Here is a 230,686-nt window from a genome sequence, read left to right as displayed (position 1 = left end):
ATCGCCAGCCTCATCGGAAACTACAGTTTCGATGTTATGGAGAGACCTGCCAACCTCAATTTGAGTCTTCAATATAACGGTAAGCAGAGTGATATTGTCTATGACAGCTATTTCCCCGTGGCGACGCGAACAGTTGATCTGGATAGCTATACTCTTGTCAATCTGGCGGCATCCTATGAGTTTGCAGAAGGAGCGGAGGTTTATATGCGCGGGGAAAATCTTCTGAACGAAGACTATCAGGAAGTCTATGGTTATGGATCTCCGGGAATTTCGTTTTTCGCCGGTCTCCATATTAAATTCGGGCCCTTCTGATAATGGCGGGAAATAGTCTATTTATTTGCTTGCAGCGGGCCTTTCTCGGTCTCTCCCTGGCGGTATTTCTGCCAGGGAGCGGCATGGCGAAGCCAGAGCGGATTGTGTCTATGAATGTTTGTGCGGATCAGCTTCTCCTCCTTTTGGCGGATCGGCAACAGATCGTATCGCTGAGCAATCTCGCCACGGATCAGGAGACATCCATGATGGCGGAGCAGGCAGCGGGTTTGCCTAAAAATCACGGATTGTCTGAGGAGATATTGCAACTTGAGCCGGACCTCATTCTCGCCGGGGAATATACAACTCGCCCGACCGTGTTTCTTTTGCGTAAACTGGGCTATCGGGTGATAGTGCTTCCCATTGCGACCAGTTTGAACGATATCAGAGCGAACATTAAAACTGTTGCGGAGGCAGTTGGCGCATCAGAGCGCGGCAGAGCCTTGGTCGCAGAATTCGATAATAAACTGCCATCCGCTGACATGCCGGGGAACGAGGCAGACGCGCCGATGGCGGCACTCTATTGGGCAAACGGTTTTACATCGGGGGAAGGGACGCTGGCAAGCTCGGTAGTGAAGGCGGCAGGGTTTCGAAATCTTGGCAGTGAGCTCGGCATCCGAGGGACCGGGCAAGTGTCTCTTGAAACATTGATAACGTCGATGCCGGATTTGCTGATATTGGACGCACAGCGGGATAAACCGGCGATGGCGACAGAAAATTTACATCACCCGGCCCTGCGAAAGATGTTCGCTGATCATTCACGGATCCGTATTCCGTCGAATTTGTGGGTATGCGGAACACCTGTTATTGCCGATGCCATTGCCGAATTACATGCCATCAAGTCGAAGATTATGTCCTACCGAAAAGTAGATCAGAAGTGAGCCGTCGGTGATGCGAAAAGAGCAATATTTAATCAGAATACCAATTTTGTTTTTCGTATTGGCGATAGCGGTCATTGTTGCCTTCTTGGCATCACTGCTGGTGGGGCCAGCATCGATAAATCCATTTGAACTTCTACGCGCAATCTTCTCAGGTGAGGCCGGGACGGCGTCGCTGATATTCTTCGAGATAAGACTTCCTCGCGCCATATTGGGCCTGATGGTTGGGGCGACGCTGGGCTTGACGGGAGCCGCGCTTCAGGGATACTTGCGCAACCCGCTGGCGGAGCCGGGCATTATCGGTGTGTCGGCTTCTGCGTCCCTCGGGGCGGTGATTGCCTTTTATTTCGGTCTTGCCGGGTTATTTGCGCTCGCCCTGCCGCTGGGGGGTGCTGGGCGCAGGGTTAGGCGTTTTGGTTGCACACCTCCTTGCGGGTCGATCAAATAGCCCGCTAACGTTTATACTGGCGGGTGTTGCGGTGACTAGCTTTGCCGCAGCCCTTACGTCCCTTGCTTTGAATATGGCGGAGAACCCCTTCGCCGCGCTGGAGATCATGTTCTGGCTGATGGGGTCGCTCGCCGATCGGAGTTTTGAGCATGTCTGGCTGTCGGCACCATTTATCTCTCTAGGCTGCCTTGTCTTGATGACGATCGCGCGACCGCTTGATGCTTTAACACTGGGGGAGGACGCGGCGCAGACGATGGGTTTTAATCTAGGTAAAGTTCGGCGACGGCTTATTTTTGGCACGGCACTATCTGTTGGCGCGGCAACATCAGTGGCCGGTGCCATCGGATTTGTCGGGCTGGTTGTTCCGCATTTACTTCGCCGTTTGACGGGAAACCGTCCCAGCCGTCTTTTGCCTGCAAGCACCTTTGGCGGAGCTGCCTTGACCCTGACTGCGGATGTGGCCGTACGGCTGCTATCCCCCGGTCGTGAGCTCAAAATTGGTGTTCTGACAGCCCTGATCGGCGCGCCGTTCTTCCTATATCTTGTTCTGCGTCAGAGGAAGGAGCTTTCATGACGCCAGTATCGATAAGGTCGCTCTCCAAATCCTTCGGCCAGCGTAAAGTTCTTGATGAGATTACACTAAACATCAGTAACGGAGAAATTGTGGGACTGATTGGTCCGAACGGTTCGGGAAAGACAACGCTTCTTCGCTGTATTGCCGGACTGCTGGATCCGGACAAGGGGGACATTTATATTGATGGCCGCCCACGCCATCAGGTCGACCCTGAAATACTTGCCCGGTCACTGTCCTATCTTCCGCAATCAGGGGAAATTCACTGGGATGTAACGGTGCAAGCGCTGGTCGCACTCGGACGCCTCCCGCATCAAGGGCGATGGCGTGCCCTGACTGATGTTGATCGGCAGGCGGTCACGCGGGCAATGGAGGCTTGTGATATCCTTGAATTCCGTCACCGTCCGGTCGAGCAATTATCCGGAGGGGAGCGGTCCCGCGTACTTCTCGCGCGGGCGATGGCAGGTGAGCCCGATGTTCTGCTGGCAGATGAGCCGATCAGCGGGCTAGACCCTGGCCATGCTATCGATGTGATGGACCGACTCTCACATCTCGCACATTCGGGTAAGAGTGTCGTTGTTGTGATGCATGACCTGACCCTCGCCGCGCGTAATTGCGACAGGCTTGTGTTGTTGCACAATACTGTCATTGCGGCGGAGGGCGCCGCCAAAGACGTCTTGACGGCAGACAATCTTGCCCGATGCTATGGCATTCGGGCGTTTCATGGCTTGGCCGAAAAGGGCCCAGTTATCGTTCCCATCGCAAGAACTAATCAAGGGGATGTGCCAGTGAATGGCAAACCCGACGGCCTATAGCGCATCCCCTTATTGCAATCCGGCCTCTCAGCCCTGAAGCGCGACGTCAACCGGCGTAAAGTCCAGACCGAGGTCATGCGCGACGGGTTCGCAAGTGATCTTGCCGTTCCATACATTGAGGCCATTCGCGAGATGTGGATCGCTTTTCAGTGCTTGTTTCCAGCCTTTGTCCGCAATTTTAAGAGCATGGGGCAGGGTGACATTGTTGAGTGCGTAGGTTGAGGTGCGGGCAACGCCGCCTGGCATATTGGCGACGCAATAATGAACAACACCGTCGATCACATAGGTCGGATCCGCGTGGGTGGTTGCTTTGGAGGTTTCAAAACAGCCGCCCTGATCGATCGCGACATCGACAATGACCGATCCGTCCTCCATGGTCTTCAGCATCTCCTTGGTCACCAGTTTTGGTGCCGCCGCGCCCGGAATAAGTACCGCGCCGATGACAAGATCAGCCTCCATCACCAGTCGTTCAAGCAGGGCGTTGGTGGAGTAGATAACCTTGGCGGAGGATTCAAAGTGGTTTTCCAGTCGCTCTAGGGTCAACGGATTGCGATCGAGGATGGTGACATCCGCATGAAGGCCAATGGCCATCTGCGCCGCGTTAAAGCCGACAACGCCGCCACCGATGATGACAACTTTACCCGGTGCAACGCCCGGCACACCGCCGAGCAAAACACCGCGCCCACCATGGGCTTTTTCAAGTGCTGTGGCGCCCGCCTGCACGGACATGCGGCCTGCAACCTGGCTCATGGGTTTCAGGAGAGGGAGGCCGCCATTGTTGTCTGTTACTGTTTCATAAGCGATGCAGACGGCACCGGATTTAACCAGGTCATGGGTTTGTTCCGGATCGGGAGCGAGGTGGAGGTAGGTATAAAGGATCTGGCCTTCGCGCAGCATGGCGCGTTCAGCCGGTTGTGGTTCTTTTACTTTAACGACCATATCCGCACGGGCGAATATTTCTTCTGCTGTGTCGACGATCTTCGCGCCAACTGTTTCATAGGCGTCATTGAGGGCACCAATGCCTTTGCCGGCGTCGGTCTCAACTAGCACTTCATGTCCATGCGCGACGAGCTCTCCGGCACTTTCCGGCGTCAGCCCGACGCGATACTCATGGTTTTTAATTTCTTTTGGCGTTCCAACGATCATGCCTTTCGCTCCCTAATTAGAAGAATAAATTGATACGGAAAGTATAGCTTTTTCTCGCTGATATTTTTTCCGAAATTTATTTCCTTAATGCCTTTTTCTGGTGTAAAATCCGGGTTTCAACGCGAATTTCAGGAAATTATTCAATAGATCACTTTGATCGTAAAATATTATCTGAACTGCAGATCGACTCTGACAAGCCGATTTCCGAGATAGCCGGACAGGTCAATCTTTCGCTTTCCGCCTGTCATCGCCGCATCAAGATGCTGGAAGCTGCGGGGGTTATCGATGGATATGCTGCGCGGCTCGATAAACACGCGCTCGGGCTTGAAGTTGACGTTTTTGTTGAAATCTCCCTGACGTCCCAAAGCCAGGAAACGCTTAATCTCTTCGAAAAGGCTGTCATGACCTATGACGAAATTCTCGAATGTCATCTGACAACGGGAGGGGCAGATTACATAATCCGGGTGGCCGCTCGGAACGTGCCGGATTATGACCGCATTCATCGCAACTGTCTGGCAAAGCTGCCTCATGTGGCGAGTATGCGGTCAACTTTTGCGCTTAGGGCGATCAAGTCCTGGAAAGGTTATCCGGTCACTTAAGGCTTGTTGAAGTCACCATGTCGGCCTTCACCCGCGGCAAAGCGTGCGGCACCGACTTGCGCTTCTTTCTGTTTTGCTTCCTCCGCAGCGACCATTTCGAAATGAATGGCCTCCGCATCTGTTTTTCCTTCCTGCATATAAACGCTTTCGCGGTCTGAGAGCATGGCGATTTGCGGGAATTCCGCGATCTGGAGCGCCAGTTTTTCCGCCGCTGCGCGCCCGGTGCCCGTTGGAACCACCCGTGTTGCCAGCCCCATCGAAAGAGCCTCATTTGCGGGGACAGGTCGGCCGGTCAGCATCATGTCGAGTGCTGGCCCCATTCCGATAACGCGCGGGAGCCGAACCGTGGTCCCATCGCTCATCGGGACACCCCAACGGCGGCAGAAAATTCCGAAAATAGCGGTTTCTTCTGCAATGCGGATATCGCAGTAAAGGGCGAGACCCATACCACCAGCGCAGGCGTGGCCCGCCACAGCAGCAATCAGAGGCTTGGATAGCGGGGCGTGAAAGGGACCTTCCGGATGACCAGCCCAGGCCTTGTAATCCACCCGTGTTGCCTTTTCCTTCAAATCCGCACCGGCACAAAAGGCGCCGCCTGCGCCCGTCACTACTCCAACCCGTTGGGAGTCATCTGCGTCGAAGTCGCGAAAGGCCTGCGCCAACAGGTCAGACGTTTCCTGATCCAGGGCGTTTCTCACCTCAGGCCGGTTGATAATGATGGTGGTTACGGGGCCGTTTATCTCGGTAATTATTTTTTGTTCTTTTGTCATTTTTATCCGTTGCCATAGTTCAATCGCGGCAGGGTGCGCGCGACATCAGTATGGTACGGTAAACAAGCCGTCCAGTTGAAGTTTTTTTGAACAGACGCGCCTGTCAGTTCAAACGTCTGGTCACAAACCCCTTATCATGCGGATATTTCTTTGTGATGCAGTTTTCCGCTTCCCGAGGATTTTCGGCCTCGATGGCGAAACGACAGGGCGTGGCCCAGCGCATCGAAATATGTGGATGTTCCTGATTGTTTTTCAGCGCATCCCGCGCTTCAGCATGATAAACGGAAAAAACGTAAGTACTCATCGTTCTCTCTATATTTTACTCAAATGCTCAAACCCGCCGCCTCAGGAGGGTTATTATGTGATAATGGCGATCCCGATCGACAACCCGGTTTCGTCATTATTCTGTAATATTATACGTTTGCTAATCTAAATAATAGCGTAAATACGCCTTTTTTTGCCAAATTTTCCACCATGAGACCAATACTTAGGAAATTGAGGGCAGAGGGTATAAATATCGATTCTTATCGCGACTTATTATTCAATTCCGGTCTTTTTTTTGTATTCCTCGGTAACTTCAAGCGCGTGTTGGATGAATTTTTCCGTTACCGGGTTATAGGGTTCCATAGGATAGGAGGCGGTGAATTTCAGGTTTGGTGGACGCCAGTCACAGTCAATTTCAATTAAAGTGCCCTTTTCGAGCTCTTTTTCAATCAACCTGCGGGGGAGAGACGCCACCCCAAGACCATCCAGTGCCATTTTCAGGATGGCAGCAAGGGAGCTGCAGGGGAATATACGCGCAGGTAAGTCCGTGTTTTTCCTAAGTTGCCGGGCAAGATCCGCAAAAGGGCGTGTATTTCGGGAATAGGTAATGAGAGGATTGTTGGCCAGTTCGTCAAGGGGGAGCGGAATATTTTGGTCAATTTTGAGGGAAGGTGCGGCAGCCCATATAACCTCGAACTCGATAAGATCATGGTTTTCTATTTTAAAGTCGGAGATCGGGCCCATTAGAAAAGCAAAGTCGAGTGATCTGTCGATGAGTTCCTGTCGAAGGTTGGGTGTTGTATCAACCATTATTTCCACCTCTATCGCCGGAAATTTCTGATGCAGGCTGGCAATAAAATCAGGAAGCCATGTATGTACAATCGTCTCTGAAACTCCCAGGCGTAAAATGCCGGTAAGATTTTCTTCCTGACCAATGCGATCAACGAGTTGCGCAGATGTCATGAGAAGCTTTTCCGCATAGGGGAAAAGCTCGAGGCCTTTGGCTGTCATACGGATAACGCCAGTTTCACGTTCGAATAACCGAACACCTAACGTCTCTTCAAGTCGCGCAATTCGGGCGGAAATCGCTGGTTGCGTGGTGTTCATTTTTTCCGCGGTTTTCCGGAAACTGTGTAGAGAGGCGACCCAGAGAAATGTCTGAAGCTGGGTCAGATTTAAATTTCCCGGCACCATAAACTTATCCTATTGATAATAATTGGATTTAGTAAAAAAGAGTTATATATTACAATGCAGTAAAAGTCAGGAGCGTTTCAGCAAAAAATTTACAAGTAAAAATTTATATGTCACGCAAACTAACTCTTTCACGATGGCAGGGCATTGTTTATGCTCGTGCCAAAATTAAATCATGTCTGACATCAATAAGATAAAAGAGGAAATAGCATGTCCGCAGCACCAGCTCCTACACGTGAAGATTGGCAGAAACTCGAAAGCCAGATTTCAATTCGCAACAAGGCCTTTATCAATGGCGAATATGTTGATGCCGCCTCCGGTAAAACGTTTGATTGCGTCAGCCCCGTTGACGGCCGTGTCCTTACGCAGGTTGCTGCCTGTGATGTTGAAGATGTCAATCGCGCCGTAAGTGCGGCCCGGGCGGCCTTTAACTCCGGCGCATGGTCCCGCGCGGCACCGGCCAAACGAAAAGCCGTTTTACAGAAATTTGCCGGTCTGATCATGAAGAACAAGGACGAACTGGCGCTGTTGGAGTGCCTTGATATGGGCAAACCCGTAAAATGGGCGGGTGCCGTTGATATGCCAGGTTCGGCAGGCAGTATTTCCTGGTACGCAGAGGCAATCGACAAGGTTTATGACGAAATCGCCCCGACAGATCGCCGCCGCTCCCTTGCGTTGATTACACGCGAGCCTATTGGTGTTGTTGCCTGCGTTGTTCCCTGGAATTTCCCGCTTTTGATGGGTGCGTGGAAATTTGCACCGGCGCTTGCGGCGGGTAATAGCGTTGTCATGAAACCAGCTGAGCAGTCACCGCTTACTGCGCTTCGCGTCGCGGAACTTGCGATTGAGGCAGGTATTCCAGCAGGGGTCTTCAACGTCCTTCCCGGCTTTGGTGAAACCGCGGGTCAGGCGCTCGGCCGTCATATGGATGTGGATGCTCTGGCGTTCACTGGCTCGACCGAGGTCGGTAAGCTATTCATGCGCTATTCGGGAGAAAGCAACCTTAAAGCAGTTGGTCTTGAATGCGGCGGCAAAAGCCCAAGCATCGTGATGGCGGACGCTGACCTTGATCTCGCGGCGAAGAAAATTGCCATGGGTGTCTTCTTCAATCAGGGTGAAGTTTGCACCGCCGCTTCCCGTATTGTCGTTCAGGACAGCGTCAAGGACGAATTGGTTGAAAAGATCGCAAATGTCGCGAAAACATTGCAGCCCGGTGATCCTTTGGATGCAAAGACAGTTATCGGCGCTATGGTGGACAAATCCCAGACAGATCGCGTGATGGGGTATATCAACAAAGGTCAGGAAGAAGGCGCGAAACTGCATTACGGTGGTAAGCAGGTCCGTCAGGAAACCGGCGGTTTCTATATCGAGCCAACGATTTTCGATGGTGTTTCCAATGATATGACCATCGCGCAGGAAGAAATCTTCGGTCCGGTTGTCAGTGCCATTACCTTTAAAGATATGGAAGAGGGAATTAACATCGCCAACGATACGATCTATGGCCTGGCCGCGTCCGTCTGGACACGGGATATTTCCAAGGCGCATCAACTTGCACAGTCCCTGCGTGCCGGTACTGTCTGGGTCAACACATATGATGATGTCGATATGTCCACGCCGTTTGGTGGTTATAAGCAGTCCGGTAATGGGCGCGACCGTTCCCTCCATGCTCTTGAAAAATATACACAGCTGAAAACAACCTGGATCAATATTGCCTGATCGCTGAAAAACAAGAAATCTGGGAGGAAAAAATGAAAAGCTATCAATTTGAGGAATATGGAGCCCCGTTGGTGGAAAATACCAGCGAGGCGCCAAGTGTAAGCGGCGATGAAGTATTGATGGATGTCACGGCCTGTGGAGTTTGTCATAGTGACATTCACATCTGGGAAGGCCATTTCGATCTCGGCCACGGCAAGCAGCTCAATATCAAGGGCGGACGGGAACTTCCGTTCACGCTCGGTCATGAAATCGTCGGAACGGTGACCGCAGTTGGTGAAAATGTGACCGATGTTAAGGTCGGTGACAAGCGCGTTGTCTATCCCTGGATTGGGTGTGGCGAATGTGCTATCTGCGCCTCAGGGGAGGAGCAGCTTTGCAATCGTCCACGTCAACTTGGCATAGATGTCGCTGGTGGATATTCTGATACCCTGATTGTACCTCATTCTCGCTATCTTCTTGATTATGGCTCGCTCCCGAAGGAGTTAGCCTGCACTTACACGTGTTCCGGACTGACTGGATATAGTGCGCTTAACAAGGTGAAATCCCGCACGGATGGGGGCAAGCTGCTCATCATCGGGGCGGGGGGCGTTGGCCTTGCGGCGATGGCGATTGCCAAATCCGTGACCGATGCGGATATTTACGTCGCGGATATTGATCCGGCAAAGCGGGAGGCCGGCCTGAAAGCCGGTGCCGTTGAAGCGATTGATCCGTCTGATCCCGCGGCCTTTAAAAGTTTTATGGGGATGACTGGCGGCGGTGTGAATGCAACCATCGATTTTGTCGGTGCAGAAAGCAGCGCGGCCTTCGGCGCAAAAGTGCTCGCCAAGGGCGGGAAGCTTGTTATCGTTGGCCTCTTTGGTGGCGGGTTTAGCATGCCAATTCCAATGTTCCCAATCAAGGCCATCTCGGTGGAAGGCAGCTATGTCGGCAACTTGCGGGAAATGCGGGAATTGATGGAACTCGCGAAGGCGGGCAAGCTTAGCGAGCTTATGATTACACCACGTCCAATGAAAGAAGCATATAACACACTTGAGGATCTGCGTGCCGGTAAGGTCGTCGGCCGAGTGGTGCTGCAAAGCTGAGTGTCTGATATAGTCAGAACAAAAAAGGCGGCATTTTAAGTGCCGCCTTTTTTAACGTCTTGTCGTGTTTGATTAATGTATCGGACCGGCAACTTCCATGTCGATAAGCTCATTTACGACACGCATCAACTCGATGCAGGCATAGAGGTCTTCCTCGGCCTGATCATTCCGGCGCAGGGCATCTGCCTCCGCGGTTAGCATGTCAACGGCGTTCTCTCCCTGATGGGCAATCAGGTCGTGCGCCGTACTATAAAGATCGATTGTCGTATCGGGGTGCAATTCAATGATATTCATCATGGCCGTCATCCTTAATCGGTGCCGTTTGTTCAACTTGCCGTTAATTTTAGAAAAATTGTCTTAAAAGAAAGTTAACGATAGCCGCACGGAAATCGTTTTTAGAAAGGAAGTTCAACTGCGTTGGTCAAGAATCGCATGAAGGGCGTTGCCTTTTGAAATGCATCCTCAACTTCATCGACAAAATCCGGCTTTGTGATGGCCTGAATATTCGCAAGGGGTTTCATCACAAATAGGGTCTTACGCCGTAAATCCTCAATCTGTAGATGATCGATAGGATAGCCTTTGGGCGCGCGTTTCAGACCGTCGCCCCGAATTCCTTCAATGAAAGTTGCCTTGAAGTCGGGGTCGGACTTGATGGCGGTCCACTCTATATCCTTCTTATCGATGGCATGGCGTATTTTGTTGAGAATAGGGGAAGGGGGCAGATATATGCCGCCTCCAAAGCGTACTCCGTCGAGGGCGAGATGGACATAGTAGCCCGGCGCATGTGCGTCCCTTCCGGCTTGATGCCTGAACTGGCAGGCCGCATGCTCCTTATAAGGCTTTGGGTCGCGAGAAAATCGCACGTCGCGATAAATCCGGAACATGGAGCCGCCATTGGGTCTCGGGTCGGCTATATATTTCGGCGCGATGGCTTCCAGACGTGGCGCCATTGCCTCGATGAAATCACACATCGGATAGACAACGACATCCTTATAGCGCTGTTTGTTTTTCCCGAACCAGTCGCGATTGTTATTCTCGATGAGCTCTGCGTAAAAGCGCAGAAAATCCTTCGGGAAACCCTGAAAACCACTGGTCATTTGCCGCCTTTATGTCTTTCGATGGTCGATGACCCGTTTCGCCTTGCCGAGGGAACGTTCGACCGAGCCGGGTTCACATATATCAATAACGGAACTGACCCCCAGAACGCCCTTGATCCGGTCACGAAGCTTTCCTGCTGTATCAGCGTTTGCAGTCCCCGAAAGAGCGTGTTCAACGCGAATAGTAAGGCTATCGAGAACCCCTTCGCGATGTACCTCCAGAACGTAGTGAGCGGAGAGTCCCTCGGTCTGAACCACCAGTTCTTCGATTTGGGAGGGGAAGAGATTAACCCCCGGATGATCAGCATATCATCCGTGCGCCCGGTTATTTTTTCCATGCGCCGCATTGATCGGGCCGTGCCAGGCATTAGACGCGTGAGATCCCCGGTGCGATATCGGACAACGGGAAAGGCCTCCTTCGTTAGGGTTGTGAAGACAAGCTCCCCTTTTTCGCCGTCAGGAAGAACTTCTCCTGTCTCTGGATCAATGATCTCGGGATAGAAATGATCTTCCCAGATAACCGGGCCGTCCTTGGTCTCGATGCATTCGCTGGCAACACCAGGGCCCATCACCTCTGACAACCCATAGATATCGAGCGCGTCGATATCGAAGCGGTCTTCTATTTCGCGGCGCATGGCCTCACTCCAGGGTTCGGCGCCAAATATGCCGGCCTTTAGCGGTGATTTGCGCGGGTCGAGGCCCTGCCGTTCAAACTCCTCGGCAATGGCCATCATATAGGAGGGCGTAACCATGATGATATCCGCGCCGAAATCATTGATGATCTGGACTTGTCGTTCTGTCTGTCCGCCCGACATGGGAACAACGGTGCAGCCCAGTCGCTCGGCCCCATAATGTGCACCGAGGCCACCGGTAAAAAGTCCATAGCCATATGTCACATGAACCAAATGTTCTTTCCGTCCGCCGCTGGCACGGATAGAACGGGCGACAAGGGTCGACCAGTTATCAATATCGCCTTGTGTATAGCCGACGACCGTCGCCCGGCCTGTTGTGCCGGAGGAGGCATGCAGCCGGACAATATTGGATTTAGGCACGGCAAACATGCCGAAAGGATAGTTGTCCCGCAGATCTTGCTTTTTGCAGAAAGGAAATTTCGCGAGATCGTCCAGAGACTTTAGGTTATCGGGATGTACGCCCGCCGCGTCGAACCGCTCCCGAAAGAGCGGAACATTCTGGTAGGCATGCGCCAAACTCCATTTGAGGCGATTCAGCTGCAGGGCCGAGATCTCATCCCGGCTCGCAACCTCGATCGGATCGAGCTCGTCTCTGGACGGTGGCTTAAGGCGCATGTCTCCCCCTTATGCGTTATACTCTTTCGATAACTGTCGCGATCCCCTGACCAACACCGATACACATCGTGCAGAGGGCATAGCGTCCGCCTGTGCGGTGTAACTGATACATTGCAGTCGTTAGCAGACGGGCGCCGGACATGCCGAGTGGATGGCCAAGTGCGATGGCGCCGCCGAGTGGATTGACACGCGGGTCATCGTCTTTCAGGCCAAGTTCCCGCATGACGGCAAGGCCCTGTGCAGCGAAAGCCTCGTTCAGTTCTATCACATCCATATCTTCAATGGTGAGCCCAAGGCGAGACAGCAATTTCTGGCTAGCCGGGGCAGGGCCGATCCCCATGATCCGCGGTGGAACGCCCGCAGTGGCGGCACCCAGAATGCGGGCCTTGGCAGTTAGACCATATTCCTCAATGGCTTCATCGGAAGCGAGCAGGATGGCGCAGGCACCGTCATTCACGCCGGAGGCATTGCCCGCAGTAACAGAACCGCCCGCCCGGAACGGGGCCTTTAGCGCGGAGAGCTTGTCAATGCTGGTCGCACGGGGATGTTCGTCTTTATCGACAATAATCGGGTCACCCTTGCGCTGTGGGATGGTGACGGGGATAATTTCGTCGTTGTATGATCCGTTTGCCTGCGCGGCGGCTGCCTTTTCCTGACTGCGAAGGGCAAAGAGGTCCTGATCTTCGCGCCGGATCTGATAATCCTCGGCTACATTTTCCGCCGTTTCCGGCATGGAATCGATACCATACTGATCCTTCATCTTCTTGTTGACGAAACGCCAGCCAATGGTGGTGTCGAAAATTTCTGCATTGCGGGAGAAAGGCGTTGTTGCCTTGCCCATCACGAAGGGCGCGCGGCTCATGCTTTCAACACCGCCGGAAATACCAAGATTTGCCTCTCCCGTCATGATCTGGCGCGCAATCGATGCTGTGGCGTCCATGCCAGAACCGCAAAGACGGTTGATTGTGGCGCCACCGACGCTTTCAGGTAGTCCGGCGAGCAGGGCGCTCATCCGGGCGACATTGCGGTTGTCTTCTCCGGCCTGGTTGGCGTTGCCATACATCACGTCATCAACCTTTTCCCAATTGACGGAGGGATTGCGTTCCATCAGAGCCTTGATTGGAATGGCACCCAAGTCGTCGGTGCGAACAGCAGACAAGCTACCGCCATAACGGCCAATCGGGGTTCTGACAGCATCACAAATATAGGCATTTTTCATTCTTTTTCTCTTTCATTGAGGCCCGGGATCATCTGTCCCTTTATGGTGTGGGAGTTGCCACGAAAAAAGGCAACGGTTTCTCTGTTTTCATCGTGAACAGTAATATCATATAGCCCGGTTCGACCGGTCCGTGCAATTTCGGTCGCCGTCGCCGTTAAAAGCGTATTCAGAGGTGTCGGCTGGATGAAATTGATTTGGGCAGCCTGCGCGACGGTATTCTGGTTATAGCTGTTGCAGGCATAAGCGAAGGCGGTATCGGCCAGCGTAAAAATATATCCGCCGTGACAGATATGGTGGCCGTTCAGCATATAATCCGATACCCGCATTGTCATCACGGCCCGACCGGGTGCGATTTCTTTCAGCGTAATTCCAATATGCTGCGCGGCTGTATCTTTGCGATACATGGTTTCGCCAACTGTTCTGGCTATATCCTCGGCGCTTAGCCCGTCGTTTCCGGACATTTTATTTGCCTTTGAAGTTGGCTTTCCGTTTGCCGAGGAAAGCGGAAACACCTTCGTAAAAGTCTTCCGTGCCACTTGCTTTCTGTTGAAGGTCACGCTCGACTTTCAACTGTGCTTCCAGATTATTGACAAGACTGGCGTTCATTGCCTGCTTGATATAGGCGTAGCCCATCGTTGGACCAGCGGCTAGCTTAGCTGCTAACGTCTTTGCCGCGGGCATTAATTCATCATCCTCATAGGTTTTCCAGATCAAGCCCATTTTCTCTGCCTCATCGGCGGGAAGTTTGTCGCCCAGCATGGCCATGCCCATGGCCTTACCCGATCCGACAAGACGGGGCAGGAAATAAGTGCTGCCAGCGTCAGGCACTAGCCCGATATGGCAGAAGGCCTGAAGGAAATAAGCGGATTTTGCGGCGAGGACAATATCGCAGGAAAGCGCGAGGCTCATGCTCGCCCCGGCGGCAATACCGTTGACGGCTGCCACAACCGGCTTGTTCAGGTTCCGGACAAACAGGATCAGGGGGTTATAATTTTTCTCGAGTGTTTCCCCGGCATCAAGACCACCACCTGAGGCGCTGCTTGAAGAGAGATCTGCTCCGGCGCCAAAGGCTCTGCCTTCACCGGTAATCAAGACTGCGCGAACGTCATCACTCTCCAGCTGTGGCATGATAGAGCGGAGTTCCTCATGCATTTCGTCACTGAATGAATTTAGTTTATCGGGACGGTTCAGCGTTATTGCGGCAACACCGTCTTTAATGTCGAATTTGATTGTCGCGTATGTCATAGGTCCCCGCGCATTGTTATTTTTTATGAGTGTGTTTATCGGACAAGATTAGTCGAAGAGCACTCGGGAGAACAGGTTTTTCTATGAGAACAACATATCAGGTTGATCGAAAGATTTATGATACCGCATGATCATCTGCGGATTGTTGGATTTTAGGGCAAATCTTTCAGACGCCGCGGGGTTGGAGATGCTTCACGCAGTTCCGCCCTGCCTTTTTTGCGGAATAAAGCGCCTGATCCGCGCGATTGATAAAGGCTGTGGAACCTTCCGGATGAGCGTAAGTCGTAACACCGAAGGACATGGTGATCTTGCCGACGTCTTTTTTTGTGGTTCTTTCTATCAACCTTTTCGCCGCAATCGCCGCGCGTAAATCATTGGCGAGATTAACTGCATCTGCAAGATCGGTAGTTGGGAGAATGACGCTGAATTCTTCTCCGCCGTACCTGGCGGCAACAGCATTTTTCTCAATCCCCCTTGCCAGAGTAGCGGCGACAAGTTTGATAACCTGATCTCCGAATGTGTGGCCATGGAGGTCGTTGAATTGTTTGAAATGGTCGATGTCGGCCATCACAAGGCACAAGCCGGATTGATTTTCTCTTGCCGTTGCTATTTCTTTTGAGAGAACCGTATCGAAACTCTTGCGGTTCGGGATGCCTGTGAGGGAATCGGTATAAGCTTCTTTCTGTACATGTTGGAGCCGACGTTTTAAATCAGCAATTTCGCGTGAGGCAGTATCGAGGCCATTCTGGAGTTGCGAACTGTTATCGGACATGGAGTTTGTCTGGTCGACAATGTCACCAATCATACTCTGCAAATCCGGTCCGCTCATTTTCTCTGCTTTGATGGCAAAATTACTTAACTGTTCGCCATATGAGGAAAAATCCGCCGTCGTTCTTTTCAAATCGCCCATAACATTGTCCATTGATTTTTGGACGAGTTCGGTTTGTTTCCTGGATTATCCGGCCTTCGCGATCACGCGTAAAGAACCGGTTGAAAAGCTCAACACCCATTTTCTCCGAGTATTTGCCGTTCTTCGCCATTAGTTCATTAACGGCTCGGGTCAAATCCGGGTTTGATTCCTGCAAATACTCAAACCAGATTGCGTAGTTGTGGGGGGTTGGCCGGATGCCACGGTCTTCTATCAGAGCCAATGTCTTTTTAGCTATGACACGAGTGTTTTGATAATTTTCTGTCATAGCCAAAGCATCAAGCCTCCGATTTATTTGCGGTGTTTTTTATCAATGGCAAACTATTAGTACTCTAAGTCTATAGTGACGTATAATTAAAAAAATGTTTGTAATTGTAAATACAATTAATTAACCGAATGGATATTTTTTTCGAAGAGTATTCGTTGTAGGGTATTACTATTTTTGAGTGCCTTTATATGCCTAGATACTGATGTTTGACTGCATCATCCTTGAGTAGCATGCGAGACGTTCCCTCCCAAACAACAGATCCTTTCTCAATAATATAGTGCCGATCCGCGATATCAGTGAGTGCCTGCATATTTTTATCGATCACCAGTATGGATTGGCCTTCCTCTTTCAGGTTGCGCAGGCAATGCCAGATTTCCTGCCGGATGAGGGGGCGAGTCCTTCGGTTGCCTCATCCAACAAGAGAAGCTCCGGATTTGTCATCAGCGCACGGGCAATGGCGAGCATTTGCTGTTCCCCGCCGGAAATTTGGTTTCCCATGCTGTTTTTTCGTTCGCGTAGCTTGGGAAACATGTTCCAGACAGCAGCAATATCCCAGCGGCCCGTGCCCGCGGGTCCAGAATTTGCCGTTGCAATCAGGTTTTCTTCTACACTCAGATTTGGGGAGATCAGCCGCCCTTCCGGCACCAGACCAATACCGAGGCGGGCAATCCGGTAAGGCGATTGGGCGGTGATTTCTTTATTCTTGAACCGAATGGTGCCGCGCCGAGCCGGGGTAAGGCCCATGATAGAGCGTATGGTGGTTGTTTTGCCCATGCCATTTCTGCCCATGAGAGTAACAACCTCACCGTCGTTCACAGTCAGGGACATGTCGAACAGAACCTGACTCTGGCCGTAAAAGCTGTTGATCGCGTCAACTTCCAGCATGGTCAAGCTTCCTCCCCGAGATAGGCCTGACGAACCTCCTCATTATTGCGGATTTCATCGGGCGTTCCAGTGGCGACAGCGCGACCATAGACAAGCACGCTGATCCGGTCAGCCAGACTGAAGACGGCATCCATATCATGTTCGATCAAAAGGATTGTATAGTGCTGCTTCAACTCATTGAGTTGCTCGACTAGTTTTTCGCTATCCTCCCGGGACATGCCAGCCATGGGTTCATCTAGGAGGAGGAGTCTGGGCTTTGTGGCAAGCGCAACGGCAATTTCAAGTTGCCGTTGCTCCCCGTGACTGAGCGCGGCAGTGGCAGTATCCGCACGCTCTTCAAGACCCATCTGCCGCAGGATCGCGCGGGCTGGGTCGGTCAGCGTTGTGTCATCGTTAATTTTCTTCCAGAATCGAAACGAATGTCCGTTGTGGGCCTGTACGGCAAGACATACATTTTCCAGAACAGTAAAGTCCTGAAAAAGCGATGTAATCTGGAACGATCGGGCGATGCCAATGTGGGAGCGAGCGGGCTCTGACAGGCGCTTGATATTTTTCCCCGCAAAGGATACTAGGCCGCCATCCGATGGAATTTCTCCCGTGAGCTGCTTGATCAAAGTTGTTTTTCCGGCGCCGTTCGGGCCGATAATGGCGTGTAATTCCCCCTTCCGTACGGTCAAGGATAGATCGTCGGTGGCGAGAAGGCCATCATAGTGCTTTATCAGGTTATCGATAACTAAAAGATCCTGTGTGGTCATGGGCTTTTCCTCGCACCGGGGAGGAAACTATCCACCCCGTTTCGCGCATACAGCACGACCAGGATAAGAAGGGGACCGAACAACAGCTGCCAGTATTCACCAACGCGGAGCCCGCCAATTGTAAGCGGGATGGAAGAGAGTAGTTCTTCCAGCATCAGGAAGGCGAGGGCGCCATAGAGAGGGCCAAACAGGCTCGCCATGCCGCCAAGGAGGATCATGATGATCAGATCGCCAGAGCGCGTCCAATGCATCACGTCCGGGCTGACGAAATCATTGAGGTTCGCCATAAGGAAGCCGGCGTATCCGGCAATCGCACCCGCAATGACGAAAGCCGTCAGGCGGTATTTATAGGGTGAAAATCCGATGGCGCGCATGCGGGCCTCGTTCGATTTACTCCCGCGGATAACATTGCCAAACGCAGAGCCGACCAGCCGGTGCATCAAATATAGCACCACCAGCAGGGAGAAAAAAATCAGGTAATAGAGGCTTTTTTCGTCGTTCAGATCGATCAGGCCCAGCATGTCACTGCGCGAATAGATGGACAGTCCGTCATCTGCTCCATAGGTTTCTACGCCAACAGCTGTAAAATAGAGCATCTGCGAAAAGGCCATCGTTATCATAATGAAATAGACACCTCGAGTACGGAGACTGATAGCGCCGATAATGAGCGCAATGAATGCTGTGCCAAAAATCGCTAAGATTAATTGTATATATCCGTTTAGCATCCAGTCGATGCCATCCTCGAATGCGTGAAAGGCGCCAATGCCGACCACATAGGCGCCAACACCGATAAAGGCGGCGTGACCAAAGCTCACCATACCACCATAGCCGATCAACAGGTTGAGGCTGAGAGCCGCAATTGCGAGGATGAGGATACGGGCAACCAATCCTGTGTAAAAACTGTCACCGGCCCAATCGGTCAGAAAGGGCAGGAGGGCGAGGATAACAAGCAAGGCGGCATTTATCATCTGGCGGGGAGTTAAACTCATCTACCAACTCCTTTTGGCGGGAACAGCCCCTGCGGTTTGATCGCGAGGACTAGCGCCATCAATAGATAAATCATCATTGAGGAGATTGCAGGAGCCGCAGTCGTTGCCGTCTGGGAGGGGAGTACCAAATCCAGTAATTCGGGCAGGAAAGACCGGCCGACCGTATCGATCAACCCAATCAGGATGGCCGCGATAAAGGCGCCCTTGATGGAGCCGATGCCCCCAATCACGATGACAACGAGTGTCAGGATCAGGATGCTTTCTCCCATGCCGATCTCAACCGAGAGAATAGGTCCGGCCATTAGTCCTGCGAGGCCCGCAAGTGCGGCACCGAGGCCGAAGACAAGGGTGAAGAGAAGTCGGATATTAATTCCCAGGGCGCCGATCATGTCCCGATTGCTCGCGCCTGCGCGGATCAGCATACCGAGTTTTGTTCGTGAGACGATGAGATATAACAGTCCGGCAACAAGAAATCCGACGAGAATAATCGCAAGGCGGAAGGCGGGGTAGGGGGCGCCGGGTATAATTTCCACCGTCTGATTCAGAAATTCCGGTAGGGGAATAACCAGTCCGATCGGACCCCAGATTAAGCGCGTCGCCTCATTGAAGAACAAGATCAAGCCGAAGGTCGCCATCACCTGATCCAGATGATCCCGGGCATATAGCGTTCGAAGAGCGACCATTTCGACGACCACGCCAAGAAGAAAGACAGCAGGCAGGGTGAGCAGGGCGCCGATCAGGAAGGACCCGGTCCAACCTGTGAAGGTTGCACAAAAATACGCCCCCATCATATAAAGCGAGCCATGGGCAAGGTTCACCATATCCATGATACCGAAGACGAGTGTCAGCCCCGCCGCCAGCAAAAAGAGAAGCAGGCCAAGCTGGAATCCGTTTAGTATCTGTTCCAGCAGTAATAACCAGTTCATCGATACGCCTTACCGTGAAATCTCATGTTGGATGTGAAAAAAGTGCGTAGCCTTGTCCGACTTACGCACCTTTTCCAGTCTTGTGAAATGCAAGAAGAATTACTTCATTTTGCATTCTTTGGCATATGTATCCTGATGATCTTCATAGACGGTGGAGACAATCTTTGTGGTGTACTGTCCTTTGTCATCCTTGACGACCTGCCGCAGGTAGAAATTCTGGATCGGGTGGTTATTGTTTCCGAACTTCAGCTTGCCACGAACACTTTCAAAATCAGCGGCTTTCATAGCGGCTCGAACGGCATCACGGTCGCTCAAATCGCCCTTGACCTTTTCAACCGCGCTATTGATCAGCATGATCGAGTCATAGGATTGCGCGGCGTAGTGGCTCGGGTAGTGGCCGTATTTGGCCGTAAAGTCGCCGACAAACCGTTTGTTACCTGGCGTGTCTAGGTCTGGTGACCAGAACATCGTCATCAAGCTGCCTTCGGCTTGTTCACCCACTCGGGGCAAACTGATGGAGTCGATGGTGAAGGTGGTATAGAGCGGGACGGAGGATGCAAGGTCAGCCTGCGCATACTGTGCCATGAACTGGGCGCCATGCTTGCCCGGATAGAAAACAAAAAGCGCATCTGGTTTGGCGGCGCGGACCTTGGCGAGTTCTGCAGAGAAGTCGAGCTGCGCCGGGAATTTCGTCATATCCTTGCCGACGATCTCCCCCTTGAAGGTGCGTTCAACGCCGGTCACCATATTTTTGCCCGCAGCGTAGTTCGGCGCCATAATATAGAGTTTCTTGATGCCGCGCTGGTTCAGGACTTCGCCCATAGCCATGGGAGTCTGGTCATTTTGCCAGGACGTTGAGAAGAAGTTTTCGTGGCAGAGCTTGCCAGCGAGTGCGCTTGGTCCTGCGTTGGAACTGATCAGGAAGGTCCCACTGTTGACGGCACTCTTGTAGGACGCCATTAGAACATGGCTCCAGATGTAGCCAGCTATAAAGTCGACCTTGTCTTTCTTGACAAGTTTATCGGTCTTTTGCTTTCCGATTTCCGGCTTGAAGCCATCATCCTCATAAATGATCTCAATGTCTCGACCGGCCATTTTGCCGCCAAGATGAATGACGGCGAGATCCACAGCCTCGCGCATATCCTTACCGATAGCGCCGGCACCGGTGGTCAAGGTGGTCACAAAGCCGATTTTTACGGCGTCTGCGGCGTTGGCCATGGCTGGCGCTGCCAGCATGGCAGCGGCAGAAACCAAGCTGATAAATTTCTTGTTCACAATGAAGTCTCCCTGTTTTGTCTCAGAAACGGGTATCCCGTTCCACTCCCTAAAGCGATCCTTAGATTAAGTAATTTTATAGCGGGCGCAAAGGAAATGTTTTCTGGCACCGTACCTTAGGTGTTATGCGGTGGTTAGCTGAACGCCTTGAATGTGATCATGGTGAAAGTATCTTTTATGCCAGGAAGGGTCTGAATCTGCTCATTGACGAAATGCCCGATGTCCTGATCATCATCAAGATAGCATTTCATCATCAAGTCATATTGGCCCGAAATGGAGTAGACTTCCGAGACATGCTCCACATTTTCGATGGCTTTTGCGGCGACATCATATGCTTTTCCGAGGTCGCATTTCACCATGATAAATATTGTTTTCAAGAAACGTCACCTTTCCCGCAGCGTCGCAACTGCACATGTTCTGGCATGTAGTATTTTTAGAATACTACAAACTCCACGGATAGATGGAAACAAAAAAGGCTTCCATATTCAGGAAGCCTGTTGTGAGGGGTAAGTTATTTCTGCGCGGTCTTCCGCAGCGGAATTTTAAAGAATGCCGGAATATTATCCCCGAGCCCGACGACAGGCGGATCCTAGTCGTCATTCGCCTGCCGTGACCGGCGGGGCGGCTTCTTGTCTTTAGTTTTCTCTTCCGTAGCGTCGGCGTTGCGTGCCTCTGATTTTTTAGAGGGTGCCTTGTCGTCATTACGAGGGGCGCTTTTGCGGGAAGACTTGGCCGGAGGAGCATCGTCATTTGCGCGCCGACGGCCTTTTTTTGCATCACGGCCCGATCCTTTTTCACGTTCCGCGATTACGGCGCCTTCTTCCGCGATTTGATCCATACCATCAATTGACAGAATTGGAATATCCCGGCCAACCAGTTTTTGGATTCCATCCAGATATTTTGTTTCGCTTTTCGTGACGATTGTGTAGGCGTGGCCTTCTTGTCCGGCACGACCCGTCCGGCCAATCCGGTGAATATAGTCTTCTGCATGAGTCGGCACATCAAAGTTAAACACATGACTGACCGAGCTGACGTCGATACCGCGGGCGGCAACGTCGGAACATACGAGCAATTTAATCTCGCCGGCCTTGAATTTATCAAGAGTTTCCATGCGATGACTCTGGCTCATATCGCCATGTAAAGCGCCGGCATTAAAGCCATGCTTCATGAGTGAACCCAGAAGGATATCAACATCTTTCTTGCGATTGCAGAAGATAAAAGCTGTCTTCACTTCTTCTTTCTCAAGCAGTTTGCGAAGTGCAGGGCGTTTTTCAGCCCGTTTGACTATAACCAGCCCTTGCGTCACCGTTGCTGCGGTTGACGTTGGTAGAGATACAGCTACTTCTTTCGGGTTCAGAAGGAATTTGTCGGCGAGTTTTCGCATGTCCTTCGACATGGTCGCCGAGAAAAAGAGAGTCTGACGAAGTGGTGGTAGGAGAGAGACAATCCGTTCGACGTCCGGAATAAAGCCCATATCCATCATCCGGTCGGCTTCGTCGATCACCAGTGTTTTTACGCCGTTCAGAAGAACTTTCCCGCGTTCCACATGATCGAGGAGGCGACCCGGCGTTGCAATCAAGACATCAACGCCTTTGTCGAGTTTGGCGTCTTGATCCGCGAACGACATGCCGCCGATCAGAAGTGCCATGGAGAGCTTGCTGTATTTGCCGTAAGTTTCAAAGTTATCCGCAACCTGTGCGGCCAGTTCGCGCGTGGGTTCCAGGATCAGGGAACGCGGCATTCGCGCTTTCGCCTGACCGGAAGCGAGGATATCAATCATCGGTAGGGTGAAACTCGCGGTCTTGCCAGTACCCGTTTGTGCCGTGCCCAGAACATCACGCCCCATCAATACATAGGGAATGGCTTTTTCCTGAATAGGCGTCGGGCTTTCATAACCGGTTTCCTCAACCGCTTTTAACACTTCGGGGCTAAGGCCGAGATCTGCAAATTTCATATAAAGAGAACTACCGTTCGTAAAAAAAATAAAATCATCTTAAAACTGTGCGCAATCTAGTGAATTAGCACATTCTGTCAAATGTTTCCTGCAATTTGCCCAGTAAAACCGGGGTTACGGCAAGAGTATTACACTAATTTTGCTGTAATTTAAAGTTAACGGTTCTCAAGCCGAAATCCAATCTGTAAAAGAAAGACTAAGCCAAGAACCAAAATCTTCAAACAAAATATAACAAAGCACATAAAAATGACAGAAAAACATTCACTTGTTCTTGTTCCGGGTTTGTTGTGCACTGCCGATTTGTGGCGTGATCAAATAGTTGACCTCTCTGATATCGCAGATATTACCGTTGGAGATCATACGCAAGACGATAATATGCCGGCGATTGCCGAGCGTATATTGGCAAATGCTCCCGAAAGATTTGCGCTCGCTGGGCTGTCGATGGGTGGATATATCGTATTGGAAATTATGCGTCAGGCGCCGGAGCGGGTGACGCATCTGGCCATTATGGATTCGCGCGCTGTTGCCGATACACCCGAGGATCGTCAGAAGAGGATTGATTTCATGAAGCTGGTAGAGCAGGGATCAGCGTTTAAAGGCGTGACCCGCAGCTTGCTACCCATTTTGATACATGAATCGCGCCTAAAGGATGAAGACCTTATCAATCGTATTTTCAAGATGGCAGAAGATGTGGGAAAGGAGGCCTTCCTTCGGCAGGAACGCGCTCTGCTTGACCGTGCTGTGCTGACCGATATGCTGAAAACTATTACCTGCCCGACTTTGGTGTTGGCCGGTGCGGATGACAAGTTAATCCCGGCGAAAATCCAGCGGGAAATGGCCGTTGAAATCCCGAATGCGCAATATGTAGAAATTCCGAATTGTGGTCATTTGCCGACGATGGAGGAGCCGGAGATTACCAGCAAATATATGCGACATTGGCTCGCGCGAACGTAATCCGTCATCTAGACGTCCAGATCCTCGACATAACGGGCGTTTTCCTGAATGAATGAGAATCGGAGTTCCGGCCGCTTGCCCATCAGGCTTTCGACCCGATCCGCAGTTTCGCCAAATTCCTCCATCGGGACGTCGACTTTGAGAAGGACCCGATTTGCCGGGTTCATGGTTGTCTCCTTTAACTGCGCGGGGGGCATCTCGCCAAGGCCCTTAAATCGGCTAATGTCAACTTTGCCGCGGCCATTGAATTCCGTTTCCATCAGTTTGTCTTTATGGGTGTCATCCATTGCGTAAAAGGTTTTTCCGCCCTGTGAGAGACGGTAGAGCGGCGGTTGCGCCAGGTAGAGATGCCCATCAGTAATGAGTTGGCGCATTTCGCGATAGAAGAATGTCATAAGGAGGGAGGCGATATGGGCCCCGTCAACATCGGCATCGGTCATGATAATGACTTTGTCATAGCGCAGGTCTTCGCTTCTGTATTTGTCGCGGAGGCCGCAGCCGAGCGCCTGCTCCAGGTCCCGTAATTCCAGATTGGCTTTGATCTTGTCATTGGTGGCAGAGGCAACATTTAGGATTTTGCCGCGGAGCGGCAGAATAGCCTGTGTCTTACGGTCACGTCCCTGCTTGGCGGAACCACCAGCGCTATCGCCCTCAACGATGAAAATTTCCGTGCCGTCGCGGCCACTCTTGCTGCAATCAGCGAGCTTGCCGGGCAGGCGCAGGCGGCTGGTCGCGGTCTTTCGGCTTGTTTCCTTTTCCTGCCGCCGACGGAGTCGTTCTTCGGATTTCTCGATCACCCAGGCGAGCAGATTGTTCGCCTGGTCCGGCGCGGCCGCCAGCCAGTTATCGAAGTGATCCTTGATGGCGAGGTCAACGAGGCGGCTTGCCTCCGTGGTGGTCAGTTTTTCCTTCGTCTGTCCCTGAAACTGCGGGTCTGGAATAAAGACGGAGAGCACAGCCGCCGCACCGGAGAGAATATCTTCCGCCGTGACCTGCGCCGCTTTCTTGTTGTTGATCAGCTCCCCATAGGCCTTGAGTCCCCGCAGAAGTGCTCCGCGAAAACCGAGTTCATGAGTGCCGCCTTCCGGTGTCGGCACAGTATTACAATAGGAATTCAAAAAGGTCATGTTCGTTAGTGGCCATGGCAATCGCCCATTCAACGCGGCCCCGATCATTGTCCAACTCCACGCGTCCAGCGAAAGGTTCCGGCGTTACGGATTTGATACCGTCGAGGGAGGCATTCAGAAAATCGCGCAAACCTCCCGGAAAGTGCAGGGTTGCCTCGGCCGGTGTCTCATCCTTGATCAGTTCCTCGGCGCATTTCCAGCGAATTTCAACGCCGCGAAACAGATAGGCCTTCGAGCGAACCAGCTTATAAAGCTTCGCCGGGCGAAGGGCCGTGCCGGCTTCGAATATCTCCGGGTCGGGGTGAAACTGGACGGAGGTGCCCCTCCGGTTTGGAGCGGCGCCAACTTTCTCAAGAGCAGAAACTGGAAGGCCTTTTGAGAATTCCTGCCGCCAGAGTTCCTTATCGCGGGCAACTTCCACCGTCATGCGGTCAGAGAGAGCGTTCACAACGGAAATACCAACACCATGCAAGCCACCGGCGGTGTGATAGACTTTATTGGAGAATTTACCGCCTGAATGGAGGGTCGTCAGAATGACTTCCAGCGCGGACTTATCCTTGAATTTTGGATGCCGATCAATCGGTATGCCCCGGCCATTATCGCGAATGCCAAGCGAACCGTCAGCAAAGAGCTCGACCTCGATACGGGTTGCATGACCCGCGACGGCCTCATCCATTGAATTATCCAGAACCTCGGCCGCGAGATGATGGCGTGCGCGCTCGTCCGTGCCGCCGATATACATGCCCGGACGTAGCCGAACAGGTTCAAGGCCTTCAAGGACCTCGATATCTTTAGCGGAATAATCTGCACTTTCGGATTTAGGTTGCTGAAAAAGATCGGACATTAAGGCAATTCACTGACTGTTTTTGACTGGTTGCGGTGATTAAAATATGTTCGCCCCGCGGGCTGAATCTGTATAGGTTATACTCTCAATTTACAGTGATAAGGAAGCCTAAAGATCATGACTACCGAATTCCGTGACCCCGTTATCCGTACAGCACCAATGCCCAGCGATTGCAACAACAATGGCGATATTTTTGGTGGGTGGGTATTGTCGCAAATGGATATGGCGGGTGGCATTCTCGCCGCGCGGCGGGCAAATGGGCGCACAGTTACTGTTGCTGTCGAGGCGATGACGTTCCATCAGCCTATCAAGGTCGGTGATGTTGTCAGCATCTATGGCGAGATTGAGCGGGTAGGACGGACGTCCGTTGCGGTGAAGCTGACAACTATTGTCACACGTAAACTGGACCCTAAAGAGATTAAGGTGACCGAGGGCACCTATATATTCGTAGCTATCGATGACAACGGAAAACCAAGGCTGGTTGACGGGTAGTCATTCTCGATTGACATAGTTACCGTGCCAATAAAAAAGGCTGCCAGTTTCCCGGCAGCCTTTTTCTTAGATCGATTTGGCGCTTAGACGCTGTAGTACATTTCGAATTCGACCGGGTGCGGTGCATGTTCGAACCTGAACACATCTTCCCATTTCATTGCGATATAACCGTCGAGCATATCGTCGGTGAAAACACCACCTTTTTTCAGGAATTCACGGTCCGCATCAAGAGCTTCAAGGGCTTCGCGGAGGGAACCTGATACCGTTGGAATATCTTTAAGTTCTTCAGGTGGCAGATCATAAAGATCCTTGTCCATGGCATCGCCCGGGTGGATCTTGTTCTGAATGCCGTCAAGGCCAGCCATCATCATTGCGGCAAAGGCAAGATACGGGTTCGCCGTGCAATCTGGGAAGCGAACTTCAACACGCTTGCCGTTCGGGCTCGGAGAGTAAGGAATACGGCAAGACGCAGAGCGGTTGCGCGCAGAGTATGCAAGCAGGACCGGAGCCTCAAAGCCCGGAATCAGGCGCTTGTAGGAGTTGGTGCTTGCATTTGTGAAGGCATTGATTGCCTTTGCATGCTTGATCACGCCGCCAATGTAGAAAAGCGCAGTCTCGGAGAGGTCCGCATAGCCGGAACCCGCGAAGGTAGGCTTGCCGTCTTTCCAGATCGACATATGCGTATGCATGCCCGAACCATTGTCGCCGGATACCGGCTTAGGCATAAAGGTGACTGTCTTGCCATAGGCATGGGCGACGTTGTGAACGACATATTTCTGCTTCTGCATTTCATCAGCCGCAGCGACAAGCGTTGTGAATTTCATGCCAAGTTCATGCTGGCTCGGGGCCACTTCATGATGGTGTTTTTCAACGGAAAGGCCCATTTCCTTGCAGACTTCAACCATTTCACTGCGGATATCGGCGCCACTATCGACAGGCTGTACAGGAAAATAGCCGCCTTTAACACCCGGACGATGACCACTGTTGCCACCTTCGATTTCTTCACCAGACATGAACGGTGCTTCAACATCGCTCAGCTTGTAGAATGTGTGATGGCTGGTGTTTGCGAAGCGAACATCATCAAACATGAAGAATTCTGCTTCAGGACCAAAATAGGCAGTATCGCCAATCCCGGTGCTGCCAAGATAGGCTTCGGCACGTTTTGCAACGGAACGTGGGTCACGCTCGTAGCCCTCGCCGGAAAGCGGATCGTGAATATCACAAAATACGACCAGAGTGGGGCGTGCAGCAAAGGGATCCATAACTGCAGATGTCGGGTCGGGCATCAGTGTCATGTCGGATTCGTTAATGGCTTTCCAGCCGGTGATGGATGAGCCGTCAAACATCACACCATCTTCGAACATGTCTTCGTCGACGACATCTACATGCATGGCAAGATGCTGCCATTTACCTTTCGGGTCTGTAAAACGAAGGTCTACATATTCGACTTCATTTTCCTTGATCATTTTAAGAATTTCAGCAGCCATCATAACGTCTCTCTGTTTAGCTTAAGGGGATAGATTATTGGCACTGCCCGTTCATCGGGGAGCGCTTAAATTTAGATCGCTTCGGGGCCTGTTTCGCCCGTCCGGATACGAATTACTTCTTCCACAGTGGAGACAAATATCTTTCCGTCTCCGATCCGTCCGGTTCTTGCGGCCTGTTGAATGGCTTCCAGAGCTCGCTCAACCAGCGAATCTTCCAGCACAATCTCGATTTTCACCTTCGGCAGAAAATCCACTACATACTCGGCGCCACGATAAAGCTCAGTATGGCCTTTCTGTCGGCCAAAGCCTTTGGCTTCGGTAACGGTAATGCCCTGAAGCCCGACTTCGTGAAGAGCCTCCTTCACTTCGTCAAGTTTGAACGGTTTAATTATCGCTTCAATTTTTTTCATATGGCAGGTCTCATACTAAATAGGACGTCATATCGTCCGAGGAGTGTCTCTACTCATTCTATAGCATGAGGCGTGCCAGAATTGGGAAGATAAATTGCCGCACCGGAGAGTCCCAATAAACTGCGATTTTTTTTAAAACTGCGTCACTTGACGAAAGAGTGATCAAAAATTAGGCGATTAAAAATTAGGCAAATGACTATTTATTAATCACCGGAAACCTTGCGTAGTTTATACAGGCCCTTGAAGTCGTTTGGGTCGGCAATTTTGCCTTTACGGATAATATGCAGGCGACCGTCGCGCGCGAGATGAATGGCCTGCTGTCGGACGGCAGTCATATATTTTCTCCAGGCGTCCTTCGGTGAGGACGACTTCAGGCGATCACCGGCAATGGCCTGGGCAATTTCCTGGGGCGCGATGTCACCGCCGGATGCAACCGCGTCAAGGATATAGTCCACCACTGGATCATCCTCTATTTCAGGTTTGTCGGCATTGTCAGCTTTGTTTGTGTCGTCGGTCATTTCGGCTCCCAGGTTTCCGGAAAAGGCGGTTCTATATATGCAGCGGTATAAATGCAAGGATTCTGCGGATCGTTGCCCCTTTAGTAATGCGGCGGTTTTTCATTCGCCGGGGCGTCGGGCGCGGCGTCTTCAAGGGTGACGATCTCGATCATGCGCATGTATCAATTTGCGCTTGAGCTGTTCAATCTCCTGCCACTGGCGATTGACGATATCGCTCAGCTCACTGATCGCCTGTTCCTGCTCCATGAATTTGATCTCTAGGTCGGTGAGGCGGTTGTCTTCCATCACTTAATCACAGCCCTTTCAGAAATTCATCGAAACGATCCATGGCGCGCTCGATATTCTCGATCGAGTTGGCATAGGAAAACCGCACATATCCCTCACCATAGGCACCGAAGCTGGTGCCGGCGATGACGGCCACGCCTTTCTCAGCGAGAAGCCTGTCCTGCATGTCCTTGGCGGAGAGGCTCGTCCCGGAAATATTCGGGAAGGCATAGAACGCCCCCTTTGGCATTACGCAGCTGACTCCCGGTGCGGCATTCAGGCGTTCGTGAATGAGTTTGCGGCGGGCATCGAACGCCTCCATCATCATATCGACGGGCCCTTGATCGCCTTTCAATGCCTCTATCCCGGCAAATTGCGCTGCAGCATTGACGCAAGAATGAAAATTCACGCAGAGGCGTTGCGCGTGGGGGACAAGTTTTTCCGGCCAAAGGCCCCATCCCATGCGCCAGCCTGTCATGGCGTAGGTTTTCGACCAGCCATCCAGAATGATCAGTCTGTCCCGCAACTCCGGGAAGTTCAACATGCTGCAATGACCTTCGCCGTCATAGGTCATCCGGCTGTATATTTCATCTGACAGAATGTAGACATCGGGAAATTTTTCGAGTCCCGCCGCGAGTTTTTCAAGCTCCGCCGCGGGGACAATACCGCCAGTCGGGTTGGCAGGCGTATTCAGGATAATCAATCGCGTCCGGTTTGTTATCTGCGCAAGGACTTTATCTGCATCGAAGGAAAAGCCGTTTTCTTCGATCAGGGGGATGGGAACGGGCGTCGCGCCGGTATAACGGATCATGCTTTCATAGATTGGAAAGCCGGGATTGGGATACATGATCTCCGCGCCGTTTTCGCCAAACATCTCAATTGCGAAGGCCATGGTTACCTTGCCGCCCGGCACGACGATAATATGATCTGGATTAACCTCTACATCGCGATATTTTTTGATGTCTTCCGCAACGGCGTCGCGAAGTTCCGGGATGCCGTTGGCCGCTGTATATCCGTGCGCACCGCTTCGAAGGGCGGAAATCGCCGCTTCAACAATATTGTCCGGCGTTGGGAAATCCGGCTGGCCAATGCCGAGATTGATTACATCCATACCGTCTGCCGCCAATGCATTGGCCCGGGCCAGCACATCAAAGGCGGTTTCCGTTCCAAGGCGGGACATCTTTGCTGAAATACTCATTTACTTGCCCTTTGGTTCCTCTCATTTTGCCCAAAGATATGCCGCGCTTTCGGGACCGGGGCAAGGAAAGAATCCGTCCGCATAGTCGTGACAGTGTAATGTTGGAATGGTTTCGCTTGATATTCGCAGGTGTCCGGGCGTAATTTGTGCCCGCATTAAAAATCTGACAGGGATCGCACGTGAAAAATACCAGCAATGTTCTCGCCGGCTTCGGAACCACCATCTTTGAAGTCATGTCCAAGCTTGCTATCGAGCATGAAGCGATCAATCTCGGGCAGGGGTTCCCGGATGAGGATGGTCCCGCCGACATACGCGCCGTCGCTGCCCGAGAGGGGGAAGAAGGGCCAAACCAGTATCCGCCGATGATGGGCGTGCCCGAACTTCGTCAGGCTGTCGCAGCACATGACAGCCGCTTCTACGGCCTGAGCGTTAACTGGCAGACAGATGTTCTGGTCACTTCCGGCGCAACGGAATCCCTCGCGGCGAGCATGCTGGGCCTGATCAATCCGGGAGATGAGGTGGTCCTGTTTGAGCCGCTTTATGATTGCTATCTACCCATGATCAAACTGGCGGGCGGCATCCCGAAGTTTGTCCGCCTCGACCCGCCGAACTGGGAGATTGATGAGAGCAAGCTCCGGGCCGCGTTCAGTGACAAAACCAAGCTGATCCTGATGAACAGCCCGATGAACCCGACAGGCAAGGTCTTTTCGCGCGAGGAGTTGGAACTGATCGCGGAATTGGCCATCAAGCATGACACCTACGCCATCTGCGATGAGGTCTATGAGCATATTGTCTTCGGGGACAAGAAGCATCTCTCGCTCCTGACCTTGCCGGGAATGGGGGAGCGGACGGCGCGCATTGCCTCGGCGGGCAAGACATTCTCGCTGACCGGTTGGAAGGTGGGCTATCTTACGGCCACAGCAGAGCTGACGGCGCGCATCGCCAAGGCGCATCAGTTTCTCACCTTCACGACGGCGCCGAACCTGCAAAAGGCGGTGGCCTATGGGCTTGCGAAAGAGGATGTCTTCTATGACGAGTTGAAAAGTTCCATGCAGGCGAAGCGTGACCGGTTCCGCGATGGGTTGCAGCGCATCGGCTTCAAGACAGCGGACTGTGATGGGACTTATTTCATTAATGCGGATATCAGCTCCATCGGCTTTGAGGGCACGGATGAGGAATTCTGCCGCCTGATCACGACCGAGGCCGGGGTGGCCGCCGTTCCGTTCAGCGCCTTTTACCAGTCCGAGGGCGCGCGCGACAATTTTGCTCGCTTCTGCTTTTGCAAAAGGGACGAAGTGCTTGATGCGGCAATTGAAAAATTGCAGGATTTTTTTGGGAAAAGAGACTAAAGTTTTCTTGACCGGCGCTGACAGGATCGCTAAACAGGGCCGCTCTTATGGCGAACGTAGCTCAGTTGGTTAGAGCGCCTGACTGTGACTCAGGAGGTCGGGGGTTCAAGACCCCTCGTTCGCCCCAAATTCAAAAGCCCCGAAGTCTCACGATTTCGGGGCTTTTTTTGTTTGTTACACAATTTGGATTCCTGACAATCCTATAGCTGATCTGATTGCTCATTGAATTTTTATTGTATATAATGCGCATATAAACATCTTTTGAGTGAATTTCGAAGACAATGAAACATTTTATTTCAGCGATTGTTGTATTCTTACTAGTTTTTCCAAGCACATCCTTCGCTGAAGAATTGGATGCAAAAGAGCTAATAAAAAAAGGTAACGAACAGCATGATTTGGGAAATTCAGAAGAAGCCATAGCGTTATTTAGCAAGGCCATTGAGTTAGATCCGAAAAATGAAACGGTTTACTATCTTAGGGGCTACGAATTTCTATTAATGAAGAGGTATGACGAAGCGATATTTGATTTTGATCAGGTTATCTGGTTGAGGCCTGATATTGATTGGATTTATATGGTTCGTGGTCAGGCATTTATGGGTAAGGGAGATACTGCGCGGGCGAGGGCTGATTTTAATAGAAAAAGCGGGGAAAGGCTCGCTAGTAGACCGCAGGTGACAGCAGAGCAGTTGGAGATTGCATGTGCGATAGATGATAATGCTCAGCGCCGAATAAATGTATGCGGTCAGCTAATAAATCATTCGAACTCGACTGAAACGCAAATTGCATTGGGCTACTGGAATCGAGGCATAGCACGCGAGAAGCTAGGAAACTATAAAAGAGCAACCGTTGATCTAATGATGGCCTATGGATACATGCCTTCAGACAAGCTTAAAAACCAAATAAATCGATTAAATCAATTATTGATAAATCAATAAACTATTGAATATTTGCAAACAGATTTACCACACGTGTTTTTTCGGTCGGTCATAATCAAACGTCATTTTTTGCCTTTTTGTCATTCTCATTACCATCATGTTTTCTTTGCTGATTTTCTCACTTCATCGACCGGATGTTGGGAGCGGAAGCCGACGGCGAGGCGGTTCCAGACGTTGATCACGCTGATTGCGACGGTCAGGTCCATGATTTCCTTTTCCGTGAAATGGTCTTTAAGCGGTTCATAGGTCTCGCTTGGCGCACCGCTGTCGGACACATTAGTTAGTGCCTCGGTCCATTCAAGTACTGCGCGTTCCCGTTCATCAAAGACGGGGATTCCCGCCAGACACTGACGAGGTTGATCCACTGCTCGCTGAGGCCGCTGTGCCTTGCTTCCTTTGAATGCATATCCACACAGTAGGCGCAGCCGTTAATCTGTGATGCCCGTAGTTTAAGGAGATGAATAAGATGCCGGTCGAGGCCAGATTCATTAACTACAAAATTTTCAAGCCCAAGCACTGCCTGCAGGGCGGCGGGGGAAGCTTTGGTAAAATCTAATCTCGCTTGCATGACATTCTCCTTCTTTTGGTTTAGCTGTTGGTCGTCGAATTGCGCTCATGAAGGGCAAGAAACTGGCAGCCCCGTTTCATGGTCGACCCGTCATCCGTTGCGGTCAGGTCAGTAATAAGGTTGGCAATGGTGACTTTGCGAAGTTCCGCGCGATAGGCCTGTTCCGCGCGCAGCATCGCCGCATTGATCCCGCAGGGTTTAGTGTATTTGCTTTTCGGCAGAGGATTGGGGCCGCGCTGACGTATTTCCTGACAGCGAAAGGCCGGCTCGGAGCCCTCAACGGCAAGGACTATATCGAGAAGAGAAATTTCATCCGGTGTGCGGGCAAGTCGATAGCCACCCTTCGGCCCCGGCACTGTTTTCAGGATACCCCGGCCGGAGAGCGCCTGAAGATGCTTTAACAGATAGCTTGTGGAGACACCGTGAAATTCCGCCAGCGCGGCGGCAGACAGGACGCCATCCCCGGAAAGTCCGCACAGCATGGTAACGCTGTGAATCGCCTGTTCTATGCCTGCACTCAGTTTCATTACGGCTCCTTGTATATCGTAGATAAAATATATCCATGATTAAATTGATGTCAATATGAGAAATTGAACGTTCTTAAACTGGGCGTTATTCAGTCGCCGTTTTTGGAATTGTTTCTTTTCGAGGAAGAACGGGTTCTCTGCCGCTTTCCCATCCAAACCTGCAGCTTTCGGCGCCATCGACGGGCGAAGGCATAATCGACAGAGAGAACGAGAAGGCCGAGCGGGATCATCCAAAACCCGAGAACAGGTAGAAATCCCAGAATGCCACCAATAACAAGTGACCAACCGACGAAGAACCGTCCGATTTTGGTTTTGGGATTTTGGAAAATCTGTTTGGGCATTCCAGATCATATGGCGGCAAAATTACGCGGCGTCAAGGAATGGTGGTTGCCTGATTTCTCGTGAACGCCTAATCTTTTTTAAAGTGTGGTAATAAATATAACGAGGGCGGTATGAGCAACGATTTGGCCTATGCAACGGCGACAGAACTACTTGATGGTTATCGGGATGGATCGATCTCCCCGGTTGAGGCGACGCAGGCGGCGCTCAATCAGATAGAGAAGTATAACGGCGCGCTGAATGCCTTCGTTCTGGTAGATGAGGATTATGCGCTGGCCCGGGCACGCGAGTCGGAAGTGCGCTGGCGGGCAGGGACGCCAATGGGGCTTATCGATGGCGTGCCGACAACGATCAAGGATATCTTGCTGACCGAAGGCTGGCCGACTTTACGTGGATCTTTAAGTGTAGACGCCGCTGGCCCCTGGGATGACGATGCGCCTTGTACTGCACGCCTGAAAGAGAATGGTGCGGTAATTCTGGGCAAGACAACAACGCCGGAGTTTGGCTGGAAAGGGGTGACGGACAGCCCCCGAACCGGCATCACGCGCAACCCCTGGAACAAGGAAATGACCCCCGGCGGATCCAGTGGCGGGGCATCGGCGGCCTGCGCGGCGGGAATGGGCGTTTTCCATGTGGGAACGGATGGTGGCGGTTCAATTCGTATTCCGGCATCTTTCACCGGTATATTTGGGATCAAGGCAAGCTATGGCAGGGTGCCAGCCTGGCCACTCTCTCCCTTTGGGACAGTTGCACATGTTGGCCCAATGACTCGTAACGTCCGGGACGGGGCAATGATGCTTCAGGTTTTGACCCAGCCGGATGTGCGCGACTGGACGGCTCTGCCGCCGGTCGATACGGATTATCTTGCCGGTTTGTCGGCATCGATCAAGGGTAAGAAGATTGCCTATAGCCCGACACTCGGCTATGCGAAAGTGCATCCGGAAGTAGCTGCTGCGGTCAAGAGTGCTGCGACTCTTTTTGAAGAGCTTGGTGCGATTGTGGAAGAAGTCGATCCGGGATTTGAAAACCCGTTACCGATATTCAATACGCTCTGGTGGTCCGGCGCGGCCTTTGCGCTCCGTAATCTGGATGACAAGCAACTGAATGAGCTTGATCCGGGTCTACGCACCGTGGTGGAGGCGGGTGCGAAAATTACCCTCACCGATTATCTGGAAGCGAACCAGGCGCGTGGCGACCTTGGTATAAAGATGCGGAAATTCCACGAAACCTATGATTTTCTGATTACCCCGTCGCTGTCCATTCCGGCGTTTGAGGCAGGCAAGCTCGCGCCGAAAGAACTCGCTGCCGTTGGAGCCTGGGTAGATTGGACGCCGTTCTCCTATCCGTTCAACCTGACGCAGCAGCCAGCTTGTTCAGTCAATTGTGGATTCTCCAGCGATGGCCTGCCGATCGGATTACAAATTGTCGGACGCATGCAGGATGATCTTTCGGTCCTTAATGCCGCTTTTGCCTTCGAGCAGGTCTCTCCTGTCGTTGGCGCGCGCCCTGATCTTGAGAAACTACTCTAGGTCATGTCATTACCGTCGGAACTTCTTAATGTCTCGGAAATGTATCAGGCGGATCGTCTTGCCATGGAAGGCGGTGTGGCCGGTACGACTTTGATGGAGGCGGCCGGGCAAGGCATTGCAGACCTGATCCTTGGTAACTGGCCGATGGGTCGGTGCCTTGTTATCTGCGGGCCCGGCAATAATGGCGGCGATGGATATGTTGTTGCCCGGCATTTGCAGAATGCGGGCTGGGAGGTCGCCCTCGCGTCCCTAGTCGATCCTCAAATCCTGACTGGCGATGCGGCTGTGATGCGCGACAAATGGAATGGCGATGTTTTGGCCTGGCATGAGGTGACACTTGATAATTTAAATCTTGTCGTCGACGCGGTGTTTGGTGCCGGGTTTTCAAGGTTTCTGGATAGTGATATCTCGGCGCTGTTATCCCGCGTAAAAAAAGCAGGAATTCCAGTTGTGGCCGTTGATATGCCGAGTGGCGTCAACGGGGATACAGGCGCTGTTGACGCGAATGCTATTCCGGCCGTGATGACGGTGACTTTCTTTCGCGCGAAGCCCGGTCATTTTCTTTATCCTGGTCGAACATACTGTGGCGATCTGAGGGTAATCGATATCGGGATCGCTGCCGATTACCTTGAAGAAATAGATCCGGAGACGCATTTGAACGGTCCTGATCTCTGGCGGGATGACTTACCCTTTCTCACTCCGGAAATGCAGAAGTACAGCCGGGGGCACGCCGCAATAATCGGCGGAGGCGTATCTTCAACCGGGGCGGCCCGGCTCGCGGCGCGTGCGGCTTTGCGCGCAGGTGCCGGTGCAACCACAGTTGTTAGCCCACCCTCTGCGTTGATGGTCTACGCCGCTGCGCTGGAGGCTGTGATGATCACATCTATCCGGGAGGAGGACGAGTTCGCTGACTGGCTTCGGTCGCGCCGCATCGGAACAGTGCTGATCGGGCCGGGTAACGGTGTCACCGACCGGACGCGTGAATTTACGCGCCTCGCTCTGGAAAGCACTGCGAATGTCGTGATTGATGCCGATGCCTTGACGGTCTTCCGGGATGATCCTGATACTCTCTTTTCTTTGACAAAAGACAAGGAGGAGGGGGAAGTTGTGTTGACGCCCCATGAAGCGGAGTTCGAGCGGATATTCTCTTTCGCAGGCTCCAAGCTGGAACGCGCGCGTGCGGCGGCGGCACTCTCCGGGGCGATTGTTCTCTTAAAGGGGGCGGATACAGTGATTTCAACGGCGGATGGAAAAGCCGTTATCAACTATAATGCGCCTCCTTTTCTTGCAACAGCGGGATCTGGTGATGTGCTCGGCGGTCTGATTGTGGGGCTATTCTCTGGCGGAATGACGGCTTTTTCGGCGGCGGCCACAGCAGCTTGGATACATGGCACCGCGGGAGATAGGCTAGGCCCTGGCCTGATTTCCGAGGATATTGAAAGTGTCATTCCGGAAATTCTGGCTGGTCTTATAAGTGGATCCTGAATAATCCGTAAAAATCGACGTATTTTTCAACAGTTTTTTTACGATTTGCCCTTATTAAGGGAAGAGTACTAGAAAAATTAGACAAAATTGTTGGGTGACAAATATGTTTTTTAAGAAGCAAAGTTTACGGGACCGGATCGCCTCGGGTGACATTTTTTACCGCCGCATGATGTTGAGCCTGCGAGAACAGGCGAGAGTCCTCCGTGTTGAGGATGACGATCAGGGCATTCCACATGTACATTATGAGAAGACGGTTCTTCGCACCGGCTATCAGGAACATTCCGGTACAAATGTCCTTGCGTTGGCGATTTTCGAGCGGGACTTTCAGGAAGCTCAATAATTCGATTTTTAAGCATGCTTATTACGGCTCGTGTTAAATAACGACCTGTTGTATCTGCACATATTCTGGTTGCCTCTTCGCCGACATCCTTGCCAGATATACCCAACAAATCCCGATGAGGCCGGTTCTTTTTACTTTTCTCGCGCTTTATCGGTAATTCCCCTAGTCAATCCCAGAAATCATATGCTATAGACAGCCGCTCCCGTTTGGAGCGTCTGCATTTCTATGTGGATGCCGCGGGTGAAAAAATGATGCGGGTGTGGCGGAATTGGTAGACGCGCTGGTTTTAGGTACCAGTTTCTTATGAAGTGGGGGTTCGATTCCCTTCACCCGCACCAATATACTGAATGAAGCTTTCGAGCTGGCGCTTTTCGTCACGAAATGGGACGGGATGCGTTTATTGCTAAATAAATGATGACGGACGATCGTTCATGCAAATTACACAGACTAACTCTGACGGACTAAAGCGGGATTTCACAGTTGTTGTTGAGGCAGCGGAAATCGATACGAGAGTGACGGAAAGGCTGACGACTGTTGGCGCAGAAGTCAAACTTCCGGGGTTCCGCCCGGGTAAAGTGCCGATGTCGATCTTGCGTCAGCGCTTTGGCAAATCCGTCATGGGCGAAGTGCTCGAACAGACCGTCAATGAAATGAGCCAGAAGGCGCTTGATGATAATGAGCTGCGCCCGGCCCAGCAGCCGAAAATTGAAATCACGAAATTCGATGAAGGTACGGACCTTGAGTTCACTCTCGAAGTAGAGATCATGCCCGATTTCAAGCCGATGGATTTTTCCAAGCTAAAGCTTGAGAAGCCGGTTGCCGATGTCGAGGACGAGAAAGTTGATGAGGCGCTGAAGGAAATTGCCGGACAACAAAAGAACTTTGTTGCCGTTTCCAAAAACCGCAAATCGAAAGAGGGCGACGCGCTCTTGATTGATTTCCTTGGTAAGGTCGACGGAGAAGCTTTTGAAGGTGGCGCTGCCGAACGGCATCAGCTGGAGCTTGGCTCTAACAGCTTTATTCCAGGCTTTGAAGAACAGCTTATCGGCGCCAAGGGCGGCGATGACCTTGATGTAAAAGTCACTTTCCCGGAAAACTACGGCGCAGAACACCTTGCCGGTAAAGATGCCGTGTTTGAAGTGAAAGTTCACGAGGTGCAGGAAGCAGCCGACGTCGAGATTAATGACGAGTTTGCCAAAAAGCTTGGCCTTGATGATCTGAATGCCCTGAAAGAGGCCGTACGCGGACAGATTTCGCAGCAGTATTCTCAGATGTCTCGTCAGTTGCTGAAGCGCAGCATGCTGGACGCGATGGCAGAAGCTCATGATTTCGACGTACCACCCGGCATGATGCAGGGGGAGTTCGACAGCATCTGGCAGCAGTTTGAGCAGGAGCTGGAGCAGTCCGGTCAGAAACTTGAAGATCAGGACAAGTCTGAAGAGGAATTGCGCGCTGAGTATAATGACATTGCGGAACGTCGTGTCCGTCTTGGCCTGTTGCTTGCGGAAGTTGGTCGGATTAACAACATTGAGGTTTCTCAGGAAGAGGTCAACCATGCCATGGTTGCGCAGGCGCGTAACTATCCCGGTCAGGAACAGATGATTTTCGAAATGTTCCAGAAGCGCCCTGAAATGCAGGCACAGCTCCGCGCCCCGATCTTTGAGGATAAAGTCATCGACTTCATTTCCGAACTTGCGACGATTACGGAAAAGAAAGTCTCGGTTGACGACCTGATGAAGGATCCGGACGAGGAAGAGGCAGCCAAGTCTAAGAAGAAGCCAGCCGCCAAGAAGGCTGCGCCGAAAAAGGCAGCTCCAAAAAAGGCAACTCCGAAGAAAACCGCCGCGAAAAAGCCGGCAGCCAAGAAAGCGGCTGAATAAAATAGTCCGGAAAATTTGAAATGCGGATTTACAGTTGCGCTTGTCATACATATATGATGACGTGGCGCAGCTGCTAAACTTAAGGAATCTCGAGAATGGTTGATGTCATCGACACCTATATGAATAATCTGGTCCCGATGGTTGTGGAGCAAACAGCACGGGGAGAGCGGTCGTACGACATCTTTTCCCGCCTGTTGAAAGAGCGGATTATTTTTGTCACTGGACAGATTCAGGACGGCATGGCTGGGTTGATTACGGCGCAGCTTCTTTTTCTGGAAGCTGAGAATCCGAAGAAACCTATTTACATGTATATCAACTCACCGGGTGGGGTCGTGACCTCCGGTCTCGCGATTTATGACACGATGCAATATATCAAGCCTGAAATTGCAACGGTCTGTATAGGTCAGGCGGCGTCCATGGGTTCCTTCCTGTTGACGGCCGGGGCGAAGGGAAAAAGATATTGTCTTCCGAATGCCCGGATCATGATCCATCAGCCTTCCGGTGGTGCACAAGGGCAGGCGACGGATATCGAAATCCAGGCCCGCGAAATCTTGAAAGTCCGGGCGCGGCTCAATAGTCTTTATGTTGAGCATACTGGGCAACCGCTTGATGTGATTGAAGCTTCCATGGAACGGGACAATTTCATGACCGCTGAAGAAGCGAAGGAATTTGGTCTTGTTGATGAAGTCGTGCTTAAGCGTCCAACGGATGCGGATGAAGAAGACAAAAAATCCAAGTAACTCCGCGGCAAAATCAGATTGTTATTTTTCGTAAAACGGGCGCGAATTGCGTCATGTTAACGAAAAGTTGAGTCAATTTTACATATTATATATCTTCGAGGTGATCAAAATGGTTTGCCGCCATTGATTTCGACGAGATGAACATTCTTGTTGTCGCCCGCAGAGACGACGGCTAATATGAAAAGTCGAACGGACTATTGGAGTATTTATGACCAAATTAAGTGGTGGAGATTCGAAAAATACCCTGTACTGCTCCTTCTGCGGCAAGAGCCAGCATGAAGTGAGAAAGCTGATCGCGGGACCGACTGTGTTCATTTGCGATGAATGCGTTGAGCTGTGCATGGATATTATTCGCGAAGAACACAAAAGCACCCTGGTGAAGACGAATGATGGCGTGCCAACGCCGATGGAAATTTGTAACGTTCTCGATGATTACGTGATCGGCCAGTTCCATGCGAAAAGAGTTTTGTCCGTTGCCGTCCATAATCATTACAAACGGCTTCACCACAGCGCCAAATCGGACGATGTGGAATTGGCAAAATCCAACATTCTACTGATTGGCCCGACAGGTTGTGGTAAGACACTGCTTGCTCAGACATTGGCCCGCATTCTTGATGTTCCCTTCACCATGGCGGACGCTACGACCCTGACCGAAGCAGGTTATGTCGGTGAGGATGTGGAGAACATCATTCTCAAGCTGTTGCAGTCTGCTGACTACAATGTAGAGCGGGCGCAGCGCGGTATTGTCTATATTGATGAGGTCGACAAGATCAGCCGTAAATCTGACAATCCTTCGATCACCCGCGATGTTTCCGGTGAAGGGGTACAGCAGGCGCTTCTGAAAATTATGGAAGGCACCGTTGCCTCCGTTCCGCCGCAGGGCGGGCGTAAGCATCCTCAGCAGGAATTCCTGCAGGTGGATACAACGAATATCCTGTTTATCTGTGGTGGCGCTTTTGCCGGCCTTGACAAGATCATTGGCTCGCGTGGGAAAGACACCTCCATTGGGTTCGGCGCTTCCGTCGAGGCGGAAGAGGATCGTAATGTTGGCGAAACATTGAAGGATGTCGAGCCAGAAGATCTTCTGAAGTTTGGTTTGATTCCTGAATTTGTCGGACGTTTGCCGGTGGTTGCAACGCTCGAAAATCTCGATGAGGAAGCTCTGATCGAAATCCTGACATCTCCGAAGAACGCTCTGGTCAAGCAGTATCAGCGCCTGTTCGATATGGAAGATGTAAACCTGACCTTCACCGAGGACGCGCTGTCGGCGATTGCGAAGAAAGCAATCATTCGTAAGACTGGCGCCCGCGGCCTTCGGTCGATTATGGAGAATATCCTGCTGGATTCGATGTATGACCTCCCCGCACTCGAAGGGGTAGAGGAAATCGTTATTAATGCGGAGGTGGTTGACGGTGGTACCCAGCCTCTCCATATATATGCTGACCGGCAAGACGCAACGAGTAGCGCTTAGCTAGGTAATGTGGGAAGGGTGACCTTCCCACTGTTTTTAATTTGTAGGACCAGCATATTTTTTCCCGGCTGCTGTGGCATGTCTGAATGCCCGTCCCAAAAGGCAACATGATGATTGATACACCTCGTACGCAAATATTCCCGGTTCTCCCGCTTCGCGATATTGTCGTATTCCCGCATATGATTGTCCCGCTGTTCGTCGGACGTGATAAGTCTGTTCGGGCACTTGAAGATGTGATGAAGGATGACAAGCAGATCCTGCTGGTCGCGCAAAAAAATGCAAGTCAGGATGATCATGGCGAGGAAGATATCCACCGTGTTGGTACTATCGCGTCGGTATTGCAGCTTTTGAAGCTGCCCGATGGTACCGTGAAGGTGCTGGTTGAAGGCGGTGAGCGGGCACGAATTGACGAATTCGTTGGCAATCCCGATTTTTTCCAGGCTCATGCGGAAATTTTGGAAGATAAAGACGCGGAGACACCGGAGCTAGAGGCACTGGCACGTTCCGTTATTTCCCAGTTCGAACAGTATGTGAAGCTCAACCGTAAGATCCCGCCCGAAGTGCTTGTCTCTCTCAATCAAATCGATGAGCCGTCTAAGCTTGCTGATACAATGGCGTCGCATATGGCGCTCAAAATCTCCGAGAAGCAGGAACTGCTTGAAATCGAGAGTGCGAGCGAGCGGTTGGAGCGTGTCTATGCGCTGATGGAAGACGAAATCGGCGTCCTTCAGGTTGAGAAGAAAATCCGTAGCCGGGTCAAACGCCAGATGGAGAAGACCCAGCGCGAATATTATCTCAATGAACAGATGAAGGCGATCCAGAAGGAACTTGGCGAAGGCGAGGATGGTCGGGATGAACTGACCGAGCTTGAAGAGAAAATCGCCAAGACAAAGCTGACCAAGGAAGCGCTCGAAAAATGTAATCAGGAGATGAAAAAACTCCGGAACATGAGCCCCATGTCAGCCGAGGCGACGGTTGTTCGCAACTATCTCGACTGGATCACCAGCCTGCCGTGGAACAAGCGGACCCGTATCAAGAAGGATCTTGTCCGGGCCGAAAAAATTCTCAATGACGATCATTACGGCTTGGAGAAAGTTAAGGAACGTATCCTTGAATATCTCGCCGTGCAGCAGCGGATGAAGAAAATACGCGGCTCTATTCTCTGTCTTGTCGGCCCTCCGGGTGTTGGTAAAACTTCGCTTGGTAAGTCCGTTGCGAAGGCTACGGGGCGGAATTTCGTGCGCGTTGCCTTGGGCGGCGTGCGGGATGAAGCAGAAATTCGCGGTCATCGGCGGACCTATATCGGCTCCATGCCGGGCAAAGTTATTCAGTCGATGAAAAAGGCGAAATCAAGCAATCCGCTGTTTCTCTTCGATGAGATTGATAAACTTGGGAATGACTTCCGCGGTGATCCGTCATCCGCTCTTCTTGAAGTGCTCGATCCGGAGCAGAACGCGACTTTTGCCGATCATTATCTTGAGGTCGAGTTTGACCTTTCTGAAGTGATGTTCATTTGCACGGCGAACTCCCTTAACATGCCCGGTCCGCTCCGTGATCGTATGGAAATCATCCATCTTTCCGGTTACACGGAAGATGAAAAAGTTGAGATTGCCAAGCGTCATCTTGTGAAGAAACAGATGAAGGCCCATGGTCTGAAATCAGACGAATGGTCGATTACTGATGAGGCAATCCAAGATCTTATCCGTTATTACGCCCGCGAAGCCGGGGTTCGTAATCTAGAGCGGGAACTCGCCAAGCTATGCCGCAAATCGATTAAGGAAATCATTACTGATGGCGTAACGTCGGTTGCGATTACGTCGGATAACCTGAAAGATTATTCCGGTGTTCGCAAATATCGCTTTGGTGAGATCGAGGACACGGATCAGGTTGGTCTGACAACGGGTCTTGCCTGGACTGAAGTTGGCGGTGAGTTGCTGACCATCGAAGCGGTCAAGCTTTATGGCAAGGGCCGGATGCAAATCACCGGTAAACTTGGCGATGTTATGCAGGAATCTGTGCAGGCTGCGAAAAGTTTTGTGCAATCACGGTGCATGGAAATGGGCGTTAAGCCGACTGATTTTGACAAGCATGATATCCACGTCCATGTGCCCGAAGGTGCAACGCCGAAGGACGGGCCGTCTGCCGGTGTCGCCATGGTCACGTCGATTATTTCAGTGTTGACTGATATTCCGGTGAGCAAGGATGTTGCCATGACGGGCGAGGTTACCTTGCGTGGTCGGGTTCTGCCAATTGGTGGTTTGAAGGAAAAGCTTCTGGCGGCTCTTCGTGGCGGAATCAAGAAGGTGTTGATTCCAAAGGATAATGAAAAGGATCTTGCAGAAATTCCCGACAATGTGAAAGAGGGGCTTGAAATTATCCCTGTTTCAGAAGTCTCGGAAGTTCTGAAACATGCCTTGACGAAACCTCTCGTTCCACTGAATTGGACCGAGGAGGAGCTGGCGAAAGAACTAGCTGGTGCGGCCGCTCAGCGAAAAGTTGAGGATGGTGTAACAACCCACTGACATTAATCGAAAACCGGGTCAAAACCGCAGAAAAGTTGGGGATATCTTGATTTTTCCCTTTGACCCGGAGCGGTCGACAAACTAGTATTCGACCGTCTTAAACGAATTTCTTGATATGATATGTTCAAGTCTAAATTGAAGGGGGCTTATAGTGAATAAGAATGATCTCATTGCCGCAGTAGCTGATATTTCAGGTCTGGGGAAAGCAGAAGCAGGAAAAAGTGTTGATGCAGTTCTCGAAGCGGTTTCCGGCGCCTTAAGTGGCGGCGATGAAGTTCGCCTCGTCGGCTTTGGCACGTTCAGCGTTGCTGATCGCAAAGCCTCTGAAGGGCGTAACCCGCGCACTGGCGAAACGATCAAAATTCCGGCTTCCAAGCAGCCGAAATTCAAAGCTGGTAAAGCCTTGAAGGACTCGGTCAATAAGTAACACACGTGGTTACAGACCAAAACGAAGCCAGATTCAATTTTTGAATCTGGCTTCGTTTTTTTACTTCCAATTGCCGGTGTAGGTTGATATACACGGGCTCGCTTGGAATTAGGGTGATTAGCTCAGCTGGTTAGAGCATCTCGTTTACACCGAGAGGGTCGGGAGTTCGAATCTCTCATCACCCACCATTTCTCATTAAACGCATCATTTGTTGCAGCAGGCCCGACACCCGGGCCAGTGTGCAATTCTTTAGCTAATCCGGTGGGATTGTAGCTTTGGCTCATGCGCGCCATGAAGACTACTTTTTTATATTGAAGCAACAAAGCTTGCTCTTAGATTAGATAGGTGCTGAGAGAAAACGGTCATAGCGCTGCGTTTATTTTGCCTTCCTAGAACTGATGTCGAATCAAACCGGGGTGCCCGCCATCAGGATTTTGGGGAACATCGAACTGGTTGCAAGAAAGTTCATATAACGTCAAAGACGCTGAAAATTGCGATGCCGTTGCGGGGGGCAAAATTTTCTTTTCAAAAACTGCTTATCCGGCTTGACATGGCGGGTGAGGTCCAATAGAAAACAGCGTCCCTGCGGGGGTGTAGCTCAGTTGGTTAGAGCGCCGGCCTGTCACGCCGGAGGTCGCGGGTTCGAGCCCCGTCACTCCCGCCACTTTTTCCCAAAATTGCGAACGATTCTCAGCTATCCCGTCATTCAACCGGGGCGGCACACATTTGGGTTCCTGCATTGTAAAATATGGCCGAATTTTGTTGCTAATTCGGTTTTCTTCCTTATAACCCGACACTATAATACCGAACGTAATTGGTAAGAGGGGTTGCCGCCAAACGGGTTGATCTTTACCCGTTTATCGTGGCAGTTTTGATAGTATGGAAGCCTTGCTTGTAGAATATTTGCCCATTCTGATCTTTCTGGGATTGGCGGTCGGGTTGTCCGCAGTCATTGTGATTGCGTCCATGGTTGTCGCAGCGCAGCATCCGGACTCTGAAAAGCTCTCGCCATATGAATGTGGTTTTGAACCTTTCGATGACGCCCGCAATCAGTTTGACGTCCGGTTCTATCTGGTCGCTATCTTGTTCATCATTTTCGATCTTGAGGTCGCCTTTCTCTTCCCTTGGTCCATTTCTCTAGGTGGGGTCGGGCTGTTTGGGTTCTGGTCGATGATGGTGTTTCTCGGGATCCTCACGATCGGGTTTATTTATGAATGGAAAAAGGGAGCTCTGGAATGGGAGTAGGTTCTGAACTGGTCGGTGCAGACACCCAACCCGGCGCACAAGATCAGGACGCGTTTTTCCGTCAGGTTGGTCAGGAGCTGGATGACAAGGGTTTTGTCGTCACTCAGGTAGACAAACTCGTCAATTGGGCCCGTACGGGCTCCCTTTGGCCAATGACCTTCGGTTTAGCCTGTTGCGCTGTTGAAATGATGCATGCCTGGCAGCCTCGATACGATATGGAGCGGCTCGGTGTTGTTCCTCGTGGTTCGCCTCGTCAGTCTGATGTCATGATTGTGGCGGGGACGCTTACTAACAAGATGGCACCAGCACTTCGCAAGGTTTATGACCAGATGGCGGAGCCGCGGTATGTCATTTCGATGGGCTCCTGCGCTAATGGCGGCGGATATTATCATTATTCTTATTCTGTAGTGCGCGGCTGCGACCGGATTGTCCCGGTTGACATCTATGTTCCCGGTTGTCCACCAACGGCAGAAGCGCTGATTTACGGTGTCTTTCAGCTGCAGAAGAAAATTCATCGCACCGGAACATTTTTGCGCTAACGGAAAGGGTCGTCAGTTACATGAATGAAGCGCTTGTAGAGCTGGGCGAGTTAATCGCGGCCGAACGTTCCGACGAAGTGGTGTCAACTAACGTCGCCTTCGGTGAGCTGACTGTTATTGTGCGCGCAGAATCGCTGGATAAGTTTCTCGAATTCCTGCGCAATGATCCGAATTGCAAATTCGAGATTCTCTGCGATGTCTGCGGGGTGGATTATCCGACGCGCGCGAAGCGGTTCGATGTCGTCTATAATCTTCTCAGCCTCCGTCATAATCAGCGGATTATTGTCAAAGCGGAAACTGACGCGAGGACGCCGGTCCCTTCTGTTGTCGGATTGTTCCCGACAGCGAACTGGTTTGAGCGCGAGGCCTGGGATATGTATGGCATTATGTTCTCCGGCCATCCGGACTTGCGCAGGATGCTGACTGATTATGGCTTCGAGGGGCACCCTTTACGCAAGGATTTCCCGCTTACGGGCTATGTGGAGCTGCGCTATAGCGAAGATGAAAAACGGGTTGTCTATGAACCGGTCAATCTGACGCAGGAATTTCGCAAGTTTGATTTTGAAAGCCCCTGGGAGGGAACTGAGTATGTTCTGCCCGGCGACGAAAAAGCAGAAGGACAGGGCTGATGGCGGAAGTCCAGATCAAGAATTATACGCTTAACTTCGGTCCTCAGCATCCTGCGGCCCATGGTGTGCTGCGCATGGTGATGGAACTTGACGGTGAAGTCGTTGAGCGGATCGATCCGCATATCGGTCTGCTTCATCGTGGCACTGAAAAGCTGATCGAGCATAAAACCTATATGCAGGCGATGCCGTATTTCGACCGTCTCGATTATGTGGCGGCGATGAGCCAAGAGCATGCCTTTGTGCTGGCGGCAGAAAAACTGCTGGGCTGTGAAGTGCCGGAACGCGGGCAGTATATCCGTGTCCTGTTTTCTGAAATTTCCCGTATTCTCAATCATATCATGAATGTCTGCGCGCAGGCCATGGATGTTGGCGCGACAACGCCGATGCTCTGGGCCTTTGTTGAGCGCGAAACATTGATGGAGTTTTATGAGCGGGCAAGTGGCGCGCGGATGCATGCCGCATATTTCCGTGTTGGCGGCGTTCATCAGGATATTTCTGAAAAGCTCGAGGATGATATTCGCACTTTTATCGAGCATTTCCCGGCTGTTCTTGACGATGTCGAGGCGCTGCTCACTGAAAACCGTATTTTCAAGCAGCGGAATGTCGATATCGGTATTGTCTCGGAAGAAGAGGCAATGGGCTGGGGGTTCTCTGGTGTAATGCTTCGGTCTACCGGGCTTGCCTGGGACCTCAGAAAAGCGCAGCCATATGATGTGTATGCAAAGATGGATTTTGATATTCCCGTTGGCCTTAATGGGGATTGTTTCGATCGCTATCTGATGCGGATGGAAGAAATGCGCCAATCCATGCGGATTATGACGCAGTGCCTTGATCAGATGAAGCCGGGACCGGTTCTTTCAACTGATCCTAAGGTTGCACCGCCACGTCGGAGCGAAATGAAAACCTCTATGGAAGCCTTGATCAATCATTTCAAGCATTACACTGAGGGTGTTAAAGTTCCTGCTGGAGAGACTTATACAGCGGTAGAGGCGCCAAAGGGCGAGTTTGGCGTATATCTGGTCTCCGATGGGTCAAATAAACCCTATCGTTGCAAGATCAGGGCGCCGGGTTTTGCGCATTTGCAAGGCATGGACTTTTTAACCAAGGGGCACATGTTGGCCGATGCGTCGGCAATTCTCGGCAGTTTGGATATCGTTTTTGGTGAGGTGGACCGGTGAGTCAGGTTATCGAAACAGGAAAAGCCTTTGAATTTACGGCTGAAAATGTCGAAAAGGCCCAGAAATTCATCGCGAGATACCCTGAAGGCCGTCAGCAAAGCGCGGTGATGCCGCTTCTTGATCTTGCGCAGCGCCAGAATGAGAACTGGCTCTCCAAGGAAGTGCTTGAGTATGTCGGGAACTACTTGAATGTCCCATATATGCGCGTGCTGGAGGTGGCAACCTTCTACACCATGTATAACCTCAAGCCTGTCGGAAAATATTTCCTGCAGCTTTGCCGGACGACGCCCTGCTGGCTGCGTGGAAGCGACGATCTGGAAGCGGTCTGCAAGAACAAGCTGGGGATCACCAATGGCGAGACCACAGAGGATGGGATGTTCAGCCTTCTCGAAGTGGAATGCCTTGGTGCCTGTGTGAATGCACCGGTCGTGCAAATCAATGATGATTTCTATGAAGATCTGAACGCTGAAAACTTCGAGGTCGTTCTGGATAAGCTAGCCAAAGGTGAGGTTCCGCCCAAGGGTCCACAGATTGATCGGACCAATTCGGCACCGGAAGGTGGCCCGACGACATTGCTTGAAAAGACGGAGGGCGCGTAATGCTGAAAGATCAGGATCGGATTTTCACAAATCTGTACGGCATTCACGACTGGAAGCTTGCGGGCGCTAAAAGCCGCGGTATCTGGGATAATACCAAGACACTCATTGAGATGGGGCAGGATGGTATTATCGATGCGATGAAGGAAAGCGGCCTTCGCGGTCGCGGCGGTGCGGGCTTTCCGACGGGTTTGAAATGGTCTTTTATGCCCAAGGAATCCGATGGCCGTCCAGGCTATCTTGTGGTCAATGCCGACGAATCAGAGCCGGGTACTTGTAAAGACCGGGAAATCATGCGCTTCGATCCGCACCGTCTGCTGGAAGGCTGTCTCGTCGCCGGTTTCGCCATGCGTGCCGTTGCGGCCTATATCTATATTCGCGGGGAGTTTGTACAGGAGGCGATCAATCTGGAGATTGCCATCCAGGAAGCCTATGACGATGGGCTGATCGGTAAGAACGCCTCTGGTTCCGGCTATGATTTCGATATTTATCTGCATCGCGGCGCCGGCGCTTACATTTGCGGCGAGGAAACGGCTCTGATCGAGAGCCTTGAAGGCAACAAGGGTCAACCACGACTGAAACCGCCATTTCCTGCCAATGTCGGTGTCTGGGGCTGTCCGTCGACCGTAAACAATGTTGAGAGTATCGCCGTTGCGCCTGAAATTCTTCGGCGCGGGGAAGGATGGTTCTCCGGTCTTGGCCGCCCAAACAATACCGGCACCAAACTCTTCTGTATTTCTGGCCATGTGAACAAGCCCTGCAATGTCGAAGAGGAAATGGGCATTCCGCTCAAAGAGCTGATCGAAAAGCATGCGGGCGGTGTTCGGGGTGGTTGGGATAACTTGCTGGCCATTATTCCCGGTGGGTCTTCCGTTCCTATGTTGCCGAAAGATATCTGCGATACGATGCTGATGGATTTCGATAGTTTGCGCGATGCCCAGAGCGGGCTCGGTACGGCTGCCGTCATTGTCATGGATAAATCGACAGATGTGATCCGGGCGATTGAGAGGCTCTCCCATTTCTATAAGCATGAAAGCTGTGGCCAATGCACGCCGTGTCGTGAAGGCACTGGCTGGATGTGGCGGGTGATGCAGCGCCTTGTCTCCGGCGATGCGGAGGTTGAGGAAATTGACATGCTGATCAATGTATCAAAACGGATTGAAGGTCATACCATTTGCGCCCTTGGTGACGCGGCGGCCTGGCCAATTCAGGGACTGGTGCGGCACTTCCGCCCGGTTATTGAGGAACGTATTAAATCACGGAAGGCTGCACGGGCGGCCTGAGGGCTGGACCGCGTGGGGAGTGAAGAATGCCGACACTTACAGTAGATGGTGTAGAAGTTACAGTCGATCCGGGAACCACGGTCCTTCAGGCCTGTGAGGAAGCGGGCGCGGAAATCCCGCGCTTTTGCTATCATGAGCGGTTGTCGATCGCCGGTAATTGCCGCATGTGCCTGGTGGAGATGGAAAAGGCTCCGAAGCTGATCGCCTCCTGCGCAATGCCCGCTGGCGATGGTATGGTCATTCACACCAATACCCAAAAGGTGAAAGAAGGCCGTGAGGGGGCCATGGAATTCCTGCTGATCAATCATCCGCTTGATTGCCCGATTTGCGATCAGGGCGGTGAGTGTGATTTGCAGGATCAATCGATGGCGTATGGCTCCGGCAACAGCCGCTATCATGAAATGAAGCGCGCCGTTACAGAAAAGAATATGGGGCCACTCATCAAGACGACGATGACTCGCTGTATTCACTGTACACGTTGCGTGCGATTCGCGACGGAGGTTGCGGGAGTTGAGGAACTTGGCGCTATTAACCGTGGTGAAAATATGGAGATCGCGACCTATCTTGAGCAAGCGCTCGATAGCGAACTCTCCGGTAATATCATTGACTTATGCCCGGTTGGGGCGCTGACATCGAAGCCCTATGCATTTACGGCACGCCCGTGGGAGCTTTCCAAAACCGAGAGTATCGACGTGCTCGACGCCGTCGGGGCGAATATCCGGGTTGATAGCCGCGGCAAGGAAGTCATGCGCTTTTTACCGCGCCTCAATGAGGACGTGAACGAAGAGTGGCTGTCGGATCGATCCCGCTTTTCTTACGATGGCCTGAAAGCTCAGCGACTGGATACCCCCTACGTTCGCAAAGACGGAACACTTCAGCCCGCAAGCTGGGGCGAGGCGTTCGATGCTATCGCCGCCAAGCTGGAGGGAGTCGAAGGGGCGAAGATTGGAGCGATTGCCGGGGATCTGGCCTGCGCCGAGAGCATGATCGCGCTGAAAGACCTGATGAATCTACTGGAATCGCCGAATATCGATTGCCGACAGGATGGCGCTGCGCTGTCGACGGAAAGCCGGAGCGGGTATCTCTTTAACACGACCATCGCCGGGATTGATGAGGCGGATGCGCTTCTGATCGTGGGTAGTAATCCACGTCATGAGGCGGCCTTGATCAATGCCCGCATTCGTAAGCGTTGGAAAGCGGGTAACTTCCCGGTTGCGCTGATCGGTGAGCAAGTCGATTTGACCTACAGCTATGATTATCTCGGTGCCGGCCCTGCGACCTTGAAGGAAGTGGCAGAAGGTAAGCATTCTTTCGCCGAAACCCTTAAAAAGGCCGAGCGTCCGATGATTATTGTCGGGCAGGGCGCGCTTAGCCGGAATGATGGCGCGGCGGTTCTGGCGTTGGCGAAGAAAATTGCCGATGATTACGGTTTTGCCTCTGATGATTGGAACGGCTTTAACGTTCTTCATACGGCGGCCGCACGGGTTGCTGGTCTTGATCTCGGCTTCGTGCCGGGTGAAGGCGGCAAGAGTGCGAAGGAAATGCTGGATGGGTCGCTTGATGTGCTGTTCCTGCTGGGGGCCGATGAAATCAATACATCAAAGCTTACAAATAGCTTCGTAATCTATCAGGGCAGCCACGGGGATGCCGGGGCAAGCGCCGCCGATGTCATCCTGCCGGGTGCGGCCTACACGGAAAAAGATGCCACTTGGGTCAATACGGAAGGCCGGGTTCAGCTAGGTCGGCGAGCCATCTTCCCGCCGGGTGACGCAAGGGAGGATTGGACGATCCTCCGGGCGCTTTCTGAAAAACTCGGGAAAACGCTTCCTTACAACACGATACGGGAACTTCGAGAGAAGATGATTGAGGTGACGCCTCACTTTGCCGATATAGATCAAGTGACTTCCGCTGACTGGGGGGCATTCGGCACGGACGGGGCAATAGACGATGCGCCTTTCGTCAACCCGATCACGGATTACTATCTGACGAACCCGATTTCCCGTTCGAGCCGGATTATGGCGGAATGCAGTGCGACTTTCTCTAAGGTAAAGGGTGAGGGGACCGGTACAAATGGCTGAGTTTTGGGATATTTATCTTCTCCCGGCCCTGATTATTGTCGGCCAGATCCTGCTGATTGTTGTGCCGCTCTTGGTTGCGGTGGCTTATCTGACGCTGTATGAGCGTAAAGTCATGGCGGTGATGCAGCTCCGTAAGGGGCCGAATGTGGTGGGTCCGTTTGGATTGCTGCAACCACTCGCGGATGGTGCGAAGCTTTTCTTCAAGGAAACAGTCGTTCCGACAGGCGCGAACAAAGTACTGTTCCTGCTTGCTCCTATGGTGACCTTTATTCTTAGTTTGATTGCATGGGCGGTCATTCCCTTTGACGAAGGATGGGTGCTTGCGGACATCAATGTGGGCGGACTTTACCTGTTTGCGATCTCCTCTCTCGGTGTTTACGGCATTATTGTTGCGGGCTGGGCGTCTAACTCCCGATATCCTTTCCTTGGTGCCCTCCGCTCCGCAGCGCAGATGGTGTCATATGAAGTGTCCATCGGGTTTGTGATTGTGACGGTGCTGCTCTGTGCGGGAACCCTTAACCTTTCAGGTATTGTAGAATCGCAAAAAGGCGACCTCGGCCTTTTGAACTGGTGGTTTATACCGCTTTTCCCGATGTTCATTATTTTCTTCATCTCGATCCTGGCGGAAACGAACCGGCATCCATTTGACCTTCCCGAAGCAGAGGCGGAGCTGGTTGCGGGGTATCAGACAGAATATTCGTCGATGGCGTTTGCGCTCTTCTTCCTTGGTGAATACGCCAACATGATCCTGATGAGCGGGATTTGTACGGTGCTGTTTCTGGGTGGCTGGTTGCCGCCGGCGGATTGGGCGATCTTCACCTGGATCCCGGGGATCATTTGGTTTGGCATCAAAATTGCGATTTTGCTGTTCGTCTTTATCTGGGTTCGGGCGACGCTACCTCGGTATCGTTATGATCAATTGATGCGACTTGGCTGGAAGGTGTTTTTGCCCTTCTCCTTGTTATGGGTAGTTTTGACGGCTGGTTTCCTTGTCTATTTCGACATGGTTCCGGCATAAGGCAAGTTTTAGTAACCGTCGGCGCCGGAATTCGGGCGACGGCAAGAAATGAGATAGTGAAAAGGCTGTTTTAAAATGAGCTTTATCGACAAACAGGCGCGTAGTCTGCTTCTGGCGGAGATTGTCACCGGTCTGGCGACAACGTTCCGCTATATGTTCAAGACGAAGGCGACCATCAACTATCCATATGAAAAAGGACCCTTGAGCCCGCGGTTTCGAGGTGAGCACGTCTTGCGGCGTTATCCCAACGGGGAAGAGCGGTGCATTGCGTGTAAATTGTGTGAGGCGGCATGTCCCGCACTTGCTATCACAATCGAGGCAGAGCCGCGTGACGATGGTAGCCGACGCACTACTCGCTACGATATTGACATGACGAAATGCATCTATTGCGGTTTCTGTCAGGAAGCCTGCCCGGTTGATGCCATTGTAGAAGGGCCGAATTTCGAATTTGCGACGGAAACCCGCGAAGAGCTTTTCTATGATAAGGAGAAGCTGCTTGCGAACGGCGACCGCTGGGAGCAGGAAATTGCCCAAAACCTTGTTGCGGAAGCGCCTTATAGATAATCGAAAGTAAGATTGTGACAGCCATGCGAAAGACGGATCTAAATATCACGGGAAGAGGGGCGCGATGATTATCTCGACAATTGCCTTCTATCTTTTTGCGGCGATGACTATTGCCTCGGCATTTATGGTGATCTCGGCGAAGAACCCGGTTCATTCCGTGCTTTATCTTATCCTCGCCTTCTTCAATTCGGCGGCTCTGTTCGTGCTTCTAGGAGCTGAATTTATCGCGATGATCCTTGTCGTGGTGTATGTGGGCGCTGTGGCGGTCCTTTTCCTATTCGTTGTCATGATGCTCGATATCAATTTCGCTGAATTGCGTCAGGGCTTTTTGCAGTATCTGCCAATCGGAGGCCTGATCGGCGTGATCCTGTTGATTGAATTGATACTGGTGGTTAGTGGCTGGGCGCTCTCACCGGAGGCAATACAGGTTGGATCGCAGGTGGCACCTGTTGTGTCGGACCTTACCAATACGGAGCAGCTGGGGCACGTTATTTACACGGACTATGCCTATTTGTTCCAGATTGCGGGCATGATCCTGCTGGTGGCGATGATCGGGGCGATCGTGTTGACCAACCGGTCCCGGCCGGGCGTTCGCAAACAAAATATTGCCCGGCAGGTATATCGCCGTCCTGAAGAGTCGATGGCGGTTCGTAAAGTCGAGCCTGGACAAGGCGTGTAGGGGGAAACATGGAAATCGGTCTTGCTCATTACCTGACGGTGTCCGCGATTTTGCTGACCCTGGGTATTTTCGGCATCTTCCTGAACCGGAAGAATGTCATCGTGATCCTGATGTCGATCGAGTTGATGTTGCTTGCTGTTAATATCAACCTTGTTGCTTTCTCTGCTTATCTGGGCAATCTGGTTGGGCAGGTGTTCGCGCTGTTTATTCTGACCGTTGCGGCCGGTGAAGCAGCGATCGGGCTTGCTATTCTCGTCGTTTACTTCCGAAATCGCGGCACTATCGCGGTTGAGGACATCCATCACATGAAGGGTTAAGACAAAATCATGATGTACGTCCTCATCGTTTTCCTGCCGTTGCTTGCGGCGCTGATTGCCGGGCTGTTCGGCCGCGCTATCGGGGATCGCGGTAGCCAGTTGATCACATCCACTGCCGTTATTATCAGCGCCATCCTGTCATGGGTTGCGCTTTACCAGATCGCGTTTCAGCAGACGACAGAAGTGATCGAGTTGATGACCTGGATCGATTCAGGTGATTTCGATGTCGACTGGATGCTCCGGATTGACAGTCTGACTGCCGTTATGTTGGTAGTGGTGAACACGGTTTCTGCTGTCGTGCATGTTTATTCCATCGGCTATATGTCGCATGATCCGCATAAGCCGCGTTTTATGGCCTATTTGTCGCTCTTTACCTTTGCGATGCTGATGCTGGTCACCTCCGATAACTTCGTACAGCTTTATTTCGGCTGGGAAGGGGTTGGCCTCGCAAGTTATCTGCTGATTGGCTTCTGGTACAAGAAACCTTCTGCTAATGCCGCTGCGATCAAGGCGTTTGTTGTCAACCGTGTTGGTGATTTCGGCTTTGCTCTTGGTATCATGGGCATTTATCTAGTCTTTGATTCCGTCAGCTTCGATGATGTCTTCTCCGCCGCACCGAGCCAGGTCGGACAGCATTTCGAGTTCCTTGGCTATCAGGTTGATATCCTGACAACGCTCTGCCTGCTGCTCTTCGTTGGCGCGATGGGTAAATCGGCCCAGCTCGGCCTGCATACCTGGCTGCCGGACGCCATGGAAGGCCCGACACCAGTATCTGCCCTTATCCATGCGGCGACGATGGTGACGGCCGGTGTCTTTATGGTGGCACGCTGCTCGCCACTATTCGAATATTCGCCTGACGCCTTGATGGTGGTGACAATCGTCGGCGCTTCGACCTGTTTCTTCGCGGCGACCATCGGATTGGTACAAAATGATATCAAGCGCGTGATCGCCTATTCAACCTGTTCTCAGCTCGGCTATATGTTCTTCGCGCTCGGGATTGGCGCCTATCCGGCGGCGATTTTCCATCTCTTCACACATGCCTTCTTCAAGGCGCTATTGTTCTTAAGCGCAGGCTCCGTTATTCATGCGGTTTCTGATGAGCAGGACATGCGCAATATGGGCGGCCTGTGGAAGCATATTAAAGTCACCTATGCAATGATGTGGATCGGGTCTCTTGCGCTTGCCGGTATTCCGCCTCTTGCGGGTTACTACTCAAAGGACCTGATTATCGAAAGCGCCTTTGCGGCCCATACCGGGGTTGGTGAGTATGCCTTCTGGGCTGGTGTTGCCGCCGCTCTCTTGACGGCCTTCTATTCAGGTCGCCTCATCTTCATGACGTTCCATGGCAAGCCGCGCGCCAGCAAGGAAGTGATGGCCCATGTTCATGAAAGCCCCAAGGTGATGCTTATTCCGCTGGGTGTCCTGGCGCTCGGCGCGATTTTCGCTGGCATGCTATTCGCCCCCTACATGACCGGGGAAGAACATTACAAGGAATTCTGGGGAGCCTCCATCCTGATGCTGGAGAACAGCACGGCAATGATTGATGCGCATCATGTGCCGCTCTGGGTCAAGTTGCTGCCGCTGGTTCTGGGTGTCTTCGGGATTGCCCTGACGTACCAGATGTATATACGCCGGACGGATATTCCTGTGCAGCTCGCCAAGACCCATTCAGCGCTTTATCAGTTCCTGCTCAACAAATGGTATTTTGATGAGCTTTACGATTTCGTCTTCGTCCGGCCTTCGAAAGCTATCGGCCGGTTCCTCTGGACCTTTGGCGATGGCAAGGTGATTGATGGGCTGGGTCCGAACGGAGTTGCCGGTCGGGTACTGGTGTTGGCGCGGCGCGCCTCCCAACTCCAGAGCGGCTATGTGTATCATTATGCATTTGCCATGCTTCTCGGCGTCGTTGCTTTTGTTTCTTACTTTTTCTTTGCGGGTGGACATTAAGTCATGCTTGATTGGCCAATCTTATCAACGGTGACATTTCTGCCCCTGATCGGGGTAGTGCTTATCCTGCTGACCAGCGGCAAGGAAGAGTCGGCGGCGCGTAATGCCCGTTGGGTTGCGCTTTGGACAACCCTGTTCACCTTCGTCATTTCGCTCTTTATCTGGATTAATTTCGATAATAATACTGCGGCGTTCCAGTTCGTGGAAAAGAGCAGCTGGCTGGGTAATAACATAAACTATCATATGGGTGTGGACGGTATTTCGATGCTGTTCATTATCCTGACAACCTTCCTGATGCCGCTTTGTATTTTGGCGAGTTGGGAGGCGATTACCGTTCGCGTGCGGGAATATATGATCGCGTTCCTGGTGATGGAATGCCTGATGATCGGTGTTTTCTGCGCACTTGATATGGTTCTGTTCTACCTCTTTTTTGAGGCCGGATTGATCCCGATGTTCCTGATTATCGGAATATGGGGCGGTGGACAGCGCGTTTATGCCAGCTTCAAGTTCTTCCTCTATACCCTGATCGGCTCTGTGTTGATGCTGGTGGCGATGATTACAATGTATTTCATTGCCGGCACGACGGATATCCCGACCTTGATCAACTTCAGTTTTGATCCGCATTTGCAGCTATGGCTGTGGCTCGCGTTCTTTGCCTCTTTCGCGGTGAAGGTGCCAATGTGGCCGGTGCATACTTGGTTGCCTGATGCTCATGTGCAGGCACCGACGGCGGGCTCGGTCATTCTGGCGGGCGTGCTTCTGAAGATGGGGGGGTATGGTTTCCTGCGGTTCTCCATCCCGATGTTCCCGGAAGGGTCGGAATATTTTGCGCCGCTTGTCTTCGCGCTCAGCGTTATCGCGATTATCTACACATCGCTTGTGGCTCTCGTGCAGAAGGATATGAAGAAGCTGATCGCTTATTCCTCCGTTGCACATATGGGCTTCATCACCATCGGTGTCTTCACCTTCACTCAGCAGGGGCTGGAGGGCGGCATTCTGCAGATGATCAGCCATGGTATCGTCTCTGGCGCGCTGTTCCTCTGTGTGGGCGTGGTATATGATCGGCTGCATACGCGTGAGATTTCTCGCTATGGCGGCCTTGTTAATCGGATGCCGCGCTATGCGTTGATTTTCCTGATCTTTACAATGGCGACAATCGGTCTGCCCGGTACCAGCGGGTTTGTGGGTGAATTCTTGATCCTGGTTGGTGCCTATCAGGTCAGCACAACGGTGGCCTTCTTTGCGACTATCGGCGTTATTCTTGGCGCGGCCTATAGCCTCTGGCTCTATCGCAGGGTGGTCTTCGGTGAATTGGTGAAGGATGACCTTAAAAATATTATGGATGTTGGTCGGCGGGAGATCCTGATTTTCGCCCCGCTTATTCTGGTGGCTTTCTGGATTGGTATTTATCCAGAGCCATTCTTGGACGTTATGCATGCTTCTGTCATCAATCTGATGGATCAGCATGAGACGGCCATGCAGGCCAGCAAAACAATACTCAACGCGGCTAAGTAGGTAGGTTTAAAGAAATGGTTTTGCCTGATTTTTCAATCGCACTTCCGGAAATATTCCTCGCCTGTGCCGCCATGGCGCTCTTGATGATCGGCGCGTTTCGGGGAAACAAGTCGACAAGCCTGATTTCTTGGCTGTCGGTACTGTCTTTCATTGTGGCCGGGCTGTTAGTCCAGTTTGACGGATACAGCACCATTACCACATTCGGCGGACTTTATCGCGATGATGCCTATGGGGTCTTTATGAAGACGCTGTGCCTTGGCGCCTCTGCCTTGGCCATCATCATGTCGATTGATTTTAATAAACGGGAGAAGCTGGTTCGCTTTGAGTTCCCGATTCTGATCGTGATTGCCACGCTTGGTATGATGGTCATGGTTTCGGCAAATGACCTGATGACCATGTATATGGGTATCGAATTGATGAGCCTGTCACTCTATGTGACCGCGGCCTTCAAGCGCGACAGCGTCCGCTCGACCGAGGCGGGCCTTAAGTATTTCGTTCTTGGTGCCCTTTCCTCGGGCATGCTGCTCTATGGTGTTTCCCTGATCTACGGCTTTACGGGCACGACAAACTTCGATGTTCTCGCCAACCTCTTCACCAGCGGAGAAGAAGAGGCGGGCATCGGCCTTCTGATTGGTATGGTCTTCATGATTGCGGGCCTTGCCTTTAAGGTGTCCGCTGTGCCGTTCCATATGTGGGCGCCTGATGTTTATGAAGGGGTGCCGACGCCGGTGACGGCCTTTTTCGCGGCCGCGCCGAAAGTGGCGGCAATCGCCCTGTTCCTGCGCGTATTCGTTACTCCCTTTGGCGAACTGGTCGAACAATGGCAACAGATTATTGTATTCGTTTCCATCGCATCGATGATTCTGGGAGCCTTTGCTGCGATCAACCAGAAGAATATCAAACGGCTGATGGCCTATTCCTCCATCGGGCACATTGGCTATGCACTTGTTGGCCTTGCCGCAGGAACTGAAGAAGGGGTGCGGGGCGTCCTGATCTATATGTCGATCTATGTGGTGATGAATATCGGGACTTTTGCCTGTATCCTTTCAATGCGTCATCGAGATGGTATGGTTGAGGATATCTCGGAGCTTGCTGGCCTCAGCAAGACGCAGCCCTGGATGGCGTTCTTCTTCCTCATTTTTATGTTCAGCTTGGCAGGAATTCCGCCGCTTGCAGGTTTCTTCGGGAAATTCTACATTTTCATCGCGGCGGTCAATGCCGGGCTTATTCCGCTTGCCGTGATCGGCTTGGTTACCTCTGTTGTCGGTGCTTATTATTATCTTCGGATTGTGAAGATCATGTACTTCGACGATCCGACGGAAGGATTTGAGCCGGCTAGCCGTACACAGTCGATCATCATGGCGGCGTCGGGGCTGTTTATTGCCTTCTTCGTCATCTTTCCGGGACCGCTGCTTGATGGCGCCCAGGCTGCGGCGGCTGTGCTATTCCCGTGACCCAGACTTCCGATGGCAGGATTGATCTCCCGCCGTTTTATACGCTTACGGTCCTTGAAACGACGGGTAGCACGAATATCGAGGCTCTCAAGCTTGCAGATGCTGGAGATGCCGAAGGAGCTATCGTCTGGGCGAAAAGGCAGGAGCGGGGCGTTGGTCGACGTGGTCGGCAATGGTCAAGCCCCGAAGGCAATCTGTATTGTTCGTTGGTAATACGCCCTGAATGTGATCCGTCTTCTGCCGCGCGCCTTTCCTTTTTGACGGCACTTGCCATCCGCCGGGCCGTCTCTGAATTTGTGAATCCCGATGTTGATGTCCGGCTTAAATGGCCAAACGATGTCCTTATTAACGGGCATAAGTCGGCGGGCATTCTTCTTGAGAGTAAAACGAAACCCGATGGGCAGATGAGCTATGTCATTGTCGGGACGGGGGTTAATATCGCAACCTATCCGGAACATACGGATGGGCTACCTGCGATCTCCCTTAAAAAGGTTGGGGCGGATGTGTCTGTTCCTGAGGTCCTATCGGCATATGCGAAGGCCTTCTACGATCTTTATATGATCTGGAAACGCGAAGGATTTGCTCCAATCCGGAAGGAATGGCTGGCTAATGCAACAGGGCTCGGTGGCCGAATAACTGTAAAACTTTCCAAGGAGACGCTGGAAGGTGTGTTCACGGATTTGGATGAAAACGGCGCGCTGATCCTTTCGATGGATAATGGTGAAAGAAAACTGATCACAGCGGGAGAAGTGTTTATAGTTCCCTCAGCCCGTACTTAATAGGAGGCCTTGATGTTACTGGCGATTGATGTCGGAAATACGAACATAACCTGCGCGGCCTATAAAGAGCGGGAATTGGTCAATGAATGGCGGATATCAACATCTGCCTCTCGCACTGCCGAGGAATATGGCGTCTGGCTCAGTCAGGCAATGGCCATTGACGGACTACATCTGAAAGATGTGAAACATGCAATCGTTGCGACGGTTGTCCCGGAAACATTATTCAATATCAAGGGCTTTTGCAGGCGCTATTTTGGGGTGACCCCGCTCGTAATTGGGGAGCCGAATGTCGATCTTGGCATGACGCCGTTGATCGATCGTCCGTCGGAGGCCGGGGCGGATCGTCTCGTCAATGCTGTGGGTGCCCACTCCCTCTATGGCGGCCCGCTTGTTGTGATCGACTTTGGCACAGCAACAAACTTCGATGTTGTCGATGAGACAGGAAATTATATCGGCGGTGTTATTGCGCCCGGTGTTAATCTCAGCCTTGATGCGCTTTACCGGGCGGCAGCTAAACTCCCCCGTATCGCTGTGGAAGCGCCTGGTCGCGTGATTGGCAAGAATACGATTGAATGTATGCAGGCAGGCATTTACTGCGGATATATCGCGATGGTGGAGGGGCTCGTCAGCCGTATCCGCGCAGAATATGGTTCGGACATGAAAACGGTGGCAACCGGTGGTCTCGCGCCGCTCTTCTCGAAGGGTACGGATAAGATTGAGATCGTTAATGGCGATCTCACGCTTGCCGGATTGGTTGAAATTTTTTATCGAAATAGCTGAAAGTCTTTATGACCAAACTTGATACGACGCTTAAGGAAGGCCTTTATTTTCTCCCGCTCGGCGGTAGCGGAGAGATCGGCATGAACCTCAATCTTTATTGCTGTAACGGTAAATGGTTGATGATTGATTGCGGGATTTCCTTCGCCGATGATCGCGCGCCGGGCGTTGATGTCATTGTGCCCGATCCAGGCTGGATCGCAGATCGCCGTGATGATCTTTTGGCGATTATTGTCACCCATGCGCATGAGGACCATGTCGGCGCCGTTGCACGTCTCTGGCCGCAGTTTCGCTGCCCTGTGTATACCAGCCCCTTTACGGCCGAGATACTTGCACTCAAACTAGCGGAGGAGGGACTCGGGGACGAGGTGGAAGTGAATGTAATTGCGCCGGGCAGTTCCATGGCCATTGGCGACTATCATATCGATTTTGTCGACCTGACCCATTCTATCCCGGAGATGCAGGCCCTGATGATTACGACGCCCTATGGCCGGGTGTTGCATAGTGGCGACTGGAAACTCGATCCCGATCCCGTCGTTGGCCCCGCGAGTAATCTTGCCAAGATGCAGAAAGTCTCCGAAGCGGGCGTCCTCGCCATGATTTGTGATTCCACAAATGTTTTTAAAGAAGGCGTCTCCGGCTCCGAACTTGCAGTTCAGGAAAGTCTTGACGCGCTGCTGCGAGATATTCCAACGGGCCGCATTGCCGTCACAACCTTTGCCTCCAATATCGCCCGCCTCAAGACCATCGCTTATGTAGCGGAGCGTCACGACCGACATGTCGTCCTTGTTGGCAGATCATTACACCGTATGACGGGGGCCGCCAAAAAGGCGGGTTACCTTAACGACTTGCCGCCGTTTCTTGATGAGAAAAATGCAGGACATATTCCGCGCGATAAAATCCTGCTGCTCTGTACGGGAAGTCAGGGGGAGCCCCGCGGTGCCATGGCCCGCATTGCACGTGGGGAGCATGCCCATATCGAACTTTCCGAAGGTGATACTGTCATTTTTTCCTCTAAGGTTATACCGGGAAATGAAAAATCGCTTTACGGACTACATAACCAATTAACGGAATCCGGTGTTAATGTGATCACCGAAGCCGATGAATTTGTTCATGTTTCCGGTCATCCCGCGCGGGAAGAGCTGACCGATATGTACAGGATTGTGAAGCCAAAAATTGCGATTCCGGTGCATGGGGAGGCGCGTCATATCCGCGCGCATTGCGAGTTGGCGTTGTCCCTTGGTGTTGAACAGGCTATTGAAATTACAAATGGCAATGTCCTGAAGTTAGCCCCGGGTAATGCCGAGATTATAGATAATGTCCCTTCAGGTCGGCTTGCAGTCGATGCGGGCGGTTTGACGCCGCTTGACGGGGAATTCCTGACAACCCGTCGGCGCCTTGTTTATAATGGCAGTGTAAGCGGGGTTGTCATCGTCAATGAAAAGGGCCAGATAACGGAAGATCCGATCATTCGCCTGCGAGGTGTGTTGGATGAAAATTTGTTTCCCGATTTGCAGAAAGAGTTACGTGAACAGATAAAAATCAACCATAGTAAGCTGAAAAATCAGGATAAAATGGATGATGATCGGGTCGAGGAAACAGCGCATAACGCGGTGCGGCGGGTTTTTCGCCGGTTGGCCGGTCGGCGGCCGATAACTGATATTTACGTAATCAGATTTGAAGAAGAGTAAGGATTTAAGAAAGATGATTGGACGTTTAAACCATGTTGCCATTGCCGTGCCGGACCTTGACGCGGCGGCAACGATTTACCGTGACACACTTGGTGCGAAGGTAAGCCCGCCTCAGGACGAGCCGGAAAATGGCGTGACCGTGGTTTTTGTCGAACTCGAAAACACGAAAATTGAATTGCTGCATCCACTAGGGGAAAACTCTCCGATTGAGGGGTTTTTGAAGAAGAACGCTTCCGGTGGCATTCATCATGTATGCTATGAAGTTGAGGATATTATCGAGGCGCGGGACCGTCTGAGAGCCAAGGGCGCACGTGTCCTGGGCGATGGGGAACCCAAGATCGGAGCCCATAAAAAGCCGGTGCTTTTCCTGCACCCGAAGGATTTCAGCGGAACGCTGGTCGAGTTGGAACAGGTATAGGGCGCGCAAATGTCTTTTGTTGGCGGCATTGTTATTTTCTGCATTACCTGGATGGTGGTTTTGTTCACCGTGCTGCCCTTCGGTGTAAGGCCGCAAGGGGAGGAAGACGAAGAGATTGAGCCGGGAACAGTTGAAAGCGCACCGATCAACCCCAGAATCTGGACGAAGTTCGCCATGACCACTGTCATAACGACCCTGATATTCATCATTATCTGGACGATATTTGAATTGGAACTGTTTGATCTACGTGCATTTTTTCAGAATATATAAAGGAATGAACTCATGATCCGATCTTTCCTTGTCCTGTTATTTCTGATCGGATTTGTAGGCTCTGCTATGGCGGAAGATGTCCGGATGGAAGTGTCCCGCAAGGATTGCGAGCGGATCGTGAAATATACGCCTGATCCTGATGTCGCCTATAAACCGGGTGTCGATGTCCATGGAAAACCAGTTGCGCCCGCCGATTTGAACGGCAGCCAGATACAGATCCCGGATCGCATTTTTATTGATTTGTCCTTGCCGTTTAAAGACTTACTTAGAAACTATAATCCAAAGCTTGCAAATGCCGATGTATATGTAGGAACGGTGGAATATGATATCGCATCGGGCCGGCTTCTCTACAATGGTCAGGAACTTACAGATCCAGCGCAGAATGCCATCGCCAAAGAATGCCGCAAGCGGTATCAATAGGGCGAAGTCCTTGCAATCTTTGTGAATCCCGTTAAAAGTCAGAAATCTAATCAACTCCGTGTAATTGAGCCGAGGCCCCCATGCGTTTGTCCCGTTTTTTTCTCCCGACCCTGAAGGAAGACCCGAAGGAGGCGCAGATTGTCTCTCACCGGCTCATGCTGCGGGCAGGAATGATCCAGCAATCCTCAGCCGGGATATATAGCTGGTTGCCGATGGGCTTTCGGGTGCTGAAAAATATCGAACGGATTGTGCGCGAAGAGCAGGACCGGGCCGGCGCACTCGAAATTCTGATGCCGACCATTCAGCCAGCTGACCTCTGGCGGGAGTCCGGTCGCTATGATGACTATGGCAAGGAAATGCTGCGGATCACCGATCGGCATGAGCGCGATATGCTCTATGGTCCGACGAATGAGGAGCAGGTGACGGATATTTTCCGCAACCATGTAAAAAGCTACAAGAACTTGCCACTTAATCTTTATCATATCCAGTGGAAGTTCCGTGACGAGGTGCGGCCGCGTTTCGGGATTATGCGCGGGCGTGAATTCCTGATGAAGGATGCCTACTCCTTTGATTTGGATTATGAAGGCGCTAAAACGGCTTATAACAATATGTTCGTGGCTTACCTTAAAACATTTGCGCGGCTTGGGCTGAATGCTATTCCGTTGCGTGCAGAAACCGGACCCATCGGCGGCGACCTGTCCCATGAATTTATTGTCCTCGCGGATACCGGCGAGAGTGAGGTGTTCTACCATAAAGACCTTCTCGCGCAGAAAACGCCAGACCGCGATAATTACACGGCGGAGGAGTTGCAGGAAATTGTTGATCAGTGGACCAGTTTTTACGCCGCGGCCGACGATATGCATGATCCGGAGAAATGCGATGTAAGCAGTGATGATCTTGTCACCCGTCGCGGGATTGAGGTTGGGCATATCTTCCATTTCGGTGATAAATATTCGAACGCCATGGGCGCAACGGTTGCCGGGGCGGAAGGCAAGGATGTCACGGTCTCCATGGGGTCATATGGTATCGGGGTTTCCCGTCTCGTCGGTGGCATCATCGAGGCGAGCCATGATGATGACGGCATCATCTGGCCGGAGAGTGTTGCGCCGTTCAAGGTTGGCTTGATCAACCTCAAGGGTGGTGATGCCGCCTGCGATGCGGCGTGTGATGATTTCTATGGTAAACTGCAAAATGCTGGCGTTGATGTCCTTTATGATGATACGGCAGGCAGGGCTGGTGAGAAATTCGCCAAGATGGATCTGATCGGGCTTCCCTGGCAGGCAACGATCGGCCCGCGCGGGGTCAAGGCCGGAGTTGTTGAGGTGAAAAACCGCCGTACGGGGGAAAAGCAGGAACTTTCCGTTGAAGACGCGCTAAAATTGTTGGCAGGCAAGAACTAGTGTTTTCCCGGTTTGAATGGACGATGGCGCTTCGATATTTGCGCGCCCGGCGGCAGGAGGGGTTTATCTCCGTCATCGCCACCTTCTCTTTTCTAGGAATAGGTCTTGGTGTTGCGACCCTGATTATCGTCATGTCTGTGATGAATGGTTTTCGCGCAGAACTGCTCGATCGCATTCTTGGGCTTAATGGTCATTATGAAGTGCGTGCGCCTGCGCCGGATACGCTTGTCGATTACGACGGTGTTGTTGCCCGTCTCGCGGATATCCCTGATGTCGTGCGCGTAACCCCGATAGTCGAAGGGCAGGTTATGGCGTCCGGCAAAGAGGCAAGTGGTGCCCTTGTACGCGGCATTTCGCCAAATCAGCTGGCATCCCTTGATGTGCTCTCCTCCAATATTATCGATGGCTCGCTTGAGAGCTTTGGCGAGAATAATTCTGTTATTCTTGGGTATCGGCTCGCGCGCACTTTGGGTGTTGCAGCGGGTGATAAGGTAAAGCTCATTTCCGCTAATGGTACCCCGACGGCCTTTGGGACAATGCCTCGTGTCAAGACCTATGATGTCGCCGCGCTCTTCGATACGGGCATGTATGAGTATGACAGCGGCTATATCTATATGTCGCTGAAAGCCGCACAGAGCTATTTCAGATTGGGCGAGGGGGTGACGGCGCTTGAAGTGTTCGCAGTTGACCCCGATAAGGCGCTTGAAATCCGCCGCGAAATTATTCAGGCCGTAAATATCCGCGCCTTTATCTATGACTGGCAGCAGTCCCGGGCGAGCTTTTTCAATGCGCTTGAAGTTGAACGGAACGTCATGTTTATGATCCTGACCCTGATTATCCTTGTCGCCGCGTTCAACATTATTTCCAGCCTGATTATGCTGGTGAAGGACAAGGGGCGGGATGTAGCGATCCTTCGCACTATGGGGGCGACACGCGGCATGATCATGCGCGTCTTTTTTATTGCGGGGGCCAGCATTGGCGTTGTGGGAACGCTGTTTGGCTTTTTGCTTGGCCTCGGGTTTTGCATGAATATCGATAAGATCAAGGAATTGATTGAGGGGATCACCGGCGCCGAGCTTTTCTCCGCCGAGATATATTTCCTTTCCCATTTACCGGCGAAAGTCGACCCGATGGAAGTGACAACTGTTGTGATTATGGCTCTCGTCATTTCATTGCTTGCGACGATTTACCCTTCCTGGCGCGCGGCTCGGCTCGATCCTGTAGAGGCGTTGCGCTATGAGTGAGCCTGTCCTCAAACTCGAGAATATTGGTCGAACTTTTGCGCAAGGGCAGGAGAAGCTGCTCGTTCTCGAAAAAGTAGCGCTTGAATTGCACCCCGGCGAAATTGTCGCGCTGCTCGGCCCGTCGGGCTCGGGTAAATCGACCCTTCTGCAGATTGCCGGATTGTTGGAGCCTCCGACAAGTGGATCGGTCATTATCGATGGCGTCGATTGCAGCAAGGCAAGGGATAATAAACGCACAGAAGTCCGCCGCGACAAGATTGGGTTTGTCTACCAATTCCATCATTTGCTACCCGAGTTCTCGGCGCTTGAAAATGTGATGATGCCGAACCTGATTTCCGGTGTCCCCAAGAAACAAGCAAAAGAACATGCAACGGAACTCCTGACCCGGATGGGGCTGGCGGAGCGGCTCGGCCATCGTCCGGCGAAGCTTTCCGGTGGGGAACAGCAGCGCGTTGCCATTGCCCGGGCGCTCGCAAATGATCCGCTCATTCTGCTGGCCGACGAGCCAACGGGAAACCTTGATGAGCAGACGGCGGAGATGGTGTTTCAATATTTCCTCGATGTGACCCGTGATCGCGGCGTTGCAGCTCTGGTCGCGACTCATAATACTGATCTCGCACGCCGTATGGACCGCATTGTCCGTGTCCATGATCACAGCTTGGTTATTGAATAACCTTCATTTTTTGCGACTTGTGCCTGTTCTCAAGGTAGGGGGCAATTTTCTTCGTTGAAAGGCTTTAGTTAACATAATTTAAAGCAGTTTTCGTCAATATCTCATTAACTCTAAATGACATTGGGTATGGGATAGTATGTCGAACCAATTTTCGATCGAAAACGTCACCGGATTTTTACGGCAACTAACTCTTGCCGTGGGGGCAGTGCTTTGTGCCCTGTTTATAGGGATGGTGCCGCCCGCCACAGCGCAGCAAACGGAAGTTAGTGAGACGATCAACCCCTCTATCGTGCCGGATGTTCATCCGGATCCGTCCCGGTCCCAGAAAAAATATCTGCTGGAAAACCCGATATCGCCGCCTGATACTTCTAGTCCGCGTGCAACGATTGAGAGCTTTCTCTTCCTCTTGGGCGAGGCGCGCAATATCTGGCTTGATGTTCGTGACGATTACGCGAAAGGTGATACTGTATTTTTAAGCCCGGCCGATGATCGGCGCCTTGGTATGGTTCAGGCGATCCTTGAAAAAGCGTCGCAGACGTTTGACTTAAGCGCAGTGCCGGCCAGTGCGCGTGAACATGTGAGCATTGAAACCGTTCTCCAGCTCCTTGAAATATTTGACAGGATTGACCTTCCTGAACTGGTCGATATTCCAGGCTATGAAGTAGGTATCTTTCCTGCTGCCGCCGATCTTAAAACGCTGCCTTCAAGCTGGTCGGTTCCTGGAACAAATATTGTCATTGCGCGGGTGCAGCCGGGGGCAGAGCAGGGAGCCTTTCTCTTTTCCAAGGAAACTGTTGAACGTATTCCGGAAGATTATGAAACAATAAAAACTTTCCCGCTGAAACATGATCGGACGGAAGATCTTTATAACTACTACATCTATACGCCGGGCGGATTCTGTCGCCCCGAAATGGTATGACTTCCTGATTGCAGGGCCAGACTGGTTGCAGAAGGAATTTTATAATCAGACGGTTTGGCAGTGGGCGATGCTGGCTATTTTGACGCTCCTGTTTGCGGGTCTGCCCGCAGTCCTTCTCCGAAGGTCCAGACGGAGTGAGGAGGAAGAGGTAACCGCGCACCACCAAATCCGGCAGATGATTTCCTTTAGCGCCATTATATTCCTCGCCTTGTTGTATCGTTACCTTTGTAATGGGCAGATCAATATTACCGGCGGATTGATGCAGGGAATCAGCACGGTAACGACGGCCATTGTCTGGTCCTGCGTTGCGTTGCTGACGTATCAGCTGTTGAATTTTCTCTATTCTTCAGCCATCAGAAACCCGGCGGTGCCAACGGGCAGTATCGACGCGAGCCTGTTGCGGACTGGTTTCCGTGTATTTTCCTGTACGGTGGCACTCATCATCATGGGCTATGGCGCTACGCAGATCGGTATTCCTGTCTATGGCGTTATTGCCGGACTTGGTGTGGGTGGTTTGGCGATCGCGCTTGCCGCCCAGCCAACCATTGAAAACTTGATTGGTGGCATTATTCTTTATGCGGACCGGATGGTGCGGGTTGGTGAGTTTTGTCAGTTTGACAACCTGTCTGGCACGGTTGAATCCATTGGTATTCGCTCCACCCGGATACGAGCGCTTGATCGGACGGTCATTACCATATCGAATGCGGATCTCGCCAAGCGCAAGATTACAAATTTCAGTCGCCGGGATCAGTTTCATCTCCGCCATCGCATCGGATTGAGGTATGAAACGACGCAAGCGCAACTGACCATAATCATTGATGATATCCATAAATATCTTGAAGATCACATCCAGGTAAAAGCCGATCCCCTCCGGGTCCGGTTTGTCGAGCTGGGCGATTATTCACTTAACATTGAAATTTACGCCTATGTGGATGTCGGCAGTATGCCGGAATTCCTCCGTGTTCAGGAAGAAGTCCTGATGAAAATCGTCGGGATAGTTCGGGCGCGCGGTGCCGATTTCGCCTTCCCGTCGACAACAACCTATCTTGCCTCCGACAGTACGCCGGAGGCGGGAAGTTCGCTGATTGCGTGGCCGCAGAAGGATGATGCGAAAGCTTTGTCTAAGTAAGTGTGTTTTCCTTCTTTCTGTTTATTTCCCCATTTATTTTTTAATTAAATCAACTAACTAGGGAGATTAAATCTTTTGATGAAAAGCAGGTTGACATAAGAACAAATCGAGAACATTATGACCGTCAACAGATAGAAGGAGTAGCAATCATGGATATCGACCGGATCATAAAGAGTGGATTTGAATGTGCGGCTTTTGCGGGGGCATTAGGCATGATGGTGTTTTGGGCGGATATCGTGACCGGCTTGACTGGTTGAGAATTAATATCGCGGCCTAATGGCAGCAAGAGGGGAGTTATCCACAAGAAATTTATCGGTTGAGTCTGTCAGGACCTGACCTTTAGAGAAGGACATGTAATAGTGGGACGGCTGAAATCACAGATTGGAAATCTGCCGTTGTCCACCGCCCAGAATGATCCCCGCTTCGTGCATTTACGTGTCCATTCCGCCTATTCTCTTTCGGAAGGGGCGGTACAGATCAAGCAGCTTCAGAAGCTTTGCGCGGACAACCGGATGCCGGCAGTGGCGCTCACGGATACCAGCAACCTGTTCGGTGCTTTGGAGTTTTCCTTGGCGATGATGGGCGGCGGCGTGCAGCCGATTATTGGTTGCCAGATTGCGGTTTTGCGAGAAGATGGTGTCGATCGGAGTGGTCGACGACCTGAACCAGACCCCATAGTGTTGTTGGCGCAGGATGAGGAGGGATATCACAATCTCCTGAAATTGACGTCACATGCATTCCTCAAAACAGAATCAGGGGAGACAGCGCAGGTTCCTTTTGAGATTCTCGCGGCGAACTCTGCGGGTATCATCTGTCTGACCGGAGGAGCGGAAGGACCTATTGGCCGATTGATCGCGTCGGATCAACTGGAGACAGCGGAGGGATATGCTCAAAGGCTTGTCGAAATATTCGATGGCCGGCTTTACATGGAAATTCAACGCCACGGGCTTCCGCTGGAACAGATGACTGAGCCAGGTCTCCTTAAAATCGCATATGATTTTGATATTCCCTTGGTGGCGACCAACGAGGTCTTTTTTTCTGACCGAAAAATGTATGAGGCGCATGATGCGCTTCTTTGTATAGCAACGGGAAAGTATGTCGGAGACCAGAACCGGATCAAACGCACGCCTGAGCATTATTTCAAGTCGCAAGCGGAGATGGTCGATCTATTCTCTGACCTGCCGGAGGCAATTGACAATACGTTGGTGATTGCACAGCGTTGCGCCATTGCCTCACCCACACGCGATCCGATCTTGCCAGCCTTTTCCTCAGCGGATGGGCGAGACGAGGCGGGCGAACTTGCCGCGATGGCAACTGAGGGACTTAAAGTCCGGCTTGAGAATGAAGTCTTCACAGAGAACATGACGGAGGAGGAGCGAGAGGCCAAGTCGGCTGAGTATTTTGATCGCCTTGAGTTTGAAATCGGTGTGATCAATGAAATGGGCTTTCCGGGCTACTTCCTGATCGTCTCCGATTTTATCCAATGGTCGAAAGAACATGACGTACCGGTGGGGCCGGGCCGTGGGTCGGGTGCGGGCTCCGTGGTGGCCTGGGCGCTGACCATCACCGATCTCGATCCGCTTCGGTTCGGGCTGCTTTTCGAACGTTTCCTCAATCCTGAGCGCGTGTCCATGCCCGACTTCGATATTGATTTCTGCCAGGACAAGCGCGAACAGGTAATCCGCTATGTGCAGGATAAATACGGTCATGATCAGGTCGCGCAGATCATCACCTTTGGTAAACTGCAGGCCAAGGCGGCAGTGCGTGATGTGGGGCGTGTTTTGCAGATGCCTTACGGTCAGGTCGACCGGATCAGTAAAATGATCCCCGCTAACCCGGCCAACCCGGTCAGCCTGCAACAGGCATTGGATACCGAGCCGCGCCTCCGTGAAGAGCGTGCGAATGATGCGGACGTTGCCCGGCTTTTGGAAATCGCTTTGCAACTTGAAGGGCTGTATCGTCATGCCTCGACCCACGCCGCCGGTGTGGTGATCGGCGACCGGCCACTCGATGAACTTGTCCCGCTCTATCGTGATCCGCGCTCCGATATGCCCGTGACACAGTTTTCGATGAAGTACGCGGAAACTGCTGGGCTTGTGAAATTTGACTTTCTCGGGCTCAAGACCCTGACGGTGCTCGACCGTGCCAAGGCGTTGCTCGCGCGCCGGGGGATCGAGGTCGATTACGCAAAAGTACCGCTTGATGATCCCGCTGTGTTCGAACTTCTCTCAACCGGGAATACCATCGGTATTTTCCAGCTTGAAAGTTCCGGTATGCGGGACATGCTCCGGAAAATGCGCCCCGATGCTTTTGAGGATATCATCGCTATCGTCGCGCTCTATCGCCCCGGACCGATGGAGAACATCCCGACCTATATTCGCCGTAAACATGGAGAGGAAGAGCCGGACTATCTTCACCCGAAGCTGCAGCCTGTGCTGGAGGAAACTTACGGCGTCATCATCTATCAGGAACAAGTGATGGAGATTGCCAGAACACTTGCCGGATATAGTCTTGGCGATGCTGATATTCTGCGCCGCGCGATGGGTAAGAAAATTCAGTCGGAAATGGATCTACAGCGCGCCATTTTTGCGAAAGGCGCCAAGGAAAAAGGGGTTTCTTCGAAGGATGCCACCCATATTTTCGATCTGGTGGCGAAATTTGCGAACTATGGTTTCAATAAATCGCATGCTGCTGCCTACGCACTTGTCTCCTATCATACTGCTTGGCTCAAGGCGAACTATCCGGTGGAGTTCATGGCCGCCTCCATGAGCCTCGATATGAACAATACGGATAAGCTCAATATCTTCCGTCAGGATCTGGATCGGATGAAAATCCCCGTGTATCCGCCGTGCCTAAATAATTCAGAGGTGGAATTCTCTGTGGAGTTTGATGGCGATCAAGGGGCTGTGCGTTATGCTCTTGCGGCGGTCAAGAATGTCGGGCGGGAGGCGATGGCCGGAATCGTGCGGGAGCGTGAGGAAAATGGCACCTTCAAAGACGTGTTTGACTTCGCTGAACGACTTAACCCGAAGCATATGAACAAACGACAGGCGGAAAACCTTGTTCGGGCCGGCGCCTTCGACGACCTTCTGGATCATCGGGCACAGGTATTTACCTCAATCGAGGTCCTGCTGCGACAGGCGCAACAATCGGCGGAGGAACGTGGATCGGGTCAGGTGAACCTCTTCGGTGGCGCGGCGGAATCCCTGGTGGTGCGGCCTGACCTGCCCGAGGTGTCCTCGTGGACATCAATGGAGAAACTGAAGCAGGAATTTGATGCCATTGGCTTTTATCTCTCCGGCCATCCGCTCGATGCCTGGGAAAAAACCCTTGATAAAGCCGGTGTGCGCACGTCCGTGAGTTATCTGGCGGGACTTGGATCGGCCGAAAGTGCCGGGATGCTTGCGGGTACTGTCATGGGCAAGCGAGAGCTTCGAACGCGAAAAGGAAAACCGCTTGCATTTGTCCAGCTTTCTGATGCGACTGGCGCATATGAGGTCACGATGTTTTCCGAGACTCTTGAAAAATATCGCGATCTTCTGGTTGTGGGGCAGTCGCTTGTTTTACGGGTGACCGGAAACCTTGATAATGATCAACCTCGGCTGACAGTCCAGAGCTTGCAACGGTTAGAATCCATGGCGGCTACGATTGCCGATGGCGTGCGTATTTTTGCGAATGATGACAAGCCTCTTGCCGAAGTCGCAACGATCCTGAAACAAGGCGGACGAGGGCGGGGACGTGTTGCGTTTGTCCTCAATCTTGAGGCGGAGGCGAAGGAAGTTGAATTTGACCTCTCTGATCAGGCAAACATTACGCCAGAGGTGCGCCAGGCCCTAAAATCCGCCCTTGGCGTGATCGACGTTCACGATATTTAGGCACTTGTGTTGGAATTGTCGATAAATCGGCATTTTTCCCTTGCATAAGGTGGCGGAGGGGCCTATTTAGCGACCTGTTAAATTCACACGTGAGCTTTGGGTAAGGCTGTGTTGGTCTTTCCCTTCCGGTGTTCTAAGGATAATCCTTTGGACCGCTGCTCACGGAGGTTCAACCGGAAAAGGAGATTGCAGAATGGCTCTGCCAACTTTTACCATGCGTCAGCTTTTGGAAGCTGGTGTTCACTTTGGTCACCAATCACGTCGCTGGAACCCGAAAATGGGTCCTTATATCTTCGGCGCTCGTAACAAAATTCATATTCTCGATCTGCAACAGACAGTGCCGATGCTTTATCAGGCGCTGAAAGTTGTGCGCGATACAGTCGCAGGCGGCGGACGTGTTCTGTTCGTCGGCACGAAGCGCCAGGCATCTGACGTCGTTGCAGAAAGCGCCACACAATGCGCCCAGTTCTATGTCAACCATCGCTGGCTCGGCGGTATGCTGACCAACTGGAAGACAGTTTCAGGGTCGATCAAGCAGCTGCGCCAGCTCGAAGAGCAGCTCGCGGGGGAACATACAGGTTTGACCAAGAAGGAAATCCTGAAAAAGACCCGTCAGCGCGACAAACTTGAACGCGCGCTCGGTGGTATTAAGGAAATGGGCGGTCTGCCGAATGTGATCGTTGTGATCGATACCAACAAGGAAGAACTGGCTGTACAGGAAGCTAACAAGCTTGGTATTCCGGTTGTTGCGATCCTTGATAGTAACTCTGATCCGGATGGCATCACCTATCCGATCCCGGGTAATGACGACGCTCTCCGTGCCATCAGCCTTTACTGCGATTTGTTCAAGCAGGCCGTTATTGACGGCATCTCCGTGGAAATGGCAAGTCAGGGAACTGACTTGGGTGCTGCAGAAACTCCGGCAATGGTAGAAGAGCTGCCAGCTGAAGAAGCCCTTGCCGAAAAGGCTGAGGAATCAGCTCCTGCTGAGGAAACCGCTGCGGAACCTGAAGCAAAAAAAGCAGACGGTGACGAGGCAAACGCGCCAGCGTCTTAAATTTGAGAGGGGCGTTCCTATTTATGTAGGGAATAGGGCGCTTTCCCACTTTAAGAAATCAAACGCGAGGAAGAATGATGACTGCTATTACAGCGGGACTGGTTAAAGAACTCCGCACTCGGTCCGGTGCGGGCATGATGGATTGTAAAAAAGCGCTGAAAGAAACAGACGGCGATATGGACGCGGCGATCGATTGGCTGCGGACCAAGGGTCTTGCCACTGCGGCTAAGAAGTCTGGCCGCGTCGCGGCGGAAGGTCTTGTCGGCGTTGCTGCCAGCGGCACCTCCGGTGCGGTGGTTGAAGTGAACGCTGAGACTGACTTTGTTGGTCGTAATGAAGATTTCCAGAAACTGGTGAGCGGTATTGCCGCGATTGCCGCCGAAAAGGGTGGTGATATTGATCAGATCAAGGCGGAAACCTTCCCGGGCGGTTCCGACACCGTAGAGGCAAAGCTGACCGATGCCATCGCCACCATCGGCGAAAACATGGCGCTTCGCCGTGCGGCGCAGCTCAGTGTTAAAAACGGCGTTGTTGCCACTTACGTGCATAATTCCGTTGCCGATGGCCTTGGCAAAATTGGTATTCTGGTTGCCCTCGAAAGTGAAGGCGACACGGCGGCACTTGCGACACTGGGTAAGCAGATTGCCATGCATGTCGCGGCAACAAGCCCGCAGTCGATCAGTGTTGCGGATCTCGATCCGGCAGCGGTTGAGCGTGAGCGTGCGGTTCTCTCGCAGCAGGCCCGTGAATCCGGCAAGCCTGAAGAGATTATCGCCAAGATGGTTGAAGGACGCCTCAGCAAGTTTTACAAGGATGTTGTCCTGCTGGAGCAGACTTTCGTGATTGATGGCGAAAATTCTGTTAAAGCCGCGATCGAAAATGTTGCCAAGGAAATTGGTAGCCCGATCGAAGTTACCGGCATGGTTCGCTATGCCGTTGGCGAAGGGATCGAGAAGGAAGAAAGCGACTTCGCCGCCGAAGTCGCCGCCGCAGTTCAATAAACGCGGTAAGATGAAGAATTTATGGCGGTCTCCTCCAGAGACCGCCATATTTTTATGTGCGGCTTCGCGGCTTTTCAAATCATACTTTTTCTGTATGCTGTCTTGCCGATGCCGTTAACCATATGTACGAGTTGTGGGGAAGAATATGTCGAATAAGCCTCAGTACCGCAGGGTTCTCCTGAAATGTTCTGGTGAAGCACTTCTTGGAAATCAGCAATATGGTATTGACGTTGAGACAGTTTCCCGAATAGCCAAGGATATCGGCGTCGCCCATGATATGGGGATTGAGGTTTGCGTCGTGGTTGGCGGCGGAAATATTTTCCGCGGCGTTTCCGGCACAGCCAAGGGAATGGACCGCTCCAGTGCAGATTATATGGGAATGCTGGCGACTGTGATGAATGCTCTTGGGCTTCAAAACGCGATAGAGGCCTTGGGCATGGATAGCCGGGTCCTCTCTGCCATCCCAATGTCTGCGGTGTGTGAGCCCTATATTCGCCGCCGTGCGGAACGTCACCTTGAAAAAGGCCGCATCGTCATATTTGCAGCCGGTACAGGCAACCCCTATTTTACAACTGATACCGCTGCCGCGCTTCGGGCGGCTGAAATGAAATGCGATGCCCTTTTGAAGGGAACGAATGTTGACGGGGTTTATAATAAGGACCCGCGTCAGCATCCCGATGCGGAGCGGTATGAAACACTTTCTCATCTGGAGGTCCTTTCCAAGGATCTTAAGGTGATGGATGCGGCTGCAATCTCGCTTGCGCGGGAGAACAATATTCCCATTCTTGTGTTTTCCATTCAGGAAGAAGGGGCCTTCGCCCGCGTCCTTAAAAAAGAAGGATGTTTCACAGAAGTTGTTTAGCGATATAATGTCGACTGGCTTATAGTTGAGAAGAGGTCGGGATAACCGTCCCGATGATGGAGGAGAGATAGAGATGGCGGCGCCAAATATGAAAGACCTGGAAAAACGCATGCAGGGTGCACTTGATGCATTAAAGCATGAGTTTGCGGGACTGCGGACGGGTCGGGCGCATACAAGCTTGCTCGATACGGTCATGGTGGAAAGCTATGGCGCCTCGATGCCGATCAATCAGATTGGTACGGTCAGCACACCGGAACCGCGAATGCTCAGCGTTCAGGTCTGGGATACAACGAATGTCAAAGCCGTCGAAAAAGGGATCCGCAACTCTGGCTTGGGTCTCAATCCAGTCGTAGACGGCGGTATTGTCCGGGTTCCGATCCCTGAATTGACAGAAGAACGCCGCGCGGAACTGGCAAAAGTGGCCGCAGGCTATGGCGAAAATGCAAAGATCGCGATCCGCAATGTCCGTCGACATGGCATGGATGACGCGAAGGGCGCCGAAAAAGATGGCGACTTTTCAGAAGATGACCGCAAGAAGGCGGAAGACACTATCCAGAAGCTGACAGATAATTATGTCGATCAAGTCGATGAAATGCTGTCAGAGAAGCAGCAGGAAATCATGCAGGTCTGACGCATGACAGTTGTACCTTCTGCCGAAACCGGCACAACTATCATTCCGGAACATGTTGCGATTATCATGGACGGGAACGGACGCTGGGCGGCGAAACGTTCTCTAAAGCGCCTGCGTGGGCATGAGCAGGGAGCCGAGGCCGTGCGAGAGGCGCTTAAGGGATGTAATGAACTCGGCATCCGCTACCTGACTCTGTTTGCATTTTCGTCTGAAAACTGGAGCCGGCCCGTCGAAGAGATAAACCATTTGATGGGCCTCTTTCGCTACTTCTTCCAGAAGGAAATCAAGGCCCTTTGTGATGCCGGGATTCGGGTAAAGTTTATCGGTAATACCAATAAATTACCCCAAGATATTCAAGATCTGATTGAAGAGTTGAAGGTTCGGACCAAGGACAATAGTAAACTCACCCTGACCCTCGCCCTTAGCTATGGCAGTCATGCAGAAATTGTCGGAGCGATGAAGGCCCTGGGTGAGAAAATCAAGGACGGTGAAATATCCCCAGAAGATATCGATGAAAACATGGTTGCACGCCATCTTGAAACGGCGGATCTCCCGGAGCCAGATCTTTTGATCCGGACCAGCGGGGAACAACGGTTGAGCAATTTCCTGCTTTGGCAATGTGCCTATACTGAATTTGTTTTTCTGGATGTCCTCTGGCCTGATTTTCGACGGCAGGAATTGCTTGCGGCGGTTGAAGAGTATGGAAGCCGGAACCGCAGGTACGGGGCGCTTTAAGTGCTGTTATCATCTTTGACTTCTCTGCAGCAAAGGGTGATTTCTGCCCTTGTTCTTGCGCCCATCGCAGTTGCGGCGCTTTATTATGGCGGGCTTTGTTTTCTTCTCTTTCTCGTCGGCGCGGCTTTGATCATGGCCTATGAATGGTGTCATGCATCGCTCGAAAAATCACCGGGCATTTTGACCTTTTTGACGGCTGCAAGTATTGTCGGTGCAATAATTTTTGCGTATAAATATGAATTATTTCAAAGTATTGCAGTAATTATCTTAGGTTCTGTCTTAGTTGTCTTTGCGGCCATTACCCTTAAGAAAAAGGATCGTCTGATTTGGGCATGGATCGGTCCCTTCTGTATCGGCTTGCCGGTTTTGGCGCTTTTGATGCTGCGCGGTATTCCGGACATGGGTTTTGCTGTTACTCTTGGATTGTTTTTGGTTATTTGGGCCACGGATATCGGCGCGTATTTCAGCGGTAAAACGATTGGCGGACCAAAAATTGCTCCTGCGATAAGCCCGAATAAAACATGGGCCGGCCTGATCGGCGGTATTATTTCTGCCATGATTGTTGCTTATCTTGTTAATCGCTATCTCGTGGACGGGCAGGTTGCGACAATCTGGATACTGGGACTTGGCGCAATCTGTGCTATTCTGGCTCAAATGGGCGATTTCGCTGAATCCGCTTGGAAGCGCCACTTCGGGATTAAAGATGCGAGTAATCTGATCCCCGGTCATGGTGGCGTGATGGATCGATTGGACGGTGTATTCCTTACGGCACCAGTATTAATGGTAATTATCATGTTTATGAATGGAGTATCGTGATGAGTATGAGCGCCGCAGCGGCGGATACTTCTCCGAATACTAAACCTGGAGTCAGGCGCGTCAGTATATTTGGCTCGACCGGGTCTGTCGGTGTGAGCACGCTGGATTTAGTCGCGGGCGCTCCGGGTAAATTTTCTGTCGATGTGTTGACGGCCAATGAAAATGTTACTCTTCTCGCGGAACAGGCACGGCAGTTTGGCGCAGGCCTCGCAGTTATCGCCGATGAAAGTAAATATGCAGAACTCAAATCATCTCTCGAGGGAAGTGGCGTCGAGGTTGCCGCAGGAAGGGACGCCCTGATTGCGGCGGCGAGTCGGAAAGTTGATTGGGTAATGCTTGCCATTGTTGGGGCGGCGGGGTTAGCGCCAGCGCTTGCCGCAATCCGAACTGGCTCGATCATCGCCCTCGCGAATAAGGAGGCATTGGTCTGCAGCGGTGATCTTGTACTAGGGGATGTAAAAAAGTACGGCGCAACGCTTCTACCGGTGGACAGCGAGCATAACGCTATTTTTCAGGTGTTGGATTTTGATCAGATCGATAGTGTGGAGCGGTTGGTCCTGACGGCTTCCGGTGGGCCGTTTATTGATCTTACCTTCGATCAAATGAAGTCTGTCACGCGCGCTCAGGCGCTTGCTCACCCCAATTGGGATATGGGGGCCAAAATATCGATCGACAGCGCGACCATGATGAACAAGGGGCTGGAATATATCGAGGCAGTTCGGTTGTTTCCTGTCGCACCAGAAAAAATTGATATCCTCATTCATCCGCAATCCGTAATCCATAGCATGGTGGAGTATCGCGATGGCTCTGTTCTGGCGCAGATGGGCGCACCGGATATGCGGACGCCAATTTCCTACACACTTGGCTGGCCGGAGCGGCACTGCTTCCCTGCCGAGCGACTGGATCTTGCAAAGACTGGATCGTTGACGTTTTGTGAACCGGATACTGCTAGATTTCCCGCGATAAGGCTGGCGCGGGAAGCGCTTAACACTGGAAAATCGGCGCCAACGACCTTAAATGCTTCTAATGAAGTGGCGGTTCAAAGCTTTCTGACCGGCGAAATCGGGTTTTTGGATATCGCGTCAGTAGTCGAAGAATGCTTGAGTCGTGCGCAGGTCGTCGAATTGGCCCAGATTGAAGATATATTTGAATGCGATAGGCAAAGTCGGGAAATCGCGCGGGCCATTATTGCATCAATCTAAGCGGAAATCGAGAGCATAGAGTTACATGAATTTTCTGATAGATAACTGGATTTACATCCCGGCATTTGTTGTCGTTATCACGGTTCTTGTGTTTGTCCATGAGTATGGCCATTACAAGGTGGCGCGTCTTTGCGGTGTGAAGGTTGATGCCTTTGCGATCGGCTTCGGCCCTGAGCTGTGGGGGCGCTATGATAAAAATGGGTGTCGATGGAAAGTCTGCGCCGTTCCGTTTGGTGGATATGTAAAGTTTCATGGAGACGCCGGTGTTGCGAGCGATGCCTCGGACGAGGTTGATAACATGTCCGATGAAGAGAAGAAAGTCAGCTTCCATCATAAATCGTTACTTCAACGCACAGCGATTGTTTTTGCCGGACCCGCCGCCAATTTCATCTTTGCAATTGTTGCTATGGCGATCCTTTTTATGGCGCTTGGCCAGGCACAGACCCCGCCGGTCGCTGGAGAGGTTCAGGCTGAGAGCGCCGCTGCAGAAGCAGGTATCGAGGTCGGCGATCGCATTTTATCTGTAAATGGCTCTAATATTAGCAGTTTTGAGGAGCTTCGCCGAACGGTTCTCGTTGGGCTCGATGAGCCTCTCAAAATGAAGGTCGATCGGGACGGGCGTATTATCGATTTGTCCGTCACGCCACATATTGTTGAGCAAATTGACGCCGATGGCAATGTCCAGCGCATTGGTCGCCTCGGGATTGTGTCAACGGGGCGAGAGTTTGTAAAGCACGGCCCTGTCGGTGCCCTTGTGAGTGCCGTCGATCAGACATGGTTTATCACGACAGCAACACTGAAAGGTGTTGGGCAGATGTTCGCAGGAACGCGGGACACGAAGGAACTGAGCGGCCCCCTCGGCATTCTAAAAATGTCTGGTGACGCGGCGAAACGGGGAGAGGGATTGCTCGATAATGCCCTTTCGCTTTTTAACTTTATGATCTTTGTTTCTATCAGTCTGGGCCTGATAAACCTGTTTCCGGTGCCGATGCTCGACGGCGGTCATCTTGCCTTTTATGCCTATGAGGCTGTGCGCGGTAAGCCCCCGTCTGCAAAAGCCATGGATTTTAGTTTCAGAATTGGACTATCACTCGTACTGATGCTAATGGTATTTGCCACATGGAATGATATAAACAAACCGTGGGTGAAAGATTTTTTCACAGGCTTGTTTTCCTGACAGGTCAGGTCTGATAAAAATGAACTACGTTAATTGAGGCTGTCCGCTCAGGGGGTGGGATTTTGCGCGTTTTTGTATTTTTTGTAGTGTTCGCCTTTGCGACGCTCTCGGCGACGCTGTCTATCAGCCCGCCTGTCCACGCGCAATCATCAGTTATTATTTCCGAAGTTCGGGTTGAGGGAAACCAGCGGATCGAGGATGACACGGTAAAATCCTATCTGTTGGTTACGGCCGGAACGCCTTATGATCGTTCTCGTGTTGATCGCTCTCTCAAGGCGCTCTTTAATACGGGTCTGTTTGCGGATGTTTCCATTCGTCAGGATGGCACGGTTTTGATTGTGGATGTTGTTGAAAACCCCATTATCAACCGACTGGCATTTGAGGGAAACCGCCGTATTGAAGATGAGACGCTGAGTGCGGAAATTCAACTTCGACCGCGAATTGTCTATACCCGTGCAAGGGTGCAGAATGATGTGCAGCGCATTATTACGGTGTATCGGCGCAGTGGCCGTTTCGCGGCAACTGTTGAACCGAAAGTTATTCTTCTTCCTGAGAACCGGGTTGACCTTGTCTTTGAGATCAATGAGGGCGAAGAGACGGGAATCAAGAAAATCCGTTTTTACGGAAATAAAAATTTCAGTGACAGTCAACTGCTGAGCGAGATTTCAACGGAAGAAAGTCGCTGGTATAATTTTCTCTCAGATTCGGATACCTATGATCCGGACCGCCTGACCTTTGACCGAGAATTATTGCGTAAATACTATCTTTCCAAAGGATATGCCGATTTCCGTGTGGTCTCGGCAATTGCGGAATTGACGCCGGACAGGGATGGGTTTTTCATTACTTTTGCCGTTGAAGAGGGGCTGAAGTATCAATTTGGCGCAATCGACGTCAAGAGTGAGATCAAGGAAATCTCATCTGAAGCGTTGATGGCGCAGGTGACGACCGTCGAAGGCGATACCTATAATGCTGACAAGATAGAAGATACCATCCAGAAGATAACCTTTGAACTTGGTAAACTTGGTTACGCATTCGTAAATGTTCGCCCTCGTATTGACCGTGATCGTGAAAATCTGAAAATTTCTGTTACCTATGAAATAAACAAGGGCCCACGGGTCTATGTAGAGCGAATTAATATAACGGGCAACGTCCGGACCCTTGATTATGTTATCCGGCGTGAGATGAAACTTGCCGAAGGGGATGCCTTTAACACGGCTCTGTTGCGGCTCTCTCAATCCCGTGTTCGAGGTTTGGATTTCTTCGAGAAAGTTGAAGTAACCCAGGATGAGGGAACGGATGCCGATAAAACAATCATTAATGTCGATGTGCAGGAAAAATCAACCGGTGAGCTTAGCGTCGGAGCAGGTTTCTCCACAACAGATTCCGTATCGGCAGACCTGCAAATTCGCGAACGGAACCTTCTAGGCCGTGGGCAGGATTTGCGGTTTGGTATCTCAATTGGTTCTGACAGCCAGACAATCGATATTGGATTTACGGAGCCCTATTTCCTTAATCGTGATTTGAGTGCCGGTTTTGATATATTCAGGACAGTTCGCGATTATCAGGATGAGAGTGGATATGATCTGGAACGTACAGGCTTTACTCTCAGGTCCGGTTTTCCGATTAAAGAAAATATCCGGGGCGATGTTTTTTATAGTTTGGTAAATGAAAAAATTGACAACGTGCAGTCTACCGCGCCCGTTAGTATCCAGAAGGCATCCGGGGAATATTTGATTTCTTCAGTTGGATATACAATTACGATCAGTGATCTGGATGATACATTATTACCGACAACAGGTAGTAAATACACTTTCGGACAGATAATTTCCGGTCTGGGCGGGGACGTCCGTTCTCTTGCTACAAATGCAAGCTATATCCGGTTTTTCCCTGTCTATGAAAATGACGTTGTGTTAAGTGCTGGTGTAACGGGTGGGTATATCTTCGGGCTTGGCGAAGATGTTATCTTGGCGCAGCGATATAATGTCGGGGGACGTAACTTCCGCGGGTTTGAAAGCCGGGGAATTGGGCCGCGAGATATCGCATCAGGAGATGCTCTTGGTGGTAACGCCTATTTTGTAGCTTCTTCAGAGCTTCGTTTTCCGGTCGGACTTCCCGATGAATACGGTGTTCTTGGCCGAACCTTTATTGATGTAGGTACTTTGACGGGAATCGACGACAGTGACCCTGGAATTGTCGATAGTCCCAGCATAAGAGCCGCAGTTGGCGTTGGTCTTAACTGGGTGTCACCCTTCGGACCAATTCAAATAAATGTCGCAGTTCCCATACTGAAGGAAGATTATGATAAGGATGAGGTTTTCCAGTTTGATTTTGGAACACGATTCTAGGAAAGGGACTATGATCCGCAGATTAGCTCAAATATCCATTGCACTTTGCTGTCTCTTATTTGGGTTTCCCCATATAAGTGTTGCGCAGTCAACTTCATCGGTGATTATTGGCGTTATTGACATGCAAAAGGTCATGCGTGAACTGGACGTTGTTAAAGACATAAACGCTCAAGTAAAGACGTATGAGGAGAAAGTGAGTGCGGATCTGGCAGCAGCAGAGAAAAAACTTAAAGACGAGCGGACACAGATAGAACGGCAGAAAACTCTTGTAACGCCTGAGGCTTATTCAAAGAAACAAACTGATTTTAACCGTAAGGCTGCTAAATTTCGGGTCGAAGTACAGGAAAAGAACAGACAGCTACAGCTCAGTCGGGTGAAGGCACTTGATGATGTTAGGCAGCAGATGTTGCCAATTATTCGTGAAGTGATGGATGAGAATGGCGCGGCTCTGGTTCTTGATGTCAGTGAAGTCTTGTTTGTGGAAAAGCCTCTTGAAGTAACACAAAAGGTAATGGAACGGCTGAACAAGGGTCTTAAGAAGATCAAGGTTGAAATTGTACCGTTGAAGAAAAGCTGATGCCTGATCCACATTTTTATCGGGTCTCGGGACCATTTTCACTTGCGGAACTTGCTAAAATTCCGGACATTGAACTGGCACCCGGCGTTGATCCAAATATTATGATTTCTGATGTTCGTCCTCTCGATCAGGCAGGAGAGGGTGACCTTACATTTCTCAGCAATCCAAAATATCTAGAGAAATTTCTTAATACCAATGCGACTGCCTGTATCGCGAGCAGCAAGGCCCTTAAAAAGTTTCCGAAAGGTCTCGCCATTCTAGTTGCGGAAAATCCCTATAAGGCCTATGCGCGGATTGCCAATAAATTCTATGCTCCTAGGCTGGGCGACGGCGGTGTCCATCCGACGGCGATAATCTCTCCCACCGCAGAAATTGGAGAGAACGCGTCCATTGGGCCATATGCCGTTATCGAGGATGACGTTGTCGTCGGTGCTAACGCTATCATCGGTCCACATGCAGTATTGAACAAGAGTATTCGCATTGGAGATAATTGCCGGATCGGTGCTGGCTCAGTCCTGAGCTACTGCCATATTGGCGATAACGTCGTCATGTATAACGGCGTGAAAGTAGGGCAGGATGGATTTGGGTTTGCGCCGGATGCAACGGGAAACATTAAGATACCTCAGCTCGGACGGGTAATAATCGGATCAAACTGTGAGTTTGGTGCCAATACGGCGATTGATAGAGGCTCCGGGCCGGATACAGTTATCGGTGATAACACTTGGCTCGATAATCTTGTGCAGGTGGGGCATAATGTCACCATTGGCAATGGCGTGATTATTGCCGCGCAAACGGGAATTTCCGGCAGTACAGTCATTGAAGACCAGGTTGTCATCGGAGGGCAGGTCGGTTTGGCTGGCCATATCAGGATCGGGCGTGGTGCCCAAATCTCGGCAAAGTCTGGCGTTATATCAGATATCCCGGCGGGTGAGATTTATGCTGGCTTTCCGGCGCGACCCCGGAAACAGTTTTTCCGCCAGATGGCGATTTTGAGTAAATTATCGAAAAACAAAGGCTCTGTAACATGACTGAAAATTCTTCCTCAGATACGGCCGACACCCTCGATATTCTAAAAGTTATGGAAATGATACCGCATCGCTATCCACTCTTGCTGGTAGATCGGCTGGTGGATATCGTTCCAGGAGTCTCGGCGACGGGTATCAAGAATGTAACAATGAATGAGCCGCAATTTCAGGGGCATTTTCCGGGACGACCAATTATGCCCGGCGTGATGATTGTGGAATCAATGGCGCAGACAGCGGGTGTTCTCGTCATCAAAACTCTTGGTGGGGATTCTCGGGGAAAGCAAGTCCTCTTTATGTCAATCGACAACGCTCGTTTTCGCAAACCCGTAACGCCCGGCGACACAATGCATGTGCAGGTAAAAGTTAAGCAGAGCAGGGGGGCCGTCTGGCGCTTTTCAGGCGAAGTTCTCGTAGACGGCAAAAAGGTAGCGGAAGCTGATTTTTCCGCGATGATCGTCGACTAAAATAACAGGTAACTGGTTGTAACACAGCTTGATTTGTGATCCGGTCTGTTCTGCGTTAGCTATAGCGCAATAGTTTAATCTGATTTGTGAAGGTAACTGGATACTGAATGGGCAATATTCACCAGACAGCAATTATTGAAGACGGTGCGTCGGTTCATTCGGATGCGATTGTCGGCCCCTTTTGTGTTGTCGGCAAGGATGTCACGCTTGAAGCGAATGTGAATCTGAAATCGCATGTCGCAGTGGATGGCCATACCCTTATCGGGCAAGGCACAACCATATTTCCGTTTGCTTCCGTCGGGCATGCGCCGCAGGATCTGAAATACTCCGGCGAACCATCAAAACTCACGATTGGTGAAAACTGTATAATTCGCGAGCATGTCACGATAAACCCCGGAACTGAGGGGGGCGGCATGCGAACCGAGATTGGTAATCAATGCCTGCTTATGATCGGTTCCCATGTTGCGCATGACTGTATTCTTGGGGATCAGGTTATCCTTGTGAATAATGCGACCTTGGGTGGGCATGTTGAACTTGGCGATTTCGTTATTATCGGCGGTCTTTCTGCGGTACATCAGTTTGTCCGTATCGGGGAACATGCAATGATCGGCGGGGCGTCCGGCGTTGAGACGGATGTAATTCCTTTTGGATCGGCAACCGGAAATCGGGCAACCCTTGGCGGCCTCAATCTTACCGGAATGAAACGACGAGGGTTTTTGCGGGATGATATTCATGCCCTGCGCAGCGCGTATAAATACATGTTTACCGGGGAAGGCACCTTTGCGGATCGTTGCAAGTCTGTGCCAGAAGAATTTGCTGGTTTCCCTTCCGTGCAAACGGTTTTAAAATTCATCAATGAAGAAACAAAGCGTGGATTCTGTCAGCCAGAATAACGCAACGAGCATGCGTGTCGGGATTATTGCTGGAAGCGGCAGCCTGCCTCTTGCTCTGGCCTCTACATTACGTGCGCGTGGGGAGGCACCATATCTTCTTCTCGTTGAGGGGGAGGCAGATCCTGCGCAATATGCTGATTTCCCTCACGAAGTAATCCGGATTACGAAGGTGGGTCGTTTCCTGAAAGCTTTGTCCCGCGAAAATTGCACCCATATTACGCTCGCCGGACCGGTGAAGCGTCCAGACCTTAAAAATCTAGTGCCGGATATGGAGGGGGTAAAGCTCCTCGGTCGGATTACCGGCGCGGCGCGTAAAGGGGATGACGGTCTGATGAGGGCCATCACCACTTATGTGAAGGACAAGGGGTTTACCGTTGTTGGCGTCCATGAACTGGCGACAGACTTGCTGGTGGCGACTGGGTGTCTTGGTAAAGTCACTCCATCAGCTGGGGATGAGGCGGACATCGCCGCCGGTATTCGTATAGTAAAGGCCGTTGGCGCGCTTGATATCGGTCAGGCTGCAATTATCCGGGACGGCTATGTATTGGCAGTTGAAGCTGCCGAGGGGACGGATAAGCTTTTAATGCGGACTTCGGAGTTTGCCTGGGATGAACCTGCCGGCGTCCTCGTCAAGCTATCCAAGCCGGGCCAGGAATTGGCAGCGGATATGCCGACCATTGGCCCGGAAACGGTCTCCCTCGCAGCGAAGGCTCATTTGCGTGGTATTGCGGTAGAGGCGGGATTGACGCTCGTCCTTGATTTGAAGGAAACCCTACGCCGGGCAAATGAGGCCGGATTATTCGTGGTCGGGCTTGATCCGAAAAACATAATAAAATGAGTAAGGGGACCCATCGCCGGGTTTTTATGCTGGCCGGGGAACCCTCTGGCGATGCGCTTGCCGCGCGGCTTATGAATGGGCTGAAGGAGCAGGCGCCAGACTTGGAATTTTTCGGAGTTGGTGGCCCACTCATGGCGGCGGAGGGGCTTGAAAGCCTCTTTCCGATGGAAGAACTGAGCGTGATGGGCCTGTTTGAGGTTCTGCCCAGATTGCCGAAACTCCTGAAACGAATTGATCAGACTGCGGCAGAGGTCAAACGCGTTGCCCCAGATATTTTTATAACAGTCGATGCGCCGGATTTCAGCTTTCGCGTGACACGAAAGTTGGCTGGAACTTCCTTTCCGAAGGTGCATTATGTTGCGCCGTCGGTCTGGGCTTGGCGCCCGGGCCGGGCAAAGAAGGTCGCAGCGCTCTATGATCATATCCTGACGTTGCTTCCGTTCGAACCACCTTATTTTGAAGCAGTAGGGCTCCCCGCCAGCTTTGTCGGCCATTCAGTGATTGAGACGGGTGCGGATAAGGGCGACGGTCCGGCATTTCGCGTGCGTCACGGCATCGCGCCGGAGGAAAGACTTTTGATGATGTTGCCGGGAAGCCGGCGCGGGGAAGTTAGTCGGCATCTTCCCATTTTCAAGGATACAGTGGCGCAACTGCTGGCCGAGATTGGATATTTCCGTTTGGTTGTACCGGTTATCGGGCGTGCGGGTGAAATCATCCGAGCGGAAACTGCTGATTGGGATGCTGACGTTCTTATTGTCGAAGGGGAGGCAGAAAAATTTGATGCGATGGCCGCATCAGATTTGGCTCTGGCCGCTTCCGGCACTGTCGCCTTGGAGCTTGCACTCGCGCGTTTGCCAACCGTGATAGCTTACCGAATGAACGTGATTACGAATATGATTGCCCGTCGCGTCGTAAAGCTGGACCATGTTAATCTGGTGAATATCTTGCTGAAACGGGAGGCCGTGCCCGAATATATACTGGAGAACTGTACAGCAGATAATCTGGCGCGAGGTCTTGCTGAGCTTTTCCGTTCAGACGAAAAACGAGCCCAGCAGATTGTATCCTATGAGGAGGCCATGTTACAGTTGGGCGAGGGCGGCGCAGCCCCCGGGGCGCGGGCAGCGGAGATTATCCTTAAACTCATCGCAAGGAAAAAATAATATGAGTGGCACTGACAACAGCAATTTTCGATTGCTACACACGATGATCCGGGTCAAGGATCTAGACAAATCCATCGATTTTTACGTCAATAACCTGGAAATGAAATTGCTGCGCCGGACGGATTTTCCCGGTGGGAAATTTACTCTTGCCTTTGTTGGCTATGGAAAGGAAAAGGATACGGCAGTCATTGAACTGACCCACAACTGGGATCAGGAAGAGCCCTATGATTTAGGAAACGGCTTTGGCCATCTCGCGCTCGGTGTTCAGGATATCTATGGGATATGCGATAAGCTGGCGGCGCAAGGAGTAAATATTCCGCGTCCGCCCGGACCAATGAAACACGGCAGTTCCGTCATTGCCTTTATTGAGGATCCGGACGGCTATAAAATCGAGTTGATAGAGCGGAAATAGGGGATTAGTTGCTGCCGAAATACCATGCGGCGGCAAAGAATAACAGCATAGCCGCAGGCAGAAGAATCATGGATAGCTTTCTGATGCGGTAAAAAAGCGGCGCCCGGTTATCGTTCGCCGCCTTAAAATAAAGTCGTCTCGCAGAATGGGCGCCTTTGGGTCCAACCAAAGGCGCCATTTTCTTGCTTCTGAGCGAGACATCATTCATGTGATTACCGTTTGTCCAGATCAACATACGGGCGTTCGGAATAGCCCGTGTAAAGCTGACGCGGACGCCCGATTTTCTGTGATGGATCTTCCATCATCTCGTTCCATTGCGCAACCCAGCCGACGGTGCGGGCAACAGCGAACAGTACGGTAAACATGCTGGTTGGGAAACCAAGAGCCTGCAGAATGATGCCGGAATAGAAATCGACATTCGGGAAGAGCTTTTTCTCAACAAAATAGGGATCCTCGAGAGCAATCTTCTCAAGTTCCATTGCCAACTTGAGCATTGGCTCGTCCTTGATGCCAAGTTCATCCAGAACTTCATAGCAAGTCTGCTGCATTACTTTGGCGCGCGGATCATAGTTTTTATAAACCCTGTGACCAAAGCCCATCAGGCGGAACGGATCGTTTTTGTCTTTTGCCTTTGCGATATATTCCTGAACCCGGTCAACACTGCCAATTTCATTCAGCATGGTGAGCACGGCCTCGTTCGCGCCACCATGCGCGGGACCCCAGAGACAGGCAATACCGGCCGCAATACAGGCAAACGGGTTCGCGCCGGAGGAACCGGCGAGCCGTACTGTAGAGGTAGAGGCATTTTGCTCATGATCCGCATGAAGGATGAATATCCGGTCCATAGCGCGGGCAATAGTCGGTGACAGCTTATAGCGTTCCGCCGGGACACTGAATGTCATATGCAGGAAATTTTCCGCATAGGACATTTCATTGCTCGGGTAGATAAAGGGCTGACCAACTGAATATTTATAAGCCATTGCCGCGATTGTCGGCATTTTTGCGATCAGACGGTAGCTGGCAATCATCCGCTGAGTCGGATCGGTAATATCCGTACTGTCATGATAGAATGCGGACAGGGCGCCAACCACGCCAACCATCACGGCCATTGGATGTGCGTCGCGACGAAAACCCCGATAAAACTGGGTCAGTTGCTCATGGAGCATGGTGTGATAGGTGATGTCATGTGTGAATTTGTCTTTCTGAGCGACATCAGGAAGTTCCCCTTTGAGCAACAGATAGCAGACTTCCATAAAGTCACTTTTTTCCGCAAGCTCTTCGATCTTGTAGCCACGATGCATCAGGATGCCCTGATCACCATCAATATAGGTGATCGCAGAATCGCAAGAGGCGGTCGAGGTGAACCCTGGATCATAGGTGAAATGGCCTGTATCGGCATATAATTTGCGCACATCTATGACCGACGGCCCAACGCTGCCCGCGATTAATGGCAGGCTAAGCGTTTTATCGTCCGATCCTTCGGACAGGGTGACATTGCCGGTAACGGTAGAGCTACTCATTCATCCACTTCCTTTTCGTTTTTCAGGCATTTGTCGCGCCCGTATTTACAAAAAAATTCCGGGTGGAATTTCTCATCTTTATATGACGATTTTATCGTCGGTACATTTGCGCCCCGTTGCAGTTGACCTTATTCCGAAACCACATCCCGAATTCGTCCGATAGACTGTTCCCGGCCCAGAACGACCAGAACATCGAATATGCCGGGTGAAACCGTGGTTCCAGTGAGCGCCGCACGCAAAGGCTGTGCGATTTTCCCTAACTTGAGGTCTTCGGCCTCCGTTGCCGCGCGAACGGCCGCCTCAACCGTATCCCCGTTCCATTGATCAAGCGTCTCTAATCTGTCCGCCAGACGCATAAGAACAGCGCGCGCCTCTTCGGTAATCAGGCTTTCGGCTTTTTTATCCAGCTCAAGCGGTCGCTCGGCAATCAGAAACAAGGAACTCTCTGCGAGGGAGTTTACAGATTTTGCGCGTTCTTTCAAGCCGTTCATGGCTTTTTCTATTAGTTTCAGATGATTAGAAGATATCTCATGGCCGGTATTTTTGGCTAAAATTGGGGCAACAAGGCTCGTCAGATAGCCATCATCCGCTTGCCGAATATAGTTGCCATTCAGATTTTCAAGCTTGGCAAAATCAAAGCGCGCCGCAGATTTTCCAATATTTTCAAGGTTAAACCATTCAATTGCCTGCTCGGTCGAGATTACCTCATCATCTCCATGGGACCAACCAAGCCGCAAAAGATAGTTTCGGAGCGCTTCGGGCAGGTAACCCATATCACGATAGGCTTCCACGCCAAGCGCACCGTGGCGTTTTGACAATTTCGCGCCATCCGGGCCATGAATCAGAGGGATATGGGAGTGGTTCGGCACCGGCCAGCCGATCGCCTCAATTAACTGTTTTTGTCGCGCGGCGTTGGTGAGATGATCGTCGCCGCGGATAATGTCAGTCACACCCATATCATGGTCATCTACAACAACAGAGAGCATATAAGTAGGGGTTCCATCAGCGCGCAGCAGGATCATGTCATCAAGCTGTTCATTGGCAAAAGTAACGTCGCCCTGAACCTGATCATGGACAATGGTGACGCCTTCATTCGGTGATTTGAAGCGAACTACCGGATCGACACCGCTTGGGGCTTCCGACGGATCGCGATCACGCCAGCGACCGTCATAGACGGGCGGACGGCTTTCAGCCCGTGCGATCTCACGCATTTCCGCAAGTTCCTCCTTGGAGGCATAGCAGTAGTAAGCCTTGCCTTCGTCCAGTAGTTGTCGCGCAATCTCGGCATGGCGTTCGCGTCGGGAGAACTGAAAAACTGGTTCTTCATCCCAATCGAGACCCAGCCACTTCATTCCCTCCAGAATGGCGTCAATCGCTGCATCCGTAGATCTTTCCCGGTCCGTATCCTCGATGCGAAGCAGGAACTTTCCCTTGTTGTGGCGCGCATAGAGCCAGTTGAACAATGCTGTACGGGCACCGCCAATATGCAGAAAACCGGTTGGGGAAGGGGCGAAACGTGTTACGACAGTCATAGGAATTTACTTTGCAATTCGTCAGTTATAAAATTGATCCGGGTGATCAGTAAAAAGCAGGCATTTGTACCCTGTGTCTCGGCAGAGGGCAAGTATGCCGTTGGAAGGCGCGAGCTATGAGCCTTTTGGGCCTATTTGACCATGATAATCTGATGGCTCAATTCCTCCGGGACCGCACCCGTTGGTTCCTCTGGTTTCCGGCGTTGATCGGTTCCGGCATTGCTATTTACTTCTCTCTGTTGTTTGAGCCTGATCTGTCTTGGGTTGCACTTGCCGGTCCCTCTCTTGCTCCTGATTTACGCTCTGAAGGATAGGGCAGTTCCTTCGGCTCGTTTGTTCATTGGGGCGTTGTGTCTTGTTTCCATTGGTTTTTCGGCGGCAATTCTGCGCACAGAGATTGTTACTGCGCCAATATTGCAGAAGAAATTGGTAACGGAACTGACCGGCCGTGTCCTTGAAAAATCAACCAGCTATAAATCCGCAAAATTTCTAATCGGCGATCTGCGGCTCGAAACAGATAATGATATTCCGTCGCTTGCCTATGTCCGGCTGTCTTCGCGAACAAATTTCCGGGAAATCAGCCCCGGCCAGATAGTTAAAGTGAAGGCGGTTCTGCTGCCGCCGCCTGAACCGGCCTATCCATGAGGCTATGATTTCCAGCGACATTCTTTTTTTAAGTCCATCGGCGCTGTCGGTTATAGCATCAGCGCGGTTGACGTTGTCGGGCAGGAACATAGCCTGCTTTCACGAATGCGGAGCCTATCATCCGAAATAAGAGCAAGTATTGCGGAATTCGTAATTGCCAACGCGCCACCGGAGGATGCAGGCTTTGCCATCGCGATCATGACCGGCGACAAGGCGGCAATCCCGGAGGATCAACTCGATGCCATGCGATTTTCCGGCCTCGCTCATTTGTTGGCAATTTCGGGTATGCATATGGGGATGATCGGGGGGCTGATTTTCTTCGCTGTGCGTTTCCTGATGGTTCTTTCCCCTTACATTGCCCTTTACTATCCGGTGAAGAAAGTTGCGGCAATTGTTGCGCTGATTGGCCTCGCGGGATATCTGTTTGTTAGCGGGATGAGTGTTTCAGCCATCCGCGCCTTTATCATGATTGCGGCTCTTTTTCTTGCCATTTGTTTCGATAGAACCGCGCTTTCGCTTCGGATGGTTGCGATTGCTGCGGTGATTATTCTAATTCTGTTTCCGGAAAGCCTGGTGAGTGCCAGTTTCCAAATGTCCTTTGCGGCTGTGTTCGCGCTTATATCCCTTTACGAGCAAGCCGGACCGGCTCTCTCCCGCTTTGCGCGAAGCGGCGGAATGATCAGAAGGGGCGTGGCCTATATCGTTGGTGTAGCCCTGACCTCCCTTGTCGCGGGACTCGCGACAGCACCCTTTGCACTTTATCATTTTGGTCAGGTCGCGACCTATAGCCTGATTGCCAATCTGTTCGCCGTACCAATAATGGGGCTCTGGGTTATGCCGGGAGTTATTCTGGCCTTTATTGGCCTCCCGTTCGACTTTACCTTCCCGCTTAGCATTGTCGGTAGCGGGATTGATCTTATTCTCTGGGTAGCGCATGAAACGGCAACTTTACCCGACGCGGTGCTCTATCTCGGAACTTTTTCAGCGCTCCAACTGATCGGGGGCACATTTATTGGGCTATGGTTTATTATCTGGCGACAGCCCGTCCGTTGGATCGCCCTTCCAATGCTTGTAGCCCTTATGCTGACAATCTTTAGTAATCGATCGCCGGATATATTGATCTCTGATAGCGGGAACCTTTATGCCTTGAAAACCGGGGAGGGGGAGACATACTACTCCTCCCAAAGGGCGGACCGGTTCGAAGCCGACCGTTGGCGGCTCGTTATGGGAATGGATGTGGTGGATGAACAACCCTCAAATCTCGTTTGTGATCCTTCAGGATGTGTATTGCGCCAGAACTCGGAATTGATTGCGTTTCCGGAGACTATGTCCGGGGTGGAGATGGATTGCCGACGTGCCAATATCATCGTGAGCCGCATTCCTGCACCGAAAAATTGCAAAAATGCGCAACTCGTCATAGATAAGTTCGATCTCTGGCGCCGCGGTTCACATAGCCTCTATTTTATGTCGGATGGGAAACTGCAGGTTGACACAGCCAATGATCTGCGCGGTGACCGTCCATGGGTGCCGGAAAGATACCGAAACCGCCCTGAGAAGGCTGAGTGACCTAATTTAATTTAATATTGGCGGAACAGTCCCACTAGATGCCCCTGCACCTTGACTTGATCGGGACCAAAAATACGGGTTTCATAATCAGGATTAGCCGCTTCAAGCGCGATGGAGCCGCCTTTGCGCCGGAGCCTCTTGAGAGTTACCTCGTTATCATCAATCAGCGCGACTACAATCCTGCCGTTCTCAGCCGTCTCGCTTTCGTGGATGATAACAGTATCGCCATCATGAATACCGGCATCGATCATCGAATCGCCGGCAACTTCCAAGCAATAATGACGGCCCAGACCAACCATTCCTGCAGGCACGCTCACAAAATTGCTGGGGTCGCTTAAAGCCTCAATCGCTGTACCGGCAGCGATCCGTCCATAAAGCGGGAGAGAAATAGAACCATCTTCATCCAAATTGACGGAACTGCTTGCGTCTTCTTTCGCACGCCCGAAATTAACCTCGACCAATTTGGGAGAGCCCGATGTTTTGGTGATATTCGCGTCCGCCGCAATCCTGTTTCTGAGATCATCGGGGAGCTTCAACACTTCGAGTGCCCGCGCACGATGCGGCAGACGGCGGATAAAGCCTCGTTCTGTCAGGCCTGTAATCAATCGGTGAATGCCGGATTTAGATTTTAAATCAAGCGCTTCCTTCATTTCGTCGAAAGAAGGAGAAACTCCTCGCTTTTCCAGACATTCATGGATGTATAGAAGGAGTTGGTGCTGTTTTTTAGTCAGCATATGATAATCCACCGTATAGAACAAATCAAAAACATTTCATGAATGTTCTATAAAAGTTCTCTTTCTCCGTCAAGGAAAAAGAGCAAGCGCTACGGCCGTTACATCAGACGGCAGGATATGGTTGAGTAAGCGGGATCATGTCAACCTCTGCCCCTTTTTGTAGCGCGTCGGCGAAGGGAGCGCGGACAATCAGGCAATCGGCTGAGGAAAGCGGGGAGAGCATGGAACTGTCTTGCTTTGCGAACAGCTCAACAACGGGCCGACCGTCTTTCTCGCCGGTAATAGTGGCGCGCATATAGTCTTCACGCTGGTCATTTGCTTTCATTGCATGACCGAGTAAGGCCTTCTGCCGCGTTGGACGTCGCGGGATAATGCCGCGCAAGGCATCAAGTGCCGGGATAAGGAAGAGGTAGCTGCAAATCATGCTGGAGACTGGGTTGCCCGGCATACCGAGCATGGGTATGCCGGAGAAGCTGCCAAACATAAGCGGTTTACCATGGCGCATGGCAATCCTCCAGAAATCTACGGAAAGCCCTTCCTTGCCGAGAACCGGCTGGATCAGGTCATGATCACCAACCGACGCGCCGCCCAAAGTAATAAGCATATCTGCCGATTTGGCGTCCTTTACCTTTTCACGCAAAGACTCGGCATTGTCCATCGCGATGCCGAGATCAATGGCCTCTCCGCCCGCTGCCTCGATAAGTGCCGCGACAAGCAAGCTGTTCGAGGAAATAATCTGGTTTGGGCCGATTGGCTCACCAGGGCGGACAAGTTCATCGCCGGTGGAAAGCAAGGCGATCTTCGGCTTACGCCGGACAGTCACCCACGGAATATTCATGGCGGCCAGCAGGCCGATATCCCGCGGGCTTAAAATTCGCGGAGCAGTGAGGCCGACATCGCCTTGACGAAAATCAAGTCCGGCCGGTCTGACATAGGTGCCCTTTGCGGCGCGTTCCTTAATGGTTACCGTGTTGTCATTGAAGTCGGTATCTTCCTGAATGACGATGGTGTCTGTGCCTTGGGGCAGAGGGGCGCCGGTGAAAATACGCACGGCCTCGCCCGCCTTCACCTCTTTATCATAGGCGCCACCTGCGGGGACTTCCCCGATGATCTTGAGATCCACCGGGATCGATTTAAGATCGCCTGTCTTGACCGCGAAGCCATCCATCGCAGACATATCGGCAGGAGGCTGGGTCCGGCGGGAGAGGGCATCTTCCGCCATCACGCGGCCTGCCGCCGCGCTGAGCGCAACAACTTCCGTTCCAACGGGAAGAATGTCTTTCAGGATTTTTGTGCGGGCTTCATCTACGGAAATCATGATGCTTCATAAGTTCCTGATTTGCCGCCGCTTTTCTTTAATAACCGCGTATTGAGAATAGTCATGCCGCGATCGACTGCCTTACACATATCATAAATGGTGAGCGCGGCTATCGATGCGGCGGTAAGCGCCTCCATCTCCACGCCGGTGCGGCCCTTCAGCTTGCAGGTGGCACGAACCTCAATCATGTTCTCTGCTTCCTGAATGGTAAAATCGACCGTGACATTGCTGAGCGCGAGAGGGTGGCAAAGTGGGATAAGGTCCGATGTTTTCTTGGCCGCCATTATACCGGCAAGGCGGGCGACGCCCAGAACGTCGCCCTTTTTGGCATCGCCATCCTGTATGAGTTTCAGGGTCTCGGGCGCCATCTTGATGCAGGCGGCGGCAGTGGCCTCTCGTTCTGTTACATCCTTATCGCCCACATCGACCATATGGGCCGCACCCTTTTTATCGAAATGGGTCAGCTTTCTCAAAATGCTCTCCTTAACCCCGGTGGAGTAGGGTGCGAACGGCGGCAGCTACATCATCCTGCCGCATCAGGGATTCGCCAACCATGAAGCAGCCGCAGCCCGCCTTTTCCATGCGGGTGAGATCCTCTGGCGTATAAAGGCCGCTTTCGCTGACGGCGATGCAATCATCTGGCAGGGCGCCGGCGAGCTCTTCTGTCGTCGCGATATTCACTTCCAGTGTTTTCAGGTTTCGATTGTTAATACCGATCAGCGGGCTTTTAAGCTTTACAGCCCGGTTCAACTCTACCCGATCATGTACCTCGATCAGCACATCCATACCCCAATCCTGTGCGCAAGATTCAAGTTCTTCCGCCTCGGTATCATCAAGCGCTGCCATGATGAGCAGGATGCAGTCGGCCCCAAGCGCGCGGGCTTCAGCCACCTGATAGGGATCGATCATAAAATCTTTTCGCAAAACAGGCAGGGACACCGCATTCCGCGCAGCTAAGAGATAATCGTCGGAGCCCTGAAAATAAGGAATATCCGTAAGTACGGAAAGACAAGTTGCGCCGCCGTCTTCATAGGCCTTGGCGAGGGACGGTGGATCAAAATCTGCGCGGATCAATCCTTTCGAGGGGAGGCCTTCTTGATCTCGGCGATCAGGCCATATTCCCCTGCCTCCCGGCGGGCTTTGAGAGCACGGATAAAGCCACGCGGTGCAGTGGCGGCTTTGGCCGCGGCCTCAATATCTGAGAGGGAGGTGCGGATTTTAGCTTCACGAACATGCTCGCGCTTATCATCGCAAATTTTTGCAAGAATGCTCATTCGCTGTGTCCTGTTTCATTGGAGATGCGCTTTAACGTCTCAAAGGCGGTGAGCGCCTTGCCGCTATCGATGGACTGCTTGGCAAGTTTGATGCCGTCCGCTACCGTGTCACATTTTCCGCCGATCATAATTGCCGCGCCCGCATTCAACAGGGTTACGTCACGGTAGGGACCTTTCTCCCCGTTTAGTAACCCCATAAGGGCTTTCGCATTTTCTTCCGGTGTGCCGCCCTTCAAATCCTCAAGCGAGACTTTCTTGAGGCCAAATTCCTCGGGTGTAATGTCAAATTCTGAAAAATCACCGTTCTTCATCTCGACAACTTTAGAGGGCCCCGTTGTCGTTAGTTCGTCAAGACCATCAGAGCCATGCATGACCCATATATGGGTAGAACCAAGTTCCTTCAGGGTTTCGGCCATCGGCCGCATCCAGCGCGGATCATACACACCGATTAACTGGCGCTTCACAGCGGCTGGGTTAGACATAACACCGAGGAGGTTGAAAATGGTGCGAATGCCAAGTTCTACCCGTGTTGGACCGACATGCCGCATGGCCCCATGATGACGATAGGCGACCATAAAGCCAATGCCAGCCTCATGAACCGCGCGCTGTGTCAGGTCAAAATCACATTCCGTATTGATGCCGAGAACAGCCTGAACATCCGCCGTGCCGGAGCGGGAGGAGGCGGCTTTGTTGCCATGCTTGGCAACGGGAACGCCTGCGCCAGCGGTCACAAAAGCAGCGGCCGTTGAGATATTGAGCGTGCCGTGGCCATCCCCGCCAGTACCAACCACATCTACCGCATTTTCTGGAGCCGTGATGTAGGTCGCCTTTTCCCGCAAGACTGAGACACCGCCAATCAGTTCATCGACTGTTTCGCCACGCAAATGAAGTCCCATCAGAAAGGCACCCATCTGCGAAGGCGTCGCGTCGCCGGAGAGGATGATGTTAAAGGCGATTTTCGCCTCAGCTTGGCTTAACGTCTGGCCAGCAGCGATCTTTGTGACCAGCGCCTTGAAATTAGGTTGAACATCACTCATGCCGCGGCCTTGGAATCCGGGCGAGTAAGGTTAAGGAAATTTTGCAGAAGATCATGTCCATGTTCGGACGCAATGCTTTCGGGATGGAACTGAACGCCGTGCAGCGGCAGGCTCTTGTGACTGAGGCCCATAATAACCCCGTCTTCCGTTGTCGCGGTCACTTCCAGAGTGTTGGGAACGGTTGCCGGATCGATGGTCAGGGAATGATAGCGCGTCGCAGTAAAGCGGTTAGGCAGCCCCTTAAAGAGGCCCGTGCCGTTATGGATAATCTCCGATGTTTTGCCATGCATAAGCTGATCGGCACGGACGACTTTGCCACCGAATGCCTGCCCGATTGTTTGATGGCCGAGGCAAACGCCTAAAACGGGCATTCCGGTCACACTGGCACGTTTAACTGTTTCAAGGCAGATGCCTGCCCGATCCGGATCGCATGGGCCGGGAGACAGAACTATGCCGGAGGGATTTTCTTCGAACAGTTCATCCACGGTCACCACATTGTTGCGATAGACCTTCACATCCGCGCCTAATTCCCCAAGGAAATGCACGAGATTATAGGTAAAGCTGTCGTAATTATCAATTAACGTAATCATATCAGTACTATATCACGCTTTCTTAAATGTGCGTCAGAATTTTGTCGACAAGGAGGGGAGACTTCAAGGCCCCAATTAGCAGTTTCTCTTTTTTTAAACAAAATCAAGAGTACAAATACCCTCGCCCACGCGGTGGGCCGACATCTTTATGCCTTGTTTACCATATTGAAATAGAATTATCATAGGTAAGTTGCTGTTGAGTAACCCGTAGTGTTTGACGAGGGGATTATTTTAAATGCCATCCCGACAAAAGGGGAAAAAGAAACCGGAGGGGCAATCTCGGGTGGATCGATTGACGGCATCACCGATCCGCGTGGTTGTTCTTTGCGCGGCTGTCCTCATGATCAGCGCGAGCGGGGGCATTTTAATTGGCAAGATATTTGAACCCTTCGAAAGTGCGCCGGAAATTCGGTCGGTAAGTGCTCTTGCTATACCGACAGCAGCGGTTGAACCTGCTGCACGTCCTGATCCGCTCGTGCCGCAAAGCCCATTTACCTATAACGATTACCCAGTCACGATACCGGAAACGGCATCGGTTGAGTCTGTGATAGAGGTTGTATCTGAGCCAGTTTCTTTAGCGACACAGGCGGACGGTCTTCGTGACGAAATGCCGGCGTGGAAGCGCTATGCAGCCTTGACGCCGCCCCTTCAGGGAAGGCCGTTGATCGCTATTGTCATCGATGATGTCGGACTTAGTCACCGGCGGGTTGTGGCACTCAATGATCTGCCTGCGCTTTTGACGATGGCGTTTTTGCCTTACGCGCCTGGCCTTCAGGGTAAGGTGGAATTGGCGCGCCAGAATGGCAATGAAATTATGCTGCATTTGCCGATGGAGCCAACAGATCATCATGTTGACCCTGGCCCGGATGCCTTAGTGACGGGCTTATCAAGGGAAGAACTCAAGGCACGGACCATACGCAATCTTGATAGTTTTAAAGGTTATGTCGGCGTTAATAACCATATGGGCAGCCGCTTTACCGCGGACGGAGAGGCGATGGCCATCGTGATGGATATTATGGCGGCAAGGGGACTCCTGTTCCTTGATTCCAAGACAACATCCGCCTCAACCGGATATCGCCTTGCCGTTGAGCGTGGCATGCCATCGGCCAAGCGGGACATCTTTATAGATCACGTCATTGATGAAAAAGCGATCCTGAAACAGCTCGCCGAGGTGGAGGCAACTGCCGAACGGGCAGGCGTGGCTATTGCCATCGGCCATCCGCATCCGGCGACCATTCGGGTCCTTCAAAAATGGCTGCCTGAAGCCAAGAAAAAAGGTTTCCTGTTTGTGCCGATCAGCGCGGTGACAGCCCTGACCTTCAAAGGTTAGCTTGACTAGCGGTTGCGGCCTGTATCGGAGGCATAGCGAACGGCTTCCTGTGCCGCCCGGACGAGGGCCTTGGCCTTGTTGACCGTCTCTTGATATTCTGCGTCGGGGTCGCTGTCTGCAACAACACCGCCGCCCGCCTGAATATAGACTTTGTTGTCTTTTACAAGTGCGGTCCGAAGCGCAATGCAGGTATCCATGGAGCCATTCGCAGAAATATAGCCCACAGCGCCACCATAGATGCCGCGGCGGCTCTTTTCTAGCTCATCAATGATTTCCATCGCACGCACTTTCGGTGCCCCCGAAACAGTGCCTGCCGGAAACCCGGCCTTCAATGCGTCGATGGCTGTTAGTCCGTCTGCTATATCGCCTTCCACGTTGGAGACGATATGCATCACATGAGAGTAATTCTCGATTTCCATTTTCTCGGTGACGGTGACAGAGCCAATCTTGGCGACCCGGCCAACATCGTTCCGCCCAAGATCGAGCAGCATCAAATGCTCCGCCAGTTCTTTCGGATCGGAAAGAAGATCTTCTGCAAGCGCGGCATCCTCGGCAGCCGTTGCGCCGCGTGGGCGGGTGCCGGCGATTGGGCGTATTGTGACCTTATTATCGCGCAGCCGAACCAGAATTTCCGGGCTGGAACCCACGATCGAGAACTCCCCGAAGTTCAGGTAGAACATAAAGGGGGACGGGTTGGTACGTCTGAGCGCCCGGTATAGAGCTAGCGAAGGCAACTCGAACGGCAGTTCAAAGCGTTGCGATGGCACGACCTGAAAGATATCACCAGCGCGGACATATTCCTTCGCCTTTTCGACCATCGAATAATACTCGGTAACCGAAGTATTTGATGTCGGTTCCGGCAGGTCAATCTGTCCCGCATCAAGGGAGGCTGAATGAGGCAAGCTTCGCTCAAAGTCATGGACTGCATCCGCAATGCGTTCTGCAGCATGATTATAGGCATCCTGCGCCGATCGGTTACCATCTGTCCAGACGGGAGTCACGATGGTCACCAGATCTAGGATGCTGTCGAAAATGGCCATAACCGTCGGCCGGATGAACATCCCTTCGGGAATATGCAGCTCATCTGGATTGCCGTCCGGAATTTTCTCCATAAGGCGAACAGTGTCATAGGACATATAGCCCACCAGACCAGCCGCCATTGGCGGGAGATTTTCGGGAAGGTCAATATGGCTTTCATCGATCAGGGATTGCAAGCTATCCAGCACATTGCCGTCACAGGCAACAAACGCATCCGGATCGAAGCGAGCCATGCGATTGATACGCGCCTCATTCCCGTCACAGCGCCAGATGAGGTCCGGCTTCAGGCCAATAATAGAATAACGGCCGCGAACAGCACCTCCCTCGACGGATTCCAGAAGGAAGGAGTTCGCCTGTCCTTCCGCGAGTTTCATCATCGCGGAGACGGGGGTTTCCAGATCGGCGACCAGTGTCGTCCACAAGATCTGTGACTGGCCGGTTTCATGTTTCTTTTTGAAATCGGCAAAGCTTGGCTGAATGGACATAGTGTTAGAAATATTCCTTGATCAGCTCTTCCTTGACGGAAATGCCGATATCTTTTTGAAGGTAATTTTCATATTCCGCAAGGATACCGGCCCGAATACTAGCCGTAATCTGCTCCGACATCTGTGCGAAAGCATCCTGATCTTTGGCCGGGTCAGCCGGAATAATATCTGCAACGCCATAAAGAAGGGTGCCATTTCCCGTTTGATTGACATTCACGCCATAGGCGCCGGGCTGCAGGTCGAACAGACCATCCCGTGCAACGGGGGATAGGTCTCCGGCTGCTCCGCTTCTAAGAACGGCAGATGATGTTTGCACAGTAAGGCCAAGATCCGTGGCAATTTTCTCAAGATCCTCACCGGCATTTGCCTTAACCAGAAGTGCCTCGGCTTTTTTACGCGCTTCTTCATGGCGCCAGTTGTCTTGCCAGTCCTGTGTTACTTGTTCCTTTACATCGGCCAAAGGTTTGACAGCGGCAGGGTCTACCTGATCGACAACAACAGCATAATATCCGCCATCTGCCGTCTCGCTCATTTCTGCCTCTTCGCCAGTCTGTCGGGCAAAAGCTTCGCTCAAAAAGCCGGGCACTGTCGGCAGTCCGTCGACAGGATTGCCTGTCTTGTCGTTGCCGCTGGCATCAATCCAATCTGTTGTTACGACAGTAAGACCGAGGGTCTGGCCTGCCTCACGCAAATTTGCGCCACCGGCAAATTCATCTTCAAGCTTGGTCGCTTCTGTATAAAGAAGTTCCTGCGCTTTGTTTTGCAGTATGTCCTTCTTGAGCTGATCTTTTACCGCATCGAAATTCTGTTCCTCACCGGGTACGATATCTTCGACCTTGGCGAGATGCCATCCGAGTATCGTTTTAATCGGTTCCGTTACACCGCCCTTTTCAAGACTAAAAACCGGCCCTTGCAATTCAGGGAGGAGGTCTGTTGCGGACATCATGCCCAAGTCTATATCTGCGGGCGTTAGTTGCAGGTCTGACATGGCGATCTCCGCAAAGTCCGCGCCGTCGGTGATTTTCTTGCTTGCGGCTGAGGCTTTTTCTTCGCTTTCGAAGATCATCTGAACTACCGCGCGTGTTTCCGGCGTGTCAAACTCACTTTTTCTGGCTTCATACTCGGCTTTAAGATCCTCTTCAGAGATGTCCGTTTCGGCAGCGAGTGTTTCAGCTGTCAGCAGGATATAGCTGATTTTACGATATTCAGGCGCGGAGTAGTTCTCCGGGTTTTCCTTAATCAGGGCCTCAAGTTCCTCATCTGATGGAGCAGGGGCGAAACCAATGCTGCTATCGAGGATGTCAATATACTTCGCCGTCCGTTTCTCTGCGAGATAGGCATAGAAAGTGTCGACAAGTACGGTCGGCGCTTTGGTGACACCTTGGGATAGCGTGCCGAAAAGCTGGTTCCCGGTAATGTCATTACGAACAATCTCGATATATTCACCTTCGCTGTAGCCATTACGGGCAAGAAACTGTTCGAACATGAAGCGGTCGAACTGCCCAGACTGGTTTTGGAAGGTCGGCTGGCTCTGGATCATTTTACGCACGGCTTCGTCATCGGCACTGAGTCCAAGCGCTTTCGTCTTTTCATCTATCAGTGCGCGGGAGGCAATCTGGTTGACGGTCATCTGGGCCAGACCGAACTGCTGCGCCTGTTCCTGCGTCAGCTGCGTATTAAAGCGCGCCGAGAGAAGATTGAGATTGCGCTGATAGTCACGCTGGAATTCTCCAAGAGAGACAGACGTGTCACCGACCTCGATCACGTTGCTGCCCACGGAACTGGTCAGCATATCACCGCCAATCCCCCAAACGCCGAAACTCGCGACCAGAAGAAGTAACAAACCTTTTGCGAGCCATCCGCTGGCTCCTTTTCGCATCGCGTGAAGCATATTAATTGTCTACCAGTAACCTGTTAGTTTAAAATTCGCCAGCCAATCCAATGTCGCCCGGTTTAAGCGCGCCAGATTATAGGTACAGGGCAGGGCGGGGCAACATGGAAATTTGCAAAGCGGTATCTTTCTCGCTTAAAAAATGGCATATGAACCTGAATTTACAATATCTGTCCTAATTTATATGACGTTTCTGAGGGAAATAGATGTCAAATCAAAGACGCCCGCTGATTGCCGGGAACTGGAAAATGAACGGTCTTGCTTCGGCGGCGAGTGAATTAAAAGAATTGGTGGCGCACGCCGAAAAGCATGCTGCGCCTAAATGCGATATCCTGATCCGCCCGCCGGCAACTCTTTTGCGGGAGATGGCCGCCGTTGCAGGGAATAGTGCCGTTGAGATTGGCGGACAGGACTGTCACGCGAATGAAAGCGGCGCCCACACAGGGGATATTTCGGCGGAAATGCTGAAAGACGCGGGTGCAAGCTATTGCATCGTTGGGCATTCAGAGCGTCGGGCGGACCATAATGAGACGAATGCCGTTGTGAAGGCAAAGGCCGAAGCCGCGCATCGGGGCGGCTTGATTGCGATTGTCTGTGTCGGCGAGACATTGGCGGAACGTGAAGCGGATAAAACCCTTGATGTGATAAGTGATCAGGTCAAAAACTCCCTTCCTGAGGGAGCAACAGCCGCGAATACCGTGATCGCCTATGAGCCCGTCTGGGCGATCGGGACGGGAAAGACACCAACCCCGGATGATGTCGCGGTGGTTCATGCCCATATTCGTAAAGAACTGGACGCATTGATGAATGATTCGGATCAGGTGCGTGTTCTTTATGGTGGTTCGGTTAAGGGCAGTAACGCCGAAGAACTGATGGCAGTTGAGAATGTGGATGGCGCGCTGGTCGGCGGGGCGAGTTTGAAGGCGGCTGATTTCTGGCCGATTGTTGCTACATCAATTTGATTAAAAGCGCGGGAAAGTTACTAGCCATAAAGTGAACTTTGGTGTAGAAGCCCTGCAATTGTTGAATAACGGGGCGGCAATGGCCGCCTGAAAAGCTGGAATTGAAGAGAATGGAAACTGTCCTTCTGGTCATTCATATTATGATCGCGGTCTTTCTGATTGTGGTTGTGCTGTTGCAACGTTCCGAAGGGGGCGCGCTTGGTATCGGCGGCGGCGGTGGCGGCGGCGCAATGTCAAGTCGTGGCGCGGCAAACCTGCTTACCCGGACAACAGCAGGATTGGCGGGCGCCTTTATGCTGACGAGTGTTCTTCTCGCAATTATCAGCGGTACGCATTCTGAACCAACGTCCATTCTGGATACCCCCGCGACGACGACGGGCGCTCCGGAAAGTGGCGCGCCAGCTGTGCCCGAAAAACCAGCGGAGCCAACGGCTCCGGTCTCGGAATAATCGGACCTTTCAAAAAATATTACCGAGGCGGCGTAATTGCCGCCTCTTTTACTTTCCGTTGATCACAGAATTGGTTATAACGTAACTCCATGGCTCGGTTTATTTTCATTACCGGTGGTGTGGTTTCCTCGCTTGGCAAAGGTCTCGCCGGGGCGGCTTTGGCTTCCCTCCTGCAGGCGCGCGGCTATAAGGTCCGCCTCCGGAAACTGGATCCCTATATCAACGTCGATCCCGGCACGATGAATCCTTACGAACATGGCGAATGCTATGTAACCGATGACGGGGCAGAAACTGACCTCGACCTCGGGCATTATGAACGCTTTACCGGCGTTCCCTCCAAGCAGACAGATAACGTCACCACGGGACGGATTTACCAGACAGTAATCCGTAAAGAACGTCGCGGGGATTATCTCGGCGGTACGGTGCAGGTAATTCCGCATATTACCAACGCCATCAAGGAATTCGCCACGGCCAATCTGGATGATGAGGATTTCGTCCTTGTCGAAATTGGCGGCACCGTTGGTGATATTGAAGGACTGCCGTTTCTGGAAGCCATTCGCCAGCTTGGGTATGAGCTTGGCAATAATGCCGTCTTTATTCATCTGACATTGGTGCCCTATATCGCAGCGGCAGGCGAGTTGAAGACCAAACCGACGCAGCATTCGGTGAAAGAACTTCGTTCTATCGGTATTCAGCCGGATATCCTGCTCTGCCGGAGCGAAAAACCTATTCCGAAAGGACAGCGCCGCAAAATCGGCCTTTTCTGCAATGTGCCGGAAGAGGCGGTTATTCAGGCGCTGGATGTTCGCACAATTTATGAGGTACCACTCAGCTACCATAAGGAAGGCTTTGACGAGCAAGTCCTGAAAGCCTTCGGGATTACGGACATATCGAAGCCGGATCTTTCCAAATGGGAAAATATTGTCGACCGGGTGCTTCATCCGGAAGGCGAAGTGAATGTGACGGTGGTCGGCAAATATATCGAGCTTCAGGACGCCTATAAGTCGCTGACGGAATCGCTAATCCACGGCGGGATCGCCAACCGGGTGCGGGTCAAGATTAACTGGCTGGAATCAGAGCAGTTTGAAAAAGATGATGCCTCTCCGGCAAATCTTCTAGGCGATGCGGATGCCATCCTCGTTCCCGGCGGATTCGGGGAGCGCGGTGCCGAAGGCAAGATCAAGGCCGTTCAGTACGCCCGGACACAGAAAATTCCCTATTTCGGTATTTGTTTTGGCATGCAGATGGCAGTTATTGAAGGCTGTCGCAGTCTTGCGGGGTTGCCGAACGCGGGCACGTCTGAATTTGGCGAGTATGACCCCAAAGTCGTCGGGCTGATGACCGAATGGACACGCGGCAATATGACAGAAGTCCGGAGTGAAGACAGCGATCTTGGTGGTACAATGCGTCTCGGTTCTTACCCGTGTGATCTTGTCGCGGGAACCAAGGTGAACGAAATATACGGGACAGATCATGTCGATGAGCGTCATCGTCATCGGTATGAAGTGAATATTGCCTATAAAGAGGTTTTGGAGAAGGTCGGCTATAAATTCTCAGGCCTTTCTCCGGACGGGGAACTGCCGGAAATTGTCGAAATTACGGATCACCCCTGGTTTATTGGCGTTCAGTTCCATCCTGAGTTAAAATCGAAGCCCTTTGCACCGCACCCTCTTTTTGAAAGCTTTATCACGGCGGCGGTCAAGAAATCACGATTGGTATAGACATGACTGAAACTCATCACGTCCAGATTGGCAATATCATTGTTGGTAATGATTTACCCTTCGCGCTGATTGCGGGGCCGTGCCAGATGGAAAGCATGATCCATGCGATGGATATGGCAGGGCGCCTGCATGAGATGACTCAGAAACTCGGCATTGGGCTTGTCTATAAAACCTCCTTCGATAAAGCGAACCGGACATCGCACACGGCAGAGCGAGGGCTCGGCCTGGAAGGCGCGATCCCGGTGTTTGAGCTTATCCGGAGTGAGTTCGGCATTCCCGTTCTGACTGACGTGCATCTGCCGGAACATTGCGCTGCCTTGGGCGATGCAGTGGATGTGTTGCAGATACCGGCATTCCTTTGTCGTCAGACGGATCTTCTGGTTGCTGCGGCGAAGACCGGCAAGGTCGTCAATGTGAAGAAGGGTCAGTTTCTCGCGCCATGGGACATGAAGAACGTTGCCAACAAACTGATCAGTGCAGGCAATAACCGTGTCCTGCTGACTGAACGCGGCGCGAGTTTTGGCTATAACACGTTGGTTTCCGATATGCGGAGCCTCGCCATCATGGCGGAGCAGACGGGTCAACCGATTGTCTTCGATGCCACCCATTCCGTGCAACAGCCAGTGCGGGCAGGGCACAACATCGGGCGGTCAGCGCGAATTCGTACCTGTCCTCGCACGTGCTGCTGTTGCTGTTGGCGTGGCCATGGTCTTTATGGAAACGCATCAGGACCCTGATAACGCCCCCTCTGATGGACCGAACATGGTGCCCATCGATGAGATGGAGGCATTGCTCGCCACTTTACAAAAATTCGATAATCTCGCGAAAAACCTCTAGAAACAGGAACCAAGTCGTATGAGTGCAATTCTTGATATAACCGGCCGTGAAATTCTGGATAGTCGGGGCAACCCCACGGTTGAGGTAGATGTTATTCTGGAAAGCGGCGCGTTTGGCCGCGCGGCAGTCCCTTCCGGCGCCTCAACTGGAGCGCATGAAGCCGTAGAGTTGCGCGACGGCGATAAGTCGCGTTATGGTGGCAAGGGCGTCCTTAAAGCTGTTGATGCGGTTAATGGTGAGATTTTTGATATTCTCTCCGGTCGCGATGCAGATGATCAGATTGCACTCGACCGGGCGATGATCGCGCTCGATGGCACTGAAAACAAAGCCCGTCTCGGCGCAAACGCCATCCTCGGTGTCAGTCTCGCGCTTGCCCGCGCTGCAGCGGAAGACTGTGGCCTCCCGCTCTATCGCTATGTCGGTGGCGCGTCTGCTCGCACTCTGCCGGTCCCGATGATGAACATCATCAATGGCGGAGAACATGCGGACAACCCAATCGATATTCAAGAATTCATGATTATGCCTGTTTCCGCCGATACGTGTGCGGATGCCATTCGCATGGGATCGGAAGTCTTCCAGACGCTGAAGAAAGAACTTTCCAAGGCCGGGCATAACACTAATGTTGGCGATGAAGGCGGCTTCGCGCCAAATATCGCCAGCACGCGCGATGCCATTGATTTTATTATGAAATCCATTGAAGGTGCGGGCTATAAGCCAGGCGAGGATATTTATCTTGCGCTCGATGCGGCCTCGACAGAGTTCTTCAAGGACGGCAAATATCACCTCAAGGGCGAAAATAAGATTCTCGCGCCTGAGGAAATGGCAGACTATTACGCTGCGCTTGTCGGTGATTACCCGATCATCTCAATTGAAGACGGCATGAGCGAAGACGACTGGGCCGGTTGGAAATCGCTGACAGACAAAATCGGTGATAAAGTACAGCTTGTCGGCGACGATCTTTTCGTCACCAATCCGAAACGACTAGCGGATGGGATCGCGCAAGGTGTTGCAAATTCCATCCTTGTGAAGGTGAACCAGATTGGCTCTCTCACTGAGACGCTGGAGGCGGTTGAAATGGCGCATAAGGCGCGCTACACGGCCGTCATGTCGCACCGTTCTGGTGAGACCGAGGATTCCACCATCGCAGACCTAGCCGTTGCCACCAACTGCGGCCAGATCAAGACCGGGAGCCTGTCTCGCTCTGATCGGTTGGCAAAATACAATCAGTTGATCCGGATTGAGCAGGAGTTGGGTGATGCGGCTGAATATGCGGGCCGTAGCATACTGAAAGCCTAAAGCCTGTCGTGACAGTATCGCTTTCGGATATTGCGAAAACGACGCAAGATGTCTATGAGCGCAACGCCGTCCGTTTCGATGCAGAGCGCTCCAAATCCCTGTTTGAGAGGAGCTGGCTTGATCGGTTCCTCTCCCTTATCCCTGATCACAGTCATGTCCTTGATGCAGGTTGCGGGTCGGGCGATCCTATCGCAAGTTACATTATTGGACGCGAGTATGCGGTTACAGGCGTAGATGCCTCTGCCGCCATGCTGCAGTTAGCCCGCGAAAGATTTCCAGATGGTGACTGGCGGCAAATGGATATGCGTGCCCTTGATCTGTCAGAGCAATTTCACGGCATTCTTGGTTGGGACAGTTTCTTCCACCTGATGCAGGCGGAGCAGAGATCAGTTCTCCCGAAATTTGCCGCCCATCTTGTCCCTTCCGGTGTCCTTATGCTGACGGTGGGGCCTGGGGATGGTGAAGTAACCGGGCGGGTCGGGGAAGATACCGTCTATCATGCCAGCCTCTCTCTCGATGAGTATAGGTCAATTCTTGCGACTAACGGGATGGACGTTATCGACTTCGTGACCGAGGATCGCGATTGTGCAGGCCGTACAATTCTGCTTGCGCAGAAACAGGCGAACCAATCTGATAGTTGATTGAGATTGAGGGTCATATAGGCATAGGCGTGACTCTGAGGGCTTTTGCCATATAATTCACTTTAAGATTGAAATATAAATCTTAAATAATATTTATAGGAGTGTAATTATTGGTAGGAGATCAACCGTGGTGTATCAGCTATCCGATAAAGGATCGGAATTTATCAAGCAATTTGAAGGCATAAGGCTCAAGGCCTATGACGATGGGACAGGGGTGATGACGATTGGGTATGGCCATACAGGGGACGTCAAGGTCGGGGAGACAATCAGTCAAACAGAGGCCAACAGCCATTTTAATGAAGATGTTAAATGGGCGGTCGATACGGTCAATAGCTCCGTGCAGGTAAAGTTACAGCAAAATCAGGTCGATGCACTTGTCTCTTTCACCTATAACGTAGGGATGGGCGCTTTTAAATCCTCGACACTATTGAAGAAGCTGAATGCAGGCGATTATAAGTCCGTTCCCTCCGAGCTTAACAAATGGATTTATGCGGGCAAGAAAAAGGGTATGGTCGCTCGATTTGCCCACTGGGCGCACCTGAGCAACGGCAAAGAAATATCGCCCGTTCTTAAGGCGCGACGGGAGAAAGAGGGCGGTCTTTTCAAGAACGGGACCTATTCCTGACGTGGAGGTAAATAAATCAACAGTTTTCGGACCATTAGCGGATTATTTGCAACTAATTTATCCACAAAGTAACTTTACGGTTGACCTCGACTCTCGTATTTGATTCACTCCGTAAATGATTATTAGCCTTGAGATAAAAAAGCGTGCAAAAGCCGGAGCGGGACCCATTCTTGGGATTCTGGCGGTTGCCTATTTTAGCTACCACCTGATTGAAGGTGATCGTGGCTTGTTTGCCTATCTTAAGCTTCAGCATGAAATAGACCGGGCCGAGGCCGTTTACCAGCTTACGGAAAATGAAAAGCAAGCGCTTGAAAAACGGGTGGCCCTGTTGCGCCGTGAGAATCTTGACAAGGACATGCTGGAAGAGCGTAGTCGATACGTTTTGGGTTTGGCTCATCCGGATGAAATCGTCATCTATATGAAATAGTCAGGCATTAGACTGATTATAAAAATTGTATCCTGTTGATCATCTTATTTTTGCATTTCTTGCGTAAAACTGAATAAAATAGTGATATTTCTTTTTGGTGTAAAAAATTTACCGATTTTCAGTTAATTTTTAAAATATTCCAAAACATTATGTTTATTAACCAATTTAAAGTTAATCAATAAATTATACTTGTTTGTTAAGGTTTGGTCGGTCACATTCTGACTTAACCACAACGCGCACCGAATGCGACAGGGAAGCTTCGGTTGCCTCTTCTAATGGGAGATATCATGGCACGTCAAACCGCCAGCCGAGCAAAAAACTCTTCGTCGAATGCCAAGAAACCGGCACGGAGCGCCGGCAAGGCCACCCCGAAATTTACAAAAGAGCAAATTCAGAAATTTTATCATGACATGCTGCTGATCCGCCGGTTTGAGGAAAAGGCCGGCCAGATTTACGGCATGGGCCTGATTGGCGGTTTTTGCCATCTTTATATCGGGCAGGAGGCCGTGGTTGTTGGCATGAAGTCAGCGATTACAGACGATGATGCAGTAATTACCTCTTATCGTGATCACGGTCATATGCTGGCCTGCGGGATGGACCCAAAGGGCGTGATGGCGGAACTCACCGGGCGCGAGGGCGGCTATTCCAAGGGGAAGGGCGGCTCTATGCATATGTTCTCGAAAGAGGCAAACTTCTATGGCGGACACGGGATTGTCGGCGCGTGTGTTCCGCTCGGTACTGGCCTGGCCTTCAGCCAGAAATACCAAGATAGCAAAGACATCACCCTTTGCTATATGGGAGATGGCACGGTCAATCAGGGGCAGGTTTATGAAAGCTTCAACATGGCGGAACTCTGGGGCCTACCGGTTGTTTATGTCATTGAAAATAATGAATATGCCATGGGTACATCGGTCAAGCGATCTTCTGCTCAGACGGAGCTTTTTAGACGGGGTGAAAGCTTTAATGTGCCGGGTGAACAGGTTGATGGCATGGATGTTTTTGCTGTTGCCGCGGCTGGCAAAAAGGCGGTGGACTGGGTCCGTTCGGGAAAGGGACCGTATATTCTTGAAATGAAGACCTACCGTTATCGCGGTCATTCGATGTCGGATCCGGCGAAGTATCGTTCGAAAGAGGAGGTCAACAAGAAACGCGCTGAGCATGACCCGATTGATCACCTGCGCCAAACCATGCTGGATGATAAAATCAATACGGAGGACGAGCTCAAGGAAATTGACCGCAAGATAAAGGCTATCATCGCCGATGCGGTTGAATTCGCCCAGAACAGTCCGGAGCCACAACCGGAAGAGCTTTATACGGATGTTTTGGCCTGAGTGCCGACCAGCTTGAGAAGGACTAGATAAATGCCAACAGAAATTTTAATGCCGGCGCTCTCGCCGACGATGACGGAAGGCAAACTGGCTCGCTGGATGGTGAAAGAAGGCGATACGGTCAACTCCGGTGATGTCCTTGCGGAAATTGAAACCGACAAGGCAACGATGGAAGTCGAGGCTGTCGATGAAGGAAAAATCGGGAAAATCCTGATTGAGGGCGATACCGAGAATGTCGCGGTAAATACACCGATTGCGGTTCTCCTTGAAGAGGGGGAAGATGCCAGCGATCTTGATGGTTTTTCTGCGTCATCTGCTCCCGCAGCTGCACCGGAGACGTCGGACGATACTCCTGCCAAGGAAGAACCTGCGCCACGTGTCAGTGTCTCTGAAACTCCCGATGCCTATGACGCCAGTGGCGAAATCCCCGAAGGCACGGAAATGGTCAAGATGACCGTCCGTGAGGCGCTCCGCGATGCCATGGCAGAGGAAATGCGAGGCGATGAGCGTGTTTTCGTCATGGGTGAGGAAGTTGCCGAATATCAGGGGGCCTATAAGGTGACACAGGGGTTGCTGGATGAGTTCGGCGCGCGCCGGGTGATCGATACCCCCATTACGGAGCATGGCTTTGCCGGTGTCGGTGTTGGCGCAGCTTTTCACGGACTTCGACCGATTGTTGAGTTCATGACCTTTAACTTCGCCATGCAAGCGATTGACCAAATTGTTAATTCAGCGGCGAAAACGCGATATATGTCCGGCGGACAGATGGAAAGTCCGATCGTTTTCCGGGGACCGAACGGCGCGGCGTCCCGCGTCGCGGCCCAGCATTCACAGTGTTACGCCTCCTGGTATTCCCATGTCCCGGGGTTGATCGTGATTGCGCCCCATACAGCGGCAGATGCGAAGGGGCTGTTGAAAGCGGCTATCCGCAATCCAAATCCGGTCATCTTCCTTGAAAATGAAATACTCTATGGTCAGAGTTTCGAGGTGCCTGTCCTTGATGATTTTGTTTTGCCGATTGGCAAAGCGAAAATTGAGCGGTCTGGTGACGATGTGACCATCGTCTCCTTCGGAATGGGGATGCGCTATGCGCTTGAAGCGGCAGAAAAACTTGCGGAAGAGGGTATTTCCGCCGAAGTGATTGACCTTCGAACGATCCGCCCGATGGATATGGAGACTGTTCTGGCCTCTGTCCGTAAAACGAACCGCTGCGTCACCGTCGAAGAAGGCTGGCCACAAAGCGGTGTTGGAGCCGAAATTACTGCGCAGATCATGCATCACGCGTTTGATTATCTTGATGCACCGGTGCTCCGGGTTTCAGGCAAGGACGTGCCGATGCCCTATGCGGCCAATCTTGAAAAACTGGCACTGCCCCATACCGATGAAGTTGTGGCGGTGGCTAAATCTGTCTGTTATCGCGATTAAGGAGGGCGAAGATGCCAATTACCATTACAATGCCAGCCCTCTCACCGACCATGACGGAGGGAAAGCTCGCCAACTGGCAAGCGAAGGAAGGCGATAGCGTCGCATCGGGCGATGTTCTGGCTGAAATTGAAACCGACAAGGCGACGATGGAAGTTGAAGCAGTGGACGAAGGAACACTTGCGAAAATTCTCATTGAGGGCGGTACAGAAAATGTCGCCGTAAATACACCAATCGCAATTCTGCTGGAGGAGGGAGAAGACGCCTCTGCTCTGGATGGATATAAGGCGGAAGGCGCTGCGGCACCTGCGGATACACCCGCACCGGCGAAAGATGAAAAGGCGGAAGAGCCCGCTCCTTCTGCGCCATCGCAAAGCGCCAAAGCCGAACCTGAAAAATCGGGTGATCGTATTTTTGCAAGCCCGTTGGCCCGACGTATCGCCAAAGATGCGGGACTCGATCTTGGCTCGATTTCCGGCTCTGGCCCGCATGGCCGCATCGTGAAAACAGATGTTGAAGAGGCCATCGCATCTGGTGGTGTCAAAGCTGCTGCTCCCGAAAAGGCGGCGGCCGCACCTGCGCCTCAGGCGGCAACACCGCCACCAGAAGGAAATTACGAGGAAATACCGCTGACCAGCATGCGCAAAACCATTGCGCGGCGGCTGTCGGAGGCAAAACAGACCATTCCGCATTTTTATCTCACCATCGAATGTGAGTTGGATAACCTGCTTGCAATGCGCAAAGAGCTCAATGGCCGGTCTGACGACTACAAGATTTCGGTCAATGATTTTATCATTCGGGCGTCGGCGCTCGCGCTCAAAAAAGTGCCGACGGCGAATGCCTGCTGGGGCGGAGACAAGATCCTGCAATATAGGGATTTTGATGTCTCGGTCGCTGTGGCGATTGAAGGGGGCCTGATTACCCCGGTGGTCCGAAAGGCGGACCAGAAAGGCCTCGCCGTCATTTCTAACGAGATGAAGGAACTGGCAACCAAAGCCAAGGCCGGCAAATTGATGCCGGAAGAATATCAGGGCGGCTGCTTCTCCATCTCGAACCTCGGCATGTTCGGGATCAAGGAATTCTCCGCCGTGATCAACCCGCCGCAGTCTGCCATTCTTGCGATTGGTGCCGGGGAACAGCGTCCTGTTGTTAGAGACGGCGCGCTCGCCATGGCGACGATGATGAGCGTAACGCTCTCCTGCGATCACCGCGTGATTGACGGGGCACTGGGCGCGGAACTGCTGAAACATTTCAAGGGTTATATTGAAGAACCTTTAACCATGATGCTGTGAGGAACCGGATATGAGCGATTTAAATTTCGACTTGGTTGTTGTCGGCTCTGGTCCGGGCGGTTACGTTGCGGCAATTCGGGCGGCGCAGCTTGGCATGAAGACAGCCGTTATCGAAAAGGAACATCTTGGCGGCATTTGTCTGAACTGGGGCTGTATCCCGACCAAGGCACTGCTTCGGACGGCAGATATCTATAATCTGATCAAGCATGCAGATGAATTCGGCATCAAGGTTGAAGGGGCGTCGGTTGACCTTAAAAAAACCGTTGAACGCTCCCGTCAGGTGGCCGGGCAACTTTCCGGCGGCGTCAAGCATCTCCTCAAGAAGAACAAGGTTACCGTCGTTGACGGTCATGGCAAGCTCGCAGGCTCGGGCAAGGTTGAGGTGAGCAAGGACGGCAAGAAAATCTCTACCGTCAGTGCCAAGCATATTATTCTCGCAACTGGTGCTCGGGCACGGACATTGCCGGGTCTGGAGCCGGACGGCAAGCTGATCTGGACGTATAAGGAAGCGCTTGTACCCGATGTGATGCCGAAGAAGTTGCTGGTTGTTGGTTCCGGCGCAATAGGAATTGAATTCGCTAGCTTTTTCAATGCCTTGGGTTCCGACGTTACGGTTGTTGAGGTAATGGACAGAATCCTGCCTGTTGAGGATGAGGAGATTTCCGCCTTTGCCGAAAAATCTTTCAAGAAGCAGGGAATGACGATCCATAAGGGCACCACGGTCTCGGAGCTTAAGAAATCCGGAAATACGGTCACGGCCACTTTCAAGGACAAGAAGGATAAAACATCCTCCGATACCTTTGATCGCGTAATTCTGGCGGTTGGTATTGTCGGTAATGTGGAAAATCTGGGACTTGAAGGCACTAAGGTGAAAGTGGATCGCAGCCATGTTGTGATCGATGAATTTTCCCGCACGGGGGAGCCCGGCGTCTATGCTATTGGCGATCTGACAGGGCCGCCATGGCTCGCGCATAAAGCCTCCCATGAAGGGGTGATCTGCGTTGAAAAGATTGCGGGTGAGAAGGACGTGCATCCGCTTAACACGTCAAATATTCCGGGCTGTACCTATTGCCATCCACAGGTTGCGTCTGTCGGCATGACCGAAGCGGCGGCGAAGGAAAAAGGCTATGACATTAAGGTCGGGCGCTTTCCTTTTATTGGCAACGGTAAGGCAATTGCCCTGGGGAGCAGGAAGGATTGATCAAGACAATCTTTGATGCGAAAACCGGTGAATTGCTAGGCGCGCATATGGTTGGTGCGGAAGTGACGGAACTTATTCAGGGTTACGGTATTGCTAAAACGCTGGAGACAACTGAGATCGAATTGATGCATTCGATCTTCCCGCATCCGACGATATCGGAGGCCATGCATGAATCTGTGCTTGACGCCTATGGCAAGGTCATCCACATGTAGCTATAAGCTGTTCCGACAGCATGCGAATATTTGATAAGGTAAGATCATGACTGAGACGACCGCCATAAAACGCGTACGCCATCCGGAAAAGGTGAACCGCCCGGATAATCCGATCCAGCGAAAACCCGCATGGATACGGGTGAAAGCGCCTGTCTCGAAAACCTATCATGAGACGCGGGAGTTGATGCGCGGCCTCAATCTCACCACGGTCTGTGAGGAGGCGGCCTGCCCGAACATCGGCGAATGCTGGGCGAAGAAGCACGCGACCATGATGATCATGGGTGAAATCTGTACGAGGGCTTGTGCCTTTTGTAATGTATCGACGGGTAAGCCAAATGCGCTTGATCCGTTCGAGCCGGTCAATGTGGCGACGGCGGTCAAGACGATGGGGCTTAATCATGTAGTGATTACCTCCGTCGATCGGGATGATCTGAAAGACGGCGGCGCGCAGCATTTCGCGGACGTCATCACGGCGATCCGCGAGGCGACGCCAGAGACCACGATCGAAATTCTGACACCGGATTTTCTGAAGAAACCCGGTGCCTTAGAAGTTGTTGTTGCGGCTAAGCCCGATGTCTTCAACCATAACCTTGAGACAGTACCGAAGCTCTATACGTCCGTCCGGCCGGGCGCGCGTTACTATCATTCCCTCCGGCTGTTGGAGCGTGTGAAGGAGCTTGATCCAAATATGTTCACCAAATCTGGCCTGATGGTCGGCCTCGGCGAGGATAAGGATGAAGTGCTTCAGGTGATGGATGACATGCGTGTTGCCGATATCGATTTTATTACCATCGGCCAGTATCTACAGCCGACAGTGAAGCATCACGCAATCCATCGTTTTGTAACTCCAGATGAATTTGCGGTTCTGGAGAAGCAGGCCTATGCTAAGGGCTTCCTTATGGTCTCCGCGTCGCCGCTAACCCGTTCCAGTCACCATGCGGGTGAAGATTTTGCCAAGCTGAAAACCGCGCGAGAGCGGGCCAACGCTTCAAAATAACGTTTATGCCGTGTTGTATGGGTAGAATGTAGAGTATGCCAACACATGCCGAAAAACGGGTTCTGCCCTATCAGCCAAAAGAAATGTTCGATCTTGTGGCGGCGATTGACAAATATGATGAGTTCCTACCCTGGTGTATCGGTGCGCGCATCAAGGAGCGAAAAGAGAATATCGTCCTTGCTGATCTGGTAATTGGCTTCAAGCTTTTTCGGGAAAAATTCACGTCCAAGGTGACACTGGACGAAGCAAATATGCGGATCGATGTTGAGTATATGGACGGGCCGTTCCGATACCTCAACAATCACTGGCAGTTCAAGGAGTATCCGGACGGCTGCGAAGTGGATTTTTTCGTAGATTTCGAGTTTCGCTCGATGATCCTGCAGAAGACCATCGGGATGCTCTTTAACGAGGCTGTGACCCGTATGATCTCGGCCTTTGAGGCGCGCGCAAAGGAACTATACGGCGCCAAGCCGGACCTTCAGGACCGGATCGGCTAACGGCTAACGGCAGCGAGTAGCATTTCTAGCGCTGTCTGGACGGTGGCAAGGCGGACTTCTGACCGGCCGATATCGCCATATTCCATCTTTCGATGCTCTGCGACGCCGCTGTCGGTTGCTACTGCAAAATGAACGAGGCCAACCGGTTTTCCGGGGCCACCGCCGCCAGGGCCAGCAATGCCCGTCACCGCGACCGTAAGATTTGCGCCCGCTGTTTTGAGAGCGCCGAGCGCCATTGCCCGCGCTGTCTCCTCTGATACCGCGCCATGGCTGCGTAAAATCTCCGTGCTGACGCCGATCACGCGGGCCTTTGCCTTATTGCTGTAGGTGATAAAGCCGCGATCGAATACATCGGAAGAGCCCGCGATATCCGTGAGCGCCCCACCGATCAGGCCGCCGGTGCAGGATTCCGCTGTTGCGAGCTGCCATTTCTTACCTCGGCATTTTTCAAGGACCTCGGTCGCCAGCTTTTCGATCTCGACACTAAAAATTCCCATCATATATCCTTTTTATTATTACCAGCAGGACCGAGGCAATCAGTCCCGCTACATAGTCATCAATCATAACGCCGAATGCGCCTTTTACTTTCCGGTCCAGCCAGCCGATCGGCCAGGGCTTCCAGATATCGAGTATCCGGAAAATAACGAAGGCAAGAAAGATCATCAGCGGGGTCAGGTCTGCCGCATGGAGGGCGAGCCAGATTCCCGCCACCTCATCAATTACTACCTCGCCGGGATCGGACTTGCCGGTCCTCTCGAGATAGATTTTTGTGCTCCACCAGCCGATGAACAGGGCAACAAGAGACGCCATGCCGAGCGCCGGTGCCCCAAAGAAGTAGTAGATCAATATACCGAAAGGAAGCGCGGCGAGGGTGCCAATGGTTCCGGGTGCCTTCGGCGACAAACCACTCCAGAACCAGGTGGAAAGAATGACCGCGGGATGCCAAAGGGTGAGGGGGCCAATTTTACTGCTCATCCAGGAAGCCTCACGGTTACAACGGCCTGGGCCGCGATACCTTCGCCCCGGCCGGTAAAGCCAAGCTTTTCGGTCGTTGTTCCCTTTATGCTCACTCTTTCAGCGTCAATACGGAGAGTTTCGGCGATGCGTTTCTGCATAGCGACGCGGTGCGGACCAATACGCGGTGCTTCACAGATGATGGTGAGGTCGACATGATTGATGACGCCGCCTTTTTTGCCCACCAAATCTGCCGCATGACGCAGAAACAAGTCAGACGACGCGCCTTTCCATTTGGCATCTGTTGGCGGAAAATGCAGGCCGATATCGCCCGCGCCGATGGCACCGAGCAGGGCGTCGGTCAGGGCGTGGAGCGCGACATCCGCATCCGAATGGCCTTTCAGGCGTTTATCATAAGGAATACTCACGCCGCCGAGCCAAACACTGTCTCCTTCCTCAAACGCATGCACATCGAAGCCTAGGCCCGTCCGTACATCGATAAGGCTTTTTGTAATCATGTTGTGTGCTTTCTCTATATCCTCAGGCGTGGTGATCTTGAAATTTGCGGGATCACCCTCGACCATTGCGACCTCTATTCCGGCACGTTCGGCGAGGGCCGTGTCATCAGTCAGGTTCTCGCCCGCGAAAGTCCGATGCGCGGCCAGAATAGGTGCAAAAGCGAAAGCTTGCGGCGTTTGCGCGGCGACAATCTCATCCCGGTTCAGTGCGCCGGTAATCAAGTCGCCTTCAAAGGATTTGAGGCTATCCGTTATCGCGATGGAGGGGAGAACAGCCTCCGCTTGGTTTAGTTTACTCAAACAACGGCTGATCAATTCTCTACTGATAAAGGGTCGGGCCGCATCATGAATTAGCACACTGTCCGGTGTGTGTTCGACCAGGCTTTCCAGGCCGTTTTGGACCGACTCCTGTCGCGTTACTCCGCCAACAATCGGCGGCAAAATATCCAGACCGGTGATTGCTTTCTCATAAAGCAGTAGATCATCTTCCCCTATGACCACACAAATAGTATCGATTTCGGGGTGCCTCAGAAAAGCATCTATTGCTCGCCTGAGAATAGATTTTCCTGCAATTTCAATATATTGCTTCGGAATATTAAGTCCGGTCCGGAGGCCTTTTCCGGCGGCGAGGATGAGGGCAATACTTTTCATGTCGCGACAATAGATCGCTATCTCGTGCGGTTCAATAAATTTGACTGAATGCGCATGAATCTGTTGCAGTGCAATAAAAACCTGACTATATTGCCTAAAATATAGTCATAAATTATTTTGCATAAAAAATGATCATTACGCTCGGCTCTATTACAATCGATCCCCCGGTATTCCTCGCGCCGATGGCTGGTATCACAGATCTCCCTTTTCGCCGTCTGGTGACGCGATATGGGGCCGGGCTTGTCTTTACCGAAATGGTGGCGAGCAAGGCCATGGTCGCAGAAACGCGCCGGTCCCTACGTATTGTTCGCTCCGCCAATGATGATCAGCCGATGGCCGTTCAGCTTGCGGGCTGTGATCCGGATATTATGGCGGATGCCGCCAAGCTGAACGAGGATATGGGCGCGCGGATTATTGATATCAATATGGGATGCCCGGTTAAGAAAGTTACTTCCGGAATGGCTGGCTCCTCTCTGATGCGGGACCTCGACCATGCGGCGAAGATATTAAAGGCAACAGTTGATGCCGTAAATATACCTGTCACGCTTAAAATGCGCACAGGCTGGGATGAAGAGAGTCGCAACGCACCGGAACTTGCCCGCATTGCTGAGGATGTGGGGATCCGCATGCTGACCGTGCACGGCCGCACGCGATGCCAGTTCTTTAAAGGCGCGGCGGATTGGCGCTTTATTGCAAAGGTCAAGGAAGCTGTATCTCTCCCGGTGATTGCGAACGGCGATATTCAAACGGTTGAGGATGCCGCAAAGGCCAAAGAGCAGTCGGGTGCAGATGGTGTGATGATTGGCCGGGGTAGCTATGGTCGCCCGTGGTTTGTCGCGCAGGTAGCAGATTATTTGAAGACCGGGATTAAGCGGCCTGACCCGGACTTTGATGAGCAAAAATCGGTTCTGCTGGAGCATTATAACGCCCTTATCGGTCTATATGGATCAGAGGTTGGCGTGCGCGTCGCCCGCAAGCATCTTGGCTGGTATTCGGAGAGGCTTCCGGGTGGAGAGAACTTCCGGCAAAGAGTGGTTCGTCTTACCGATCCAGATCAGGTTCGGGATGAAATCAATTGTTTTTATGAGGTTTTAATGCTGAAGGAAAGTGCATAAGATGGTTTTGCCAAATCCATTTAGCGGGACGAAACGCAAGAAAACGGAAGTGGATGCTCTGGCTGTCCTGAATGCCTTGCCCGATCCGTTGGTCGTCATCGATGATGAAGGCCATATCTGCATGACAAATCCGGCGGGAGAAGAATTTTTCGGCCTTTCGTCGAAAAAACTGCTGCGGATGTCGCTTAATGAAATGGTACCATTTGACAGCCCGCTATTGGGATTGGTGGAGCAGGTGCGCGTGACCGGTGATTATGTCTCTGAATATGCCGTCGATCTTGGCACGCCAAAAACCGGTATCAAGAACGTCAATCTTCAAGTTTCCCAGCTTTATGGCACCTCGAATGTCATTGTCCAGATTGAAGAACGCACGATTGCCGCCAAGATGGATCGTCAGCTGACCCATCGTGGTGCCGCCCGATCTGTAACGGCGATGGCGATCATGCTGGCGCATGAAGTAAAAAATCCGCTTTCGGGTATTCGTGGCTCGGCGCAGTTGTTGGAGATGAATGCCTCTGATGCGGATCGGGCGCTCACCCGGTTAATCTGTGATGAAACGGACCGGATTTGCGCGCTTGTTGACCGAATGGAGGCCTTTTCCGATGATCGGCCGATTGATCGCGATGCGGTCAACATCCATGAAGTGCTGGAGCATGTGCGTCGGGTGGCTGAGGCTGGATTTGGCCGAAAAATAACTTTCCGGGAAAACTATGACCCTTCGCTCCCCTTCGTCTATGGCAATCGCGATCAGCTTGTCCAGGTGTTACTCAATCTGGTGAAGAACGCTGTGGAAGCGGCGCCTGAAGACGGCGGAGAAGTAACGCTTAGTACTGCCTATCGTCATGGGATCCGTTTGGCCGTTCCGGGCGCGCAGGAAAAGGTGCAATTACCGCTTGAGGTAGGAGTAGAGGATAACGGCTCCGGCATCCCCGATGAGATGCTACCGCATATTTACGATCCTTTTGTCACCACCAAGGCTGGTGGCAGCGGGCTTGGCCTTGCACTGGTCGCCAAAATTGTTGGGGATCATGGAGGGATTGTCGAATTTGAGTCATCGGAGGTGGGCTGCAAGGTGTTGATCCGCCTGCCGGTCTATAACTTTATGAAAACGGATATGGAATAAATATGCCGGGAACAATTTTAGTCGCAGATGATGACCAGAGTATCCGTACGGTTCTGGAGCAGGCTCTCTCCCGCGCAGACTATATAGTGCGCTCCACTAGCAACGCTTCAACGCTTTATAACTGGGTGCTTGAAGGGCTCGGTGATATTGTCCTGACCGATGTCGTGATGCCCGATGAAAATGGTCTTGATTTGCTCCCCGGATTAAAAAAATCCGGCCCGATCTGCCTGTTATCGTCATGAGTGCGCAGAATACCTTGCTCACCGCTATCAAGGCGACAGAGCGAGGGGCCTATGATTATTTGCCGAAACCATTCGATCTAAAGCTTTTGCTGCAGGTTGTGGATCGTGGTCTCTCCAAGCCGAAGAAAGCCGCAAATCGTTTTAAGGCGCAGGAAGAAGAGGAAACGAAAACGCCTCTGATCGGTCGCTCCCCGGCCATGCAGGAGATATATCGGGTGTTGGCTCGCTTGATGGGGACGGACCTTACGGTTTTGGTTTCTGGTGAAAGCGGGACGGGTAAAGAGCTTGTTGCGCGAGCACTGCATGAGTATGGGAAGCGGAAGGCGGGCCCATTTGTTCCTATTAACATGGCGGCCATTCCAAAAGAGCTGATCGAATCCGAATTGTTCGGCCATGAGAAAGGCGCGTTCACAGGGGCAGATTCGCGCGCCATTGGCCGCTTTGAGCAGGCACAGGGCGGTACGCTGTTCCTTGATGAGATAGGGGATATGCCGATTGAAGCGCAGACGCGACTGCTTCGCGTGCTTCAACAAGGCGAATATACAACGGTTGGCGGCCGCACGGCGATCAAGACCGATGTGCGTATTGTCGCCGCGACCAATCGGGACCTCAGGCAATTCGTGCGTCAGGGACTGTTTCGCGAGGACCTTTATTACCGCCTGAACGTTGTCCCGCTCCGCTTGCCGCCATTGCGTGAACGGGCGGAAGACATTCCGGATCTTGTGCGGCATTTCCTCTCTCAGGCACAGGAGGAGGGGTTGCCGGTAAAAAGCGTGGATAAGGAATCACTTGAAGCACTTAAAAAGCATAAATGGCCAGGTAATGTCCGGGAGCTTGAAAACCTGGTGCGCCGCCTCGCGGCGCTATATTCCGATGATGTCATTAATATCTCTGTGATTGAGCAGGAGCTCCAGCCACAGGAAATTGGAAGTTCCGAGGAAACTCCGGGAGAGGATGAGAGCCTCGTCATGGCGGTGGAACGTCATATTGCCAAATATTTTGCGGCCCATGCGGGAAGCCTGCCACCCAGCGGGCTTTATGAAAGGGTTATCCGGGAGGTAGAGCGCCCGCTTTTATCCCTGTCATTGGAGGCAACGAACGGAAATCAGATCAAGGCAGCTGACCTTTTGGGAGTAAACCGGAATACATTGCGTAAAAAAATCCGGGATTTGGATATTCAGGTTGTGCGCGGCATGAAGTGATGCTTAAATGCCACAATGTGGTATTTTGAACAAATGGCCGCCGTTGATGGCATTTACTAGCAAACCGAGGTTGCATCATGACCCTTGCGGTCGGAGGATGTTGTGGCAGAATCACAGCAGAATAATGTGAAACAGCCTTTTTCATTTGTCCGCTGGACAAGAAAGATCGGGCTTGGTCCCAAAACCTCTTTCTTTGTGGCCATGCTGGCCGTTGCAAGCGGTATTGCCACCTATGAATCGCTGACTATAGAAAACCCGGCCTACACGCGCATACTTCTTATTATTGACGTATCGATTGTGGTCATCCTCGCAATTATCATTACTCACCGATTGATCAGAACTTGGCGCAAGGGGCAGATCGGTGGCTCAGGCAGCATGATGCATCGGCGTATTTTACGTCTGTTTTCATTAATCGCTGTCGCGCCAGCCCTGATGGTAGCGCTTTTCTCCGCCCTTTTTTTAATATCTATTTTCAGCGGCATTTCTCCGATCCTGTGAATATGGCGGTGTCGGAATCGATTGCTGTCGCTGACGCCTATATCAAGGAGCATATCCAGAATATACGATCCGATGTTCTGGCAATGACCGCGCAGATCAATCGTGCGCCGACACGGGTTTTGGAAAACCGTAGCTTGTTTGATTCCTATCTCAGTGATCAGGTCATCGCCCGTAACTTGAGTGAGGCCGTTGTCCTGGACGGCAATCAGAAAATTATCGCACAGTCGGACCTAAGTTTTGCGCTCGAGTTTGATAAGATTTCTCCAAGCCAGTTCAGCGAAGCGAGGGAGCGGGAGATTGTCATCACCACGAATGATGGGGATGATCAGGTTCGGGCCCTAATTCGGCTGGACCGTCTGCTGGATGGGTTTCTTTATGTCGGACGCTTTATTGAGCCTCGGGTTCTCGCCCATATGGAGAGGACGCGCATCGCCGCGTCGGACTATGAACAATTGAAGGATGAAGGCTTCGGCATTCAAATCCAGTTCGCTGTGATTTTCTTTATCATTTCGCTGATGGTAGTGCTCGCCGCCGTCTGGTTTGGCCTGGTGATTGCCTCGCGCCTTGTTGGCCCGATTGAGAGCCTCGTGAAAGCGGCAGAGCGTGTGCGTTCGGGCGATCTGACAGCCAAGGTGGATGAAAGTCGCGCCTATGATGAGATGGCGACCCTGAGCCGTGCGTTCAACCGGATGACGGAGCAACTTTCAACCCAGCGTCAGGAGCTTGAAAAAACAAATAAGAAGTTGGACGAACGCCGCCGCTTTACCGAGGCTGTGCTTTCCGGAGTTTCGTCCGGTGTGATCGGACTTGATCGGGAAGGCGTTATCAATCTGCCAAATCGCAAGGCGGCGGAACTTTTGGGCTATTCGGAGACGGAACTTATTGACCGGCGATTCTTCTGATATTCAGCCGCAAATGGCTACCCTTCTTGATGAAATTCGGGAAAAGCCCTATCGTGTGGCGGAACGCCAGATTCAGCTCCAGACAGCAAATGCTCATCGCCATCTGCTGGTGCGCGCGGCGGCGGAAATTTCCGTTGGCAGCATTCAGGGGTTTGTGGTCACGCTGGATGATATTACGGATCTCGTGTCGGCGCAGCGGATGGCGGCCTGGGGCGATATTGCCCGACGTATTGCCCATGAAATTAAGAACCCGCTGACCCCGATCCAGCTGTCTGCCGAGCGAATAAAACGTAAATATGGCCGTCAGATTAAAGACGATATAGATATTTTCAATCAATGCACCGATACGATCATCCGTCAGGTTGGGGATATTGGCCAAATGGTTGATGAATTCTCTGCCTTCGCCCGGATGCCGACGCCAGAATTCAAGCCTGAGGATCTGGGCGAGCTCGTTGGTCAGGCGATCTTCCTCCAAAAAATTGCTCATCCGGAAATTGACTATGTCTATGAGGCGCCGCGATCGCCGATGATCTGTGATTGCGATGCGCCGCAGGTGAACCGTGTTCTGACAAATCTCCTGCAAAATGCCGCTGATGCGATTGAGGGGCGGGAAGAAGGGGACGCGGATCTTCCAAATGGCCAGATCAAGGTAGAATATAGTGTCACTGTCGACGAAATGGCGATTGAGATTACAGATAATGGGCGCGGACTACCGGAAGAAAACCGCAGCCGGCTGACCGAGCCATATGTGACACATCGTGAAAAGGGCACAGGCCTCGGCCTAGCAATTGTCAATAAGATCATGGAGGAGCATGGTGGCAGCCTCTCCATGACCGACGCAAAAGAAGGGAGAGGGGCCTCTGTCAGGATCTCTTTTCCCATGAGTGAAGCGAATTTGAAAACGGGGAATGACTAAGATGTCTGCAGACATTCTAATTGTCGATGATGAAACTGATATTCGGGAACTGGTTGCCGGAATTCTGGAGGATGAGGGGTATGAGACACGGATGGCTGCGAACAGCGATCAATGCCTCGCCGAAATTGCCCATCGTCGCCCGAGCCTTGTTATATTGGATATCTGGCTGCGCGGCAGCAAGCTTGATGGTATCGAGATTTTACAGGCCATCAAGAAAGATCAGCCGGATTTGCCTGTCCTGATGTTTTCCGGGCATGGGAATATTGAAACGGCCGTTCAGACTATCAAACTCGGTGCCTATGATTTTATTGAAAAACCGTTCAAGGCGGAGCGGCTGATACAGCTTGTCGACCGCGTACTGGAAGCGGTGAGATTGCGGCGGGAAGTCGCTGACCTTAAAACTCGTGGCGGCGAGGTGATGACGGATCTTGTTTGCCGTTCCCATGTCATGATCCAGCTCCAACAAAGCATTGAAAAGGTCGCGCCGACAAACAGCCGTGTGCTTATTTCTGGTCCGTCCGGGTCTGGCAAGGAAGTCGTCGCGAGGCTCATTCATGATCAATCCCACCGAAAATCTGGCCCGTTCGTGGTTCTCAATGCGGCCACGTTGGCGCCTGAGCGGCTGGAGATTCAGCTATTCGGTGTCGAAGATGGACGAATGAATTCGGTAAAAGGAGAGCGTCGTGGGTTACTGGAGCAAGCCCATGGCGGTACGCTCTTCCTTGATGAGATTGCCGACATGCCGATGGAGACCCAGGGCAAGATTCTTCGCGTGCTGGTTGACCAGACTTTCCAGCGGGTGGGGGGCACAGAAAAGATTAAGGTAGATGCACGGATCATCTCTTCTTCCAGCCGGGATCTACAAGAGGAAATGGCCAACGGCCGCCTGCGGGAGGATTTGTATCATCGTCTCGGCGTGGTGCCGATAACGGTTCCCTCTCTAAAGGAGCGGCCGGAAGATATCGGACCGCTCGCCCGTTATTTTGTTGAGCGCTTTTCGAAAAGTGCCGGATTGCCGCCGAGGAAAATAGGGGAGGATGCTATTGCAACCTTGCAGGCCTCATCCTGGCCGGGAAATGTCCGTCAGCTCAAAAATGTGATTGAGCAGATCATGATTCTTGCTACCGGCGATAAATCGGCGCCAATCGCCGCAAATATGGTGCCCGCAAATGCCGGGGCGGCCAAGTCGGTTATGATCGGACAGAATGACAATACGGAAATCATGGCGCTTCCCTTGCGGGAGGCGCGCGAACGGTTTGAAAAGGAATATCTCGAGGCGCAAATAAACCGTTTTGGCGGAAATATTTCGCGTACCGCGTCATTTGTTGGTATGGAGAGGTCCGCGTTACATCGTAAGCTGAAAACGCTCGGCGTCAGTAATGGTGAGCGGAAACGGTCGTCGGAGTAGAGACGCAATTTGGGTAGAGGGGCAGAGACGCGATGAAGGTAATCGTTTGCGGTGCAGGACAGGTCGGTTCCAATATCGCGCGGCAGCTTGCGCGGGAAAACAACGACGTCACCCTGATTGACCAATCGTCTGAATTGGTCCGCAAGATTGGGGATGAACTCGATGTTCGGGCCATGGTCGGTCATGCCTCCCACCCGGACGCGTTAGAGCGGGCAGGGGCCTATGATGCGGATATGATCATCGCCGTGACCTATAGTGATGAAGTCAATATGGTCGCCTGTCAGATTGCTCATTCGATCTTCAATATTCCAAAGAAAATTGCCCGAATACGTTCTCATCAATATACGGACCCTCTCTGGGCCCATCTCTTCAGCCGTGAAAATCTGCCGATTGATGTTATTATTTCTCCGGAAGACGAAGTAGCGCACGCGATTGAACGCCGATTGAAGGTGCCTGGTGCCTTTGATACCGTCTCTTTTGCCGACGGTAAGGTTCAGGTTATAGGTGTTCGTCTCGACGAAAGCTGCCCGATTGTTAATACACCGCTCAAACAGCTGACAGAGTTGTTCCCTGACTTGAATGTGGTTGTTGTGGCGATCTATCGTGACGGCAAGATGATCGTCCCGTCAAGCGATGACCAGATGTTTCCGGGTGATGAGATTTATTTCGCAGCGGACAGCGCCCATGTGGCCCGCGCCATGCCGCTCTTCGGTCATGAAGAGCAGGAGGCGCGCAGCATCGTCATCGTGGGAGGCGGTAATATCGGATTTCACCTCGCCCAGTTCATTGAAGAGAATATGCGTAAAGTCTCTCTAAAGCTGATTGAGCATAATCGTGAACGGGCCGAGAAGATTACCGACGAGCTGCACCGGACTGTTGTTCTTCATGGCAGTGCACTTGATCCCGAACTGCTGCAGGAAGCAAATGCGGCTCAGGCGGAAACCATTGTTGCTCTTACCAATGATGACCAGGTCAATATTATCGCGTCCTTGTTGGCGAAAGGGCAGGGAACGGAGACCGCCGTTACCCTGATCAATAATCCGGTGTTCGGTAATCTGGTTACCACGCTCGGGATTGAGGTTGTGGTGGATCCACGCGCAACCACAGTCTCGGAAATCCTCCGCCACATCCGCCGCGGCCGGATCCGGGGGCTGCATTCTTTTCGGGATGGCGCGGCCGAAGTGGTGGAGGGTGACGCGCTGGAAACCTCCCTGCTTGTTGGGAAGCCACTCCGGGATATTAAACTTCCGCATGGCACCATTATCGGTGCGGTGATTAAGGGGGAAACTGTTGAAATTCCACGTGGGGATCTCGATTATTCATGCTGACGACAGGGTCGTTATCCTGAGCCTTCAGGGGTCCGTGCAGAAGGTTGAGGAAATGTTTTCTGTCGGCCTTGAATTCTTCTAGACCTGATGTTATTTGCACCTGTCTTTACGTTTGTTGGTTGGGCGCTTGGCTTCTTGGCGTTGCTGATGAGTGTGCCGATTCTTTTTGCTTTCGCCGAGGGGCAGATTGAACTCACGCTGAGTTTTTTCGTCTCTGCTATTGTAACGCTTTTTTTGGCGGCGGCATGATCCTCGCGATGCGGCGGGAAATTACCATCCTTGGTCGGCGTGAAACCTTTTTGGCGGCAACCCTCATCTGGATAGTCGTTCCGGCATTCGCTGGATTACCTTTTTATTTGAGCGATGCGATTCCCTCGGCGACCAATTCCTATTTTGAGGCATTTTCCGGGTTTTCGACCAATGGCGCGACTGTAATTGTTGATCTGGATATTCAGCCACGGGCGATCCTTCTGTGGCGAAGCCTGATCCAATGGGTAGGCGGATTTTCGATCATTGTTTTCCTGTCCGTATTGGCCAGCGCCTTTAACCTGCCGCGCAGCAACCCATTGACGAGGGCCATTGCCAAGAGCAGCCGCCGCCGCATGTCCCGGCGAATCGGCTCGGCAGTGCTTTCCTTGTTGAAAATATATGGCTTGCTAACGGCGATCTGCATTGTAGCTTTGTGGTTTGCCGGGATGACGGCCTTTGACGCCCTTTGCTATGCTTTCAGCACTTTGTCTACTGGCGGGTTTATGACGACAAACGCGGCGGGTACGGCCTTCGCCAGCCGCGGAATTGAAGTGGTCTTGATGATTTTTATGGTGTTTGGCGCGATAAATTTTTCCCTTCACTGGTCCTTCTTTAATGGGGACAGGCGGTCCTACTTCAAGGACCCGGAGTATCGTTATCTCCTGATTGCCATTGTTCTGGGTAGCCTTTTTGTTTTTTCCTTGATGATGACGCAAACGGATATGTCGGTCGGGGATACTTTGCGCTATGCGGTGTTTAATACCGTTTCCGCTGTGACGACGACCGGATATAACATGCCGCTTGTATCGGACAGTGGCCAGTATTACTGGCCGATTGGAGCGCTTTTTGTGATTCTCGTCCTGACAACGATTGGTGGATCGATTGGCTCTTCCGCTGGCGGTATTAAAATGATGCGGATCAGTATTCTCTTGAAAGTCTCTAATGCGGAAGTAAATCGCCTCAGTTTTCCAAGCAGTATATTCCCCCTGACATATGGGGGGCAACGTATCTTGCGGGAACAAATCACTTCAGCCTGGAGCTTTTTCGTTCTTTATTGCCTGGTTCTTGTTGCCGCGACGTTAGTTCTGGCCTTTAACGGGCTCGATCTGCAATCATCAGTCACTCTTGCCATTACAAATCTTGCCAGTGCAGGCAGCGCGGCGCAGCCATTGATTACCGATGTGGTCGTTGGCGAGGAAAATTTTATCAGCTATGAAGCCTTACCCAATTTTTCGAAATGGGTATTATGTGTCACTATGCTTGTAGGGCGTCTGGAATTTTTCGCCGTCCTCTCACTTTTCAATCCAGCCCTTTGGCGGCGTTAATTAAATAGGAAAGCCATGTCCAGAATCGCTTATGTAAACGGTCAGTATCTCCCGCATCGCGACGCCAGCGTCCATATCGAGGATCGCGGCTATCAATTTGCCGATGGGGTTTACGAGGTAGTGACCATTGTCGGAGGGCGGATGATCGATGAAGCGGGACATTTGGACCGATTGGAGCGGAGCCTGAATGAATTGAGGATGGATCTTCCTATGAAGCGGGAACCGCTCAAATTTGTAATGCGGGAAGTGATCCGCCAGAACGGTATTCGCGACGGTATCATTTATATCCAGGTTACGCGCGGCGTCGCTCCGCGCGACCATCCATTTCCGAAGGACACCCCGTCTTCGCTGGTGATGACAGCCAAGAGATTGTCAATGGAAAAGGCGGCCAAAACGGCAGAGCAGGGGATTAGCGTGATAACCGTGCCGGATATTCGCTGGGCTCGTCGGGATATTAAGTCTGTCTCTCTGCTCCCTAATGTTCTGGCCAAGCAGGAGGCCAAGGACAAAGGCGCCTATGAGGCGTTTCAGGTCGATGAAGATGGCATGGTGACGGAGGGCAGCTCAACCAACGCCTGGATCGTAAGTCAGGAGGGGAAAATCATCACCCGACCGACAAGCAATTCCATTCTTGCTGGTATTACACGGGCATCACTTATCAAGGAACTGGAGAAAAACGGAATCGAACTTGAACTGCGGAGTTTTACCGTCGATGAGCTGCATTCCGCCCGGGAAGTATTTCTAACTAGCAGCACGTCATATGTTCTTCCCGTTGTAAAAGTAGATGATCAAGTGATCGGAAATGGCCATCCGGGCCTCATTTCACAAAAACTAAGGACGATATACGAAAATTTTATGTCTGAAGATGCCTAGTATTTCCCAAATAATACTGTTGAAACTGTGCTTTTTGTACCAGAGTCGTTATTTGTTGCAATTTGGGCGTTATAATGCTTGTGTTTAAGGGGAGAAATCCTTATGTCAGGGAAACTTTTTTGCCTTTTATTTAAAAACGCGATCAGAACGACCCTGTCTAGGGTGGCAAAAGGCAAAATGAATAGATTTGACAGACGAGAGATAATTCAAGATGGGCGCTGAGAAGTCACAGAATGTACAAGATGTTTTCCTGAACAAGGTACGCAAGGATAAAATTCCGGTAACCGTGTTTCTGGTTAATGGTGTAAAGCTTCAGGGTTCTATCAGCTGGTTTGATAATTTCAGCGTATTGCTGCGGCGTGATGGCCATGAACAGCTTGTCTACAAACATGCTATTTCGACAGTAATGCCTGCCGGACCAATTCAGCTTTTTGATCCAAACGCAGAAAACTGATCTTTTAATATCTCCATGCGCCCCCTATATCCAACTCATGGAAATTAATTCGGAACGCGACAGCCTGCGTTCAGGGGAAACGGCGCTTGTCCTGCACCCTTATATAAAGACAAAGACACAAAGCAAGCTTCGGGATCCGCAAGGGTGCCTTGAAGAGGCTGTGTCTTTGACGGCTGCCATATCCCTCGATGTGGTGCACTCGGAAATCATCACCCTGTCCAAGGCAAAACCCGGAACGCTTTTCGGTGAAGGAAAAATTGCCGAGCTTGCCGCATATATCAAAAACGCTGAAATTGATGTGGTTATTATCGACGGGCCGGTGACTCCCGTGCAGCAGCGCAATCTGGAACGCCGCTGGCATGTGAAAATTGTCGACCGGACCGGGTTAATCCTCGAAATATTTGGCGAAAGGGCACAGACCCGCGAGGGATCGTTGCAAGTAGAGCTTGCCCATCTTAGTTATCAGCGCACCCGTTTGGTGCGGTCCTGGACCCATCTGGAACGACAGCGTGGTTCCCTGAGCTTTATCGGTGGTCCGGGTGAATCCCAGCTTGAAATCGACCGGCGCCTGATCGACGAGCGGATCACCAAGATCAAGAGACAACTCAATTCCGTTGTCCAGACCCGTGAACTGCACCGCGCCAAGCGTAAAAAGGTTCCTTATCCCATCGTTGCTCTTGTCGGCTATACCAATGCCGGAAAATCAACGCTGTTTAACCGCATGACGGAATCGGATGTATTTGCGGAGGATTTACTTTTCGCCACCCTTGATCCAACAATGAGAAAGATTACCCTGCCCGGCGGGCAACCGGTGATTCTTTCTGACACAGTGGGATTCATCTCCGATTTGCCGACAGAGCTTGTGGCGGCATTTCGTGCGACTTTGGAAGAGGTGCTGGAGGCGGACCTGATTGTCCATGTGCGAGATATTACCCATATTGACACGGGCGCTCAGCGGCAGGATGTACTTGATGTATTGGAGAGGCTCGGCGTTGATACGGATGATACGGGCAGCTATCTGGAAATTCTGAACAAGATCGACATTCTGGACGAAGACGCGCGTGAGAAACTTTTCAACAGTGTCGCGCGAGAGGAAGGGCAGGTTGCCATTTCCGCCGTGACAGGTGAGGGAACCCCAGCTTTCCTCGCGCTTATTGAAGAGAAGCTGACAGCGAAGCAGAAAATAATGGAGCTTGATATCCCAGCCGAAGACGGGGCGACGCTCTCCTGGATCTACCGACATGGGACAGTGCTTGAACGAGCGGACAGGGATGACAAAGTGCATATCGAAGCGAAGTTTTCGCCGGAAAATCTGGGCAGGTTAGAGAAAATTCTTAAAGATCAGGCTTAATGATCTGGTTTTATTGATTTAATTTGTCTTCCGAACGAATTTCATTCCAGACGCTATCCAATTCCTCAAGGCTGCATTCTTCTAGTATTTTTCCTTTATTTTCAATCCGTTGTTCAACAAATTGAAAGCGTCGTATAAATTTTCGATTTGCGGCTCTCAGGACGGTTTCCGGCTCAAGATCGAGATGTCGTCCCAGATTGGCGAGCACAAAAAGCAGATCGCCATATTCCTCGGCAATACGGTCATGGCCGCCGTTCGTGTCGATCTCCGTCCGAAGTTCGCCGAGTTCTTCTTCGATTTTATCAAATACCGGCGCAATGGAAGGCCAGTCGAAACCAACGCGTGCCGCGCGCTTCTGTAGCTTTACGGCGCGGGTCAGGGCGGGTAGGGCCTTGGCAACGCCATCAAGGGCAGAAGGGGCTTTATTGGAGTTTTTTCCTTTCTCCGCCCGCTCCTGCGCCTTTGTTTCTTCCCAGGCCGTCGTTTGCGCTTCTGCTGTCGCGATATCGGCATTGCCGAATACATGGGGGTGACGGCGGATCATCTTTTCCGATATGGCGGCAATCACGTCGTTGAAGTCAAAATCACCGGCCTCCTTTGCCATTTGCGCGTAAAACACCACCTGAAACATTAAATCGCCAAGTTCATCTTTCAACTCAGTCATATCGTTTTTTGCAATAGCCTCCGCAACCTCATAGGCTTCCTCGATTGTGTGGGGGGCGATGGTTTTGAAATTCTGTTCCAAGTCCCACGGACACCCTCCATCCGGACTGCGTAATTTAGACATAATATCAAGGAGTTGGTCGATCGGGGTGGATGCCTTATTTTCGGACATGCAGAGTCTTTCGCGCAAAAACTTCAAGAGAAATGAAGTTTAAAGGATTTCCTTTGGCTCTGGCCATAAGTAACATGCGAAAACTGACGAAATAATCGAGTTTTGGATGACTGAAGAGAAAAAGGCGAAAGAAAAACGTCCCCGAAAGCCGGTTGAACCGACGCCGAAATGGTTGCGGGATCAAGCGCTCCGCTATTTGAAGCGATTTCCGGCGACAAGTCATAAAATGGCACGGCATCTGCGGGATAAAGCCGCGCCGCAGTTGGAGCATTTTGATCTGTCGGAGGAAAAACTGATAGAGGATATCGCGAAGGTCGTCGCGGATATGATCAAGGCCGGCTTTATCAATGATGCTGAATTTGCCGCTAGCAAGGCACGGATAATGGCACGGGAGGGGCGGTCAATTGCCCAGATCGGCCTCAAATTGCAGGAGATGGCGTTTTCGGACGCCGATCAGGCGCGGGCGCTCGATGCGCTTGGAGACGACTGGAGCAAGCTCGATAGACGGGCCGCAGCGCGGTTTGTGAAACGAAGGCGGTTCGGGCCGTATAAACCGGAAGAGACAAGGGGCGAGCGCCGTAACAAGGAGCTGGCATCACTTGCACGACAGGGATTTTCTTTTGATGTCGCGACGCTGGTGATTGATGCCGAGAGCGTTGATGTTATAGAAACCATTATCTATGGCGAAGAATAACTGCGTGCCATTTAAATAATTCTCTGAAGAGGGCGGCGGAATGCAGTATTTATCCAAATATCAATTTTACGCATAATATATATTATGGAAAATATTGGATAGGGATAAATGGGGCTCCTATAGGCCGGGGGGCTTTTAAGGCCCCATTTTGAGGGGGTTCGACGATACAAGGGAGCGTCTCGTACGCTGAGCGCGCTGAAAATAAGGGTATGTTTTCTTATACAGAGATCACCATGCCGTCATAGGCTGGCTCAACACCGTCTGGCAATTCCTTGATCAATGTTTGGTAATCCAGATCCACATGCATATTCGTTAAAATTGCGCGCCGTGGTTTCAGGCGATCAATCCATTGAAGTGCTGTTTCAAGATTTACATGCGTTGGATGCGGCGTATAGCGCATCGCATCGACGATCCATGTATCAACGCCATTAAGGATTTCAAATCCTCGATCATCAAGATTAACAAGATCATTTGAATAGCCGATGGCACCCATGCGAAAGCCAAGACTTGTGATACTGCCGTGATCCTGATCGAACGGAATAAAGTCGATGTCGCCGATACTGAACGGCCCGTTAATATAATGCTCCTGCAATATGGCGGGATATGGATTTTTGCCTTCTTGCCGGAAGCAATAATCAAATCGTGTCATCAGGATATCGAGTGTCTTCTGGTCACTCCAAACGTTAACGCGTTCGCGGTTGCGAATAGCGAGTACACGAAGCTCGTCGATCCCGTGGCACTGATCGGCATGCTCATGGGTCCAGACAACGCCGTCAAGTTTACCAATATCCGCATCGAGAAGTTGCTCACGGATATCCGGTGATGTGTCGATCAGAACAGTTGTGTCTTTTTCCTTGACCAGAATGGAACAGCGACGGCGGCGATTTTTAGGCTCATTTGGATCGCAGGCACCCCAATCATTTCCGATGCGAGGCACCCCGCCGGAGGTGCCGCAACCTAATATTGTCACTTCCATTAAAGTTTCCGCTCTATCTTATTGAAAAGGTTAAAGAAATTTTCAGTCGTGATGGCGGCGAGCTGATCCGGGTCGAGCCCCTTTAGTTCTGCGACTTTCGCCGCCGTATGGGCAACGAAGGATGGTTCATTCGTCTTGCCACGTTTGGGAACCGGTGCAAGATACGGGCTATCCGTTTCGACCAATAATTTCTCGACAGGTATGTTGCGAACATGACCACGGAGTTCATCCGCGGGTTTGAAGGTCACGATCCCGGAAATGGAGATATAAAACCCAATTTCCATAGATTTCTCTGCGACTTCCCAGCCTGAGCTAAAGCAATGGATAACCCCTGTGAAAGGCCCCTTCTCGTACTCTTCGTGCAAAATGTTAACGGTATCCGCATCGGCATCGCGCGTATGCACAATGATTGGCAGGCCGGTTTCGCGTGCGGCTTCGATATGCAGTCGGAAGGATTTTTTCTGGAGTTCCCGCGGAGCATGTTCATAGAAATAATCAAGGCCCGTTTCGCCTATTCCGACAACTTTCGGATGCGATGCCAGCTCGATCAACTTCGCTGCCGTGACCTCATCGCCTTCGCTTTCGGCCTCATGCGGATGCACACCGACGGAACAATGGATATCGTCATACCGCTCGGCAATGGCGCGCACCGCTTCAAACTCACGCAGCTTCGTGCCGATGGTCAGCATATGGCCGACCCCGACCTCCCTCGCCCGTGCAACGACATCGTCAAGCTGGCTGGAGAGCTGTTCAAAATTTAAATGGCAATGGCTATCGACTAACATCAACTATCCGCACCGTTTTTGGTTTTATCTGCCCATGCGTTCTACATTTAAAAACAGGTTGAGCACAACCTGTTTGCGGTCGAGATTGATTGAATCCGCTCTTTTGATCAACTCATTCCCTTTTTCCCAAAGCTGCGCCCAGTCAGAGGGAGAATGGCGGGAGATCATCTGTTTCATGATTTCCGCTTCGCCAGCTATAAGATTATTGCCCGCAAAATCCTCACTGGCGGCACGCACAAGACGGGTCAGCCACCAGGGATAAATCTCGCACACACTCCGGTATCTGGTCTCTCCATCTTTCAGGCCGCTTTTATCTGCAAGGGCATGTAGTTTTTCGGCATCAAGACGGGGATATTCCTTAAAGATATCGAGAAGAGCAGTAAAGATTTCAAGCCCTCCTGCCTCCAGCAGACGAAGTGCCTTTCCAGGACTTCCTTCCGAGAGGGTCAGTAGCATATCAAGTTGTTCCGGCGACAGTGTCTCACAATGCGGCGCCAGAACTTTTCTCATATTGGCGTCATCCAGCGGACGCAGTGCGAGCTGACGGCAGCGAGACCGGATAGTCGGGAGCAGCCCCGCCGGTGTGTGCGAAAGTAACAGGAACAGAGTTTTCTTCGGCGGTTCTTCCAGTGTTTTCAAAATTGCATTAGCCGCACTTGGGTTCATATCATCCACGGAATCAACGATAACAATCCGCCAACTCCCTTCGGAGGCGGTGAGCTGGAAAAACGGGCTCAGGGTGCGCACATCATCGACACGGATCGCGGTATAGAATTTCTTTCCCTTGGTATCATACTGCCGCCGGAGCACTGCAAGGCCCGGGTGCGATCCTGCATGCATCAACGCAAGCGCCGGATCGTCCTCTGGCACGTCGAGGGTCTCGGGCGGGCCAAACAGCCCCCCACCTCCGCCTGCTTGCTGACTTAAGAGAAACTTTGCCGCGCGATAGGCGAAGGTGGCCTTGCCGACGCCCCTCGCACCGGTGATCAGCCATGCGTGATGAAAGCGCCCACTCATGAAATTATCGAGAAAGCGCTCCTCTGCCTCTTCATGACCAATAAGATGAGTAGTATCCCGCGGGTGGGGATAACCATCGAGTTTGTCAGATTGCGGTAAGTCAGTCACGACAACAGACGCGCTGTTAGGATATCGCGAAGTTCCTGCTGGATGTCTTCGACGGAACGCGTCGCATCAATAAGGACGCAACGATCCGGGTTTTGCCGTGCAATATTTTGAAATCCATCGCGGAGGCGTTCGTGAAACGCAAGATCCATCTTCTCAAAACGATCCTCGTTATGAGTTCGCCCCATGGTGCGTTGAAGCCCCTCCTCCACAGGCAGGGAAAAAATGAATGTTAGGTCCGGCTTAAAATCCCCAACAGCGAAATCATGGATTTTCTGCACGGCTTCTTCGCCCAACTGATTGCCATATCCCTGATAGGCCATGGTGGAATCCGCGAAGCGGTCGGATATAACCCAGCGGCCTTCGTCAAGGGCTGGCCAGATTGTGAGGCGCAAATGATTTCTGCGGGAGGCATAGAAAAGTAGCGTTTCTCCAATGGCGTCCCATCTGTCTGGTTCTCCCGTCAGAATAAGCTCCCGGATTTCGTCCGCGCCCGGGGCACCGCCCGGTTCTCGTGTGAGTAGGGTGTCGATCTCTTTTTCTTGTAGAAATTCGGCGAGAAGACGGCTTTGCGTGGATTTGCCGCTTCCGTCCCCTCCTTCAAGCGTGATGAATTTTCCTGGCCGCTTTTGCGTTTGCATCCTGCTTGCTTCGACCTAGTTTGAGGACGGGCCGAAAACAAGATACTCAACCGCCGACGTCAGACGCTTGATTGCGCCGGGGCGGGTCACATCCTCTGTCGCAATCAGTGGAACCGTTATCGTTTCAATTTCGGGGCCTTCAACGACAAGCTGGGCCACAGGTGTTCCCTTGATGATCGGTGCCGGGATCGGCTCGTTATACACGACTTTGACCGTCATGGATTTCCGTGCCGCCCGTGAGAGAGTGACAGTCAAATCAGATTCCACAGTGAGTGGAACTGTATCTTCGTTCCCGAGCCAGACCCGCGCATTATCGACAATATCGCCAGTTTTGAAGAGAGCGTAGTTATTGAATTCGCGAAAGGCCCATTCCATCAGCCGTTCGGATTCTCTGCTGCGCGCCTTGGCATTTTCAAGCCCATTCACAACAACAACAATACGTCGCCCGTCCCGTTCCGCCGATCCAACAAGGCCGTAGCCGGATTCTTCGGTATGGCCGGTTTTGAGGCCGTCAGATCCATTGTTTTTATATAAAAGCGGATTGCGGTTGCCCTGTTTGATCTCGCTGAAAGTAAAGTCTTTTTCGGCAAAAATCGGATAGTATTCCGGGAAATCCTGAATGATATGCTTTGCCAGCAAACCAAGTTCACGCGCTGTCATCTTGTGGTTCGGATCCGGCCAGCCGGTCGCGTTTCGGAAGGTGCTTTTTTCAAGACCAAGCTCCCGCGCCCTAGATGTCATGGCCTCCGCAAAGCCCTCCTCGGATCCGCCAAGCCCTTCGGCAACCACGATACAGGCGTCATTTCCGGACTGAACGATAATCCCGCGCAGCAAATCACTAACGGCAACCCGTGTATCCACCTCGACAAACATCTTTGAGCCGCCCTTTTTCCAGGCTTTCTCACTAACGGGCAGTGTATCATCAAGCTTGAGAGAGCCTTCTTTCAGGCGCTCAAATACCATTGTCACCGTCATCAGTTTGCTCATGGAGGCTGGCGGCATCAACTCATCAGCATTTTTCTCAAGGAGTACCGCGCCCGTGTTCAAATCAAAGACGAATGCTTCCCGCGCCGGGGTCTCAATGCTTTGGGCTAAAGTGCTGCCTGCAAAGAGCGTCAGGCATAGGAAAAGGGCGGAGAAAAATCCTGTTGGTGAGGTCCTGTGTGTCATCGCACTCATGCTTTCAGTTTGTCTTATTCTTATCGCTGGCTCGGCAGGGAGCATTCGATAAACGAATTTATGTCCTAATGCGCTAATTTGACCAGTTTATGGCCGCTTACTCGATAATAATCCGGGCATCCGTATGACCGGTATTAATTAGATTTTCCAGAACCTGGTCCGCCCTGGCAATGTCCTGAACGGGACCTACACGGACACGATAAAAATCCTGACCGTTTACCAGAACTTGACTGACCTTCGTCGGCCCCATCGTTGAAAGCCGCGCGCTCAAAACATTGGCGTTGTTATAATCGACAAACGCGCCGGCCTGAATAAAAATCTCACTTTCAGTGATGGGAGCGGCACTCACAATAGGTGAGGGAGCGCTGTAAGCAGAGGCCGACGCGAGTTGAGTTTCGGTTGTTGGCTTTGCTGGCGCCGGAAGTGTTTCCAGTTTTGGCAGTGGTGCCGCCTTGATATTTGGCGGCGGCGCAAGGGTGCCTGAAACTATCTTGGCCTGAGGCGCAGCGGCAACGTTATTTTTCTCACTCACAGGGGTTGTTGGCTTGGCGATAATAGACTGATCCAGGTCGCCGCCTCCGTTAATGACCTGAACGCGGACCTTTGCAGTCCCCTTCTCCACCATCCCAAGAAGCTGCGCCCCGCGGTATGACATATCAATGATGCGTGAATGGGCAAACGGGCCGCGGTCATTGACCGTGACGATTATGGAGCGCCCATTTTCAAGGTTCGTTACCCTTACATCCGTTGGCAGGGGCAGCGTTTTATGGGCAGCGGTGAGTTTATGCATGTCGTAGACCGCACCGTTGGCGGTCTTGCGACCGTGGAACGGCTCCCCATACCAGGAGGCGATGCCGGTTTCGTCATAGCCGTTATCCACCTTTGGGTAATACCAGACGCCTGCGACTTCATAGGGGCTGCCAAGCTTGGGCACGCCACGATCAATACCTTTATTGTCGACGGTAGAACTGTTTTTGTCATGGGAGGCATGATATTTTTTTGCCCCATAGCTGAGCAGATTAACCTCGGAGCAGCCGCCGATCAGTAGTGTTATTGCAAGAATGGTCAGAATTCCGGCGTTGGGGAATAATTTTCTCATGTTACTGACACCTTTTACGCTACGCTTAACAAACATTTACCCGTCTCCGATCAGATCAGCGAGCTGGCCGACGGACATCGCAAAATAAGTTGACCTGTTCCATTTCAGGATTGTCCGGTAATTATTATAAACCAGAAAGGTCTGCCCGTTCCCACCCTTGGGCTGTACCAGTGACCCAACAAGCTGGCGAGACGGGAGCGGGCTGCCGTCGGCCTTGGTCACGCCGAGAGTTTCCCACTCATCCATGGGTTTGGCGATTTTCAAATCGACTAGGGACAGGTCAAAGCCTTTTGGTAACCGGACCTCCCTGCCCCATGTCTGGTCATACTTCCACCCTGACTGCGACAGATAATTGGCGGCAGAGGCAAAGACATCGGCCTTTGTTGTCCAGATATCGCGACGGCCGTCTTCATCATGGTCAACAGCGAAATTGACGAAGCTAGACGGCATGAACTGGGACTGTCCCATTGCCCCGGCCCAGGAGCCTTTCATATCTGCAAGGGCAATATGATTTTCATCAAGAATTTTGAGCGCAAGCAGCAACTCTTTTCTGAAATAGGCGGCACGGCGATTATCATAGGCCAATGTTGTAAGCGCATCGATCACGCTGAAGCCGCCAGTATACTTGCCATAGCGGGTTTCGACCCCCCAAAGCGCAACAATAAAGCGGGGCTGTACACCGAATTTACGACCCACCTCTTCTAGCAGGGCGCGGTTTTGGTTAAGCATGGCCTTGCCGGAATCAACGAGAGATTTTGGCAGGCGTTGCGCCATATATTCCTGAAAAGTCTGGACGGTTTCGGGCTGCTTGCGATCCAGCTTGACGATTTTCTCGATCAGCTTGACGTTGGCGAAAGCCTCATCAATTGTTGCCTGGCTGATGCCGTTTTCCCGCGCTTCAGCCTTCAACTTGGGCAGCCATTGGTCGAACGGTTCTTGCGCCGCAAAGCTCGGTGTTGAAATAGCAACTAAGAAAATGCCGACCAAAGAGAAAATAAAATTACGCGCCGATTTCTTTACCATTGGAACTCCGATTTACTGATCTCTCCTTTTTTGCCACAAATTCTGCGGATCTCGCAACGGCTTCAGGCGGAAAAGGCTTGATTATTGCCGCTCTTTATTCACGCTCAGAGATAAAGCGGATTTTAAAATCAAATATATTGACAGCACCCGGCTGGAACTTTAAACGATCAGGACTATTCGCAACCGTAAGGGGCCATAGTATTGGCGCCGCACCGAATTTGCGATACGGAGGGTTGGCAGAGCGGTTGAATGCACTGGTCTTGAAAACCAGCAAGGGTGCAAGCCCTTCCGGGGTTCGAATCCCCGACCCTCCGCCACTTCCCTGTTTTTCAATGTTCCCCACCATTCGCCAATATCCTTTAAGACCGCAGTAATTGTGCCTTTCCTGATACATCAGTAATTTCTGATATCCGCTAGCGTTCGCCTAAAGCCTATGTTAAAATATGGGTAGAAAAATGGGTAACAACGAAAGGCAGGCGGATGGCAAGGCAACTTCACAGGCTGAATGCACTCTCGGTCAAAGCTGAAACACGTAAAGGCATGTATGCCGATGGTGGCGGGCTTTATCTCCAGGTGAGCAGTTTTGATACGAAATCCTGGATATACCGTTTCACCCGAAACAAGCGCACGCGGGATATGGGGCTAGGTGGATTTCCTGAAGTTTCTCTCTCTGAAGCGCGTGAGGAAGCCCAGAATTGCCGGAAATTGGTTCGCAAGGGCTTGGACCCGATAGAAGTCAGGCAGTCTGAGCGGCACGCGTTACAGGCCTTAGCGGTCAAAACAATGACGTTTATACAATGTGCAGATAAATACATTGCGGCACATAGTAAGGGCTGGAAGAACGTCAAGCATGCCCGCCAATGGACCAGCACTCTTGAAACTTATGTTTACCCTGTGATTGGTAGTCTTTCCGTTGCTGATGTCGATATAGGCCTTGTTTTGAAAATCCTGGAGCCGATTTGGTCCGAGAAGCCCGAAACCGCCAGTCGCGTGCGGGGCCGGATTGAATCGGTGCTGGACTGGGCAACGGCGCGAAAATATCGGGAGGGTGAGAATCCAGCGCGATGGAAAGGCAATCTTGACAAGATACTGCCCGCCCGCTCCAAGGTGCAGCAGGTCAAACACCATGCCGCCTTGCCCTATGATGACCTGGGCGACTTTATGGCTGCGCTGCGTGAACAGGAAGGCATCGCCGCAATGGGGCTTGAATTGCTAATCCTGACAGCGGCGCGCACAGGTGAGATTATCAAGGCGCGCTGGACCGAGTTTGATCTGGACGCGGCAACCTGGATTATCCCGGCGGATCGAATGAAGGCAGGCAAAGAACACCGCGTTCCCCTATCACAGCCCGCGCTGCATGTTCTCGCCAGATTAAAAGAGGTGGCGCAGAATGACTACGTGTTGCCGGGGCAAAGGCCAAACAGCCATTTGAGCAACATGGCCTTCCTGCAGCTATTAAAGCGCATGGGTCGCAATGACCTGACAGCGCATGGATTCCGGTCAACATTTAAAGACTGGGCAACGGAGCGAACCAACTACCCGAATGAGGTTTCAGAAATGGCGCTGGCACATAGTGTTGGCAATAAAGTGGAAGCCGCCTATCGCCGGGGCGACCTATACGAGAAAAGAGTTCGGATTATGCGGGACTGGGGAGAGTATTGCGCACGCCGAGAAACTGAATTCGAGGAAAAAATAGTAACGATAAGGCAACTCCTAAATTAATTGCCATACTATATTTCTGCAATAATTCAATTTTATCCCCAACAAACACATAATGTGGAAAAAAATGTCCACAACTTTTTTTTAAACGAGACCTGAACTTCAAAGAGTTTTCACGTATAATGGCGACCGTAGAACGAATCGTGAAAATCTGCAGAATTATAGTAACAAGAGGACACCAATTTGGATAATAGTAACACTGATTATAGAGCCGTACTTTCTGTAAACGAAACTTGTCAGCGGGCAGGAATAGGTCGGACAAAACTTTATCAGGAAATTGCATCAGGAAGATTGAAGGGCCGCAAATGCGGACGCCGGACAATTATTCCCGTAACGGAATTTGAAAACTGGCTAGGGCGTTTGCCAGAGATTGGAAAAATTCAATGAAAGAACGTCAATTGAAAGTGAGAACGGCCATGACTCGTTTGGTCGCGCAGGCACAGCCGTTCTCTTTTAACTTCACAACCTTTTACGGAAAAAAGCTGTATGAAATACATAGACGATAAAGCACGAAATATCAACTCTGCTCTTCATGGATCTGGTCAGTTGAAAAAGACTCAAACTCCCTTGAGTCAGAGAGCTTCCATTTTACAACGGCGACATAATTTCACCCCAGCATTTGCAAAAGTATATGACGATTTGCTTGGTGGAGGTGTCAAATGAAGCGGCTCAAAATCACAGCATCCTATGACATCGATGGAAACCGCGTCACTCGTGAAATACCGGGGCGATATGCCTGGGCACTCCTGGAGCTTAAAAAGGCAGGCAAGCGAGGCTGTACGCCCCGCGATAACCCTGCCCCGCGCTGGAGTGCCTATATTCATCAGTTACGTCATGAATACGGGCTGGATATACAGACCATATGGGAAGCCCATAAAGGCCCCTTCCCCGGCAATCATGCGCGTTATGTGCTCCAGTCTAAAGTGGATAAAGTAGATTGAGTAGTTTCGGGAAACCAGACGCGACGGGCCGTAGTTCCGGTATATACGCGGGCCGTCGTGGCGCAATCATGAGGCCGCCAAAAGATGAGCCGTGGGTTTGGCGTACAAGAGAAATTACTGCGAGCGATGCATGGCGCTGCCGGAGCATAAACGTTGCCCGCTTGATAGACTTTTTGGAACTTGAGCATATGAACCATGTCGGGACAGAAAATGGCAATCTCTTTGCAACGCACTCGCAGTTAATTGAATGGGGCATTGGCAAAAACTATGTCACTGACGCTATTGACGAAGCTGTATTCCTGGGTCTGGTCAAGGTCCAGCGCGGCGGTCGATGGGCGGGTAGAAACGACGCCTCCAAATATCGCCTCACTTATTATGCAGATAGAGACGGCAATCCAGCAACGAATGAGTGGAAGCCAAAAACTGAGGCAGAAATTAAAGAGTGGCGGCGAAAAAGAAGCCACCGGAAAAAGATCAAAAAAGCTGCCAGAAAAAACTATCTGACCCCTATAATTGGCGGGTACGGTACCCCCTAATTTATGGAGTACGGCACGGGAAAACGGTTGAACCGCAAACTTGAGAATGGCAGTTTTAAGCCGTTTTTCCGACTATCTGGTACCCCCTTATTGTAGGGACCTTATATATCTTGGGTGTAGGGAGGAGTAAGTTAAACAAAACTCCATCTAATCCCTCTCCCATAATCGACCCTTCAAGATTGAGCCACTTACAATATCCCGGCTTGAAACTCGAAATCGTGATTTTACAGTTAATTGAATTTCTGCGAATCTTTTACCTGATTCACGGGCGCGATGAATGTTACGGTTCTGGCTACACTATCCCCTAGCAAATTAGCCTCACAATTGAACAAGAAAGGTTTTGCAAAATGATTGCCGTCATATTTGAAGTGTATCCGCATCAAGAGCATAAACAGCAATATCTGGATATCGCGGCGAGCCTACGCCCGACCCTTGACGAGATAGACGGGTTTATTTCGGTTGAGCGATTTCAGAGCCTGACTGACGATAATAAAATCCTCTCCATCTCTTTCTTTCGTGACGAGGCGGCGGTGGAACAATGGCGCAATATATCAGCGCACAGGAATGCCCAGGCAAAGGGCCGCGCCTCCGTCTTTAAGGATTACCGCATACGTATCGCCAGCGTCATCCGCGATTATGGCATGTATGAGCGCGACCAGGCCCCTGATGACAGCAAAGCAAAGCATTCAGCATAGGCTGGACATTTGAAATGGGTAACTCCTGAAGGCCCCAGTGAGAATTTGTAATTCATTGATATAAAATGATTTATTGAAATCGCAAGAATTTGTCGATGCACTGATAAAAAATCATAATTTATCAAGTTTTGCGGCGTGAAAATTCTCAACTTGGCTCGATTTACTCGACATCGCGAGTTTGTATCTTTGATTGATCTCTATGATTTTTGACAATGCATCAATACATGATTTTATTTTTTTGCTGAGCCGCATTGGATCTGTGATAACCTGGTTGAAATAAATTTTAGTTACTCAACGAAGCCGATGGATGAATACGCGAGACTAAGAAAAGATTGTGTGGAGCAGACACAAAAAAATCTAATAGGTGAGAAGCTTCGCCGCAAAGGCTTTGAATATTATATTCAGGAGATTTCGGAAGCTGTCGAGACGTATGCACGAAACGAAAATATCGATTTAGAAATTTTCAGATGGAATATTTTACCGCAGGCTATCGACATTTTAGAAGATTTGCGCCACGCGATGATTTCATTTGAAGATAAATGGCAAAAAAGGGAAGAAGACGATGAGGACGCTGGTTTCGATGAGGATTTAGAGAAACAGGATGTTCCAACTATCGAGCAACAAGATTTTTGGATACGAAAGCGATTTCCACTTCAAACTATTGTAGACAAAGAAACACCAACTCTTAATCGTTCTGAAATTGAACACATTGTAGGCCGTTATCTTGAAGAGCCTTGGCGATGTCAGGCATTTGATCGATTATTAGTCGACATTCTTGTGGCAATGGAAATGTACTCTTTTGGTGACGAGATGATTAATGAATATACAGCTTGGTATATTCCTGCCATGTCACCGTTGAAACGAAAGCATGCGCTAGTGGGTTATCTTTTAGGTCGAATAATTGACGGAATTGTTGCCGGAACATTCATTGGTGCCGCTGTTTTGATTGACGAAGTATGGGCTTTTTGGGTGGCTGGAGTTATAGTATTCGTTCTTTTTGTGCTTGCATCCATTGCTACCATTTTTCTTCCTTTTAATTGGCATAAGCAGAATAAGGCAAGGCAGAAAATTTACGACATAATTTCATGTACCATCGGGGTGTATCAAGATTTGGAGAGCTATGGACCGATATCAGCGGTACATATAAAACAACGTCTGGAAGACTCTGCTTCTAAGGGTGTAGTATGGCCTGCACCGCTTTATGCCCTTCTCGATGACATTTTAGCTCGTACCGGCAGGTTTTGATCCTGCACAAATTTCCTATTGATTTCGACAAAAAAGAATTGGGTTGATTGCAGTAGTTTTAACTACTGCTTAAACTGCGCATCTTTTCTCTCGTTCCATAGAGTAATTTGCCATGTTGAAGGGTAGCGTATCCTAAGAGAGTATATTCCGAAAACAAAAATAACTCTGGATTGAAATTCGGTTATGTTGCAACCTAGCTAATAGAACAAATTCCTTTGGATATTAAAACAAACAGCGAGGGTAACAGGCCGTCATGCATCGTATTACTTATCTTGTAATTTTAACTTTCTTACTCGCCGCTGGCTGTTCAAGCGGAAAAATGACAGCAGAGGAAAAGGAAAAATTTTATTCCGAGAACAAAGCAAAAAATAAAGCGTTGTATGTAGACAAATGTAATGCTGGCTCTGCGTCGGATTGTTACGCATATGGTCTGGTTTTACTGCTGGGGTTTGAGGGAGAAGAGGGAGTATCCAGAGGCCCTTCTTTGGTTCAGGAAGGTTGCGAGAAAGGCTTTATGGAGGCTTGTCTCGTAATAGGAAATCTTACTCGGCACGGCGACCATACGGCATTGGATGTTGAGAAGGGAATTCAATACATTACCACGTCTTGTGACGGCGAGCATGCGAATGCCTGTCAAACTCTTGGCAATATCTATAAAGAAGGTGATGGCGTTGATAGAGACGAAGAAAAGTCTACCGTTTTATATGAAAAGGCATGCAGGCTAGATGCTAGACTATGTGGATAGCAAAAGCAGCAGAATGAAACTCATCAACTCTATATTCTTAAGTTCCTTTCTGGCCATTTTCCTATGCGGCTGCACCGCTATTTTTTTGTTGCCTGACAGCAAGCCAAGTTACGCAACCATTAAGAAAAATAAGGAACTATGTGAGGCAGGTAATCTCGAATCCTGTTTTTTCCTGGGAAGAACCTATGACGGAGGATACTCGACTGATATTGACAAAGCAAAGCACTACTTAAACTTGGCTTGTGATGCCGGACATGGAGAGGCCTGTTACGTGCATGGATACAAGTACGTAGGCAATCTTAAATGGACAACAGACGTACAGAAAGCGGCTACCCTATTTGCGAAAGCATGCGACAATGATTTTGCTAAAGGCTGCAACTCGTTAGCCTACATGTATAGAGGAGGTTACGACTTCCAGAGAAATGTGGAAACAGCTATAAAATTATACGAAAAATCTTGCAGTATTCAGTATGACATTGCGGCGCGAAATGGGTGTCTAAGTCTTGGCAACATGTATAAGGATGGCGATGGCGTTGAGAAAAATACCGCCAAAGCTAGCGCCATACTCCGCGCAGGTTGTGACAGAGGATCCCTATATTCATGCAAAGGTTTTGGAGAAATACATCAAGTTGGATTACATGACACGCCAGATTCAATTGCCGTCAATCTTTATACTGGATTTTGCGCTAACGACGATTTAGTTGCGTGCAATGCGCTCGGTAGAATGTTTCAAAGGGGTTGGTTAGTAGATCAAGATATTGATAAAGCCCTGGTTAATTACCGCAAGTCTTGCGATGGAGGTTTTCCCGAAGGTTGCTTTAATCGCGGATACTTACTTCATGAGCGCTGGTACAATTTCAAGCAACGCGAGGGAAATAATAACCCTTCTTTGATTTTTGAATTATTTAAGAAAGCTTGTGATGGAGGCAATGCGGCGGGGTGTGGTGCTTTGGCCGGAGCCTATAAGAAAGGACAAGGTATAGCAAAGGATGAAACGCGAGCAATGGAGCTAAGGCAGCAAGCATGCGAAATAGATAAACGGCGATGCTGGCTCTTGAGATTGGAGTAAATGACGCAATAAGAAATACCTTATTTTATCCTCGCTTGTAGTGTAGCGAAATCCAAGTTTTGGGGCGGAAGTTTATAGGGCACCCGACCACTCGCAAGATTAAAAATGTCTGTCTTTGTTATCTCAACAATACGTCCAGCATATCGATAGAGATACTGACACTCCCATTTACCACCCGGCTCTTTGGTGACAGCGTCATAACTACTATTTGGGTATTGAAAGCAAATTTTGTATCGGAAGACAAAATGTTCCAATCGCCATCTTGAGGGAACAGGACGGCTATTCCCAGGATACCAAAGGTAAGCGCGACCATCGGGGGCAAAATACTCAATCTGGTTTCCATAGGCATAATTATATGTCCGCACAGTCTTGTCTGCTAAATGGGCCGTCGCTTGTTCGATGGGCTGATTATCTATCTCACCAACTGCTTCTCCCAAGATAGTATTACTGTCGAGCTGACTACAGCCCGCCAGGACCAAAGTCGTCAGGATAAAAAGTACGGAAACATTGAATAGGCGCATCATCATACCAAGAATAATTGCGAACAAAATATTACCTGAAATTACACACGGCATCGTCTCTTTCCGTCATCATAAAAAATGGACTTAGTGCTGAATTGAACTAAGATAGTTTTTGCCTAGAGTTCTGAACATGAGGTTTCCCATCATTTAGAACATATCCTTTGTTTCAAAGTTCATCCAGACAGCGCGCCAGGTTTCATATTTTTCAGTCGGCAGCTTATAGGGCTGACATTGGATAACAGCGCGCCGCGCACTTTCTGCCACCACTCTTTCAAAATCGTTCTTGATGCTACCTTTATTGACGATTTCCGGATTGCCGTTCAATGTCCCGTCCCGATTAAATTGCATGCGAATTGTTACAATCAATTTTTCGGCATTGGCCGCACGCGTCGGCAAATTCCAGCATTTTTGGACTTGCTGTTTAAAGGCATCCATCTCATTTATTGTCAGTGGCAAGGTCGCTGCCATTGCCTTGATTGACGGATTCGGCACCCTTAAATCCTTCTGGGCCCCTGAGCAGCCCTTGTAATCTTTCTTCATACATTCTTGAGCCAGTTTCTGTGCCTCCGAGATTTGGTCGGAAGTCATTATTCTTGCGGCCCTTTTTCGACCTTCTATTGCATCTTCATTTCCCAATGACGCGGCGATGTTGAACCACATGTGTGCCAATACATTATCTAGAGGGACGCCTGCGCCTAGTAAATACAGGGCACCTAACATAGACTGAGCTTTGTCGTGCCCTTGTTCGGCAGCAAGGGTGAGCCATTCCGCTGATTGTTTATAGTCCCGAGGAACAATTTGACCTTTGAAATATAAAGCTCCCAGATAACCTTGAGCATCTGCATTCCCTTGTTCGGCAACAAGGGTGTACCATTTCAAAGCCAGCCTATAGTTTTGAGGTACACCTTCACCGTTTTGGTACATCACGCCGAGACTAATCTGAGCAATCGCATTCCCTTGTTCCGCAGAAAGAGTGTACCATTTTATAGCCCGCTCATAGTCTTTAGGAACACCTCTTCCACTGCGATACATCAGAGCTAAGTTTCTTTGAGCATCGGCATTCCCTTTTTCAGCAAGAGGCTCCCACTCCTTTAACGCCCTGGCGTATTCGCCTCTTTGTGCTGCGGCTAGGCCTTTTTCATAATCAGCTGCTATCACGGTCGAACACCAAACTATTCCAATCATGAAAGCAATAATTAGAGTATGAATTTTCAATGGCTCACTCGATTTTCGATGGATAATAACTCTAGAGACAGCTTACGATAATTTAAGGTTGTGCGTGAAGGTAATTGTTCACCTAAACCGTTTCAGCGACCTCGACACAGCCATAAGGTACCCGTGGTTCTCAAATCCACCGCACTTCTCTCGGGCTCCGGTAAGATACGTATTGACTAGGTAAGAAGCTATTGTCACACGCTTGGCCAAGTGCGTAGAGCAATTAATAGAAGGTTTTTCATAAGCTTAAGATTACACGCGTAACAAAAAAATATTGTAGTAAATGACGGTCGAGCATCTTCACGTCAATGACGGCGGACAAGCTATTGTCGGGAACATAAGTATAAAAATCCTAATCCAACTGGTCGTCGTGATTAATAGTGGTGATTAAACTCCCCCTAAATCCCAACTGACCTTCTCATAATCCGCGCCACCCTACCCGCTTCCATATGCCTCAAGCCGGGGTTTGGTTCTGCAAGCGCCCGCATAAACCGCCGTGTCAGTTGCGGCCCCTTCTCTAACGTTCGGCTTATCTCTTCCAGCGCCTTCTCTAGCTGGCGGCAGCGCACTTCCCGGCGGGCGCAGTCCCGCGCCGCCCGCTCGATAACAGACAGCGTTCTCTGAAGCTGGTCTTTATCGACCAGCTCCTCCGACCAGTTGCCACCAAAGGCGACATTTCCGAGTTGCTTTTTCTTTTCCGTCATGAGAACAAAGAAAGAACATTTGGTCTCATTTTGCAAGACGGATTTTTATGACATGACGCCAATGCGGTCCCTTTATGTTGATATGAATAGCTTTTTTGCGAGCGTTGAACAGCAGATTGAACCGGCACTCAGGGGCAAGCCGGTTGCGATAACGGCAATCGACAATGAATCAGGGGCGTGCGTTGCGGCAAGCTATGAAGCCAAGGCATACGGCATCAAAACCGGCACCCGTATCTATGCAGCAAAGGAGCTTTGCCCCGGTATTATCTTCCGCCCCTCCCGGCATCGGCTGTATGTGCGGGTAAATCAGAAAATCGCCCGAGTCATTGATGAAATCGCGGAATTGGAGTTTGTCCGCTCCATTGATGAATTCCAGGTGGCGTTGGGAGGCGGTAGCGCCAAACTGGAACGGGCGCTGGACCTTGCCCGTGAAATCAAGGCGGCGATACGGGAGAAGGTCGGCTCGGAGCTTCGCAGTTCCGTTGGCATCGGTCCGAACCATTTACTGGCGAAAATTGCGGGCAAGCTGGAGAAGCCGGACGGGCTGCAATGGCTCGCCCCTGAGAATATGCCGGAGGCTATCAAGCACCTAACCCTTGATGACCTGCCGGGTATTTCACAAGGTATCAAGGGCAAGCTCTATGGTGCCCGGATTTATGACGTGAGGGCGCTCTATAATCTCGATCCGCGCCATGCCAGAATGATTTGGCATTCGGTTGAGGGAGAGCGGTTTATCAGAGCCTTGCGGGGAATGGATATCCCGCTGATGCCGACCAGGCGAAATGGCTATGGCAACAGCAAGGTTCTCGCGCCGGAGTACCGCCCTCCGCATAAGGCGAGACTTGTCGGGCGCTGGCTGGTTGAGAAGGCATCGGAGCGAATGCGGAGGGATGGTTATTGCACCCGGCATTTTCATTTGTCGCTCCGCTTGACCGATGGGGCATGCCATGCCGGAAAGAAGATTACGGCAACGCGGGATACGCGGTTTTTGCTCTCGCTCTATGAGGGGCTTTGGGGAGACATTCGCCGCCGCAGCAATGGGGATGTTTTGTCGATTAGCGTTCACCTTGGCGACTTGATCCTGCTAACGGAGCGCAATGGCGACCTGTTCGCGCCATTGTCGCCAGGTATGCCAAACAAGCCCGAAAAGCTCGCCACTGTCATCGACCATATCAACCGCCGCTTTGGGGAACGTATGGTGAAGTATGGAGAACATCAGGACCATCCGGGGTTCTTTGAGAAGGGGTAGTGCGAGGTTATTTAAAGTGGACAAAAATAGAAATGATGCAAAGAATAGGTAAAGGCAGGTTGCAAAAATCAAGTCTGGGATATTTTTCGTGATGAACCGAAAATTGGGCATCTTGTATTTGGTAATTTCCTGGCTTTTAGGACTTCTATTTAGCGGTATCCTAGCGTGCGTTGACGCTACTAATGCAAGACCACTTGCGGCAACGATGATACTCGGCATAATAGGTTCATTTCCTGTCTTCGCTGCGTTGGTAATTTTCTATTCAGCCTTCTTTAGCCACATCCACAAAAATTTAATTATATGGTCGTTTTTGTTCCCGATCTTAATTCCATTTGTGTTTATGATATTTTTATCCGTATCGGTGTACGCTTATGACGGTGGCGTTATTACTGTCGAACAATTTTTTACGTTAATGTTGCAACCTGTAATACCAACAAGCATTTCAGCCTTTATCTTTTATAGATTATGCCGCAACAAATAGATGATTTTGCTATTGTTTGGCGCTGGCACACCTTTGCTGCTCACACTATATATAAGTCGATATTGTTGTTTTACCCAAATGCTCTGTTCCTGTCGCAAATTGATGCAGAAATTCGCCATTTATGGTACAATTTCCTGTTGATTTCGACAAAAAACAATTGGGTGGATTATGGGCGGAAGTGGTTCCGGTACCTGGTATCGGTGGAGCAAGAAAACGGTTGTGGAAGACGGCTTGACGCTGGACCTGTTCAAGTTGGTTCGGGAGAAGGCAATCATTCCGGGAAAGCATGTTAGGGGTTCCCTCACCTGGTGGAATAATCGGACAGATGAAGAGCGGGCTAGCATTAGCTATGAAGCGGACCTGATCGATCCATATGCGGCATGGGTGCGGCTGCATTATCGTCGCGACGGCACTCCAGAAGATTACAAGGTTCGAATGGCTGTAACCTATCCTCACTATGGCGGCATGCGCTGGTGGTTTGTTTGCCCTGCTAATGGCTCCAGGGTGGCAAAGCTACACCTACCCCCAGGTGGCAACCTTTTTGCGAGTAGAGCGGCTTACAGGCTCGGATATAACAGCCAGCAGGAAAGCCCGATGTTCCGGTATCTATCGCAAGCGCAGGATATCCGCCGTCGGCTTGGCGGGAGTACCTGCATTGATGAGTGGTTCCCGAAAAAGCCCAAAGGCATGCACTGGAAGACGTATGAAAAGTTGCAGGCGAAATGCGAGTGGTATGAGCAACGTTGCAACGCGATGGCTGCGCAACGGTTTGGGTTAGGTTTTAGCTCTTAGAGGTTCTTCAGTAGTTCGCTTTATCGCATACCGAACCTTATAACGCATTCTGTACAAAACTTGACTACCTGGATCAGGATATTTGTCATTAGCTGGTTTGCTTGAAGCTGGTCTTTTGCTGCATCGTGATGTGCTTTTTCATCTTCAATTATCTGTATTACGCAATCATGAGCAGCTAGATCATCTTTACATAAATATGCTCTCTGCTCTTCCAGGTGCTCAAGAACGACATTTTCAACCGCATAGGTGGTCGCTGCAACGGCTTTCGGACCGATTAGTCCTGTCGCAAATCCCAATATATAACCCCCTGCCCCGCAAGCCAAATAGCTCTTGCATTGTCTTATGCCATTTTCCGCCAGGTAGGTTGCAAATATTTTCCGATGATTGAGTTCATGCTCCATATTCTGTTCAAGCTGTTTAACGATTGACTTGGACCGGAAACGGGCGACAAACCGTTGTGCGCGGTAGATATTAACTGCGCCATTTTCACCAGCATGATCGACCTTTATCATTTTTTCGGCAGTTTTCTTTGCTGGTCGCAAAGTTGATAATGTCAAGAAAGTATTTCCTGTTGAGCTATTGTCAAAGAAGGTTGGATTTTTTGATATTTTAGCAGAGAAAATATTATGGTTGATTTGTGCTATCATATCGCACAATTTTGAGAAGCATACTAATTTGTAAGAGGATCCAATATGGCTGGCAGTTCCGGAGATATGGCAAATGCTGAAGAAGGCATTTCCAAGCTTGAACTAAAGGGAGAGGACTATAAACAAGCTTCGATATATGCCATGCAAAAGAAACAACGGAAAAATATGCGGTATATGGTTATTGGTAAGGTTGTGGCGTTGCTTTTTGCTGTCGGAATGGTGCTCGTCCACTACTTCATCTCTTCTTAGCGCAATTTGGGTTGAGATAGGGAAAGTCAAATGAATAGCTGCGCAAGAGTAGCTTTCCAAAATTACTCATTCATTCCTGTACTCGCTATTCTGATTTGCTTGTACTGTTCAGTATTTGTTTTCGCAATCAGAAGGCCGCCAGGGCTATTAAAAAACACTTTGGGCGTAATTCTGGCATTTGTTGCTATATTGGTTTTTGCCCCGCTATTTTGGTCAAGTGTAAAGTATACTTATGCTGTATTATGCGGCTCAAATTGACGTTTCTCCATCTATAAAAGATGGGTATAAATATGGGTAGAAATAAAATTCACTGTAAAATCATTTAAAAACATCAAATTGTGGCGGACCGACCCTCCGCCACATTTTCCTCAGTTTAGGTTTATATTCTCCCTAACCTGTTGCTAATTATATCAATTCTGGTTTTAGCTGAAAAACCCAATTGCGCATAAAACGCGGCTGGCGGACCTCTGGTACAGGATTACCCGATGCAAGAAGGTAGTTTAGATCTAACCCCTTGATATAATTACGTCGGAAAAACGCAGCGGTTTCTCTCCGACCCTCCTCTACAGTATCCAATTTTTTTTGATTAATTTGCCGGATCGGTATCACGATTCAACATTATTCCCAGAAGAACAACCGAGTTCAGTCTATCGCGTAAGACCACGGATATCTTCAACCGAATAACACTCCCTTGCTATCTTAAAAGTTCTCCATCTTTGTAGAACCACCTAAAAATTATCTCCCAATTAAGTAGGACCCAAGATACTGACAAGTAATTGTGCAAGCGGAAGGAGAATTAAATATGCCTTAAACCATGCCAGATATTTGGGATACTGTGTTACGATACAGGATCTTGCACGCGATACTGCGTGCCTGTCCTGATACAGATCGGACTTATTTATGGAAATTCCTACATGGATTAAACCTGCGCTTATGGGCGCGGGAGCAGGCGCTATCGCCGTGGCTATAGTGGGATTTAACTGGGGTGGCTGGATGACAGAGAACGCAGCCAATGATATGTCGAGCGAGAACTCCAAAATGGCGGTTGCGACGGCACTTATGCCCTATTGCTTAGAAAACTCCAGGAATGATCCCAATTCAATAGACGTGCTCGCCAAGTTTGGAGAGGCTAATAGCTATAAACGACGTGGGATTATTGAGGATGCCGGCTGGGCAACTCCGTTAGGCGCTGAAAAGCCGGATCGCGAACTGGCAGAAGCTTGCCAGAATGCATTAGCAGAAAAAATCTAGTTTTTTAGTCGCGTGGGCGCCTTAGGCCATACGCGGATAGTTTTCATTATGAAACATTCCGGAGGCGCGGTGAGCCGCGTCTCCTCTGGAAGTCTTGTCAACGCTCTCTCTGCGTAATCAAGGCAATATATCTGTGGTACTTGTGACCGAAAGTGCCGCCCAACTTTCGTTGCCTTCGCTTACATGTCCGCGAACTGTAATCGCTTTGCCAGCGCGATCCTGTTGCTGGCTCCAAGTGATCATCAAGGAACCAATATGTCTTCCGTTACACATCTCAATCAACCGCGGGCGTTTACCCGCGTAAACGAACCCGCAATTCTCAAGGGTTCTGGATCGGCCATTAAACTTCCGGTTCGCGATATTCCAAAATCGACCAACACAGCAATCGTCTATTGTGAAGGCAATTTCGGTGCCATTGACGGTAAAACGGCCAACGGGTTGGTCCGTCATTCCGAGAAGTATGAAATCCTATCGGTTATCGATAGTGAAAAGGCTGGCCTTGATTCCGGCGCCGCCCTTGGAGACGCGCCGAACGGTATTCCTATTTGCCGTGACCTCACCGAGGCCTTATTTCTAGCGGATAGCCTGCCTGAGTATTTTATATTCGGAATGGCGCCCTCAAGCGGCATGCTGTCGACGCGTGAGCGCGGTCTGGTAATTGAGGCCATGAGCCACGGCATGAACATCGTGAACGGCCTGCATGAGTTCCTCAATGACGACCCCGTCTTTGCCGCTGCTTGTCTCTCTTACAATGTTACAATTCTTGATATCCGCAAGCCCCGCGACAAAAAAGACTTGCGCATGTTCAGCGGCAGGATTGCCGAGGTCACCTGCCCCCGAATTGCGGTGCTCGGCACGGATTGCGCCATCGGCAAGCGAACGACCGCGACCATCCTGACACGCGCATTGAACGAGTATGGCGTGAAGGCGGTGATGGTCGGCACTGGACAGACCGGACTGATTCAAGGCGCGCGCTACGGCATCGCGCTTGATGCCGTCCCGTCCCAGTTTTGTTGCGGCGAGCTAGAGGCGACTATCGTCGAAGCCTTCGAGGCAGAAAGCCCGGATATAATAATTGTAGAGGGTCAGGGAGCGCTCAGCCATCCGGCCTTTTCAACATCATCCTTCATTCTACGGGGGGCCTGTCCTGACGGTGTTGTACTCCAGCATGCTCCCGGACGGATCTACCGATGCGACTTCGATCAAATGCCGATGCCGACACCTGCCAGCGAGGTAACCCTGATCGAGACTTTTGCAGATACCAAGGTCATTGGGCTCACAATCAATCACGAGAATATGGTCGAAGCCGAGATAGACTTGGCGATCACCCACTTTGAAAGCGAACTTGGTATTCCCGTGACGGACGCATTGACAAAGTCGCCGGATCATCTGGTAGAGATGGTTCTAGCTTCCTTCCCGCAGCTGAGAAAGAAATCGACCGGGATCATTAATTGACCACCCCGCGACTTGAAATCAACCTCTCGAAAATCCATCATAACGCCCGGTTTTTGGTCAATCTGCTTGGCCGTCGTGGCATCTCCGTCTCGGCAGTGACAAAAGCTGTGTTAGGCCTGCCAATCGTTGCCAGACAATTGCTGGCCGCAGGGGTAAGTGGGCTGGCGGATCTGCGCATTGAGAATATCCAGACCATGCGCCGTGCCGGGATAGAAGCACCTATCACACTCATCCGCTCGCCCATGATCAGTCAGGCAGCCGAGATCGTAAGAGACACGGACACCAGTCTGAACACAGAACTTGACGTTATCTCGGAACTTTCCAAAGCTGCACAAGCACAGGGGCGGATGCACGGGGTACTGTTGATGATTGAGCTTGGGGATTTGCGGGAGGGTATCATGCCTGCTGACCTCGAGGATGTCGTGCGTCGTACGCTGGACTTCCCAAACATTGTTCTCAAAGGCATCGGCACTAATCTGGCCTGTCGTTGCGGTGTCGTGCCGGATGCAGTAAATATGGCAGAACTGTCAGCACTAGCGAATGCGATTGACGCAACTTTTGGGCCTATAATCTCAATTGTCTCAGGCGGAAATTCAAGTAATCTCAATTGGATTTTGGGGGGTGCCGATACCGGCCGGATTAATAACCTCCGTCTTGGCGAAGCCATCTTGCTGGGCTGCGAGCCGCTTCATCGCCAACCGATTGAGGGACTCTTTACTGACGCCATAACACTCATCGCGGAGGTGATCGAGTCAAAGGTCAAACCATCGCAGCCGTGGGGTATGATTGCAGAAACCGCCTTTGGGAAAGCAACACCGCAGGCCGACAGCGGCAGTATCTCCCAGTCCATTTTTGCGCTGGGACATATGGATACCGACCCGGAAGGGTTAATACCGCCGCCCGGGATGAAAATCCTCGGATCGAGTAGTGATCACCTTATTGTGGATTCTGGCCGCGACCGCCTGCCAATCGGCACCGAAATTCCATTCCAGCTTAACTACAGCGCTCTGGTCCGCGCCATGTCTTCCCCCTTCGTCACCAAAATACCTTATTCAGAGGAAACAGCATTGGCACTTCAATTACCTGTATCTGCCTAGCACCGGTGTAATAAAATAAGTCCTGCTGTTATTCTATTGTTGAAGTTATCTAACTTTCCAACGGGAAACACAAACCCCCATTTCCGCATAACCAATATTTTGCAATTAAGTGCAAATCCACTGGACTGGTGCAGAATTTACCAATCCAAGGAGGCAGTGTTGCCCTAACCCCTTTATATAATTACATTTGAAAAACGCGGCGGTTTCTCCCCGTGTGCTGTTTTACAAATATTACCAATCCTTACCAAGACCGCATATTTAACGAGGAGGTGGCGTTGGCTCCATTGGTAGCCCTGCGGCACTCCAGGATGCCAGACCTCCACGATACCAGTAAAGGTTGCTATAACCGGCTGCATTGGCCCGAAGCACCGCGTTATAAGATTCCCAGCATTCTGACCCGGCACAAAAGAAAATAGTCGGTATAGATGTATTACTTCCAAACAACGATCGGAGCGACGCTACAAAATTTTGTTGAGCATTGTCGTTGAAGTTGCCGCCATACCCACCAGAGGGAATAAAGACGGAATTTTTTATGGTGGATCCATGAGAATTTGCCAGCACATCAATTAGCTGAACTGAGGCGTCTCGCGCAATCATGTTTTGGACCTCGCCAGTCGTCACGCGTCGACCTACAGGAATTGAAATAGGCGTTGCAGAGCCAACATTGCTTTCAAGAGTTGATTTAGCTGGCACCCCCCAGTTTGTCAGCTCGTTTGCATAACCGGTGGTATCGACAGGATTGTTATTCACTACCACCGGGTCATTGTTATCGGGGGATGGAATGGCGTCATCACCGCCGAATTGATCCAGGATACCAAATATAACAACAGCACCAATAGCGAGGGCAACCGCCGCGTACTTGCGATCAAACGTAAACTGGCCGATAGTGATGGTGTTTTCTGCTTTTTTCGTTGTGTCCTTTTTTTGGCTGTTTGTATTGATATTTTTAGGCGGAAAATTGGTTGCTTTCCCTCCGGTCTCAGATTGTACTGGTTGCGAAAGACCGGCCCAATTGTCGCCAGAGGATTGTGAAGACACTTCGCCATCTGATGACGGAGTTTCATATACCGACGGCAATGGACCGAGTCCGAGAGAATAAGCGAAAGCCCGGACGACCTGCCGGGCAATATCAATACGGAGTCCTGTGCCGGCTTCAAGGCGGCCTGCTTGACGGTCCATCTCAATTCCGGATAGATGACGCTCTGTACTGATAAGTGCCGAGGGGACGCCTTCATCCACAGCGGAACGTACAACGCGTAGTTCTCGCTTGGCTTCCGGCAAATGGTCCGCGAGCAGTGATACCAATCTTCTGCGATCATTGAAAATTTCACTGCCAAATCGTTCGACAAGGGTCTTCAAGACTTCTGCTAGTGAATCATATGTAGGAGTATTTCCGGTCATTTTTTATTGTATCCGGCCACATGCGGCTGCTTGTTGACAGCTTCCATCCATTACACACATGGTCGAGCCCTTTAATTGCACATCTTGTCCACCGGAGCCCATAAATGCGATACAGACGCCGCCGAACCCCATATTATCCTGCTGCCACACGGGGATCACGGCCCGAACTGGTGCACCATTTATATTGTAGGGTATCAAAAACCCACTGCCCAGAGTATCTGGGTTGGTTGTGTTATAATTAACCCCTGGGCGCCAGACACCAAACATAGCTTCTCCTCCGTCCCAGCTTCCAGCAGGCAACATAATCATGGCTGGGGCTTGTCCCGCCTGTGTAGTAACAGAAAAGCTAAGACCCAGACTACCATTTGGCATTTGCTGAGTTTGTATGGTTGGTAATTGACCATTCGGAGGCTGAAGCAAGGGTAACGTTTGCTGTACGGGTTGTTGGGGCGTTGGCTGAGGTCCAGGTTGTGGTGTAGGTTGCGGTCCGGGTTGCGGCATTGGCTGTGGCGCAGGTTGCGGATTTGGTTGGGGGCTGGTTGCTGCCCTCCTCCCTGTTGCTGCGAAAAGTATAGCAATGCTACCAAAGCAATAGCTGCACCTCCAATCACACGCTTGTCCTTCCAAATGGGAGGTTTCTCTTCTTCGTCATCATCATCTTCTTCGTGCTGATCTTGTGTCTGCTGGCCGGTTGAGCCTGTATGCGATTGTTGATGTTGCGGTGTTGTGGGGGTGCTGCCTACAACAACAGAATCCCCGGCCCATTCATCGCTTGCTGGTGCCGCCGCACCACTAGCTGTCGGTGCCAAGGGCCCCATTCTTTTGGCAACGTTTAAAGCAGTCTCAACAACACCTGCTGACAATTTTTCATTTACGGCTATTTCATTCCTGATTTTCTCAGTTTCAGCGTCGCTATCGCTGGCACTTTCAATACGACTGACTGCATTCATTGCTAAAGCCGAGGACAATGCCTTTATTTCGGCATGCAGATCTGGCGCCTGACTGCTGAGGCGCGGTACAATCATAGCGGGAGATTGGAGGAAACCATCACCCTGTTGCTGCCGGCATTGGTCTACAAGAGTATATAGGCGATCTTCAACGGACATGACTGTTTCCTCTTACCAGATAATATCGCTCGTCACGGGTTGATCTTCATCAATTTCCTGTGCGAACTCTTGGAGTGGATTGGGTGAATTTGTTGGTGATGATGCTGCTTTAACGGGGGCGGTAGTCGCCCATTTGATATATTTTACGAGGTCGGTTGCGTTATTTGCCTTTAGTGGTTTTAGGTCTGGATGGCGGATAAAGCGGCCAAGTATGTCGTTGTCAGCATCGGATCCTATTGCTATCGCCAGCCGGATCGCAGAGTTTGTGAGGTCAGCTGCAAAGAATGCGTCGAACCCGGATTCAAAATCATCCGTTGGATATCCGTCAGATGCCAGCACCAAAACGGGCGGAAGTTGTCGCCCTGGCATAGCTTCTGGGGTCAACCTGGCGGCTAGGAGGCGCAGTGCATCCCCCATATGGGTCTCCCCTTCTGCCTTCAGATCAGTCCATTGAATATTTTCTACAGGTTCCGGGGCTTCGATTTGCCATTCTGCAGTGGATGAAAATCGCAATACACTCATTCTAACGTCGACTTCAGGATTATCCGCCGCAACATTTCTTAACTCCGGCAAGGCAGTTCGCATCGCGTAATTCAAGGAGGCAATACGGTCGCCCTGCATCGATCCTGAGCAGTCGATGGCTAGCAGTATTTGTAATTGCCGGCGTGCGATTGCGGCGGGATCGAGTAGAATTTTTTTAGCCATTACTACCCCAGCCCCACGACAGTGCCAATCAAGTTACTGCCGAAATCTATTGTAACGCCGGGCGCCAGGCGGATGTTTTGATTGATTTCAATCATCTGCTTGCTGCCATCGCGTAAAGTTGCCGACCAAGCGGCAGCGCCACTATTTCGAAGCCCAATAACGTTCTCACGGGTGGGATGAGGCACGATGGAACCGGCAACCCCGGCACCACGCCCGTCGAGTGCAGGTTCATTCCCCAAATCGATAACACTATTTGCCCTGAGCGGAATTTGCAGCCCCTCTATATCAAGCATCAATATTTCTTCCTTATTGACGGCCGGTGCCGCAGTTGGAGCCGGAGCTACCTTGGCCTGCGCGGGTGGCGGCGGCGCAGTTGTGACCGGCCTTTCTTTTGGCTTGTCGTCATCTCCGACAACGATGGATCCGAAACTTTCCGCAGTACGGCCCGCATCTTTTGCTTCAATGTGTCGAGCTTTTAAAATTGCAGCAACCAGCCCGACGGCGGAAATGCCCGCAATAACATACTGTAACATGGGCGAAATAACGGAAACACTGTTCCATAATGCGTGGATGATTGAGGCGGCAAGCCAACCGATCGCCATTAACTTCCACATCTGTTTTGGCCGAATAACGGCAAGGCCAATGAAATATCCGGCAATGCCTGCATAGGCCATATGCCCGACCAATGAACCAAGCACTCGAGGCATAAGAAGTAGCAATCCGCCCGCCATGCCGAGCGAAAGATCACCTGTTTCCTTTGCAATACTCTGGACCATATTGGGAACATATTGCGTGCCGGTTTCAATAAATGTGAAGGCGCCGCCTGCAAAAATTCCCATAAGTGCGCCGTCCAGCGGCCCGCGCACGTGAATTACCTTCCAGAAAATATTTTCTTTCAAACTAGGTTTGGTGTCGGCCTTGAGAGTCCACCATGCCCCGAATAGGATAGGTGTGGCTTTCAATAATTCTTCCATCAGGCCAGCGCCAAAGAACATTCCGATGAATGTCATGATAAAGTTTGCATTTGGTCCTGAGCCGATGTTGCCCGGAAGAATTGTACGGAAAACGAAGAAGTAAGGCGTAATCAGGGGGGTCATCATGATCACACAAACAGCGGCAAACGGGAACATATATGTCCAGATGGGTCGCGATGTGCGGGAATAAAAGAAAATCATCAGTTGAAACAACATGACAACGAAGAAGCAGATAACCAGGTTGATAGTAACCAAAGTACCGAACCGCTGCTGAGCATCCGGATTTCCTAGAACGCCGCCCATTGCAGCGAATAAAAACGGCACGCCAATGGCTAGCAGAATGGTAAGCAAGAATAGTGGGCTTTTGAATATTTTTATGTTTTTGGAGCGAAATGGAACCAGTTCCGAAAAACTTGCTTCGTCATGATCACGGGGAACCGTGGGCATAACAGGCTTTTTTTCTTGGCCATAATTATTCTTTGTCCTTTCTGGGCATGTCGGTATCAGTACGGATGGCAATACATATCGTGCTGTCATCCCCACTGCCATTGCTGGAGACTTCTTCCAGCCAGGCTGGAAGCGCTTCTATTGTTTCTTCCCAATTGTTATGCGCAAGTGTGCGCAAATGTTTTATGGCTTCTTCAAAACCAGAGTTATCACGAAACGATTTGGCGACGCCATCAGTTGCAAGAAGTAAAAAGTCAGGCCAACGTTGATCCCCTTGGTTCCACATTGTGGCTATCCTAAAATACTGGCCTGCATCATCTTGGCATAGAGAGTAGGTTTCTTCGCCTTGCAAACCGACGTCGTCACGTAGTGGACGCTCTATGTTGCCGTCAGCGTAGCCGAGTAGTAAGTCGCCATCCCCAATTTGCAGCAAAATTGCAATGTTTTCATTCGCGGCAGCCGTAATCAGTGTTGTACCATAAGGTGTAAATGCAGAACGACTAGGGTAATGGCCCTCTTCTTCTGAAATAGGATTAGTGTCCAGATCAGCGATCACCGATGTTTGCCAGTGGGAAATAATTTCACCGACCAGCGCCCCCTCTATTTCGTCCTCGTCTGGCGTGTCGAGATGCCATGCTAATATGTCCGCGGCTCCCTGAGTTGCAAGTCTGGCACCAGTCGACGAGCGAAAATATGGTGCGGATCCATGACCGTCCGAAACCGCGGCGACAATTCGGGTCCCGGTCCCTGTATCGGGCAGAAACATGACGGCATCTTGATTAGGACGGCCGGAACGAGAATGCGCAGCTCCTCGTACTGAGGCGCCAGCTATCTTCCAGTCAGGGCAATCAAAACTCATGAAGTAGGCTCCAGCATATTTACATCAGATATGGTGCCGATGGATTTACCAAATTCAATGGTGGTACCAGGCGCAATACGGACGGCTTGTCCTGAAGGGACGATATGCGACGTTCCCTCGGGAAGGGATACCCGCCATGGCGCGTTGGTCAAATTGCGAAGCCCTATTAAATTAACCCGAGTGGGGTGAGATTCAACTTTTGCCATAATAGTGATCGCATCATCGGCACTATCTAGGTGTTCGGCGCGGATTTCTTGCCCAATATTCAAGACAATGATGCGAGATCCAAGTAATAAAATAGGAGAATATTCCGGGGCTTCTCCGCAACAAAGGCATTCACTAGGCGCAGTGGGCTTATTTAGTTCTATTGATATGACATGCTCAAAACTGCAATCGTGACAGATATGAATTGAACCTGGAATGAGGTTTAAGATATTCATCCATTCCGTTTCAAGCACCCGCAAAGATGGGTCGTGAAGCCCGACCGTAAATGAGCGAATAAATAGCTGCCGCAAAGTATGAGGCAGGCTTTGCCACCGTGCAACAATCCAGTCATGCACACCGTCAACGGGCCCGTTTTCATCTGTATCTGGATCAAACAGGAAAATAGGATTTGTGCCATAAAGAGACATTTCTAACTCGGGATTCAAGACACTGATATCGTTTTCTCTGCGACCGTCAAGCGGGTGCCATCCGAAAATGGAATAGAAAAACAAAACAGCCATTGAAAACAGATCGGTGCGGCTGTTTGGCAAGGATTCTCGGCGAACGACTTCCGGCGCCATAAATTTTCGTGTGCCATAAATACTCGCGTCGGCACCATCTATATTTACATTGTCATTATCGCAGATGAGAATACGCGCCGTATCTGGATTAACAAATATATTGCCAAAATTTATATCCTGATAACAGAAACCTGCGGCATGCAGTTCAAAGAAACTATGGGCAAGTTGTTGGCAAAGAATAATTCGGCTGGCAAGAGTTAACTCTAGACGATGTGGTGGCGGCGAGATCAGGTCGCGAATGCCTCTGAAGTCGCTTTTCCGCAACGGCATAATATAACCAAAGCTACTATTCCCGGGGACTTCGACAAGGTCAAGGGGCCAAAGAAAATCAGTTGTCGGGGCGCCCCGTCTAACGCCACGTTCCAGCCGCAACCTTAATCCTGTATCAATTTCTGTGTAGTGTTGGTGATACCACTTCAGGGCAAAAGGCAGACCATCAACAACGACATGGTAGACTTCGCCCTGTCCGCCTGCCCCAAGTAACTCTCCAATGCGTCCTTGTCTTCCGCTCAAAGTAGCGAAGGACTGACCTGACATTACCGCCCCAGCCGCGGGAACTTTCATACCGCGCCTCCCCTTCTAATATTTTCGTATGGAAGGCGTCAAAGCCAACTCCATTCATGATAATATATTCATACGAAGATATCCTTGGCAAACTTAATGATCTAAGTTGCTCATATTTTTGGTCAGGAAAGTGCAAATAATCAACGACTTACTTAAAAAAATCACCGTATTTCGCTCAACAAATTTAATTGTTTGATAGCCCTTACCAAGCGAATGTAGCAATAAGTAAAACGGCATAAATTGGCAGTTTGCAATCAATTGAAAACCCACCGGACTGTATAGGATTAACCGATTCAAGGGGGCAGTGTTGCCCTAACCCCTTGAAATAATTACATCTGAAAAACGCGACAGTATCCCCGACTCTCCGCCACAATTCCTTCAGGTTGAATTTTTAATTCCCGCTAATTGTTGCTAATTATACAAAACGCGGATGGCAGTTGCACTTCCTTTGAACTCAAAATGCGACGGCGAATAAGAGTAAATCTCAGATGTAACTAATCCAATTCGGTTTCCTTTGAATGCATTAGAATCTTTGTAAACTCTTCAGCGGGCATAGGTTTATGGAAATAGTACCCTTGATATTTTTTGCACCGATTGATTGAAGAGAGAAGAGCTCGGACTTATTTTCTACGCCCTCGGCACAATGGGTGACAATAACCTTAAACCCTACCTCTTCGGTAACATCCTTGATAGGCTGCTGACGGCAATGTCGTCATCGATAATGAGAATTTTACTGTCCATCAAGTCCACTAACTTCCAAAAGTTTTGACGGCGGATCAAGCAGAGCCCTCACCATTTTAGCCAGATCATCCAGTTGAAAAGGTTTGCTAATCAGATTTTTAGATTGACTGATTTCATTATCTCGAAGAACCGCGGCTTCAGAAAATCCGGAGGTAAAGAGCACCTTGATCGTCGGGAATAGCGCTGTGGCCTTTTTCGCCAATTGCGGGCCCGAAATACCCCCTGGCATGACGATATCGGTAAACAGCAGATCAAAGGATTGTTCAGAAGTTTGCAGAAGTTGAAGCGCCGATACTCCATTTTCTGCCTCACATACGTCGTATCCCAAGTCTTCCAGCATTGCAGTGCTGATAGCTCTTACATCCTCATCGTCCTCTACGACCAAAATGCGCTCCCTGCCTCCCACATTTATGGTGTCGACGTCTGTTTCAAGATCGCACCCCGTCATCAACGCACCGCTTCTTGGGAAATACATCTTCACGCTTGTACCAACATCAACCTCAGAATAGATGTAAACATGGCCATCGGACTGTTTCGTAAATCCATATACCATGCTCAATCCAAGGCCGGTTCCCTCACCTACTTCCTTAGTTGTAAAGAAGGGTTCGAATACTTTTTCCAACGCAGATTTTTCGATACCGGTTCCCGTATCGGTAACCTCGATCAAAACAAAATCTCCAACTTGCATGTTATATTTAGTATTCGCTGGCTTTTTGGTGAAAGTTACGTTCTTTGTCTCAATTGTGAGTTTCCCCGCTCCCCCCATTGCGTCGCGAGCATTAACACAGAGATTGAGAATGGCGGATTCTAACTGGTGTTTATCCAAATCCACTAGCCATAGATTTTCATCAATAGATATTTCCAGGTCAATCATTTCACCAAGAGTGCGCCCCAACAAATCTTCCAGGCCAAACACCAGATCGTTTATATTAAGCACCTCGGTCTCTAACGCCTGCTTACGCGAAAACGCGAGAAGCCTTTTGGTCAGCTGAGCTCCTTTCTGAGCTGCGTCTGCGGCAGATTTAGCTCTGCGGGCATTTTTCTGATCGGCATCTAATGCACCTTCAAGGAGCTGTAAATTGCCCAGAATGACTGTGAGCAGATTATTAAAATCATGAGCCAATCCTCCGGTCAGTTGTCCAACGGCTTCCATTTTTTGCGCCTGTCTGAATTGAGCTTCAGCAATCCGTTGCTGGGTAACATCCTGCATCGACACCACAGCTCCCAGCTTGTTATTGTTATCATCAAACAGGGCCTGACCTTTCGCGACTATATGTCGTGGCAACAGGCCTTTTGGCGCAATAACCATCTCGGCGTTTTCTACACGCTCACCATTAAATGCGCGAAACAAAGGGATTTGTTCTTTTTCAAGGGGCGTCTCTCCATCTGCCTGGAAGAGATCATAATGTTCACCCCATTCTTCAGGCGGTATCGATTTTTTATCCAAGCCATGGAAACTTCGCGCGGCCGAATTGAATAGTGAAAGATAGCCGTCGGCGTCACAGGCCACTATACCCTCTTGAATATTCTCAAGAACAGTATCGAGGAAAGTAGTATTGCGCTGAAGTATATCCGCTGTTTTTTTCTGTTCAGTGATCACTTCATTAAACAGGATGATGCCGCCAATTTCTCCCTCTGAATTATGCCAGGGATGCAATTCCCGTCGCGTCCATTCTATTGATCCGTCCTTACGTTTAAAACAGTCGTCTTCATGCTTGATGATTTCTCCCGCAAGGCACCGCCGATGATCTTCCTTCCAGAAATCTGGTACGTCTGGAATAACGTCATAGTGAGATTTGCCAATGATTGTCTCTTCTTCGAGATCGTAGATACTGGACCATCTCTGGCTGGCCATGATGTATCTCATATCCTTGTCAACCATTGCGATTGCCGCCGGGGCATGTTCAATAAATAGCTGCATCTGCTTCTGAGTGGCTTCGAGTTTTATTTCAGCATTGACCCTGCTTTCTATCTCGGATTTTACGACACCTGTGGCTAGTCGCATCTCAAACGCGCCGATAACGATATCAGCGAGTCCCTGAAGGAGTGTCTTTTCCTGATCAGTGAGAGGCGGCCTCGGCTTATAATCAAGAAGACATAAAGTCCCTATCTTGTGGCCATTCGCAGCCTTTAACGGGGCGCCGGCATAAAACCTTATTTTTGGTTCATCGACAACAAGTGGGTTATCACGAAAACGCTCGTCTTCGAAAGCGTTTGGAATAACCAAAACATCTTCCTGCAATACGGCATGTCCACAAAACGCAACATCACGATCGATTTCTGCCTCTGTCTCCTGGAGCCCAATTCTGGACTTAAACCATTGACGGTTTTCGTCAACGAGTGAAACAAGAGCAACAGGGACTTGAAACTGCTTTGCGGCCAATTTGGTAATATCGTCAAAACATTTTTCAGGCTGGGTATCGAGAATGGCAAAACGCCTTAGCGTTTTAAGGCGCTCTGACTCTTCTTCATGCTTATTCGCAAATATCGTCATTTTGCGGCCTTACTCATTTTATAAATGTTGCGGTCAGGTTGACCGGGTATCTATCTAGCTTTTGCCCATTCGAACTCTGCATTATCAATTCAGTTGGTTAATATTGTCTTGAGGTATTCCAGCAAGCACATTTCAAATACCCTTTATGTAGGAAATAGCATATTATCCAATCAGGATAGTCGAGTAGAATGAGCGGCACGATACAGGGGGACTGAATGCCTGCTATATTAATTATCGATGATGATGACGCGGTTAGATTGCTTTTGGAGGACGCGCTTACTGAAAACGGCTTTGACGTTGTTTCGGCTCCGTCGGGTGTGGAGGGTGTTGAAATTGCTCAAACAGAACATGTTGATGTCGTGATTACAGACATTTTGATGCCGGATAAAGACGGCCTGGAAACCTTGATGGAGTTAAAAAATCCTGCCCCGATATAAAGGTTCTGGTAATATCGGGGAGTGGTGAATTTTTAGAAAATTCTTTTCTGGAAATGGCGAATAAACTTGGAGCGGACGCGTCCCTTGCGAAACCCTTGGATATAAAACAACTCATAACAACAGTTTCTGATTTGGTAAGGTAACAAGAGTAAATTTAACGTCTACCAAGTGCGGCTCGACACCAAGTTTCCAACGCTAGGTTAATTGTGTACCCTGCTATTCTGGAAAAGGCAGTTCGCCAGTTTCAGGCAGCGGGACGTTAAACGCGTTGAGGGTCAGGGATACAAGATGATAATAACCGATAATCCCCACGAGTTCGACTACCCCTTGCTCTCCAAATAGATTAATAGCACGGGTATGAGTTTCGTCGTCGACTCGGCCATCCCTAACCAAAGCGACGGAATAGTCATAGACCATGTTTTCCTTGTCTGTATCGCCGCCGGGCACCGATGAAAAATCAGGACGGTTTCCTGCCTTTAGCGTATCAATGGTCGCTTGGCTGTGTCCTGCCTCAATTGCGAGCCTTGCATGAAGGAACCATTCGACCTGGCATTTGAATTTTCGAGCGGTAACAAGGATTGCAATTTCTGAAAGACGGGCACCAAGGCTGGTCCTGAAGCGGCAAAACTCACCCAGCTTCTGTGCTGGATCGATGAGAGCAGGACTACGCAGCCATGCATTGAATGGCCCCTTCATGCTCCCTCTGGGGCCCGCCATTATATCCTCATAAACGACTTTTTGCTGCGGTGTCATTTCTTCGGGTTGAAGGGGGCGAGCCGGCTGACAGGTTGTTCACTCATGTTCTATTTTCCATTTTATTCGAATATATTGCTTTCATACCAGTAACCCTTTCGCCAAACTAATGTTTTGTCGAAGGATGAAGCGAATACCACTTAAAATACTCGCATCCTGTTTCCCTATTAGGAAGTATTTTCGGGCTAACCCGTTTTGAGGTTATTTTTTATGACTTGCGCCCTCTCACAGTGGTTTCGTATTCTGCATTAGTCTTAGAAAGGTTGCGAATTATGATTGCTGTCATATTTGAAGTGTATCCGCATAAAGAGCATAAACAGCAGTACCTGGATATTGCGGCAAGCCTGCGCCCGACGCTGGAAGAAATAGACGGCTTTATCTCGGTCGAGCGATTTCAAAGCCTGACGGATGAGTCAAAAATTCTTTCCATCTCTTTCTTTCGCGATGAAGCGGCAATAGAGCAATGGCGTAACATATCGGCGCATCGCAATGCCCAGACCATAGGACGCGCAGAGGTATTCAAGGACTATCGAATACGTATTGCCAGTGTCATTCGCGACTATGGTATGAATGATCGGGATCAGGTCCCGTTAGACAGCAAGGCAAAACACGCGGATTAGCCAAGCTTGCGGCGCCTAGCCCCCCATCGCATCATAGCGGCGCTGCATTTCTTCCGGTTCAACCTCTTCAATTGAATGACCGATAATCCAGTTATGGCCGAAGGGATCCCGGATCGTGCCGGAACGCTCCCCATAAAAGGCGTCTGCGGCCTCGCGGATCACAGTTGCACCTGCGGCGGCGCATTTAGAGATAAGCGCGTCCGCATCATCGACATGAAGATGTATCGATACACCGTTCGGCGCCTCCGTGCTTGGTGCATGGATATCGAATTCGGGAAATTCGTCGGACAGCATAATCACTGTATTGCCGAGCGATAACTCGATATGGCCGATCCGTCCGCCCGGCTCAACAAGGCGGAATTTCTCGGTTGCGCCGAAAACATCTTTGTAAAAGGCAATAGCTTTTTCGGCATTCCTGGCGCGCAGGTAGATATAGACTTCATGAATTGACATAAGGGGCCTCCTGACTTTCTGTAATTTTCCTGCCAACTATGCTGTAAGTAGGTTTCGCAGTATTGAATATTTTTGACCTGCCTACGGCGCTCCGTCAGGGCAAGGGAATATGGCGGGGAGCCGTTGGGGCGGCTTTGCGATAGGCGCCCGGCGTGAGGGAGGTAAATGCCTGAAAATCCCGGTTCAAATGCGCTTGATCGGCATATCCCTCGTCAATGGCGAGAGCGGCCCAGCCGATGTTGGGTTCTGACTGTATTCGATCCAGGATGCGGCCAAAACGCAAGACGCGACAGTATGTTTTGGGCCGGAGGCCTACCGTCTCTGTAAAGAGCTTGGTAAAATAACGATGGCTGAAGCCACTTTTCTCAACAACCTTCCCAACTGGGGATGACAGGCGGAATTGCTCCAGCGAATGCATAATTAGCGGATGAATGCCTTGCATCCGCGGCAGGCGGATCAAGAGATATCCCTCAATAATTGACAGGCGCTCTTCGAGATTTAGCGTTTCCTGCAACCGGGTCCGGATTTCATCAATCTGCGCGTGCGACCAGATATCGTCTATCCTTGTATGCCGTTCTGCGAGATCAAGGGCCGAGACACCCAGCATAAGCTCTGCCGCGCCGGGTCGCAGCATGATGCCGACCGTGGGCTCGCGGTTTGAGGTGGCCTTGATGTAGGAGCCTGCGCGCGGGCCACCGATCAGGGCATTTCCGATATCCTGAGCCGTTGTATCATCAGGAGCAGCATAGAGTTGCAGTGGCGTCTCCCCGAGGCGAAAAACTATATGGGTCGCGCCGGTCGGAAGTACAATTTCTTTCGCGGATGCCTTTGGATTGGACGGGACGGCGTCATCTGATGCCCATAGAAGATCTACGAACGGCGTCAGGTTGGGCATGGGCGGTCGACTGAGCATCATGGTCCGATTACAACCTCCAATCCAGCAAAGCAAAGCTATTTTATATCAGCTTCGGCCTCAATAACAGAAACTGCGCATTCGGCCGATTACTAGATAAGGCCAATTTGTCCCGTCTTTAGATCATAAACGGCTCCGACGATATCGATTTTCCGGTCCGCGTAGTATCTGTCGACAATAGGTGTTGATTTTTTAAGTTGGGCCACCTGCATCCGGACATTTTCCGCAATGGCACTTTTCAGCAGGTCATCCGGTTTTTTTGTTTTGGCTTCGGCAACCGCCGGTTTGATAGACGAGATCAATTCTGGTAAATGGCCCGGAAGCTCCGCATTATCCCTGAGGACGTTAATTGCGGCGCTGACCGCCCCACAATTGGAATGCCCGAGCACCATAACCAACGGTGTGCCCAGAAACTTGACGCCATATTCAAGGGAGGCCAGCAAGTTGGTGCTCATGACGTTCCCCGCAACCCGCATGACGAAAAGATCGCCTGGATTCTGATCGAAGAGAAGCTCCGGTGCGACGCGTGAATCTGCGCAACTCAGGATGGCGGCAATCGGGAATTGCGATTTTGCCCGCGTGGCGCGTCCCGCGGAGAAATCTCGCTCATTCGGCCTGTTCTCTGCATATCGGATATTGCCTTCCACAAGTCGTGATAAAGCGAGTGACGGCGGAATGGCGTTGGCCGCGGGAACGTCCCCTGCCGCGAAGGCGTGCGACATACTGAAAGGCGTTATGGCCGCAAAGGCGCCAGCCTTCAGGAGGTGGCGCCGAGTGAAGGTAATTCCAGGTGAAGGTTTCCTCGGAAAATCGCACATATAGATACCCCTCACCTTATTGTCATTTTTAAGTATGTTTCAAAGACTTTTTCACATCATCCGAGTGCGGTCAAGGTGGGAAAAAGCCATGGATCCTAAGTCGGGCAGAGAGGGTCGTTGACAGGTGGTGTCTCGCGGGTGGTAGGATCAGACTTAATATTCGCGTCGAGCTTACTATTTGGGGAAATCCATGAATATCATGACAATCACCGAAAACGCCATCAAGACCGCACGGCATACGACGTTTTACCTTTCTGCCGGACCAGAGGATGGGCCCCTTATCATTTTTGTACATGGCTGGCCGGAATTATCGTTGAGTTGGCGGCATCAACTGCCCGCAATGGCAAGCCTTGGGTTCCGAGGAATCGCGCCGGATATGCGGGGCTATGGCCGTTCCGGCATTTATGATGAGCACGGCGCCTATGCGCAGGAAGAGGTCGTCACGGATATGATTGAGTTACTGGATAACCTCGGCCATGAAAAGGCGGTCTGGGTGGGCCATGACTGGGGAAGCCCGACGGTATGGAATATTGCGAGCCATCATCCGGATAGATGCCACGCGGTTGCCAATCTATGCGTTCCTTATGGATGCCTGGAGAGGGGCTGGGATGCCATCCTTCCCATGATTGACCGGGAACTCTATCCGGAGGAGGAATTTCCGGCAGGGCAATGGGAGTATATCCGTTTCTATGAAGAGAATTTTGCTCGTGCCTGCGCTGTCTTCGATGCCAATCCTTATAACTCGATGAAGGCTCTTTTGCGTAAAGGCAAACCCGGATTTACCGATAAACCTTCCCTCACCGCGTTTGTGAGAAAACAAGGCGGATGGTATGGCGGTGCGGAGGAAGCACCCGACCTCCCGCGCGATGACGATGTATTGAGCGAAGAGGAACTCAAGATCTATGCAGAAGGCCTTGTTCGTAATGGTTTTTTCGGTCCTGATTCTTACTATATGAATAATGTGGCAAACGCCGACTATGCCGCGACGGCATTGAACGAGGGGTATATCGATTTGCCGACGCTCTTCCTCCTCGCGGAATATGACTATACATGTGAATGCGTCCGCTCGCCCTTGACGGAGCCAATGAAGAAATATTGCAGCGACCTCACCATCCGGAATATCAAATGCGGTCACTGGATGGCGCAGGAAAAACCAAGGCAGGTCAATGCCGCCCTGACTCATTGGCTGGCAACGTCAGTGCCGGGTGCTTGGCCCAATGGTACTTCAGCTTAGTGTTCGCAGCTCATCACTTCGCCCCGCCCTGTCACAATCATATCCATCGGGATATCATATGGCTGAGGGAATATGCTAGATAGCTGGCTGTCCGGGTAACCGATGCCGATCACCCTAGGGCGCGGCTTTAGCGCCGCCAAGGTCCGGTCGAAATATCCGCCGCCATAACCGAGCCGGTAACAGTCCTTATCGAACCCCACCAGCGGCGCAATAACCACATGAGGTGTCACCTCGTCTGTATTGACAGGGGTCGGGATTTGCCAGATTCCGGGCTCCATCTCAGCGTCCGGCGTCCATTCGCGGAAAATCATCGGCTGCGCCTTGACTGTTACAACGGGAAGGGCGATGCGGACCCCCTGCTCCACCCATTTCTTCATTTGGCCGCGTAGGTCAAACTCCGCCTTCATCGGCCAGTACAGACTGATGATCATGCCGGCTTTTGGGGAAATAATCCTTTCTAGTTCTTCGGTAATGTCCTCAGCCAATGCGCGGCGGTCTTTTACGGAAAATTTTAAACGGGCGGCAATCAGTTCTTCGCGCTTGGCCTTGCGCCAGCGCGCGACATCAAGGGCCGCCTGCGTATCAATACCCATATATCCGTTGTCATATAGCTCAAGCTCATGCGCATAGCAGGGAGGTGATGCAAAGCCCGTCTTGATATCGTCGTTGTCCACCATGGCTCTATCCCTATCACAGAATTTATTTGCCCTATAATTCAATATAGAGTTGCTGGAAATTTTGCAAAGTGGCTAACTGAAATGCAATCGAATTCTGGTTACCCAGAAATGTAACAAAAATTACCTTGCGCGAATAAAAAGTATCTAGTATTCAAGATATATGGATGAAAATACTACATTACGCGCCCTCGCGGCTTTAAGCCAGAAAACACGGCTTGATGTCTTCCGCCTGCTCGTCAAGGCGGGGTTCGAAGGGATGCTCGCGGGTGAAATCGGTGAAAGCCTTAATGTTCGGCAGAACACAATGTCGACGAACCTGTCGATCCTGATGAATGCCGGATTGATCAAGAATGAACGTCAGGGCAGAACGGTCCGGTATTTTGCGGATTATGATGCCATGCGCGGATTGCTTTCCTTTCTGATGGATGACTGCTGTAACGGGCGGCCGGAAATCTGTGAAGGTGTATTTGATGAAATAAGCTGTTCATAACATTAGGTGATTATAATGACTGAAGCGGTTTACAACGTTTTGTTTCTCTGCACCGGCAATTCTACACGGTCCATAATCGCGGAAGCCATTATGAACCGGATCGGACAGGGAAAATTCAAGGCATTCTCGGCGGGCTCCACGCCGAAGGGACGAGTGAATCCCCGTACAATTGCGCTGTTGAAACAGCTCAACCACGATACGGGCATTGCGAGATCAAAATCCTGGGATGAATTTGCAGGTCTTGATGCGCCGGAAATGGATTTCGTCTTTACAGTTTGTGATAACGCAGCTGGAGAGGTTTGCCCTGTCTGGCCGGGTCAGCCGATGTCGGCCCATTGGGGGGTGCCCGATCCAAAGGCGGCCAATGGAACCGAGGCGGAGATTAACCTCGCCCTTATGGACACTTACCGGATGCTAAACAACAGAATATCGATCTTCACTAGCCTGCCGATTGCAAGTCTTGACCGGTTGTCTCTACAGAAACATCTTGATGTGATTGGAACGCAGACCGATAAAGTGGATTCTTAAGTTATAGTTCCCAACCTATTATTTTAAGGAAGTAATACTTGTCCCAAGAAAATTTAGAAGAACACCTCAGCAAGGACAAAACGGTAGAAGCTAGCATCGGGTTTTTTGAAAAATGGCTCTCCATTTGGGTTGCTCTCTGTATAATTTCCGGTCTGCTTTTGGGGAACCTGTTCCCGGCCCTGTTTGAGACCATTGCCTTGTTTGAATATGCGTCCGTCAACTTTGTCGTTGCCGTCCTGATCTGGGCTATGGTCTATCCGATGATGGTCGGAGTGGATTTCGCCAGCCTGAAACATATTGGCGACCGTCCTAAAGGATTAATCCTGACGATAGTGGTCAACTGGCTGATCAAGCCTTTCACCATGGCGGCGCTTGGTGTGCTTTTTTTGAGTATGTATTTGCAGACTTGATCGCACCAGAAGATGCGCAGGGCTATATTGCGGGCCTGATCCTTCTCGGTGCGGCGCCCTGCACGGCCATGGTGTTCGTTTGGTCCCAACTCACAAAGGGCGATGCGACCTACACTCTTGTGCAGGTCTCCGTTAATGATGTGATCATGATTTTTGCTTTTGCGCCGATAGTCGCCTTTTTGCTCGGCATTACCGATATCGTTGTGCCTTGGCAGACGTTGATCCTTTCCGTCGCGCTCTATGTGGTGATCCCGCTACTTGCAGGGGCTATCACGCGACATCTGTTGACCGGATCGAAATCGTCTCCCACGGCCTCGACGCGGGTTGATCAGTTTACGGCAAAGGTGAAACCATTTTCGGTTTTAGGATTGTTGGCGACGGTGGTTCTATTGTTTGGGTTCCAAGGGCAGGTTATATTGGAGCGGCCCCTCCTGATCCTGTTAATTGCGGTGCCACTGGTCATTCAATCCTATGGCATTTTCGCCCTCGCCTATGGTGCCGCCTGGGTGTGGCGTGTTCCGTTTAATGTCGCAGCGCCTTGCGCTCTCATCGGAACGTCGAATTTCTTTGAACTTGCCGTTGCCGTGGCCATCAGTCTTTTCGGCTTGAATTCCGGTGCGGCGCTTGCGACCGTCGTCGGGGTTCTGGTGGAAGTGCCGGTGATGCTATCCCTCGTCGCTTTTGCAAACCGGACACGCGGTCTTTTCTCCAGTTCGGATTAGGCGCGCGGTTTACTCTCGGTTGAGGATCATCTATTGCCGGTAAAAACTTTGCATTGTAACATTTATATTGGACGGGAGCTTTGGAACTGGCTCGTGCCCTTCGGCCCAAGGTGACCCTCCGGTGGGAAAATGATGAAATGCAATACCAGATGTTTTAAGGAATGATAACTTATGTCGGAAGTAAAAATAGGTATCATTGTCGGCAGCATCCGAAAGAAATCAGAATCTGGAAGAATTGGTAAATATATCAATTCTCTGGTTGATAATTTTAATGCAAATATAGAAGTTGAGTATTTTTCGCTGCGCGATCTTGATATTCCGCTCTGGAGTGAGGAAAAATGGGAAAGTGGTAGCGATCTCAAGGCGTTCTGGAAGCCTATTTCTGACCGCCTGAAATCATGCCATGGATTTGTCGTCATCAGTCCGGAATGGGCGGGCATGGTGCCGCCGCACCTCAAGAATTTTCTCCTTATGTGTGATGGCGGGGAATTGGCTCATAAACCCGCGCAACTCATCGGGGTGAGCTCGGGCATGGGCGGTGCCTACCCTGTCGCTGAGCTTCGCATGAGTGGTTACAAGAACAATTTCCTCTGGTGGATGCCTGATCACATGATCCTCCGTCAGGTGGAGGGATTGTTTATGAGCACTCCGCCGAGTGCGTTGGATGAGATCCTTACCGCGCGTCTCAACTACGGACTGGAATTTCTGATTGAAACAGCACAAGCGATACAGCCGGTCCGTGAGAAGGTACAGAACCTAAAGCTCTACAAGAACGGGATGTAAACGCTACTTCGTGGCTTTCAGGGTTTGCTTGTCAAATCCTGCGAGCTTTTTATAGGCGGTTGCAACTTCTTCCAGTGTTTCCTTCGGAATGCAGCTATGGGTCGCCCCGCAACTGCCAGAGCATTGATCCTTGACCATCTGCATGACCAATTCTGGCCCCGTTTGGCGGTTGGCGAGGGAGATTTTCGCGGTTGCCTCCCGCCGGGTCTCCTCATAGGCGGTCAGCGTCGCCTCAATATCCGTCGCACCGTCGAGCAGGTCAGCGAATGTCATCGCGTCCAGCACCCCTTGGGAGACGCCGTTGGACCCGTTGGGATACATGGCATGCGCCGCATCCCCCATCAATGTTGCGCGACCAAAGGACCATTTCGGAAGCGGATCACGGTCAACCATCGGAAATTTATGGATGGACAGGGCATTATCAAACAGTTTGTTGATATCGAGCCAACCGAGATCCCAATCGGCAAAATGGGGTTTGAAATCATCGAGTTGGCCCGTTTCGTTCCAGTCAGCAGTCCGCGCGGCAAGGTCGGAGGGGATACGACGTTCTGCAATCCAGTTGATATAGGATTTGCCGCGCCTCGCGCTCTCCGTCCGGATTGGATAAGCAACAAGTTTGAGATCGTTATGACCAGCCATGAACATTGACCGGCCATCCAGAAAGGGCTCCATCTCCGTTACGCCACGCCAGAGCATCTGCCCGGAATATTTTGGAGGGCCTTCGTTTGGGTAAAAGAGATGCCGTAGCTGCGAATTGATCCCGTCAGCACCAACAAGGAAATCCCCCTGCGCACTACTGGCGGGCTCTCCCGTCTGACGATCAGTGAAATGGGCGGTTACGCTGTTTGTATCCTGTTCAAAGCTTGAAAACTGATGTCCGGTCAGGATATTTTCAGCCCCAAGTCTGTCGCGCGCCGCATTCAGAAGGATCATATGAAAATCACCGCGGTGTATGGAAAATTGCGGCACCTCATATCCTGCTTCCAGCCCGCGGGGTTCTCGCCAGATGGTTTTGCCGTCCTCCGTAAAATAAGCGAGGCTGGAAGTCTTGATGGCGACTTTCTCGATTTCCTCGAGTAAGCCTAGCTTTGCGAGATTTTGCACAGAGTGAGGAAGAAGATTAACTCCGACTCCTAAAGGTTTGATTTCTTTTACAGCCTCAAAAACGCGCGCCTTTATTCCCTTTTGATGAAGGGCAAGCGCGAGGGTTAATCCGACCAGTCCTCCTCCGACTATTATTCCACTGAATTCCATCATACAGCCTTCCTAAAAGCCTTGTGCGGTCATGCCGTCGTCCACTGCGATTACAGAGCCCGTCATAAAATCGGAACCGGCCCCGGCAAGCAGCAAAAGCGCCCCGTCGAGGTCGGTCGGATCGCCGACCCGGCGTCCCGGCAGTTTGGAAGTGAGGCGCTTACCCGGCTCTGTTTCCCAATAATCGCGGTTAAGCTCCGTCACAATATAACCCGGGTTCAGGCAATTGACCTGGATTTTATATCGGCCCCATTCATCGGCAAGCGCACGGGTCATATGGGCCACCGCCGCCTTAGACATACAATAGGTGACGCTCTGTTTGAGCACTCTCGAGGCGGCGACCGAGGCGATGTTGATGATCTTGCCACCCTGACCATGGCGGATCATGCTTTGCCCAACAGCCTGTGCGACAAAAAAAGCACCTTTCCCATTGGTATCCATGACATAATCATAATCTTCCTCGGTGACATTTTCGGCCCGGCACTGAGCGCTGACACCGGAATTATTAACGAGGATATCTATGGGCCCGAGTTCTGTTTCCGCAACATGAATGGCCTCCTGTATGTTCGCGACATCGGTCACGTCCATTCGCACCGGCAATGCCCGCCCATCAAACGCCGCAATTTCCGCCGCCAGCGCTTCCAGTCTCTCTGTCCGTCGCGCGGCAAGCGTCACCTTCGCGCCAGCCTGTGCGAGTGTTAGCGCAAACTGTCGGCCAAGACCGGACGAAGCGCCTGTTACAAGCGCGTGCTTCCCCTCAAGATTATGCGGCGATGTCATACAAAATATCTCCTGATTTGCATTTTGTTATTTTTGTTTTCCCTAAACCACATGATTTCCCGTCCCCAGCGCAAAATCAAGGTTCCATTTGCTTATCTGGCGGTGCATCCGGCGGGGTTGGCGGAATTTGGGGGAAACTCACGTTATTTTAAGAAATTTCGTGTCAAACTGTCCGCTCGTATTTTTTGGAGAAAATGAGTATGCGTTACGCCGCAAATCTTCTGGTTGTCTCAGACAGCTCGGCAAATAACATAGAACCCTGCCTGATTGAGGCAGGGTACCGCATTACACGTCTGTCATTTTTGGAGATGTTTGAGCAGGAATTTGGAGATCAATCGTTTGACCTTATTCTGATCGATGGTGAAAACAATGCCGCCAACGTGAATGTGAGGGATATTGCCAAAATGGCGGTCGAAAACTCTTTTCCTACCTTATTGATTGGACCTGCGGACTTTAAATGCCGGATACAGACCATCTCTCCGGGCTTTTGCGATCTTGAATTGATCAAACGTGTGGCCTCTCTTGTGCGGCTGGAAACGATGGAGCAGGAACTTGCGCGGCGTTTTGCGATCACTGAAAGTTATGGCGTTGATCTATCGACCGTTACTGCCCCTGAACCGGATATCGGAGAGGCCAATATCCTGATCGTCGGCAACAAAACGGTGGTGTTGGGTAATATTCTCCTGCGGCTCGATACGCGAACCAATATCCATATCTGTAAAAATCCGGAAATGGCGATTGAGGATCTCCGGTCAAAGAATTTTGACGCCGTTATCCTCTCCGGTGTTGGTCATGGCGATAGTAATCTCCGGCTGTGCAATGATATTCGGGCGGACACAAAGCTTTATAACCTGCCTGTATTGATGGTTCTGGAGGAAGCAGAAGAATCGCCGCGCCGCCTTTGTTCACGGCGTGTCGGACGTTATCCTTCATGAGACTGAAATGGATGCGTTGATTAACAGGGTCGCTCTGCAAATACAACAATATCGGTATCGGTTTGCCATCCAGAAATTATTCAGGGTCGCCAAGCCACATCCCGTCGCGGATGGCCCGACAGACCTCTATTCCAGTGGTTTTATGCGGACGCATCTGCCTGTTATGTTTCAGGATCATGCGGCTCAGCACAAAGTCCTGAGCGTGGCGACCATCATGATTGAGAACCTGGATGGCGTGAGGGAGCAGCATGGATATCCTTCCGCGGATCAGCTTCTTCGGCAGATCGGCTCGGCCCTTTCCAATCTTGTCAGGGGAGAGGACTTTTGTAGTCATCTCCAACCCGGACATTTCTTGGTTGCCCTTCCCGGTACCCGGAAGGTAGAGGCCCTTATCGCCCTCAAGCGAGTGGAAGGAGTGCTGCGTGCGACTGAATTTGCGCTCCCGCAGCTCACGAATCCGATCCGCGTGGAAACGCGTGTTGGGCTTGCAGAAGTTATGCCCAACGACAATATAGAAGATGTCGTTGAGCGTGGATTGTCCGCGGGCCTAAGCGAGGAAAAAGCCGCGTAATATCCACATATTGGACCGATCGTTCCAATTGCCCCTTGAATGGACCTATCGGTCGCCCTATAGTCAGGGTATGAAAATAGATATTGTCTCCGATACCGTGTGCCCTTGGTGTTTTATCGGCAAACGGAAACTAGAAGCCGCCCTTGCTGCACGTCCCGATCTTGAGGCGGAGATCAATTGGCACCCCTTTCAGCTCCATCCCGACATGCCCGAAGGTGGTGCGGACCGGAAAGAATTCACCGCCCGAAAATTTGGAAGCCCCGAACGTGCAAAGGAGCTTTATGAAAACATAAAGGTCGCGGGACAAGATGTTGATATTCCTTTTAATTTTTCAAAAATTGAACGAAGCCCGAACACGCTCGACTCGCATCGGTTGATCCGCTGGGCGAGTTCTGCCGGATGTCAGGATGCGCTTGTTGAAATTCTGTTCCGCCGATTTTTTATCGATGGCGAAGACATCGGGGACCATGCTGTTTTGATTGACGCCGCGGAAGAGGCCGGCATGGACAAGACATTGGTCGCGGAGCTGCTTGAAAATGGCGCTGATCGTGAGTTGGTAAGTCAAGAGGATATGCGAGCCCGCCAGATGGGTGTGTCTGGTGTCCCCTTCTTTATCCTAAATGACAAATATGCTGTCTCGGGGGCTCAGGATCCTGCGGCCTTTCTCGCCGCGTTTGACAAAATCGCAGATGAAGCCGAAAACTCTTCGGATGCGCCCGAATAACTCAGTTGGTGGCTTTGGCGATCTTCGCGAGATTTTGCGCCAGCCAGAGAACTCCTTTTAATCGATCCTCCGGATGCTGCCAGCTGCGGCTGTGCACCAGCTTGTGATCACCGCGCAGCTTCGTTGAGCCGGGCGCGCGGGAGATAAACTCTACCAGCCCGCCCGGGTTGTCGAACTTGTTTTCGCGAAATGTCAGCACCGCGCCTTTTGGGCCTGCCTCGATCTTTTCGATATTCGCCGCCCGGCAGAAATGCTTGATCGTCATCACCTCGATCAAATGGGAAACCTCATCAGGTAGCGGCCCGAAACGATCCACCAGTTCGATGGCGAAAGCATCGATTTCTGCTGCCGTTTCCTGCGCCGCGATCCGTCGATACAGCTCCATACGGAGAGAAAGATCGGCGACATAATGCTCCGGTATCAGGACAGAGGTGCCGATATTGATGCTCGGCGACCATTTATCCTCTGTCTCACCCGTATGGCCGAGTTCTGTCTCTCGGGCATTTGCAACCGCCTCTTCCAGCATTTCCTGATACAGCTCAAACCCGACCTCCTTGATATGGCCTGATTGTTCATCGCCAAGAAGGTTCCCTGCCCCGCGTATATCAAGATCATGGCTCGCAAGCGTAAAGCCTGCCCCCAATGTATCGAGTGATTGCAGGACACGGAGGCGTTTCTCTGCGGCATCAGAGAGCCGTTTGCGCGGTGGGAGCGTCAGATACGCATAGGCACGCGTCTTGGAACGCCCTATCCGCCCCCTGATCTGATAAAGCTGGGCCAATCCAAACATATCGGCGCGATAGGTAATCAGTGTGTTGGCGGACGGAATATCAAGACCAGATTCGACGATATTCGTCGCCACCAGAACGTCATAGGCGCCGTCATAGAAGGCATTCATCACACTATCGAGTTCTTTGGCGGGAAGCTGGCCATGGGCTGTGACATATTTCACTTCCGGCACATGGTTCCTCAGAAACTCGCCCACGTCAGGCAGGTCTTTCAGACGTGGGCAGACAATAAAGCTTTGCCCGCCGCGGTAATGCTCTCGCAGGAGCGCTTCGCGCAGTACCACCGGGTCGAACGGCAGGACAAAGGTGCGGATGGCAAGGCGGTCGACCGGCGGCGTTGCAATGATAGAGAGATCGCGAATGCCCGTCATGGCCTGTTGGAGGGTACGCGGGATCGGCGTTGCCGTTAGCGTCAGCACATGGACATCGGCCCGCAGCTCCTTCAACCGCTCCTTATGGCCAACGCCGAAATGTTGCTCCTCATCGACAATAACAAGTCCCAGGTTATTGAATTTAATGGTTTTTGCAAGGAGAGCATGGGTGCCGATGACGATGTCGACCTGTCCGCTGGCGAGTTCCGCCTTTGTCTGGTTTGCCTCTTTCGTTGTCACCATGCGCGAAAGCTGCGCGACCCGGACGGGCAAGTCCGCGAACCGCGCCGTAAAGCCCTTATAATGTTGTCGGGCTAACAGCGTTGTCGGGGTGACGATGGCGACCTGTTGCCCTGCCATAGCGGCGGTGAAGGCGGCGCGAAGGGCCACCTCCGTCTTGCCGAAACCGACATCGCCGCAGATCAGGCGGTCCATCGGTCGACCGCTCGCCATATCGGTGAGCGTGTCCTCGATAGCCTTGAGCTGATCCTCCGTCTCCTCAAACGGGAATTCGGCGCAGAATTCTGCATAAAGCCCGTCCGGCGGCGACAGGCGATCCGCCTTTCGAAGTTGACGGGCGGCAGCGATCCCGATCAACTGATCGGCCATCTCCATCACGCGTTTTTTCAGTTTCGCCTTGCGGGCCTGCCATCCGGAGCCACCAAGCTTGTCGAGTACCGCCGCCATATCGCTCCCACCATAACGGGAGAGCATCTCGATATTTTCGACGGGCAGATAGATCTTATCGCCACCCGCATAGAGCAGCGTTACGCAGTCATGTGGTGCGGCGGAAATTTCAATTGTCGTCAGCCCCTCATACTGTGCAATTCCGTGATCGACATGAACGACATAGTCACCGGGAGAAAGCTGCGAGGCTTCAGCGATAAAATTTTCATGCCGTTTGGAAGACTTACGCGGTCGCACCAAGCGATCGCCGAGCACATCCTGTTCGCCGATGACGATGAAATCCGGGGTTTCAAACCCCTTTTCGAGCGGTAGAATAGCGAGATTGGGAATATTCGGCCCGGAAACATCCCGAAAATTATTGATTTCGCGAACTGGTTCGATCCCGTGGTCGGCGAGTACGGTCTTGTTTCTCGCGCGGGAACCAGTGGTGAAATAGGCGAGAATGACCTGCTTTTTATCATCTAGTGCCGCGACAACATGGGATTTGAGATAATCATAAATATTTGCTTCATGCCGCGCACGTTCCGGCGCGAAGTCGCGACCGGCCTTCCCTTCCGCATCCAAAGTCACAGCATCTTCTGTACCGCTTTTAAAGGGTGAGAACTGACCGACTGCGCGGCTGGCGATGTGCTGATGCCATTCTTCAGGATCGAGATAAAGATATTGCGGGGGAAGCGGTTTATAATCAGCGCTGCCTGAGGGCGCGGCCTCCTTCCGGCTCTGGTAGTAATCTATAACGGTGTCATGACGTGCTGAAAGTGCCTCCTCCAGCATATGATCGAGAAAAAGGACAGCATTGGGAAGATAATCAAAAACCGTCGCCATTTTCTCATGATAAAGTGGCAGCCAATGCTCCATCCCGGCGTGGCGGCGTTTTTCGCTCACCGCCTCATAAAGCGGATCATCCTGTGTGACCGCACCGAATTCTTCCCGGTAGCGGGAGCGGAACAGCGGCACGGAACTGTCGTTGAGCAGGAATTCCGACGCGGCGGTAAACTCGAGTTTGTCAATTTTTCCGGTTGAACGTTGGGTGAGTGCATCGAACGCGCGAATGCCATCGACATGATCGCCGAAAAGATCCAACCGAACCGGGTTTTCCGCACCCGGCGGGTAAATATCTATCAGGCCACCGCGTACGGCAAATTCGCCCGGTTCCATCACCGTTCCGATCCGGGAATAGCCATTTGCCACCAGATAGGCAGTAAGTTCCGGTCCGTTTATTTTGTCGCCAACCCGAATGCTGAGCCGGCTGTTTTTCACCATCTCCACTGGCGGCACCCGTTGGGTCACCGCGTTCAATGTGGTGAGGAAAATACGTGGCCGGTCGGATTGTTCGGTCATTCGGCCAAGGCTGGTCATCCGATGGGCGACAATCTCGGCATGCGGCGATACCCGGTCATAGGGAAGGCAATCCCAGGCGGGAAAGCTGATGACTTCTATGTCGGGTCGGAAAAAAGCGAGCGTCACCTCACTTGCCGCCATGCGTAGATCATCACGCAGCACGAAAAGAAGGTCGTGCTCACTTTTGCGCAGCACTTCCCCCAGAAGATAGGCGTCGTATCCTTCCGGAACAGATTCTAGGCGAAATGTATGGCTGCCCTGTGACAACTCCAATATCTGGGTGCGAAGGTGCTTGACTTTAGTATCACTCATACAGGCTTAGTCTTTGCTGCGTTGCTCGAACTGGGTGAATTCCTGAAGGAGCGCCATGACATTGGTTTGATACTCCGGCGGAACCTCTTCTCGCCCGACGGCCCAGACGTAAATATTCGGATCCCCCGCTTCAAGCAAAGTCTCATAGATATCGAGGTCATCGCTCGAAAAATCTGCGAGATACTTGCGGGCAAAACCGCCGAGCAGCAAGTCCGTCTCCTTCATGCCGGTATAGAGGGAACGATGAATAAGCCGTTTGCGGCGTATGGTGATGTCTTCAGTCATGGTCACATGCTCATTTTTGATAGGGCTTGGATATAGCCTGTCTTGTTCGCCCTGTCAGCAGGAAGTGACATCGAATGACGATATATGGGGATGCGCCATTGACCTGATATGCCGTCACGCAGCACAATAGCCGGAAATAAATTATGAGGGAAGCCGGTGCGCCCAGAAATCCTGTTTCAACTTTATTCTCCCGTCAGCAAGCTTACCGGTATTGGGCCCCGGCTGACCGCGCTGATAGAGAAATTGGCCGGTCCGAACATTATCGATCTCGCTTGGCATTTGCCGTCGGGACTTGTCACGCGGCGGCAGGTGACGAGTTTGACGTCCGACCTCATCGACCAAAATGTGATAGTCACCTTGAGGATAGAGCATCATCAGCCGTCCCGTAATCGTCGCGTTCCCTACAGGATACAGTGTCAGACGGGCGATTCGCCCCTCACCCTCACCTACTTCAATGGGCGCGAGAGCTACTTGCGTCAGCAACTCCCCGAAGGGCAGGAGCGGATCGTCAGCGGCAAGTTGGAGGAATATGGGGGCGCCTATCAGATCACCCATCCAGATTATGTCACAACGAAGGAAAAGGCGGAGACGATCCCGACATTTGAGGCCGTCTATCCGCTGACGGCGGGAGTCACGAACGCGACTTTTCTGAAGGCCGCCCGGCAATTTCTCGCCATGTTGCCAGACCTTCCCGAATGGAATGATGCCAGTCTGATGGCACGTGAAGAATGGAAAAGTTGGAAGGAAAGCCTCGTCGAGGCGCATTCCCCTACAAGGGAGGAGGATTTTGATCGCAACACCTCGGCCCGCTCGCGTCTTGCCTATGATGAATTACTATCTAATCAGCTTGCGTTGGAGCTGGTTCGCCGCAGTATGAAGCGAAAACCAGGCCGTTCTCTGGTTGGCGACGGCGATATACGTGGGAAGATCCGGACCGCCCTGCCCTTTAAACTTACGACGGCACAGGATGGCGCTCTAAAAGAGATTGAAGACGATATGGCGGGACCGCATAGAATGTTGCGCCTCCTGCAAGGGGATGTGGGTAGCGGCAAGACGGTAGTTGCCCTGCTTGCCATGGCGCAGGCAGTCGAGGCCGGGGCGCAGGCCACCATTATGGCGCCGACAGAAATCCTCGCACACCAGCATTTTAATGCGATTGAGCTGCTTGCAGCTGAGGTAGGCCTTAAATGCCTGCTGATTACCGGACGGCTTAAGGGCAAAAAACGCGCAGAAATACTTGAAAAACTCGAATGCGGATCAGTCGATCTGGTGGTCGGCACTCATGCCCTTTTTCAGGAAGATGTGAAATTTCACGATCTGGGCCTTGCCATCATCGATGAGCAGCACCGTTTTGGTGTCCATCAGCGACTCGCCTTGAGTGCGAAGGGACGTGATGGCAACGGCGGCGTTGATGTGCTGGTGATGACGGCGACACCAATCCCCCGTACCCTTGCCCTCACCGCCTATGGAGATATGGATGTATCTATCATCTCGGAGAAACCGCCATGCCGAAAACCTGTCGATACCCGCGCGATTGATCTGGTGCGTCTTGATGCCGTTGCAGCCGGATTAAAGCGCAAACTTGCCGCCGGAGAACGAATATACTGGGTGTGTCCACTGGTGGAAGAATCGCAGGTTCTCGATGTTGCCGCGGCGGAGGAACGATTTACCTATTTGCAGCATCTCTATGGCGATGAGGTCGGGTTAATTCATGGTCGGTTGAAGGCGGATGAGAAAGAAGCCTGCATGCGTCGGTTCATGGCCGGGGAGATCAAGATCCTTGTCGCCACCACAGTGATTGAGGTGGGCGTTGATGTACCCGAGGCGACGGTGATGATTATTGAGCATGCGGAGCGTTTTGGTCTTGCCCAGTTGCATCAGCTACGCGGACGTGTCGGGCGTGGCGGGCTGGAAGGAACCTGCCTGTTGCTATATGCGGCACCGCTTAGCGAGACGCAAAAAGCGCGCCTCGGTATCTTGCGCGATACAGAGGATGGCTTTCGTATTGCGGAGGAAGATTTGCGGTTGCGCGGTGCAGGAGAACTGCTCGGCACCCGGCAAAGTGGTCTGCCGGAATTTAAAATTGCCGACCTGCATGCCCATTCCCGTTTGTTGAATATAGCCAGGGATGACGCGCGCCTGATCCTTGAAAAAGACCAGAAGCTTGCCAGTGAGCGTGGGGCCGCACTTAGAACATTGCTCTATCTTTTCGAGCGGGATAGCGCGATACGATATCTATCAGGCTGACGAGGGGGAGATTTTCTGTCCGGTGATTGCGGCGGTAACTTCTTCTTTTCATCCTTACCGGTTTCGTCAGGCTGCGGTGGTTCGGGCCAGATCATGCCGGCGGAAATAACGAGTTTAACCCCCTCCTCAACCGACATTTTGAGATATTTGAGATCCTTCTTGGGCACGAACAGCAGAAAACCGGACGTCGGATTGGGGGTTGTTGGGAGGAAGATGCTGATCATATCGTCATCTTGCAATCCGTCGACTTCCCCTTCTGCGGTACTGGTCACAAAGGCCAATGCCCAGACACCCTTACGAGGATACTCAAGGAGCACAACTTCCCGGAAGGAGGAACTCGATTGCGCAAGGACGGTCTCCATTATCTGTTTGAGTGCATGATAGATAGAACGGACCACTGGCATACGGCCGACAATACGTTCGCCAAATGTCAGAAAGGCGCGGCCGAGATAGTTTGCGGTCAGGAAACCGATCATGATCAGGGCAAAGGCGGCGATTATAACGCCAAGGCCCGGCACACTGAATGGCAGATATGTCTCCGGGTTATACCGTGCCGGTATCAGTGGGGTGATATTGGCATCGACAAAGGAGACAAAGACATAAGTCAGGTAAATCGTGATCGCAATTGGTGCAGTCACAACAATCCCGGTCAGGAAATAAGTGCGAAGCCGCGCCAATGCGCTGACCTTCGGGGCGGGCTCTACCAGAACCGGCTTCTTGTCTTCGTCTTCAGAAGGGTCCGTCGATTTGTTAAACATTTTTCGCCAACTGATTTTAAAACAATATAAATTCTACAGGGTTACCAGTATTTCCTGAGCGATTTTGCACCTTATCATGAAGCCCGGGAGCTGTCTTTGGAAATTTCAATTCTGCCCTGTCGCGTAAACTTCCTCTTAAGAATAATAGGATACAATTACTACTAGTTTACAAAGCTGTCGGAAACGCAGTTTGTCTCTAATAGGTCAGAAGACTCTCAATGAATTATAAGAAACTTAAAAGTATTTGGCAAAATAACGGAGTTGCCCTGCTGTCGGGTTCGCTCGGCGCGGCTTTGATGTTGTCTGTTCTGTCCCAAAGTATGTTCAGCTCTGTTGTATGTCTTATTGCGGCCGGTGGCTTGTTGGTCTGTTCGGGGTTTGCTTTTTTGCACGGGCGACAGACGCGAAAAGATTATTATGCGTTGCAAGCGAAGGAATCAGTACTGGATGTTGTCTTTGATAATATCGAGATTGGTATCAGTGTTTTTGATAAGCAGCTTCGATTGTTAGAGTTAAATTCACGCTATGCGGAACTGATGGAGATCGAAGAAGAAAAAATTACGCCGCAAACCACTTTGCAGGACATACTGTCCTGGAATTTTGACAATTATATTGATGCTGGTGATGATCGGGAAGCCTTCATTGCAGATACACTTGAATATTTGGACGAGCGTGTTTCTGGCAAAATTGATCGCCATTTTGCGAATGGAAAAATCATTGAGGCTTCCTTTAATGTATGTCCGGATGGCGGATATATTCTGACTGTTTCGGATGTGACGGCCACCCGCCTTGCTGATAAGACCTTGCGCGAGAACGAAGATCGTTACCGCAGTATGGTAGAGCTATCCCCGGATGCGATCGTTGCTCATAAAGGCGGATTTATCATTTATGTTAATGAAGCTGCGCTGGCCCTGTTCAAGCTGAGAAATCGTCATGATTTGATAGGTCAAAAAATTTCCAGCTATTTCCCCTACGCAGATAGAGAGGCACTCGCACCCTATTTCGGAAGTGCCGATGATGCCGAAGCTGTCAAAAATTTATCTGCTCTGAAGTCGAAAGTTATCCGTGAGGATGGCGGGCAAACTGATGTCGAGATGGAAGCCACTGTCCTCCTTTACGGCGAAGATAATATTCTACAGCTGGTGATCCGTGATATCTCGGCGCAGATGCAGATTGAGGATTTTCTTAAGCAGGCCAAGGATGAGGCGGAATATGCCGCGCAGATCAAAGGCAAGTTCCTTGCCAATATGAGCCATGAGTTGCGCACGCCGCTCAATGCCGTGATTGGTTTCTCAGAGGTCATTATAAGCCAGATATTCGGACCAGTCGGATCGGGTAAGTATTTGGAATATGCCCACGATATCAATGCGAGTGGGTTGCATCTTCTTGAACTGATCAACGATATTCTGGATTTCTCCAAAATTGAGGCAGGGGAACAGAAGATCAACGAGGAAAAAGTTGAGATTGATGTTCTGGTAAATGAGTGCATCCGCCTCACCCAGCAACGCGCGATTGAGAATGATATCAACATCAAACTGGAGTTTGATCCGCTGCTGCCACAGATATTTGCGGATCGCCGCATGATCAAGCAAATCCTGATCAACCTGTTGTCTAATGCCGTTAAATTTACACCGACTGGGGGGCGCATTATTACCTCTGTCCAATTGGTGGAAAATGAGGGTATGAAGATAAGTGTGAGCGATAATGGTATCGGACTTCGTGAAGGCGATATAGAGCGGGCGCTAACCCCGTTTGTTCAGGTGGACAGCGAGAAAAACCGGAAATATCAGGGAACAGGCCTTGGCTTGCCACTTTCAAAAAACCTTGCGGAAATGCACGAAGGACGGTTGGAGCTATTGAGTAAATATGGCGAAGGGACCGTTGTCTCCCTCTATCTGCCACGAGACAGGATCTGCGAAAAAGCTGCCTGATCATGCTGTTCGCCGGTGAAAATTTTCTAATTATTTTACGGCTACTCTTGCCAATCTGATCGGAAGAGTGAAATATCCTGCCAACTAAAAGGAGGATATTTATGCGGTTAAAAGATAAGGTCGCCATTATAACGGGCGCAGGTTCCGGTTTTGGTGAAGGTATGGCGAAACTTTTCGCCACCGAAGGGGCGAAAGTCGTTGTCAGTGACGTCAATGGTGCTGCAGCAGCAGCGGTTACAAAGGATATTGTCGATGCTGGCGGTGTGGCCATCAGCTGCGAGTGCGATGTCACCAGTGCCGATGATATTGCCGCGATGGCGCAGCAGACCCTCGATAACTTTCAGAAAATCGACATTCTTGTGAATAACGCGGGTATGCCACAGCGCAATGGTTCTATGTTCGATGTGGATGTGGAGACGTTCGATAAAATATTCGAGGTTAATGTTAAAAGCATCTTCCTCACCACGAAGGGTATTATTCCACATATGCTGGAAAATGGTGGCAATGTAGTCAATATCGCGTCCACGGCTGCGCTCAGCCCCCGTCCCGGCCTTACACTGGTACAACGCGAGCAAGGGAGCCGTGGTCACAATGTCGAAATCCATGGCGATTGAACTGGCACCGCAGCAAGTGCGGGTGAATTCGCTGTGTCCGGTTTTCGCCCATACGCCGATGGCGGTGGAATTCATGGGCGGGGTAGATACTCAGGAAATCCGCGACAAGTTTGTCGCGTCAATCCCGATTGGCCGGGAAAATACGCCACGTGATCTGGCTCACGCGGCGCTGTGGTTGGCCTCTGACGATGCGTCCTTTATCACCGGCGTAGCGCTGGAAGTGGACGGCGGCAGATGTATCTAGGTTAGTTACTGGCGGGCGTTATTCCTTTACGTCCGCCGCTACCTGCATTTTCACGATAATGTCCGGTTCGCCCGGTACCATCCCGCTCTTGCCAACCCCCTTTTTGATCAGGTCAACGAATTCCATCCCTTCGACGACCTCACCCCAGACAGTATACTTCCGGTCCAGCCAAGGAGAATCCGCACTCACGATAAAGAACTGGCTATCGGCGCTGTGGGGAGAGCTGGCCCGCGCCATGGAGACGGTCCCACGCTTATGCGGCGTGTTGGAAAACTCAGAGCGGAGCTTGCGACCCGAGCCGCCCGTACCATCCCCTTTGGGATCGCCAGTTTGCGCCATAAAATCTTGAATGACCCGATGGAATTTAAGGCCATCATAAAACCCCTCCCGTGTCAGCTCCTTGATCCGGGCGACATGATTAGGGGCAAGATCGGGCCGCATTTCGATTACAACGCGCCCATATTGCAGGTCAAGGTAAAGGGTGTTTTCCAGATCCGCAGCCTCAGCCATTGTAACAGGGAGCGCGAGCAGGCCTGTCAGCATCATAACCGCGCTTACACGCGACAGAAATTTCGAAATCATCCGTTTCCTCTTTCATTAACAAGATTGGCCTTATTTACTGCCATCTGGCGACCGGGGCGTCCATCCTTAAAATACCGGCGTGGCAAATAACCGCAATTTCACGGGCCCTCCAAAAAAAACAAAATGGATGCTTGACCATCTGGCGGGACGACCCTATGTTGCAGCCGCATTGCGACGTTGTCGCGCTCTTTTATGGGCGTCAAGGTCGTGATATACATCGCAAATTGTGGGCCCGTAGCTCAGTTGGTAGAGCAGCTGACTTTTAATCAGCGGGTCACAGGTTCGAATCCTGTCGGGCTCACCATTTCCCCAATTCACCGAATATTTTATTATGTCGCCGTTTCGCGCTTTCAGCGAAGGGGATGGATTTTTATGCGTTGTTGCCTGTAGATTATTCCCGGATTTAGAAATAACAAATATACCAGAGGCAGCATGTGATGACGGAACCGGAGCTTATGGCGATTGTCGCCGCCCTCTTCTCGATGATGAACCCGATTGGGAATGTCGGTATTTTTGCCGGACTGACGGAAGATTACAGCACCGCCGAGGCCCGCACGATCGCCATCCGGAGCGCCATTGCCACGGCGATTACCCTGTTAATTGTTGTCTGGACGGGCGGACTACTTCTCAAGTTTTTCGGCATTGATGTGAATGAGTTACGTGCTGCGGGCGGAATTATTGTCCTGATCATAGGCCTGCAAATGCTGTTTAACAAGGCGGGCCACAAAACAAGCCATGCTGAAACCGAGGATGCAAAGGACCGTGCCTCCATCGCGATTGTGCCCATCGCTATCCCCATCGTTGCCGGGCCGGGCACGATGGCGACAGCGCTTGTCGGGGCGGAGCGTTATCCCGATATCATGGCACGTATTGAGATTTCCGTGGTCATCCTACTGCTCTCGTTGTTGATCGGGTTGCTGTTCGCCTTCGCCAAGCCCGTCGCCGCGAGGCTTGGAACAAGTGGCATGGCGGTTGTCACCCGCATCATGGGGATGGTTCTGGTCGCGCTCTCAATGGGGATGCTGACCTCTGGCCTTGCCGCGCTGATCCCTGCCCTCTCTAAGTAAGGGGGTTACGCGAGCCGGACGGGAGCTTCGGGGAAAGCCAGTTCATGCCGTGCGCGCCATTTATCCGTCACATAATTGACAATCAGGCTCTTGCGGACGCCGTTGATGGGGCGTGGCTCGAACCCGTGCCAGTGTATGCGGCGACGGCACGAAGACATTCGCTGAATTGCTCCGAAACGGTACATTGCGCACAAAGGTCTGGCTGTCCTTATAGATGGAGGAGCCCCATGTCCCCGCCTCCGCCTCGCGGGAGAGGTAAATCTGCATGGTGAATTTCTTCACCCCGATATCCGTATGTGGCTCCAGCCAGAAACCATCCGTATCCTGCGTCAGCTCGATCCGGAGGAAGGTGCCGGTGAGATCGAGGTTGAATTTCTTCTCGATCGCGGCGACGGTGGCGGGCGCCTGCAGCATCTCCGCCACGTTTTTGCAGACCGGGAATTCCGCCTGCCGCCCGACATCAAAATAGTTACGCTTGTCGTTATTGATCTCGCGGCGACCAATGCGGTAATCCATCTTTGCTGGGCCGATATCGAGTGCGAGCAGGTCATCGACCACGTCAGTTGGGAATACCTCGTTCAACTCCCAGAGATCATAGGGATCATCGGTATACCCCGCCGTATCGAGGCATTTCAGAAAAGTCGTCTCCAGATCGATCAGCGCCGTCACAATATCTTCCACTTGATTAGCTGTGCATATGCAGATGTTCAAATTCCCCAAAAGTCCTACCAGAAACCACCCCACCCCACAACTCTTTCCGCCCCACAGGATTATGCGAGCGATTTAATAGAATATTGGTTATAATAGCGGAGGTGGTGGAAATTGCGCGGATATTGGTGAATGAAGGGGAATTAAATGGCGGATGCAGAAGAACGAATCCTTCCCAAGGAAAAAGCCCTCGAACTTGCGCGACAGGGAAAAGATGTTTGGAACAAATGGGCGGAAGAAAATCCGGGCATTGGTATAGATTTATCTGGGTATAACTTTGAACAGGAACCTATTTCCTTTGAAGAATTTCTATTTCCGGGTGAAGTTGATTTTTGTGGATCAACTTTCTGCAATGCTAATTTTTTGAATACAAAATTTGGTGGAGGAGATGCAATATTTACAAAGGCTGAATTTAATGGGGCATATACCGCTTTTTCAAATGCTCAGTTTGCCGTGGGTGACGTGGATTTTGAACACGCGAACTTTAATGAAGGAATAGTGGATTTTGAGGGAGTTAAATTTAGCGGTGGATATGCGGACTTTGAGAATGCAAGATTTAGCTGCAAAGTTATAAATTTTATATCTGCAGAATTTAGTGGAGGTGATGTAAACTTTATAAATGCAGTATTTTCTAGTGAATATGTAAATTTTGAATATTCGGAATTTAGTGGAGGTGTTGCTAATTTTAAAGATACAAATTTTGTTGGAGGGGACGTAAACTTTAAAGAAACTAATTTTAGCGGAGGAAGTGTAGGTTTTAATAATGCTAAGTTCAGCGGAGGTGATGTTTATTTTACCCTAGCAAGATTTATTGGCGGCGATGTATTTTTTCCTAGTGTCGATTTTTGCGGAGGAGTCGCAGATTTTTCCGGAGCAAAATTTGAGCACTTTACATATTTTGGGAATGCTAATTTCAGATACGATTGCAGTTTTTTGGGAAGTTCCTTCAAAGGACCTATTTTTTTAGAGAGTAGTAGTTTTTCTGAAGTGCCAGATTTCCGGCTTTCGGCATTGTCCTCACATTTTACATTTCACAACATGAAGGTATTGTATTCAGGCAAATCCATAGGTCTTTTGAAGTTTGCCGAAAAAGCAAGAGATGCATCTATCGCAGACAAATTCCGTCGATTAAAAGAACTAGCCGTGCAATCCCGTGATCATGAGCGAGAGCAGGATTTCTTTGCGAAGGAACTAAAAGCCAAACGGTTTTATGAAACAACAGGCTTCGCACTAGTGTGGAGCTATCTTTATGAATGGTTCAGCGACTTTGGGCGAAGTGTGTCTCGCCCATTTTTCTCTTTGTTCGGTCTTTGGCTTATATGCGCAATCGGGTATTGGTATTCGACGTCTAAATATTTAGATTTTGTAACTCGCATATATCTGCCGACAGAAAAACTATTCGAAGCATTAAAGCTCTTATTAGCAACCATTGTACCTTTTTTCGCGATTTCCCGTGAAGAATTTCATGATTCCAAGTCAGCAATCACCGGAGACAATGTAAGTCTTTTGCTGGATTTCGCCATGGTTTTTGAGGGCATCCTTGCCGTTATCTTCATCTTCCTGATCGGTCTCGCACTCAGGAATCGTTTCCGGATCTGATCGGTTTTTTTACATATCCTGTAAAAAGGTGATCGCGTCGGTATGGCAGCTGAGGATCTTCCAGCCATCGGCCTCTTTGCGGTAGATGTTGGTCGCGCGGATTTTCACCACTTCCTCATGGCCTGAGATATTGGCGTTCTGGCCGATCTCGACGCTATGGACGATAGCGATATTGTCGCCGAGGATGATATTGATCTCGCTCGGCTCGATCTTGCCGCCGAGTTTCAGCGCGGCCTGGGCCTGCCAGTCCTTCAGGATTGCGGGCCAGCCGATGTTATATCCGCCGCCCGGACCCATATAGACGGCATCCTCCGCCTTCGACCAGACATCTTCCATCAAGGTCAACTTGCCCGTGAACATCTCATTGACGGCGGCATAGTATTTATGGGCAATAGTCAGGACTTCCTCTTTCGTGGCTGTTGTCATGTCAGAGTTCCTCGCGGTTGGGTTTGAACTCTTTGGCGAGCAGTTCGGCGCGGGTGATATCGGCCTCCGCCATGCGGCTTTTATAGAGTTTCTGCAATTCGGCTGCGTCCTCTTCCCCCTCATTCGCGGCGAGGATAGCCCATTTCAGTGCCTGAACATCATCCTGCGCGACCCCCTCCCCTTCGCCGTAGCGCGCCGCGAGCTTGGCTTGCGCCTTGCCGTGGCCTTGCTGAGCCGCCCGTTCAAACCAGGTGAAGGAGGCATCTATATCCGCCGCCGTGCCATAACCATCGCGGTAGCTTTTGCCGAGGTTATACTGTGCCGCGGCCATGCCGGAATGAGCGGCAAGACGAATAAACTCGAAAGCGCGCGCCGGATCCTCTGGTACACCAAGGCCGTAGCTGTATAACTTGCCAAGGGTATATTGCGACGGCGCGAAATCGGATCGCGCGGAGTCTTCAAGAAGTGCAATGGCGTCCTTTTCTTTCTTCTGCGCCAACAGGGTCAGCGCATGATTATGCTGCGCGGGCGGATAGTCGGATTTAAGCGCCCGATCGTTCCAATATTCAGCCTTGGCGCTGTCCGGCTCTATCCCGCGTCCTTCCGCATACATGATGGAGAGGTTAAATTGCGCCTCCGGGTCGCCCGTTTTCGCAAGTTCCTCCCAAATGGCGACGGCCTCGGCGAAGCGACCCTGCTCAAACAATTCACCGGCGGCAAAGCCGCGTGTTTCTGCATTGAGCCGCTCGGCACGGATCTGGAACAGCGTAATCAGGCCGCCAATCCCCTCGCTCGCCAAAACGGGATGAAAACCCTCCCGATGGCTGATGGCGACGCTGGTGCCATTGATGAGGATATCGATGATTAGCGGCGATCCCAGAACCTCCCGCAGGCGCCAGTCAATCACCACGGGTTCGCGCTTCGGGCGGGTCAGGCGCGTGGTGACAAAGGTATCACGGGAGCCTTTTTCCTCGGTTGAAAGGATCGTAAACTCATCATCGGGATAACCGCCGAGCTGGCTGCCATATGAATATAGGTAGAAATCACGAAACAGGTTGAGAAATTCCTGCCGTTGATGCTGTGGCATATCGGTCCAGTCCGGCCCGACGACAAGCTCGGATATCAGCGTGAAGTGAAAATGTCGCCCGATAAGCGCCGCGAGATGGCTCTCCCGCGTGCGGAGTGGCGTATCCGTTTGAGAGAGGATATCCCGCGCCTGCTGCGATAACTCAAGGATAACCGCCTCGGCGCGCGTCGCCCGTTCCCCGGCAGTGGCAATCAAGGGCCCAGCCGCAAGGGCCATGATAAGCCCTGCCCCCAGCATCGCTATACGAAAGAGTGCCATCCTTACTTCCCCAACCTCCGGTCGCGCCATTCCACTTGATATAGTATGGACTTGGCTGAAAATTGCAAAAGGCTTTATCAGGAAGAGGATGGTGCCCGCACCCGGACTTGAACCGGGAAGCCCTTACGGGCGGCAGATTTTAAGTCTACTGTGTTTACCAATTTCACCATGCGGGCGGCGATTTGCAACCTACCCAATGAAACGTTGGGAAACAAGGGGATAATGGCGCAATTTCGAATTTTTGACTGCTCTTTTCGATGCCTTGCCAGACGAGACGCCCCGTCTTCTTCACGAATTGGTGATCAGGAAAACGGGCTCCTGTGTGATCCGCCCCTGATCCTAGCCCGTAAATCTAATCAAACACAGGTCGCGACTGAGTTTTGAAAAATAATTCTAAACCCCTGAGGAGGGAAAATGTCAAAACTTCTTAAACTACTCACTATCGTTTCTTTCGTTGGCATCTTTACGGCAGCCTGTGCGCAGGACAAAAAGATGGCTCACAATTCAATGCCTGCAGAAAAAGATATCGTGGTCACCGCTGTTGAGGCAGATGATTTTAACACCCTTGTCGCAGCCGTTAAGGCAGCGGGTCTTGTGGAAACACTTCAAAGCCCAGGGCCCTTCACGGTTTTTGCCCCGACAGACGCAGCATTTGCCAAGCTTCCCGCGGGCACGGTTGAGAATTTGCTGAAACCTGAAAACAAGGCGAAGCTGGTGCAAATCCTTACCTATCACGTCGTCTCCGGGGAGGTTCCGGCCTCTGCAGTAGTCGGCAAAATTGTTGAAGCCGACAGTGTTGAAGGCAGCAAGATCATGATTGACGGTATGGATGGCGTTATTCTGAATGGGTCCGCCAAGGTGATTACGGCCGATGTTAAGGCAAGCAACGGCGTTATTCATGTGATCGATACGGTTATCATGCCGCCGAAAATGTAGCTGAAAAAAGGGTCCTGTTTTCTCCCTTAGAGGATCCTCTCTTGTCGTTGTGGCGGCGTTTTGAAACAATCTCTCCCTTTTCAAATCGCTAGCCACACGACATACATATTGAAGCCGGCTATCAGGTCGTCTCAACCACAGACACTCTTTCCCCTTCAAGATATGCCACAAGTTCGCTATAGGCCGTATCGAGCGATGCCTTATCAAACGAGCGCAGGACAAGATTTGTCCCCACCTCGCCCTGGCGGAAATAAGGATAAGATCCCATTGAAACATCGGGATGTGCTTTCTGTAACGCGCCAAGCTTATCGGCCACCCGCCCTTCAGGAAGTCCCGCGCCGATTGTCCGGCTTAACATCTTCGGGCCGCCATGCAGTTCCGGTGCGATTTCTTCAAACATGGCTTGCATGATGGTCGGTACGCCAGCCATGACATAGACATTTTCAATCCTGAAGCCTGGCGCCTTGCTGACCGGATTATTGATCAGGCTGGCTCCATCGGGAATGCGCGCCATTCTTTTGCGGGCATCGTTAAATTCAATCCCGCTGGTTTCATAATGGCGGGTCAGCAGCGCCATGGCCTCGGGATGATGATCTATACCGACCCCGAAAGCCGCGGCGATGGAATCAGCCGTGATGTCGTCATGGGTTGGGCCGATACCGCCGGTCGTGAAGACATAATCAAACTTTGCGCGGAGGGCATTGACGGCTGCAACAATCTCGGCCTCGATATCCGGGACAACCCGCGCTTCGCTTAATTGTACTCCAATGTCGTTGAGCCGCCCGGCGAGCCAGGCCATATTTTTATCCTGAGTGCGGCCGGAAAGGATTTCATCTCCGATTATAAGAATTGCGGCTGTGACGATTTTTGCGGGCGCGGATTTCGAGTCTGACATGGAAATTCCCTGTAACTTCTGAACTTGGGGTTGTTCTTATCATAGCAAAATGATTACAAAGGGCATCTGCTATTTTACCCTCCGGAATATGTTTGACGTAAAATTATGAAGTTTCCTGCTTCCCTTATTAAAGGTCGTTTGATCAAGCGGTATAAACGCTTCCTTGCCGATATCGAACTGGAAAGCGGCGAGATGATTACGGCCCATGTTGCCAACCCGGGATCGATGATGGGGCTGAAGGACGAAGGGTTGACTGTCTGGCTATCCCTTTCTGATAATCCCAAGCGCAAGCTTCCCTATAGCTGGGAATTGGTGGAGGTGGACGGCGCTCTGGTCGGGATCAACACCGCGCATCCAAACGGCATCGTTGCCGACGCGATTGAGGGTGGGCAAATCGACGCGCTTGCCGGGTATGAAAACCTGACGCGGGAAGTGAAATACGGAGAAAATTCCCGAATTGATATCTTGCTCTCTGGGCATGATAAGCCGGATTGCTATGTGGAAGTTAAAAACGTAACCCTGAAACGCGATGATTCCTTGGCGGAATTTCCCGATTCAGTGACGGCGCGCGGCGCCAAGCATTTGAAAGAACTGGCCTCGATGGTCGAGCAAGGCCATCGGGCCGTGATGTTTTACCTGATCCAGCGAACCGATTGTACGAAATTTCAGATTGCAGCAGATATAGATCCGGTATATGCGGTGGCGTTTAAAGAGGCAATCGCTGCGGGAGTTGAAATTATCTGCTATGACTGCCACATATCGACCAAAGAGATTCGCCCCGGGTCGGCCATTCCGGTTATTCCTTAGTTTTTTTTAGGATGACATGGGGTATTATTCAAAGAAAACATGATTGAGCGCTTATGAGATATGAAACAAGTATAGATATGCCGGATCGTAACACCGGCGTTATCAAGCTGCATGGTCCCGAGGCATTCGAGGGCATGCGGACAGCAGGTCGTCTGGCCGCGGAAACATTGGATATGATCGCCGAGCATGTTGTGCCGGGTGTCACCACGGACGAGTTGAACACGCTTTGTGCGGAGTTCATCGCGGAGCGTGGCGGCATTTGTGCCCCGCTCAACTATCGCGGTTTTCCAAAATCCATCTGTACTTCCATCAATCATGTGGTTTGCCACGGCATTCCGGGTCCGAAAAAGCTCCAGAATGGGGATATTGTCAATATCGACGTCACCCCGACTGTCGATGGTTGGCATGGGGATACCAGCCGTATGTTCGTCGCCGGTAAGCCAAGTGTGAAGGCGTCGCGCCTGATTGATATTACTTATGAATCGCTTATGCGCGGGATTGAGGTGGTGAAACCCGGTGCAACAACCGGCGATATCGGCTATGCGATTCAGAATTATGCCGAAGGCAAGCGCTGCTCCGTGGTACGCGATTTCTGCGGCCATGGTTTGGGGCAGGTTTTTCATGATGTGCCGAATATTGTCCATTACGGCACGCCCGGTGAAGGAGTCGAGCTGCGCGCCGGCATGATTTTCACGATCGAACCGATGATTAATCTCGGTACCTGGCAGGTTAAAATCCTTGATGATGGCTGGACAGCGGTGACGAAGGACAGGTCCCTCTCCGCTCAGTTCGAACATTCCCTCGGTGTAACCGAAACCGGATATGAAATCTTTACCCTCTCGCCCAAGGGACTGGACAAACCGCCTTATGACGTCTGAGGCAGATAAACCGACAACGAAGACGGAGCTGCATGAATTGGATGCGCTTGACTTCGGTTTCGGTTTTGAAGATAGCCCTCCCAAGATGAAAGAGAAAGACGACCATCGCCTCGGCCATCGCGAGAGAATGCGCGAACGGGTGCTGCGCGCCGGAGCACGGAGCCTTGCGGATTATCAAATACTTGAAATGCTGCTCTTCGCCGCCTCCCCGCGTGGTGATACAAAACCACTCGCGAAGAACCTTCTCTCAACCTTTGGCAGCCTCTCGAAGGTTCTGAAGGCGGAACCGGAGGCGCTACGCAAGGTGCCGAAAGTTGGCGATGCGGCGATTGCCACCTTAAAAGTTGCTGAAACCCTTGGCGAGAAACTGCTTCGCGCGGAGATCGAGAAGAAAAATGTACTCGGCTCCTGGCAGGCTTTGCTCGAATATTGTCAAGGCACAATGGGCAACAGAGGAATCGAGCATTTCCGCATTCTGTTTCTCAATAACAAGAATCACCTGATTTCTGACGAGGTACAGCAAACCGGTACCGTCAACCATACCGCAGTTTATCCACGTGAAGTGGTGAAACGCGCGCTTGAACTTGGTGCAACGGCAATGATCCTTGTTCATAACCATCCGTCCGGTGATACCACGCCGTCAAAAGCCGATATCGATATGACGTCAGAGATCATGAGCGCCGCCGCTGCCCTCAGTATCCGAATTCATGATCATATTATTGTGGGCAACAGTAAATGCACTAGCTTCAAGTCATTGGGCCTGATGTAAAGGCTTGTGGCGCGACGGAAGTGGTTGAGATTTTGCGTTATCTCTGCTAGTCACCCGTTCTTCCAACAAATGTTTTCAGAAAGTAAGACCCGCCATGATCCCGCGTTATGCCCGAGAAGAAATGACTGCCATCTGGGAGCCGGAAAGCAAATTCCGTATCTGGTTTGAAATTGAAGCCCATGCCTGTGATGCGCAAGCCAAACTCGGTGTTATTCCCGAAGCTGCGGCGAAGGCCGTGTGGGAGCGCGGTAATTTCGATATTGACCGGATTGACGAAATTGAACGGGAAACCAAGCATGATGTGATCGCGTTTCTCACCAACCTTGCCGAATATGTCGGCGATGAGGCGCGCTTCGTGCATCAGGGTATGACGTCATCGGACGTACTGGATACCTGCCTGTCGGTGCAACTGACCAGGGCCTGCGATATCCTTCTCGATGATATGGACAAACTACTCGCGGCGTTGAAGGCGAAAGCCTACGCTCATAAAGACGACGTTTGTGTCGGTCGCTCTCATGGTATTCATGCGGAGCCGGTGACTTTTGGCCTCAAAATGGCGCAAGCCTATGCGGAATTTGATCGCAACCGCGAACGGTTGGTGAACGCACGAAAAGATATTGCGACCTGTGCAATTTCCGGTGCTGTCGGAACATTTGCGAATATCGACCCTTTCGTTGAGGAACATGTGGCGAAATCACTCGGCCTCACGCCGGAGCCTGCCTCGACGCAGGTGATCCCGCGCGACCGTCATGCGATGTTCTTTGCGACCCTTGGCGTGATCGCCAGCTCTATCGAGCGGCTCGCCGTTGAAATTCGTCACCTACAGCGGACGGAAGTGCTGGAGGCGGAAGAATATTTCGCGCCGGGGCAGAAAGGCTCTTCCGCCATGCCGCATAAGCGCAACCCGGTCCTGACCGAGAACCTGACTGGCCTTGCCCGTCTTGTTCGGATGGCGACAATCCCGGCAATGGAAAATGTCGCCCTCTGGCATGAACGGGATATCTCCCATTCCTCTGTTGAGCGCGGAATTGGTCCGGATGCGACGATCACGCTCGATTTTGCGCTCGCCCGCCTCACCTCCGTTATCGAGAAGCTGGTGATTTACCCGGAAAACATGATGGCGAATATGAACAAGCTCGGGGGCCTGATCCATTCGCAGCGTGTTCTTCTTGCTCTCACACAGGCCGGTGTCAGTCGAGAGGATTCATACCGTCTCGTGCAGCGCAACGCGATGCGTGTCTGGCGGGAGGGCGCGGATTTCCTCGAACTTCTGAAAGCCGATGAGGAAGTAACGAAAGCATTGTCGGATGAGGAGATCGAAGGCGTGTTCGACCTAGAATATCACACTAAGCACGTGGAGACGATTTTCCGCCGGGTCTTTGGCGACTAGACTGGTAAAAGAGGCGCAATTCCCATGCGCCTCCTTATACCGCAATTAACCTATTTGCCGGCGGCGATCTGTCCGCGTGCGACGGACAGCAGTTCTTCCATCTGGCGGCGGATGCGATGGTCTGACATTTCCACATTTGCCGCATCAAGATCTCCCCGGACTTTGCGAAAGACGTCTTCATCGCCCTTCTCTTCCATGTCGGAGATTATGACTTCCTTGGCGTAGGCCTCGGCGTCAGCACCTGTTTTGCCGAGAAGCTCAGCGGCCCAGCCACCCAACAACTTATTTCGGCGTACCATGATCTTGAATTCCATTTCCTGATCATGGGCGAATTTGCCTTCCTGGCCTTTTTTGCGATCGTCGAATCCTGACATATCCGTTTCCAGTCCTTAAAATCCTGTTTCAAATCACTAATTTGGTCTCTGGCAGTGCGTTATACCTAAGATGGTGTGCGCCGCCTAGCCCCGCAAGTTAATTTCTGAAGATTATACATCATTTAGCTGACAGGAAATGTTGTATTTCCGGTATTTCTGCATTATGTTCCGCTTGCTTTGACGGAGAGTGTTCTCCGACATGGCCAGACAGCGCCAATCTATTTCCGAATGACGGTCGTCTGACGTTTATTTCTCCGGCGGATAGCCGCCTTTTCGATGAGTTGGAGTTTATCCATGACCCGACGTAGACGAGTCTCACGAAGGCAAGGCAAAAGTTCTCTTTGAAGGTCCGGAATCGGGCACACTAGTACAGTATTTCAAGGACGATGCCACCGCATTCAATGGTGAAAAAAAAGCAACGGTCACCGGTAAGGGTGTTCTGAATAACCGTATTTCGGAATATCTGATGGTGAAACTTGCCGAAATTGGCATCCACAATCATTTTATTCGCCGCCTCAACATGCGTGAGCAGTTGATCAAGGAAGTGGAAATTATCCCTGTTGAGGTGATTGTCCGCAATGTCGCCGCCGGATCGATCTGCTCGCGTCTTGGGATTACAGAGGGAACGCCCCTGCCCCGTCCGATCATTGAATATTGCTTCAAGTCAGATGAACTCAATGATCCGCTGGTCTCAGAAGAGCATATCACAGCCTTTGGCTGGGCCAATCCATTGGAACTGGACGACATTATGAGTCAGTCGCTCCGTGTGAATGATTTCCTGCTCGGCTTGTTTGCTGGAATTGGCATTCGCCTTGTGGATTTCAAACTGGAGTTCGGTCGCTATTACGAAACTGATGAGATGCAGATTATCCTCGCTGATGAAATCAGCCCGGACAACTGCCGCCTGTGGGACGTTGTGACAAACAAGAAACTCGACAAGGACCGGTTCCGCCGCGATCTCGGTGATGTTGAGGATGCGTATCAAGAAGTTGCGCGCCGTCTTGGCATTATTCCCGAAGGTGGCCCCGGAGACTTGCAAGGGACAACCGCAATCCAGTAAAGGCGCATATTTAGCGCCTTTTTTTAAACCTTAAGAGGACCAGATGAAAGCACGTGTCTATATTTCCTTGAAAAACGGGGTTCTTGATCCGCAAGGGAAAGCGATTTCCCATTCCCTGCAGGGGCTTGGCTTCAAGAGTGTTGTGGATGTCCGTCAGGGCAAGACGATTGATCTGGATCTCGCCGATATGGATCGCGACGCAGCAGAGGCGGAAGTGGAAAAAATGTGCCAACAACTTCTCGCCAACACCGTGATCGAGAACTATACCATTGAAATGCTGGATTGACCGGACAGGGAGTTTTGGACAATGAAGGCCGCTGTTATTGTATTTCCCGCCTCAAATTGTGATCGTGACCTGAAAGTTGCCCTCACCCATTCCATGGGCCGGGAGCCGGATATGGTCTGGCATGGTGATAGCGAGTTGCCCGATACGGACTTGATCGCGATTCCCGGTGGATTTTCCTACGGAGACTATCTCCGCGCAGGGGCGATGGCCGCGAATTCCCCCATCATGCGCGAAGTTGTGAAGAAAGCCGAATCTGGCACGCCTGTTCTGGCAATTTGTAACGGTTTTCAGATAGCAACGGAAACTGGCATGCTGCCGGGTGCGCTTCTGCGGAATGCAGGGCAAAAGTTTGTTTGCCGCGATGTTGATTTGCTGATCACCTCACAGAATGAACGCTTTGTCGGCGGGTTTGAGCAGGGTGAAGTCGTTCGCTTCCCCGTCGCTCATCATGACGGCAATTTTTACGCGGATGATGACAAGCTCAATGAGTTGGAGGCAGAAGGCCAGGTTGCCTTTCGCTATGTCACGCCAGACGGGGAACAGACTGATGAGGCCAACCCCAACGGGTCCAGGAATAATATCGCCGGTATCTATAACAAAGTGGGCAATGTACTGGGCCTGATGCCGCATCCGGAACGGCTGATCTCTGATGAGCTTGGCGGGACTGACGGTAAACGCTTTTTCGATCATCTTGTAAATTCTATCGTTTGAAAATATGACTGAAATCACCAAAGACATCGTTGCCGAGCATGGCCTGACTGAAGATGAATATGCGGACGTCCTCTCAATTCTTGGTCGGACGCCGAACCTCACGGAACTTGGTATATTCTCCGTGATGTGGAGTGAGCATTGCTCCTATAAATCGTCCAAAAAATGGCTGAAAACTCTTCCCACAGAAGCGCCATGGGTGATTTGCGGTCCCGGCGAGAATGCGGGCGTTATCGACATCGGTGATGGGCAGGCCGCTATCTTCAAGATGGAGAGCCATAACCACCCCTCCTTTATCGAACCCTATCAGGGCGCGGCGACCGGCGTTGGCGGCATTATGCGTGACGTCTTCACCATGGGCGCACGGCCTATTGCCAATATGAATGCGCTTCGCTTCGGGCGTCCGGATCATCCAAAGACCGGACATCTCGTCTCTGGTGTGGTCGCGGGCATCGCAGGCTATGGCAACTGCATGGGTGTCCCGACAGTTGGTGGCGAGACTAATTTTCACGCTTCCTATGACGGGAATATTCTTGTCAATGCCATGACGGTGGGCCTTGCGGATACGGATAACATTTTTTATTCCGCTGTTGCCGGTATTGGTAATCCGGTGGTCTATGTCGGGTCAAAAACTGGGCGCGATGGTATCCACGGGGCGACCATGGCGTCGGCGGAGTTTGATGACGACAGCGAGGAAAAACGCCCCACGGTTCAGGTTGGCGATCCGTTCACGGAGAAACTCCTGCTCGAAGCCTGCCTTGAACTGATGGCGACCGATGCGATTGTTGCCATTCAGGATATGGGCGCGGCGGGCCTCACCTCGTCATCGTTTGAGATGGCGGACAAGGGTGGCGTCGGAATTGAGCTTAACCTCGATCACGTACCGATGCGCGAAGAAGGCATGACGCCCTATGAAATTATGCTCTCCGAAAGTCAGGAACGGATGCTGATGGTCCTGAAACCGGGCCGCGAAGAAGAAGCGCGCAAGATTTTTGAGAAATGGGAGCTGGATTTCTCCGTCATCGGTAAGGTGACTGATACGGGACGGATGGTCCTCACCATGAATGGTGAGATTGCTGCGGACCTTCCCGTCGCGCCACTTGCGGATGCCGCGCCGGAATATGATCGTCCCTGGATAAAGACTTCCGCCGCCGACAATCCTCAAAGGAGAGGATGTGCCGGAACCGGATGATCTTGGCGATGTACTTCTGAAACTTATGGGGTCTTCCGAAATTGCGAGTCGCAAATGGATTTGGGAGCAATATGACCATATGGTCATGGGCGATACGATTCAGCGTCCGGGCGGCGATGCGGCGGTAGTACGGGTGCATGGCACTCAAAAAGCGCTTGCAATTACAACGGATTGCACCCCGCGCTATTGCTACGCCGATCCGGAAATGGGTGGCGCGCAGGCCGTGGCCGAGACATGGCGCAATATCACCGCAACCGGCGGTAAACCGCTCGCTATTACCGACTGTATGAATTTCGGAAATCCGCAGCGGCCTGAGATCATGGGGCAGTTTGTCGGCTGTATCAATGGGATGCGCCGCGCCTGTACTGCCCTCGATTATCCGGTGATTTCCGGTAATGTCTCCCTCTATAACGAGACCAATGGCACAGGCATCTATCCCACACCGGCAATTGGCGGTGTCGGGTTGCTTGCGGATTATTCTATAATGACCACCCTCGCCTTCAAGTCTGAGGGAGATGTGGTGATGCTGCTCGGTGATTTAACGGGCGAGTTAGGGCAAACAATATATCTCCGCGAGATTGAAGGGCGCGAAGATGGCGCGCCGCCAACTGTCGATCTTGAAAAAGAGCGCAAACATGGCGATTACCTTCGGGAGATGATTGAAAAGGGTCTTATCACAGCGGCCCATGATATTTCCGATGGTGGCCTTGGCGTCGCGCTTGCCGAAATGGCGATTGCCGGGAATGTCGGCGCGGAAATCCTGTTGGATACTGCGTTGCCGTCCCATGCCGCTCTCTTTGCGGAAAATCAGGCTTGCTACGTGATTACAGTGAAGCCCGATAATGTGGAGATGGTGCGGGGATTTGCGCTTGCTGAAGATATTCCCCTACACATAATTGGAACGATCGGTCATACTGATTTGAAAATAGACGGCGTCCTCACCATATCCGTGAGTAGGCTGAAAAATGTACATGCAAATTGGCTGCCGGACCTTATGTCCCGTCCGGGTAGTGAATAGGAGTTTTGATCCATGGCAATGGATGCGAGTGAAATTGAACGGCTTATCAAGGAAGGCATCCCCGATGCTGTAGTGCAGATCACTGATTTGCGCGGAGACGGTGATCACTACGCCGCCATGGTAACCTCCGCCAGCTTTGCCGGGCTGCCGCGTGTTCGTCAGCATCAAATGGTTTATGAGGCGCTGCAAGGGAATATGGGAGAGGCTCTCCATGCCCTCGCCCTTCAGACCTCCGTGCCAGACGGACAATCGTAAGAACTAACATTAAAAAGGATCGATAAATGCTTGATCAAGTAACAAAAGATCGAATTTCCCAGGAAGTTTCTGGCAACGACGTAGTGCTTTTTATGAAGGGCTCCGCCATTTTTCCGCAGTGCGGATTCTCGGCGACGGCCGTACAAATCCTGTCGCATCTGGATGTGAAATTCAAAGGTGTCGATGTGTTGAGTGATCCGGGTGTGCGCGAAGGCATCAAGGAATTCAGCCAGTGGCCAACGATCCCGCAGCTTTACGTCAAAGGCGAATTTGTTGGTGGGTGTGACATCATGCGTGAAATGTTCGAAACCGGCGAATTACAGGAAATTTTTGAACAGAAACAGGTCGCCCGCGCATCGGCATAATCACTGCCGCTTCGTGATCCGCAAGATATAGAGCCGATAAGATGGAACGATTGCTTCTTGCCCTTATCGCGCTTCTCCCTGATTCTTTTTTCAGCCTCTGTTATGGTTTGAAGCCGGTCGTCATTGATGGCCAGACGCTTAATAGCAAGGCACGTCTTCTTTGCGATATAGATCGGAAGACGGCGACGCCAGTCCGGGAAACTCCGGTTGAGACGACCCGCGCCAATATGGAGCGGTTGGCGGGTGCTCTGGCGGGAAAACGGCCAAAGCTAAAGTCCGTGCAAAATATTGAAATCCCGACGGATTTCGGCGCACTCCCGGCTCGGCTCTATAAGCCCGACAATAACCCTTCCCTTCCTGTTCTGGTTTATTATCATGGCGGCGGCTATATTCGCGGTTCGCTGAATAGCCATGATGGTCTATGTGCTCGTCTCGCAAAATATGGCGGCTTTGCGGTTCTTTCCGTTGAGTATCGTCTTGCTCCGGAACATAAATTTCCTGCTGCTATCGATGATGCCATAAATGCCTTTAACTGGGCCGTTGAACAAGGTGCGAGCCTTGGCCTCGATCCTTCAAATGTTGCCGTTGGCGGCGATAGTTCGGGTGGATGTCTTGCGGCCGCAGTGGCGCAGCAAGCGAAATCCAAAGGTGATGCTCAGCCGGTATTCCAGATGTTGCTTTACCCAACATTGGATGCGCATCTCTCTGCGACAAGCTATCAACTGTTCGAGGAAGGGTATTTCCTAACCTACGACCGCATCCGTGATTATCGCGACATGTATCTGAATAATGCGTCAGAACGCGGTGATTTCCGTGCATCTCCTATTTTAAATTCAGACCTCACCGGCCTTCCTCCGGCGCTTATCATTACCGCAGGATTTGATCCACTCCGTGATGAAGCGGAAAGCTATGGTAAGGCGTTGCAAGGGGCTGGAGTTGCTGTCGGCACGGTACGTTTTCCGAGTATGGTGCATGGGTTTATGTCGATGACGGCGCTATTGCCGCAGGCCGACAAAGCCGTCCACCAAGCAGCGGACGCACTTCGTCACGTCTTTAACCAAGACTGATCAGGCGGCGTCTTCTTCCCCGCCGACCTTCTGGGCGAGTGCTGCCGCGAGATAATCATCAAGATCGCCATCTAATACACCCTAGGCATTGCCCTTCTCCACTCCGGTACGCAGGTCCTTTACCATCTGGTAGGGATGCAGCACGTAGGAGCGAATCTGGTGCCCCCAGCCAATATCCGTCTGGCCGTCCCGCGTTTCCTGCGCGGCTGCTTCACGTTTTTGCAGTTCCAACTCATAGAGGCGGGATTTTAGCATTTTCATCGCCTCTGCGCGGTTTTTATGCTGGGATCGGTCGTTCTGGCACTGTACGACAACATTCGTGGGGATATGGGTGATGCGGATTGCGGATTCTGTCCGGTTCACATGCTGTCCACCGGCACCAGAGGCGCGGTAGGTATCAATGCGGAGGTCTTTTTCATCGATCTCAACGTCAATATTGTCATCGATCACGGGATAAACCCCGACGGAGCAGAAGCTTGTATGGCGACGTGCATTGGAATCAAAAGGCGATATCCGAACCAGCCGATGAACGCCACTCTCTGTCTTGAGCCAGCCATAGGCATTCTCGCCCGAAATCTCAATCGTGACAGATTTAATGCCCGCTTCTTCCCCGGCACTTTCTTCCAGTATTTTGACCTTGTAGCCATGCTGATCGGCCCAACGCATATACATCCGGAGGACCATCTGTGTCCAATCCTGCGATTCGGTGCCGCCGGCGCCAGAATGAACTTCCACATAGCAATCATTGGCATCTACTTCGCCCGACAGCATACTTTCCAGACGCCGCCGGTTGACTTCGGTCAGCAGGGATTTAAGCCCCTCTTCTGCTTCCAGAACGGTCTCTTCGTCCTCTTCTTCCTCGGCGAGGGCGATGAGTTCGCAGTTATCGTCCAGTTCCTGACTGACGCGGTTATAAGCGTTGAGCGCCCCTTCAAGAGAGGTTCTTTCGCGCATCAGGGCCTGTGCCTTGGTGGCGTCGTTCCAAAGATCGGGATCTTCGACGAGCGCGTTCAACTCATCCAGTCGGCGGGTTGCATTTTCCCAGTCAAAGATACCTCCTCAGCAGGTCCATGCCCTGCTTGATTTCATCGACTAGCGACTGGTGTTCTGCACGCATTCTTCACTCCAACAACGTAAAATTCTGGCGGAAGGTAATCCGAAATTTCTGATCAGTAAAGCCCGCCTGTGCCGGAGCGAACAGCCTTTTCCGGGATCGTCCCGCTAATAACGGGGGAATTTCCGGTTTCGGACCCATCGAGGACGCCGTTGCTGGTCAGGGTGCTCGTCGTGGTTTTAAACGCTTCCAGAATGACATTCTTGTCGCCCCGCTTCGCGGGCTCCCCGGTCTGTCCATTGATCCGGACAAGGCGGATGCCCTCTGGCACGCGGAAGGGTGTTGCGGGCTTGTCTTTTAGGACTTCGGCCATGAAATCGCGAAAGATTGGCACAGCAACGGAGGAACCTGTTTCCTTCTTGCCAAGGCTCTCCGGTGTATCGAAGCCGACATAGACACCAACAGCAAGATCGGGTGAGAAACCCATAAACCAGGTATCCTGACTTTCATTGGTCGTGCCGGTTTTGCCGCCCAGTGGCTTTCCGATTGCCTTGATCCGTATCCCTGTTCCCCGGGTGACGACGCCTTCAAGCATGGAGACAACCTGATAGGCAGTCGTCGCCGGCAATATTTGTTCCCTGTTATCTGGAAGCTCGGGTTCATCTTGATTGTCCCAGGCTTCAACATTGCAGCTTTCGCACGGGCGTTCGTCATGGCGATAGATGGTCTTGCCGCGACGGTCCTGAATACGATCGATCAAGGTTGGTGTAATTCTCTTGCCGCCGTTCACCAGTTCCGCATAGGCCGTTGTCAGCTTAAGAAGCGTTGTCTCCCCTGCACCGAGGGCCATGGAAAGCGTTGGCATCAGGTTATCGGTAATACCGAAGCGATGCGCATAATCGACAATCGGCTCCATCCCGATGGCACGGGCAAGCCGTACCGTCATCAGGTTTCGTGATTTTTCCACCCCGAGGCGGAGCGTGCTTGGCCCGTAAAAGCGGTTCGTATAGTTCGAAGGCTTCCAGCGATCCCCATTCGGCTGTGTGAGCACGAACGGGCCATCCATTACCTTGTCAGCGGGTGTAAAGCCGTTGTCGAGCGCGGCGGCATAGACGAAGGGCTTGAAGGCAGATCCAGGTTGACGATATGCCTGAACGGCGCGGTTAAATTCGGAAGAATCCGGGCTCCAGCCGCCAACAATGGCATAGACACGGCCCGTGTGCGGATCCATCGCGACAAGACCGCCAGAGACCTTCGGGATCTGTTCCAGGCTGAAAAGCTTTTCCGTTGCCTTTGCTCCCTCCTTGGGGGAGACCGCGATGACATCGCCGACTTTCAGGACATCGGACGGCTTTTTAATTCCCGGGCCTTTTTTATCCACCTCGATATATTGCCGCGCCCAAGTCATATCTTCAAGCAGGATGCGGCCTTTTGATGTGTCAGGAAAGCCAATGGTTGCCGCCTCGTCGTCCAGTTCCAGCACGACCGTCATATGCCAGTCCCCAAGGCCTTTCGGACGGGGGAACTTGATCATTTTCACGGTCCAGTCCTCGCCGACTTCAATCGTGGAAAGCGGCCCACGCCATCCATGTCGACGATCATAGGCGCGCAGACCCTCGCGCAGGATACGCTCGCCAACCTGCTGCATTGATGTCAACATGGTAGTACGGACGGACAAACCACCATCATAGAGCGCCTTCTCCCCATAAACATCGTAGAGCTCGCGTCGCACCTGTTCGACGAACCATTCAGCCTGGATCACCTCGGCATCACCGCCCTTGCGTGCGAGAAGTGGCATAGCAAGGGCTTCATCGGCCTCTTCTTGGGTAATATACTCATCCTCAAGCAGCCGACCGATGACATAGTTTCGACGTTGGACCGCGCGTTCGGGGTAGCGGAAGGGATTATAGTTATTGGGTGCCTTGGGCAGCGCCGCGAGATAAGCTGCCTCGGCAATTGTCAGGCGATCGAGTGGTTTGTCGAAATAATACAGCGCTGCCGCCGCCACGCCATAGGCGCGATGACCGAGGTAAATTTCATTCAGATATAATTCCAGCACTTGATCTTTTGTAAGTGCGCGGTCGATCCGAAGCGCGAGAATGGCTTCCTTGGCTTTGCGTTCGTAGGATACCTCGTTCGTCAGCAGCATATTTTTCGCCACCTGCTGTGTAATGGTGGAGGCACCAACAGGTCGCCGACCCTGCCCCAAATTCTTGAGGTTGGTGAAAGCCGCGCGGGCAATTCCCTTATAATCTAGGCCCGGATGGTCGTAATAATTCTGATCTTCCGCCGCAATAAAGGCCTGTTTGACAAACTCGGGGATAGTTTCAATCGGCACAAAAAGACGTCGCTGCGTGGCGTACTCTGCAATCAGGCTACCGTCCGCCGCGTGGACCCGCGTCATCACCGGTGGTTCATACTCGGTAAGCTGATCATATTCCGGCAGCCCCTTGCCAAAATGATAAAGGCCATAGCCAACTGCTCCAACGGCAATAACTCCGAAGAAAATCACCAGGGCAAAACAGAGAAAAAGAAATTTCGCAAAGCGCTTCATAAGCTAACAAATCTCAAATTACATAATCAAATTGTGAATATAGAGCAGATTAGACTTTTTTCAGGTAGAAAATACGAATTTTCGAAAAACCAGCCCCTGCCAACTCTAATGTTATGGATCAACGGTTTTGAAATATCGGTCTATTGCATTGACAATTGCCTGCGCCAGCCGTTGTTGCCCCGTAGCTGATTTTAGAATTTTCTCGTCCTCGCGGTTCGATAAATAGCCAAGTTCCACAAGGACAGAGGGAACGTCAGGAGCCTTCAGCACGCGAAATCCTGCGAAGCGGTGAGAGCGGCCGCGTGTTTTCATGCCGGATTTGGATATTTCCGGGATAATCATTTCGGCGAATTTGACGGAAAAATTCATGGTCTCGCGTTGTGCGAGATCAATCAGGATGCCCTGTACCGTATCGTCCTGGACGCTCATATCCACACCAGCAATCAGGTCTGATTTGTTTTCGCTCTTGGCCAGTTCCGCCGCTTCGTCATCAGAGGCATTTTCGGAGAGAGTATACACCGTTGATCCACGAAAATCAGGGCGGCTGATCGAATCGGCATGGATAGAGACAAAAAGATCGGCCCCGGCGTGTCGTCCGACAGAGACCCGCTCCCGCAGGCTGAGGAAGGTGTCATCATTTCGGGTCATGATGACATTGTACTTTTTGTTCTTCGACAGGATGGTATTTATTCGTTTGGCGACACCAAGAGTAATTTTCTTCTCGTAGACACCGCTCTTGCCGATGGCACCAGGGTCGATGCCGCCATGGCCTGCATCAACGACGATCGTATATTTCCGGCTTTTAACGGGCGGCTCCGGTGCGACAATCGCGACCTGGGTCCTCTTCTGCTGATTACGGCGCGCGGCCAATTCTTTTTGGAAGCTGGCCTCATCGGTTTTCTGAATATCAATAAAGAAGCGATAGGGCTTGCCCGATGATGGCGGCAGGGTCACTGTGCGCAGGATTTTTACCGGTCCGCCGACATCCAGCACAACGCGGGAGGTATCTTTCTTGAACAAACCGAAACGATAGTTCTCAACCAGCCCTTTTTTACGGCCGGCGTTTTCGTCCGCTTGCCAGTTAAGTTCCGGTAAGTCGATGACAATCCGATAAGGGTCGGCGAGCAGGAAAACATCATATTTTGGGGCGGCGCTCATTTCCAGAACGAAGCGCGTCTTGTCCGTATGCTGTCCAAGCCGAGCAGAGGATACATCGATGGCGGGCGCTGCGTTAGCGAGCATCGACAAACACCCCCCGGCAACCATCAGGCTGGCCAGAAAAACATATCGGAAAAAGCGATTGACCATATCCATATCCGGATCATATATATTTTACGCTACAATTTTGACGACTATGCATTCGCCGAACGGCTTAAATTAGCGACTTCGTACCCTCTTTTCAATGCATGCCACCTTATATAGTATAATAATTTTAATCCCCCCATCATTATTCACTTGGTAAGTCCATCATATTGAAGGTACTATAGTGATGTGAGTTCCTGTGGTCAGTCCCATACTCATATATATGAGTTAGGGCGGCGCCGTTATCGACAGCTTTTGCAGGCATTGAAAATTTTCAATCCCCGGAGCGTCTGATGACAGCGCTTAAGACAATGCAGAGAAAATAGGTGAAACAGAAATCGTTCCTGATCTCAATGTCGAGCGCAGGTTATGGCAGCCAAAGACCCAAGCCGGACCAGTTGGCAGGTTTGGAAAACGTTTTTTAAAGAACGCGGCGCCGACGATTTCCATAAAAATAGGCTGATGCTCTTTTTCTCATAGAGAGGGTGTCCAGTCACGGAGCTTAAGTATGGCTACGCGCATGCTGATCGACGCGTCTCATGAAGAGGAGACACGCGTCGTAATAGTTAGAGGTACCCGTCTCGAAGAATTTGATTACGAGACGGCGTCAAGAAAACAACTCAAAGGCAATATCTATCTTGCAAAAGTAACAAGAGTAGAGCCCTCTCTTCAGGCAGCCTTTGTCGAATATGGCGGCAATCGCCACGGCTTCCTCCCCTTCAATGAAATCCATCCCGATTATTACCAGGTGCCGATTTCTGACCGCGAGGTCCTGATTGAACAGGAAGCTGCGGCTGAACGGGAAGCAAGCGACCTGGAAGATGCAGAGATTGACGGGTCCGCTGCGGATGAAACAACAGCAATCGACTCCAAAGATGATGGAGACGACACCGAAGCGATGGTGGAAGCCTCCGCCCCGGATGATGAAGAAGGTGTTGTCGACGATGCCGATGACACGGGCGGTGATCTGGAAATTGTCGATAACGATGACGATGATGTTGTCGAGAATCTCGGCGGTGAGGATGATGTCGATGATCGGCGTGCTATAAAACCGCGCCGCAATTATAAAATTCAGGAAGTGATCAAGCGTCGGCAGATCCTGCTGGTGCAGGTGGTCAAGGAAGAGCGCGGCAACAAGGGGGCGGCGCTTACGACTTATATCTCCCTGCCCGGTCGATACAGTGTGCTGATGCCGAATACGGGTCGTGGTGGCGGAATCAGCCGCAAGATCAGCAACCCTGCCGATCGTAAGCGACTCAAAAAAATCGCGAACGAACTCGAAGTGCCCGAAGGTATTGGCGTCATTATCCGTACAGCGGGGCTTAGCCGGACCAAGGTCGAAATCAAGCGCGATTACGAATTCCTGATGCGCCTCTGGGATGATATCCGGGAGTTGACGCTTAAATCCATTGCGCCTTACTGCGTCTATGAAGAAGCGAACCTGATCAAGCGGAGTATCCGTGACCTGTACGACAAGGAGGTCAGCGAAGTTCTGGTTGAGGGTGACGAGGGCTATAAGGTGGCGAAGGACTTCATGCGCAAGCTGATGCCGAGCCATGCAAAGAAGGTCCAACCATACAAGGACAAGATTCCTCTCTTTCATCGGTTCCAGGTGGAACAGCAGTTTGCCTCCATGTATCATCCGGAAGTACAGCTTAAATCCGGCGGTTATATTGTTATAAATCCGACGGAAGCGCTTGTTTCCATTGACGTCAACTCCGGCAAGGCCACGCGGGAGCGCAATGTCGAGGATACGGCAACGAAAACCAATCTGGAAGCTGCAGAAGAAATCGCTCGGCAATTACGCCTGCGCGACCTTGCCGGTCTGATCGTCATTGACTTCATCGACATGGATGACAACCGCAATAACCGTGCGGTGGAACGACGGATGAAGGATTGCCTTAAATCTGATCGTGCACGAATTCAGGTGGGACGGATCAGTCCCTTTGGTCTGATGGAAATGTCACGTCAGCGACTCCGTCCGAGCTTCCTGGAAACCAGTACGACCATGTGCCACACCTGCGGTGGTTCTGGTTTTGTCCGTTCCATCGAGTCGACGGCACTTCTGATTATCCGTACTCTCGAAGAAGAAGGTGTCCGCGAGAGAAGCGCGAAAATTACCGTTGCTGTTCATACGGATGTAGCGATCTTCCTGCTTAACCAGAAGCGCGCCGTCATTCAGGAACTTGAAAATCTCTATGGCATGACAATTCTGATTGTCGCCGACCCGACATCCAATATGAATGACTATAAGATTGACCGGGAAAAAGGAAAACCGGGCGATCTGACGCCTGTCACCCGCGAAGTGACAACTGCGTACACAGGCAACATTGAGGAAGAAGAAACCGAGCAATCCGCAGTCGAGTCAAATGGGGATGAGGATGGCGCGGCGCCAAAACGCCGTCGTCGCCGTCGTCGGAGGAAGCCGCGCGATGAGAATGCTCCGCAGGAAGCGAATACCGAAGAGCAGTCAAGTGAGAGCCAGCCTACGGGCGGTGAAGACGAAAGCGAGAGTGGTGAGCCTAAACGCCGTCGCCGCGGTAAACGTGGTGGCCGTCGGCGCTCGCGCAACGCTTCCTCAGATGATCAGCAAACGCAGGATAACAGTGCGGGCGAAGATAGTTCAAACTCAGAAGGCGCCGAAGCGGTTGTCATTCCAATCACTGTAACGGACGAGACCACAGCGGACTCGACCGATGTAGCTGAAATGGCGACACAGTCAGACACGGCGGAAGTATCTGAAGAGACGCAGAAGAAACCACGTCGCTCTCGTCGTAAGCCAAAGGCTGATATCGAAGCAGTCGCAAGTGCATCAAGCGAGACTGCGGAAACGTCTTCTGAAGAGACTTCTGAACAGGCGGATAAACCGAAGAAAGCACCTGTACGCCGACGCCGGACCGCCAAAAAAGATGAAGAACCAACAACAGCTGTGGCTGAGCCAACTGAGGCAGCCGTCGCTATGGAAGCCCCGTCTGAACCCGTAGCCCCTGCCCCAACCGAAACCCATGAACCGGAAGTTGCCGAAAAGCCGGTATCGGTTACTTTGGTGAATGAGCAGGCATCGGAAGAAGCTGTGGTGGAAAAGAAGCCCAAGCGCAGCGGTTGGTGGCGGCGCGGCTAGGTTTTATTAAAATATAGACTAAGAAAAAGGGAGCTTAATGGCTCCCTTTTTTTATGCCGGACCAGTTTTTAAGGCTCTCTATCGCCTTCTCAATTGTGGCGGTTGGCCCGGCGAAGGAAAAGCGGACATAGCCGTTGCCGCGATGCGGGTCGAAATCAAGGCCCGGGGTTGCCGCAACTCCCGTCTCGTCGAGCATTTTTTGACAGAACGCCACGGAATCATTGGTGTAATCACGCACGTCTGCATAGACATAGAACGCACCATCGGCGGCAGCCAGCCGCGTGAGCCCGAGTTTAGGTAACTCCCGCAGCAGAATTTCACGATTACGGGCATAGCCCCGGACATTCTCCTCCATCTCGTCAATACAGTCGAACGCGGCAACGGCCGCATACTGACTGAGCGCGGGCGGTGAGATGAAGATATTCTGTGCCAGCTTTTCTATTGTACTGATCATTCGTTCGGGCACGATCATCCAGCCCAAACGCCAGCCGGTCATGGAAAAATACTTTGAGAAGGAGTTGATGATGATTGCTTCGTCCGTCAATTCCAGTGCTGTCGTGGCGGGCGTATCATAGGTGATGCCGTGATATATCTCGTCAGAGATAAATTGCAGATCTCGGCTCGCGCAATACTCAACAAGCGCGGCCAATTCATCCCGCTTGATCATGGTGCCCGTGGGATTTGATGGACTGGCAACCAACAATCCGGCAATCGGCTCCGACACTGTGTCAATCAATTCTGGCGTTGGCTGAAAATTTGTTTCCGAGTGACAGGGCAAGCCGACCGGCACGAGATCCAGAGACGTCAGGATATTGCGATAGGCGGGATAACCCGGCTCCGCGAGGACGATGCCGTCCCCCTTCTCAAATGCTGAGAGAAAAGACAATAGAAATCCACCTGAGGACCCAGTGGTGACGACAACCCGTTCCTTCGGGATATTCACGCCATAGAAATCCTTGTAGTGCCGCGCAATAGCTTCGCGCAATGGCGCTATGCCGAGAGCATCCGTATAGCCGATCTGTTTGTTATCAAGGGCGTCCTTAGCCGCGGCCAATACTTTAGATGGCGCGGGCGTTCCTGGTTGCCCCACTTCCATATGAAAGACCTCGCCGCCGTTTTGCTCTCGCAGGTTTGCTGCTTTCAAAACTTCCATAGCGATAAAAGGGCTGATTTCCCGGCCCGTCTTGCTGGACATGTTTCTTCCTTTGGATATCAGTTCTCGATAAGGGACAGGCCGTAGCCACGCGGATCATGTCGGGAGATGCAATTCGGGACTTTCCCATCCCGACAGTAGATGGCGTTGACCGCAGCCAGCCGGTCAACCTCCACCATGACAGGGAATTCGGCCTTTAGGCTGTTAATATTTTCCGGCGCCATAGAGGTTTCATACAGGAGCGGAAGCTGGTTTCCCATAGTGAAAAGGCGCGCTTCGTCTATTGCAGGTTCGAGATTGCCGCCCTGGGCAAAGATATTCAGTGCTGTAGAAACGGAGGCAACCGTTGCCGCAGCTCCACCCGTTGCCGCCCCGGCATAGTAAAAATCCTTGTTCGGAATGTTTGCAATTAGAATTGGAGAGGCCGTAAACTCCCTGTTTTCTGGCGGTTGGTTCCCGGCCATGACTATACCGGTTATGTCGCCCATCTGACCCCCTCCAAATGGGCGCCCGAGGCCAACAACACATGCTACTGCCCCGCCACGGTTATCCGTTGTGACAAATGAGGTGGTGCCATGGTTGATAAAGGGAGAAATGGCAGAAATTTCTGAGAAGACAGCCGCCGTGGCCTTGGCAATCTCGACCTGGGGAATTTTAACATCGATCCCAAGAATGCCTTTGCCGTCAAAAAGCAACTTCCAAAGCTTGCGATATATGTCGCCAGACGGGCTGGCAGAAACGCCGGCCATGTTATTCCCGACGCGGAAGCTTTGCGCCTCCTGCCAGACCGGTTTGAAGTTCAGCATGTCAGACGGGGTAATTTTGCCGCCAGCCTCAAGCGCATCCGCGCTAAATGTCCGAGCCCAGTTGCCGCTGTAGAAGGAGGCCCCGCCTTCACTACGCAGGGCCGATATCAGGCTGGCGAGGCGGATTTGTCGAATTTTAGTGCCCTCCGCCACAAACTCTCCATCTTTATCCATGAAAATACTCTGGATATTATAGTCGAGGAGGAGTTGATCCTTATTCAGGACCATCGCCATATGCTGCGCACGCGAAAGAGGTTGGCCGAAATTGGCAATCTGTTCTGCGGGAGCCAGAAGCTGAGACCATTCAAGGTTTCCGTAGCGCGCCTGCAATGCCGCCATGCCACGGATGTTGCCGGGAATGGCGATGGATCCGCCTTCGGCGGGCGCGCGGTTGAAAAACTGCAGATTTTCAAGTTTGTTCGTTTTGGTGTTATAGACAATACATTCCCCGCCACCACCAAGGGATGCAGCAATTGGATAGGTCACAGCAAGGGTGAAATAAAGCGCAGTTGCCGCATCCGCCGCGGTGCCGCCAGAGGAAAGGATATCCTCCGCAACAAGGGTCGCGCGTGGTTCATCGGAGGCCGCGCCACCAAGATTTCCCTCAACATTACCAATTTCGCCAAGCGGGACACTCGGGCCGCCGCAGGCGCTGAGGGTGAGAGGAGCAAGACAGGCGAGTGATAATAGGCGAACCTTCCATTGACGGACGTCTCCCCAGTTCCTAGTTTTAGGGAGTGATAAAAGGAATTTGTTCTTGATCAAACGTATATTAACGCCGGTATCCATATTCTTGGTCCTGTTACTGTCTTTGGGGAGCGCTGCTGCCAAACAGACGGCCCCTTCCTTTATTCGTGACGCAGAAATTGAACATACCCTTCGCGCTTACGCAAGGCCTCTGTTCAAGGCGGCAGGGCTGAATGGCGATGATGTGGAAATTTATATCATCAACAGCGATGATCTCAATGCTTTTGTCGCGGGCGGACAGCGGTTGTTCATATATCGCGGTCTGTTGGAGCGGGTTGAAACTCCAGGCCAGCTTAAAGGCGTAATTGCCCATGAAACGGGCCATATTGCGGGTGGTCATCTGGCGCGCACGCGTGATGCGCTTGCCAATGCGAACGTAAAGAGCATTGTCGGTATGATCCTTGGCGTTGCTGCCATGGTAGCGGGTGGTGGCGAGGCTGGCGCAGCAGTGGTGCTTGGCTCTCAGGATGCGGCAACCAAATCCTTCCTTAGTTATAGCCGGACGCAGGAAAGCTCCGCAGATCAGGCGGCCATCACCTATCTCAACCGGACGGGTCAATCGGGCCGCGGCATGGTGGAGTTTCTGGAAATCATCGGCAAGGATCAATATCAGCCCCAAACGACCATTTCCTCCTACTACCGGAGCCATCCAGTCAGCAGTGAGCGCGTATCCGCGCTCGCCCAGCGCGTTGACGGATCACCATATAAGAACATTCCGGCGAGTGATATCGACATCATTGCCCTAAAAAAGATGCAGGCAAAGCTCTATGGCTATACGCGTCCGCTTGCCAAGACATTGAAGAAATACCCGGTGAATGATAACAGCGTTGAAGCCCGCTATGCGCGGGCCATTGGTTTCTTCAAATATCCAGATTTGCCAAAGGCAATGAAGGAGATTGATAGTCTGATCGCAGAATATCCTGCTGATCCTTATTTTCATGAGTTAAAGGGTCAGGCACTCTATGAAAATGCAGATATTCTGGGGGCTCTTCCCTCTCTTGAGACAGCAATTACTCTCGCGCCGAACGAGCCCTTGATCCTGACAATGTATGGGACTGTCCTGAACGCGACGGGAGATGTACGGGATTCAGAGAGGGCCATTATCGTTCTAAACGACAGTCTCTCACTCGATCCAAATAATGGGAATACCTGGGACCAACTGGCCACTGCCTATAGCAGAACCGGTGATACAGGAATGTTGTCTCTGGCGAGCGCGGAACGTTCATTGCTCGAGGGGAATAACCAAAAGGCTATATTTTATGCCAAGCGGGCACAGGATTTCTTTAAGCTTGGCAGTCCGTCCTACCTTCGGCTGGACGATATCATCACCTATGCAAACCAGGCGTCACGGAAGCAGTAACCCGTGACGCCCGGAATGGTTATTTCTGGCTTTTCAGCAAATCACGAATTTCTTCGAGTAGAACCTCTTCACGTGGCGGCGCGGCGGGTTCGGCTGGGGCCTCTTCTTCTTTCGGGGTCAAGCGGTTGATCTGCTTGATCAGGAGGAATACCGCGAACGCGACGATGATGAAACTGAACACCGTGTTGATGAAAGCACCGTAATTCAGGGTGACAGCACCGGCCTCTTTTGCCGCGGCAAGAGTTTCATATGTCCCGCCGGAGAGGGTGATGAAGAAATCTGTAAAATCGACCCCTCCCAAAAGCATGCCAATTGGCGGCATGATGACGTCGGCAACGAGTGATTTTACAATTGTTCCAAATGCAGCACCAATAATGATACCGACTGCCATGTCGACAACATTACCGCGCATGGCGAATTCTTTAAATTCTTTAAGCATTAACTACCCCCAACTCTCAAAAGTATAAGCGCATACTTCTACAATCTTACGGGTTATTGCGCAGTTCTCCCGTTTTTTGATTATAATATAGTTTGGAAAATCCACAATCGTGTTTATCTGCATTGGGATTGTCCTGCATCTTATTTCCGCAACTATGATCACAGTAAAGTTTATTTGATTTTATCAGGCGCCTGCGCATACTCAGCGAGAAACAACCCAATGAAAGCAATACCATGTCCGCCAAATCGAAGCTCAGCAGCCTCAGCATTTTTTCACTTTGTGCCCTCGTCGGGTTGATTGCATTCGGCACCTATCATTATGTGCAGGCAAAACCTGAAGTGTCGGAAGATGAATTTGGAAACCGGGTTCGTGCCTATCTCCTCTCCAACCCGCAGGTTCTGCGTGAAGTAATTGCTGAACTCAGCAAACAAGAAGAGATGGCGGCCACAATGGAACGTCAGGGCCTGATTGCTTCGCTCGCAACGGATTTACAAGAGGATGGGCATAGCTTTGTCGCCGGGAATCCCGATGGTGATGTAACGATTGTAGAATTTTTTGATTATCGCTGCGGGTACTGCAAGCAGGCATACCCGGCGTTGATGAAAACTGTCGAGGAAGATGGCAATGTTCGGCTGGTTTTGAAGGAGTTTCCGATCCTTGGTGCGGATTCTTTCCTTGCCTCCCATGCGGCCATTGCGTCGTTAGAGCAGGATAAGTATCTCGAATTTCATACAGCGTTGATGGAAAGTCGAGGTGGCGTGACGATTGAGCGTATCCGTAGTATCGCCGGCGATTTGGGCCTTGATGTGGAAAAGCTTGAGGCTGACATGAAACAAGACTCTGTACGCGAGGTTGTGGAGAAAAACTATGCTCTCGCCAAGCAGTTAGGGATCAGCGGCACGCCGGCCTTTATCATCGGCGATGAATTTATTCCCGGCGTTGTCTCCACGGAGCAAATGCAAGCCCTTATTTCGGCGGCGCGGGAAACGGCTGCTCTCGCCGCCCAAAATGATTCCTGATCTTATCGCGCTAAATGACGCCGCGCCTGATTTGATCGAGTTCTATTGATCTCGAAAAGTGCTTGGAAGTTCCCCTCCCCGAAACCTTCATTGCCTTTTCGCTGGATAATCTCGAAGAAAATCGGGCCGATGACATTCTGGGTGAATATTTGCAGAAGCAGCCCCTGCCCTTCGGTCGGCGCCCCATCGACGAGGATTTGCAGTTCCTTTAACGTTGCGACATCCTCCCCATGATCCTTTACGCGCTCTTCGATTTGCTCGAAATATGTATCGGGCGTGCTCTGGAACTGCGCTCCCGTCTCCCGCATGGATTTGACCGTTGCATAGATATCATCGGTACCAAGTGCGATATGCTGGATCCCTTCGCCATGATAGGCGTTAAGATATTCTTGGATCTGCGATTTGTCATCGGAACTCTCATTGATGGGGATGCGGATCTTGCCACAGGGGCTCGTCATCGCTTTGCTTTTAAGGCCGGTGAGTTTGCCTTCGATATCAAAATAACGAATTTCCTTGAAATTAAAGAGCCGTTCATAAAATTCCGACCACTCACCCATCCGTCCACGATGCACATTATGGGTAAGATGGTCGATATAGGTGAGGCCTGTCCCCACAGGATGACGCTCCTCTCCCTCGATAGGCAAAAAATCAACATCATAGATTGAGCCTTTATCGCCATACCGATCCACGAGATAAATAAGCGAATCCCCAATCCCTTTAATGGCTGGGATATTGAGTTCCATAGGACCCGCATCTGACGGCACGACCCAAGCGCCGAGTTCCTCCGCTTTTTTGATTGCCTTTGCGGCATCTTTTACCCGGAATGCCATCGCGCAGGCACATGGGCCATGGATGCGTGCGAAGGACTGCGCGAAGCTATCGGGCTCAGCATTTACAATAAAGTTCACGTCGCCCTGCCGATAAAGTGTTACATCCTTGGAGCGATGTTTTGCCACAGGGCGAAAGCCCATGGAGATAAAAAGATTGCCCAAAGCCTCTGGGTCCGGCGCGGCATATTCGACAAACTCGAAGCCGTAGGTTTCCATCGGATTGTCCCATAAATCAGCCATTTTTAATCCCTCCGGTAAAAAAGTAGTTTCATTTGAAACTTTAATCCGTAAAATGGATCGGGTAATACATAAAGTCAAGGCTGTTTCGATGAATGAAATGCAACGAAGTCTCTATCTTCCCCGGTTTCTACCCTATCGTCTGACCAAGCTGTCGGGGATGATCAGCCGCAGCCTCGCCGCGAAATACTCAAAGATGTTCGATCTGACTATCGCAGAATGGCGTATTGTGGCTCTGTTGGGGTCCAATCCCGGCCTGACCGCGCGGGAGATTGCGCCGCTTGCCTCCCTCGATAAGGTGAGCATAAGCCGGGCGGTTGAACGGCTTTTAAAGTCGGACCGCCTTAAAAAGCGTATTCTTGAAGGGGATCGCCGTTCTGCGGCGCTTTACCTGACTGCTGCGGGCCAAACAACACTGGCGGAAATTATTCCGCTCGCACAAGAATATGAAAACCAACTCCTTGCCGAATTCAGCCCGGAAGAGATAGAGCAACTCGATAATTTTCTGAACCGCTTGGATGCAAAGGCCGATGCGTTAGGGTAATTCATTCTGCTCGCTGAAGGGTTCCAGTCGGCCAAAACCCGGGATTTTTAAAGCAAAATCATCTATATCCAGGCCAAGGGTAAGCCCGAGCAGGTGAACTTCTACCCCCTCAACCGGGCTTAAAGTAAACCCGCCTAGACCGAGCAGAGAAAATTGCATACCGCGTCCGCTCACGGCGCTCCCCAACAGATGGCTGCCAGAGATGAAATCCTTGCCAATTGCTGTGGGTGGGAGGTCAAGTTCGAGTTCTGGCACCTCGCGCCCGATATGGGCGATAAAGCTGTTCGAGTTGGGGCCGGGCCAGACGCGATATTCATATTTGTGCGGATAGCTCTCGATGCTTGCCTTGATCCGGTCGATGAGTTTTTCCGCTTCGGGGCCTTCAACAACGGCGAGGACTTCAGGCGTATTCCCAAACCAGTGATTATCAGGCGCGCTACGGCTATGCACCAGCGCATTGCCGCCGTTCCGCGCGCGCCAGCCAATCACCTCATAGCGGTCGTAATTGTCCGCGTCTTTGCGCTTCATGGAAATCCAGGTATGAATGGCGAAATTCCCGCGCCAGCCCCAGGTGCGCGCGCCGAAGACCTGAATGATGGCCTCTTTATGGGTCTCCGGCGAGGGCGATAGCCCGGTGGCATCCCGCCGCGCCGAGGACCAGCTTGATGCCTCCGATGAGGTGCCGGCCGCGACCGACAACATCTGCGGCAACCCGAAGAGCACAATCGCGCATACTAAAACCAGAAAAATCTTCCGAACCGCCGCCATACCACCCCTTATCCCGCACTGCACAAATCCAGACTATAAGGGTAAGGCCCTATTCCGCAAAATCAAACGTTCGCGAAAATATGAGGAAACAACACTCTATATTATTAAGGTTTCCTAGTTTAACCGTGAGACCATTCACCTAATTTGCGTTCAACCATAGTTATTATTTCCGGCCAATGTTCCAATTGTCCGACGGGAAAAAACATTTCCCAAATCAATTGTGTTTTAGGAATCCATATACGAGCCACGCAAGCACTTGCCGGAGTTCGAGAGGAGCAATCGAAATATGCAATTGTTTCTCCATTATCCAGAAAATATGTGTTCTCTCCCATGTCTTTACCGGGCAGTGAATTAACATATTCTATTAAGCCATCTGGCCGCGCGGGATAAATCTTATCCGGCTGCGTATGGGAAAGCTGGCCAGTAACAAACTTCTTTTTTAGTTGGATAGAAGAGAGAACCCAATTATCATCAGTGAAATTTTTTGGCGTCCAAAATCCGTTAACTTGCACCAAATAGTCATTTTGATTCCGAGCTTTTTCACAGCGCCTTAGCGCCAATGAATTAGAACTATCAATCGGAAACGCTCCGTCTGGCATCCAGAATTCAAAGGAATAGAGAGAGCGATAAACTATTGTCCATTTCGGGTCGCAGCCGCCTTTGATCAAACATTTTGCCGCGCCATACCCCGGACGTGGATGGAGGTAACCAATTGGCAATTTAAAGGTGCCATTTTTCCCATTAATAGAGACTTCGTCTGCAGTCGAGATTCCGCGTTTTTTATATCCTTCCAGATTGTTATCGGAACGCGCCTGCAACTTCGGATTCAAGGGAAGGCAATAAGCCGCCGCTGGACCTGCAAGAGATGTAAGTCCCGCAAGCAAAACAAGAACAATAGATAATGATTTAATCCGCATACGGTAACATTAATCTATCGGTATCCGCATTGAAATAACTTTTTCATGAAAAAGAAACACCTCTATGCAACCTCCCCCCACTCCTTCATCGACTTAATCTCACTACTGCTTTAAACTCGCGCGAGACTTCTGTATAAGGGGGCAGTTTGGCCGGTGGCCGATGCGCAAACCTAGTTGCGGGGAGATGTATGAGTAAGTCAGTCATTATTATCAACGGTCCGAATTTGAATCTTCTGGGCACACGTGAGCCGGAGATTTATGGTGCCGTGACGCTGAAGGATATCGAGGCTGGAACCCGCGCCCATGGCGAAACGCTGGGGCTGGAGATTGATTTCTTTCAGAGCAATAAAGAGGGAGAACTGGTGGATGCCATTCAGGGCGCCGCAGGGAAACATGGCGGCATTATCCTGAACGCCGCGGCCTATACCCATACCTCTGTCGCACTTGCAGATGCCATCAAGGCAACCGGTGTGCCGACCATAGAGGTTCACCTTTCAAACGTTTTTTCGCGTGAAGAATTTCGCCATCACAGCTATATTTCACCCGTTGCCGCTGGCGTTATTTGCGGATTTGGGGCAAAAGGCTATGTGCTGGCCCTCGACGCGCTTGCCGACATCATTGATTAAAGTAACCGAGACTTGGACATTATGAATAAACTCAATATCGATAAAAAGGCGATCCGGGACCTGGCCGAGATCATGAACGAAACCGGCCTTGGGGAGATTGAAATCGAAAATGGCGATCATCGCCTGCGGGTTTCTCGTGGCTCTACCTCCGCCGGAGTGGATGCCGCGCAGGCCTTCGTTCCCGCCGCAATGGCGGCGCCTGTCGCCGTCGCGCCTGCGGCCGTTGCATCGGATGCAGAAAGCCATCCCGGCGCTGTAAAATCTCCGATGGTCGGCACGGTTTATCTCTCCCCTGAACCAACAGCAGCACCCTTTGTGCGGCCCGGCGATATGGTCACGGAAGGACAGACCCTCCTTATCGTTGAGGCGATGAAAACCATGAACCCGATTGCCTCCCCCAAAGCGGGCAAGGTCGTCGAGATTCTGGTCGCGAATGAAGAGCCGTGTGAGTTCGGCCAGCCGCTTGTGATTTTAGAATAACTGGCGGAACATTTGATGTTTGAAAAAATCCTGATTGCCAACCGCGGCGAAATCGCCCTTCGTATCCATCGCGCCTGCCGCGAGATGGGCATCAAGACGGTGGCGGTGCATTCCTCCGCCGATGCGGACGCCATGCATGTCCGCCTCGCTGATGAGAGCGTCTGTATCGGCCCGCCTAGCTCCACAGAGAGCTATTTGAATATTCCGTCCATTATCGCGGCGGCGGAAGTCACCAACGCGGACGCCATTCATCCGGGGTATGGCTTTTTGTCCGAGAATGCAAAATTTGTCGATATCGTCACGGCACATGGGATCAAGTTCATTGGCCCTTCTGCTGATCATATCCGCATGATGGGCGACAAGATTACGGCCAAGGAAACCATGCGCAAGCTCGGTGTTCCCTGCGTGCCTGGATCGGAAGGGGAAGTCGAAACCCTCGCCGATGCGGAAACCGAGGCCGACAAAATGGGCTACCCCGTAATCATCAAGGCGTCTGCCGGTGGCGGCGGACGTGGCATGAAGGTAGCGGTAAATAAGGAAGCCTTATCGGAGGCTTTTTCTTCCGCCCGCTCAGAGTCCAAACTCGCTTTTGGCAATGACGCGGTCTATATGGAAAAATACCTGAGCGGTCCGCGCCATATCGAGGTGCAAATCCTGGCCGATGGCCAAGGGAATGTGGTGCATTTGGGGGAGCGTGATTGCTCGCTCCAGCGGCGGCATCAGAAGGCACTCGAAGAGAGTCCTTCGCCCGCCATCACCGATGAACTTCGCTCCCGAATTGGCAAGACTGTTTCCGACGCCATTCGCGATATGCGCTATGAAGGCGTGGGTACAATTGAGTTCTTGTTCGAGAATGATGAATTCTATTTCATCGAGATGAATACCCGTCTTCAGGTCGAGCACCCGGTAACAGAAATGATTACCGGGATCGATCTGGTTCAGGCGCAGATTAATGTGGCGGCAGGTTATCCTCTCGATCTGAAACAGGAGGATATTAAATTCTCCGGCCATGCAATCGAATGCCGCATCACGGCGGAAGATCCGCATACATTTGCCGCGAGTCCGGGCCCTGTGACAGAGTTTCATGTGCCAGGTGGATTGGGTGTCCGCGTTGATAGTGCGCTCTATACGGGCTATAATATCCCGCCCTATTACGACAGTCTGATCGCCAAGTTGATCATCCATGCGGCGACACGCGAAGAATGTCTTCTCCGGCTCAACCGCGCACTTGAGGAATTCGTTGTGAGCGGCATCAAGACGACCCTGCCGCTACATCAGGAAATCATCCATAATCAAGAATTCCGTGACGGCCATTATGATATCCATTGGTTGGAAAAATTCATTGCCGCGCGCTAATTCGCGTAAATAATGACGTCACTTACTGCTGAGACAATTCTGGCTGCCTACCGCATCGGGGTTTTTCCGATGGCGGATAGCGCGGAAGATCCCGATCTTTACTGGGTCGAGCCTGAACGGCGCGGGATTTTTCCGCTGGATGCTTTTCATGTGCCAAAACGATTGGCGAAGAAAATCCGGCAAATGCCGTTCCGGGTTACCGTGGATAAAGCCTTTCGACGAGTGATGGAGGAATGCGCCACACCGCGGGGGGATGGCGGCGATACCTGGATCAACGACATCATTCTTGAGCGGTATTGTGAACTCCATGATATGGGCTATGCCCATAGCGTGGAATGCTGGGACGGCGATGAACTCGCGGGCGGCCTCTACGGTCTTGCGTTTGAAAGCGTCTTTTGCGGCGAAAGCATGTTTACACGGGTGACCGATGCCAGCAAAATTGCACTTGTTTATCTGGTGGCTCGTTTAATCCGCGGCGACTTTACGCTGTTGGATGCGCAGTTCATTAATCCACATCTGGCGACTTTCGGCGCGCAGGAGATTAGTCGGCTGGAGTATCTCTCCCGTCTTAAAAAAGGCCTGCAAAGCGAAGGGAATTTCTATTCCTTGGAAGAGGGCGTTACGGGCTCTGACATCTTGCAGTCGATCACCCAGACATCATAAACCGGATGCTCCAGCGCGTTGATCGCCGGACTTGAGGCAAACATCCATCCAGTGAAGAGCGGGAGATTGTCTGCCTCTTCATGTATTTCGGAAATTTCAAGAAAGGCGGAGGTTTCCGGCGGTTCTTCTGGTGGACGCTTGAGGCATTTGCGTGGCCGGACCGCAATACTGCCGAAAATTGCTGTTTCATCGATGGGCACGAAGAGGTCTTTCGTGCGGGCCGTTACTTTGTCGAGTGCACGGAGAACAACAATATCCCCTCCGGGGTTTTTCCCATCGGCCTTCTGAGGCTCGGCCGCGACCGCAACCAGCGGCAACGCGCCCATCGCAGTAAAGCCAAAGAACGACAAAAGAACAATCTGCCGGAGGCAGCGAAACGAGACGGGCAACACCATCGTCAATTCACGCAAGAAAGGTAAGACAGCATTCGATTATTTCTTCTTGTCGCTGCTGCCACTGCTGAAAATGGCCTGAGCGATCAAATCCTGAATATTTACGGCGCCCTGCGTATAGGAAATGGTGCCGCCATCTTTCAGCATATCTTCCGAACCACCGGGAGTTAGTTGTAGATAATTGCTCCCCAGCAGGCTGCTCGATGTAATCTTGGCGGAGCTGTCATCCGGCAGATCGATATTCTCTTCAAGACTGATTTTCAAAATGGCGCGGTAATTTTTTGGATCGAGCGTTTGAGATGTCACGGCACCAACCTTGATCCCGCTCATTCGGACATCGCTTCCAACACTAAGCCCGTCAACATTGTCAAAGGATGCTGAGAGGTTAATCCCTCCGCTTCCCGTATTTACATCCGCGGTGCGGTAGGCAAAGACAAGGAAAATTGTCGCAAACGCCAGAACGACGGCGCCAATGACGGTTTCCACAATATTACTGCTCATCTAATCCTCCTCCGCTTGCGCGAAAAACTGGCGCAAGGAACTCGTCTTCTTATTCTATGGCTTCCAGGCTTCATAGTCGCCGGTTGTCTTCTGGCGCGTGCCACCCTTTACAATCGATCCACCCGGATGATAGGCAAATTCCGTTCCCGTGAGGTTGGGCAGATGCTCTTCCTGCCAGTCGGCGTTTGGCCGTTCCTGCTGATCAGGAAGATTGTCCGTGGTGTAATGCAGCCAGATATGCCATGCCGGTGGCACTTTGGAGGCTTCCGGCTTGCCCTTGTACACGACCCAGCGACGCTCCCGCCCTGTGGGGCCTGTCGGCTTACCTTTTTCGCGGTAATAACGGTTGCCGAACTGGTCTTCTCCGACCTGCTCTCCGCGCCACCATGTAAACAGCCTTGTGCCAATCGTCGCCATCTGGAACTTCTCGCTAATTAGAAACAGAGTTATTTGCCCGGAATATGGCATTGTGGCGGCCTTTCGTCCAGTCTAACTTTTTGTCCGATGCTTGTCGTTGACAGGTCATTCCGGCTTCTGATTCTAACATTCTGTATTGTGATAGCTCTGCATCGTTGCTTTTGTACAACGCCTTTTAAAAATCTTGTTAACCATATAATTGGCGAATGTTCACGAAACTGCCATATTTCGCGGTAGCTAAAATTTTAGCCACTAAATGTAGTATTTTTGCGTTGACTTGGGTAAAGCCCAACGACATTATCCTATGCCATGAGGGGGATTTGCCCACAAGATATAGTGGGCGCTAGAAATGAGGGACCTGTTGCCGTTCCTGCGTTTTCTGGCGTTTTTGACAAAATTCCCCCTTGTTTAAAGACGAAATCATGACTGGTTAATGGAAGGTACGAGATGCGTATTGAGCGACGTTTTACAAATAAAGATTCTTCTCCTTACGCGAGCGTAAAATTCAGAAAAACTACAAGTGAAATACGGAACCCTGATGGTTCTATTGTCTTTAAACTAGAAGGTATTGATGTTCCGGCGGCATGGTCTCAGGTCGCCTGCGACATCATCGCCCAGAAATATTTCCGCAAAGCTGGCGTCCCTGCCCGCCTGAAACCGGTCTCTGAAAAGAACGTGCCGGAATGGCTATGGCGTCAGACGGCCGATAAAAAGGCGCTTCAGGAGCTGCCGGAAGAGGAACGCTTTGTTGGCGAAACCTCTTCTACTGAAGTTTTCGACCGGCTCGCTGGAACCTGGGCATATTGGGGTTGGAAAGGCGGTTATTTTGATGGCGAGGATGATGCCCGCGCCTATTTCGATGAAATGCGCTTTATGCTCGCCAGCCAGATGGGTGCGCCCAATTCCCCGCAGTGGTTCAATACCGGCCTGCATTGGGCTTATGGCATCGAAGGTCCTGCGCAAGGGCATTCTTATGTTGATTTTAAAACGGGCAAACTGAAAAAATCCGTTAATTCATATGAACACCCGCAGCCCCATGCGTGCTTTATCCAGTCCGTTGATGACGATCTCGTCAATGAAGGCGGCATCATGGACCTCTGGGTGCGCGAGGCGCGTCTCTTTAAGTATGGCTCCGGCACCGGCACAAACTTCTCCAATCTTAGAAGTGCAGGCGAAAGCCTCTCTGGTGGCGGTAAATCCTCCGGCCTGATGAGTTTCCTGAAAATTGGCGATCGGGCGGCGGGTGCCATCAAATCCGGCGGCACAACGCGGCGGGCGGCAAAGATGGTCACGCTGGATATCGATCATCCGGATATTGAAGAATATATCGGCTGGAAAGCGATTGAGGAGCAGAAGGTTGCGTCCCTCGTCGCCGGTTCGAAGCTCTGTAACATTCATCTGAATAACGTCATCAAGGCCTGCCAAGAAATCAAGGGCGATGAAGCCTTTATCCCGGCGGAAAATATCGCACTTAAAAAGGCGATCATTGGTGCCCGTAAAGCTATGGTGCCGGAAAACTATGTGCAGCGCGTGATCCAGTTCGCGAAACAGGGCTACACCGAAATTGATTTTCCGACATATGACACCGATTGGGATTCAGATGCCTATCTGACGGTGTCGGGTCAAAACTCAAACAACTCAGTCCGGGTTACTGACGGCTTTATTGAAGCCGTGTTGAAAGATGGTGACTGGAACCTGATCCGCCGCACCGACGGAAAGGTCGCGAAAACCGTCAAGGCACGGGATCTTTGGGAACAAATCGGTGAAAGCGCCTGGCAGTCTGCCGACCCAGGCCTTCAGTATGATACCACCATCAATGATTGGCACACTTGCCCGGAAGATGGCCGGATCAACGCGTCGAACCCCTGCTCGGAATATATGTTCCTTGATGATACGGCGTGTAATCTTGCGTCTCTGAACCTGATGACGTTCCGCCGTGCGGATAAGAGCTTCGATATTGAGGCATTCGAGCATGCGGTGCGAATCTGGACCATTTCCCTTGAAATTTCTGTCCTTATGGCGCAGTTCCCGTCCGAAGAAATCGCGGAGCTTAGCTATAAATTCCGTACCCTTGGTCTTGGCTACGCCAATATCGGCGGGT

The 230,686-nt window shown here is 51.4% G+C and carries 213 protein-coding genes, 7 tRNA genes and 16 pseudogenes (2 of these 236 running past the window's edge); 148 read left to right on the top strand and 88 right to left on the bottom strand.

Annotation, left to right across the window (positions count from 1 at the left end; all coding sequences use genetic code 11):
- The 4 genes and pseudogenes from AC0L73_RS01775 to AC0L73_RS01760 all read left to right on the top strand — a co-directional run.
- Positions 1 to 312: the 3' end of a TonB-dependent receptor plug domain-containing protein gene (locus AC0L73_RS01775; RefSeq protein WP_473654723.1), read on the top strand. It extends 1,641 nt beyond the left edge of the window; the window shows 312 of its 1,953 coding nt (coding positions 1,642–1,953); its start codon lies beyond the left edge, outside the window; its stop codon occupies positions 310 to 312.
- Between the two features lie 83 nt (positions 313 to 395).
- A complete protein-coding gene (locus AC0L73_RS01770; protein ID WP_473654722.1) occupies positions 396 to 1,190 on the top strand; it encodes an ABC transporter substrate-binding protein in 795 nt (264 codons plus the stop codon).
- Between the two features lie 10 nt (positions 1,191 to 1,200).
- Positions 1,201 to 2,209 (top strand): annotated as a pseudogene (locus AC0L73_RS01765) (FecCD family ABC transporter permease).
- Positions 2,206 to 3,021, top strand: coding sequence for an ABC transporter ATP-binding protein (locus AC0L73_RS01760; protein WP_473654721.1), 816 nt, complete (start codon positions 2,206 to 2,208; stop codon positions 3,019 to 3,021). The pseudogene AC0L73_RS01765 and the gene AC0L73_RS01760 overlap by 4 nt, the downstream one beginning before the upstream one ends.
- Before the next feature lie 27 nt (positions 3,022 to 3,048).
- Here the strand turns inward: AC0L73_RS01760 and ald are convergent, their stop codons facing one another.
- A complete protein-coding gene (ald, locus tag AC0L73_RS01755; RefSeq protein ID WP_473654720.1) occupies positions 3,049 to 4,167 on the bottom strand; it encodes an alanine dehydrogenase in 1,119 nt (372 codons plus the stop codon).
- 62 nt (positions 4,168 to 4,229) lie between these two features.
- Here ald and AC0L73_RS01750 point away from each other — a divergent pair, with 62 nt between their 5' ends.
- Positions 4,230 to 4,766 (top strand): Lrp/AsnC family transcriptional regulator, encoded by a 537-nt coding sequence (locus AC0L73_RS01750; RefSeq protein ID WP_321576149.1) that lies wholly within the window; start codon positions 4,230 to 4,232, stop codon positions 4,764 to 4,766.
- On the opposite strand, the gene AC0L73_RS01745 is transcribed toward AC0L73_RS01750, so the two are convergent.
- The 3 genes from AC0L73_RS01745 to AC0L73_RS01735 all read right to left on the bottom strand — a co-directional run bounded on the left by AC0L73_RS01745 (position 4,763) and on the right by AC0L73_RS01735 (position 6,994).
- On the bottom strand, positions 4,763 to 5,536 hold the full coding sequence (locus AC0L73_RS01745) for a crotonase/enoyl-CoA hydratase family protein (protein ID WP_473654719.1): 774 nt from the start codon (positions 5,534 to 5,536) through the stop codon (positions 4,763 to 4,765). The two genes, AC0L73_RS01750 and AC0L73_RS01745, sit on opposite strands and share 4 nt — an antisense overlap.
- A 103-nt stretch (positions 5,537 to 5,639) precedes the next feature.
- Complete coding sequence (locus AC0L73_RS01740; RefSeq protein ID WP_227952250.1) at positions 5,640 to 5,840, bottom strand: hypothetical protein; 201 nt, start codon at positions 5,838 to 5,840, stop codon at positions 5,640 to 5,642.
- A gap of 233 nt (positions 5,841 to 6,073) precedes the next feature.
- On the bottom strand, positions 6,074 to 6,994 hold the full coding sequence (locus tag AC0L73_RS01735) for a LysR family transcriptional regulator (protein WP_227952249.1): 921 nt from the start codon (positions 6,992 to 6,994) through the stop codon (positions 6,074 to 6,076).
- Between the two features lie 207 nt (positions 6,995 to 7,201).
- On the opposite strand from AC0L73_RS01735, the gene AC0L73_RS01730 reads away from it, so the two are divergent.
- Entirely contained in the window at positions 7,202 to 8,707 is a 1,506-nt protein-coding gene (locus AC0L73_RS01730; protein WP_473654718.1) for an aldehyde dehydrogenase, read from the top strand.
- A 32-nt stretch (positions 8,708 to 8,739) separates the two neighbouring features.
- Complete coding sequence (locus tag AC0L73_RS01725) at positions 8,740 to 9,789, top strand: alcohol dehydrogenase (protein ID WP_227952247.1); 1,050 nt, start codon at positions 8,740 to 8,742, stop codon at positions 9,787 to 9,789.
- Positions 9,790 to 9,861: 72 nt separating this feature from the next.
- On the opposite strand, the gene AC0L73_RS01720 is transcribed toward AC0L73_RS01725, so the two are convergent.
- The 14 genes and pseudogenes from AC0L73_RS01720 to AC0L73_RS01655 form a co-directional block, all read right to left on the bottom strand.
- Entirely contained in the window at positions 9,862 to 10,086 is a 225-nt protein-coding gene (locus AC0L73_RS01720) for a hypothetical protein (RefSeq protein ID WP_227952246.1), read from the bottom strand.
- Between the two features lie 98 nt (positions 10,087 to 10,184).
- The gene (locus AC0L73_RS01715; protein WP_227952245.1) at positions 10,185 to 10,886 is read right to left on the bottom strand and encodes a DUF2461 domain-containing protein; all 702 of its coding nucleotides are present in this window, start codon (positions 10,884 to 10,886) and stop codon (positions 10,185 to 10,187) included.
- Between the two features lie 9 nt (positions 10,887 to 10,895).
- Positions 10,896 to 12,193, bottom strand: a pseudogene (paaK, locus tag AC0L73_RS01710) (phenylacetate--CoA ligase PaaK).
- 16 nt (positions 12,194 to 12,209) lie between these two features.
- Positions 12,210 to 13,412, bottom strand: coding sequence for a 3-oxoadipyl-CoA thiolase (pcaF, locus tag AC0L73_RS01705; RefSeq protein WP_227952243.1), 1,203 nt, complete (start codon positions 13,410 to 13,412; stop codon positions 12,210 to 12,212).
- Positions 13,409 to 13,873: a hydroxyphenylacetyl-CoA thioesterase PaaI gene (gene paaI, locus AC0L73_RS01700; RefSeq protein WP_473654717.1), complete on the bottom strand. Its 465-nt coding sequence runs from the start codon at positions 13,871 to 13,873 to the stop codon at positions 13,409 to 13,411. Before paaI ends, pcaF begins: the two co-directional genes overlap by 4 nt.
- Position 13,874: 1 nt before the next feature.
- A complete protein-coding gene (locus tag AC0L73_RS01695) occupies positions 13,875 to 14,657 on the bottom strand; it encodes an enoyl-CoA hydratase-related protein (protein ID WP_473654716.1) in 783 nt (260 codons plus the stop codon).
- Between the two features lie 166 nt (positions 14,658 to 14,823).
- A complete protein-coding gene (locus AC0L73_RS01690) occupies positions 14,824 to 15,567 on the bottom strand; it encodes a GGDEF domain-containing protein (protein WP_473654715.1) in 744 nt (247 codons plus the stop codon).
- Positions 15,568 to 16,037: 470 nt separating this feature from the next.
- A pseudogene (locus AC0L73_RS01685) lies at positions 16,038 to 16,738 on the bottom strand (ABC transporter ATP-binding protein).
- Positions 16,739 to 16,740: 2 nt separating this feature from the next.
- Positions 16,741 to 17,493 (bottom strand): ABC transporter ATP-binding protein, encoded by a 753-nt coding sequence (locus tag AC0L73_RS01680; protein WP_227952238.1) that lies wholly within the window; start codon positions 17,491 to 17,493, stop codon positions 16,741 to 16,743.
- A complete protein-coding gene (locus AC0L73_RS01675; protein ID WP_227952237.1) occupies positions 17,490 to 18,482 on the bottom strand; it encodes a branched-chain amino acid ABC transporter permease in 993 nt (330 codons plus the stop codon). Before AC0L73_RS01675 ends, AC0L73_RS01680 begins: the two co-directional genes overlap by 4 nt.
- A complete protein-coding gene (locus tag AC0L73_RS01670; RefSeq protein ID WP_473654714.1) occupies positions 18,479 to 19,408 on the bottom strand; it encodes a branched-chain amino acid ABC transporter permease in 930 nt (309 codons plus the stop codon). Before AC0L73_RS01670 ends, AC0L73_RS01675 begins: the two co-directional genes overlap by 4 nt.
- Positions 19,409 to 19,507: 99 nt before the next feature.
- A complete protein-coding gene (locus tag AC0L73_RS01665) occupies positions 19,508 to 20,644 on the bottom strand; it encodes an ABC transporter substrate-binding protein (RefSeq protein ID WP_415776546.1) in 1,137 nt (378 codons plus the stop codon).
- Between the two features lie 173 nt (positions 20,645 to 20,817).
- Entirely contained in the window at positions 20,818 to 21,060 is a 243-nt protein-coding gene (locus tag AC0L73_RS01660; RefSeq protein WP_227952234.1) for an Lrp/AsnC ligand binding domain-containing protein, read from the bottom strand.
- A 212-nt stretch (positions 21,061 to 21,272) separates the two neighbouring features.
- Positions 21,273 to 22,637 (bottom strand): DEAD/DEAH box helicase, encoded by a 1,365-nt coding sequence (locus tag AC0L73_RS01655; RefSeq protein ID WP_473654713.1) that lies wholly within the window; start codon positions 22,635 to 22,637, stop codon positions 21,273 to 21,275.
- A 246-nt stretch (positions 22,638 to 22,883) separates the two neighbouring features.
- Between AC0L73_RS01655 and AC0L73_RS01650 the strand changes: the two genes are divergently transcribed.
- Entirely contained in the window at positions 22,884 to 23,591 is a 708-nt protein-coding gene (locus AC0L73_RS01650; RefSeq protein ID WP_473654712.1) for an alpha/beta fold hydrolase, read from the top strand.
- An 8-nt stretch (positions 23,592 to 23,599) separates the two neighbouring features.
- On the opposite strand, the pseudogene parE reads toward AC0L73_RS01650, so the two are convergent.
- Positions 23,600 to 25,562, bottom strand: a pseudogene (parE, locus tag AC0L73_RS01645) (DNA topoisomerase IV subunit B).
- A 117-nt stretch (positions 25,563 to 25,679) separates the two neighbouring features.
- Between parE and AC0L73_RS01640 the strand changes: the two are divergent.
- Entirely contained in the window at positions 25,680 to 26,054 is a 375-nt protein-coding gene (locus tag AC0L73_RS01640) for an acyl-CoA thioesterase (RefSeq protein WP_227952230.1), read from the top strand.
- An 83-nt stretch (positions 26,055 to 26,137) separates the two neighbouring features.
- Here AC0L73_RS01640 and glnA read toward each other — a convergent pair whose 3' ends face one another.
- The 5 genes from glnA to AC0L73_RS01615 form a co-directional block, all read right to left on the bottom strand.
- The gene (glnA, locus tag AC0L73_RS01635) at positions 26,138 to 27,544 is read right to left on the bottom strand and encodes a type I glutamate--ammonia ligase (protein WP_227952229.1); all 1,407 of its coding nucleotides are present in this window, start codon (positions 27,542 to 27,544) and stop codon (positions 26,138 to 26,140) included.
- Positions 27,545 to 27,612: 68 nt separating this feature from the next.
- Positions 27,613 to 27,951 (bottom strand): P-II family nitrogen regulator, encoded by a 339-nt coding sequence (locus AC0L73_RS01630; RefSeq protein ID WP_227952228.1) that lies wholly within the window; start codon positions 27,949 to 27,951, stop codon positions 27,613 to 27,615.
- 203 nt (positions 27,952 to 28,154) lie between these two features.
- A complete protein-coding gene (locus tag AC0L73_RS01625) occupies positions 28,155 to 28,469 on the bottom strand; it encodes a DUF3253 domain-containing protein (RefSeq protein ID WP_227952227.1) in 315 nt (104 codons plus the stop codon).
- Positions 28,470 to 28,598: 129 nt separating this feature from the next.
- The gene (locus AC0L73_RS01620) at positions 28,599 to 28,715 is read right to left on the bottom strand and encodes a hypothetical protein (protein WP_473655406.1); all 117 of its coding nucleotides are present in this window, start codon (positions 28,713 to 28,715) and stop codon (positions 28,599 to 28,601) included.
- Positions 28,716 to 28,761: 46 nt separating this feature from the next.
- Positions 28,762 to 29,931, bottom strand: a complete 1,170-nt coding sequence (locus tag AC0L73_RS01615; protein ID WP_227952225.1) for a pyridoxal phosphate-dependent aminotransferase — start codon at positions 29,929 to 29,931, stop codon at positions 28,762 to 28,764.
- A gap of 179 nt (positions 29,932 to 30,110) precedes the next feature.
- On the opposite strand from AC0L73_RS01615, the gene AC0L73_RS01610 reads away from it, so the two are divergent.
- The 3 genes from AC0L73_RS01610 to AC0L73_RS01600 all read left to right on the top strand — a co-directional run bounded on the left by AC0L73_RS01610 (position 30,111) and on the right by AC0L73_RS01600 (position 32,215).
- Positions 30,111 to 31,280, top strand: a complete 1,170-nt coding sequence (locus AC0L73_RS01610) for an aminotransferase (RefSeq protein ID WP_227952224.1) — start codon at positions 30,111 to 30,113, stop codon at positions 31,278 to 31,280.
- A gap of 50 nt (positions 31,281 to 31,330) precedes the next feature.
- A tRNA-His gene (locus tag AC0L73_RS01605) sits at positions 31,331 to 31,407 on the top strand.
- A 154-nt stretch (positions 31,408 to 31,561) separates the two neighbouring features.
- Positions 31,562 to 32,215: a tetratricopeptide repeat protein gene (locus AC0L73_RS01600; RefSeq protein ID WP_473654711.1), complete on the top strand. Its 654-nt coding sequence runs from the start codon at positions 31,562 to 31,564 to the stop codon at positions 32,213 to 32,215.
- A 95-nt stretch (positions 32,216 to 32,310) separates the two neighbouring features.
- Here the strand turns inward: AC0L73_RS01600 and AC0L73_RS01595 are convergent.
- The 3 genes and pseudogenes from AC0L73_RS01595 to AC0L73_RS01585 all read right to left on the bottom strand — a co-directional run bounded on the left by AC0L73_RS01595 (position 32,311) and on the right by AC0L73_RS01585 (position 33,651).
- Positions 32,311 to 32,783: pseudogene (locus AC0L73_RS01595) on the bottom strand (carboxymuconolactone decarboxylase family protein).
- A gap of 20 nt (positions 32,784 to 32,803) precedes the next feature.
- Positions 32,804 to 33,310, bottom strand: a complete 507-nt coding sequence (locus tag AC0L73_RS01590) for an RrF2 family transcriptional regulator (protein ID WP_473654710.1) — start codon at positions 33,308 to 33,310, stop codon at positions 32,804 to 32,806.
- Between the two features lie 89 nt (positions 33,311 to 33,399).
- A complete protein-coding gene (locus tag AC0L73_RS01585; RefSeq protein WP_227952221.1) occupies positions 33,400 to 33,651 on the bottom strand; it encodes a PGPGW domain-containing protein in 252 nt (83 codons plus the stop codon).
- Between the two features lie 111 nt (positions 33,652 to 33,762).
- Between AC0L73_RS01585 and AC0L73_RS01580 the strand changes: the two genes are divergently transcribed.
- The 53 genes from AC0L73_RS01580 to gloA all read left to right on the top strand — a co-directional run bounded on the left by AC0L73_RS01580 (position 33,763) and on the right by gloA (position 87,875).
- On the top strand, positions 33,763 to 35,178 hold the full coding sequence (locus AC0L73_RS01580; RefSeq protein WP_227952220.1) for an amidase: 1,416 nt from the start codon (positions 33,763 to 33,765) through the stop codon (positions 35,176 to 35,178).
- 3 nt (positions 35,179 to 35,181) lie between these two features.
- Complete coding sequence (locus tag AC0L73_RS01575; RefSeq protein ID WP_227952219.1) at positions 35,182 to 36,663, top strand: NAD(P)H-hydrate dehydratase; 1,482 nt, start codon at positions 35,182 to 35,184, stop codon at positions 36,661 to 36,663.
- A gap of 103 nt (positions 36,664 to 36,766) precedes the next feature.
- On the top strand, positions 36,767 to 37,003 hold the full coding sequence (locus tag AC0L73_RS01570; protein ID WP_227952218.1) for a hypothetical protein: 237 nt from the start codon (positions 36,767 to 36,769) through the stop codon (positions 37,001 to 37,003).
- Positions 37,004 to 37,256: 253 nt separating this feature from the next.
- Positions 37,257 to 37,341, top strand: a tRNA-Leu gene (locus AC0L73_RS01565).
- Positions 37,342 to 37,434: 93 nt separating this feature from the next.
- Complete coding sequence (gene tig, locus AC0L73_RS01560) at positions 37,435 to 38,883, top strand: trigger factor (protein ID WP_473654709.1); 1,449 nt, start codon at positions 37,435 to 37,437, stop codon at positions 38,881 to 38,883.
- Between the two features lie 95 nt (positions 38,884 to 38,978).
- Positions 38,979 to 39,623 carry an ATP-dependent Clp endopeptidase proteolytic subunit ClpP gene (gene clpP, locus AC0L73_RS01555; RefSeq protein WP_473654708.1) on the top strand — a complete coding sequence of 215 codons (645 nt, stop codon included), beginning with the start codon at positions 38,979 to 38,981 and terminating at the stop codon, positions 39,621 to 39,623.
- 208 nt (positions 39,624 to 39,831) lie between these two features.
- Positions 39,832 to 41,094, top strand: a complete 1,263-nt coding sequence (gene clpX / locus AC0L73_RS01550) for an ATP-dependent Clp protease ATP-binding subunit ClpX (protein WP_227952216.1) — start codon at positions 39,832 to 39,834, stop codon at positions 41,092 to 41,094.
- Between the two features lie 110 nt (positions 41,095 to 41,204).
- A complete protein-coding gene (gene lon, locus AC0L73_RS01545; RefSeq protein ID WP_473655405.1) occupies positions 41,205 to 43,616 on the top strand; it encodes an endopeptidase La in 2,412 nt (803 codons plus the stop codon).
- A 151-nt stretch (positions 43,617 to 43,767) separates the two neighbouring features.
- Positions 43,768 to 44,043, top strand: a complete 276-nt coding sequence (locus AC0L73_RS01540) for an HU family DNA-binding protein (protein WP_161315097.1) — start codon at positions 43,768 to 43,770, stop codon at positions 44,041 to 44,043.
- Positions 44,044 to 44,154: 111 nt separating this feature from the next.
- A tRNA-Val gene (locus AC0L73_RS01535) sits at positions 44,155 to 44,231 on the top strand.
- A 399-nt stretch (positions 44,232 to 44,630) separates the two neighbouring features.
- Positions 44,631 to 44,707: transfer RNA gene (locus AC0L73_RS01530), tRNA-Asp, on the top strand.
- A 215-nt stretch (positions 44,708 to 44,922) separates the two neighbouring features.
- On the top strand, positions 44,923 to 45,288 hold the full coding sequence (locus tag AC0L73_RS01525; RefSeq protein WP_227952214.1) for an NADH-quinone oxidoreductase subunit A: 366 nt from the start codon (positions 44,923 to 44,925) through the stop codon (positions 45,286 to 45,288).
- The gene (locus tag AC0L73_RS01520; RefSeq protein ID WP_415776537.1) at positions 45,258 to 45,827 is read left to right on the top strand and encodes a NuoB/complex I 20 kDa subunit family protein; all 570 of its coding nucleotides are present in this window, start codon (positions 45,258 to 45,260) and stop codon (positions 45,825 to 45,827) included. Before AC0L73_RS01525 ends, AC0L73_RS01520 begins: the two co-directional genes overlap by 31 nt.
- A gap of 20 nt (positions 45,828 to 45,847) precedes the next feature.
- Positions 45,848 to 46,456: an NADH-quinone oxidoreductase subunit C gene (locus AC0L73_RS01515; protein ID WP_227952212.1), complete on the top strand. Its 609-nt coding sequence runs from the start codon at positions 45,848 to 45,850 to the stop codon at positions 46,454 to 46,456.
- Entirely contained in the window at positions 46,456 to 47,634 is a 1,179-nt protein-coding gene (locus AC0L73_RS01510) for an NADH-quinone oxidoreductase subunit D (RefSeq protein ID WP_227952211.1), read from the top strand. The genes AC0L73_RS01515 and AC0L73_RS01510 overlap by 1 nt, the downstream gene beginning before the upstream one ends.
- Positions 47,631 to 48,233 carry an NADH-quinone oxidoreductase subunit NuoE gene (gene nuoE / locus AC0L73_RS01505; protein WP_227952210.1) on the top strand — a complete coding sequence of 201 codons (603 nt, stop codon included), beginning with the start codon at positions 47,631 to 47,633 and terminating at the stop codon, positions 48,231 to 48,233. The genes AC0L73_RS01510 and nuoE overlap by 4 nt, the downstream gene beginning before the upstream one ends.
- On the top strand, positions 48,233 to 49,513 hold the full coding sequence (gene nuoF / locus AC0L73_RS01500; protein ID WP_473654707.1) for an NADH-quinone oxidoreductase subunit NuoF: 1,281 nt from the start codon (positions 48,233 to 48,235) through the stop codon (positions 49,511 to 49,513). The genes nuoE and nuoF overlap by 1 nt, the downstream gene beginning before the upstream one ends.
- A 26-nt stretch (positions 49,514 to 49,539) precedes the next feature.
- Entirely contained in the window at positions 49,540 to 51,591 is a 2,052-nt protein-coding gene (gene nuoG / locus AC0L73_RS01495; RefSeq protein ID WP_473654706.1) for an NADH-quinone oxidoreductase subunit NuoG, read from the top strand.
- Complete coding sequence (nuoH, locus tag AC0L73_RS01490; RefSeq protein ID WP_473654705.1) at positions 51,584 to 52,609, top strand: NADH-quinone oxidoreductase subunit NuoH; 1,026 nt, start codon at positions 51,584 to 51,586, stop codon at positions 52,607 to 52,609. The genes nuoG and nuoH overlap by 8 nt, the downstream gene beginning before the upstream one ends.
- Positions 52,610 to 52,684: 75 nt before the next feature.
- Positions 52,685 to 53,173, top strand: a complete 489-nt coding sequence (gene nuoI / locus AC0L73_RS01485; protein ID WP_227952206.1) for an NADH-quinone oxidoreductase subunit NuoI — start codon at positions 52,685 to 52,687, stop codon at positions 53,171 to 53,173.
- Between the two features lie 64 nt (positions 53,174 to 53,237).
- Complete coding sequence (locus AC0L73_RS01480) at positions 53,238 to 53,852, top strand: NADH-quinone oxidoreductase subunit J (RefSeq protein WP_227952205.1); 615 nt, start codon at positions 53,238 to 53,240, stop codon at positions 53,850 to 53,852.
- Between the two features lie 8 nt (positions 53,853 to 53,860).
- The gene (gene nuoK, locus AC0L73_RS01475; protein WP_161315086.1) at positions 53,861 to 54,169 is read left to right on the top strand and encodes an NADH-quinone oxidoreductase subunit NuoK; all 309 of its coding nucleotides are present in this window, start codon (positions 53,861 to 53,863) and stop codon (positions 54,167 to 54,169) included.
- Between the two features lie 12 nt (positions 54,170 to 54,181).
- Positions 54,182 to 56,116 carry an NADH-quinone oxidoreductase subunit L gene (nuoL, locus tag AC0L73_RS01470; protein ID WP_473655404.1) on the top strand — a complete coding sequence of 645 codons (1,935 nt, stop codon included), beginning with the start codon at positions 54,182 to 54,184 and terminating at the stop codon, positions 56,114 to 56,116.
- Between the two features lie 3 nt (positions 56,117 to 56,119).
- Positions 56,120 to 57,631 (top strand): NADH-quinone oxidoreductase subunit M, encoded by a 1,512-nt coding sequence (locus AC0L73_RS01465; RefSeq protein WP_473654704.1) that lies wholly within the window; start codon positions 56,120 to 56,122, stop codon positions 57,629 to 57,631.
- Positions 57,632 to 57,645: 14 nt separating this feature from the next.
- Positions 57,646 to 59,085, top strand: coding sequence for an NADH-quinone oxidoreductase subunit NuoN (gene nuoN, locus AC0L73_RS01460; RefSeq protein ID WP_473654703.1), 1,440 nt, complete (start codon positions 57,646 to 57,648; stop codon positions 59,083 to 59,085).
- A complete protein-coding gene (locus AC0L73_RS01455; protein WP_227952201.1) occupies positions 59,082 to 59,864 on the top strand; it encodes a biotin--[acetyl-CoA-carboxylase] ligase in 783 nt (260 codons plus the stop codon). The genes nuoN and AC0L73_RS01455 overlap by 4 nt, the downstream gene beginning before the upstream one ends.
- Positions 59,865 to 59,876: 12 nt before the next feature.
- Positions 59,877 to 60,644, top strand: a complete 768-nt coding sequence (locus tag AC0L73_RS01450; RefSeq protein WP_227952200.1) for a type III pantothenate kinase — start codon at positions 59,877 to 59,879, stop codon at positions 60,642 to 60,644.
- Positions 60,645 to 60,652: 8 nt separating this feature from the next.
- On the top strand, positions 60,653 to 62,332 hold the full coding sequence (locus tag AC0L73_RS01445) for a ribonuclease J (RefSeq protein ID WP_473654702.1): 1,680 nt from the start codon (positions 60,653 to 60,655) through the stop codon (positions 62,330 to 62,332).
- Between the two features lie 13 nt (positions 62,333 to 62,345).
- Positions 62,346 to 62,750 (top strand): methylmalonyl-CoA epimerase, encoded by a 405-nt coding sequence (mce, locus tag AC0L73_RS01440; protein ID WP_227952198.1) that lies wholly within the window; start codon positions 62,346 to 62,348, stop codon positions 62,748 to 62,750.
- Between the two features lie 9 nt (positions 62,751 to 62,759).
- A complete protein-coding gene (locus AC0L73_RS01435; RefSeq protein WP_227952197.1) occupies positions 62,760 to 63,020 on the top strand; it encodes a DUF1467 family protein in 261 nt (86 codons plus the stop codon).
- Between the two features lie 12 nt (positions 63,021 to 63,032).
- Positions 63,033 to 63,440, top strand: a complete 408-nt coding sequence (locus AC0L73_RS01430) for a hypothetical protein (RefSeq protein ID WP_227952196.1) — start codon at positions 63,033 to 63,035, stop codon at positions 63,438 to 63,440.
- Between the two features lie 80 nt (positions 63,441 to 63,520).
- Positions 63,521 to 64,840: a proline--tRNA ligase gene (gene proS / locus AC0L73_RS01425; protein WP_473654701.1), complete on the top strand. Its 1,320-nt coding sequence runs from the start codon at positions 63,521 to 63,523 to the stop codon at positions 64,838 to 64,840.
- A gap of 23 nt (positions 64,841 to 64,863) precedes the next feature.
- Complete coding sequence (locus AC0L73_RS01420) at positions 64,864 to 66,084, top strand: lipoprotein-releasing ABC transporter permease subunit (protein ID WP_473655403.1); 1,221 nt, start codon at positions 64,864 to 64,866, stop codon at positions 66,082 to 66,084.
- Positions 66,077 to 66,757 (top strand): ABC transporter ATP-binding protein, encoded by a 681-nt coding sequence (locus AC0L73_RS01415; protein WP_227952193.1) that lies wholly within the window; start codon positions 66,077 to 66,079, stop codon positions 66,755 to 66,757. Before AC0L73_RS01420 ends, AC0L73_RS01415 begins: the two co-directional genes overlap by 8 nt.
- 136 nt (positions 66,758 to 66,893) lie before the next feature.
- Entirely contained in the window at positions 66,894 to 67,676 is a 783-nt protein-coding gene (locus AC0L73_RS01410) for a hypothetical protein (RefSeq protein WP_473654700.1), read from the top strand.
- Between the two features lie 25 nt (positions 67,677 to 67,701).
- Positions 67,702 to 68,805: a mechanosensitive ion channel family protein gene (locus AC0L73_RS01405; RefSeq protein ID WP_473654699.1), complete on the top strand. Its 1,104-nt coding sequence runs from the start codon at positions 67,702 to 67,704 to the stop codon at positions 68,803 to 68,805.
- 368 nt (positions 68,806 to 69,173) lie between these two features.
- Positions 69,174 to 72,680: a DNA polymerase III subunit alpha gene (gene dnaE / locus AC0L73_RS01400; RefSeq protein ID WP_473655402.1), complete on the top strand. Its 3,507-nt coding sequence runs from the start codon at positions 69,174 to 69,176 to the stop codon at positions 72,678 to 72,680.
- A gap of 193 nt (positions 72,681 to 72,873) precedes the next feature.
- A complete protein-coding gene (gene rpsB, locus AC0L73_RS01395) occupies positions 72,874 to 73,737 on the top strand; it encodes a 30S ribosomal protein S2 (protein WP_473654698.1) in 864 nt (287 codons plus the stop codon).
- Between the two features lie 77 nt (positions 73,738 to 73,814).
- A complete protein-coding gene (gene tsf, locus AC0L73_RS01390) occupies positions 73,815 to 74,738 on the top strand; it encodes a translation elongation factor Ts (protein WP_227952190.1) in 924 nt (307 codons plus the stop codon).
- A gap of 145 nt (positions 74,739 to 74,883) precedes the next feature.
- The gene (pyrH, locus tag AC0L73_RS01385; RefSeq protein WP_227952189.1) at positions 74,884 to 75,600 is read left to right on the top strand and encodes a UMP kinase; all 717 of its coding nucleotides are present in this window, start codon (positions 74,884 to 74,886) and stop codon (positions 75,598 to 75,600) included.
- 73 nt (positions 75,601 to 75,673) lie between these two features.
- Positions 75,674 to 76,231 carry a ribosome recycling factor gene (frr, locus tag AC0L73_RS01380; protein ID WP_227952188.1) on the top strand — a complete coding sequence of 186 codons (558 nt, stop codon included), beginning with the start codon at positions 75,674 to 75,676 and terminating at the stop codon, positions 76,229 to 76,231.
- A gap of 3 nt (positions 76,232 to 76,234) precedes the next feature.
- The gene (locus tag AC0L73_RS01375; protein ID WP_227952187.1) at positions 76,235 to 76,966 is read left to right on the top strand and encodes an isoprenyl transferase; all 732 of its coding nucleotides are present in this window, start codon (positions 76,235 to 76,237) and stop codon (positions 76,964 to 76,966) included.
- Complete coding sequence (locus tag AC0L73_RS01370; RefSeq protein WP_473654697.1) at positions 76,967 to 77,782, top strand: phosphatidate cytidylyltransferase; 816 nt, start codon at positions 76,967 to 76,969, stop codon at positions 77,780 to 77,782. It abuts the gene before it with no gap.
- Entirely contained in the window at positions 77,782 to 78,984 is a 1,203-nt protein-coding gene (dxr, locus tag AC0L73_RS01365) for a 1-deoxy-D-xylulose-5-phosphate reductoisomerase (RefSeq protein ID WP_227952185.1), read from the top strand. Before AC0L73_RS01370 ends, dxr begins: the two co-directional genes overlap by 1 nt.
- Before the next feature lie 25 nt (positions 78,985 to 79,009).
- Positions 79,010 to 80,161 carry an RIP metalloprotease RseP gene (gene rseP, locus AC0L73_RS01360; protein ID WP_227952184.1) on the top strand — a complete coding sequence of 384 codons (1,152 nt, stop codon included), beginning with the start codon at positions 79,010 to 79,012 and terminating at the stop codon, positions 80,159 to 80,161.
- A 62-nt stretch (positions 80,162 to 80,223) separates the two neighbouring features.
- On the top strand, positions 80,224 to 82,506 hold the full coding sequence (gene bamA, locus AC0L73_RS01355; RefSeq protein ID WP_473654696.1) for an outer membrane protein assembly factor BamA: 2,283 nt from the start codon (positions 80,224 to 80,226) through the stop codon (positions 82,504 to 82,506).
- Positions 82,507 to 82,516: 10 nt separating this feature from the next.
- Positions 82,517 to 83,083 carry an OmpH/Skp family outer membrane protein gene (locus tag AC0L73_RS01350; RefSeq protein ID WP_473654695.1) on the top strand — a complete coding sequence of 189 codons (567 nt, stop codon included), beginning with the start codon at positions 82,517 to 82,519 and terminating at the stop codon, positions 83,081 to 83,083.
- Positions 83,083 to 84,111 carry a UDP-3-O-(3-hydroxymyristoyl)glucosamine N-acyltransferase gene (lpxD, locus tag AC0L73_RS01345; RefSeq protein WP_473654694.1) on the top strand — a complete coding sequence of 343 codons (1,029 nt, stop codon included), beginning with the start codon at positions 83,083 to 83,085 and terminating at the stop codon, positions 84,109 to 84,111. The genes AC0L73_RS01350 and lpxD overlap by 1 nt, the downstream gene beginning before the upstream one ends.
- Positions 84,108 to 84,572 carry a 3-hydroxyacyl-ACP dehydratase FabZ gene (fabZ, locus tag AC0L73_RS01340; protein ID WP_227952180.1) on the top strand — a complete coding sequence of 155 codons (465 nt, stop codon included), beginning with the start codon at positions 84,108 to 84,110 and terminating at the stop codon, positions 84,570 to 84,572. Before lpxD ends, fabZ begins: the two co-directional genes overlap by 4 nt.
- A 107-nt stretch (positions 84,573 to 84,679) precedes the next feature.
- On the top strand, positions 84,680 to 85,465 hold the full coding sequence (lpxA, locus tag AC0L73_RS01335; protein WP_227952179.1) for an acyl-ACP--UDP-N-acetylglucosamine O-acyltransferase: 786 nt from the start codon (positions 84,680 to 84,682) through the stop codon (positions 85,463 to 85,465).
- Entirely contained in the window at positions 85,428 to 86,303 is an 876-nt protein-coding gene (locus AC0L73_RS01330) for an LpxI family protein (protein ID WP_227952178.1), read from the top strand. The genes lpxA and AC0L73_RS01330 overlap by 38 nt, the downstream gene beginning before the upstream one ends.
- Positions 86,300 to 87,463 carry a lipid-A-disaccharide synthase gene (lpxB, locus tag AC0L73_RS01325; RefSeq protein WP_473654693.1) on the top strand — a complete coding sequence of 388 codons (1,164 nt, stop codon included), beginning with the start codon at positions 86,300 to 86,302 and terminating at the stop codon, positions 87,461 to 87,463. The genes AC0L73_RS01330 and lpxB overlap by 4 nt, the downstream gene beginning before the upstream one ends.
- 1 nt (position 87,464) lies before the next feature.
- Positions 87,465 to 87,875 carry a lactoylglutathione lyase gene (gene gloA, locus AC0L73_RS01320; RefSeq protein WP_473654692.1) on the top strand — a complete coding sequence of 137 codons (411 nt, stop codon included), beginning with the start codon at positions 87,465 to 87,467 and terminating at the stop codon, positions 87,873 to 87,875.
- Positions 87,876 to 88,087: 212 nt separating this feature from the next.
- Here the strand turns inward: gloA and gltA are convergent, their stop codons facing one another.
- Both gltA and gltX read right to left on the bottom strand, forming a co-directional pair.
- A complete protein-coding gene (gene gltA / locus AC0L73_RS01315) occupies positions 88,088 to 89,395 on the bottom strand; it encodes a citrate synthase (RefSeq protein ID WP_473654691.1) in 1,308 nt (435 codons plus the stop codon).
- A gap of 128 nt (positions 89,396 to 89,523) precedes the next feature.
- Positions 89,524 to 90,927, bottom strand: a complete 1,404-nt coding sequence (gltX, locus tag AC0L73_RS01310; protein ID WP_473654690.1) for a glutamate--tRNA ligase — start codon at positions 90,925 to 90,927, stop codon at positions 89,524 to 89,526.
- Between the two features lie 116 nt (positions 90,928 to 91,043).
- Here gltX and AC0L73_RS01305 point away from each other — a divergent pair, with 116 nt between their 5' ends.
- From AC0L73_RS01305 to AC0L73_RS01295, 3 genes are all read left to right on the top strand, one after another.
- Complete coding sequence (locus AC0L73_RS01305) at positions 91,044 to 91,241, top strand: hypothetical protein (RefSeq protein ID WP_473655474.1); 198 nt, start codon at positions 91,044 to 91,046, stop codon at positions 91,239 to 91,241.
- A complete protein-coding gene (locus tag AC0L73_RS01300) occupies positions 91,147 to 91,572 on the top strand; it encodes a DUF4131 domain-containing protein (protein WP_473654689.1) in 426 nt (141 codons plus the stop codon). The genes AC0L73_RS01305 and AC0L73_RS01300 overlap by 95 nt, the downstream gene beginning before the upstream one ends.
- Before the next feature lie 105 nt (positions 91,573 to 91,677).
- A complete protein-coding gene (locus AC0L73_RS01295; RefSeq protein ID WP_473654688.1) occupies positions 91,678 to 93,138 on the top strand; it encodes a ComEC/Rec2 family competence protein in 1,461 nt (486 codons plus the stop codon).
- A gap of 11 nt (positions 93,139 to 93,149) precedes the next feature.
- Here AC0L73_RS01295 and lexA read toward each other — a convergent pair whose 3' ends face one another.
- The 6 genes and pseudogenes from lexA to AC0L73_RS01265 all read right to left on the bottom strand — a co-directional run bounded on the left by lexA (position 93,150) and on the right by AC0L73_RS01265 (position 98,091).
- On the bottom strand, positions 93,150 to 93,872 hold the full coding sequence (gene lexA / locus AC0L73_RS01290) for a transcriptional repressor LexA (protein WP_227952172.1): 723 nt from the start codon (positions 93,870 to 93,872) through the stop codon (positions 93,150 to 93,152).
- Positions 93,873 to 93,975: 103 nt separating this feature from the next.
- Entirely contained in the window at positions 93,976 to 95,190 is a 1,215-nt protein-coding gene (locus AC0L73_RS01285) for a molybdopterin molybdotransferase MoeA (RefSeq protein ID WP_473654687.1), read from the bottom strand.
- Entirely contained in the window at positions 95,187 to 95,663 is a 477-nt protein-coding gene (moaC, locus tag AC0L73_RS01280; protein ID WP_473654686.1) for a cyclic pyranopterin monophosphate synthase MoaC, read from the bottom strand. The genes AC0L73_RS01285 and moaC overlap by 4 nt, the downstream gene beginning before the upstream one ends.
- A gap of 10 nt (positions 95,664 to 95,673) precedes the next feature.
- Positions 95,674 to 96,464 (bottom strand): annotated as a pseudogene (gene trpC / locus AC0L73_RS01275) (indole-3-glycerol phosphate synthase TrpC).
- The gene (gene trpD, locus AC0L73_RS01270; protein WP_227952168.1) at positions 96,461 to 97,501 is read right to left on the bottom strand and encodes an anthranilate phosphoribosyltransferase; all 1,041 of its coding nucleotides are present in this window, start codon (positions 97,499 to 97,501) and stop codon (positions 96,461 to 96,463) included. The pseudogene trpC and the gene trpD overlap by 4 nt, the downstream one beginning before the upstream one ends.
- Complete coding sequence (locus AC0L73_RS01265) at positions 97,498 to 98,091, bottom strand: anthranilate synthase component II (RefSeq protein WP_227952167.1); 594 nt, start codon at positions 98,089 to 98,091, stop codon at positions 97,498 to 97,500. The genes trpD and AC0L73_RS01265 overlap by 4 nt, the downstream gene beginning before the upstream one ends.
- Before the next feature lie 235 nt (positions 98,092 to 98,326).
- Between AC0L73_RS01265 and AC0L73_RS01260 the strand changes: the two genes are divergently transcribed.
- Positions 98,327 to 99,421 (top strand): divergent polysaccharide deacetylase family protein, encoded by a 1,095-nt coding sequence (locus AC0L73_RS01260; RefSeq protein ID WP_227952166.1) that lies wholly within the window; start codon positions 98,327 to 98,329, stop codon positions 99,419 to 99,421.
- A gap of 5 nt (positions 99,422 to 99,426) precedes the next feature.
- Here the strand turns inward: AC0L73_RS01260 and trpE are convergent, their stop codons facing one another.
- Complete coding sequence (gene trpE, locus AC0L73_RS01255; protein WP_473654685.1) at positions 99,427 to 100,944, bottom strand: anthranilate synthase component I; 1,518 nt, start codon at positions 100,942 to 100,944, stop codon at positions 99,427 to 99,429.
- Between the two features lie 4 nt (positions 100,945 to 100,948).
- Positions 100,949 to 102,823 (bottom strand): SurA N-terminal domain-containing protein, encoded by a 1,875-nt coding sequence (locus AC0L73_RS01250; protein ID WP_473654684.1) that lies wholly within the window; start codon positions 102,821 to 102,823, stop codon positions 100,949 to 100,951.
- A 218-nt stretch (positions 102,824 to 103,041) separates the two neighbouring features.
- On the opposite strand from AC0L73_RS01250, the gene tpiA reads away from it, so the two are divergent.
- The 14 genes and pseudogenes from tpiA (at position 103,042) to AC0L73_RS01180 (ending at position 116,742) form a co-directional block, all read left to right on the top strand.
- Positions 103,042 to 103,797: a triose-phosphate isomerase gene (gene tpiA, locus AC0L73_RS01245; protein WP_473654683.1), complete on the top strand. Its 756-nt coding sequence runs from the start codon at positions 103,042 to 103,044 to the stop codon at positions 103,795 to 103,797.
- A 110-nt stretch (positions 103,798 to 103,907) separates the two neighbouring features.
- Positions 103,908 to 104,246 (top strand): preprotein translocase subunit SecG, encoded by a 339-nt coding sequence (gene secG / locus AC0L73_RS01240; protein ID WP_227952162.1) that lies wholly within the window; start codon positions 103,908 to 103,910, stop codon positions 104,244 to 104,246.
- 89 nt (positions 104,247 to 104,335) lie between these two features.
- Complete coding sequence (locus AC0L73_RS01235; protein ID WP_227952161.1) at positions 104,336 to 105,967, top strand: CTP synthase; 1,632 nt, start codon at positions 104,336 to 104,338, stop codon at positions 105,965 to 105,967.
- A gap of 2 nt (positions 105,968 to 105,969) precedes the next feature.
- Positions 105,970 to 106,804: pseudogene (gene kdsA / locus AC0L73_RS01230) on the top strand (3-deoxy-8-phosphooctulonate synthase).
- 18 nt (positions 106,805 to 106,822) lie between these two features.
- Complete coding sequence (gene eno / locus AC0L73_RS01225) at positions 106,823 to 108,100, top strand: phosphopyruvate hydratase (RefSeq protein ID WP_227952159.1); 1,278 nt, start codon at positions 106,823 to 106,825, stop codon at positions 108,098 to 108,100.
- An 8-nt stretch (positions 108,101 to 108,108) separates the two neighbouring features.
- Positions 108,109 to 108,741 carry a class I SAM-dependent methyltransferase gene (locus AC0L73_RS01220; RefSeq protein WP_227952158.1) on the top strand — a complete coding sequence of 211 codons (633 nt, stop codon included), beginning with the start codon at positions 108,109 to 108,111 and terminating at the stop codon, positions 108,739 to 108,741.
- A gap of 127 nt (positions 108,742 to 108,868) precedes the next feature.
- Positions 108,869 to 109,366, top strand: coding sequence for a lysozyme (locus AC0L73_RS01215; protein ID WP_473654682.1), 498 nt, complete (start codon positions 108,869 to 108,871; stop codon positions 109,364 to 109,366).
- Between the two features lie 115 nt (positions 109,367 to 109,481).
- Entirely contained in the window at positions 109,482 to 109,793 is a 312-nt protein-coding gene (locus AC0L73_RS01210; RefSeq protein ID WP_227952156.1) for an FtsB family cell division protein, read from the top strand.
- Between the two features lie 287 nt (positions 109,794 to 110,080).
- Positions 110,081 to 111,124, top strand: coding sequence for a pyruvate dehydrogenase (acetyl-transferring) E1 component subunit alpha (gene pdhA, locus AC0L73_RS01205; protein WP_227952155.1), 1,044 nt, complete (start codon positions 110,081 to 110,083; stop codon positions 111,122 to 111,124).
- A gap of 30 nt (positions 111,125 to 111,154) precedes the next feature.
- The gene (locus AC0L73_RS01200; RefSeq protein ID WP_227952154.1) at positions 111,155 to 112,546 is read left to right on the top strand and encodes a pyruvate dehydrogenase complex E1 component subunit beta; all 1,392 of its coding nucleotides are present in this window, start codon (positions 111,155 to 111,157) and stop codon (positions 112,544 to 112,546) included.
- An 11-nt stretch (positions 112,547 to 112,557) separates the two neighbouring features.
- On the top strand, positions 112,558 to 113,835 hold the full coding sequence (locus tag AC0L73_RS01195) for a pyruvate dehydrogenase complex dihydrolipoamide acetyltransferase (RefSeq protein ID WP_473654681.1): 1,278 nt from the start codon (positions 112,558 to 112,560) through the stop codon (positions 113,833 to 113,835).
- A gap of 10 nt (positions 113,836 to 113,845) precedes the next feature.
- Positions 113,846 to 115,248 (top strand): annotated as a pseudogene (lpdA, locus tag AC0L73_RS01190) (dihydrolipoyl dehydrogenase).
- Positions 115,249 to 115,294: 46 nt separating this feature from the next.
- A complete protein-coding gene (gene lipA / locus AC0L73_RS01185; RefSeq protein ID WP_227952151.1) occupies positions 115,295 to 116,245 on the top strand; it encodes a lipoyl synthase in 951 nt (316 codons plus the stop codon).
- 35 nt (positions 116,246 to 116,280) lie between these two features.
- Complete coding sequence (locus AC0L73_RS01180) at positions 116,281 to 116,742, top strand: type II toxin-antitoxin system RatA family toxin (RefSeq protein ID WP_227952150.1); 462 nt, start codon at positions 116,281 to 116,283, stop codon at positions 116,740 to 116,742.
- On the opposite strand, the gene AC0L73_RS01175 is transcribed toward AC0L73_RS01180, so the two are convergent.
- Genes AC0L73_RS01175 through AC0L73_RS01165 form a run of 3 tightly spaced genes read right to left on the bottom strand, consistent with a single transcriptional unit; the run spans position 116,739 to position 118,865 of the window.
- On the bottom strand, positions 116,739 to 117,242 hold the full coding sequence (locus tag AC0L73_RS01175; protein WP_473654680.1) for a CinA family protein: 504 nt from the start codon (positions 117,240 to 117,242) through the stop codon (positions 116,739 to 116,741). The genes AC0L73_RS01180 and AC0L73_RS01175 overlap by 4 nt on opposite strands.
- Complete coding sequence (locus AC0L73_RS01170; RefSeq protein ID WP_227952148.1) at positions 117,226 to 117,717, bottom strand: phosphatidylglycerophosphatase A family protein; 492 nt, start codon at positions 117,715 to 117,717, stop codon at positions 117,226 to 117,228. The genes AC0L73_RS01175 and AC0L73_RS01170 overlap by 17 nt, the downstream gene beginning before the upstream one ends.
- Positions 117,714 to 118,865 carry a bifunctional 2-C-methyl-D-erythritol 4-phosphate cytidylyltransferase/2-C-methyl-D-erythritol 2,4-cyclodiphosphate synthase gene (locus AC0L73_RS01165; protein WP_227952147.1) on the bottom strand — a complete coding sequence of 384 codons (1,152 nt, stop codon included), beginning with the start codon at positions 118,863 to 118,865 and terminating at the stop codon, positions 117,714 to 117,716. Before AC0L73_RS01165 ends, AC0L73_RS01170 begins: the two co-directional genes overlap by 4 nt.
- Positions 118,866 to 118,993: 128 nt before the next feature.
- Between AC0L73_RS01165 and dusB the strand changes: the two genes are divergently transcribed.
- The 12 genes and pseudogenes from dusB to hflX all read left to right on the top strand — a co-directional run bounded on the left by dusB (position 118,994) and on the right by hflX (position 131,851).
- Positions 118,994 to 119,980: a tRNA dihydrouridine synthase DusB gene (gene dusB / locus AC0L73_RS01160; protein WP_473654679.1), complete on the top strand. Its 987-nt coding sequence runs from the start codon at positions 118,994 to 118,996 to the stop codon at positions 119,978 to 119,980.
- A gap of 1 nt (position 119,981) precedes the next feature.
- The gene (locus tag AC0L73_RS01155) at positions 119,982 to 121,103 is read left to right on the top strand and encodes a two-component system sensor histidine kinase NtrB (RefSeq protein ID WP_473654678.1); all 1,122 of its coding nucleotides are present in this window, start codon (positions 119,982 to 119,984) and stop codon (positions 121,101 to 121,103) included.
- 2 nt (positions 121,104 to 121,105) lie between these two features.
- Positions 121,106 to 122,547, top strand: a pseudogene (gene ntrC / locus AC0L73_RS01150) (nitrogen regulation protein NR(I)).
- A 102-nt stretch (positions 122,548 to 122,649) separates the two neighbouring features.
- Positions 122,650 to 123,045 (top strand): hypothetical protein, encoded by a 396-nt coding sequence (locus AC0L73_RS01145; RefSeq protein WP_473654677.1) that lies wholly within the window; start codon positions 122,650 to 122,652, stop codon positions 123,043 to 123,045.
- Between the two features lie 8 nt (positions 123,046 to 123,053).
- The gene (locus tag AC0L73_RS01140; protein WP_473654676.1) at positions 123,054 to 123,947 is read left to right on the top strand and encodes a sensor histidine kinase NtrY-like; all 894 of its coding nucleotides are present in this window, start codon (positions 123,054 to 123,056) and stop codon (positions 123,945 to 123,947) included.
- Positions 123,928 to 124,863, top strand: coding sequence for a sensor histidine kinase (locus AC0L73_RS01135; RefSeq protein ID WP_473654675.1), 936 nt, complete (start codon positions 123,928 to 123,930; stop codon positions 124,861 to 124,863). Before AC0L73_RS01140 ends, AC0L73_RS01135 begins: the two co-directional genes overlap by 20 nt.
- 1 nt (position 124,864) lies before the next feature.
- Positions 124,865 to 126,271: a nitrogen assimilation response regulator NtrX gene (ntrX, locus tag AC0L73_RS01130; protein ID WP_227952142.1), complete on the top strand. Its 1,407-nt coding sequence runs from the start codon at positions 124,865 to 124,867 to the stop codon at positions 126,269 to 126,271.
- Positions 126,272 to 126,303: 32 nt separating this feature from the next.
- Positions 126,304 to 127,681, top strand: a pseudogene (trkA, locus tag AC0L73_RS01125) (Trk system potassium transporter TrkA).
- Positions 127,682 to 127,844: 163 nt separating this feature from the next.
- Positions 127,845 to 129,173 carry a TrkH family potassium uptake protein gene (locus tag AC0L73_RS01120; protein WP_473654674.1) on the top strand — a complete coding sequence of 443 codons (1,329 nt, stop codon included), beginning with the start codon at positions 127,845 to 127,847 and terminating at the stop codon, positions 129,171 to 129,173.
- A 15-nt stretch (positions 129,174 to 129,188) separates the two neighbouring features.
- The gene (locus tag AC0L73_RS01115) at positions 129,189 to 130,046 is read left to right on the top strand and encodes a D-amino-acid transaminase (RefSeq protein ID WP_473654673.1); all 858 of its coding nucleotides are present in this window, start codon (positions 129,189 to 129,191) and stop codon (positions 130,044 to 130,046) included.
- Between the two features lie 211 nt (positions 130,047 to 130,257).
- Positions 130,258 to 130,500: an RNA chaperone Hfq gene (gene hfq, locus AC0L73_RS01110; protein WP_227952138.1), complete on the top strand. Its 243-nt coding sequence runs from the start codon at positions 130,258 to 130,260 to the stop codon at positions 130,498 to 130,500.
- A gap of 37 nt (positions 130,501 to 130,537) precedes the next feature.
- Entirely contained in the window at positions 130,538 to 131,851 is a 1,314-nt protein-coding gene (hflX, locus tag AC0L73_RS01105; protein ID WP_227952137.1) for a GTPase HflX, read from the top strand.
- 10 nt (positions 131,852 to 131,861) lie between these two features.
- Here the strand turns inward: hflX and mazG are convergent, their stop codons facing one another.
- Complete coding sequence (gene mazG, locus AC0L73_RS01100) at positions 131,862 to 132,686, bottom strand: nucleoside triphosphate pyrophosphohydrolase (protein WP_473654672.1); 825 nt, start codon at positions 132,684 to 132,686, stop codon at positions 131,862 to 131,864.
- Positions 132,687 to 132,792: 106 nt separating this feature from the next.
- Between mazG and AC0L73_RS01095 the strand changes: the two genes are divergently transcribed.
- Positions 132,793 to 133,380: a regulatory protein RecX gene (locus tag AC0L73_RS01095; protein WP_473654671.1), complete on the top strand. Its 588-nt coding sequence runs from the start codon at positions 132,793 to 132,795 to the stop codon at positions 133,378 to 133,380.
- Between the two features lie 217 nt (positions 133,381 to 133,597).
- Here the strand turns inward: AC0L73_RS01095 and AC0L73_RS01090 are convergent, their stop codons facing one another.
- The 7 genes from AC0L73_RS01090 to AC0L73_RS01060 form a co-directional block, all read right to left on the bottom strand.
- Positions 133,598 to 134,356, bottom strand: coding sequence for an MBL fold metallo-hydrolase (locus AC0L73_RS01090; RefSeq protein WP_473654670.1), 759 nt, complete (start codon positions 134,354 to 134,356; stop codon positions 133,598 to 133,600).
- Complete coding sequence (locus AC0L73_RS01085) at positions 134,356 to 135,141, bottom strand: TatD family hydrolase (RefSeq protein ID WP_227952133.1); 786 nt, start codon at positions 135,139 to 135,141, stop codon at positions 134,356 to 134,358. Before AC0L73_RS01085 ends, AC0L73_RS01090 begins: the two co-directional genes overlap by 1 nt.
- Positions 135,142 to 135,165: 24 nt before the next feature.
- On the bottom strand, positions 135,166 to 136,266 hold the full coding sequence (locus AC0L73_RS01080; RefSeq protein ID WP_227952132.1) for a DNA polymerase III subunit delta': 1,101 nt from the start codon (positions 136,264 to 136,266) through the stop codon (positions 135,166 to 135,168).
- Positions 136,263 to 136,904 carry a dTMP kinase gene (tmk, locus tag AC0L73_RS01075; RefSeq protein ID WP_227952131.1) on the bottom strand — a complete coding sequence of 214 codons (642 nt, stop codon included), beginning with the start codon at positions 136,902 to 136,904 and terminating at the stop codon, positions 136,263 to 136,265. Before tmk ends, AC0L73_RS01080 begins: the two co-directional genes overlap by 4 nt.
- A gap of 15 nt (positions 136,905 to 136,919) precedes the next feature.
- The gene (locus AC0L73_RS01070) at positions 136,920 to 138,083 is read right to left on the bottom strand and encodes a D-alanyl-D-alanine carboxypeptidase family protein (RefSeq protein ID WP_473654669.1); all 1,164 of its coding nucleotides are present in this window, start codon (positions 138,081 to 138,083) and stop codon (positions 136,920 to 136,922) included.
- Between the two features lie 97 nt (positions 138,084 to 138,180).
- Positions 138,181 to 139,182, bottom strand: a complete 1,002-nt coding sequence (locus AC0L73_RS01065) for a septal ring lytic transglycosylase RlpA family protein (protein ID WP_473654668.1) — start codon at positions 139,180 to 139,182, stop codon at positions 138,181 to 138,183.
- A 36-nt stretch (positions 139,183 to 139,218) separates the two neighbouring features.
- The gene (locus AC0L73_RS01060) at positions 139,219 to 140,205 is read right to left on the bottom strand and encodes a lytic murein transglycosylase (protein WP_473654667.1); all 987 of its coding nucleotides are present in this window, start codon (positions 140,203 to 140,205) and stop codon (positions 139,219 to 139,221) included.
- Positions 140,206 to 140,432: 227 nt separating this feature from the next.
- Between AC0L73_RS01060 and AC0L73_RS01055 the strand changes: the two genes are divergently transcribed.
- The 9 genes from AC0L73_RS01055 (at position 140,433) to AC0L73_RS01015 (ending at position 147,155) form a co-directional block, all read left to right on the top strand.
- Positions 140,433 to 140,522: transfer RNA gene (locus tag AC0L73_RS01055), tRNA-Ser, on the top strand.
- A 163-nt stretch (positions 140,523 to 140,685) separates the two neighbouring features.
- Positions 140,686 to 141,927 carry a tyrosine-type recombinase/integrase gene (locus tag AC0L73_RS01050; protein WP_473654666.1) on the top strand — a complete coding sequence of 414 codons (1,242 nt, stop codon included), beginning with the start codon at positions 140,686 to 140,688 and terminating at the stop codon, positions 141,925 to 141,927.
- Between the two features lie 180 nt (positions 141,928 to 142,107).
- A complete protein-coding gene (locus AC0L73_RS01045) occupies positions 142,108 to 142,311 on the top strand; it encodes a helix-turn-helix domain-containing protein (protein ID WP_473654665.1) in 204 nt (67 codons plus the stop codon).
- A 272-nt stretch (positions 142,312 to 142,583) separates the two neighbouring features.
- Complete coding sequence (locus AC0L73_RS01040; protein ID WP_473654664.1) at positions 142,584 to 142,865, top strand: winged helix domain-containing protein; 282 nt, start codon at positions 142,584 to 142,586, stop codon at positions 142,863 to 142,865.
- A 68-nt stretch (positions 142,866 to 142,933) separates the two neighbouring features.
- Complete coding sequence (locus AC0L73_RS01035) at positions 142,934 to 143,401, top strand: hypothetical protein (RefSeq protein ID WP_473654663.1); 468 nt, start codon at positions 142,934 to 142,936, stop codon at positions 143,399 to 143,401.
- A 347-nt stretch (positions 143,402 to 143,748) separates the two neighbouring features.
- Complete coding sequence (locus AC0L73_RS01030) at positions 143,749 to 144,096, top strand: antibiotic biosynthesis monooxygenase family protein (RefSeq protein ID WP_473654662.1); 348 nt, start codon at positions 143,749 to 143,751, stop codon at positions 144,094 to 144,096.
- Positions 144,097 to 144,432: 336 nt separating this feature from the next.
- Positions 144,433 to 145,341: a hypothetical protein gene (locus AC0L73_RS01025; RefSeq protein ID WP_473654661.1), complete on the top strand. Its 909-nt coding sequence runs from the start codon at positions 144,433 to 144,435 to the stop codon at positions 145,339 to 145,341.
- Between the two features lie 253 nt (positions 145,342 to 145,594).
- Positions 145,595 to 146,086, top strand: a complete 492-nt coding sequence (locus tag AC0L73_RS01020; RefSeq protein ID WP_473654660.1) for a tetratricopeptide repeat protein — start codon at positions 145,595 to 145,597, stop codon at positions 146,084 to 146,086.
- On the top strand, positions 146,067 to 147,155 hold the full coding sequence (locus AC0L73_RS01015; protein WP_473654659.1) for a tetratricopeptide repeat protein: 1,089 nt from the start codon (positions 146,067 to 146,069) through the stop codon (positions 147,153 to 147,155). Before AC0L73_RS01020 ends, AC0L73_RS01015 begins: the two co-directional genes overlap by 20 nt.
- A 20-nt stretch (positions 147,156 to 147,175) precedes the next feature.
- Here AC0L73_RS01015 and AC0L73_RS01010 read toward each other — a convergent pair whose 3' ends face one another.
- From AC0L73_RS01010 to AC0L73_RS01000, 3 genes are all read right to left on the bottom strand, one after another.
- Positions 147,176 to 147,730, bottom strand: a complete 555-nt coding sequence (locus AC0L73_RS01010) for a hypothetical protein (protein ID WP_473654658.1) — start codon at positions 147,728 to 147,730, stop codon at positions 147,176 to 147,178.
- 93 nt (positions 147,731 to 147,823) lie between these two features.
- Positions 147,824 to 148,834 carry a tetratricopeptide repeat protein gene (locus AC0L73_RS01005; RefSeq protein ID WP_473654657.1) on the bottom strand — a complete coding sequence of 337 codons (1,011 nt, stop codon included), beginning with the start codon at positions 148,832 to 148,834 and terminating at the stop codon, positions 147,824 to 147,826.
- Between the two features lie 455 nt (positions 148,835 to 149,289).
- Positions 149,290 to 149,595 (bottom strand): hypothetical protein, encoded by a 306-nt coding sequence (locus AC0L73_RS01000; protein WP_473654656.1) that lies wholly within the window; start codon positions 149,593 to 149,595, stop codon positions 149,290 to 149,292.
- A gap of 52 nt (positions 149,596 to 149,647) precedes the next feature.
- Between AC0L73_RS01000 and AC0L73_RS00995 the strand changes: the two genes are divergently transcribed.
- Positions 149,648 to 150,844 (top strand): Y-family DNA polymerase, encoded by a 1,197-nt coding sequence (locus AC0L73_RS00995; protein WP_473654655.1) that lies wholly within the window; start codon positions 149,648 to 149,650, stop codon positions 150,842 to 150,844.
- Between the two features lie 649 nt (positions 150,845 to 151,493).
- Positions 151,494 to 152,117 carry a hypothetical protein gene (locus AC0L73_RS00990; RefSeq protein ID WP_473654654.1) on the top strand — a complete coding sequence of 208 codons (624 nt, stop codon included), beginning with the start codon at positions 151,494 to 151,496 and terminating at the stop codon, positions 152,115 to 152,117.
- A 20-nt stretch (positions 152,118 to 152,137) separates the two neighbouring features.
- Here the strand turns inward: AC0L73_RS00990 and AC0L73_RS00985 are convergent, their stop codons facing one another.
- Positions 152,138 to 152,764, bottom strand: a complete 627-nt coding sequence (locus AC0L73_RS00985; protein ID WP_473654653.1) for a demethoxyubiquinone hydroxylase family protein — start codon at positions 152,762 to 152,764, stop codon at positions 152,138 to 152,140.
- 45 nt (positions 152,765 to 152,809) lie between these two features.
- Between AC0L73_RS00985 and AC0L73_RS00980 the strand changes: the two genes are divergently transcribed.
- The 4 genes from AC0L73_RS00980 (at position 152,810) to AC0L73_RS00965 (ending at position 156,816) form a co-directional block, all read left to right on the top strand.
- Positions 152,810 to 153,013 (top strand): hypothetical protein, encoded by a 204-nt coding sequence (locus AC0L73_RS00980; RefSeq protein ID WP_473654652.1) that lies wholly within the window; start codon positions 152,810 to 152,812, stop codon positions 153,011 to 153,013.
- A 900-nt stretch (positions 153,014 to 153,913) separates the two neighbouring features.
- A complete protein-coding gene (locus tag AC0L73_RS00975; RefSeq protein ID WP_473654651.1) occupies positions 153,914 to 154,264 on the top strand; it encodes a hypothetical protein in 351 nt (116 codons plus the stop codon).
- A gap of 255 nt (positions 154,265 to 154,519) precedes the next feature.
- Positions 154,520 to 155,719: an N-acetyltransferase DgcN family protein gene (locus AC0L73_RS00970; protein ID WP_473654650.1), complete on the top strand. Its 1,200-nt coding sequence runs from the start codon at positions 154,520 to 154,522 to the stop codon at positions 155,717 to 155,719.
- Complete coding sequence (locus AC0L73_RS00965) at positions 155,716 to 156,816, top strand: alanine/ornithine racemase family PLP-dependent enzyme (RefSeq protein ID WP_473654649.1); 1,101 nt, start codon at positions 155,716 to 155,718, stop codon at positions 156,814 to 156,816. The genes AC0L73_RS00970 and AC0L73_RS00965 overlap by 4 nt, the downstream gene beginning before the upstream one ends.
- Before the next feature lie 258 nt (positions 156,817 to 157,074).
- On the opposite strand, the gene AC0L73_RS00960 is transcribed toward AC0L73_RS00965, so the two are convergent.
- The 7 genes from AC0L73_RS00960 to AC0L73_RS00930 all read right to left on the bottom strand — a co-directional run bounded on the left by AC0L73_RS00960 (position 157,075) and on the right by AC0L73_RS00930 (position 166,892).
- Positions 157,075 to 158,217, bottom strand: a complete 1,143-nt coding sequence (locus AC0L73_RS00960; RefSeq protein WP_473654648.1) for a rhodanese-like domain-containing protein — start codon at positions 158,215 to 158,217, stop codon at positions 157,075 to 157,077.
- 305 nt (positions 158,218 to 158,522) lie between these two features.
- Complete coding sequence (locus AC0L73_RS00955) at positions 158,523 to 159,323, bottom strand: hypothetical protein (RefSeq protein ID WP_473654647.1); 801 nt, start codon at positions 159,321 to 159,323, stop codon at positions 158,523 to 158,525.
- Between the two features lie 12 nt (positions 159,324 to 159,335).
- Entirely contained in the window at positions 159,336 to 160,028 is a 693-nt protein-coding gene (locus tag AC0L73_RS00950; RefSeq protein WP_473654646.1) for a vWA domain-containing protein, read from the bottom strand.
- A 2-nt stretch (positions 160,029 to 160,030) separates the two neighbouring features.
- Positions 160,031 to 161,449: a PrsW family intramembrane metalloprotease gene (locus AC0L73_RS00945; RefSeq protein WP_473654645.1), complete on the bottom strand. Its 1,419-nt coding sequence runs from the start codon at positions 161,447 to 161,449 to the stop codon at positions 160,031 to 160,033.
- Between the two features lie 25 nt (positions 161,450 to 161,474).
- Entirely contained in the window at positions 161,475 to 162,308 is an 834-nt protein-coding gene (locus tag AC0L73_RS00940) for a PP2C family serine/threonine-protein phosphatase (RefSeq protein WP_473654644.1), read from the bottom strand.
- Entirely contained in the window at positions 162,305 to 163,657 is a 1,353-nt protein-coding gene (locus AC0L73_RS00935; RefSeq protein WP_473654643.1) for a protein kinase domain-containing protein, read from the bottom strand. The genes AC0L73_RS00940 and AC0L73_RS00935 overlap by 4 nt, the downstream gene beginning before the upstream one ends.
- A 730-nt stretch (positions 163,658 to 164,387) precedes the next feature.
- Positions 164,388 to 166,892, bottom strand: coding sequence for a PAS domain-containing protein (locus tag AC0L73_RS00930; RefSeq protein WP_473654642.1), 2,505 nt, complete (start codon positions 166,890 to 166,892; stop codon positions 164,388 to 164,390).
- A 215-nt stretch (positions 166,893 to 167,107) separates the two neighbouring features.
- Between AC0L73_RS00930 and AC0L73_RS00925 the strand changes: the two genes are divergently transcribed.
- The gene (locus AC0L73_RS00925) at positions 167,108 to 167,329 is read left to right on the top strand and encodes a response regulator transcription factor (protein WP_473654641.1); all 222 of its coding nucleotides are present in this window, start codon (positions 167,108 to 167,110) and stop codon (positions 167,327 to 167,329) included.
- Between the two features lie 216 nt (positions 167,330 to 167,545).
- Here AC0L73_RS00925 and AC0L73_RS00920 read toward each other — a convergent pair whose 3' ends face one another.
- The gene (locus tag AC0L73_RS00920; RefSeq protein ID WP_473654640.1) at positions 167,546 to 168,046 is read right to left on the bottom strand and encodes a carboxymuconolactone decarboxylase family protein; all 501 of its coding nucleotides are present in this window, start codon (positions 168,044 to 168,046) and stop codon (positions 167,546 to 167,548) included.
- Between the two features lie 308 nt (positions 168,047 to 168,354).
- Here AC0L73_RS00920 and AC0L73_RS00915 point away from each other — a divergent pair, with 308 nt between their 5' ends.
- Positions 168,355 to 168,702, top strand: a complete 348-nt coding sequence (locus AC0L73_RS00915; protein ID WP_227952101.1) for an antibiotic biosynthesis monooxygenase family protein — start codon at positions 168,355 to 168,357, stop codon at positions 168,700 to 168,702.
- Positions 168,703 to 168,717: 15 nt separating this feature from the next.
- Here the strand turns inward: AC0L73_RS00915 and AC0L73_RS00910 are convergent, their stop codons facing one another.
- From AC0L73_RS00910 to AC0L73_RS00900, 3 genes are all read right to left on the bottom strand, one after another.
- Complete coding sequence (locus tag AC0L73_RS00910; RefSeq protein ID WP_227952100.1) at positions 168,718 to 169,155, bottom strand: VOC family protein; 438 nt, start codon at positions 169,153 to 169,155, stop codon at positions 168,718 to 168,720.
- A gap of 94 nt (positions 169,156 to 169,249) precedes the next feature.
- A complete protein-coding gene (locus AC0L73_RS00905; protein ID WP_473654639.1) occupies positions 169,250 to 170,071 on the bottom strand; it encodes a helix-turn-helix domain-containing protein in 822 nt (273 codons plus the stop codon).
- An 89-nt stretch (positions 170,072 to 170,160) separates the two neighbouring features.
- A complete protein-coding gene (locus AC0L73_RS00900) occupies positions 170,161 to 170,886 on the bottom strand; it encodes a carbonic anhydrase (RefSeq protein ID WP_227952098.1) in 726 nt (241 codons plus the stop codon).
- A 190-nt stretch (positions 170,887 to 171,076) separates the two neighbouring features.
- Between AC0L73_RS00900 and AC0L73_RS00895 the strand changes: the two genes are divergently transcribed.
- A complete protein-coding gene (locus tag AC0L73_RS00895) occupies positions 171,077 to 172,120 on the top strand; it encodes an alpha/beta fold hydrolase (protein WP_227952097.1) in 1,044 nt (347 codons plus the stop codon).
- Here AC0L73_RS00895 and AC0L73_RS00890 read toward each other — a convergent pair.
- A complete protein-coding gene (locus AC0L73_RS00890; protein ID WP_227952096.1) occupies positions 172,117 to 172,797 on the bottom strand; it encodes a 5-formyltetrahydrofolate cyclo-ligase in 681 nt (226 codons plus the stop codon). The two genes, AC0L73_RS00895 and AC0L73_RS00890, sit on opposite strands and share 4 nt — an antisense overlap.
- A gap of 160 nt (positions 172,798 to 172,957) precedes the next feature.
- Between AC0L73_RS00890 and AC0L73_RS00885 the strand changes: the two genes are divergently transcribed.
- From AC0L73_RS00885 to AC0L73_RS00870, 4 genes and pseudogenes are all read left to right on the top strand, one after another.
- Positions 172,958 to 173,287: an ArsR/SmtB family transcription factor gene (locus tag AC0L73_RS00885; protein WP_227952095.1), complete on the top strand. Its 330-nt coding sequence runs from the start codon at positions 172,958 to 172,960 to the stop codon at positions 173,285 to 173,287.
- A gap of 15 nt (positions 173,288 to 173,302) precedes the next feature.
- Complete coding sequence (locus tag AC0L73_RS00880) at positions 173,303 to 173,815, top strand: arsenate reductase ArsC (RefSeq protein ID WP_227952094.1); 513 nt, start codon at positions 173,303 to 173,305, stop codon at positions 173,813 to 173,815.
- A 95-nt stretch (positions 173,816 to 173,910) separates the two neighbouring features.
- Positions 173,911 to 174,947, top strand: a pseudogene (gene arsB, locus AC0L73_RS00875) (ACR3 family arsenite efflux transporter).
- Positions 174,948 to 175,118: 171 nt separating this feature from the next.
- Positions 175,119 to 175,730, top strand: a complete 612-nt coding sequence (locus tag AC0L73_RS00870; RefSeq protein WP_227952092.1) for an NADPH-dependent FMN reductase — start codon at positions 175,119 to 175,121, stop codon at positions 175,728 to 175,730.
- Between the two features lie 3 nt (positions 175,731 to 175,733).
- Here the strand turns inward: AC0L73_RS00870 and AC0L73_RS00865 are convergent, their stop codons facing one another.
- Together AC0L73_RS00865 and AC0L73_RS00860 are read right to left on the bottom strand one after the other, a co-directional pair.
- The gene (locus AC0L73_RS00865; RefSeq protein WP_473654638.1) at positions 175,734 to 176,987 is read right to left on the bottom strand and encodes a flavin-dependent oxidoreductase; all 1,254 of its coding nucleotides are present in this window, start codon (positions 176,985 to 176,987) and stop codon (positions 175,734 to 175,736) included.
- Between the two features lie 9 nt (positions 176,988 to 176,996).
- Positions 176,997 to 177,764, bottom strand: a complete 768-nt coding sequence (locus AC0L73_RS00860) for a glucose 1-dehydrogenase (protein WP_473654637.1) — start codon at positions 177,762 to 177,764, stop codon at positions 176,997 to 176,999.
- 194 nt (positions 177,765 to 177,958) lie between these two features.
- On the opposite strand from AC0L73_RS00860, the gene AC0L73_RS00855 reads away from it, so the two are divergent.
- The 3 genes from AC0L73_RS00855 (at position 177,959) to AC0L73_RS00845 (ending at position 179,994) form a co-directional block, all read left to right on the top strand.
- Positions 177,959 to 178,699: a hypothetical protein gene (locus tag AC0L73_RS00855; protein WP_473654636.1), complete on the top strand. Its 741-nt coding sequence runs from the start codon at positions 177,959 to 177,961 to the stop codon at positions 178,697 to 178,699.
- Positions 178,700 to 178,706: 7 nt separating this feature from the next.
- Positions 178,707 to 179,270 carry a diguanylate cyclase domain-containing protein gene (locus AC0L73_RS00850; protein WP_473654635.1) on the top strand — a complete coding sequence of 188 codons (564 nt, stop codon included), beginning with the start codon at positions 178,707 to 178,709 and terminating at the stop codon, positions 179,268 to 179,270.
- A 70-nt stretch (positions 179,271 to 179,340) separates the two neighbouring features.
- Positions 179,341 to 179,994: a DsbA family oxidoreductase gene (locus AC0L73_RS00845; protein WP_227952088.1), complete on the top strand. Its 654-nt coding sequence runs from the start codon at positions 179,341 to 179,343 to the stop codon at positions 179,992 to 179,994.
- Position 179,995: 1 nt separating this feature from the next.
- On the opposite strand, the gene mfd is transcribed toward AC0L73_RS00845, so the two are convergent.
- Both mfd and AC0L73_RS00835 read right to left on the bottom strand, forming a co-directional pair.
- Positions 179,996 to 183,493, bottom strand: coding sequence for a transcription-repair coupling factor (gene mfd, locus AC0L73_RS00840; protein ID WP_473654634.1), 3,498 nt, complete (start codon positions 183,491 to 183,493; stop codon positions 179,996 to 179,998).
- Between the two features lie 6 nt (positions 183,494 to 183,499).
- Complete coding sequence (locus AC0L73_RS00835) at positions 183,500 to 183,778, bottom strand: succinate dehydrogenase assembly factor 2 (RefSeq protein WP_473654633.1); 279 nt, start codon at positions 183,776 to 183,778, stop codon at positions 183,500 to 183,502.
- Positions 183,779 to 183,934: 156 nt separating this feature from the next.
- Here AC0L73_RS00835 and recG point away from each other — a divergent pair, with 156 nt between their 5' ends.
- The gene (gene recG / locus AC0L73_RS00830; RefSeq protein WP_473654632.1) at positions 183,935 to 186,025 is read left to right on the top strand and encodes an ATP-dependent DNA helicase RecG; all 2,091 of its coding nucleotides are present in this window, start codon (positions 183,935 to 183,937) and stop codon (positions 186,023 to 186,025) included.
- Here recG and AC0L73_RS00825 read toward each other — a convergent pair.
- Positions 185,980 to 186,783: a DUF502 domain-containing protein gene (locus AC0L73_RS00825; protein WP_473654631.1), complete on the bottom strand. Its 804-nt coding sequence runs from the start codon at positions 186,781 to 186,783 to the stop codon at positions 185,980 to 185,982. The genes recG and AC0L73_RS00825 overlap by 46 nt on opposite strands.
- Before the next feature lie 218 nt (positions 186,784 to 187,001).
- Here AC0L73_RS00825 and AC0L73_RS00820 point away from each other — a divergent pair, with 218 nt between their 5' ends.
- A complete protein-coding gene (locus AC0L73_RS00820; RefSeq protein WP_473654630.1) occupies positions 187,002 to 188,714 on the top strand; it encodes a sensor histidine kinase in 1,713 nt (570 codons plus the stop codon).
- Between the two features lie 101 nt (positions 188,715 to 188,815).
- Positions 188,816 to 189,572: pseudogene (locus AC0L73_RS00815) on the top strand (glucose 1-dehydrogenase).
- Positions 189,573 to 189,590: 18 nt separating this feature from the next.
- Here the strand turns inward: AC0L73_RS00815 and AC0L73_RS00810 are convergent.
- Positions 189,591 to 190,118 (bottom strand): peptidylprolyl isomerase, encoded by a 528-nt coding sequence (locus tag AC0L73_RS00810; protein WP_473655401.1) that lies wholly within the window; start codon positions 190,116 to 190,118, stop codon positions 189,591 to 189,593.
- A gap of 264 nt (positions 190,119 to 190,382) precedes the next feature.
- Here AC0L73_RS00810 and AC0L73_RS00805 point away from each other — a divergent pair.
- Together AC0L73_RS00805 and AC0L73_RS00800 are read left to right on the top strand one after the other, a co-directional pair.
- A tRNA-Lys gene (locus AC0L73_RS00805) sits at positions 190,383 to 190,458 on the top strand.
- 133 nt (positions 190,459 to 190,591) lie between these two features.
- On the top strand, positions 190,592 to 191,221 hold the full coding sequence (locus tag AC0L73_RS00800) for a MarC family protein (RefSeq protein ID WP_227952080.1): 630 nt from the start codon (positions 190,592 to 190,594) through the stop codon (positions 191,219 to 191,221).
- A gap of 60 nt (positions 191,222 to 191,281) precedes the next feature.
- Here AC0L73_RS00800 and AC0L73_RS00795 read toward each other — a convergent pair whose 3' ends face one another.
- Complete coding sequence (locus AC0L73_RS00795; protein ID WP_473654629.1) at positions 191,282 to 191,890, bottom strand: 2OG-Fe(II) oxygenase; 609 nt, start codon at positions 191,888 to 191,890, stop codon at positions 191,282 to 191,284.
- Between the two features lie 186 nt (positions 191,891 to 192,076).
- On the opposite strand from AC0L73_RS00795, the gene AC0L73_RS00790 reads away from it, so the two are divergent.
- On the top strand, positions 192,077 to 193,528 hold the full coding sequence (locus tag AC0L73_RS00790; protein ID WP_473654628.1) for a pentapeptide repeat-containing protein: 1,452 nt from the start codon (positions 192,077 to 192,079) through the stop codon (positions 193,526 to 193,528).
- A gap of 9 nt (positions 193,529 to 193,537) precedes the next feature.
- Here the strand turns inward: AC0L73_RS00790 and AC0L73_RS00785 are convergent, their stop codons facing one another.
- The 3 genes from AC0L73_RS00785 to AC0L73_RS00775 form a co-directional block, all read right to left on the bottom strand.
- Complete coding sequence (locus tag AC0L73_RS00785) at positions 193,538 to 193,954, bottom strand: YybH family protein (protein WP_473654627.1); 417 nt, start codon at positions 193,952 to 193,954, stop codon at positions 193,538 to 193,540.
- Position 193,955: 1 nt separating this feature from the next.
- The gene (locus AC0L73_RS00780) at positions 193,956 to 195,299 is read right to left on the bottom strand and encodes an ABC transporter substrate-binding protein (RefSeq protein WP_473654626.1); all 1,344 of its coding nucleotides are present in this window, start codon (positions 195,297 to 195,299) and stop codon (positions 193,956 to 193,958) included.
- Between the two features lie 89 nt (positions 195,300 to 195,388).
- A tRNA-Leu gene (locus AC0L73_RS00775) sits at positions 195,389 to 195,475 on the bottom strand.
- A gap of 238 nt (positions 195,476 to 195,713) precedes the next feature.
- Between AC0L73_RS00775 and AC0L73_RS00770 the strand changes: the two genes are divergently transcribed.
- Positions 195,714 to 196,235 (top strand): fasciclin domain-containing protein, encoded by a 522-nt coding sequence (locus AC0L73_RS00770; RefSeq protein WP_227952075.1) that lies wholly within the window; start codon positions 195,714 to 195,716, stop codon positions 196,233 to 196,235.
- 121 nt (positions 196,236 to 196,356) lie between these two features.
- Here the strand turns inward: AC0L73_RS00770 and AC0L73_RS00765 are convergent, their stop codons facing one another.
- Positions 196,357 to 197,130: a competence/damage-inducible protein A gene (locus tag AC0L73_RS00765; protein ID WP_227952074.1), complete on the bottom strand. Its 774-nt coding sequence runs from the start codon at positions 197,128 to 197,130 to the stop codon at positions 196,357 to 196,359.
- A gap of 105 nt (positions 197,131 to 197,235) precedes the next feature.
- Between AC0L73_RS00765 and sfsA the strand changes: the two genes are divergently transcribed.
- The 4 genes from sfsA (at position 197,236) to purB (ending at position 200,974) form a co-directional block, all read left to right on the top strand.
- Positions 197,236 to 197,937, top strand: a complete 702-nt coding sequence (gene sfsA, locus AC0L73_RS00760) for a DNA/RNA nuclease SfsA (protein ID WP_227952073.1) — start codon at positions 197,236 to 197,238, stop codon at positions 197,935 to 197,937.
- 77 nt (positions 197,938 to 198,014) lie between these two features.
- A complete protein-coding gene (map, locus tag AC0L73_RS00755; protein WP_227952072.1) occupies positions 198,015 to 198,815 on the top strand; it encodes a type I methionyl aminopeptidase in 801 nt (266 codons plus the stop codon).
- Complete coding sequence (radC, locus tag AC0L73_RS00750; protein ID WP_227952071.1) at positions 198,805 to 199,584, top strand: RadC family protein; 780 nt, start codon at positions 198,805 to 198,807, stop codon at positions 199,582 to 199,584. Before map ends, radC begins: the two co-directional genes overlap by 11 nt.
- Positions 199,585 to 199,678: 94 nt before the next feature.
- A complete protein-coding gene (purB, locus tag AC0L73_RS00745; RefSeq protein ID WP_227952070.1) occupies positions 199,679 to 200,974 on the top strand; it encodes an adenylosuccinate lyase in 1,296 nt (431 codons plus the stop codon).
- Positions 200,975 to 201,024: 50 nt separating this feature from the next.
- Here purB and AC0L73_RS00740 read toward each other — a convergent pair whose 3' ends face one another.
- Positions 201,025 to 201,348 (bottom strand): DUF1476 domain-containing protein, encoded by a 324-nt coding sequence (locus AC0L73_RS00740; RefSeq protein ID WP_473654625.1) that lies wholly within the window; start codon positions 201,346 to 201,348, stop codon positions 201,025 to 201,027.
- A 294-nt stretch (positions 201,349 to 201,642) separates the two neighbouring features.
- Between AC0L73_RS00740 and purC the strand changes: the two are divergent.
- The 7 genes and pseudogenes from purC (at position 201,643) to AC0L73_RS00705 (ending at position 207,299) form a co-directional block, all read left to right on the top strand.
- Positions 201,643 to 202,408, top strand: a pseudogene (purC, locus tag AC0L73_RS00735) (phosphoribosylaminoimidazolesuccinocarboxamide synthase).
- Between the two features lie 43 nt (positions 202,409 to 202,451).
- Positions 202,452 to 202,694 (top strand): phosphoribosylformylglycinamidine synthase subunit PurS, encoded by a 243-nt coding sequence (gene purS / locus AC0L73_RS00730; RefSeq protein ID WP_227952067.1) that lies wholly within the window; start codon positions 202,452 to 202,454, stop codon positions 202,692 to 202,694.
- Between the two features lie 21 nt (positions 202,695 to 202,715).
- Positions 202,716 to 203,405: a phosphoribosylformylglycinamidine synthase subunit PurQ gene (purQ, locus tag AC0L73_RS00725; protein ID WP_227952066.1), complete on the top strand. Its 690-nt coding sequence runs from the start codon at positions 202,716 to 202,718 to the stop codon at positions 203,403 to 203,405.
- Positions 203,406 to 203,409: 4 nt separating this feature from the next.
- A pseudogene (gene purL, locus AC0L73_RS00720) lies at positions 203,410 to 205,612 on the top strand (phosphoribosylformylglycinamidine synthase subunit PurL).
- Positions 205,613 to 205,624: 12 nt separating this feature from the next.
- Positions 205,625 to 205,867: a BolA/IbaG family iron-sulfur metabolism protein gene (locus AC0L73_RS00715; RefSeq protein ID WP_227952064.1), complete on the top strand. Its 243-nt coding sequence runs from the start codon at positions 205,625 to 205,627 to the stop codon at positions 205,865 to 205,867.
- 26 nt (positions 205,868 to 205,893) lie between these two features.
- Positions 205,894 to 206,232, top strand: a complete 339-nt coding sequence (gene grxD, locus AC0L73_RS00710) for a Grx4 family monothiol glutaredoxin (RefSeq protein WP_227952063.1) — start codon at positions 205,894 to 205,896, stop codon at positions 206,230 to 206,232.
- A 41-nt stretch (positions 206,233 to 206,273) separates the two neighbouring features.
- Positions 206,274 to 207,299: an alpha/beta hydrolase gene (locus AC0L73_RS00705; protein WP_473654624.1), complete on the top strand. Its 1,026-nt coding sequence runs from the start codon at positions 206,274 to 206,276 to the stop codon at positions 207,297 to 207,299.
- Here AC0L73_RS00705 and prfB read toward each other — a convergent pair.
- The 3 genes and pseudogenes from prfB to AC0L73_RS00690 all read right to left on the bottom strand — a co-directional run bounded on the left by prfB (position 207,300) and on the right by AC0L73_RS00690 (position 212,215).
- Positions 207,300 to 208,416, bottom strand: a pseudogene (gene prfB, locus AC0L73_RS00700) (peptide chain release factor 2).
- A gap of 52 nt (positions 208,417 to 208,468) precedes the next feature.
- Complete coding sequence (locus AC0L73_RS00695) at positions 208,469 to 210,907, bottom strand: penicillin-binding protein 1A (RefSeq protein ID WP_473654623.1); 2,439 nt, start codon at positions 210,905 to 210,907, stop codon at positions 208,469 to 208,471.
- A gap of 111 nt (positions 210,908 to 211,018) precedes the next feature.
- Positions 211,019 to 212,215, bottom strand: coding sequence for an N-acetylmuramoyl-L-alanine amidase (locus tag AC0L73_RS00690; RefSeq protein WP_227952059.1), 1,197 nt, complete (start codon positions 212,213 to 212,215; stop codon positions 211,019 to 211,021).
- Positions 212,216 to 212,717: 502 nt separating this feature from the next.
- Here AC0L73_RS00690 and AC0L73_RS00685 point away from each other — a divergent pair.
- Positions 212,718 to 215,330 carry an Rne/Rng family ribonuclease gene (locus AC0L73_RS00685; protein ID WP_227952058.1) on the top strand — a complete coding sequence of 871 codons (2,613 nt, stop codon included), beginning with the start codon at positions 212,718 to 212,720 and terminating at the stop codon, positions 215,328 to 215,330.
- A gap of 34 nt (positions 215,331 to 215,364) precedes the next feature.
- Here the strand turns inward: AC0L73_RS00685 and AC0L73_RS00680 are convergent, their stop codons facing one another.
- A complete protein-coding gene (locus tag AC0L73_RS00680) occupies positions 215,365 to 216,525 on the bottom strand; it encodes a pyridoxal phosphate-dependent aminotransferase (RefSeq protein WP_473654622.1) in 1,161 nt (386 codons plus the stop codon).
- 17 nt (positions 216,526 to 216,542) lie between these two features.
- On the bottom strand, positions 216,543 to 218,078 hold the full coding sequence (locus AC0L73_RS00675) for a gamma-glutamyltransferase (protein WP_473654621.1): 1,536 nt from the start codon (positions 218,076 to 218,078) through the stop codon (positions 216,543 to 216,545).
- On the opposite strand from AC0L73_RS00675, the gene AC0L73_RS00670 reads away from it, so the two are divergent.
- Positions 218,047 to 219,396, top strand: a complete 1,350-nt coding sequence (locus AC0L73_RS00670; protein WP_473654620.1) for a M48 family metalloprotease — start codon at positions 218,047 to 218,049, stop codon at positions 219,394 to 219,396. The two genes, AC0L73_RS00675 and AC0L73_RS00670, sit on opposite strands and share 32 nt — an antisense overlap.
- A 19-nt stretch (positions 219,397 to 219,415) precedes the next feature.
- Here AC0L73_RS00670 and mscL read toward each other — a convergent pair whose 3' ends face one another.
- A complete protein-coding gene (mscL, locus tag AC0L73_RS00665) occupies positions 219,416 to 219,835 on the bottom strand; it encodes a large-conductance mechanosensitive channel protein MscL (RefSeq protein WP_227952054.1) in 420 nt (139 codons plus the stop codon).
- Between the two features lie 233 nt (positions 219,836 to 220,068).
- On the opposite strand from mscL, the gene AC0L73_RS00660 reads away from it, so the two are divergent.
- A complete protein-coding gene (locus tag AC0L73_RS00660; protein ID WP_473654619.1) occupies positions 220,069 to 220,854 on the top strand; it encodes a DsbA family protein in 786 nt (261 codons plus the stop codon).
- Positions 220,855 to 220,864: 10 nt separating this feature from the next.
- Here AC0L73_RS00660 and hppD read toward each other — a convergent pair.
- A pseudogene (gene hppD / locus AC0L73_RS00655) lies at positions 220,865 to 221,924 on the bottom strand (4-hydroxyphenylpyruvate dioxygenase).
- 88 nt (positions 221,925 to 222,012) lie between these two features.
- On the opposite strand from hppD, the gene AC0L73_RS00650 reads away from it, so the two are divergent.
- On the top strand, positions 222,013 to 222,465 hold the full coding sequence (locus tag AC0L73_RS00650; RefSeq protein ID WP_473654618.1) for a MarR family winged helix-turn-helix transcriptional regulator: 453 nt from the start codon (positions 222,013 to 222,015) through the stop codon (positions 222,463 to 222,465).
- Here the strand turns inward: AC0L73_RS00650 and AC0L73_RS00645 are convergent.
- The gene (locus AC0L73_RS00645; RefSeq protein ID WP_473654617.1) at positions 222,457 to 223,233 is read right to left on the bottom strand and encodes a DUF3750 domain-containing protein; all 777 of its coding nucleotides are present in this window, start codon (positions 223,231 to 223,233) and stop codon (positions 222,457 to 222,459) included. The two genes, AC0L73_RS00650 and AC0L73_RS00645, sit on opposite strands and share 9 nt — an antisense overlap.
- 119 nt (positions 223,234 to 223,352) lie before the next feature.
- On the bottom strand, positions 223,353 to 224,150 hold the full coding sequence (locus tag AC0L73_RS00640) for a hypothetical protein (RefSeq protein WP_473654616.1): 798 nt from the start codon (positions 224,148 to 224,150) through the stop codon (positions 223,353 to 223,355).
- Positions 224,151 to 224,338: 188 nt separating this feature from the next.
- Between AC0L73_RS00640 and aroQ the strand changes: the two genes are divergently transcribed.
- The 4 genes from aroQ to aat are packed head-to-tail and all read left to right on the top strand — an operon-like array spanning position 224,339 to position 227,275.
- Positions 224,339 to 224,776, top strand: coding sequence for a type II 3-dehydroquinate dehydratase (gene aroQ, locus AC0L73_RS00635; protein ID WP_473654615.1), 438 nt, complete (start codon positions 224,339 to 224,341; stop codon positions 224,774 to 224,776).
- A 21-nt stretch (positions 224,777 to 224,797) separates the two neighbouring features.
- Entirely contained in the window at positions 224,798 to 225,256 is a 459-nt protein-coding gene (gene accB, locus AC0L73_RS00630; protein ID WP_227952045.1) for an acetyl-CoA carboxylase biotin carboxyl carrier protein, read from the top strand.
- 15 nt (positions 225,257 to 225,271) lie between these two features.
- The gene (gene accC, locus AC0L73_RS00625; protein ID WP_473654614.1) at positions 225,272 to 226,612 is read left to right on the top strand and encodes an acetyl-CoA carboxylase biotin carboxylase subunit; all 1,341 of its coding nucleotides are present in this window, start codon (positions 225,272 to 225,274) and stop codon (positions 226,610 to 226,612) included.
- 9 nt (positions 226,613 to 226,621) lie between these two features.
- Entirely contained in the window at positions 226,622 to 227,275 is a 654-nt protein-coding gene (gene aat / locus AC0L73_RS00620) for a leucyl/phenylalanyl-tRNA--protein transferase (RefSeq protein ID WP_415776542.1), read from the top strand.
- Here aat and AC0L73_RS00615 read toward each other — a convergent pair.
- From AC0L73_RS00615 to AC0L73_RS00605, 3 genes are read right to left on the bottom strand one after another with little or no spacing between them, the layout of a single operon-like run.
- Positions 227,212 to 227,670: a DUF2155 domain-containing protein gene (locus AC0L73_RS00615; RefSeq protein ID WP_227952042.1), complete on the bottom strand. Its 459-nt coding sequence runs from the start codon at positions 227,668 to 227,670 to the stop codon at positions 227,212 to 227,214. The genes aat and AC0L73_RS00615 overlap by 64 nt on opposite strands.
- Before the next feature lie 36 nt (positions 227,671 to 227,706).
- The gene (gene mlaD / locus AC0L73_RS00610) at positions 227,707 to 228,168 is read right to left on the bottom strand and encodes an outer membrane lipid asymmetry maintenance protein MlaD (protein WP_227952041.1); all 462 of its coding nucleotides are present in this window, start codon (positions 228,166 to 228,168) and stop codon (positions 227,707 to 227,709) included.
- Between the two features lie 54 nt (positions 228,169 to 228,222).
- Complete coding sequence (locus tag AC0L73_RS00605) at positions 228,223 to 228,585, bottom strand: NADH:ubiquinone oxidoreductase subunit NDUFA12 (RefSeq protein WP_473654613.1); 363 nt, start codon at positions 228,583 to 228,585, stop codon at positions 228,223 to 228,225.
- Positions 228,586 to 229,032: 447 nt separating this feature from the next.
- Between AC0L73_RS00605 and AC0L73_RS00600 the strand changes: the two genes are divergently transcribed.
- Positions 229,033 to 230,686: the start of a vitamin B12-dependent ribonucleotide reductase gene (locus AC0L73_RS00600; protein ID WP_473654612.1), read on the top strand. Its footprint extends 2,009 nt past the window's final position; the window shows 1,654 of its 3,663 coding nt (coding positions 1–1,654); it begins with the start codon at positions 229,033 to 229,035; its stop codon lies off the right edge, out of view.

This window comes from Sneathiella sp. D3-11, from assembly GCF_055809395.1.
Note: the sequence above shows the minus strand (reverse complement) of the source record. Positions and strands in the feature narration are given on the sequence as shown.

Bases quoted from the DNA above. Each gene is read 5' to 3' on its own strand.
- AC0L73_RS01770 (WP_473654722.1), top strand. From the start codon at position 396: ATGGCGAAGCCAGAGCGGATTGTGTCTATGAATGTTTGTGCGGATCAG.
- AC0L73_RS01760 (WP_473654721.1), top strand. From the start codon at position 2,206: ATGACGCCAGTATCGATAAGGTCGCTCTCCAAATCCTTCGGCCAGCGT.
- ald (WP_473654720.1), bottom strand. From the start codon at position 4,167: ATGATCGTTGGAACGCCAAAAGAAATTAAAAACCATGAGTATCGCGTC.
- AC0L73_RS01745 (WP_473654719.1), bottom strand. From the start codon at position 5,536: ATGACAAAAGAACAAAAAATAATTACCGAGATAAACGGCCCCGTAACC.
- AC0L73_RS01740 (WP_227952250.1), bottom strand. From the start codon at position 5,840: ATGAGTACTTACGTTTTTTCCGTTTATCATGCTGAAGCGCGGGATGCG.
- AC0L73_RS01735 (WP_227952249.1), bottom strand. From the start codon at position 6,994: ATGGTGCCGGGAAATTTAAATCTGACCCAGCTTCAGACATTTCTCTGG.
- AC0L73_RS01730 (WP_473654718.1), top strand. From the start codon at position 7,202: ATGTCCGCAGCACCAGCTCCTACACGTGAAGATTGGCAGAAACTCGAA.
- AC0L73_RS01725 (WP_227952247.1), top strand. From the start codon at position 8,740: ATGAAAAGCTATCAATTTGAGGAATATGGAGCCCCGTTGGTGGAAAAT.
- AC0L73_RS01720 (WP_227952246.1), bottom strand. From the start codon at position 10,086: ATGATGAATATCATTGAATTGCACCCCGATACGACAATCGATCTTTAT.
- AC0L73_RS01715 (WP_227952245.1), bottom strand. From the start codon at position 10,886: ATGACCAGTGGTTTTCAGGGTTTCCCGAAGGATTTTCTGCGCTTTTAC.
- pcaF (WP_227952243.1), bottom strand. From the start codon at position 13,412: ATGAAAAATGCCTATATTTGTGATGCTGTCAGAACCCCGATTGGCCGT.
- paaI (WP_473654717.1), bottom strand. From the start codon at position 13,873: ATGTCCGGAAACGACGGGCTAAGCGCCGAGGATATAGCCAGAACAGTT.
- AC0L73_RS01695 (WP_473654716.1), bottom strand. From the start codon at position 14,657: ATGACATACGCGACAATCAAATTCGACATTAAAGACGGTGTTGCCGCA.
- AC0L73_RS01690 (WP_473654715.1), bottom strand. From the start codon at position 15,567: ATGGGCGATTTGAAAAGAACGACGGCGGATTTTTCCTCATATGGCGAA.
- AC0L73_RS01680 (WP_227952238.1), bottom strand. From the start codon at position 17,493: ATGACCACACAGGATCTTTTAGTTATCGATAACCTGATAAAGCACTAT.
- AC0L73_RS01675 (WP_227952237.1), bottom strand. From the start codon at position 18,482: ATGAGTTTAACTCCCCGCCAGATGATAAATGCCGCCTTGCTTGTTATC.
- AC0L73_RS01670 (WP_473654714.1), bottom strand. From the start codon at position 19,408: ATGAACTGGTTATTACTGCTGGAACAGATACTAAACGGATTCCAGCTT.
- AC0L73_RS01665 (WP_415776546.1), bottom strand. From the start codon at position 20,644: ATGCTGGCAGCGCCAGCCATGGCCAACGCCGCAGACGCCGTAAAAATC.
- AC0L73_RS01655 (WP_473654713.1), bottom strand. From the start codon at position 22,637: ATGAAATTTGCAGATCTCGGCCTTAGCCCCGAAGTGTTAAAAGCGGTT.
- AC0L73_RS01650 (WP_473654712.1), top strand. From the start codon at position 22,884: ATGACAGAAAAACATTCACTTGTTCTTGTTCCGGGTTTGTTGTGCACT.
- AC0L73_RS01640 (WP_227952230.1), top strand. From the start codon at position 25,680: ATGACTACCGAATTCCGTGACCCCGTTATCCGTACAGCACCAATGCCC.
- glnA (WP_227952229.1), bottom strand. From the start codon at position 27,544: ATGATGGCTGCTGAAATTCTTAAAATGATCAAGGAAAATGAAGTCGAA.
- AC0L73_RS01630 (WP_227952228.1), bottom strand. From the start codon at position 27,951: ATGAAAAAAATTGAAGCGATAATTAAACCGTTCAAACTTGACGAAGTG.
- AC0L73_RS01625 (WP_227952227.1), bottom strand. From the start codon at position 28,469: ATGACCGACGACACAAACAAAGCTGACAATGCCGACAAACCTGAAATA.
- AC0L73_RS01620 (WP_473655406.1), bottom strand. From the start codon at position 28,715: ATGGAGCAGGAACAGGCGATCAGTGAGCTGAGCGATATCGTCAATCGC.
- AC0L73_RS01615 (WP_227952225.1), bottom strand. From the start codon at position 29,931: ATGAGTATTTCAGCAAAGATGTCCCGCCTTGGAACGGAAACCGCCTTT.
- AC0L73_RS01600 (WP_473654711.1), top strand. From the start codon at position 31,562: ATGAAACATTTTATTTCAGCGATTGTTGTATTCTTACTAGTTTTTCCA.
- AC0L73_RS01590 (WP_473654710.1), bottom strand. From the start codon at position 33,310: ATGAAACTGAGTGCAGGCATAGAACAGGCGATTCACAGCGTTACCATG.
- AC0L73_RS01585 (WP_227952221.1), bottom strand. From the start codon at position 33,651: ATGCCCAAACAGATTTTCCAAAATCCCAAAACCAAAATCGGACGGTTC.
- AC0L73_RS01580 (WP_227952220.1), top strand. From the start codon at position 33,763: ATGAGCAACGATTTGGCCTATGCAACGGCGACAGAACTACTTGATGGT.
- AC0L73_RS01575 (WP_227952219.1), top strand. From the start codon at position 35,182: ATGTCATTACCGTCGGAACTTCTTAATGTCTCGGAAATGTATCAGGCG.
- AC0L73_RS01570 (WP_227952218.1), top strand. From the start codon at position 36,767: ATGTTTTTTAAGAAGCAAAGTTTACGGGACCGGATCGCCTCGGGTGAC.
- tig (WP_473654709.1), top strand. From the start codon at position 37,435: ATGCAAATTACACAGACTAACTCTGACGGACTAAAGCGGGATTTCACA.
- clpP (WP_473654708.1), top strand. From the start codon at position 38,979: ATGGTTGATGTCATCGACACCTATATGAATAATCTGGTCCCGATGGTT.
- clpX (WP_227952216.1), top strand. From the start codon at position 39,832: ATGACCAAATTAAGTGGTGGAGATTCGAAAAATACCCTGTACTGCTCC.
- lon (WP_473655405.1), top strand. From the start codon at position 41,205: ATGATTGATACACCTCGTACGCAAATATTCCCGGTTCTCCCGCTTCGC.
- AC0L73_RS01525 (WP_227952214.1), top strand. From the start codon at position 44,923: ATGGAAGCCTTGCTTGTAGAATATTTGCCCATTCTGATCTTTCTGGGA.
- AC0L73_RS01520 (WP_415776537.1), top strand. From the start codon at position 45,258: ATGGAAAAAGGGAGCTCTGGAATGGGAGTAGGTTCTGAACTGGTCGGT.
- AC0L73_RS01515 (WP_227952212.1), top strand. From the start codon at position 45,848: ATGAATGAAGCGCTTGTAGAGCTGGGCGAGTTAATCGCGGCCGAACGT.
- AC0L73_RS01510 (WP_227952211.1), top strand. From the start codon at position 46,456: ATGGCGGAAGTCCAGATCAAGAATTATACGCTTAACTTCGGTCCTCAG.
- nuoF (WP_473654707.1), top strand. From the start codon at position 48,233: ATGCTGAAAGATCAGGATCGGATTTTCACAAATCTGTACGGCATTCAC.
- nuoG (WP_473654706.1), top strand. From the start codon at position 49,540: ATGCCGACACTTACAGTAGATGGTGTAGAAGTTACAGTCGATCCGGGA.
- nuoH (WP_473654705.1), top strand. From the start codon at position 51,584: ATGGCTGAGTTTTGGGATATTTATCTTCTCCCGGCCCTGATTATTGTC.
- nuoI (WP_227952206.1), top strand. From the start codon at position 52,685: ATGAGCTTTATCGACAAACAGGCGCGTAGTCTGCTTCTGGCGGAGATT.
- AC0L73_RS01480 (WP_227952205.1), top strand. From the start codon at position 53,238: ATGATTATCTCGACAATTGCCTTCTATCTTTTTGCGGCGATGACTATT.
- nuoK (WP_161315086.1), top strand. From the start codon at position 53,861: ATGGAAATCGGTCTTGCTCATTACCTGACGGTGTCCGCGATTTTGCTG.
- nuoL (WP_473655404.1), top strand. From the start codon at position 54,182: ATGTACGTCCTCATCGTTTTCCTGCCGTTGCTTGCGGCGCTGATTGCC.
- AC0L73_RS01465 (WP_473654704.1), top strand. From the start codon at position 56,120: ATGCTTGATTGGCCAATCTTATCAACGGTGACATTTCTGCCCCTGATC.
- nuoN (WP_473654703.1), top strand. From the start codon at position 57,646: ATGGTTTTGCCTGATTTTTCAATCGCACTTCCGGAAATATTCCTCGCC.
- AC0L73_RS01450 (WP_227952200.1), top strand. From the start codon at position 59,877: ATGTTACTGGCGATTGATGTCGGAAATACGAACATAACCTGCGCGGCC.
- AC0L73_RS01445 (WP_473654702.1), top strand. From the start codon at position 60,653: ATGACCAAACTTGATACGACGCTTAAGGAAGGCCTTTATTTTCTCCCG.
- mce (WP_227952198.1), top strand. From the start codon at position 62,346: ATGATTGGACGTTTAAACCATGTTGCCATTGCCGTGCCGGACCTTGAC.
- AC0L73_RS01435 (WP_227952197.1), top strand. From the start codon at position 62,760: ATGTCTTTTGTTGGCGGCATTGTTATTTTCTGCATTACCTGGATGGTG.
- AC0L73_RS01430 (WP_227952196.1), top strand. From the start codon at position 63,033: ATGATCCGATCTTTCCTTGTCCTGTTATTTCTGATCGGATTTGTAGGC.
- proS (WP_473654701.1), top strand. From the start codon at position 63,521: ATGCGTTTGTCCCGTTTTTTTCTCCCGACCCTGAAGGAAGACCCGAAG.
- AC0L73_RS01420 (WP_473655403.1), top strand. From the start codon at position 64,864: ATGGCGCTTCGATATTTGCGCGCCCGGCGGCAGGAGGGGTTTATCTCC.
- AC0L73_RS01415 (WP_227952193.1), top strand. From the start codon at position 66,077: ATGAGTGAGCCTGTCCTCAAACTCGAGAATATTGGTCGAACTTTTGCG.
- AC0L73_RS01410 (WP_473654700.1), top strand. From the start codon at position 66,894: ATGTCGAACCAATTTTCGATCGAAAACGTCACCGGATTTTTACGGCAA.
- rpsB (WP_473654698.1), top strand. From the start codon at position 72,874: ATGGCTCTGCCAACTTTTACCATGCGTCAGCTTTTGGAAGCTGGTGTT.
- tsf (WP_227952190.1), top strand. From the start codon at position 73,815: ATGACTGCTATTACAGCGGGACTGGTTAAAGAACTCCGCACTCGGTCC.
- pyrH (WP_227952189.1), top strand. From the start codon at position 74,884: ATGTCGAATAAGCCTCAGTACCGCAGGGTTCTCCTGAAATGTTCTGGT.
- frr (WP_227952188.1), top strand. From the start codon at position 75,674: ATGGCGGCGCCAAATATGAAAGACCTGGAAAAACGCATGCAGGGTGCA.
- AC0L73_RS01375 (WP_227952187.1), top strand. From the start codon at position 76,235: ATGACAGTTGTACCTTCTGCCGAAACCGGCACAACTATCATTCCGGAA.
- dxr (WP_227952185.1), top strand. From the start codon at position 77,782: ATGAGTATGAGCGCCGCAGCGGCGGATACTTCTCCGAATACTAAACCT.
- rseP (WP_227952184.1), top strand. From the start codon at position 79,010: ATGAATTTTCTGATAGATAACTGGATTTACATCCCGGCATTTGTTGTC.
- AC0L73_RS01350 (WP_473654695.1), top strand. From the start codon at position 82,517: ATGATCCGCAGATTAGCTCAAATATCCATTGCACTTTGCTGTCTCTTA.
- lpxD (WP_473654694.1), top strand. From the start codon at position 83,083: ATGCCTGATCCACATTTTTATCGGGTCTCGGGACCATTTTCACTTGCG.
- fabZ (WP_227952180.1), top strand. From the start codon at position 84,108: ATGACTGAAAATTCTTCCTCAGATACGGCCGACACCCTCGATATTCTA.
- lpxA (WP_227952179.1), top strand. From the start codon at position 84,680: ATGGGCAATATTCACCAGACAGCAATTATTGAAGACGGTGCGTCGGTT.
- AC0L73_RS01330 (WP_227952178.1), top strand. From the start codon at position 85,428: ATGAAGAAACAAAGCGTGGATTCTGTCAGCCAGAATAACGCAACGAGC.
- lpxB (WP_473654693.1), top strand. From the start codon at position 86,300: ATGAGTAAGGGGACCCATCGCCGGGTTTTTATGCTGGCCGGGGAACCC.
- gloA (WP_473654692.1), top strand. From the start codon at position 87,465: ATGAGTGGCACTGACAACAGCAATTTTCGATTGCTACACACGATGATC.
- gltA (WP_473654691.1), bottom strand. From the start codon at position 89,395: ATGAGTAGCTCTACCGTTACCGGCAATGTCACCCTGTCCGAAGGATCG.
- gltX (WP_473654690.1), bottom strand. From the start codon at position 90,927: ATGACTGTCGTAACACGTTTCGCCCCTTCCCCAACCGGTTTTCTGCAT.
- AC0L73_RS01305 (WP_473655474.1), top strand. From the start codon at position 91,044: ATGAGCCTTTTGGGCCTATTTGACCATGATAATCTGATGGCTCAATTC.
- AC0L73_RS01295 (WP_473654688.1), top strand. From the start codon at position 91,678: ATGCGGAGCCTATCATCCGAAATAAGAGCAAGTATTGCGGAATTCGTA.
- lexA (WP_227952172.1), bottom strand. From the start codon at position 93,872: ATGCTGACTAAAAAACAGCACCAACTCCTTCTATACATCCATGAATGT.
- AC0L73_RS01285 (WP_473654687.1), bottom strand. From the start codon at position 95,190: ATGATTTCCGTAGATGAAGCCCGCACAAAAATCCTGAAAGACATTCTT.
- trpD (WP_227952168.1), bottom strand. From the start codon at position 97,501: ATGAGTGATGTTCAACCTAATTTCAAGGCGCTGGTCACAAAGATCGCT.
- AC0L73_RS01265 (WP_227952167.1), bottom strand. From the start codon at position 98,091: ATGATTACGTTAATTGATAATTACGACAGCTTTACCTATAATCTCGTG.
- AC0L73_RS01260 (WP_227952166.1), top strand. From the start codon at position 98,327: ATGCCATCCCGACAAAAGGGGAAAAAGAAACCGGAGGGGCAATCTCGG.
- trpE (WP_473654685.1), bottom strand. From the start codon at position 100,944: ATGTCCATTCAGCCAAGCTTTGCCGATTTCAAAAAGAAACATGAAACC.
- AC0L73_RS01250 (WP_473654684.1), bottom strand. From the start codon at position 102,823: ATGCGAAAAGGAGCCAGCGGATGGCTCGCAAAAGGTTTGTTACTTCTT.
- tpiA (WP_473654683.1), top strand. From the start codon at position 103,042: ATGTCAAATCAAAGACGCCCGCTGATTGCCGGGAACTGGAAAATGAAC.
- secG (WP_227952162.1), top strand. From the start codon at position 103,908: ATGGAAACTGTCCTTCTGGTCATTCATATTATGATCGCGGTCTTTCTG.
- AC0L73_RS01235 (WP_227952161.1), top strand. From the start codon at position 104,336: ATGGCTCGGTTTATTTTCATTACCGGTGGTGTGGTTTCCTCGCTTGGC.
- eno (WP_227952159.1), top strand. From the start codon at position 106,823: ATGAGTGCAATTCTTGATATAACCGGCCGTGAAATTCTGGATAGTCGG.
- AC0L73_RS01210 (WP_227952156.1), top strand. From the start codon at position 109,482: ATGATTATTAGCCTTGAGATAAAAAAGCGTGCAAAAGCCGGAGCGGGA.
- pdhA (WP_227952155.1), top strand. From the start codon at position 110,081: ATGGCACGTCAAACCGCCAGCCGAGCAAAAAACTCTTCGTCGAATGCC.
- AC0L73_RS01200 (WP_227952154.1), top strand. From the start codon at position 111,155: ATGCCAACAGAAATTTTAATGCCGGCGCTCTCGCCGACGATGACGGAA.
- AC0L73_RS01195 (WP_473654681.1), top strand. From the start codon at position 112,558: ATGCCAATTACCATTACAATGCCAGCCCTCTCACCGACCATGACGGAG.
- lipA (WP_227952151.1), top strand. From the start codon at position 115,295: ATGACTGAGACGACCGCCATAAAACGCGTACGCCATCCGGAAAAGGTG.
- AC0L73_RS01180 (WP_227952150.1), top strand. From the start codon at position 116,281: ATGCCAACACATGCCGAAAAACGGGTTCTGCCCTATCAGCCAAAAGAA.
- AC0L73_RS01175 (WP_473654680.1), bottom strand. From the start codon at position 117,242: ATGATGGGAATTTTTAGTGTCGAGATCGAAAAGCTGGCGACCGAGGTC.
- AC0L73_RS01170 (WP_227952148.1), bottom strand. From the start codon at position 117,717: ATGAGCAGTAAAATTGGCCCCCTCACCCTTTGGCATCCCGCGGTCATT.
- AC0L73_RS01165 (WP_227952147.1), bottom strand. From the start codon at position 118,865: ATGAAAAGTATTGCCCTCATCCTCGCCGCCGGAAAAGGCCTCCGGACC.
- dusB (WP_473654679.1), top strand. From the start codon at position 118,994: ATGATCATTACGCTCGGCTCTATTACAATCGATCCCCCGGTATTCCTC.
- AC0L73_RS01155 (WP_473654678.1), top strand. From the start codon at position 119,982: ATGGTTTTGCCAAATCCATTTAGCGGGACGAAACGCAAGAAAACGGAA.
- ntrX (WP_227952142.1), top strand. From the start codon at position 124,865: ATGTCTGCAGACATTCTAATTGTCGATGATGAAACTGATATTCGGGAA.
- AC0L73_RS01120 (WP_473654674.1), top strand. From the start codon at position 127,845: ATGATCCTCGCGATGCGGCGGGAAATTACCATCCTTGGTCGGCGTGAA.
- AC0L73_RS01115 (WP_473654673.1), top strand. From the start codon at position 129,189: ATGTCCAGAATCGCTTATGTAAACGGTCAGTATCTCCCGCATCGCGAC.
- hfq (WP_227952138.1), top strand. From the start codon at position 130,258: ATGGGCGCTGAGAAGTCACAGAATGTACAAGATGTTTTCCTGAACAAG.
- hflX (WP_227952137.1), top strand. From the start codon at position 130,538: ATGGAAATTAATTCGGAACGCGACAGCCTGCGTTCAGGGGAAACGGCG.
- mazG (WP_473654672.1), bottom strand. From the start codon at position 132,686: ATGTCCGAAAATAAGGCATCCACCCCGATCGACCAACTCCTTGATATT.
- AC0L73_RS01095 (WP_473654671.1), top strand. From the start codon at position 132,793: ATGACTGAAGAGAAAAAGGCGAAAGAAAAACGTCCCCGAAAGCCGGTT.
- AC0L73_RS01090 (WP_473654670.1), bottom strand. From the start codon at position 134,356: ATGGAAGTGACAATATTAGGTTGCGGCACCTCCGGCGGGGTGCCTCGC.
- AC0L73_RS01085 (WP_227952133.1), bottom strand. From the start codon at position 135,141: ATGTTAGTCGATAGCCATTGCCATTTAAATTTTGAACAGCTCTCCAGC.
- tmk (WP_227952131.1), bottom strand. From the start codon at position 136,904: ATGCAAACGCAAAAGCGGCCAGGAAAATTCATCACGCTTGAAGGAGGG.
- AC0L73_RS01070 (WP_473654669.1), bottom strand. From the start codon at position 138,083: ATGAGTGCGATGACACACAGGACCTCACCAACAGGATTTTTCTCCGCC.
- AC0L73_RS01065 (WP_473654668.1), bottom strand. From the start codon at position 139,182: ATGAGAAAATTATTCCCCAACGCCGGAATTCTGACCATTCTTGCAATA.
- AC0L73_RS01060 (WP_473654667.1), bottom strand. From the start codon at position 140,205: ATGGTAAAGAAATCGGCGCGTAATTTTATTTTCTCTTTGGTCGGCATT.
- AC0L73_RS01050 (WP_473654666.1), top strand. From the start codon at position 140,686: ATGGCAAGGCAACTTCACAGGCTGAATGCACTCTCGGTCAAAGCTGAA.
- AC0L73_RS01040 (WP_473654664.1), top strand. From the start codon at position 142,584: ATGAAGCGGCTCAAAATCACAGCATCCTATGACATCGATGGAAACCGC.
- AC0L73_RS01035 (WP_473654663.1), top strand. From the start codon at position 142,934: ATGAGGCCGCCAAAAGATGAGCCGTGGGTTTGGCGTACAAGAGAAATT.
- AC0L73_RS01030 (WP_473654662.1), top strand. From the start codon at position 143,749: ATGATTGCCGTCATATTTGAAGTGTATCCGCATCAAGAGCATAAACAG.
- AC0L73_RS01020 (WP_473654660.1), top strand. From the start codon at position 145,595: ATGCATCGTATTACTTATCTTGTAATTTTAACTTTCTTACTCGCCGCT.
- AC0L73_RS01015 (WP_473654659.1), top strand. From the start codon at position 146,067: ATGCTAGACTATGTGGATAGCAAAAGCAGCAGAATGAAACTCATCAAC.
- AC0L73_RS01010 (WP_473654658.1), bottom strand. From the start codon at position 147,730: ATGCCGTGTGTAATTTCAGGTAATATTTTGTTCGCAATTATTCTTGGT.
- AC0L73_RS01000 (WP_473654656.1), bottom strand. From the start codon at position 149,595: ATGACGGAAAAGAAAAAGCAACTCGGAAATGTCGCCTTTGGTGGCAAC.
- AC0L73_RS00995 (WP_473654655.1), top strand. From the start codon at position 149,648: ATGACGCCAATGCGGTCCCTTTATGTTGATATGAATAGCTTTTTTGCG.
- AC0L73_RS00990 (WP_473654654.1), top strand. From the start codon at position 151,494: ATGGGCGGAAGTGGTTCCGGTACCTGGTATCGGTGGAGCAAGAAAACG.
- AC0L73_RS00985 (WP_473654653.1), bottom strand. From the start codon at position 152,764: ATGATAGCACAAATCAACCATAATATTTTCTCTGCTAAAATATCAAAA.
- AC0L73_RS00980 (WP_473654652.1), top strand. From the start codon at position 152,810: ATGGCTGGCAGTTCCGGAGATATGGCAAATGCTGAAGAAGGCATTTCC.
- AC0L73_RS00975 (WP_473654651.1), top strand. From the start codon at position 153,914: ATGGAAATTCCTACATGGATTAAACCTGCGCTTATGGGCGCGGGAGCA.
- AC0L73_RS00970 (WP_473654650.1), top strand. From the start codon at position 154,520: ATGTCTTCCGTTACACATCTCAATCAACCGCGGGCGTTTACCCGCGTA.
- AC0L73_RS00960 (WP_473654648.1), bottom strand. From the start codon at position 158,217: ATGACCGGAAATACTCCTACATATGATTCACTAGCAGAAGTCTTGAAG.
- AC0L73_RS00955 (WP_473654647.1), bottom strand. From the start codon at position 159,323: ATGTCCGTTGAAGATCGCCTATATACTCTTGTAGACCAATGCCGGCAG.
- AC0L73_RS00950 (WP_473654646.1), bottom strand. From the start codon at position 160,028: ATGGCTAAAAAAATTCTACTCGATCCCGCCGCAATCGCACGCCGGCAA.
- AC0L73_RS00945 (WP_473654645.1), bottom strand. From the start codon at position 161,449: ATGCCCACGGTTCCCCGTGATCATGACGAAGCAAGTTTTTCGGAACTG.
- AC0L73_RS00940 (WP_473654644.1), bottom strand. From the start codon at position 162,308: ATGAGTTTTGATTGCCCTGACTGGAAGATAGCTGGCGCCTCAGTACGA.
- AC0L73_RS00935 (WP_473654643.1), bottom strand. From the start codon at position 163,657: ATGAAAGTTCCCGCGGCTGGGGCGGTAATGTCAGGTCAGTCCTTCGCT.
- AC0L73_RS00930 (WP_473654642.1), bottom strand. From the start codon at position 166,892: ATGACGATATTTGCGAATAAGCATGAAGAAGAGTCAGAGCGCCTTAAA.
- AC0L73_RS00925 (WP_473654641.1), top strand. From the start codon at position 167,108: ATGCCTGCTATATTAATTATCGATGATGATGACGCGGTTAGATTGCTT.
- AC0L73_RS00920 (WP_473654640.1), bottom strand. From the start codon at position 168,046: ATGGCGGGCCCCAGAGGGAGCATGAAGGGGCCATTCAATGCATGGCTG.
- AC0L73_RS00915 (WP_227952101.1), top strand. From the start codon at position 168,355: ATGATTGCTGTCATATTTGAAGTGTATCCGCATAAAGAGCATAAACAG.
- AC0L73_RS00910 (WP_227952100.1), bottom strand. From the start codon at position 169,155: ATGTCAATTCATGAAGTCTATATCTACCTGCGCGCCAGGAATGCCGAA.
- AC0L73_RS00905 (WP_473654639.1), bottom strand. From the start codon at position 170,071: ATGATGCTCAGTCGACCGCCCATGCCCAACCTGACGCCGTTCGTAGAT.
- AC0L73_RS00900 (WP_227952098.1), bottom strand. From the start codon at position 170,886: ATGTGCGATTTTCCGAGGAAACCTTCACCTGGAATTACCTTCACTCGG.
- AC0L73_RS00895 (WP_227952097.1), top strand. From the start codon at position 171,077: ATGAATATCATGACAATCACCGAAAACGCCATCAAGACCGCACGGCAT.
- AC0L73_RS00890 (WP_227952096.1), bottom strand. From the start codon at position 172,797: ATGGTGGACAACGACGATATCAAGACGGGCTTTGCATCACCTCCCTGC.
- AC0L73_RS00885 (WP_227952095.1), top strand. From the start codon at position 172,958: ATGGATGAAAATACTACATTACGCGCCCTCGCGGCTTTAAGCCAGAAA.
- AC0L73_RS00880 (WP_227952094.1), top strand. From the start codon at position 173,303: ATGACTGAAGCGGTTTACAACGTTTTGTTTCTCTGCACCGGCAATTCT.
- AC0L73_RS00870 (WP_227952092.1), top strand. From the start codon at position 175,119: ATGTCGGAAGTAAAAATAGGTATCATTGTCGGCAGCATCCGAAAGAAA.
- AC0L73_RS00865 (WP_473654638.1), bottom strand. From the start codon at position 176,987: ATGATGGAATTCAGTGGAATAATAGTCGGAGGAGGACTGGTCGGATTA.
- AC0L73_RS00860 (WP_473654637.1), bottom strand. From the start codon at position 177,764: ATGACATCGCCGCATAATCTTGAGGGGAAGCACGCGCTTGTAACAGGC.
- AC0L73_RS00855 (WP_473654636.1), top strand. From the start codon at position 177,959: ATGAGTATGCGTTACGCCGCAAATCTTCTGGTTGTCTCAGACAGCTCG.
- AC0L73_RS00850 (WP_473654635.1), top strand. From the start codon at position 178,707: ATGGATGCGTTGATTAACAGGGTCGCTCTGCAAATACAACAATATCGG.
- AC0L73_RS00845 (WP_227952088.1), top strand. From the start codon at position 179,341: ATGAAAATAGATATTGTCTCCGATACCGTGTGCCCTTGGTGTTTTATC.
- mfd (WP_473654634.1), bottom strand. From the start codon at position 183,493: ATGAGTGATACTAAAGTCAAGCACCTTCGCACCCAGATATTGGAGTTG.
- AC0L73_RS00835 (WP_473654633.1), bottom strand. From the start codon at position 183,778: ATGACTGAAGACATCACCATACGCCGCAAACGGCTTATTCATCGTTCC.
- AC0L73_RS00825 (WP_473654631.1), bottom strand. From the start codon at position 186,783: ATGTTTAACAAATCGACGGACCCTTCTGAAGACGAAGACAAGAAGCCG.
- AC0L73_RS00820 (WP_473654630.1), top strand. From the start codon at position 187,002: ATGAATTATAAGAAACTTAAAAGTATTTGGCAAAATAACGGAGTTGCC.
- AC0L73_RS00810 (WP_473655401.1), bottom strand. From the start codon at position 190,118: ATGATGCTGACAGGCCTGCTCGCGCTCCCTGTTACAATGGCTGAGGCT.
- AC0L73_RS00800 (WP_227952080.1), top strand. From the start codon at position 190,592: ATGACGGAACCGGAGCTTATGGCGATTGTCGCCGCCCTCTTCTCGATG.
- AC0L73_RS00790 (WP_473654628.1), top strand. From the start codon at position 192,077: ATGGCGGATGCAGAAGAACGAATCCTTCCCAAGGAAAAAGCCCTCGAA.
- AC0L73_RS00785 (WP_473654627.1), bottom strand. From the start codon at position 193,954: ATGACAACAGCCACGAAAGAGGAAGTCCTGACTATTGCCCATAAATAC.
- AC0L73_RS00780 (WP_473654626.1), bottom strand. From the start codon at position 195,299: ATGGCACTCTTTCGTATAGCGATGCTGGGGGCAGGGCTTATCATGGCC.
- AC0L73_RS00770 (WP_227952075.1), top strand. From the start codon at position 195,714: ATGTCAAAACTTCTTAAACTACTCACTATCGTTTCTTTCGTTGGCATC.
- AC0L73_RS00765 (WP_227952074.1), bottom strand. From the start codon at position 197,130: ATGTCAGACTCGAAATCCGCGCCCGCAAAAATCGTCACAGCCGCAATT.
- sfsA (WP_227952073.1), top strand. From the start codon at position 197,236: ATGAAGTTTCCTGCTTCCCTTATTAAAGGTCGTTTGATCAAGCGGTAT.
- map (WP_227952072.1), top strand. From the start codon at position 198,015: ATGCCGGATCGTAACACCGGCGTTATCAAGCTGCATGGTCCCGAGGCA.
- radC (WP_227952071.1), top strand. From the start codon at position 198,805: ATGACGTCTGAGGCAGATAAACCGACAACGAAGACGGAGCTGCATGAA.
- purB (WP_227952070.1), top strand. From the start codon at position 199,679: ATGATCCCGCGTTATGCCCGAGAAGAAATGACTGCCATCTGGGAGCCG.
- AC0L73_RS00740 (WP_473654625.1), bottom strand. From the start codon at position 201,348: ATGTCAGGATTCGACGATCGCAAAAAAGGCCAGGAAGGCAAATTCGCC.
- purS (WP_227952067.1), top strand. From the start codon at position 202,452: ATGAAAGCACGTGTCTATATTTCCTTGAAAAACGGGGTTCTTGATCCG.
- purQ (WP_227952066.1), top strand. From the start codon at position 202,716: ATGAAGGCCGCTGTTATTGTATTTCCCGCCTCAAATTGTGATCGTGAC.
- AC0L73_RS00715 (WP_227952064.1), top strand. From the start codon at position 205,625: ATGGCAATGGATGCGAGTGAAATTGAACGGCTTATCAAGGAAGGCATC.
- grxD (WP_227952063.1), top strand. From the start codon at position 205,894: ATGCTTGATCAAGTAACAAAAGATCGAATTTCCCAGGAAGTTTCTGGC.
- AC0L73_RS00705 (WP_473654624.1), top strand. From the start codon at position 206,274: ATGGAACGATTGCTTCTTGCCCTTATCGCGCTTCTCCCTGATTCTTTT.
- AC0L73_RS00695 (WP_473654623.1), bottom strand. From the start codon at position 210,907: ATGAAGCGCTTTGCGAAATTTCTTTTTCTCTGTTTTGCCCTGGTGATT.
- AC0L73_RS00690 (WP_227952059.1), bottom strand. From the start codon at position 212,215: ATGGTCAATCGCTTTTTCCGATATGTTTTTCTGGCCAGCCTGATGGTT.
- AC0L73_RS00685 (WP_227952058.1), top strand. From the start codon at position 212,718: ATGGCTACGCGCATGCTGATCGACGCGTCTCATGAAGAGGAGACACGC.
- AC0L73_RS00680 (WP_473654622.1), bottom strand. From the start codon at position 216,525: ATGTCCAGCAAGACGGGCCGGGAAATCAGCCCTTTTATCGCTATGGAA.
- AC0L73_RS00675 (WP_473654621.1), bottom strand. From the start codon at position 218,078: ATGGATACCGGCGTTAATATACGTTTGATCAAGAACAAATTCCTTTTA.
- mscL (WP_227952054.1), bottom strand. From the start codon at position 219,835: ATGCTTAAAGAATTTAAAGAATTCGCCATGCGCGGTAATGTTGTCGAC.
- AC0L73_RS00660 (WP_473654619.1), top strand. From the start codon at position 220,069: ATGTCCGCCAAATCGAAGCTCAGCAGCCTCAGCATTTTTTCACTTTGT.
- AC0L73_RS00650 (WP_473654618.1), top strand. From the start codon at position 222,013: ATGAATGAAATGCAACGAAGTCTCTATCTTCCCCGGTTTCTACCCTAT.
- AC0L73_RS00645 (WP_473654617.1), bottom strand. From the start codon at position 223,233: ATGGCGGCGGTTCGGAAGATTTTTCTGGTTTTAGTATGCGCGATTGTG.
- AC0L73_RS00640 (WP_473654616.1), bottom strand. From the start codon at position 224,150: ATGCGGATTAAATCATTATCTATTGTTCTTGTTTTGCTTGCGGGACTT.
- aroQ (WP_473654615.1), top strand. From the start codon at position 224,339: ATGAGTAAGTCAGTCATTATTATCAACGGTCCGAATTTGAATCTTCTG.
- accB (WP_227952045.1), top strand. From the start codon at position 224,798: ATGAATAAACTCAATATCGATAAAAAGGCGATCCGGGACCTGGCCGAG.
- accC (WP_473654614.1), top strand. From the start codon at position 225,272: ATGTTTGAAAAAATCCTGATTGCCAACCGCGGCGAAATCGCCCTTCGT.
- AC0L73_RS00615 (WP_227952042.1), bottom strand. From the start codon at position 227,670: ATGGTGTTGCCCGTCTCGTTTCGCTGCCTCCGGCAGATTGTTCTTTTG.
- mlaD (WP_227952041.1), bottom strand. From the start codon at position 228,168: ATGAGCAGTAATATTGTGGAAACCGTCATTGGCGCCGTCGTTCTGGCG.
- AC0L73_RS00605 (WP_473654613.1), bottom strand. From the start codon at position 228,585: ATGGCGACGATTGGCACAAGGCTGTTTACATGGTGGCGCGGAGAGCAG.